175 protein-coding genes and 3 pseudogenes (1 of these 178 only partly in view) are annotated in these 174,548 nt (G+C 42.0%); 135 read left to right on the top strand and 43 right to left on the bottom strand.

What is annotated here, in order from left to right:
* The 4 genes and pseudogenes from V7108_RS23320 to V7108_RS23305 all read left to right on the top strand — a co-directional run.
* Positions 1-313, top strand: a pseudogene (locus V7108_RS23320) (hypothetical protein); the annotation flags it as partial.
* A gap of 96 nt (positions 314-409) precedes the next feature.
* On the top strand, positions 410-886 hold the full coding sequence (gene ybaK, locus V7108_RS23315; RefSeq protein ID WP_335569597.1) for a Cys-tRNA(Pro) deacylase: 477 nt from the start codon (positions 410-412) through the stop codon (positions 884-886).
* Positions 887-1,100: 214 nt separating this feature from the next.
* Positions 1,101-2,213, top strand: coding sequence for a PRK06851 family protein (locus V7108_RS23310; protein WP_335508771.1), 1,113 nt, complete (start codon positions 1,101-1,103; stop codon positions 2,211-2,213).
* A gap of 123 nt (positions 2,214-2,336) precedes the next feature.
* The gene (locus V7108_RS23305) at positions 2,337-2,540 is read left to right on the top strand and encodes a hypothetical protein (RefSeq protein WP_335508773.1); all 204 of its coding nucleotides are present in this window, start codon (positions 2,337-2,339) and stop codon (positions 2,538-2,540) included.
* A 47-nt stretch (positions 2,541-2,587) separates the two neighbouring features.
* On the opposite strand, the gene V7108_RS23300 is transcribed toward V7108_RS23305, so the two are convergent.
* Both V7108_RS23300 and V7108_RS23295 read right to left on the bottom strand, forming a co-directional pair.
* Entirely contained in the window at positions 2,588-2,740 is a 153-nt protein-coding gene (locus tag V7108_RS23300) for a hypothetical protein (protein WP_335508775.1), read from the bottom strand.
* Positions 2,741-2,896: 156 nt separating this feature from the next.
* Positions 2,897-4,348, bottom strand: a complete 1,452-nt coding sequence (locus tag V7108_RS23295; protein WP_335569596.1) for a c-type cytochrome — start codon at positions 4,346-4,348, stop codon at positions 2,897-2,899.
* 113 nt (positions 4,349-4,461) lie between these two features.
* On the opposite strand from V7108_RS23295, the gene V7108_RS23290 reads away from it, so the two are divergent.
* The 3 genes from V7108_RS23290 to V7108_RS23280 all read left to right on the top strand — a co-directional run bounded on the left by V7108_RS23290 (position 4,462) and on the right by V7108_RS23280 (position 7,317).
* Entirely contained in the window at positions 4,462-5,124 is a 663-nt protein-coding gene (locus V7108_RS23290) for a DNA alkylation repair protein (RefSeq protein ID WP_335508778.1), read from the top strand.
* A 61-nt stretch (positions 5,125-5,185) separates the two neighbouring features.
* On the top strand, positions 5,186-6,040 hold the full coding sequence (locus V7108_RS23285) for an HAD family hydrolase (protein ID WP_335508780.1): 855 nt from the start codon (positions 5,186-5,188) through the stop codon (positions 6,038-6,040).
* Between the two features lie 206 nt (positions 6,041-6,246).
* Positions 6,247-7,317: a PQQ-dependent sugar dehydrogenase gene (locus V7108_RS23280; protein WP_335569595.1), complete on the top strand. Its 1,071-nt coding sequence runs from the start codon at positions 6,247-6,249 to the stop codon at positions 7,315-7,317.
* Between the two features lie 127 nt (positions 7,318-7,444).
* Here V7108_RS23280 and V7108_RS23275 read toward each other — a convergent pair whose 3' ends face one another.
* The 7 genes from V7108_RS23275 to V7108_RS23245 form a co-directional block, all read right to left on the bottom strand.
* On the bottom strand, positions 7,445-8,347 hold the full coding sequence (locus V7108_RS23275) for a FixH family protein (RefSeq protein WP_335569594.1): 903 nt from the start codon (positions 8,345-8,347) through the stop codon (positions 7,445-7,447).
* Positions 8,344-9,021: an ABC transporter ATP-binding protein gene (locus tag V7108_RS23270; protein WP_335569593.1), complete on the bottom strand. Its 678-nt coding sequence runs from the start codon at positions 9,019-9,021 to the stop codon at positions 8,344-8,346. Before V7108_RS23270 ends, V7108_RS23275 begins: the two co-directional genes overlap by 4 nt.
* Positions 9,018-9,815, bottom strand: coding sequence for an ABC transporter permease (locus V7108_RS23265; protein WP_335508787.1), 798 nt, complete (start codon positions 9,813-9,815; stop codon positions 9,018-9,020). The genes V7108_RS23270 and V7108_RS23265 overlap by 4 nt, the downstream gene beginning before the upstream one ends.
* Before the next feature lie 166 nt (positions 9,816-9,981).
* Positions 9,982-11,304 (bottom strand): nitrous oxide reductase family maturation protein NosD, encoded by a 1,323-nt coding sequence (gene nosD, locus V7108_RS23260; protein WP_335569592.1) that lies wholly within the window; start codon positions 11,302-11,304, stop codon positions 9,982-9,984.
* Positions 11,301-11,867: a hypothetical protein gene (locus V7108_RS23255; protein WP_335508792.1), complete on the bottom strand. Its 567-nt coding sequence runs from the start codon at positions 11,865-11,867 to the stop codon at positions 11,301-11,303. The genes nosD and V7108_RS23255 overlap by 4 nt, the downstream gene beginning before the upstream one ends.
* 104 nt (positions 11,868-11,971) lie before the next feature.
* Positions 11,972-13,840 (bottom strand): Sec-dependent nitrous-oxide reductase, encoded by a 1,869-nt coding sequence (gene nosZ, locus V7108_RS23250; RefSeq protein WP_335569591.1) that lies wholly within the window; start codon positions 13,838-13,840, stop codon positions 11,972-11,974.
* Between the two features lie 16 nt (positions 13,841-13,856).
* On the bottom strand, positions 13,857-14,294 hold the full coding sequence (locus V7108_RS23245) for a cytochrome C (RefSeq protein WP_335569590.1): 438 nt from the start codon (positions 14,292-14,294) through the stop codon (positions 13,857-13,859).
* 239 nt (positions 14,295-14,533) lie between these two features.
* Between V7108_RS23245 and V7108_RS23240 the strand changes: the two genes are divergently transcribed.
* On the top strand, positions 14,534-15,277 hold the full coding sequence (locus V7108_RS23240; RefSeq protein ID WP_335569589.1) for a Crp/Fnr family transcriptional regulator: 744 nt from the start codon (positions 14,534-14,536) through the stop codon (positions 15,275-15,277).
* A 419-nt stretch (positions 15,278-15,696) separates the two neighbouring features.
* Here the strand turns inward: V7108_RS23240 and bshB2 are convergent, their stop codons facing one another.
* From bshB2 to pdxK, 3 genes are all read right to left on the bottom strand, one after another.
* Positions 15,697-16,362 (bottom strand): bacillithiol biosynthesis deacetylase BshB2, encoded by a 666-nt coding sequence (gene bshB2 / locus V7108_RS23235; protein ID WP_335508800.1) that lies wholly within the window; start codon positions 16,360-16,362, stop codon positions 15,697-15,699.
* 19 nt (positions 16,363-16,381) lie between these two features.
* Positions 16,382-16,732, bottom strand: coding sequence for a YojF family protein (locus tag V7108_RS23230; RefSeq protein WP_335508802.1), 351 nt, complete (start codon positions 16,730-16,732; stop codon positions 16,382-16,384).
* A 149-nt stretch (positions 16,733-16,881) separates the two neighbouring features.
* On the bottom strand, positions 16,882-17,709 hold the full coding sequence (gene pdxK / locus V7108_RS23225) for a pyridoxine/pyridoxal/pyridoxamine kinase (RefSeq protein ID WP_335569588.1): 828 nt from the start codon (positions 17,707-17,709) through the stop codon (positions 16,882-16,884).
* A gap of 473 nt (positions 17,710-18,182) precedes the next feature.
* Here pdxK and fdhD point away from each other — a divergent pair, with 473 nt between their 5' ends.
* From fdhD to V7108_RS23160, 13 genes are all read left to right on the top strand, one after another.
* Positions 18,183-18,944, top strand: coding sequence for a formate dehydrogenase accessory sulfurtransferase FdhD (gene fdhD, locus V7108_RS23220; RefSeq protein ID WP_335569587.1), 762 nt, complete (start codon positions 18,183-18,185; stop codon positions 18,942-18,944).
* Positions 18,945-19,038: 94 nt separating this feature from the next.
* The gene (gene fdnG / locus V7108_RS23215; protein WP_335569606.1) at positions 19,039-22,014 is read left to right on the top strand and encodes a formate dehydrogenase-N subunit alpha; all 2,976 of its coding nucleotides are present in this window, start codon (positions 19,039-19,041) and stop codon (positions 22,012-22,014) included.
* Positions 22,014-22,844, top strand: coding sequence for a 4Fe-4S dicluster domain-containing protein (locus V7108_RS23210; protein WP_335569586.1), 831 nt, complete (start codon positions 22,014-22,016; stop codon positions 22,842-22,844). The genes fdnG and V7108_RS23210 overlap by 1 nt, the downstream gene beginning before the upstream one ends.
* The gene (locus V7108_RS23205) at positions 22,837-23,583 is read left to right on the top strand and encodes a formate dehydrogenase subunit gamma (protein ID WP_335569585.1); all 747 of its coding nucleotides are present in this window, start codon (positions 22,837-22,839) and stop codon (positions 23,581-23,583) included. Before V7108_RS23210 ends, V7108_RS23205 begins: the two co-directional genes overlap by 8 nt.
* A gap of 360 nt (positions 23,584-23,943) precedes the next feature.
* Complete coding sequence (locus V7108_RS23200; protein ID WP_335569584.1) at positions 23,944-24,753, top strand: formate dehydrogenase accessory protein FdhE; 810 nt, start codon at positions 23,944-23,946, stop codon at positions 24,751-24,753.
* Positions 24,754-24,766: 13 nt separating this feature from the next.
* Positions 24,767-25,363, top strand: coding sequence for a molybdenum cofactor guanylyltransferase (mobA, locus tag V7108_RS23195; protein ID WP_335569583.1), 597 nt, complete (start codon positions 24,767-24,769; stop codon positions 25,361-25,363).
* A 21-nt stretch (positions 25,364-25,384) separates the two neighbouring features.
* Positions 25,385-26,617 carry a molybdopterin molybdotransferase MoeA gene (locus V7108_RS23190; RefSeq protein WP_335569582.1) on the top strand — a complete coding sequence of 411 codons (1,233 nt, stop codon included), beginning with the start codon at positions 25,385-25,387 and terminating at the stop codon, positions 26,615-26,617.
* Between the two features lie 13 nt (positions 26,618-26,630).
* Positions 26,631-28,553 carry a molybdopterin biosynthesis protein gene (locus tag V7108_RS23185; RefSeq protein WP_335569581.1) on the top strand — a complete coding sequence of 641 codons (1,923 nt, stop codon included), beginning with the start codon at positions 26,631-26,633 and terminating at the stop codon, positions 28,551-28,553.
* A 13-nt stretch (positions 28,554-28,566) separates the two neighbouring features.
* On the top strand, positions 28,567-29,031 hold the full coding sequence (locus tag V7108_RS23180; RefSeq protein ID WP_335569580.1) for a molybdenum cofactor biosynthesis protein MoaE: 465 nt from the start codon (positions 28,567-28,569) through the stop codon (positions 29,029-29,031).
* A complete protein-coding gene (moaD, locus tag V7108_RS23175; protein WP_335569579.1) occupies positions 29,024-29,257 on the top strand; it encodes a molybdopterin converting factor subunit 1 in 234 nt (77 codons plus the stop codon). The genes V7108_RS23180 and moaD overlap by 8 nt, the downstream gene beginning before the upstream one ends.
* Before the next feature lie 160 nt (positions 29,258-29,417).
* Entirely contained in the window at positions 29,418-30,437 is a 1,020-nt protein-coding gene (locus V7108_RS23170; protein ID WP_335569578.1) for a MoeB/ThiF family adenylyltransferase, read from the top strand.
* A 247-nt stretch (positions 30,438-30,684) separates the two neighbouring features.
* Positions 30,685-30,972 carry a YwdI family protein gene (locus V7108_RS23165; protein WP_335569577.1) on the top strand — a complete coding sequence of 96 codons (288 nt, stop codon included), beginning with the start codon at positions 30,685-30,687 and terminating at the stop codon, positions 30,970-30,972.
* Positions 30,973-31,088: 116 nt separating this feature from the next.
* Positions 31,089-31,460, top strand: a complete 372-nt coding sequence (locus V7108_RS23160; RefSeq protein WP_335569576.1) for a DUF423 domain-containing protein — start codon at positions 31,089-31,091, stop codon at positions 31,458-31,460.
* Positions 31,461-31,499: 39 nt separating this feature from the next.
* Here the strand turns inward: V7108_RS23160 and gerQ are convergent, their stop codons facing one another.
* Together gerQ and hemQ are read right to left on the bottom strand one after the other, a co-directional pair.
* The gene (gene gerQ / locus V7108_RS23155) at positions 31,500-31,961 is read right to left on the bottom strand and encodes a spore coat protein GerQ (RefSeq protein WP_335569575.1); all 462 of its coding nucleotides are present in this window, start codon (positions 31,959-31,961) and stop codon (positions 31,500-31,502) included.
* A gap of 209 nt (positions 31,962-32,170) precedes the next feature.
* Positions 32,171-32,914 carry a hydrogen peroxide-dependent heme synthase gene (gene hemQ / locus V7108_RS23150; RefSeq protein WP_335569574.1) on the bottom strand — a complete coding sequence of 248 codons (744 nt, stop codon included), beginning with the start codon at positions 32,912-32,914 and terminating at the stop codon, positions 32,171-32,173.
* Positions 32,915-33,148: 234 nt separating this feature from the next.
* Here hemQ and pta point away from each other — a divergent pair, with 234 nt between their 5' ends.
* Both pta and V7108_RS23140 read left to right on the top strand, forming a co-directional pair.
* Positions 33,149-34,120 (top strand): phosphate acetyltransferase, encoded by a 972-nt coding sequence (pta, locus tag V7108_RS23145; RefSeq protein ID WP_335569573.1) that lies wholly within the window; start codon positions 33,149-33,151, stop codon positions 34,118-34,120.
* Positions 34,121-34,394: 274 nt separating this feature from the next.
* Positions 34,395-35,225 (top strand): lipoate--protein ligase family protein, encoded by an 831-nt coding sequence (locus tag V7108_RS23140; RefSeq protein WP_335569572.1) that lies wholly within the window; start codon positions 34,395-34,397, stop codon positions 35,223-35,225.
* Between the two features lie 84 nt (positions 35,226-35,309).
* Here the strand turns inward: V7108_RS23140 and V7108_RS23135 are convergent, their stop codons facing one another.
* Positions 35,310-36,059, bottom strand: a complete 750-nt coding sequence (locus V7108_RS23135) for an RsfA family transcriptional regulator (protein WP_335569571.1) — start codon at positions 36,057-36,059, stop codon at positions 35,310-35,312.
* A 399-nt stretch (positions 36,060-36,458) separates the two neighbouring features.
* On the opposite strand from V7108_RS23135, the gene V7108_RS23130 reads away from it, so the two are divergent.
* The 3 genes from V7108_RS23130 (at position 36,459) to V7108_RS23120 (ending at position 38,638) form a co-directional block, all read left to right on the top strand.
* A complete protein-coding gene (locus V7108_RS23130) occupies positions 36,459-36,680 on the top strand; it encodes a DUF1450 domain-containing protein (protein ID WP_179598768.1) in 222 nt (73 codons plus the stop codon).
* Positions 36,681-36,800: 120 nt separating this feature from the next.
* Complete coding sequence (locus V7108_RS23125) at positions 36,801-38,099, top strand: HD domain-containing protein (protein WP_335569570.1); 1,299 nt, start codon at positions 36,801-36,803, stop codon at positions 38,097-38,099.
* A 23-nt stretch (positions 38,100-38,122) separates the two neighbouring features.
* Positions 38,123-38,638 (top strand): YwgA family protein, encoded by a 516-nt coding sequence (locus tag V7108_RS23120; protein ID WP_335508844.1) that lies wholly within the window; start codon positions 38,123-38,125, stop codon positions 38,636-38,638.
* A gap of 360 nt (positions 38,639-38,998) precedes the next feature.
* Here V7108_RS23120 and V7108_RS23115 read toward each other — a convergent pair whose 3' ends face one another.
* On the bottom strand, positions 38,999-39,184 hold the full coding sequence (locus tag V7108_RS23115; RefSeq protein ID WP_045515968.1) for a 2-hydroxymuconate tautomerase: 186 nt from the start codon (positions 39,182-39,184) through the stop codon (positions 38,999-39,001).
* Between the two features lie 107 nt (positions 39,185-39,291).
* Here V7108_RS23115 and V7108_RS23110 point away from each other — a divergent pair, with 107 nt between their 5' ends.
* Both V7108_RS23110 and V7108_RS23105 read left to right on the top strand, forming a co-directional pair.
* The gene (locus V7108_RS23110) at positions 39,292-39,945 is read left to right on the top strand and encodes a site-2 protease family protein (RefSeq protein WP_335508846.1); all 654 of its coding nucleotides are present in this window, start codon (positions 39,292-39,294) and stop codon (positions 39,943-39,945) included.
* A 61-nt stretch (positions 39,946-40,006) separates the two neighbouring features.
* Positions 40,007-40,516 carry a YwhD family protein gene (locus V7108_RS23105; RefSeq protein WP_335569569.1) on the top strand — a complete coding sequence of 170 codons (510 nt, stop codon included), beginning with the start codon at positions 40,007-40,009 and terminating at the stop codon, positions 40,514-40,516.
* 122 nt (positions 40,517-40,638) lie between these two features.
* Here V7108_RS23105 and V7108_RS23100 read toward each other — a convergent pair whose 3' ends face one another.
* Complete coding sequence (locus V7108_RS23100; RefSeq protein WP_335569568.1) at positions 40,639-42,702, bottom strand: transglycosylase domain-containing protein; 2,064 nt, start codon at positions 42,700-42,702, stop codon at positions 40,639-40,641.
* A gap of 495 nt (positions 42,703-43,197) precedes the next feature.
* Between V7108_RS23100 and speE the strand changes: the two genes are divergently transcribed.
* The 5 genes from speE (at position 43,198) to V7108_RS23075 (ending at position 47,724) form a co-directional block, all read left to right on the top strand.
* Positions 43,198-44,025, top strand: a complete 828-nt coding sequence (gene speE, locus V7108_RS23095; RefSeq protein WP_335569567.1) for a spermidine synthase — start codon at positions 43,198-43,200, stop codon at positions 44,023-44,025.
* Positions 44,026-44,245: 220 nt separating this feature from the next.
* Positions 44,246-45,118: an agmatinase gene (gene speB / locus V7108_RS23090; RefSeq protein WP_335569566.1), complete on the top strand. Its 873-nt coding sequence runs from the start codon at positions 44,246-44,248 to the stop codon at positions 45,116-45,118.
* Between the two features lie 147 nt (positions 45,119-45,265).
* Positions 45,266-45,685, top strand: a complete 420-nt coding sequence (locus V7108_RS23085) for a DUF1934 domain-containing protein (protein WP_335508856.1) — start codon at positions 45,266-45,268, stop codon at positions 45,683-45,685.
* Positions 45,682-47,352 (top strand): arginine--tRNA ligase, encoded by a 1,671-nt coding sequence (gene argS / locus V7108_RS23080; protein WP_335569565.1) that lies wholly within the window; start codon positions 45,682-45,684, stop codon positions 47,350-47,352. The genes V7108_RS23085 and argS overlap by 4 nt, the downstream gene beginning before the upstream one ends.
* 192 nt (positions 47,353-47,544) lie before the next feature.
* Positions 47,545-47,724, top strand: a complete 180-nt coding sequence (locus tag V7108_RS23075) for an H-type small acid-soluble spore protein (RefSeq protein WP_335508861.1) — start codon at positions 47,545-47,547, stop codon at positions 47,722-47,724.
* 1,055 nt (positions 47,725-48,779) lie between these two features.
* Here the strand turns inward: V7108_RS23075 and V7108_RS23070 are convergent.
* The 3 genes from V7108_RS23070 to cls (V7108_RS23060) all read right to left on the bottom strand — a co-directional run bounded on the left by V7108_RS23070 (position 48,780) and on the right by cls (V7108_RS23060) (position 51,149).
* Positions 48,780-48,908 (bottom strand): DUF4023 family protein, encoded by a 129-nt coding sequence (locus tag V7108_RS23070; RefSeq protein WP_335508862.1) that lies wholly within the window; start codon positions 48,906-48,908, stop codon positions 48,780-48,782.
* Positions 48,909-48,974: 66 nt separating this feature from the next.
* Positions 48,975-49,931: a UV DNA damage repair endonuclease UvsE gene (gene uvsE / locus V7108_RS23065; protein WP_335508864.1), complete on the bottom strand. Its 957-nt coding sequence runs from the start codon at positions 49,929-49,931 to the stop codon at positions 48,975-48,977.
* Between the two features lie 15 nt (positions 49,932-49,946).
* Complete coding sequence (cls, locus tag V7108_RS23060) at positions 49,947-51,149, bottom strand: cardiolipin synthase (RefSeq protein WP_335508865.1); 1,203 nt, start codon at positions 51,147-51,149, stop codon at positions 49,947-49,949.
* A gap of 204 nt (positions 51,150-51,353) precedes the next feature.
* Between cls (V7108_RS23060) and V7108_RS23055 the strand changes: the two genes are divergently transcribed.
* The 10 genes from V7108_RS23055 (at position 51,354) to V7108_RS23010 (ending at position 65,393) form a co-directional block, all read left to right on the top strand.
* A complete protein-coding gene (locus V7108_RS23055; protein ID WP_335508867.1) occupies positions 51,354-53,453 on the top strand; it encodes a heterodisulfide reductase-related iron-sulfur binding cluster in 2,100 nt (699 codons plus the stop codon).
* 215 nt (positions 53,454-53,668) lie between these two features.
* Entirely contained in the window at positions 53,669-54,856 is a 1,188-nt protein-coding gene (locus tag V7108_RS23050) for an acetyl-CoA C-acetyltransferase (protein ID WP_335569564.1), read from the top strand.
* 221 nt (positions 54,857-55,077) lie between these two features.
* Positions 55,078-55,929, top strand: a complete 852-nt coding sequence (locus tag V7108_RS23045) for a 3-hydroxybutyryl-CoA dehydrogenase (protein WP_335508872.1) — start codon at positions 55,078-55,080, stop codon at positions 55,927-55,929.
* A 15-nt stretch (positions 55,930-55,944) separates the two neighbouring features.
* A complete protein-coding gene (locus V7108_RS23040) occupies positions 55,945-57,075 on the top strand; it encodes an acyl-CoA dehydrogenase (RefSeq protein ID WP_335569563.1) in 1,131 nt (376 codons plus the stop codon).
* 145 nt (positions 57,076-57,220) lie between these two features.
* Entirely contained in the window at positions 57,221-58,360 is a 1,140-nt protein-coding gene (locus V7108_RS23035; protein WP_335508876.1) for an acyl-CoA dehydrogenase, read from the top strand.
* Between the two features lie 100 nt (positions 58,361-58,460).
* Entirely contained in the window at positions 58,461-59,117 is a 657-nt protein-coding gene (locus tag V7108_RS23030) for a TetR/AcrR family transcriptional regulator (RefSeq protein ID WP_335508878.1), read from the top strand.
* A 47-nt stretch (positions 59,118-59,164) separates the two neighbouring features.
* Positions 59,165-62,428: a fused isobutyryl-CoA mutase/GTPase IcmF gene (gene icmF / locus V7108_RS23025; RefSeq protein ID WP_335508881.1), complete on the top strand. Its 3,264-nt coding sequence runs from the start codon at positions 59,165-59,167 to the stop codon at positions 62,426-62,428.
* 182 nt (positions 62,429-62,610) lie between these two features.
* Positions 62,611-62,820, top strand: coding sequence for a hypothetical protein (locus tag V7108_RS23020; RefSeq protein ID WP_335508883.1), 210 nt, complete (start codon positions 62,611-62,613; stop codon positions 62,818-62,820).
* A 139-nt stretch (positions 62,821-62,959) separates the two neighbouring features.
* Positions 62,960-63,550 carry a DNA-directed RNA polymerase subunit delta gene (gene rpoE, locus V7108_RS23015; RefSeq protein ID WP_335508885.1) on the top strand — a complete coding sequence of 197 codons (591 nt, stop codon included), beginning with the start codon at positions 62,960-62,962 and terminating at the stop codon, positions 63,548-63,550.
* Positions 63,551-63,797: 247 nt separating this feature from the next.
* Positions 63,798-65,393, top strand: a complete 1,596-nt coding sequence (locus tag V7108_RS23010) for a CTP synthase (RefSeq protein ID WP_335569562.1) — start codon at positions 63,798-63,800, stop codon at positions 65,391-65,393.
* A 238-nt stretch (positions 65,394-65,631) separates the two neighbouring features.
* Here V7108_RS23010 and V7108_RS23005 read toward each other — a convergent pair whose 3' ends face one another.
* On the bottom strand, positions 65,632-66,135 hold the full coding sequence (locus V7108_RS23005; RefSeq protein WP_335569561.1) for a DUF2529 domain-containing protein: 504 nt from the start codon (positions 66,133-66,135) through the stop codon (positions 65,632-65,634).
* 169 nt (positions 66,136-66,304) lie between these two features.
* Here V7108_RS23005 and V7108_RS23000 point away from each other — a divergent pair, with 169 nt between their 5' ends.
* The 42 genes from V7108_RS23000 (at position 66,305) to nuoN (ending at position 107,268) form a co-directional block, all read left to right on the top strand.
* The gene (locus V7108_RS23000; protein WP_335508890.1) at positions 66,305-66,676 is read left to right on the top strand and encodes a response regulator; all 372 of its coding nucleotides are present in this window, start codon (positions 66,305-66,307) and stop codon (positions 66,674-66,676) included.
* Positions 66,677-66,910: 234 nt separating this feature from the next.
* Positions 66,911-67,768: a class II fructose-bisphosphate aldolase gene (locus V7108_RS22995; protein WP_335569560.1), complete on the top strand. Its 858-nt coding sequence runs from the start codon at positions 66,911-66,913 to the stop codon at positions 67,766-67,768.
* Between the two features lie 316 nt (positions 67,769-68,084).
* On the top strand, positions 68,085-69,374 hold the full coding sequence (locus V7108_RS22990; protein ID WP_335508895.1) for a UDP-N-acetylglucosamine 1-carboxyvinyltransferase: 1,290 nt from the start codon (positions 68,085-68,087) through the stop codon (positions 69,372-69,374).
* 77 nt (positions 69,375-69,451) lie between these two features.
* A complete protein-coding gene (glpX, locus tag V7108_RS22985; protein ID WP_335508897.1) occupies positions 69,452-70,414 on the top strand; it encodes a class II fructose-bisphosphatase in 963 nt (320 codons plus the stop codon).
* A gap of 260 nt (positions 70,415-70,674) precedes the next feature.
* Positions 70,675-71,940: a transcription termination factor Rho gene (gene rho, locus V7108_RS22980; protein ID WP_335508899.1), complete on the top strand. Its 1,266-nt coding sequence runs from the start codon at positions 70,675-70,677 to the stop codon at positions 71,938-71,940.
* A gap of 274 nt (positions 71,941-72,214) precedes the next feature.
* Positions 72,215-72,430 (top strand): 50S ribosomal protein L31, encoded by a 216-nt coding sequence (gene rpmE / locus V7108_RS22975; protein ID WP_335508901.1) that lies wholly within the window; start codon positions 72,215-72,217, stop codon positions 72,428-72,430.
* 112 nt (positions 72,431-72,542) lie between these two features.
* Positions 72,543-73,154, top strand: coding sequence for a thymidine kinase (locus V7108_RS22970; RefSeq protein ID WP_335508903.1), 612 nt, complete (start codon positions 72,543-72,545; stop codon positions 73,152-73,154).
* A 147-nt stretch (positions 73,155-73,301) separates the two neighbouring features.
* Positions 73,302-73,754, top strand: a complete 453-nt coding sequence (locus V7108_RS22965; RefSeq protein ID WP_335569559.1) for a hypothetical protein — start codon at positions 73,302-73,304, stop codon at positions 73,752-73,754.
* 230 nt (positions 73,755-73,984) lie between these two features.
* Complete coding sequence (gene prfA / locus V7108_RS22960; protein ID WP_335508907.1) at positions 73,985-75,058, top strand: peptide chain release factor 1; 1,074 nt, start codon at positions 73,985-73,987, stop codon at positions 75,056-75,058.
* On the top strand, positions 75,051-75,905 hold the full coding sequence (prmC, locus tag V7108_RS22955) for a peptide chain release factor N(5)-glutamine methyltransferase (protein WP_335569605.1): 855 nt from the start codon (positions 75,051-75,053) through the stop codon (positions 75,903-75,905). Before prfA ends, prmC begins: the two co-directional genes overlap by 8 nt.
* A gap of 94 nt (positions 75,906-75,999) precedes the next feature.
* Entirely contained in the window at positions 76,000-76,947 is a 948-nt protein-coding gene (gene spoIIR, locus V7108_RS22950) for a stage II sporulation protein R (protein WP_335569558.1), read from the top strand.
* Between the two features lie 216 nt (positions 76,948-77,163).
* Positions 77,164-77,610: a GNAT family N-acetyltransferase gene (locus tag V7108_RS22945; RefSeq protein ID WP_335508914.1), complete on the top strand. Its 447-nt coding sequence runs from the start codon at positions 77,164-77,166 to the stop codon at positions 77,608-77,610.
* A gap of 176 nt (positions 77,611-77,786) precedes the next feature.
* On the top strand, positions 77,787-78,830 hold the full coding sequence (locus V7108_RS22940) for an L-threonylcarbamoyladenylate synthase (protein ID WP_335508916.1): 1,044 nt from the start codon (positions 77,787-77,789) through the stop codon (positions 78,828-78,830).
* 260 nt (positions 78,831-79,090) lie between these two features.
* Complete coding sequence (locus V7108_RS22935; protein WP_420489002.1) at positions 79,091-79,657, top strand: manganese efflux pump MntP; 567 nt, start codon at positions 79,091-79,093, stop codon at positions 79,655-79,657.
* A 42-nt stretch (positions 79,658-79,699) separates the two neighbouring features.
* On the top strand, positions 79,700-80,146 hold the full coding sequence (locus tag V7108_RS22930; protein ID WP_335569557.1) for a low molecular weight protein arginine phosphatase: 447 nt from the start codon (positions 79,700-79,702) through the stop codon (positions 80,144-80,146).
* A gap of 132 nt (positions 80,147-80,278) precedes the next feature.
* The gene (rpiB, locus tag V7108_RS22925; RefSeq protein WP_335569556.1) at positions 80,279-80,719 is read left to right on the top strand and encodes a ribose 5-phosphate isomerase B; all 441 of its coding nucleotides are present in this window, start codon (positions 80,279-80,281) and stop codon (positions 80,717-80,719) included.
* A 10-nt stretch (positions 80,720-80,729) separates the two neighbouring features.
* Positions 80,730-81,296, top strand: coding sequence for a TIGR01440 family protein (locus V7108_RS22920; RefSeq protein WP_420489211.1), 567 nt, complete (start codon positions 80,730-80,732; stop codon positions 81,294-81,296).
* A 198-nt stretch (positions 81,297-81,494) separates the two neighbouring features.
* Positions 81,495-82,736, top strand: a complete 1,242-nt coding sequence (glyA, locus tag V7108_RS22915; protein ID WP_335508924.1) for a serine hydroxymethyltransferase — start codon at positions 81,495-81,497, stop codon at positions 82,734-82,736.
* Between the two features lie 116 nt (positions 82,737-82,852).
* Positions 82,853-83,482 carry a uracil phosphoribosyltransferase gene (upp, locus tag V7108_RS22910; protein ID WP_335508926.1) on the top strand — a complete coding sequence of 210 codons (630 nt, stop codon included), beginning with the start codon at positions 82,853-82,855 and terminating at the stop codon, positions 83,480-83,482.
* A gap of 344 nt (positions 83,483-83,826) precedes the next feature.
* Positions 83,827-84,828, top strand: coding sequence for a nuclease-related domain-containing protein (locus tag V7108_RS22905; protein ID WP_335569603.1), 1,002 nt, complete (start codon positions 83,827-83,829; stop codon positions 84,826-84,828).
* Positions 84,825-87,011, top strand: coding sequence for a S8 family serine peptidase (locus tag V7108_RS22900; RefSeq protein ID WP_335569555.1), 2,187 nt, complete (start codon positions 84,825-84,827; stop codon positions 87,009-87,011). The genes V7108_RS22905 and V7108_RS22900 overlap by 4 nt, the downstream gene beginning before the upstream one ends.
* A gap of 346 nt (positions 87,012-87,357) precedes the next feature.
* Positions 87,358-87,579 carry an AtpZ/AtpI family protein gene (locus V7108_RS22895; RefSeq protein ID WP_335508960.1) on the top strand — a complete coding sequence of 74 codons (222 nt, stop codon included), beginning with the start codon at positions 87,358-87,360 and terminating at the stop codon, positions 87,577-87,579.
* A gap of 7 nt (positions 87,580-87,586) precedes the next feature.
* The gene (locus tag V7108_RS22890) at positions 87,587-87,961 is read left to right on the top strand and encodes an ATP synthase subunit I (RefSeq protein WP_335508932.1); all 375 of its coding nucleotides are present in this window, start codon (positions 87,587-87,589) and stop codon (positions 87,959-87,961) included.
* 23 nt (positions 87,962-87,984) lie between these two features.
* Positions 87,985-88,695, top strand: a complete 711-nt coding sequence (gene atpB / locus V7108_RS22885; protein WP_335508934.1) for a F0F1 ATP synthase subunit A — start codon at positions 87,985-87,987, stop codon at positions 88,693-88,695.
* A gap of 74 nt (positions 88,696-88,769) precedes the next feature.
* Positions 88,770-88,982: a F0F1 ATP synthase subunit C gene (gene atpE / locus V7108_RS22880; protein ID WP_335508936.1), complete on the top strand. Its 213-nt coding sequence runs from the start codon at positions 88,770-88,772 to the stop codon at positions 88,980-88,982.
* Between the two features lie 164 nt (positions 88,983-89,146).
* Complete coding sequence (locus V7108_RS22875) at positions 89,147-89,671, top strand: F0F1 ATP synthase subunit B (protein WP_335508939.1); 525 nt, start codon at positions 89,147-89,149, stop codon at positions 89,669-89,671.
* Complete coding sequence (locus V7108_RS22870) at positions 89,668-90,204, top strand: F0F1 ATP synthase subunit delta (RefSeq protein WP_335508940.1); 537 nt, start codon at positions 89,668-89,670, stop codon at positions 90,202-90,204. The genes V7108_RS22875 and V7108_RS22870 overlap by 4 nt, the downstream gene beginning before the upstream one ends.
* A 24-nt stretch (positions 90,205-90,228) precedes the next feature.
* Positions 90,229-91,737 carry a F0F1 ATP synthase subunit alpha gene (gene atpA, locus V7108_RS22865; RefSeq protein WP_335508942.1) on the top strand — a complete coding sequence of 503 codons (1,509 nt, stop codon included), beginning with the start codon at positions 90,229-90,231 and terminating at the stop codon, positions 91,735-91,737.
* Positions 91,738-91,870: 133 nt separating this feature from the next.
* Positions 91,871-92,728 (top strand): ATP synthase F1 subunit gamma, encoded by an 858-nt coding sequence (gene atpG / locus V7108_RS22860; RefSeq protein ID WP_335569554.1) that lies wholly within the window; start codon positions 91,871-91,873, stop codon positions 92,726-92,728.
* A gap of 237 nt (positions 92,729-92,965) precedes the next feature.
* Positions 92,966-94,387: a F0F1 ATP synthase subunit beta gene (gene atpD, locus V7108_RS22855; RefSeq protein WP_335569553.1), complete on the top strand. Its 1,422-nt coding sequence runs from the start codon at positions 92,966-92,968 to the stop codon at positions 94,385-94,387.
* Between the two features lie 21 nt (positions 94,388-94,408).
* Complete coding sequence (locus V7108_RS22850) at positions 94,409-94,819, top strand: F0F1 ATP synthase subunit epsilon (RefSeq protein WP_335569552.1); 411 nt, start codon at positions 94,409-94,411, stop codon at positions 94,817-94,819.
* A 1,528-nt stretch (positions 94,820-96,347) separates the two neighbouring features.
* Entirely contained in the window at positions 96,348-96,722 is a 375-nt protein-coding gene (locus tag V7108_RS22845) for an NADH-quinone oxidoreductase subunit A (RefSeq protein ID WP_063254613.1), read from the top strand.
* Positions 96,713-97,225, top strand: coding sequence for a NuoB/complex I 20 kDa subunit family protein (locus V7108_RS22840; RefSeq protein WP_335520234.1), 513 nt, complete (start codon positions 96,713-96,715; stop codon positions 97,223-97,225). The genes V7108_RS22845 and V7108_RS22840 overlap by 10 nt, the downstream gene beginning before the upstream one ends.
* A gap of 3 nt (positions 97,226-97,228) precedes the next feature.
* Positions 97,229-98,716: an NADH-quinone oxidoreductase subunit C gene (locus V7108_RS22835; RefSeq protein ID WP_335569551.1), complete on the top strand. Its 1,488-nt coding sequence runs from the start codon at positions 97,229-97,231 to the stop codon at positions 98,714-98,716.
* Positions 98,717-98,719: 3 nt separating this feature from the next.
* Positions 98,720-99,820, top strand: coding sequence for an NADH-quinone oxidoreductase subunit D (locus V7108_RS22830; RefSeq protein WP_335510925.1), 1,101 nt, complete (start codon positions 98,720-98,722; stop codon positions 99,818-99,820).
* On the top strand, positions 99,820-100,827 hold the full coding sequence (nuoH, locus tag V7108_RS22825) for an NADH-quinone oxidoreductase subunit NuoH (protein ID WP_335569550.1): 1,008 nt from the start codon (positions 99,820-99,822) through the stop codon (positions 100,825-100,827). Before V7108_RS22830 ends, nuoH begins: the two co-directional genes overlap by 1 nt.
* A 110-nt stretch (positions 100,828-100,937) precedes the next feature.
* A complete protein-coding gene (gene nuoI / locus V7108_RS22820; RefSeq protein WP_063255622.1) occupies positions 100,938-101,357 on the top strand; it encodes an NADH-quinone oxidoreductase subunit NuoI in 420 nt (139 codons plus the stop codon).
* The gene (locus V7108_RS22815) at positions 101,354-101,872 is read left to right on the top strand and encodes an NADH-quinone oxidoreductase subunit J (RefSeq protein ID WP_335569549.1); all 519 of its coding nucleotides are present in this window, start codon (positions 101,354-101,356) and stop codon (positions 101,870-101,872) included. The genes nuoI and V7108_RS22815 overlap by 4 nt, the downstream gene beginning before the upstream one ends.
* Entirely contained in the window at positions 101,869-102,183 is a 315-nt protein-coding gene (gene nuoK / locus V7108_RS22810) for an NADH-quinone oxidoreductase subunit NuoK (protein WP_335569548.1), read from the top strand. The genes V7108_RS22815 and nuoK overlap by 4 nt, the downstream gene beginning before the upstream one ends.
* Before the next feature lie 189 nt (positions 102,184-102,372).
* Positions 102,373-104,235, top strand: coding sequence for an NADH-quinone oxidoreductase subunit L (nuoL, locus tag V7108_RS22805; protein ID WP_335569547.1), 1,863 nt, complete (start codon positions 102,373-102,375; stop codon positions 104,233-104,235).
* Positions 104,236-105,744 carry an NADH-quinone oxidoreductase subunit M gene (locus V7108_RS22800; protein ID WP_335569546.1) on the top strand — a complete coding sequence of 503 codons (1,509 nt, stop codon included), beginning with the start codon at positions 104,236-104,238 and terminating at the stop codon, positions 105,742-105,744.
* Between the two features lie 6 nt (positions 105,745-105,750).
* Positions 105,751-107,268: an NADH-quinone oxidoreductase subunit NuoN gene (gene nuoN / locus V7108_RS22795; protein WP_335569545.1), complete on the top strand. Its 1,518-nt coding sequence runs from the start codon at positions 105,751-105,753 to the stop codon at positions 107,266-107,268.
* Between the two features lie 543 nt (positions 107,269-107,811).
* Here the strand turns inward: nuoN and V7108_RS22790 are convergent.
* Genes V7108_RS22790 through V7108_RS22780 form a run of 3 tightly spaced genes read right to left on the bottom strand, consistent with a single transcriptional unit; the run spans position 107,812 to position 108,935 of the window.
* Positions 107,812-108,411: a general stress protein gene (locus V7108_RS22790; RefSeq protein WP_335569544.1), complete on the bottom strand. Its 600-nt coding sequence runs from the start codon at positions 108,409-108,411 to the stop codon at positions 107,812-107,814.
* Between the two features lie 52 nt (positions 108,412-108,463).
* A complete protein-coding gene (locus V7108_RS22785; RefSeq protein ID WP_335510907.1) occupies positions 108,464-108,634 on the bottom strand; it encodes a CsbD family protein in 171 nt (56 codons plus the stop codon).
* A 52-nt stretch (positions 108,635-108,686) separates the two neighbouring features.
* A complete protein-coding gene (locus V7108_RS22780) occupies positions 108,687-108,935 on the bottom strand; it encodes a hypothetical protein (protein ID WP_335510905.1) in 249 nt (82 codons plus the stop codon).
* A gap of 218 nt (positions 108,936-109,153) precedes the next feature.
* Between V7108_RS22780 and V7108_RS22775 the strand changes: the two genes are divergently transcribed.
* The 3 genes from V7108_RS22775 to V7108_RS22765 all read left to right on the top strand — a co-directional run bounded on the left by V7108_RS22775 (position 109,154) and on the right by V7108_RS22765 (position 112,399).
* A complete protein-coding gene (locus V7108_RS22775) occupies positions 109,154-109,315 on the top strand; it encodes a hypothetical protein (RefSeq protein ID WP_335510902.1) in 162 nt (53 codons plus the stop codon).
* 43 nt (positions 109,316-109,358) lie between these two features.
* Positions 109,359-110,864, top strand: coding sequence for a mechanosensitive ion channel (locus V7108_RS22770; protein ID WP_335510900.1), 1,506 nt, complete (start codon positions 109,359-109,361; stop codon positions 110,862-110,864).
* Between the two features lie 242 nt (positions 110,865-111,106).
* Positions 111,107-112,399, top strand: a complete 1,293-nt coding sequence (locus tag V7108_RS22765; protein WP_335510898.1) for a hemolysin family protein — start codon at positions 111,107-111,109, stop codon at positions 112,397-112,399.
* Positions 112,400-112,465: 66 nt separating this feature from the next.
* Here V7108_RS22765 and V7108_RS22760 read toward each other — a convergent pair whose 3' ends face one another.
* Positions 112,466-113,197 (bottom strand): hypothetical protein, encoded by a 732-nt coding sequence (locus tag V7108_RS22760; RefSeq protein WP_335510896.1) that lies wholly within the window; start codon positions 113,195-113,197, stop codon positions 112,466-112,468.
* Positions 113,198-113,480: 283 nt separating this feature from the next.
* Between V7108_RS22760 and gsiB the strand changes: the two genes are divergently transcribed.
* The 4 genes from gsiB (at position 113,481) to V7108_RS22740 (ending at position 115,975) form a co-directional block, all read left to right on the top strand.
* Positions 113,481-113,867: a glucose starvation-inducible protein GsiB gene (gsiB, locus tag V7108_RS22755; protein ID WP_335569543.1), complete on the top strand. Its 387-nt coding sequence runs from the start codon at positions 113,481-113,483 to the stop codon at positions 113,865-113,867.
* The gene (locus tag V7108_RS22750; protein WP_335569542.1) at positions 113,854-114,117 is read left to right on the top strand and encodes a hypothetical protein; all 264 of its coding nucleotides are present in this window, start codon (positions 113,854-113,856) and stop codon (positions 114,115-114,117) included. The genes gsiB and V7108_RS22750 overlap by 14 nt, the downstream gene beginning before the upstream one ends.
* A gap of 153 nt (positions 114,118-114,270) precedes the next feature.
* Complete coding sequence (locus V7108_RS22745; RefSeq protein WP_335569541.1) at positions 114,271-115,422, top strand: AI-2E family transporter; 1,152 nt, start codon at positions 114,271-114,273, stop codon at positions 115,420-115,422.
* Positions 115,423-115,498: 76 nt separating this feature from the next.
* Positions 115,499-115,975, top strand: a complete 477-nt coding sequence (locus V7108_RS22740; RefSeq protein ID WP_335569540.1) for a TraR/DksA family transcriptional regulator — start codon at positions 115,499-115,501, stop codon at positions 115,973-115,975.
* Between the two features lie 97 nt (positions 115,976-116,072).
* Here the strand turns inward: V7108_RS22740 and V7108_RS22735 are convergent, their stop codons facing one another.
* Entirely contained in the window at positions 116,073-116,345 is a 273-nt protein-coding gene (locus V7108_RS22735) for a hypothetical protein (RefSeq protein WP_335510889.1), read from the bottom strand.
* Between the two features lie 125 nt (positions 116,346-116,470).
* On the opposite strand from V7108_RS22735, the gene V7108_RS22730 reads away from it, so the two are divergent.
* The 6 genes from V7108_RS22730 to V7108_RS22705 all read left to right on the top strand — a co-directional run bounded on the left by V7108_RS22730 (position 116,471) and on the right by V7108_RS22705 (position 121,173).
* Complete coding sequence (locus tag V7108_RS22730) at positions 116,471-117,403, top strand: magnesium transporter CorA family protein (protein ID WP_335510887.1); 933 nt, start codon at positions 116,471-116,473, stop codon at positions 117,401-117,403.
* 439 nt (positions 117,404-117,842) lie between these two features.
* Complete coding sequence (locus V7108_RS22725; RefSeq protein ID WP_335569539.1) at positions 117,843-118,160, top strand: hypothetical protein; 318 nt, start codon at positions 117,843-117,845, stop codon at positions 118,158-118,160.
* A gap of 267 nt (positions 118,161-118,427) precedes the next feature.
* Entirely contained in the window at positions 118,428-118,751 is a 324-nt protein-coding gene (locus tag V7108_RS22720) for an anti-sigma factor antagonist (protein ID WP_335510884.1), read from the top strand.
* Positions 118,748-119,230 carry an anti-sigma B factor RsbW gene (gene rsbW / locus V7108_RS22715; protein ID WP_335510881.1) on the top strand — a complete coding sequence of 161 codons (483 nt, stop codon included), beginning with the start codon at positions 118,748-118,750 and terminating at the stop codon, positions 119,228-119,230. The genes V7108_RS22720 and rsbW overlap by 4 nt, the downstream gene beginning before the upstream one ends.
* A complete protein-coding gene (gene sigB, locus V7108_RS22710) occupies positions 119,196-119,987 on the top strand; it encodes an RNA polymerase sigma factor SigB (RefSeq protein WP_335569538.1) in 792 nt (263 codons plus the stop codon). The genes rsbW and sigB overlap by 35 nt, the downstream gene beginning before the upstream one ends.
* A 46-nt stretch (positions 119,988-120,033) precedes the next feature.
* The gene (locus V7108_RS22705) at positions 120,034-121,173 is read left to right on the top strand and encodes a PP2C family protein-serine/threonine phosphatase (RefSeq protein ID WP_420489214.1); all 1,140 of its coding nucleotides are present in this window, start codon (positions 120,034-120,036) and stop codon (positions 121,171-121,173) included.
* Positions 121,174-121,408: 235 nt separating this feature from the next.
* On the opposite strand, the gene V7108_RS22700 is transcribed toward V7108_RS22705, so the two are convergent.
* On the bottom strand, positions 121,409-121,876 hold the full coding sequence (locus V7108_RS22700) for a Dps family protein (RefSeq protein ID WP_335510876.1): 468 nt from the start codon (positions 121,874-121,876) through the stop codon (positions 121,409-121,411).
* Between the two features lie 348 nt (positions 121,877-122,224).
* On the opposite strand from V7108_RS22700, the gene V7108_RS22695 reads away from it, so the two are divergent.
* The 3 genes from V7108_RS22695 to cls (V7108_RS22685) all read left to right on the top strand — a co-directional run bounded on the left by V7108_RS22695 (position 122,225) and on the right by cls (V7108_RS22685) (position 127,447).
* Positions 122,225-124,999: an ATP-binding protein gene (locus tag V7108_RS22695; protein WP_335569536.1), complete on the top strand. Its 2,775-nt coding sequence runs from the start codon at positions 122,225-122,227 to the stop codon at positions 124,997-124,999.
* Positions 124,996-125,868, top strand: coding sequence for a CheR family methyltransferase (locus tag V7108_RS22690; RefSeq protein WP_335569535.1), 873 nt, complete (start codon positions 124,996-124,998; stop codon positions 125,866-125,868). The genes V7108_RS22695 and V7108_RS22690 overlap by 4 nt, the downstream gene beginning before the upstream one ends.
* A 79-nt stretch (positions 125,869-125,947) precedes the next feature.
* Positions 125,948-127,447: a cardiolipin synthase gene (gene cls, locus V7108_RS22685; protein ID WP_335569534.1), complete on the top strand. Its 1,500-nt coding sequence runs from the start codon at positions 125,948-125,950 to the stop codon at positions 127,445-127,447.
* Positions 127,448-127,766: 319 nt separating this feature from the next.
* Here cls (V7108_RS22685) and V7108_RS22680 read toward each other — a convergent pair whose 3' ends face one another.
* Positions 127,767-128,018, bottom strand: coding sequence for a GlsB/YeaQ/YmgE family stress response membrane protein (locus tag V7108_RS22680; protein ID WP_335510868.1), 252 nt, complete (start codon positions 128,016-128,018; stop codon positions 127,767-127,769).
* A 69-nt stretch (positions 128,019-128,087) separates the two neighbouring features.
* On the bottom strand, positions 128,088-128,297 hold the full coding sequence (locus tag V7108_RS22675) for an IDEAL domain-containing protein (protein ID WP_335569533.1): 210 nt from the start codon (positions 128,295-128,297) through the stop codon (positions 128,088-128,090).
* A 165-nt stretch (positions 128,298-128,462) separates the two neighbouring features.
* Here V7108_RS22675 and V7108_RS22670 point away from each other — a divergent pair, with 165 nt between their 5' ends.
* The 7 genes from V7108_RS22670 (at position 128,463) to V7108_RS22640 (ending at position 135,345) form a co-directional block, all read left to right on the top strand.
* Positions 128,463-128,789: a general stress protein gene (locus V7108_RS22670; protein WP_335510864.1), complete on the top strand. Its 327-nt coding sequence runs from the start codon at positions 128,463-128,465 to the stop codon at positions 128,787-128,789.
* 26 nt (positions 128,790-128,815) lie between these two features.
* Positions 128,816-128,995 (top strand): hypothetical protein, encoded by a 180-nt coding sequence (locus tag V7108_RS22665; RefSeq protein ID WP_335569532.1) that lies wholly within the window; start codon positions 128,816-128,818, stop codon positions 128,993-128,995.
* A gap of 242 nt (positions 128,996-129,237) precedes the next feature.
* On the top strand, positions 129,238-129,489 hold the full coding sequence (locus V7108_RS22660) for a DUF1146 family protein (protein WP_335510933.1): 252 nt from the start codon (positions 129,238-129,240) through the stop codon (positions 129,487-129,489).
* A gap of 337 nt (positions 129,490-129,826) precedes the next feature.
* Complete coding sequence (locus V7108_RS22655) at positions 129,827-130,573, top strand: YwmB family TATA-box binding protein (RefSeq protein ID WP_335569531.1); 747 nt, start codon at positions 129,827-129,829, stop codon at positions 130,571-130,573.
* A 32-nt stretch (positions 130,574-130,605) separates the two neighbouring features.
* Complete coding sequence (murA, locus tag V7108_RS22650) at positions 130,606-131,916, top strand: UDP-N-acetylglucosamine 1-carboxyvinyltransferase (protein WP_335569530.1); 1,311 nt, start codon at positions 130,606-130,608, stop codon at positions 131,914-131,916.
* Between the two features lie 183 nt (positions 131,917-132,099).
* The gene (gene spoIID, locus V7108_RS22645) at positions 132,100-133,131 is read left to right on the top strand and encodes a stage II sporulation protein D (protein WP_335510858.1); all 1,032 of its coding nucleotides are present in this window, start codon (positions 132,100-132,102) and stop codon (positions 133,129-133,131) included.
* 1,257 nt (positions 133,132-134,388) lie between these two features.
* Positions 134,389-135,345 carry a nuclease-related domain-containing protein gene (locus V7108_RS22640; RefSeq protein WP_335569529.1) on the top strand — a complete coding sequence of 319 codons (957 nt, stop codon included), beginning with the start codon at positions 134,389-134,391 and terminating at the stop codon, positions 135,343-135,345.
* A 26-nt stretch (positions 135,346-135,371) separates the two neighbouring features.
* Here V7108_RS22640 and V7108_RS22635 read toward each other — a convergent pair whose 3' ends face one another.
* Positions 135,372-135,788 (bottom strand): VanZ family protein, encoded by a 417-nt coding sequence (locus V7108_RS22635; protein WP_420489210.1) that lies wholly within the window; start codon positions 135,786-135,788, stop codon positions 135,372-135,374.
* Positions 135,789-135,908: 120 nt separating this feature from the next.
* On the opposite strand from V7108_RS22635, the gene V7108_RS22630 reads away from it, so the two are divergent.
* The 4 genes from V7108_RS22630 to V7108_RS22615 all read left to right on the top strand — a co-directional run bounded on the left by V7108_RS22630 (position 135,909) and on the right by V7108_RS22615 (position 140,198).
* Positions 135,909-136,769 (top strand): M23 family metallopeptidase, encoded by an 861-nt coding sequence (locus V7108_RS22630; RefSeq protein ID WP_335569527.1) that lies wholly within the window; start codon positions 135,909-135,911, stop codon positions 136,767-136,769.
* Positions 136,770-136,879: 110 nt separating this feature from the next.
* Positions 136,880-138,877 carry a penicillin-binding transpeptidase domain-containing protein gene (locus V7108_RS22625; RefSeq protein WP_335569526.1) on the top strand — a complete coding sequence of 666 codons (1,998 nt, stop codon included), beginning with the start codon at positions 136,880-136,882 and terminating at the stop codon, positions 138,875-138,877.
* Positions 138,878-138,971: 94 nt separating this feature from the next.
* Complete coding sequence (locus tag V7108_RS22620; RefSeq protein ID WP_335569525.1) at positions 138,972-139,736, top strand: hypothetical protein; 765 nt, start codon at positions 138,972-138,974, stop codon at positions 139,734-139,736.
* A gap of 15 nt (positions 139,737-139,751) precedes the next feature.
* A complete protein-coding gene (locus V7108_RS22615; RefSeq protein WP_335510848.1) occupies positions 139,752-140,198 on the top strand; it encodes a hypothetical protein in 447 nt (148 codons plus the stop codon).
* 11 nt (positions 140,199-140,209) lie between these two features.
* On the opposite strand, the gene V7108_RS22610 is transcribed toward V7108_RS22615, so the two are convergent.
* Entirely contained in the window at positions 140,210-140,524 is a 315-nt protein-coding gene (locus tag V7108_RS22610) for an MGMT family protein (RefSeq protein WP_335569524.1), read from the bottom strand.
* Positions 140,525-141,221: 697 nt separating this feature from the next.
* Here V7108_RS22610 and spoIIID point away from each other — a divergent pair.
* The 5 genes from spoIIID (at position 141,222) to V7108_RS22585 (ending at position 144,387) form a co-directional block, all read left to right on the top strand.
* Positions 141,222-141,494 (top strand): sporulation transcriptional regulator SpoIIID, encoded by a 273-nt coding sequence (gene spoIIID, locus V7108_RS22605; protein ID WP_007086083.1) that lies wholly within the window; start codon positions 141,222-141,224, stop codon positions 141,492-141,494.
* A 254-nt stretch (positions 141,495-141,748) separates the two neighbouring features.
* Positions 141,749-142,750: a rod shape-determining protein gene (locus V7108_RS22600; RefSeq protein ID WP_335510844.1), complete on the top strand. Its 1,002-nt coding sequence runs from the start codon at positions 141,749-141,751 to the stop codon at positions 142,748-142,750.
* A gap of 342 nt (positions 142,751-143,092) precedes the next feature.
* Positions 143,093-143,416 carry a DNA-directed RNA polymerase subunit beta gene (locus V7108_RS22595; RefSeq protein WP_335569523.1) on the top strand — a complete coding sequence of 108 codons (324 nt, stop codon included), beginning with the start codon at positions 143,093-143,095 and terminating at the stop codon, positions 143,414-143,416.
* An 83-nt stretch (positions 143,417-143,499) separates the two neighbouring features.
* Positions 143,500-143,925, top strand: a complete 426-nt coding sequence (gene fabZ, locus V7108_RS22590; RefSeq protein WP_335510840.1) for a 3-hydroxyacyl-ACP dehydratase FabZ — start codon at positions 143,500-143,502, stop codon at positions 143,923-143,925.
* Between the two features lie 132 nt (positions 143,926-144,057).
* Positions 144,058-144,387 (top strand): hypothetical protein, encoded by a 330-nt coding sequence (locus tag V7108_RS22585; protein ID WP_335569522.1) that lies wholly within the window; start codon positions 144,058-144,060, stop codon positions 144,385-144,387.
* A gap of 30 nt (positions 144,388-144,417) precedes the next feature.
* Here V7108_RS22585 and V7108_RS22580 read toward each other — a convergent pair whose 3' ends face one another.
* Positions 144,418-144,849: a YwpF family protein gene (locus V7108_RS22580; protein WP_335510835.1), complete on the bottom strand. Its 432-nt coding sequence runs from the start codon at positions 144,847-144,849 to the stop codon at positions 144,418-144,420.
* 265 nt (positions 144,850-145,114) lie between these two features.
* Between V7108_RS22580 and ssb the strand changes: the two genes are divergently transcribed.
* Both ssb and V7108_RS22570 read left to right on the top strand, forming a co-directional pair.
* A complete protein-coding gene (ssb, locus tag V7108_RS22575) occupies positions 145,115-145,501 on the top strand; it encodes a single-stranded DNA-binding protein (protein WP_335510834.1) in 387 nt (128 codons plus the stop codon).
* On the top strand, positions 145,498-145,776 hold the full coding sequence (locus V7108_RS22570) for a hypothetical protein (protein ID WP_335510831.1): 279 nt from the start codon (positions 145,498-145,500) through the stop codon (positions 145,774-145,776). Before ssb ends, V7108_RS22570 begins: the two co-directional genes overlap by 4 nt.
* A gap of 266 nt (positions 145,777-146,042) precedes the next feature.
* On the opposite strand, the gene V7108_RS22565 is transcribed toward V7108_RS22570, so the two are convergent.
* Positions 146,043-146,342 (bottom strand): hypothetical protein, encoded by a 300-nt coding sequence (locus tag V7108_RS22565; RefSeq protein ID WP_335510829.1) that lies wholly within the window; start codon positions 146,340-146,342, stop codon positions 146,043-146,045.
* Between the two features lie 120 nt (positions 146,343-146,462).
* On the opposite strand from V7108_RS22565, the gene V7108_RS22560 reads away from it, so the two are divergent.
* Complete coding sequence (locus tag V7108_RS22560; RefSeq protein WP_335569521.1) at positions 146,463-146,858, top strand: hypothetical protein; 396 nt, start codon at positions 146,463-146,465, stop codon at positions 146,856-146,858.
* Between the two features lie 499 nt (positions 146,859-147,357).
* Complete coding sequence (locus V7108_RS22555; protein WP_335510824.1) at positions 147,358-148,440, top strand: 3D domain-containing protein; 1,083 nt, start codon at positions 147,358-147,360, stop codon at positions 148,438-148,440.
* Between the two features lie 191 nt (positions 148,441-148,631).
* On the opposite strand, the gene V7108_RS22550 is transcribed toward V7108_RS22555, so the two are convergent.
* From V7108_RS22550 to V7108_RS22535, 4 genes are all read right to left on the bottom strand, one after another.
* Positions 148,632-151,631 (bottom strand): DEAD/DEAH box helicase, encoded by a 3,000-nt coding sequence (locus V7108_RS22550; protein ID WP_335569520.1) that lies wholly within the window; start codon positions 151,629-151,631, stop codon positions 148,632-148,634.
* Positions 151,632-151,964: 333 nt separating this feature from the next.
* The gene (locus tag V7108_RS22545; protein WP_335569602.1) at positions 151,965-153,587 is read right to left on the bottom strand and encodes an SWIM zinc finger family protein; all 1,623 of its coding nucleotides are present in this window, start codon (positions 153,585-153,587) and stop codon (positions 151,965-151,967) included.
* 190 nt (positions 153,588-153,777) lie between these two features.
* Entirely contained in the window at positions 153,778-153,927 is a 150-nt protein-coding gene (locus V7108_RS22540; RefSeq protein WP_335569519.1) for a hypothetical protein, read from the bottom strand.
* Positions 153,928-154,269: 342 nt separating this feature from the next.
* Positions 154,270-154,413, bottom strand: a complete 144-nt coding sequence (locus V7108_RS22535) for a hypothetical protein (protein ID WP_335569518.1) — start codon at positions 154,411-154,413, stop codon at positions 154,270-154,272.
* A gap of 279 nt (positions 154,414-154,692) precedes the next feature.
* Here V7108_RS22535 and V7108_RS22530 point away from each other — a divergent pair, with 279 nt between their 5' ends.
* Positions 154,693-155,259 carry a TetR/AcrR family transcriptional regulator gene (locus V7108_RS22530; protein WP_335569601.1) on the top strand — a complete coding sequence of 189 codons (567 nt, stop codon included), beginning with the start codon at positions 154,693-154,695 and terminating at the stop codon, positions 155,257-155,259.
* Between the two features lie 108 nt (positions 155,260-155,367).
* The gene (locus V7108_RS22525; protein WP_335569517.1) at positions 155,368-157,509 is read left to right on the top strand and encodes a YhgE/Pip domain-containing protein; all 2,142 of its coding nucleotides are present in this window, start codon (positions 155,368-155,370) and stop codon (positions 157,507-157,509) included.
* 488 nt (positions 157,510-157,997) lie between these two features.
* On the opposite strand, the gene V7108_RS22520 is transcribed toward V7108_RS22525, so the two are convergent.
* Together V7108_RS22520 and V7108_RS22515 are read right to left on the bottom strand one after the other, a co-directional pair.
* Positions 157,998-158,681, bottom strand: coding sequence for a DUF1129 family protein (locus tag V7108_RS22520; RefSeq protein WP_335569516.1), 684 nt, complete (start codon positions 158,679-158,681; stop codon positions 157,998-158,000).
* Positions 158,671-159,009 (bottom strand): PadR family transcriptional regulator, encoded by a 339-nt coding sequence (locus V7108_RS22515; RefSeq protein ID WP_335510811.1) that lies wholly within the window; start codon positions 159,007-159,009, stop codon positions 158,671-158,673. Before V7108_RS22515 ends, V7108_RS22520 begins: the two co-directional genes overlap by 11 nt.
* Positions 159,010-159,293: 284 nt before the next feature.
* On the opposite strand from V7108_RS22515, the gene V7108_RS22510 reads away from it, so the two are divergent.
* Entirely contained in the window at positions 159,294-159,758 is a 465-nt protein-coding gene (locus V7108_RS22510; RefSeq protein ID WP_335569515.1) for a GNAT family N-acetyltransferase, read from the top strand.
* A gap of 162 nt (positions 159,759-159,920) precedes the next feature.
* The gene (locus V7108_RS22505) at positions 159,921-161,267 is read left to right on the top strand and encodes a TrkH family potassium uptake protein (RefSeq protein ID WP_335569514.1); all 1,347 of its coding nucleotides are present in this window, start codon (positions 159,921-159,923) and stop codon (positions 161,265-161,267) included.
* Positions 161,268-161,325: 58 nt separating this feature from the next.
* Here the strand turns inward: V7108_RS22505 and V7108_RS22500 are convergent, their stop codons facing one another.
* Complete coding sequence (locus V7108_RS22500) at positions 161,326-161,790, bottom strand: DinB family protein (RefSeq protein ID WP_335569513.1); 465 nt, start codon at positions 161,788-161,790, stop codon at positions 161,326-161,328.
* A gap of 1,087 nt (positions 161,791-162,877) precedes the next feature.
* Between V7108_RS22500 and V7108_RS22495 the strand changes: the two genes are divergently transcribed.
* Both V7108_RS22495 and V7108_RS22490 read left to right on the top strand, forming a co-directional pair.
* Positions 162,878-163,270: an Rrf2 family transcriptional regulator gene (locus tag V7108_RS22495; protein ID WP_066303669.1), complete on the top strand. Its 393-nt coding sequence runs from the start codon at positions 162,878-162,880 to the stop codon at positions 163,268-163,270.
* 79 nt (positions 163,271-163,349) lie between these two features.
* Positions 163,350-164,252, top strand: coding sequence for an NAD(P)/FAD-dependent oxidoreductase (locus V7108_RS22490; protein WP_335569600.1), 903 nt, complete (start codon positions 163,350-163,352; stop codon positions 164,250-164,252).
* Positions 164,253-164,350: 98 nt separating this feature from the next.
* Here V7108_RS22490 and V7108_RS22485 read toward each other — a convergent pair.
* Positions 164,351-165,189, bottom strand: a pseudogene (locus tag V7108_RS22485) (tyrosine-type recombinase/integrase).
* A 456-nt stretch (positions 165,190-165,645) separates the two neighbouring features.
* On the opposite strand from V7108_RS22485, the gene V7108_RS22480 reads away from it, so the two are divergent.
* From V7108_RS22480 to bla, 4 genes are all read left to right on the top strand, one after another.
* Positions 165,646-166,032 (top strand): BlaI/MecI/CopY family transcriptional regulator, encoded by a 387-nt coding sequence (locus V7108_RS22480; protein ID WP_335569512.1) that lies wholly within the window; start codon positions 165,646-165,648, stop codon positions 166,030-166,032.
* The gene (locus tag V7108_RS22475; protein ID WP_335569511.1) at positions 166,032-167,828 is read left to right on the top strand and encodes a BlaR1 family beta-lactam sensor/signal transducer; all 1,797 of its coding nucleotides are present in this window, start codon (positions 166,032-166,034) and stop codon (positions 167,826-167,828) included. Before V7108_RS22480 ends, V7108_RS22475 begins: the two co-directional genes overlap by 1 nt.
* A gap of 121 nt (positions 167,829-167,949) precedes the next feature.
* Positions 167,950-170,004, top strand: a complete 2,055-nt coding sequence (locus V7108_RS22470; protein WP_335569510.1) for a peptidoglycan D,D-transpeptidase FtsI family protein — start codon at positions 167,950-167,952, stop codon at positions 170,002-170,004.
* Between the two features lie 328 nt (positions 170,005-170,332).
* The gene (gene bla / locus V7108_RS22465) at positions 170,333-171,247 is read left to right on the top strand and encodes a class A beta-lactamase (RefSeq protein WP_420489213.1); all 915 of its coding nucleotides are present in this window, start codon (positions 170,333-170,335) and stop codon (positions 171,245-171,247) included.
* 416 nt (positions 171,248-171,663) lie between these two features.
* Here the strand turns inward: bla and V7108_RS22460 are convergent, their stop codons facing one another.
* Positions 171,664-172,206, bottom strand: a complete 543-nt coding sequence (locus tag V7108_RS22460) for a hypothetical protein (RefSeq protein ID WP_335569509.1) — start codon at positions 172,204-172,206, stop codon at positions 171,664-171,666.
* A 263-nt stretch (positions 172,207-172,469) separates the two neighbouring features.
* On the opposite strand from V7108_RS22460, the pseudogene lepB reads away from it, so the two are divergent.
* The 4 genes and pseudogenes from lepB to V7108_RS22440 all read left to right on the top strand — a co-directional run bounded on the left by lepB (position 172,470) and on the right by V7108_RS22440 (position 174,024).
* Positions 172,470-173,014: pseudogene (gene lepB / locus V7108_RS22455) on the top strand (signal peptidase I).
* 69 nt (positions 173,015-173,083) lie between these two features.
* The gene (locus V7108_RS22450) at positions 173,084-173,305 is read left to right on the top strand and encodes a hypothetical protein (protein WP_335569508.1); all 222 of its coding nucleotides are present in this window, start codon (positions 173,084-173,086) and stop codon (positions 173,303-173,305) included.
* A 41-nt stretch (positions 173,306-173,346) separates the two neighbouring features.
* Entirely contained in the window at positions 173,347-173,553 is a 207-nt protein-coding gene (locus tag V7108_RS22445) for a DUF5316 family protein (RefSeq protein WP_335569507.1), read from the top strand.
* A gap of 237 nt (positions 173,554-173,790) precedes the next feature.
* Positions 173,791-174,024: a YjcZ family sporulation protein gene (locus V7108_RS22440; RefSeq protein WP_335569506.1), complete on the top strand. Its 234-nt coding sequence runs from the start codon at positions 173,791-173,793 to the stop codon at positions 174,022-174,024.
* A 274-nt stretch (positions 174,025-174,298) separates the two neighbouring features.
* Here V7108_RS22440 and V7108_RS22435 read toward each other — a convergent pair whose 3' ends face one another.
* Positions 174,299-174,548, bottom strand: partial view of a L,D-transpeptidase gene (locus tag V7108_RS22435; RefSeq protein ID WP_335517162.1) — the 3' portion only. Its footprint extends 89 nt past the window's final position; only the last 250 of its 339 coding nucleotides appear in the window; its start codon lies beyond the right edge, outside the window; the stop codon is at positions 174,299-174,301.

The following is a 174,548-nucleotide window of genomic DNA, read 5'->3' as shown; positions in this document are numbered from 1 at the left end:
AATGCCGCCATTTGGCGGGGAACAACAAGGGACGGCGCCGTTTGGCGGTGGCCAGCAGCAAGGCGGGGCACCCTCTACACCACCACCTTCGTACACGCCGCAAGAACAAGCCTCTGCATTCGCTGTTGATCCAGGAGCAATTAGAGGCTGCCTTTACCGCTTTACCTATGTTTGGCTAAATAGTGGCAGCAGTTTCTGGTTCTACCCAACGTATGTTGGAAGAGACTCAGTGGCTGGATATCGCTGGAGAAATTTCCGCTGGGTATATTATGGAACAGACTTAAGGAGAATTCGCTCATTTAGATGCTCGTGAATTTTAATACGCGGGTTTGAACCAAATGGTTCAGCCCGGTTTTTTCGTACAAAAAAATTGATATAATTATTGTAAAAATAATAAAGGATGAGGATTATGGCCAAGGTGAAGACAAATGCCATCCGGATACTTGACGCAAAAAAGATAGCCTATGAGGTGCTTACATACGATAATCAAGATGGGAAAATAGATGGTGTTTCTGTTGCCGCAAAGATTGGCAGAGATCCCCGTGAAGTCTATAAGACGCTTGTCGCGCAAGGAACTAGTAAAAGTATCTATGTTTATGTGATACCAGTAGAGGCGGAATTAGACCTAAAGAAGGCTGCAAAGGCAGCTGGTGAAAAGAACGTGGAGATGATTCCTGTTAAGGATATCTTAAAATGGACAGGCTACATCCGCGGCGGCTGCTCACCGATTGGGATGAAGAAGGAATATAAGACGTTTTTAGATAAAAGCTGTCTGGAACTCGATCATATGGTTGTCAGTGCTGGGAAAATAGGTGTTCAAATTGTAATCGAGCCCAAATGGTTAGCGAATCTGACAAAGGCAGAAAGTGCTGATATTAGAAAATAAAGTAATAGGCATTCACCTATAAACTCAGAATGCATAAGATAGAGTGAAATGAAAAGCGGAAGTGCATTGAACAGGGAAAAGGGCAGTTCACTTTTTCCTAGGAAAATAAGCAGTTCATTTTCCCTAGGAAAAAAGGCAGTTCATTTTTTCCCTCTAGGCGCTGCAAGCTGGACAAATGAACTTTGCTTTTGTCACGAAAAGGAGAGTGGGTAGAGTGGCAGGAAAGATACTAAATTATTTTGCGGGCGGTAATACAGCTAGGGGATTCCATAGCCTATATGATTCAAACCTCCAAGGACTTGAACGGGTTTATATTTTAAAAGGTGGTCCTGGTACAGGCAAATCCTCGCTGATGAAAAGGATTGGTAATGAATGGGTCGAAAAAGGATATGATATCGAGTTCTTACATTGCTCGTCAGATAACAACTCGATTGATGGAGTAATCATTCGCGCTTTAAAAGTAGGGATTGTGGATGGAACTGCTCCGCATGTTATAGAACCAAAAACCCCTGGTGCTGTAGAACAATATATTAATCTAGGTGAGGCATGGGATGCGAAGGCACTTGCTGTTGAGAAGAAAAACATACAACGTTTAACAAACCGTATTAGTGCTTCATTTAGCCTAGCGTATTCGACCTTTAAACAGGCTTTGGATGTTCATGATGACTGGGAGAAAATTTATATTGAAAATATGGATTTTGAAAAAGCAGATCAGTTGACCAATAAGTTAATTCAGTCCTTTTTTGGCAAGTTAAAAATAAATAAGCAATCCGATATCCGCCATCGATTCTTAGGTGCAGCAACACCAAAAGGTGCCGTTGATTTCGTTCCGAATTTAACCGAGGGGATCGAAAAGCGTTACTTTATTAAAGGGCGCCCTGGTTCTGGTAAATCAACCATGCTGAAAAAGCTGGCGGCGGCGGCAGAGGCGAAAGGAATCGATGCAGAGGTTTATCACTGTGGATTCGATCCTAACAGCTTGGATATGGTTATATATAGAGAGCTAGGCATTGCCATTTTTGACAGTACGGCTCCGCACGAGTATTTCCCAAGCCGTGCCGGGGATGAAATTATCGATATGTATGAACATTTGATTACACCCGGAACAGATGAAATCTATGAAGATAAAATCAAACCAATTGCTGAAAGCTACAAAGGGAAAATGAAGGAAGCAATCTCGTATTTAGCGAGAGCGAAAGAACTTCATGACGAACTTGAAGCTATCTATGTTCCAGCGATGGATTTTACCGTTGTCGAGCACATTCAATCAAGAATTGCAGACGAAATAAGGGCTTTAGAATTAGACTCTATTGTAAGCAATCAATAATATGGAAATCTCCACTAAGACGACTGTCCTACTAGGGACAGTTTTTTTATGTGATACGGTAGAGGTGATTAGGGGAAGATAAACGTATTGTCCTATAATTTTGTATAGAAGGAGCTAGAACTCATGAAAAATAACCAAGATTCAACCAATGACACAATCGAAGCGAATATTGCGATCAATAAACAATTAGAAGATGGAAAGGTTCATGAACCCATACAAGCAGAGTCAGAAGCAGAAAGAGCAAACATAGAGTTACAGAATCAAATCAATAATGATGAAAGTAAAGATTTACGTACCTCCCCTGCAGCCATTTCCACCCCGCAATAGATACAAAAAAAGTCAGGCTCCCTAAATGGAAAGCCAGACTTTTTTGTTTAATGAGGATTGGTTTTGCTTTGTTGCCCTTTATTTCGCTTATTTCCCTTGCTATTGTCTCCACTGACAAATTCACTAGCAAATTCTGCTTCAGCATGTCCTGCTTGCGGAGAATTTTGATTTGAGCTTCCCTTGTTAACCTTTTTTGTCATCGTGTTTTCTCCTTTCTACAATAGGTACAGTTTAGTTTGGCATTTGTGACATTCTTTATTCGTTAAAAAAGGGGATAAATAGAGTGCGGCGAATTTTATAGAAGGGATTCTAGCAAAAAAGCACTCTCCTAATTAACGGAGAATGCTTCTGGAAGCTTATTTCTTTTCAGATAACCATGTAGCCAGGATTTTTGCGTCGGTTTCGTCAACAAGTCCGCCTGGCATCATCCCTTTACCGTTCTGAATGCGATCGAGAATTTCTTTTTTCGATTTTTGGGCGCCGATAGCTGTTAAAGAAGGCCCAGCCTTACCTTCGAGTTTATCACCATGGCAAGAAGCACAGCTATCTTTGTATAAAAGTTCTCCAGCTTCTGCAACAGAATGGGTTCCTTGGGAGTGGACCTCTTCGCTGCTTAAAGGCACCTCATCAATGAGCGCAGAATAAGGGACAAATTGAATTTCATGTGGTACACCCTCTGCTGGGATTTCAGTAATTAATTCGCCTGTCTCCGTGTCCCAAATTTGAACACCAGAAACGGCTTCACCGCCAAGCTTGTAAGGATAACGCTTATCCATTCCGTGATTTAATGTCCAGAGTTCCTTACCATCTGGGCTGATTCCGGTATGAGCAGGTATGGTTGTCCCACTTGATTCCCATAGTTTTTCGTACGTTTTCGTATCAAGCTTGAATATCTTGTTGCCACCAGTTGTAACATAAGCAAATTTGCCATCGGGGCTAAGGGATATGTGGATTGGACCGCCTTCAAAGGAAATACGTTTTGTAATCTCGAGTGTGGCAACATCAATGATCACCGCTTCCTTTTTACCTCCAACCGCTACCCATACCGATTTACCGTCTGGAGTAATATTAACACCATGGAGACTGCCGCCTACAGGTATATCTTTCACAATTTTATTATTTTTCCAATCTAGGACAGCAACCTTATCTTCCTTGTCAATACTGATAAATAAATAAGGAGAGTCAATGGCATTTCCATCCCAGTACATAGAAGGAGAAATATAGTCTGTCCCTTCACCTGTAGGAATATCTGCTATTTTCTTGTGTGAATGAACATCTACAACGGAAACCGTACCACCGTATTGGTTTGCAACATAAAGATATTTATCATCTGGGGAAAGTGCTGAGTGATGGCCTCCCTTGCCTACGGGTACTCTCCATAATTCTTTGAAGGTAACAGGGTCAAGTGCAATGGCGTAGGAAGTATCTTCATATTCAAACCAATCAACCGTAAACATTGTTTTAAAATCCTTTGTAAAGGTCACAGCATGCGTGTCGTGAAGATTGGGATACATTTGTTGCGTTCTTTCATTTTTGGGACCTTTGATATCAATGGCTGTCAGCATTTTATGGTATTTTGCGTCAATAACCCATATTTTATTGCTAGAGCCTCCGCCTACATAAGCTAGACTTTCACTGCCGAGCTTGCCGCCAGCTAATTTTTCATCAAAACTAATTTCGGTGGTTTTAGGTGAAGATGCTTTCTCTGCTGGTACTGCCTCTTCCTTTTGGGCACAGCCGCTGATCAAAAGGGCAGAGAGAACAGCGGTAGCAATGCCGGCTGTTGTGATTGTTTTTCGTTTTACCATGGTGCTTTCCTCCAATTATATTAATGAGTAAAGAATACAGAGGACATGTATAGATGATATGAAGAAATAGAGTCTATTTTATGACAGTTGAATATAAAAAGGAGAGGTGCTGGATGAAAGAAATAGGGGTTCTTACGAAATTATATGAACAGAACCGGAATGAAGAAAATGCTGGTCCGATGAAAAAGTATATGAAGGACCACTTCCCATTCTTAGGAATTAAATCGCCGTTACGAAAAGAGCTTGAGAGGCAGTTTTTCAAAGAAACTGAGATTTTAAAGAGGCCATTTAGTGAAGATTTCGTGGCAGGACTTTGGGAAAAGGAGGAAAGAGAATATCACTATACCGCCATTACATATATGGGTAAATTCATAAAGAAATTGCCTAAAGACATCATACCTTTTATAGAAAGGTTAATTGTCAACAAATCCTGGTGGGATAGTGTGGATTCAATTGCCCCTTTGGTGGGAGAGCTGGCAAGGATATATCCTGAGATTGTAGAAGAAAGTATTAACGGTTGGTCGACAGAGGATAACCTTTGGCTGCGGAGAGCGGCGATCCTTTTTCAATTAAAATATAAGGGGCAGACAAACGAAGCACTTTTATATGACTATATTGGTAAGAACGCTGATAGTAAGGAATTCTTTATTCAAAAAGCAATAGGCTGGGCGTTGAGAGAATACTCTAAAACAAACCCGGCGTCTGTTAAGGAATTTATCGAAGGACACCTTCTGGCTCCATTAAGCGTAAGAGAAGGCAGTAAGTATCTTTCGTGAGCAAAATGGTGTGGAGTCGTGTTAGAATGGCAGTAACTTAAAAGGAAATTAGGTGGGCAGCATGATTAAGTGTATTGCAACAGATATGGATGGTACGTTATTAAATTCGGTTCAGCAGATTAGTTTGGAAAACAAAGAGGCAATTTTAAAAGCTCAGGCACAGGGGATTGAAGTGATTGTTGCTACCGGAAGATCCTATCAGGAAGCTCGGTATGTATTGGATGAAGCGGGGCTGACATGTCCTGTTATTGGTGTTAATGGTGCAGAGGTCCGCTCAAAAGAAGGTGAAGTGTTATCTGCCATTCCGATTGATAAACAGGTGGCAAAAAGAGTGGCAGACAAGCTTGAAGAGCGTGATATCTATTTTGAAGTGTATACAAACAAAGGAACATATAGCATCGATCTTGAAAAAGCAGTCTCAATTCTGGTTGATATCGTTGTCAGTGTCAATCCAGATGTTAATCAGGAGGATGTGGTTTATGCTGCAGGGGCCAGAGTGAGGGATGGTTTAGTACATCCGATTGAAAGCTATGATCTTCTTTTTACAAAAGAGGAGATTCAAATTTATAAATTTCTAGCATTCTCCTTTGACTCCGAGTGGCTTGAATCCGTTACACCGGAGCTTCATGAGTTAGGCGAGCTTAGTATTTCCAGCTCTGGACATGAAAACCTTGAAATTACCAATAAAAATGCGCAAAAGGGAATTGCTCTAGAAGCCTTTGTGAAAGCAAAGGGAATTGAGTTAGCAGAGACCATGGCAATGGGTGATAGTTTTAATGACGTATCAATGCTGGAGAGAGTCGGCAGAGCTGTTGCAATGGGGAATGCAGCCTATGAAATTAAATCACTTTGTGATGCGATTACTGCAACCAATGATGAACATGGAGTAGCTAAAGCGATATTGGAAGTTTTATAGGAAGACTGATTTCGTAATGATGGTTGTTAAAATCTTAAAGCCGATTTTAACGTGGCAATAGTTATTTTGCCCCTTTGAATAGTTCGCAAGCCCTTTTCTTATTAAATTTTTAGCTGTTTTCTACGTAAGCAAAGTACAATCATTAATTTATTGTTACAAAAAGCAACGAAGTTTAAGAAAAGGGCCTAAAGGAAAGGGAGAGATAAATGGTCAAAGTTTGTTCCATTTTCGTAACGATGCTTCTTTTAATTTCGGGTTGTTCTCTATTTGAAAAAGAAAATACGCCGCCAAAAGGCCAGCATGAGGACGAAGCGATTGTCCTGCAGCCAGGGATGGAAGTAATTGCAGAAAGTCTTCGTGTTCCTTGGTCGATCAATCAGGTTAACGGGGTCTTTTACCTTAGTGAGCGAACAGGGAATATTGTGAAAATTGAGAATGGAAAAATGGAGCGCCAACAAGTTGAGTTGGAGAAACAGCTTGCGAAAGCTGCGGAAGCTGGACTGCTTGGCTTTGTCCTAGATCCGGGGTTTACTGATAATTCAAAGGCATTTGCATATTATACGTATGAAAATGGGCAGGGCCAGTTTAACCGAGTTGTTACCTTGAGCCTAGCAGGCGGCAAGTGGACGGAGGAAAAAATTCTTCTTGATACAATTCCGAGTGCAGCCTTTCATCATGGCGGCCGTTTGAAGATTGGTCCTGATGGGAAACTCTATGTTACGACAGGCGATGCGACTGCCCCAGAACTTTCGCAGGATCTTGGGTCCTTAAATGGGAAAATTCTTAGAATGAATTTGGATGGAAGTATTCCTGCAGATAATCCATTTGAGAATTCCTATGTCTACAGCTATGGACACCGGAATCCACAGGGGCTCGTCTGGATTGGGGATACGTTATATGCGAGTGAGCACGGTCAATCAGCACATGATGAAATCAATTTGATCAAGCCAGGTGCAAATTATGGATGGCCGGTGATTGAAGGGACAGAAACGAAAGCTGGGATGGAGACACCGATATTTCAATCAGGTGAGGAGACCTGGGCACCATCTGGTTTGGCGGCCCACAATGGAAAGCTGTACGCGGCGACCTTAAGAGGAAATGCAGTCAGAGAGTTTGATTTACAAAGCCGGACAACAAATCCTGTCATTACTGGACTAGGGAGAATACGCGATGTCTATGTAGATGGAGAATACCTCTATTTTGTCAGTAACAACACAGACGGCAGGGGAAATCCTGACGAGAAGGATGATAGACTTTATAAAGTGTTGTTGCGGTGACAATTGCTGCGGTGACAGGCACCAAATATACAAAAAAAACGCTGTTATGCAGCGTTTTTTGTATACACCATTTATGCAAAATGGACTGCATAATTAGCGGATTTTGCATAAATGGTGACAGGCACCCTTAAAGTATCTCTATTTTCAAGGAGTTAACCTGTGAGACGAGGAGTTCTTCGTATTGTTTTTGGGCTTGGAAGTAGATTTCTTGTTGGCCCATTTTTGGGTTTTCTTTTTTTACTTTTTCAACGATGTCTTGCTGCACTTTTTGAGATAGGACGATTAGCTGATATTGCTGCTCTTCGATTTTCCAAAACTTCTCTTCTCCGTACTCGTTGATCATCGCCTTAGCTGATTCAAATTGGTTGTATTGATCGCGAACCTTGTTGATTTGTGCTTGGACTTCCGCTTCGCCAGCGGTGTGCCCCTTTTCTTTTGCAAGCATGGCCATGGAGCGGAGGCGGATGATTTGTGTGAGTAATTGATTTTGGTCATCCACCATCTTTTCTTGTGAATCCCAGTAGGACAATGCTTCCTTTAATTGATCACCTGTGTAACGCTTTTGATCGGTTTCACGATTGATGGCAAGCTGAAGATAATTAATAAACTTGTAAAAATCCAAATCTTCGTTGGTAATCCATTCTCCATTAATTGAAGCAACACCTTCTGGTTTTACAATATCCTGCGTGATAACCTCTTCACCCTTTTTCCCATCATTATCCAATGTAAAGATTATTTCATATTTACCAGTCATCGGGAGCTCAACATTACCTGTATAGGTGCCATCCTCTCCTTCAGTCAGGTCTACCTCAGTGGTGCCGTGGTCCATATTGGTCATGGAAAAAACAGCTGAAACATCAAGCCCTGTTACGGCTTTATCGTTTTCTGTTACTTTGATTTCAAAGGGCATTTCCTTATCTGGCTGTTGGTAGATCGGCTTTGTTACTTCAATCGTATATTCAGGGTCGGCACTACAGCCTGCAAGTGCAGCTAAGAATAGCAGTACGGTCAGCCTCATCGCTTTTTTCATGCTTCAATCCCTCCAAGATTATGTGTTTGTAGGAATTCTCCTACAGTGTATTTCTCCATTTTTCCGTTATTTAGATAGGCAACATGTGTACAAACCTGTTTGATTTCATCAAGATGATGGGAGGAAAGAAGGATGGTTTTATCATGAAGCGACTTTAGCACTTCTAAAATTTCCTTACGTCCCATTGGGTCAATCCCGCTTGTCGGTTCATCGAGGATCAAAATGCTTGAATCCTGATAAAGAGTAATCGCTAATCCAAGGCGCTGCAGCATCCCTTTAGAGTACTTTTTTACCTGTACATCGCGGTCATCCCACAAGCTAACCGATTTAAGAACAGATTCTACACGATTTTGGTCAGCGGTCTTTGCGACTGCTTCCGCGAAAAAGGTGATATTCTCAAGGCCAGTCAGCATCGGATACAGCTGAAATTTTTCAGGAAGATAGGCAATCGCCTTCTTCCAATCATGATTCTTCTTCGTCACTTGAACACCATTAATAGCAATTGACCCTTGTTTAACAGGAAGAAGGCCAAGAAGGCTGTTAATAAACGTCGACTTTCCGGCACCATTACGGCCGACCAGCGCGCATATTTCATGTTTGTTAATTTCGATATTGATAGACTCGAGAATTACCTTTTTCCCGAAGGATTGGTTTAGATTGGTTACTGTAATCATTCAAAGCCCTCCTTACGGTGAAACACAATCGCTGTCGAGATGGACGCGATCAGCCAGAATATGAGATTTCCAAGCAGAAAGAATACCGGTTTTGTCCACATAAAGGCTTGAAGCAGCCGGGACATGTGACCAAAGGAATAAACACCCATGCCGGTCTCAAGGAACATCCGAACAGACTGTAATGGATTTAAGAAGTACCCCGCTGAAAATATTTTTACATTTTCATAGGTAACATCCGGTAAAAAGGACAGCAAGATAAAGTCATGTAAGAAGAAAAAGTAAAACCAGACAAAAATCGTGTAGCCAATAATTTGCATTCTCGAACGACTAAAGCTGCCAATCGCCGCCCCGATTTGCAGAAACACAAGTGACATGATTACGATTGCCAATATAAACGTAATATAGGCCTTCATATCAAGTTGAAAATTAAACTTTAGAAATAATAAATAGAGAAAAAACCAAGCTAATATCGGAACAAGAACGATGGTATACAGCCCGAGACTTTTTCTCAGCAAAAAGCTGGTATAACTATCTTTCTTTGTTAATAACATGATCAGCGTCTTTTGTTCTTTTTCCTGAAAGATAGAAAAGGCGCCGATGAACAAGCAAAGGATCGGAATAAAATAAATAATCGTATCAAACAAATTCAGTAAGAGGACATAAAAGCCTTTATCAAATGAAAGGGCAGTGGAACGAAACAAGATACTGACTGAAATGAGAACAATGATACTTAAGGCGAGCCATAATCCTTTTCCCCTTATATTTTCTTTCCATTCCTTCCAAATGTAATGCATAGTATTTGTCTCCCTTTTAGTAAGTCTCTTTTCTCAACATTGTAACTATTTGAATATCATTATGATGGTTTAGATTATCCTCATTGAATTATGTGATAATTAATGAGAAAAGAGCATGCAAACTCAACAACGTCGCTAAAATACTATTTCCACGTTAAAATCGGCTTTAGGATTTTAACAATAAATTACGATAACATGCCCTCATTAAAATCAGCACCGCGGCCAGCCCTAAGGCTAAGTAAAGTATGATATTCTGTTTGCCTTTTGCGGCAGCCAGCGGATGCGGGTCATTGAACATGACTTTTTCGTCCACCAATACTGCATTCATTTTTTCATAGATAGCAAGTGCTGGACTTTTTAAAAATAAATAGGATAGTTCTTGGTCTTCCATTAGTTGATAGAGTGATGAGCGGTAGGTGATTGGAAAGTCTCCAATCCCATCCTGGTTCAAGTCCGTGAGCGGGAAAGAAACTCCCCAGTCATTTCCTTTACCGTGCTCACTCCAGAAATTTGTTTCACTGGTTCCTCCTATTGTCACAGCTGGAATAGTGTTTTCTGTGATTAGGTTTTCCGTAAAAATCTGATTATTGGAACTGGCCCAAAGCTCAATCCCGATCTGATTTTGTGAAATTTTATTGCCTTTAAGGGTATTTCTTGTTGCTTGATCAATGTAAATACCGCGTTGGTTCATGTAAAATGTATTGTTAATTATTTGGTTATCATTTGCCTGAAGCAGCAATAATCCAAATGATTGGTTTCCATAGTTGACGATAAATTGATTATCCTTTAGCAGCAAGCGGTTCGAATTCATGACCGCAGCGCCGCCCGTATTCATCGTAAAGGTATTCTCCTTAAATATGTTCTCATCGGAATACATGTAATGCAGACCGTACCGTGTATCACTAATATTATTTTGATAGCTTTCATTGTTGTTCGCATAGTCAAAGAACATGCCATCACGAGTACCCTCAATGGTGTTATGAGCTAAGATGTTCCTGTTAGAATAATAGACATGAATACCATTACCCTGTGCAGCAATTTCTCCTTTGCCCATTCCAGTTATATCAACATGTGTAATTTTATTATCATGTGCCTGGCTTAAATAGATTCCGTGATAGGAATCAGTAATATTGATGTGTTCTAACACATTGCCGTCTGTATGAATTTTAATCCCTGCATACTCCTCAGCAGAGTTGCGATCCATGCTGCTGTTGGAAACGTTCAGTTTACGAAGGGTCACGTTTGGTGCCTTAATGGCGATAACGCTGCCCGTACCGTCGCCCTTAATGACGGTTTTGTTCGAGCCAATGATGGTAAGGGATTTATTGATGACAATATTCCCTTCATATGTTTTATCTTCAAGCTTCAAAACTGCTCCTTCTTCCAAGCTGTCGATCATGGCTTGCAAGTTTTCGGCAGCACTATTTTCCTCAGGGTTCATGATAAATGTGATAGAGAAAATGAATAGAAAGAGCAGTAACTTTTTCATCTTTTTCGATCCTTCCATAACGGAATCAATAATAAAATAAAGGCTGCAATCAAGAAATAGGTACCGTATCCAAGAATACTTTCAGTAACAAAGTTGGCAACTGTATTATGCCCTAAAATCGGCGGTACAAATGGGTCGATTTTGATAGGAGCCATTGGATCTAAATTGGTCCCGAACTTTTTAAGGGCCCGGCTGAGGTCATACACTCCGAGAATACCGAGAATCCCAAATAGACCAATAACACTATAAAGTATTACCTTTTTTCGAAGGATAGCGGTTATAAGCGTAATAACGGCTAAACCAATCATAATATAGATAAGATAGTTCAATTCAGGGAAATTCTCTTCACTGAAGTTTTCCATGCCAATATAGTGATTCAATCCGTTTACAATATCAATTTCGCCTTCAAGCTTGTTTGGAAAAACAATAATATTTAAACCTTCCGGGTATTGTGGAGCATAGAAGACCATTTTCCAATAAGGAAAAAAAACAGAAGCAACAATTAAGACCGCTGCCAGCGCAATCAGTAAGGAAGAAAGTAGCGATAATTTTTTGCCTTTCATGTAAAACAAGTCCTTTCTAAACGGAGAAGGGTACCAATTGAATCAATTGATACCCATCAACGTTTTTGTCTATCTGCAGCACCAAGGTGCTGCAGCTTTTCGGATTAATTCTTAGGCTTTACAAGGAAGTAGCCGGTCATTTCTTGGTGTAATGCAGAACAGAAGTTAGTACAATAAAGCGGGAATGTACCTGCTTTATCCGCAGTAAATTCTATTGTGTTTGTTTGGCCAGGCTGAACTTCGATGTTCAGGTTATAGCTGTTGATGGCAAATCCGTGGGTAATATCCTCATCAAAATCCGTATTCGTTAAGTGGATAAAGACCTTATCTCCTTGATTGACTTCAATCACATCAGGACGTTTTGCTTTCGCGTCAAAGATAAATTTCGAACGCATGGCGATGCCATATACATGAACTTCGTTTCCATTACGTTCAATTCTCGCCTGATCCTGCTTATAAGTTGCAAGCTTATTACTTTCATCCTTCGGATATACTTCAATCGTTTTAATCTTATCGGCTTTAATAATTTGAGCGTAGTGCGGCTCTGGGTTAACTGGTGAAGATTGAATCACCTTCATTTTGCCGCTAATATCAATCAATTGCATAGACTCAGGATGTGATGGTCCAACTGATAAATAGCTGTCTTTTGCAATTTTGTTCAAGGCAATCAGCCATTTTCCATCAGGTGAAACTGTATCACCTTCAGCGGCTACAGAATGTCCTGGTGAATATTGAACAGGTACACGGTCTAATGTTTCACCTGTTTTTGGATCCCATTTTACGATTTCTGAAGAAATGAACATGGTTGTGTAAGCCATGCCTTTATCATCAAATTGAGTGTGAAGCGGTCCTAACGCGTTTTCAGGGTTTACTTCTTTTTCCATAACAGATTCATATTTTAAGATTGGAATACCGTTACGTTCGCCAGAGAAATCTTGGTTTTTAACAGCTTCAAATGCTTTTTCAAAAGAGAATACAGTCATCGAAGGTGCAAGTTTACCTGAAGCAATAAAGTGTTTTCCATCAGGTGTTACGTCTACGCCATGTGGTGATTTCGCAACCGGTACAAGGTAAATGCCGCCTTTATGCTTTTCAGGGAAAATCATTTTTTGTCCAGTTACTTCATCATATTGTCCGTCTGCGACCATTTTCTCAAGCTCTTTCCAGTTAAAAAGAACAATGTAGTCACGGTCAGCTTGTGAAGCATTAATTTCTAGATTCGTTGTTGCTTCTTCTGTGTTGTAAGTAGTCATAACTGCCCAATCCGCAGAGCCTTTCTTACCAGCGTCTGATAAGTCGTATGACCATGGCGGCAGAGCCACTTGGTAAGCGATATTCAATTTGTCCTTGTCTTGATCAAACGTTACGGCTGACATGACACCGCGGTACTGCTCGCTGTAATCATCTAAAGACTTGTATTCAGAGCCGATTGGAACGGCAAAGCGTGTCGGCAGGAACATATACTCAGTATTTTGTGTAACGAACGCCGCACAGTGCGGGCCGCTTGTATTCGGAACATTAATGATGTCCTTTACCGTGAACGTTTCTAAATCCATGGCGGCTGCACGGCTGTTTCCTACGTCCGTTGCAAACATATACTTACCGTCATAATCACCATTTGTTTCTGAGAATGCCGGGTGATGAAGATCTCCCCATGTATAGTCACCCATCAATTTTTTGGTATGCTCGTCAAATCCGTATCCTGTTGCAGAGTCTGGTGAGAAAACTGGTACCGTACGAATATGCCGCATGGATGGAACACCATAGATAAACATCTGACCAGAGTGGCCGCCTGACGCGAATAAGTAGTAATCGTCTTTTTCACCGAAAGGAACATAAACCTTCTCAGCGTCACTTTTGTTGCTGCTAGAAGCAACTTGAGTGTTCGTACTCTTTGAAAAATCAGCAAATGTAATCGTTGCTGCTACAAAGCCTGCTAGTAAACCAGAGGCAATTGGAACCCATTTCTTCATTTATTACACCACCTTATTATTTTTCGGATGCTTGCTTCAACATATCCAATATTTGCGTACGTTCATCATCTGTTAATGGATTACCGCCAATAACAGAGGACATAACCGCAGATGTTGGTTCTTTTAAGAAATCATCAATTGACTTTCCATGTTTTCCTTCAACCTCTGTAAAAGCTTTTGAAAGGTCTGGACCCGTTGCCCCGCCATCTAAGCCAAGCTTATCAACGGCGTGACAGCCTAGGCAGCCTTTACTATTAAGGATATTGGCTTCATCGACTGCAACCGTTTCTGGTTCTTTCTTTTGGTCATCCGTTGTGGCCGGCTCTTCCGTTGCTTCTGTCTGCGCGACCTGGGGCTGTTTATCGGAATCTCCCAAGACAACACCAAACACCAGGTAACCAAGACCAAAACCAATAATAATACTAGCGACAAAGCTGATAATCGCCTTATTCATACTTCCCCCTCCTTCTGTCTATTCAACAACTTCATCCTAATAAGAATTCAAGTTTTAAAATGTGACGTACCGCACATCTTTTTGCTCAACTTTGAACGTTTTGTGAAGGGGGTTGAAGTAACAAGGTTTTAAAAAATGAACGTTTTGTGAAGATAATCACTTCGAGATGTGAAAATAGTAACTACAATAAAGGTACATATATGTCCAATCACAGCATTTTAAATGAAGGGAGGAGCAAAATGAGACCTGTACATGCTTTACAAGAACAGCCGTCAGGTAGAGTAAAGGAGTTTAAAATGGAAGATTTTTTGCGGAAAATTGTCATTTTTAAGGATCTATCCGCAAAATCCATTCATCTTGTAGCAAATCGGATTCAAACGTTAACTGTTAAAAAAGGAATACAGGTAATTTGTGAGGATGAAGCAGCCAAAGGGGTATTTTTTATTCATTCCGGGGCGGTCAAGCTGACAAAGCAAGATGAAAGTGGAAATGAAATCATTGTTTGTATGAAACAAAAGGGGGATGTTTTTGCGGAAGCTTGTCTTTTTTCTAAAACCTCTGAGCTCTATCCAGCAACAGCCACCATGCTCGAAGATGGCCAGCTTTTCTATTTAGATAAAGGAGAACTAGAAAAGGGGCTTCATGAATACCCTGAGCTTGCTGTCCAAATGATCCAATACATGAGTGATTCGCTGCGTGAAATGACCTCAACTTTACGGGACGTGGCCTTATTAGATGTCTATGCGAAGACAATAAAGACGCTGGAGCGGTTAGGGAATAAATTTAATACCAGCACTACGAGATGGAACATTGAGATTCCTTTGACTATACAGGAGTTTGCGACAGTCGTAGGCACGACACGAGAAAGTGTCAGCCGCGTCTTCTCGAAGTTAAAAAAAGAAGAAATCATCGAAATGAAATCAAGGAAAATTATCATCCTGGATATGTGTAAACTATGTGCACTGATGAATACAGGCTATTAAAAAACCCCTTCGTCATTTGTTTTTGGCGAAGGGGTTTACTGATTTTTTGTGAATGAACCGTTAAGAAGGCCGTATTTCAGTCTTCATGAAAGGTTCATGAAGACTGAAATTGGGTAGTTATGGGATTCGGGTCTTCATAAAAGGTTCATGAGGCCTGAAATTGGGTAGTCATGGGATTTCGGTCTTCATGAAAGGTTCATGAGGCCTGAAGTTGGGTAGTCATGGGATTTGGGTCTTCATGAAAGGCTCATAAGGCCCGAAATTGGATAATCATGTGATTTCGGTCTTCATGAAAGGCTCATGAGGCCTGAAATTGGGTGTTCATAGGATTTCAGTCTTCATGACCGCTCCATGAGGCCCGAAATTAGGTAGTTATGGAATTTCAGTCCTCATGACCGCTGCTACAGATCCAGTTAATCCTAAAATTTATACGTCCAAAACCGTTCATTATTAATCCATACCATCATTTGTGGATCTTGGTTTTTCAGCTTCTCTGTGACGTCGCCAAACATTTGCTCCGTCTGAGAACGGTGGGCACGAATCGCAGCGAGCTTTTTGTCGGCAACGGCACTAATATCATAGACGATGTCCGCCTCGCCAAGCTCCTCCACACAATTATTGGAAAAAGCAACACAGTGCAATTTCGGCCTTGCGGCTGCAGGCATTTTCTCCACTGCCCTAACAACCGCGCTACCTGTGGCATCGTGGTCAGGGTGAACAGAATAGCCAGGATAGAATGTGATAATCAGCGATGGGTTTACATCATTAATGAGTGACAACATAGCGTCTGCCAGTTTTTCATCATCTTCAAATTCAACGGTTTTATCACGGTAACCAAGCATTCGTAAATCCTGAATACCTAAAGCCGCAGCAGCTGCTTTAAGCTCTTCTTTTCTAATTTTCGGGAGATTTTCTCGATTAGTAAAAGGGGGATTCCCCATATTGCGTCCCATCTCGCCTAGTGTTAAACAAGCATAGGTAACAGGCGTACCATTTTGAATATGTGTGGCGATGGTTCCAGATACTCCAAAAGCTTCATCATCTGGATGTGGAAAGATGACTAATACATGACGTTCTTTTTCCATATAAGGCTCCTCCTTTCCTTTACTCAAATGGGGTAGGGCTGATTTCAAGGGCAACTGCGAGTTTCCCTTTGTTGTCATGACCCGCTAGCAGCAAACGATCTTGCTCATCGATTTCAAAATGAGTCAAGCCTTCCGCGTAAATCCAGCCAAGATTTATTTTTAATCCAACACGATAGGGGTCTGTCCCAATGATTTTTCCTAGTTCATAGCGAACAAGGGCATTTCGGATATAAGCACCTGCTGAAAAGAAGGTTTGATCATGATGGGATGCATAGGCACCGTTGGTTGTTTCCAGGTGAATATAAACATCCTGATTCGCGTATCTGTTAATCGCTTCTTGAACCTGGAGGTGATTTTTAATGGGCTCCATAACTTCTTTCTCCTTTCCCCATGCGGTATGTAATCAAAAACAAAGTGTATTTAATAATGTATCTATCATACTAAAATCACTTAAAAAAAGCGAAATCTATGCATTAGGCGAAATATTAAAAAGCCATTCGATGGGAATGGCTTAAAATATTAACAATCAGTACAGTATTCAGTTTTTGCCCTGCGATAGGCACCATGCCAAGTTGGTCCAACGAATTCATTTAAACGGAAGCCTTGGCTGATAGCGGCAGAAATGAAGTCTTTTGCAACCTCAACTGCTTCTACCACAGAATTACCTTTTGCCAGTTCTGCTGTAATCGCAGAGGAGAAGGTACATCCTGCACCATGGGTAAAGTTCGTTTCAATCTTCTCTGATTCAAAAATAGTAAAGTCCTTACCATCATATAAAAGATCAATGGATTTTTCTTCAGTTAAAAGCTTGCTGCCGCCTTTAATAACCACATATTTTGCACCTAGGTCATGAATTTTAATAGCAGCTTCCTTCATTTGTTCCAATGTTTTAACTGGGCCTGTTTGTGCTAACTGGCCAGCTTCGAACAGGTTTGGTGTCACAACCAAGGCACGTGGTAGAAGCAGCTCACGCATGGCATCAGTTGTTTCTGGATTTAATACCTCATCCTCGCCTTTACAAACCATGACAGGGTCAATAACCACGGTTTTTAATTTTTGTTCATCGATGACTTTTGCTACTAGCTCAATGATTTCAACAGTACCGAGCATTCCTGTTTTCATCGCGTCGATTCCTACAGACAGGACGGTATCGATTTGTGGTTTTAACGTCTCAACGGAAATGGGAAACACACTGTGGTGCCAATCCTTTGGGTCCATCGTAACGATGGTCGTTAAGGCAGTCATTCCGTACACGCCTAGCTCCTGGAATGTTTTTAAATCTGCTTGAATCCCTGCGCCCCCGCTGGTATCAGAACCGGCAATGGTCATAACTTTTTTTATTGTCATATGTATAATCCCCCTAACAATTCTTGAAAAACACTATTCATTATTATAAATCAAACCTGAAAATTTAGTAGAAAATTAATTTGAATGATTTTGTCAAATAAATGACAATTAGGCGCTTTCCTGGTCTTTAGTTGGTTATATGTGATAAATCTTACTTCTGAGAAAAAGGACTCATCGTAGGATAGTACTATAGATACAGATGAGATAATTGGAAACGCATACAAACGTTGGTTTAACAATCCTTTGGTAGTAATAAGTTGGTTTTTTTACAAAAAAGTTCGTTAATTCGACACAAAAATGACTTAGTATCGACAAAGTCTCGTGATAAAGGCATCCATATTTAATATAAATTTAAAGAGTAGAGACTATTACAATATTTGTGCAGATTGCTGTGACATTTGTCGCTGAGAAGGCATGGCAACATGACTACAATTAATACGCTAAGCAGGTTATTCCTGAAAGGAGGGAAAACAATGCACCGCAAAGGATGTCCGGATGAATATCCCATCACCTTAGTTTTAAATGGGTATGAGATTGCTGTATTTCAATTGACGAAACACGATTTAGAGGATTGGGCCTATGGTTATTTGTTTTCTGAAGGTTTTATTCAGGAAGCGAATGAGGTTGAATTCATTACCATAAACGAAGAAATGGGCAGCATTCATGTCTCACTTCTGAATGGTTTCAATGAAGAAGAGTTATTTACCAAGAAGAAACACTACACAGCTGGCTGTGGACGCGGGGTCACATTTTTCTCGATGACAGATGTGAAAAACTTCCAAAGAGTTTCTTCTGAGCACTGTTATAAATTGAGTTATTTATTAAAAAAACGAAGTGAATTTGCTCAAAATTCACCGTTTTACTTAGAAACTGGCGGAATGCATGGAGCCTGTATTGTAGATGAAGCAGGCGCTATTACCGTCCGTGAAGACATTGGGCGGCACAATGCAGTCGATAAGATCATTGGCCACACACTCCGAAATGGGTTGCAGCCTGAACGGTTGATTTTACTAACAACCGGAAGGGTTTCATATGAAATGCTTTCCAAAGCAGCAAAATTTGGCTTTCCTGTTATTGGCTCGCGAACAGCAGCCACCAAACAGGCTGTTCAACTGGCAAAATATTTGAATATCGAGGTAATTGGCTATTTACGAGGGAAGATGGCCAATATTTATACCTCAACAGGTCGAGTTCAAAATGATCTAGTGGAAGTACCCGCTTTAGAGCTGCATTGAAGGGAGACTTAACCGAACAAGCTGTAACTAAGAACGAGAGAAAAAAAGGGATGTTCTTATTCAATTCTGGGAAGGAGATAGAAAAATGGTTGAAATCAACTTAAACCGCCGGCAATTTTTAAAGTTGTCAGGAGCTACTGCGGCAACATTAGCTGTTGTTGAGCTTGGCTTTGATAATAAAAAAGCCCATGCAGCAACAAAAGAATTTAAAATTGCCAAATCAACTGTAACACCAACCATTTGCTGCTTTTGCGGCGTGGGCTGTGGAATCTTAGTCCATACCAAGGACAACACCGTGGTTTATACGGAAGGGGATCCGGATAACCCAATTAACGAAGGTAAGCTATGCAGCAAGGGTACAACAATTAGACAATTATATACTTCTGGAAAACGCATTAAGAAACCGCTTTATCGTGCACCAGGCAGCAATAAATGGGAAGAAAAAGATTGGGAATGGATGTATGAAACCATTGCCAAGCGTGTAAAAGAAACACGAGACAAAACATTTGTGGCAACAGAAAACGGCTTAACGGTAAATAAGACCGAGGCAATCGCAAGCCTTGGCGGAGCAGCTCTTGATAATGAAGAGTGTTACCTGCTTGCAAAAATGATGAGAGGGCTTGGTGTTACCTATTTAGAGCACCAGGCACGAATATGACATAGTTCTACGGTTGCCGGTCTGGCACCTTCATTTGGTCGTGGAGCAATGACTAACCATTGGAATGATCTGCAGTATACTGATTGTGCATTGATTATGGGTGCAAACCCTGCTGAGAACCATCCAATCAGCTTTAGATGGTTAACGAAAGCAAAGGAAAAAGGCGGAAAAATTATTTCTGTTGACCCACGTTTCACAAGGACGTCGTCTATGGCAGATGTTTATGCTCCTCTTCGTTCCGGAACGGATATTCCGTTTATGGGCGGGATGATAAAATATGCCCTTGATAATAATCTTTATCACAAAGAGTATGTTGCTAAATATACAAACGCAAGCTTTATCGTAAAGGAAAGCTTTACTTTCGAAGATGGTCTATTCTCAGGCTATGACGAATCAAAACGTGCCTATGATAAAACAAAATGGGCATGGGAAACAGCTGAAGACGGAAAACCAGTAAAGGATGAAAGCTTAGAGAATCCTCGTTCCGTGTTCCAATTAATGAAAAAACACTACTCACGTTATGATGTTGATACCGTTTCAAAAGTAACTGGAACACCAAAAGAAGACTTATTAAGGGTTTATGAAACGTTCTGTGCAACTGGTCAGGTTGGTAAGTCTGGAACCATCATGTATGCAATGGGAACAACGCAACATACGGTTGGAACACAAAATGTTCGTTCTTTCGCAATCATTCAGATGTTACTTGGAAATATCGGACTTCCTGGCGGAGGAATTAATGCAATGCGCGGTGAGTCCAATGTACAAGGTTCAACTGATTTTGCTTTATTATATGACACAATTCCTGGCTATTTGACAGCACCAAAGGCAATTCCAGAGCATGCTACACTTGCAGCATATAACGCAAAAGAAACACCGCCAACAGGATACCAAAGTAACAAGCCGAAATTTGTTGCCAGCCTTTTAAAGGCTTGGTATGGACCAAATGCAACGACAGACAACGAATTTGGTTATCAATACCTGCCAAAGGGCAATAAAAACTACTCACATATTAACTTGTTTAAGGCTATGTATGAAGGCACATTAGAAGGAGCTTTTCTTTTCGGAACAAACCCTGTAGTAGGCGGTCCAAATGCTGGAAAAGAAAAAGAATCTCTTGGCAATTTGAAGTGGTTAGTAGCGGTTGACCTTTGGGAAACAGAATCATCTGCCTTCTGGCAAAAAGAAGCCGGCAGTGACCCATCCAAGGTCAATACTGAAGTGTTCTTCCTGCCAGCATGTTCTTCTTATGAAAAAGAAGGAAGTATCTCAAACAGTTCACGCTGGATGCAGTACCGCTGGCAGGCTATTAAACCATTAGGTGAATCAAAGGCAGACTTAGAAATCATCCATGAACTTGCTACAAGAATTAAGGGTCTTTATAAAAATGAAGCTGGTCCATCAGCTGCTCCAATCAATGCTCTTTACTGGAACTATGGTGAAGGTCACCATCCAGATATCGACCTTGTTTGTAAAGAAATCAACGGTTATGACGTCAATACAGGTAAACAGGTTGCTGGCTTTGGTGCTCTTAAGGATGACGGATCAACATGCTCTGGTAACTGGATTTACTCAGGTTTTTATCCTGAAGAAGGAAAGAACCGTTCAAAAAACCGTGATAGTAAAGATACAGGCATGAGTAATTACCTAAACTGGGCATTTGCTTGGCCAGCCAACCGCCGAATCATCTACAACCGTGCTTCAGCAGATCCAAGCGGTAAGCCTTGGAGCAAGGAAAAAGCCGTTATCTGGTGGGATGATATTCAAAAGAAATGGGTTGGACATGACGTACCAGACTTTGTACCAACAAAAGCTCCTACTGACCCAACAGGTACCGATCCATTTATTATGAACAAAGATGGTGTAGGCTTACTTTATGCACCAACATTGAATGATGGTCCGTTCCCTGAACATTACGAACCATTTGAAAGCCCAATAGCTAATCCTTTTTCAAGTCAAGAATTAAACCCGGCTGCTGTAGTAATCGAGGGTGACTTCAATAAGCGAGGCTTTAAGGCGGACTTCCCGATTGTTGCAACAACCTACCGTGTAAGTGAACACTGGCAGTCCGGAACGATGACTCGTAACCAAGAATGGTTATCTGAACTTGTTCCTCATATGTATATTGAAATAAGCGAAGAGTTAGCCAAAGAAAAAGGCATCAAGAACAAAGACAAAGTGATTGTCAGCTCTGCCCGCGGCGAGGTAAAAGCATACGCGATGGTGACAAAACGCTTTAAGCCTCATAAGATCGATGGCAAAAATGTTCATCAAATCGGAATGCCGTGGCATTTTGGTTATAAAGGAATCGCAACTGGGGATACAGCAAATCGCCTGACGCCTCATATTGGGGACGCCAATACGACTATTCCTGAATATAAGGCATTCCTCTGTGACGTAAGGAGGGCTGACTAATGGCTACTGAATATGTAAAATTTGTTGACGTAACCAAATGTGATGGCTGTCGTGCCTGTATGGTGGCCTGTAAGAACTGGAATGACCTTCCGGCTGAACCGCAGGATTTCCTAGGCAGTGTCCAATCACATGCAAAGACAACAGCTGATACTTGGAACGTATTACAATATATCGAGCATGAAAATTCCAAGGGCGGCCTTGATTACCTATTCCGTCACTCAGCGTGCTTCCATTGTACAGACGCAGCCTGTGAAAAGGTTTGTCCGGAGGATGCCATTAGCTACACTGAATTTGGTACAGTGGTGATTGACCATGAAAAATGCGTAGGCTGTGGATATTGTGTTAATAACTGCCCATTTGAAGTCATTTCACTTAAGGAATATGTCGATAAAAATGGCGACAAGTACCGTAAGGCGAATAAATGTACAATGTGTACAGACCGTTTGGAAGAAGGCTTACAGCCTGCCTGTGTAACAACCTGTCATACAGGAGCCATGGAATTCGGCGACAAAGCAGCTATGATCAAGAAAGCAGAAGAGCGCGTGAAACAAATTAAAGACCGCTATCCAAATGCTCAAGTGTATAATCCACAAGGCGTTGGCGGTACACATACGGTTTATGTATTAGCAGAAAAGCCATCTGTATATGGCTTACCTGAAAATCCAAAAGTGCCTACATCTGCTGTTATCTGGAAAGACTATGCGCAGCCAATTGGTAAGATGATGATTGGGGCTACCACAATGGCAGTTGTCGGAGCTTTCATTACGAATACGATTATTAGTAAGAAGAAAAACGGTAAAAACGAAGACGGAGGTGAACAACATGAGTAAACCTCAGAAGTCTACAGTAAAAGTAAAGCGTTTCTCGAAGGCATTTGTTTGGGCGCATGCCGTTAACGCGATTTCTTTCCTTGCCCTTTACATTACTGCCTTGCCAATGTATACCGAATTTTTTGACTGGTTATATCCAGTCCTTGGCGGACCAGAGGGAGCACGTCTACTTCACCGGATCTTCGCTGTTGCGTTCATAACACCAACGTTCATCTGGGTTATTTTCGACTTTAAAGGCTTCAAGCTTTGGATGAAAGAATTAGTTACTTGGAAAAAGCGTGATCTTGAATTCTTTACTGAATTCGTAAAGGAACTTTTCGGTTTCAATTTCAAACACGTAAAACAAACATTCTTTAACGCTGGTGAAAAGATTAACTCTATCATTCAGATTTTCACGGCAATCTTAATTATCGGCTCAGGCTTTCCAATGTGGTTCCCGGAGCTCTTCCCAAAAGCGGTTGTACAATGGGGATATTTACTGCACAATGTTGGTTTCGGCCTTGCTATCGCTGTAGTCGTAGGACATGTCTATTTATCTGTTATTCACAAAAACTCTAAACCAGGATATACCGGTGTTATCACAGGTGAAGTACCTGCTTGGTGGGCCAATGAGCACTATACAGAATGGTATGAGGAAGAAGTCAAAAAAGGCAACTTCCCTAAACTAGATGATTCACACCAACCAACGACACCTGGAACACCAGGTACACCGAATAAGAAAAAGAAAAAAGGCGCGTAAGACCGAAAAGCGGAAGCGCCTTGACCAAGGAAAAATGCAGTTCGATTTTTCCCAGAGGCGACAGGCATAAGACGAGCCGGCGAGAAGGTCGCTCTTTGACCTTCTTGATGGATTGTCGGAAATGTGGAGGCGACTGCTCTGGGACGAAGGCATAAGACGAACCCTGCAAGAAGGCGCTCTTTGCCTTCTTCAGGGGGCGGCTTATGACTCGAGTCCCAAGGAGCCGAAACTAGACAAGCTTATGACCCAGAGCCACTAGGCGCTGTAGCTAGACACAGCCATTTAAAGAATGAATAACCAAAATGGCTGTCTGTAACAGGACAGCCATTGCTTTATAAATTTTAAAAGAGGTGCAGAACGATGAAAAAATCCGTTGTTTCAAAAGAATATCAGAAGTTACAGAAGGAAATTATAGCACTTCAAGCGAATTGGAAAGAGAGCATTAATCCAGAATCGATTATTCCTAACCTCGATAAAACAGCTATGTCAGCAGGAGTGCCTGCAGCGGCATTAACGTCTATTAATTTTGAAATTTCACTATTCCAACAGTGGATAGAGGAGATAAATGAGCTTTTAATCAAGCATAACCCTGAACTTGAAAAAAAGCTTGCTGGGGTAAGTGCCTTAGTAAACGAAGAAACAGCCATCCGTTGGATTGACGAAGCTTTTTCGTTTAACAGTGTTTTTTTTGCTAGTTTTGCAGTAGAACACGGACTAGAAGAATGGATACCGCAATTTCTTGCGGAAACGGCACTACGTCCATATTTGCAGTTAACGGCAGAAAAAATTCAGCACGAAATTACTCATGCGGTCCCTGGGGCTGGGTGTCCCGTTTGCGGTGAGCCTGCACGTCTTGCAGTTCTTGAGGATGAAGGGAAAAAAGTGATGACATGTCCGCGCTGTCTCGCTCATTGGAATGCAAAAAGGATTGAATGTGCACACTGTGGTAATGATGACCATAAAACCATTCAGTTCTTGTCGATTGAGGGCGATGCTTCATCCCGAATCCAGGTTTGTGAAAAGTGCACAGGATATATTAAAGTAATCGATACAAGACAATATCTCAGCAAGCCGTCAGCTGCTATGCTCGATCTAAATAGTATTCATCTTGACTTTGTAGCTCAGGAGCAGGGCTATCAAGCAGTAGGACAAATGAAAGAAACGAATTAAGAGGTGCATTTACATGAAAGCAGCGGCTATTATTTTATCAGGTGGAAAATCTAGCAGAATGGGTACGAACAAGGCTCTCTTAAAACTAAATGAGGAAACAACCATCGAAAGAATGGTGGAGACGCTTAAGGTATATTTTGATGACATTATTGTCGTTACCAATGACAAGGACGCCTACGAATTCTTAGGGGTAAAAATGGTGTCCGACCACTATCAAGAAAAGGGACCGCTGGCTGGATTTCATGCTGGCTTATCTGCTTCTAACTATGATGTGAATTTCATTGTAGCGTGTGATATGCCGTTTGTGTCTGGAGAACTTGCAGCGGCCCTTGCGGAAAAGATTGACCATTATGATGCCTTAGTGCCCGTTATTAATGGGAAAATGCAAACCTTATGTGGTGTTTTTCAAAAGAAGACAGTAAATCAAATTGAAGAATGTATTGAAAATGGACATCTTCCGATAAAATATCTGCTCGAGCATTTAAACGTTCTTTATTTATCTGAAAAAGATTTACAGGATTATAGTAATATAGACATAGAGCGTGTCTTTTTCAATATGAATCATCCACATGAATATGAGGACGCAAAAAAGTGGCTAGAAGCTGATTAGATGGGAAGGGTGTAAGGCACAGTGCAATTTTTCAAAGTAAAAACAGTCGAAGAAACTTTTGCAATGATAGAAGAAAAGATCCCCCACATAACACATACGGAAGAGCGTTCATTAGAAGACGCACTTGATTATATTTTAGCGGTGCCTGTCACCGCGAAAGAAAATGTCCCAGGTTTTGACCGCTCGACGGTTGATGGCTACGGGGTTAGAGCAAAGGACACCTATGGCTCATCCGATTCTATGCCGGGGTTTTTAACGGTGGTGGGGGAAGTCAAAATGGGTGAGTCTGCTGCTATTCCTGTTGGTCAAGGGGAAGCGGTTTACGTCCCGACAGGCGGAATGATTCCACCAGGTTGTGACAGCGTCATCATGATCGAACATTGTGAAGACCATGATGGTTTATTAAATACCTATAAGCCGGTAGCACCCGGTGAAAATATTATTCGTGCAGGGGAAGACATCACTGAGGGAGAAATACTGCTTTCAGAAGGAACGAGACTTCGGCCGCAAGAGTTAGGCGCGATCGCTTCACTAGGAATTAGCACGGTTTCGGTTTATCGGAAACTAAAAGTTGGGTATCTATCATCCGGTGATGAAATTGTACCTTATCAAACAGAAAAACTAGCAGAAGGGCAAATCCGGGATATCAACTATTTGACGATTGCAGGTCTCGCAAAACAATGGAATATTGAAATTGTTTATGGCGGGATCGTTAAAGATGACTATCCTGAATTTCAGCGAAAAGCACAAAGCTTATATGATGAAGTTGACTGCTTAATTCTCTCTGGAGGAAGCTCGGTCGGAGCAAAAGATTACACGACAGATATTATTCAGTCCTTGGGAACACCGGGTGTATTTGTTCATGGCATTTCTATCAAACCGGGAAAACCTACGATTCTTGCAATGGCAAATGGAAAACCTGTGATTGGTTTGCCTGGCCACCCAGCTTCAGCGATGATTATTTTCATGCTGTTTGGTGAAAAAATCCTGAGAAAATTAAAAGGTGAAAAAATAGAGAAGAAACCTGAACGAATTTTTGCCCGGATCACGAAAAATATTCCTTCTGCAGCAGGTCGGTCCGATTATATTCGTGTCCGTTTGTTCGAGAACGAGGAAGAATGGTGGGCTGAGCCAATCATCGGGAAATCAGGTTTAATTACGACACTAGTAAAAAGTGATGGAATTGTTGAGATTACTTCTGAAAAAGAGGGTATTTCACAGGGAGACTATGTACCTGTGATTGCAACACGATAAGGGGGAACGTGTAATGAACCAAAAACGCTATAAACGGAAAATATATTTAGAGGACAAACCCCGATCGGAAGCGAAGCGAGAAATTCTCGAGGCTTTTCAGCTGCCCCTTGAAATCGAAGTGATCCCAACAAGCGATGCCCTTGGACGTGTAAGTGCTGAACCGATATTTGCCAATGTGTCGACACCGCATTACCATGCTTCCGCAATGGATGGGATAGCGGTGATCGCTGAAAAGACATACACCGCTCATGAGCAAAGTCCATTACGGCTAAAGCTTGGCACTGATTTTACCATTGTGGATACAGGAAATGCCATCCCTGCTCCCTATAATGCCGTCATTATGATCGAACACGTCGATATGATTGATGAAGAAACGATAGAAATTATTGAGCCAGCAATACCTTGGCAGCATATCCGCCCAATCGGCGAGGATATTGTTCAAGAGGAAATGCTGTTCCCGCAGGGACATATTCTTCGGCCTGCAGATTTAGGTGTACTGTTAGCCAGTCAGCACCTATCGATTCCAGTTATCAAAAAGCCAATTGTCACGATTATTCCAACAGGAAATGAGCTTGTCGAAGCGAATGCACAGCTTGCATCTGGAAACATTATTGAGTTTAACGGAACGGTATTTGCGAATTTTGTAAAAGAATGGGGCGGGGAGCCAAGACTTCATTCCATTGTGAAGGATGACCCAGAGAAGATTAAGGCTGTTTTATTAGAAGCAGCGGAAACCTCGGATATTATCGTGATTAATGCAGGGTCGTCGGCAGGCTCCAAGGATTATACCGTCCATATCATTGGCGAAATTGGCACGGTGTTTACCCATGGTGTAGCAGCAAGACCAGGTAAACCCGTAGTGTTAGGGAAAATAAATGAGAAAATTGTTGTTGGTGTACCAGGATATCCGGTTTCGGCCTATTTAGCATTAGAATGGTTTGTACGTCCGTTAATTTGCAAGTATCTGCAGCTACCTGAGCCACAACGGCAAACTGTAACCGTTAAGCTCGGACGCCGCATTGTTTCGGGTATGGGAGCCGAGGATTTTGTACGAATGAATATCGGCTATGTGAATGGACAGCTTGTTGCCAATCCACTGACCCGAGCGGCGGGTGTAACCATGTCCTATGTTCGAGCAGATGGCCTCCTTGTCGTACCAGCAAACATAATTGGCTATGAACAGGGTGATTTTGCCGAAGTGGAGCTATTACGTCCGCTAGAGGAAATTAAAAATGCGATTATGTTCTGCGGCAGTCATGATATGACAATTGACCTTTTATCATCACAGTTAAAAAGAGTCCGTGCTGACATGAAAATCGTCTCTGCACATGTTGGAAGTATGGCTGGGATTATGGCGATTCGAAAAGGAGAGGCCCATGTAGCGGGCATTCATTTGCTTGACCCCATTACAAAGCAATATAATCTCTCATATGTAAAGAAAATTTTAGCCGGTACCGATGTAGTCCTTTATCCCTTTTTAAAAAGGAAGCAAGGATGGATTTTACCAAAAGGAAATCCACTAGGGATTAAAGCAGTTACCGACATTGCTGAGAAAAAGGCGAACTTTGTTAACCGCCAAAAAGGAGCGGGCACAAGGATTCTCTTTGATTTGCTCCTAGAGGAAAAGGGTATTTCCACTGAAGAAATTACAGGTTATGACCGTGAAATGTTTTCACACTTAGCTGTGGCCGCGGAGGTAAAAGGGGATATCCAGGGAGCAGGACTGGGGATCTATCCTGCAGCAAAAGCCATGGACCTTGATTTTGTTCCCGTTGGTGATGAAGAGTATGATTTATTGATGACAAGAAGCTTTTATGAAAGTGAAAGCGGCAAACAATTGATAGAAATTATCCAATCATTTGAGTTTAGGCAGAAGGTCGAGAAGATTGGCGGTTATGAAGTAGTTGAAAATGCCGAGCCAAAGGGTTTGGACTAAAGAGGTGCAGAAAATGAATTATCAAATTTCGAAGGAACCGATTGATATCCAATCCGTTATTGATAAAGTAGTTCAGCGGAATGCAGGTGCGATTACCACATTTATCGGAACGGTTCGCGAATTAACAAAAGGAAAGAAAACACTTTTCTTAATTTATGATGCGTACGAAGCGATGGCTGTGAAGAAACTAGAGCAAATTGGTAGGGAGATTGAAGAGCGCTGGGAAGGTGCCCAAGTTGCGATTACCCACCGAGTTGGCAGACTGGATATCACGGATGTTGCTGTTGTCATTGCCGTTTCTACCCCACATCGTAACGATGCCTATGAAGCGAACCGCTATGCGATTGAAAGAATAAAGGAAATTGTTCCAATTTGGAAAAAAGAACATTGGGAAGATGGCGAAGAATGGATGGGCAATCAGCTCGAAACCGTTGCTTATCCAAGTGGCAAACCAGAGGAGGCCGATTTGAATGAATAAAGTATTGTTTTTTGCTCATTTGCGGGACGCAGTCGGAGAGGAATTTCTTAAGGTAGATGCGGCGGGTAAGACGATTCGAGAATTGAAAGAGGAATTGGCTGCGGGCTACGATCTTCCTAAATTGGATACTGTTATGACCGCTGTGAATGAGGAGTTTGCGCAGGATGATGAAGTGATTCAAGAAGGTGATGAAATCGCGTTTATTCCGCCTGTTAGTGGTGGATGATCTGAGCTGGGGGAGGGTAACTTTCGTATGAGCGAAATTACTCTCGGATAAGTGAGGTTACCCCTCGAATAAATAGAATTACTCTCAGATAAGCGCACTTAACTCACGGATGGAGAATTCTCCTCCGGAATAAGGTCGATTTTGGAAAGGGGAAAACAGAATGGATGAACGATATTCACGGCAAGTCCTCTTTCCAGGGATCGGAAAAGACGGACAAGATAAAATCCGATCGAAGCATGTATTAATGATTGGAGCTGGGGCTCTTGGGTCAGGTAATGCAGAAGTGCTTACTCGAGCAGGGGTTGGATGGCTTACAATCGTCGACAGGGACTATGTTGAGGCTAGTAATCTTCAACGCCAGCAGCTATATACCGAAGAGGACGTGGCTGAAAAGCTTCCGAAAGCAGCGGCCGCTGAAAAACGCCTTAAGGCAATCAACTGTGATGTAGAAATAAACGCAATTATCGGTGATGCCACCCCGGCTATGCTGGAGGATATGGTGAGGGATGTTGACCTCATTATTGATGCAACAGATAACTTTGAAACGCGGATGACAATCAATGATGTCTCACAAAAATATAAAATTCCTTGGATATATGGCGCATGTGTTGGCAGTTATGGGATGAGTTTTTCGATTATACCGGGTAAAACACCGTGTTTAAACTGTCTGTTACGGAGTATTCCAATGCAGGGATTAACCTGCGATACCGGTGGAATTATCGGTCCGGCGGTCCAAATGGTCATAGCTCATCAAAGTGCAGAAGCCCTCAAAATGCTTGTCGAGGATTGGGAAGCGGTCCGAACCTCGTTTGTCAGCTTCGATTTATGGCGAAACCAATATACCAGTTTAAAAATGGGGAAAGCCAAATTTTCCGGCTGTTTATCCTGCGGCGAGGAAAGGACCTATCCATACCTAGATCAGGAAAACATGACAAAGACGACAGTCTTATGCGGCAGAGATACGGTCCAAATCCGCCCAGCCAAAGAAGGAGCTATTTCACTTGAACAGTTAGCAGGGCAGCTAGGCTCGCTTGGCTATACAGTAAAGGGGAATCCATACCTCTTATCAGTAGAAATGGGAACTGAGCGAATGGTCATTTTTAACGATGGCCGTGCTCTTATCCACGGCACAAAAGATTTAACCCATGCAAAATCGATTTACCAAAGAATTTTAGGATAATAGGTTTACACCAATCGCCAATCATTTTGAAAGGCGATTTTTTTGTTGCTGGCAAAAAAGGATATTTCCCGTCTAAGAAGTGTAATGGTGTCAGTATTTAACGATAGATAGTTTATTTCCCGGGTAGTTGCAGGGATTTTCACAAAACGACATGTTTCACGTGAAACATTTGAAAAGTGTCGAATTTTTAAATGTGTTTGGAATTTGGTATGATGAGTAAGAGATTGAAATAGAGGAGTTATAAATCGTGAATATTTCAGTAGATAAATTATTAAGAAAAATCGAAGACGAATTACATCTTGCTAAAAATAGCCCGAAGCAAGAAAACTTGCGGGAAAAAGTCTACTCTATTAAAATATTATGCGAGTTGATACTAGATGAAAAGCAAAATCCGCAAGTACCATCACCACCTGCTACACCTGTTTATCAGCCTGTGATGGCACAGCCATCTTTTCAACAGCCAGTATCATTAAATCAACCGAAGAAACTAGAAATGGAAGATGAAGCAAACGGAGATTCGTTATTTGACTTTTAATACGAAAAGCGGAAGTGCCTTCGGAACAAGCACAGCTTGTTCCTGTGTGGATTAATCTAAGGGGATTTCCTTAGTGCACAAGGGCTCTCAGCTAGACAAAGAAAGGAGATAGTATGATGAAAACCTTTATCATTATTGGTGCGATTAACGCTTTTTTAGCAGTCGCACTGGGGGCATTTGGAGCCCATGGTCTTAAAGATAGGCTAGACCCGTATTACTTAGATATTTGGAAAACGGGCGTTCAGTATCAAATGTTCCATGCGGCAGGACTGTTGGTAATCGGAATTCTGCTCGGGAAAGTGGATGCAAGCTCATTTTTCACCTGGTCAGGTTGGTTATTCTTGATTGGAATCATCTTCTTTAGTGGCAGTTTGTATATCTTAAGCTTGACGAAGATAGGGGTTCTAGGAGCAATTACCCCAATTGGAGGCGTGTGCTTCCTTGCCGGTTGGGTTCTAATGATCATCGGGACAATAAAAGATTTGTAAAATAGTAAAAGGCATTGGAAGCTCCAATGCCTTTTATCTTTACCTTGGTGGAAAAGTACTTAAACCAGGTGAAGATCCTAATGGATATTCATATTCGAGTTCTTCATCAAATGTAGCATAATCGAAGGCCACCATTGGAATAAGGGTGCGCCGACCGGATTGTGGATCACTTAAAATCAGATGATCCCTTCCTGCCGCTTCAATAATGCCAACAAACTGTTTTGCATTCCATTGGCTGTTACCCTCGAAAGTTGCATATACCGTAGCTAATTTCCCTTTGTTTAACCGTAAAATATTTTCGATGTATGATTGTTCGATTGGCAGCATTCCTTGCGGCTGTATCGTTCCAGGGGGTGATTGTGGTGCACTTGCTGGCGGAAACTGTGGAAACTGCTGCTGCCCGCCAGGGAAATACCCTTGCCCCTGACCTTGATATGGACTGGCTCCCTGCTGTCTAGCGGGATAAGCTTGATACCCTTGCTGATTATAAAATTGACTCATCTTTTCCCCTCCTAAAAATAACTGAACCAATGGCCCAACAGTTTATTCATACTCCAAAACTCCTAAATGATGACAATCGGAATAATCCGATATGAGAAAAACGGAGCTAAAATTAAGACTCGCTGATTTATTAGTATGAGGAGAAAAGTTGAAATATGACATTTGAAATTTACAAAAAAAGTCCTCAGCATAAGCCGAGGACAATGAACTTAAATATGCAAAAATTCGGATACTCTTTCTTCTTCTAAAAGGTTGCCAACAAAGAAGGCACCAAATTCGCCGTAGCGTGCACTTACTTCATCAAAACGCATTTCATAGACGAGCTTTTTGAATTGAAGAACATCTTCTGCAAAAAGAGTTACGCCCCACTCGTAGTCGTCAAAGCCAACGGAGCCAGTGATAATTTGTTTCACTTTTCCTGCATATGTACGTCCAATCATTCCATGGCTGCGCATCATATTACGGCGCTCTTCCATCGGAAGCATATACCAATTATCATTGCCTTCACGTTTCTTGTCCATTGGATAGAAGCAAACATGCTTCGTTCTTGGCAATTTTGGATATAGACGGGCAAGTATTTGCGGATTTTGGTAAGGATCCTCGCCAGCAGGCAAATAGTTACTTAATTCCACAACGGATACATAGGAATGAGCAGGAATTGTGTATTCTGCTAATTTAGATTTATTAAATTCTGTTTCAATTTCATTTAGCTCTTCCATTGTTGGGCGTAAAATCATCATCATAAAATCAGCCTTTTGACCAACAATTGTATATAAGGCATGACTGCCTTCGTTACTTTCTTGCGTGTGATTCCACTTTTCAACTAGACTTAAAAACTCGTGAATAGCTTCCTCTCGTTCTTCACTTGAGAGCATCTTCCAAGTTGTCCAATCAACGGTGCGGAAATCATGCAAACAATACCAGCCATCAAGCGTTTGAGCTGCTTCACTCATTATAATCACTCCTAGATAATCATTCTTATTATTTACAATCTTTACTATATCATAGTTTGACCAAGTGAAGCTCGAATAAACACCATGGATATTTTTTTAAAAAAAGGTAAATAGTAAAAGGGTGGTGTGAGTTTTTTGAATAGAAGAACATTTGCGGTGAAAACGCTACCTTAGTTGAATTTTTCAACAGGTAAAGTATGCTAAAAGAGGAAGATTTATTAGGGAGGATTTAATGTGGCAGATTTATTTGAAGGCTTAAAACAAAAATTAGCTGGCCGGGATATGAGGATTGTTTTTCCTGAAGGCTTGGATGAACGGATTGTGAGAGCGGCAAGCAGACTTGCGGAGGAAAAGAGATTAATTCCTATTTTAATTGGGAACATTGAACAGGTTCAGGCAAAGGCCGCAGAGCTTGGTGTTTCCTTAGAGGCAGCGGAAATTTATGACCCAGCTAATTATGCAGGTATGGACGAGCTTGTGGCTTCGTTTGTGGAACGTCGTAAAGGTAAAGCAACAGAAGAAGATGCACGTAAAATTCTATTAGATGAAAATTATTTTGGCACTATGCTTGTACATACAAATAAAGCAGATGGCTTGGTAAGCGGTGCAGCTCATTCTACCGCAGATACGGTTCGTCCGGCATTGCAAATTATTAAAACAAAGGAAGGCATCAAGAAAACATCCGGTGTCTTCATCATGGTTCGTGAAAATGAAAAGTATGTTTTTGCCGATTGTGCGATCAATATTGCTCCTGATAGCAATGATTTAGCGGAAATCGCGGTGGAAAGCGCAAAAACAGCGAATATGTTTGATATCGAACCTCGGATTGCCATGCTCAGCTTCTCAACAAAAGGTTCAGCGAAGTCTCCTGAAACCGATAAAGTTGCAGGGGCAGTAGAAGAAGCAAAACGCCGTGACCCATCTTTAGTGATTGATGGCGAGTTCCAATTTGATGCAGCGTTTGTACCTTCTGTTGCAAAAAGTAAGGCACCAGATTCACCACTTCAAGGGGACGCGAACGTGTTTATCTTCCCAAGTCTTGAGGCTGGAAATATCGGCTACAAAATTGCTCAGCGTTTAGGAGGATTTGAAGCAGTCGGACCAATCCTTCAAGGATTAAACCGCCCTGTTAATGATCTATCACGCGGCTGTAATGAGGAAGATGTATATAAACTAGCATTAATCACTGCAGCGCAGGGATTATAAGCAGTGTTTTAAGGTCAGTCCACGGTTGTGGGCTGGCCTTTTTGTGGTGGGTATTTTTGTTTTGGACAAATTTTCGTAGGTTATGGACATTTTTGGTGGGGTTTTGGACTTTTTTAAAAGGTTATTGGACAAAATCCACTGACTTTTGGACGTTTTTCCAACTGTTTTGGACAATTAGACATTTATTGGAAAAGTCCTGCGGTATCAGGAACTATTTTAAATGGATTCATTTTGCTAAAATATATATATTATTCATTTTGAGGAGATAAACACTATGGAAGGTTTGCTTCAACAGCACGAATGGCGAATAATTGATCAGTCTTCGTTAGGCAGCCAATTACACGCCTTACAGTCATTTGGCACCGATGATACCTTGTGTGCTTCTGTTGGGTCGGGGCAGGCACCTGCAACTGCCAGAACATGGGTCCATCACAATACGATTGTCCTTGGGATACAAGATACCAAACTGCCATTTTTAAAAGAAGGAAGGCAATTCCTTAGCACACAGGGCTATCAGTCTATTGTAAGGAACTCAGGCGGTTTAGCTGTGGTCCTTGACGAAGGCGTATTAAATATTTCGTTGATACTGCCGGAAAAGGAAAAAGGAATCGATATCAACCGCGGCTATGATACCATGTGGCAGCTGATTAAAAATATGTTTGCGGAATTCAATCAATTAATTGAGGCAAGAGAAATCGTCGGATCTTACTGCCCAGGAAGCTATGATCTGAGTATTGATGGGAAAAAGTTCGCTGGTATTTCGCAGCGGCGCCTCAAAAAAGGGGTAGCTGTTCAAATCTATTTATGCGTGAATGGCAGCGGCAGTGCGCGGGCAGCACTGATCCAGAAATTTTACGAGATTGCCAAGAACAAGCAGGAGACAAAATTAACCTATCCGGAAATTGTACCGGAAGTGATGGCCTCTCTATCTGAGCTGCTTGGCAGGGAATTTACCGTCTCCGATGTCATGCTTCGGCTGTTAACCCAATTAAAAAACAACAGTGACAACCTTTACGCCGGACAGCTGAATGAGCTCGAATTAGACCTCCTCCCCGGCTATTATCAGAGAATCATCGAACGTAATAAAAAGCTGGATGAAATGTAAAAAGCCGTAAATCTGACTGGATTTACGGCTTTTCCTTAAGAGGATATTGTCCTTCTCCCGATTATTCTAGAAGGCGCTTCCGCCTTATTCCGCGACTTTCTCTAAATTCCCATTTCGGTCCATTTTAAATTTTGTCGCAGGTCTTTCTTCTTCCTCGAACAATACCAGCTTGCGCGCGCGGTTCATGATCTTCATGAGTGTCTCGTAATCTTCTTGGATGGTTTCGGTGTTTTGCTCAAGACCCTCAATTTTTGCAGACATTTCTTCATTTTGCTTGCGCAGCTCTGCAATTTCGCGTTTCAATCTTTCATTCTCACTTTTTAATGCTTCATTTTGAAGATTGGAATGATTAAAGTTTTGTAAGAAATCAATAACGCTGTCAATTGATAAACCAGATGACGCAGCTGGTGTTGGTACAGGTCTGTACGTTGGAACTGTTGGCTTTACATAGGTTTCAGTTGCAGCTTCAGTTGATAAATCTGGCATTTCCATACTAGTCTCCATAGGCATTTCTACGGATGTTGATAGTGTTTCGAAATCAGTTGTTGATGGGACTGGAGGATTGTAGAGTAACTTTTTCTTTCCTCCTTGGTCTTTCCCTAAAACTCTTTGTCTTTGTTTCCGTTGCTTTTTTGCTAATTGTAAGGCTTTTTCGTAGCGATGGCGCACAACGGCATTCCATCTGAAACCACAGGCTGCAGACGTCCGATTTAACTTGTCACCTACCTCTTCAAACGCGTTCAACTGGGTACTGCCTTCACGTACATGGCGAAGGACCGTTTCAGCTAACAATAGATCATCTTCATCTGTCCAAGCATCTTGACGAACTTTCATATCTTTCAACTCCCTTAATAAATAATGACAATGAACTCATGACGAGTTTTTAAAAGTTCTAGTCTTATCTTGGACAAGATATTCAAGCTTTATACCAAAATCTTGCAAGGATAATAGTTTTTTTAAATGAAAGAGTTACAAGGATTGCTAAAGCTCAACTTTGGTGCTTTTTGGAACAAAATTTAAGAAAAGAGCCTGCAAACTAAATCTTAAGCGCAAAATAGCCTTTTGCACGTTAAAATCGGCTTTACGATTTTAACAACGAAGCTTATTAAACAGCCATTGCTAAAGATTGCAACTTGCAATGAGTGGATAGAAATTGTAAAATACCTAAGGAGTTAAACCGTAAATATATTGGATAAAATAGTAGTAATAGAAAGCAAAGAAAGGGTGGAAGTAATGTCAAATGAATTCCGCGTGTGTGATGATTGTCAGGCCGTGAATTTAAAGACATTAATCCCTCGTTTGAAAGAATTGGATCCTGAAGCTGAAATTAAAATTGGCTGCCAATCCTATTGTGGACCTGGCCGGAAAAAAACATTTGCCTTTGTCAATAATCGTCCGGTTGCTGCCCTAACGGAAGAGGAATTAATGGAGAAAGTAAATAAAAAGTTAAAATGATCACCTATGACTAGCGAGCCTTAGGTGATTTTTCTTTTCATCTTAATGTCGAAAAATCCTGCAGAAAATTGTTGGAAATTGGGATATAATAGAAGAAAGTTTAGAGGAAGAGGGAAGAGAATGCGATATTCGGCGGAAAAACTGAATGAAGAAAAAGTGTTTAAAGACCCTGTTCATCGCTACGTACACGTACGTGACCGTGTGATTTGGGATCTGGTCGGAACAAAAGAGTTTCAACGTTTACGCCGTATCAAACAGCTTGGTACCACCTTTTTGACCTTTCACGGTGCAGAGCACAGCCGTTTCAACCATTCTCTCGGAGTATATGAAATTGTCCGCCGCATCATTGACGATGTGTTTGCAGGCAGACCGGAATGGAATGATGAGGATCGTCTCCTTACGCTATGTGCCGCACTCCTCCACGATTTGGGGCATGGACCATTTTCCCATTCATTTGAAAAAGTGTTTGACTTCGATCATGAAGAATTTACCCAAGCTATCGTATTAGGAAATACGGAGGTTAATGCGATCTTAAAAAAGGTAAGTCCAGATTTTCCTCAGCAAGTGGCAGAAGTCATTGCGAAAACATCTGCAAAAAAGCTGGTCATCAGCTTGATTTCCAGTCAAATTGATGCCGATCGGATGGATTATCTGCAGCGCGACGCCTATTTTACCGGGGTAAGCTATGGGCAATTTGATATGGAGAGAATTCTTCGCGTTATGAGACCGAAGGAAGATCAAGTGGTCATTAAAAAAAGCGGAATGCATGCCGTTGAGGATTATATTATGAGCCGCTATCAGATGTATTGGCAGGTTTATTTCCACCCTGTATCCCGCGGTGCGGAGGTCATTTTATCAAAAATTCTCCACCGTGCGAAGCAGCTATATGAAAACAATTATTCTTTTAAATATGAACCGATTCACTTTTATACTTTCTTTACCAATCAGGTAACGTTAGAAGACTATCTAAAGTTAGATGAATCGATTATTTTGTTTTATTTTCAAATTTGGCAGGAAGAAGCTGACCCGATAATAAGTGATCTTTGCCGGCGCTTTGTAAACCGCAATCTATTTAAATATGCCGAATTTGACCCTGCAAAGGAATATAAGAAGCTCGCAGAATTAACGAGGATGTTTGAAAAAGCAGGGATTGACCCGGAATATTATTTAGTGGTCGATTCATCGTCCGACTTACCATACGATTTTTATCGTCCAGGTGAAGAAGAGGAACGGCTGCCGATTCATTTATTAATGAAAAATGGGGAATTACGAGAGCTTTCCCGGGAGTCGGAAATTGTTGACGCCATTTCTGGTAAACGGAGAACGGACCATAAGCTGTATTTCCCTGCTGATTTTTTAGAGGACGATTCCTCAAAAAAAGAGATTAAGAAACAAATACGTGCTCTATTAGAGATATAACCTTGGATTAGGAGATGAGGAGTGTGTTAAAAGACCACGCCAAACTGATGCAGGCGATTTTAGTATCCGGAGAAATTATCGGGAGAAAAAAGCTGCAAAAGATGATATATATTGCAAAAAAGGTGGAATTTCCATTTCAAGAGCGGTTTCAGTTTCATTTCTATGGTCCCTATTCGGAAGAGTTAACATTACGGGTCGAAGAGCTATGCAATATGGGGTTTCTCAACGAGGTCAAGGAGAAAAAAGGCGGTTACTTTCAATATCGTTACACCCTGACAGACACGGGAAAAGAGTTTTTAAGCTTAAACGAAGTGGATATGCCGTTTTTGCAGGATTGCCTTGGAGATATGAACGAACAAAATGCTAGATTCCTCGAGCTTGTTTCGACTGTTTTATATTTTGATAATCTATCAAAGGAAGAGGTAGCTGAAAAGGTATTTACCTTAAAGAGCAGCCAGAAATATACAGAGGAAGAAATTGATCAGGCTTACGCTTATATTGAATCGCTGAAAGAAAAAGCAAAGCTAACTGTTCAATAATGGAAAAGTGTCTGTGTCTTTGAATTCATGTTCAAAGATACAGACGCTTTTTTAATTAAAAATAAATATGAATTTTTCAACTTTGAGAATTGTCTAGCGCAAGCAGCCTAGGGGCTCGGGTCATAAGCTTGTCTAGTTTCGGCTCCTTGGGACTCGAGTCATAAGCCACCCCCTGAAGAAGGCAAAAAGCGCCTTCTTGCAGGGTTCGTCTTATGCCATCGTCCCAGGACAGTCGCCTCCACATTTCTGACAATCCGTCAAGAAGGTTAAAGAACAACCTTCTCGCCGGCTCGTCTTATGCCTGTCGCCCCTAGGAAAAATTGAACTGCATTTTTCCCTGGACGAGGCGCTTCCGCTTTTCTATTTATCGCTTGCTCTTACACCCGCGACTCCGTAATGTTCTTTTTGCATTTCTTCAATGAAAACGACAACGGCTTCTTTAGGGGCTCCGGTTGTTTCGCTGACAGCATCCGTCACTTTTTCAACGAGTGCTCTCTTTTGGTCGTCGGTACGTCCTGGCAGCATTTTTACTGTAACATATGGCATGGTTTACTCCTCCTTTGATTACTACAAAGATAGTTTAGCAAACATTTTCATTTTATATCCAGTTTAAGGTATACTTATAGGAAAAAAGAGGAGAAGGGGAAACGAATTTGGAAGGATTTCTTGCCTATTCACTGAGGGACATTCCCTATGTCGCGATTACGTTAATGATTGCGTTTACGTTTCATGAATTTGCTCATGCCTACGTTGCCTATAAATTCGGGGATCATACGGCACAAAAGCAGGGGCGATTGACATTAAATCCGCTTAAGCACCTAGATCCATTTGGGACGATATTAATTTTCATTGCTGGATTTGGCTGGGCTCGTCCTGTGCCAGTAAACCGCTTTTTCTTTAAAAAGCCGCGCCTCGCAGGGGTGTTGGTGTCTGTTGCAGGACCACTTAGTAATTTAGTATTGGCGCTGATCGGATTTTTAGCTGGGTATGGATTAGCGCGAACTGGATTGGGAGCAAATCTGACAGGTTTTTATGAATTCCTGGATATTTTTAATTGGCTCAACCTAGTTCTGTTTGTATTTAATTTATTGCCATTCCCGCCATTAGATGGCTACCGAATTTTGGAGGATTTGGCGCCGAACGATATCCGGGCAAGAATGACGCAATTTGAACAGTACGGTGTATTGATCTTTCTGATTTTGGTCATTACTCCTCTTGACCGCTACACCATCCAGCCGATTTTTCAATTCATACTTCCTGGACTATGGGAAGGAATCGATCTTTTCTTTTATAATTTGTTTTTTTAACTTTACTAGCGCAAGCAGCCTAGGGGCTTACGCATTACTATATAGGAGGTTTCGAGTTTTAATGAAAGAAAATAAGAAGAAATTGGGCTTTAATATAATTAAACCGGATCCGACAGATGGACATAAGGGCTTTGGCAAAGGGGCTTTGAGCCTTGATAATGTTTCTCCTGTAATTATTGATGTTGATGCCGGTGACGCGATCATAGATGTCGGCGCAATGCATGCGCGCAGTGTGGTTGAGAAGGGAATTAAATTCCTGAAGACCAAGGAAGAAGTTCCAAATGCGAAACCTTATTGGCTTGTATGGGTAACGGTGGACCGGAACCAAGAGGGTCCTTATTATGCGGGGGTGACGGCCTGCGAAATGACAGTAGACCGGGAAATTCGCCGCGGTTATAAATCCCTGCCTGAGCACGTCAACCGCATGGATAAATCGTTAAAAAGACATATCATCGTCAACCATATGGATGATAAATCAAAAAAAATCTTATCAGATTTCCTGAAAAATCATAATCAAGATATGTGGAATCATTCGACAGAGGAATTGAAAAAGGGGTTAGCGGTGGAATAAAATATTTTTACAATAGCATTTTTTAGTAATTCGTTGTAAAATTATATACAGTGTGTAAACACTGTAAGACTAGGACAGGAAAAGCTCCGGGGCTTAAATCGCTTCCCGGAGCTTTTCTCATTTTACCAGTTAAATATCCTCTTATACCAAGGGTCCTTTGGATCCTTTTTATTTTTTACAGGCTTTTCATTATTATGGTCTAAATGATCGATGCAGTATTCGGTTGGTTCGGTGCCTGCCACGAAATAGGTAAAGCGGCGGACAGGACAGTCCTTTGAAGCAAGCTTGCCGTTTTCAGGATTGACGTAAACCCCTTTAACTCCCTCTTTCGGAGGGGTAAATCCTTTAACAGGCTTACCCTTCAAGGATTCCTCCATGAACTTTGCCCAGATGTTTTTTGCGTAGCTTTTTTCAGCCGTAAGGGTAATCGGCTTACCAACATCATGACCTGCCCAAACAGCGGTAACCAGCTGCGGAGTAAATCCAATCATCCAGCTGTCTGTTTCCGTTGAACCGGATTTCCCCGCATAAGGACGAGTGATATCATCAATAAGGGAGTTGCCGGTAACCTTCGCATAGCCATTCAGCTTCTTATCAAACATCCCTGTCATCATTTGTGTCATGACAAAAGCTTTAGCTGGGTCTAACACCTTTTCGGCTTCGGGATTACTTTCATAGATAACATTTCCATTATAGTCTTCTACTCTTGTAATCAATGTCGGCGTAACCTTTTTTCCGCCATTGGCAAATTGGCTGTAAGCATTTGCCATTTCGATGACCCGGACTCCTGAAGTTCCTAAGGCAAGTGACGGAACTTCATCCATTTTCGTCGATATCCCAAATTTTTTCACCGTTTTGATTAATGTTTCCGCACCTATAAAAAGATGCGTTTTGACAGCGTAAATATTATCAGAAACAGCAAGTGCCTGGGCTAGGGTAATTTCCCCGTCGGCATACTTATTATTAAAGTTATGCGGTGCATATTCTGACCGATTATCATCCATTTTGAAGGTCGTTTTTTCACTTCTTAATGTGGAGGATGGTGTGAATCCTTGACTAAGCGCCGCATAGTATAGGAGCGGCTTAATGGTTGAGCCGGGCTGCCTGACAGCTTGAACAGCTCGGTTAAATGGACTTTGTTCATAATCGCGTCCGCCCACCATCGCACGTACATGACCATTTTTCGGATCCATGGCAATCAGACCGACTTGAATTTCTGAATCACTTGCAATGGTTTCTTGAATTTGTTTTTCGGCTGCTTCCTGCTGCTTCAGATCAAGCGTTGTATAAACCTTTAGTCCGCCGAGAGCAATCGTTTGTTCATTAAGCTTAAGCTGATTTTTCAAGGCGTTTTTAACAGCGTCCTGAAAGTAAGGGGCTGCTTCTACCGTTTTATGTGGATGTTTACCGACAAAAGTAGGTACAGTTTCCTTTGCCTTTTGGGCTGTCTCTTTGTTTATATAGTCATTTTCAATCATTGAGTTTAGAATAATGGTTTGACGCTTTGTCGCATTTTCCAATGATGCTAACGGTGAATATAGACCAGGTCCTTTTGGAACACCTGCTAACATCGAGCTTTCAGCAAGGGATAATTCAGAAGCATTCTTTCCAAAATAAAATTGGCTGGCTGCCTGAACACCATAAGCACCGTGACCATAGTAGATGGTGTTTAAATAGCCTTCAAGAATTTCTTCTTTCGAATAATTCATCTCAATCCGTATTGCATAAAAGGCCTCATGTAGTTTCCGCGCCCATGTTTTGTCGTGCTCTAGAAAGAGATTTCGTGCATATTGCTGGGTAATGGTACTGGCTCCCTGAACCTTTGCCATTGCCTTTACGTCTGCAAGGAGGGCACCGGCAATTCGTTTATAGTCAAAACCATTATGGTCATAAAAATTTTTATCTTCTATTGAGATGGTGGCATTGATTAAATCTGGCGAGATTTCTTCGAGGGGTACCCAATACCGTTTTTGACCGCTATTGCTCTCGCCTATCAGGGTTCCGTCACTTGAAAAGAATAAAGTAGATTGAGGAACAGCAAGCGGCGGAGCACCGAGAATTTTGGCATAACCAAGAATTCCAAGAAAAACAATCATCATACAGCCAAAGCCTATCAAACTAATGAAAATAAACGCACGCAAGTATTTAATTGTTTTTCGAAACCCATGATTTGTTATCAATTCCACAGCAATACCCTCCTTCACCAAATTTGAAAAATCCCATTCACATTTTTTCAGAAAAATCCCATAGTAATAGTATTGAAACAAAAACCAGTTTTTAAACGACCAAATAGAAATTTTTTCTAGGGTTTTGATAGATTTTGCTAGACTTTTCTTTATGTTTGTAATTCAATAGTTTGGGTACTATAAAAAAGAAAAGCGGAAGGCGCCTGCTTATCGGCAACAGGCATAAGACGAGCCGGCGGGAAGGTTGCTCTTTAACTCTTCTGACGGATTGTCAGAAAGGTGGAGGCGACTGTATTGGGACGAAGGCATAAGACGAACCCTGCAAGAAGGCGCTTTTTGCCTTCTTCAGGGAAAAATGCAAGTCAAATTTTTCCTCGGGGGTGGCTTATGACTCGAGTCCTAAGGAGCCGAAACTAGACATGCTTATGACCCCGAGCCGATGGCGCCTGGAGCTAGACCGTTATCTAATTAAAAGTATGTGGAAGGATGATGAGGATGTCGATTTGGTTCACAGAGAAACAAACCGAAAACTTTGGAATCACCATGAAAATAAATAGAACTTTACATACGGAACAAACTGAGTTCCAAAAGCTTGATATGGTGGAAACAGAAGAATGGGGCAAAATGCTTCTTTTAGATGACATGGTTATGACCTCTGTGAAGGACGAATTTGTTTACCACGAAATGGTGGCACACGTTCCATTGTTCACACATCCAAATCCAGAAAATATTTTAGTTGTTGGCGGCGGCGATGGCGGCGTTATTCGTGAGGTATTAAAGCACCCAAGCGTGAGAAAGGCAACGCTGGTCGATATTGATGGCAAGGTAATTGAGTACTCGAAAAAATATTTACCTGAGATCGCAGGTAAGCTTGATGACCCACGAGTAGATGTGCGTATTGATGACGGCTTTATGCATATTGCAAAAAGTGAAAATGAGTATGACGTGATCATGGTAGACTCCACTGAGCCAGTAGGGCCGGCGGTAAACTTATTTACAAAAGGGTTCTATGCGGGAATCTCGAAGGCGTTAAAAGAAGATGGAATCTTTGTGGCGCAGTCCGATAACCCTTGGTTCAAGGCAGATTTAATTCGCAGCGTCCAGCGTGACGTCCGTGAAATCTTCCCGATTACTCGTCTGTATGTAGCAAACATTCCAACATACCCAAGCGGACTATGGGCATTCACCATCGGATCCAAAAAATACGACCCGCTAGAAGTAAGCGAAGACCGCTTCCACGAAATCGAAACCAAATACTACACCAAAGAACTGCACAAAGCAGCATTCGTATTGCCGAAGTTTGTTGGGGACTTGGTGAAATAGATGCGGTGATAGAGTAGCGGTGACAGTGTTGCGGTGACAGGCACCGCCCGTGGACACTTTCCACCTCAGGCGGACAGTTAGTGACTGAAACGAGTATGAAATAGGGATTATGGTCACTATAGAGAGCTTATAGTGACCGTAATCTGGTTGAAATTGAAATTAGGGTAACATAGTGGTTTATCTGATTTATTACATATACATATAAGGTGAGGTTAGAAAGATGCGTTTTGATGAGACATACTCTGGTAATGTGTTTATAAAGAGTCATCCGAGTTTTGAGGAGAGCAGGGTTGTGCTTTACGGTATGCCGATGGACTGGACGGTGAGTTTTCGTCCGGGTTCCCGCTTCGGTCCTGCTCGTATTCGTGAAGTATCAGTTGGTTTAGAGGAGTACAGCGCCTATCTAGATCGTGAGCTGGAAGACGTGAAATATTTTGATGCCGGCGACATACCGCTTCCCTTTGGGAATGCGCAAAGAAGCTTGGATTTGATTGAAGAGTTTGTGGATCAAGTTTTGGCTGCTGGTAAGTTTCCTTTTGGGATGGGCGGCGAGCACCTGGTGTCTTGGCCTGTCATGAAGGCAGTTTTCAAGAAATACCCTGATTTAGCAATCATTCATATGGACGCACATACGGATCTTAGAGAGAACTATGAAGGTGAACCATTATCGCACTCCACTCCGATTCGCAAAATTGCTGAACATATCGGGCCGAAAAACGTGTATTCGTTTGGTATCCGCTCTGGTATGAAAGAAGAATTCGAATGGGCGAAAGAGAACGGCATGCATATTTCTAAATTTGAAGTCCATCAGCCATTAAAAGAGGTACTTCCAGAGCTAGAAGGACGTCCTGTTTATGTCACGATTGATATCGATGTGCTAGATCCTGCGCATGCGCCGGGAACAGGTACGGTGGACGCTGGCGGGATTACCTCTAGGGAGCTGCTTGCCTCCATTCATGAAATTGCCCGCTCTGGTGTCAATGTTGTCGGCTGCGACCTTGTTGAAGTCGCACCTATTTACGATCCATCAGAACAAACAGCGAACACGGCAAGTAAGTTAATTCGTGAAATGCTGCTTGGCTGGGTGGAATAAAAATTTTTTTGGTGCCTGTCCCAATCGAGGGGCAGGCATCTTTTGAATTGTGTGGTTTCTATATGTATAATGATAAAAGTGTGCAATTAGAAAAATTCCAATGACCTGTAATAGGTTCATTTTTTAAAAAAAGGGTGTGCGTTTCGTTTGTCAATCCCTGAATTACCAGTGAAAATTAATGTAAAAACGACCATTGACCAAGATGAGACTTTTGAATTGTTGGTATTTGGTACATACTTTGAAAAAGGAAATACGGCCTATCTTCGCTACGAGGAAGCGATGGAAGAAGGAAGTGTCCGGACGATTGTGAAAATGGGCAGCGAGGAAGCCTTGATTTTACGCGGCGGTGCGGTTAAGATGCGCCTGCCATTTGAAGTGAATCGTAAGTTGAAAGGCAATTATGAAATGCCGTTTGGTCAGTTCGCAACAGACACAATGGCCAAGAGGATGGACTATTCCTATGAAAGTGGTAAAGGGCGCTTCAGTGTTCTGTATGATTTTTCAATGGAAGGTGCACCGGCGAATACATATGAGTTAGAAATAGCGTTTCAGGAGGAAAAAGGATGAACATAGTTGAACAGGTTCAAAGTAGATTAAAAGAGGAAATTCGGGCTGCGGTTGTGAAGGCAAATCTGGCAACAGAAGAGCAGATTCCAGATGTGATTTTGGAAATACCGAAGGAAAAGGCACATGGGGATTATTCCACCAACATGGCGATGCAGCTGGCTCGTGTTGCAAAGAAGGCGCCGCGCATGATTGCGGAAGCGCTGATTGAGAATTTTGATCATTCCAAAGCCTCAATTGAAAAAATTGAATTGGCGGGACCAGGGTTTATTAACTTTTATATGAACAATGCGTACTTAACGGATTTGATTTCGACGGTTCTTGAGGCTGGAGAAAAGTACGGGGAAACAAACGCTGGAGGCAAGGAAAAGGTTCAAGTCGAGTTTGTTTCAGCCAATCCAACCGGTGACCTTCACCTTGGGCATGCACGTGGTGCTGCAGTCGGTGATTCACTTTGTAATATTTTAGCGAAAGCAGGCTATGACGTTTCTCGTGAGTACTATATTAATGACGCAGGTAATCAGATTAATAATCTTGCCAAGTCGGTAGAGGCACGTTATTTTCAAGCGTTGGGTCAGGATAAGGCAATGCCGGAAGACGGCTACCATGGAGCGGATATCATTGGAATTGGAAAGTCACTTGCAGAAGAGTTTGGCGATAAGTATGTGAACGTGGATGAGCAGGAACGGTTTGAATTTTTCCGTGAGTACGGGTTGAAAGTCGAAATGGCGAAATTACAGAAGGACCTTGAGGACTTCCGTGTCTCGTTTGATGTTTGGTATTCCGAAACATCCCTTTATAAAAATGGAAAGATTGATGAGGCATTAAAAGTGCTTCGTGAGCGCGGCTATATTTATGAGGAAGAGGGCGCAACCTGGCTTCGTTCAACCGATTTCGACGACGATAAGGACCGCGTGCTCATCAAGCAGGATGGATCTTATACGTATTTGACGCCGGATATCGCATACCATAAGGACAAGCTTGACCGCGGTTTTGAAAAGCTAATCAATATTTGGGGAGCAGACCACCATGGTTACATCCCGCGGATGAAGGCAGCGATTCAGTCTCTAGGTTATGGTGCAGACGCCCTCGAGGTTGAAATCATTCAGCTTGTACACCTTTATAAGAACGGCGAGAAGATGAAGATGAGTAAGCGTACGGGTAAAGCCGTGACGATGCGTGATTTGGTCGATGAGGTCGGCCTCGACGCCACTCGTTATTTCTTTGCGATGAGAAGTGCGGATACCCATATGGACTTTGACTTAGATTTAGCGGTATCGGAATCGAATGAAAACCCTGTGTATTATGCTCAATATGCGCATGCTAGGATTTGCAGCATCTTGCGTTCAGGTGAAGAGCAAGGAATTACAGTGGATAAACATGCTGATTTTACATTAATCGGCGCTGAAAAAGAGATTGAATTATTGAAGAAGCTCGGCGAGTTCCCGCAGGCGGTTGGGGAGGCGGCGTTGAAGCGAGTGCCGCACCGCATCACGAACTATATCATGGAATTGGCGTCAACCTTCCATAGCTTTTACAATGCGGAAAAAGTGCTCGACAGCGAGCAGCCAGAGCGCACTAAGGCGCGCCTCGCGTTAATCAAAACCGTACAAATCACACTGCGCAACGCCCTCGCGTTGATCGGTGTCTCAGCTCCAGAAAAAATGTAAAATTGGTATGGCCCCCTTTAAGGGGGCTATTTTTATTGGGCGGCTATTTTTACTATTTACCTCTGCGTGAAGTGTCCATCTGGGGTGGAAAGTGTCCATGAGCGGTGACAGGCACCAATTATTCATCACTGCATATTTGACCGTTTTTTGGTAAATATTATTAAGGTAATTTTATGATGAGGAGTGGCCCTGATGAATGTAGGTAGAGCGAAGGAAATTGCAGAGTCTATGGAGTCTTATAATGTTACTTATGAGGGAAGTTCAGTAATCATTCAGCATGTGGATGAAAATACGAAGATGGCGCGGATTTATGCAAAGTCAGACCCGGAAAATGAGCGGGAAGTTCCAGTGTTAAACCTTATTGAAGAGTAGAAAAGAGTCTCCTGTAGAAGGCAACGGGTTCTCTTTAAGGGCAAAATACTGAAACAGGGTACAAAATCGCAATGATTTTCGTACCCTGTTTTTTATTGAACTATCATCGTTTTTAATCAAACGAAATTGGACTAGAACATAGCTTATCAAATAAAAAATTATGAATAGATATTAATTTGTATTAGATCTTCGGACAGAAGAAAGGAAATTTTATTGGTTGTGTCTGAAGTCTAGGCATCATCGGACAGGAGAAGGCAAAATTTCATTGGTTGTGTCCGAAGTCAGGGTATCTTCGGACAGGAGAAAGCGAAATTCCATTGGTTGTGTCTGAAGTTTGGGTATCTTCAGACAGAAGAAAGCGAAATTTCATTGGTTGTGTCCGAAGCTTGGGTATCTTCGGACAGGAGAAAGCGAAATTCCATTGGTTGAGTCTGAAGTTTGGGTATCTTCGGACAGAATAAAGCGAAATTTCATTGGTTGTGTCCGAAGCTTGGGTATCTTCGGACATAAGAAAGCGAAATATCATTGGTTGTGTCTGAAGTTTAGGTATCTTCGGACAGGAGAAAGCGAAATATCATTGGTTGTGTCCGAAGCTTGGGTATCTTCGGACAGGAGAAAGCAAAATATCATTGGTTGTGTCTGAAGTTTAGGTATCTTCGGACAGGAGAAAGCGAAATATCATTGGTTGTGTCTGAAGTTTGGGCATCATCGGACAGGAGAAGGCAAAATATCATTGGTTGTGTCCGAAGTCAGGGTATCTTCGGACAGGAGAAAGCGAAATTCCATTGGTTGTGTCCGAAGCTTGGGTATCTTCGGACAGAAGAAAGGAAATTTTATTGGTTGTGTCTGAAGTCTAGGCATCATCGGACAGGAGAAGGCAAAATATCATTGGTTGTGTCCGAAGTCAGGGTATCTTCGGACAGAAGAAGGCAAAATTCCCTCGTTTGAGTCTAAAGTCAAAATACAAGAAAAAGCATGGCGACTTCTTATCGAATACCATGCTTTTTCATTTAACTTTTGCACCTTAAAAGAGATTCCATTACACCTATTTCCTATTACACACCTTGTGAATGTTTATGGTTTGGCAATTTGCTTTCCGGGTCGTTATTGCCTTGCTTTCTATTTTTTTCTTGCTTTTTTTGGTTTTCGGCTAATTTTTGTACGAATTGGCTGGTGCTTTCCATCGACAATCCCTCCTTGTGTGAATCTGTTGTTACTTTAACCATTCCTCCTTGAAAAAATGCTGGGAGTTATTTCACCTCAATGGCTGCCCCGCTGATTCGTTTGAAACCGCGCACCTTACTCGTTTCCTCGACCAATCTCAATGTTGCTTGGTCTTTTGCCTTCGCCTCAATCATAAAATCTACATCCTGTCCGAATTCCTTCAGCATTTTTACAAATGGCAGAATAAATTCGAGGTCAACATAGTCGGCGTGAGACCGAAATTCCTTTTCGCCCTTAGGCGAGGAAATATGGATTTTCGGAACGAGGTCAACATGGTCCCATGTCTTAAAAATCCGCGGTATTAACTCCTCAAGCGGTGGTTCACAAAGGTTGGCCATGTGGTGATGAAAGTCAAACACAAATGGCACCTTTTCCTTTTCACAGGCAATCAGTGTTTCCTCTGTATTATAGGTTTTGTCGTCATTCTCCAAGGTCATGGCGCGTTTGATATGGAGCGGCAGCTTTTTTAGGTTTTCGTGAAACCGGACAATCGTTTCCACCTTATCCCCGTAAGCACCGCCAATATGAATATTCATCATGCCCCGGTCCTCGACGCCCATGGCTTCAAACATTCGATAATGATATTCCATATCGATGACGGCATTATCGGTTATTTTCACCTGGGGAGAAGTAAACAAAGTGTATTGATTGGGATGAAAGCTAACCCGTAAATGATGTTTTTTGATTAATTGCCCTAATTCCTTCCACTGTTTCTTAAAGGGAGTTACAAAGTCCCAAAACACCTCGGGATGCGTGGCTAACGGTACAATCGAACTTGAAAGCCGGTACAACTCAATTTCATGGGCAAGATTAAAATAAAACATTCGGAGCGTATGGGCTAAATTGAGTCGTGTGAGCTCTAGCAGTTTATTTTTACGCTCTTTCTCCGATAACTGCTGATAGCGTGTAAATGTTAGTGTCTTCGACGGTGAAGCGTCCCAGAGAGTGATGGCCGTCGATACATAGCCGAAGCGGATTTTCATGAAACAAACTCCTTACTATAAAAAGAATGAAATTGTACCGGCAATGCCTTCCTTTATGGACCTGAGAATGTTTCGCTTATTTAGGTCATTCAGCCTCAATGGTTTTGAATCAAGAACATCTTTATGGAGGACATCCCTAAACCGATCTACAAAGGCAGGGTCATAAAAATAGCAATTAATTTCTTTGTTTAAAAATAAACTTCTTTTATCAAAATTAGCCGTACCGATATCACACAGATGATCGTCAATGATGATTGATTTTGCATGGTAAAAACCATTCTTATACTGAAAAACCTGTGCTCCTGCTTTTAGCATCAAACGTAAATAACGGTATGAAGCCTCTTGTACAAGCATATGGTCAGTTATATAGGGCACAACAATGGTAATCTTAATGCCGCGCTGTGCCGCACGAAGCAGTTCATCGATGAGTTTTTTGCTTGGAATAAAATACGGAGTACCAATGGTAATCGACTTTTTTGCGTTTAGAATTAAGTGGAAATACTTATCTTCAAGGCGGCCTGCCTCCGTTGGAACAAGTTGATGTGGTACCGTCCCTTTGGGCTGCTCAGGAGCATAACGAGAATCAACTACCACATGGTCAGAAGCGTATTCATTCCAATCAATAAAAAATTCACGTTGCAGGTACGGCACACTTTCGCCGGTAATTTTTAAATGATAATCACGCCAGGGACTCAGCTTCGGATCTTGGTCGATATATTCTTTGCCAACATTAAAGCCGCCAAGATAACCAATTTTGCCATCAATAATTGAAATCTTACGGTGGTTCCGCACCTGGGAGGAATAAAAAAGGAATGGAAGCCGTAATCGATTGCTAAAGGCAAATTCAACACCTGCACTACGCAATTCTTTTATTGCCGGCTTTTTCACTTGATAACTGCCAACCCGGTCGACCAGCAGCCTGACTTCGACACCTTCCTTGGCTTTTTCTTTTAAAATATCTAAAAACTGCTGGCCAAAATGATCATCCCTAACGATGTAAAAGAGGATATGAATATGGCTTCGTGCCATTTTCAATTCATGAAAGTAATCAGCAAACAGTCCTTTTCCATGCGGGAAAATATCAAAGTTTCCGTATAGAATCGGGGTTTCCCGTTTGTTGAAAAAGGAGCGATGCCTTTTTCTCCCGATGGAAAGATCAAGATAAAACCAAACAATGATAAGAAGTATAAGAGCGATTACTATGGATGGTAAATTCATTCAGTACCGTCCTCCAATCCTAACTTTTATGTTTTCCAAACAGAGCTTATAGTATGAATCAAAAGAATTAGTGAAAAAACCCTTTGACTGAATGCTCATTCATTATATAATAGGTTTAATAGTAGTCAGAAAATTTTACTGTTTTCAAAATTTTCTACTAAAACCAAACAATTGGATATTACAAAACAAAGGGGGCGTTAATGAATGAATGGGCTTTTATGGGTGAATCTCATTGCATTTCTTGCTGTAACCGCTTACGCAGTCAGTCTGTTCGTTTACGTGGTTAAAACAAGGATTGCATTCATTAAGCTGGGGAAAAAGGTTGAGTTTGACAACAAGGTGAAAGAGCGAATGCAGAAAATCTGGGTCAACGTATTTGGACAGAAGAAACTGTTAAAGGACAAAAAAAGTGGAATCATGCATGTGATGTTCTTTTATGGCTTTATCCTCGTCCAATTTGGTGCGATTGATTTTATCTGGAAAGGGTTAGTACCAGGCTCTCATTTGCCTTTGGGACCGCTGTATGCTGGGTTTACTTTTTTCCAAGAAATCGTCACACTGATGATTTTAGTTGCCGTTATTTGGGCATTTTACCGACGTTATGTTGAAAAGCTCGTCCGTCTAAAACGCAATTTTAAATCGGGGCTTGTACTGATTTTTATTGGCGGATTAATGCTTTCTGTACTTGTCGGTAACGGAATGGGCATCATCTGGCATGGCCATGAAGCCACTTGGACAGAGCCAATTGCCTCATTGATTGCGATTATTTTTTCAGGAATTGGTGAAACCGCTTCGATTGTCATTTTTTATGTCGCTTGGTGGGTGCACCTGCTATTCTTATTAACCTTCTTAGTCTATGTTCCGCAATCCAAACACGCACACTTAATTGCCGGACCGGCAAATGTTTATTTTAACCGTTTAGAGAAACCAGGTAAGTTGAAGAAGGTCGATTTTGAGGACGAGTCCCAAGAATCCTTTGGGGTTGGGAAGATTGAAGATTTTACACAGCACCAAATGATTGATTTTTATGCTTGTGTGGAATGTGGACGCTGTACGAATATGTGTCCAGCAACAGGTACAGGTAAAATGCTGTCACCGATGGATTTAATCGTGAAAATGCGTGACCATTTAACGAATCATGGTGCCGCTGTTACCTCAAAACAGCCGTGGGTGCCGACTTTCGCGTTTGGCAACACCACTGGTAACCAAATCGCATTGGCTGCAAGTGGTCAAGGTGCCCAAGAATCAGCGGCTACACTTGCATACAATCCAAGCTTAATTGGCGATGTAATTACCGAAGAAGAAATCTGGGCGTGTACAACCTGCCGAAACTGTGAAGACCAATGTCCGGTTATGAACGAACACGTCGATAAAATTATCGACCTGCGCCGCTATCTTGTTTTAACAGAAGGTAAGTTAGACGCTGACGCTCAGCGCGCGATGACCAACATTGAACGTCAGGGTAATCCGTGGGGCTTAAACAGAAAAGAGCGCGAAAGCTGGCGTGAGGTTCGTGAGGATGTTGAAATCCCAACAGTAAAAGAGATGAACAAAAAAGGCGAAGAGTTCGAATACTTATTCTGGGTTGGATCAATGGGATCCTATGATAACCGCAGCCAGAAGATAGCCCTTTCCTTTGCAAAGCTCCTAAATGAAGCAGGCGTTAAGTTTGCCATTTTAGGGAATAAAGAGAAAAACTCAGGCGATACACCACGCCGTCTTGGCAATGAGTTCTTGTTTCAAGAGCTTGCAACAAAGAATATCGAGGAGTTTGAAAAGGCTGAGGTTAAGAAAATTGTCACGATTGACCCGCATGCCTACAATATTTTCAAAAATGAATACCCTGACTTCGGTTTAGAGGCAGAGGTTTATCATCATACCGAGGTTCTTTATGAACTGGTTCGTGACGGAAAGCTTGTACCTAAACATGCCGTCAATGAAAAGATTACCTTCCATGACTCTTGTTATTTAGGACGTTACAACGATGTTTATGATCCGCCAAGGGAGATCTTGAAATCAATCCCAGGTGTGCAGCTTGTGGAAATGGAAAGAAACAGAGAGACCGGAATGTGCTGTGGCGCTGGCGGCGGTTTGATGTGGATGGAAGAAGAAACAGGTCACCGCATAAACGTTTCTAGAACAGAGCAGGCACTTGCCGTTAATCCTTCAGTGATCAGTTCCGGATGTCCATACTGCTTAACAATGTTATCTGACGGAACAAAGGCGAAAGAAGTAGAAGAAAAGATTTCTACTTATGATGTGGCCGAATTGTTAGAAAAAGCAGTTTGTGGGGAAGTAGCTTAGGCGCTAGAGCTATACAAGTGTTCAGGCAGAAGTTGAATGTTTAATTAATTCATAAAATTTTGAGAATTTTTTGTAAAACAATTCAATTTTTGCCTTTTTTTATGTAAAATAGATAGTGGATAGGAAAACGTTTTCGGTTAAATTTTTTTTCGTTCTATTTCGAGCGAGCGTTCAGTCGGTAATGATTTAAAGCGATAAAAGGGAGAGTGTTTCACATGGGAAGATCAGTCATATTAAGCGGAGTTCGAACACCTTTTGGAAAGTTTGGCGGCTCTCTTAGCAGCTTAACGGCTTCACAGCTTGGCGGTATTGCAGTTAAAGAGGCGATTGCACGCGCTGGTCTAAATCCGGAAGAGGTCCAGGAAGTCATTTTAGGGACTGTTTTACAAGGAGGACAAGGACAAATTCCATCACGCCAAGCAGCGAGGGAGGCAGGACTTTCTTGGGAAGTAAAAACAGAAACCATTAATAAGGTGTGTGCCTCTGGGATGCGGAGTGTTACGCTCGGTGATCAAATTATCCGAGCTGGTGATGAAGAGGTGATTGTAGCCGGTGGAATGGAATCGATGAGCAATGCGCCATATATTCTGCCGAAAGCTCGCTGGGGCTTAAAAATGGGCGATTCGTCTGTAAAGGATTTAATGGTCCACGATGGTTTGAGCTGCAGCTTCACTGGCGTTCATATGGGAACATACGGGAATTCTACTGCAGAGGAAATGGAAATCAGCCGTGAAGCACAGGATGAATGGGCATTAAGAAGTCATCAGCGGGCAGTTGCTGCCATTGAAAACGGAATTTTTGCAGAAGAAATCGTATCTGTCACCGTACCTCAGCGAAAAGGGGCGCCGGTTGTCGTTGAACATGATGAATCACCACGAAAAGACACCTCTATTGAAAGACTTTCAAAATTAGCACCTGTGTTTAACTTTGACGGCACGATTACGGCCGGAAATGCACCTGGTGTCAATGATGGTGCGGCGGCACTCGTCATTATGAGTGAAGAAAGAGCGCAACGAGAAGGCCGAAAGCCGGAAGCGGTGATCTTAGGTCATGCAGCAGTAGCCGTCGAGGCAAAGGGCTTTCCACAAACACCGGGACTTGTCATCAACAGCTTATTGAAAAAGACCGGGAAAACAGTAGACGAGATTGACTTGTTTGAAATTAACGAGGCGTTTGCAGCCGTAGCATTGGCGAGCAGTCAAATTGCCGGACTTGATACCGAAAGGCTTAATGTTAATGGCGGTGCGGTCGCATTGGGACACCCAATTGGAGCGAGTGGTGCTCGTATCATTATCACGTTAATGCACGAATTGAAGCGCCGCGGCGGTGGAATTGGTATTGCCGCGATCTGCAGCGGCGGCGGTCAGGGCGATGCGGTTATGATCGAGGTGCCAAGGAGTTAATTTTTTTCCAGATAATGTCTAATTGTCCAAAAGGACTTGATTTTTAGCCAAAACAGCTTGGAATTTGTCCAAAAGCCGGTAAAAATTGTCCAAAACACTTGGGAAAATAGCCAAAACACTAAGAAAAATGGCCAAAACCAAAATCATCGAAAAAGCTAGCTAGGTATTTTTTTAAAAAAAGGGGCTTGAACAATTTTCAGGCCCCAATCGGAGGGGAAGCAATGAAGGTTCAAAAGATAATGGTAATTGGAGCAGGTCAAATGGGGTCTGGAATTGCCCAAGTTTGTGCTCAAGCAGGCTATCAGGTTTATTTGAATGACTTAAAGCCTGAATTTGTCGAGCGTGGCTTAGGGGTTATCAGCAAAAATCTTTCACGGAATGTAGCAAAAGGCAAAATGACAGAAGAACAAAAACAGGAAGTCCTTCAGCAAATTTCCGTATCCACTGACTTACATGATGCCCGTGAGGTCGACCTCGTTATTGAGGCAGCAGTTGAAAATATGGAAATCAAAACAAAAATCTTCGCACAGCTAGATGAAATCACACCAACAGAAGTAATTTTAGCAAGCAATACATCCTCACTACCCATCACAGAAATAGCTGCAGCTACTAAACGCCCGGAAAAAGTAATCGGAATGCATTTTATGAATCCAGTACCTGTTATGAAACTTGTAGAGATCATTCGCGGATTGGCAACATCTGATGAAGTTTATCAAGTGATTGAAGATATGACGAAAACATTGGGGAAGGTACCAGTTGAAGTAAATGACTTTCCTGGATTCGTTTCGAACCGAATTCTGCTGCCGATGATCAATGAAGCGATCTACACCCTTTACGAAGGAGTGGCAACGAAGGAAGCAATCGATGAAGTAATGAAGCTTGGAATGAATCACCCAATGGGTCCGTTGACCTTAGCCGATTTTATTGGTCTTGATACATGCCTTTATATTATGGAAACCCTGCATGAAGGCTTTGGCGACGATAAGTACCGTCCATGCCCGCTGCTGCGTAAGTACGTGAAAGCCGGCTGGCTTGGCAAGAAATCCGGTCGAGGCTTCTACACATACGAATAGTTTGGAGATGAAACTATGAATCTTAGATTTACAGAAGAGCAGGAAATGATGCGGAAAATGGTTCGTGATTTTGCGGAGAACGAAATTGCCCCGTTTGTACAGCGAATGGAGCAGGGCGAATTTCCTCGTGAAATTCTTTGTAAAATGGGCGAGCTTGGTTTGATGGGCATTCCGGTTCCAGAGAAGTACGGCGGTGCCGAGATGGATTTTGTCTCCTACATCATTGCAATTAATGAGCTTTCTAGGGTTAGCGCGACGGTTGGAGTTATCCTTTCCGTTCATACATCTGTCGGAACCAATCCGATCCTGTATTTTGGGTCGGATGAGCAAAAGGGGCGATTTTTACCGAAGCTGGCATCAGGTGAGTATTTGGCGGCATTTTGTTTAACAGAGGCGGGCTCAGGTTCAGATGCAAAAAGCATGAAATCCCGCGCGGTAAAGAAGGATGATCATTATGTGATCAATGGCTCGAAGATGTTTATCACAAATGGCGGGGAAGCCGATGTTTACATTGTTTTTGCTTCGACAAATCCTGAATTGGGCAGCAAAGGAATCTCCGCCTTTATCGTGGAAAAAAATTCACCCGGCCTTGTGATTGGCAAGGATGAACATAAAATGGGACTCCATGGCTCAAGAACGCTGCAGCTTTCTTTTGAAGATATGCGTGTTCCTGTGGAGAATCTGCTTGGCCAAGAAGGCGAAGGATTTAAAATTGCAATGGCCAACCTGGATGTGGGTCGAATTGGGATTGCGGCACAAGCGCTGGGCATTGCCGAAGCTGCATTAGACGCAGCTGTTCAGTATGCGAAAGGTCGCGTGCAGTTCGGTAAGCCAATTGCGGCACAGCAAGGGATTGGCTTTAAGCTGGCGGATATGGCTACCAATGTGGAAGCCGCCAGACTATTACTCTATAGGGCAGCGGATTTACGTGCACAAGGATTAAAGTGCGGGCTGGAGGCCTCAATAGCAAAATTATTTGCCTCGAAAACAGCAGTAGAAACCGCGACGGAAGCAATTCAGGTGTTTGGCGGTTATGGCTATACAGAAGATTATCCAGTCGAACGCTACTTCCGCGACGCAAAAGTAACTGAGATTTATGAGGGAACCAGTGAGATTCAGCGGATTGTGATTAGTAAGTATCTTTGAATTGTAGATATCTTACTGGAATGTGTAGATACCTAGGCAAAATGTAGAAGCTGTGTGGTTATTTGTAAAAACGTTATGGTTTTTTGTAAAAGCTGTACAGTTTCCATAAAAATGAGAGAAAAATTACTTGAGGGGGACATATAAAATGAATTTTCGCTTAACGGAAGAACATGAAATGATTCGGAAAATGGTACGGGATTTTGCTCGAAATGAGGTAGCACCGACTGCGGCTGAGCGTGACGAGGAAGAGCGTTTTGACCGTGAGATTTTTGATAAAATGGCGGAGCTTGGGTTAACAGGGATTCCGTGGCCAGAGGAGTACGGCGGAATTGGAAGCGATTACCTCGCTTATTGTATTGCGATTGAAGAGCTTTCCCGCGTTTGCGCGTCAACAGGCGTAACGCTTTCTGCACACACTTCCTTAGCTGGCTGGCCGATTTTCAAATTTGGGTCTGAAGTGCAGAAGCAGCAATATCTTCGTCCCATGGCAGAGGGCAGTAAAATCGGAGCGTACGGGCTGACAGAACCAGGGAGCGGCTCGGACGCAGGCGGAATGAGAACAACAGCGCGACGAGACGGTGATCATTACATCCTTAATGGTTCAAAAATCTTCATCACAAACGGTGGGATTGCTGATATTTATGTGGTGTTTGCGGTAACGGATCCATCAAGCAAACATAAAGGAACGACAGCATTTATCGTAGAAAGTGACTTCCCAGGCTTCTCCGTAGGGAAAAAGGAAAAGAAACTCGGCATTCGTTCATCGCCAACAACGGAAATTATTTTTGAAGAGTGTAGGGTGCCTGTCACCAATGTACTTGGTGAAGAAGGCGAGGGCTTCAAGATTGCGATGATGACACTGGATGGCGGACGTAACGGCATTGCCGCGCAGGCGGTTGGAATTGCACAGGGTGCGCTTGACGCTGCAGTCGATTATGCGAAGGAACGCCAGCAGTTTGGTAAGCCAATTGCTGCTAACCAAGGAATCGGCTTTAAGCTGGCAGATATGGCGACAAACATTGAAGCCTCGAGACTATTAACCTATCAAGCTGCATGGCTGGAATCACAGGGTCTGCCGTACGGCAAGGAATCTGCAATGTCAAAATTATTCGCTGGTGACACTGCGATGAAGGTGACAACCGAGGCGGTTCAGGTATTTGGCGGCTACGGCTATACAAAGGATTATCCAGTGGAGAGATTCATGCGCGACGCAAAAATCACGCAAATCTATGAAGGAACACAGGAAATCCAGCGTCTCGTAATCTCTCGAATGATTACGAAGTAAGCGGAAGCTCCTTGGTCGGGAAGAAAACTGGCTAGACGCTAAAGCTGGACAGTATACAAAGTTCAAAAGAAGTTACTTTGAACAAAGGGCGGTAAAAGGGATGAAAAAGCGTGAGGTGCAGGCTTCGGTGAAAGATGAACGCCTTGTACAAAGAAGGCGTGATCAGATGATCAAAGGGGCCGTATCACTTTTTAAAGAAAAGGGGTTTCACCGGACGACGACAAGGGAAATTGCCAAAGCATCGGGATTTAGCATTGGGACGTTATACGAATATATTCGCACGAAGGAAGACGTGCTCTACTTGGTTTGTGACAGCATTTATGAACATGTAAGCGAACGGCTGCAAGAGGACCTTGAAGATATGCAGGGCACATTGGAAAGTCTGAAGTATGGCATCGCCAATTATTTTCGGGTAATTGATGAAATGCAGGAGGAAATTTTGGTGATGTACCAGGAGGCAAAATCGCTTACCAAGGATGCCCTGCCATATGTGTTGAAAAAGGAAATTGAAATGGCAGCCATGTTCGAAAAATTGATTACATTATGCGTCGAAAATGAGGAATTAAACTTAACAAACCAACAAATCAAACTCCTTTCTCATACGATTATTGTCGAGGGACAGATGTGGAGCTTCCGCCGTTGGTCATTGCAAAAGCTCTATACATTGGATGAATATATTGAATTACAAACGGAATTATTGTTTTCGGGGATTAACGGAATGAGTCAGGTACAGAAGAAAAGTCCGCGAGCGTTGTAAAGTCGGGAAAAGAATTCTAGGTTCATATTTAAATAAGGGGGAGAAAAATGAGTACTACGGGAGTTTATCAGCCGAAGCACCATATTCGTTTTGTAACTGCGTCTAGTTTATTTGATGGGCATGACGCATCGATTAATATTATGAGAAGAATTCTTCAAGCAAGCGGGGCAGAGGTTATTCACCTTGGTCATAACCGCTCGGTCGAGGAGGTTGTCAATGCGGCGATTCAAGAAGACGCGCAGGGGATCGCGATTTCTTCGTATCAAGGCGGCCATGTGGAATACTTCAAATATATGTATGATTTGCTGAAGGAGAAGGGTGCACCAAACATCCGCATTTATGGCGGCGGGGGCGGCGTTATTATCCCGCGTGAGATAAAGGAGCTGCATGATTACGGGATTGCCTGGATTTTCTCGCCGGATGATGGGCGGGCGATGGGGCTGCAAGGCATGATCAATCGGATGCTGGAGGAATGTGATTTTCCAACGGTTTCGGCTGATCACGCAGATCACATTGAAAAGCTGCCAACTGGTGATGTGAATGCCATTTCTAAATTGATTACTCTTGCGGAACTTCATGTTGACAGCAATCGTGAAGCGGCCGCTGCGGCTGAAAGTCTGCTTGAAAAAGTAAAAACCTTGACCAAGGAGATTCCGGTTGTCGGGATCACGGGAACGGGCGGTGCTGGAAAAAGCTCGCTGACAGATGAATTGATCCGCCGGTTTATCAATGAACTTCCTGATAAAAAAGTGGCGATTTTATCGGTTGACCCAACGAAACAGAAAACAGGCGGCGCGCTATTGGGTGACCGAATTCGAATGAATGCGATTTTCCACCCAAATGTATATATGCGAAGCCTTGCAACGAGATCGTCGAAATCGGAGTTGTCGCTTGCGATAAAGGATGCGGTTACGGTTGTGAAGGCGGCAGGCTTTGACTTGGTGATTGTAGAAACGAGCGGAATCGGGCAGGGGGATGCCGAGATTACTGAGATTTGTGATGTGGCTCTATATGTGATGACAAGTGAGTTCGGGGCACCTTCACAGCTTGAAAAGATTGATATGATTGACTTTGCTGATTTGATTGTAATCAATAAATTTGAACGCAAGGGCTCTGAGGATGCATTAAGGCAGGTGCAGAAGCAATACCAGCGCAGTCATATGCTGTTTGAAAAAGACACAAGTGATATGCCGGTATATGGTACGATTGCGAGCCAGTTTAATGATCGCGGCACGAATGGTTTATTTGCCGCGTTAATTGAAAAAATAAATGAAAAAATGGGAACGGATTGGGTGACTTCTTTTACAAAGGCTGCGTTAGTAGAAAAGCAAAACGTCATCATCCCAACCGACCGCCGTTATTATCTCCGAGAAATATCAGAAACCGTTCGCCGCTATCATGCAAAAGCTGAGGAGCAGGCAAATATTTCCCGGAAATTGTTCCAGCTTGAGGGAGCGATTGCCGCAGTCAAAGAAACAGAAAACGAGGAAGTTGTAGCTGCCCTAGAGGCGATTAAGATAGCAACAGAAGAGAAATTAACAGCTGAGTCGAAGAAAATCCTCGCGGGCTGGGAAAAAACAAAGGCAGACTATGCAGCGGATAAATTTGTAACGAGAATTCGGGACAAAGAAATCATCACTGTACTAAAAACAAAGAGTCTTTCCGGGATTGATATTCCAAAGGTGGTATTGCCGCGCTATAAAGATTACGGTGAAATTCTTCGCTGGGTGTATCGTGAAAATGTGCCAGGTTCATATCCGTATACGGCTGGTGTATTCCCGTTCAAGCGTGAAGGCGAAGATCCGAAACGTCAGTTTGCCGGGGAAGGGACGCCGGAACGGACGAACCGCCGTTTCCACTATTTATCAAAGGATGATGATGCTAAACGCTTAAGTACTGCCTTTGACTCGGTGACATTGTATGGAGAGGACCCGGATCATCGTCCTGATATCTTTGGGAAAATTGGTGAAAGCGGTGTTAACGTTTGTACACTTGAGGATATGAAAAAGCTTTATGACGGCTTTGATCTTTGCCATCCATCAACATCGGTTTCGATGACAATTAATGGTCCGGCACCGATCATTTTAGCAATGTTCATGAATACCGCAATTGATCAGCAAGTGAAGAAAAAAGAAGATGAGCTTGGCCGCATTCTGACTGTTGAGGAATATGCTCAAGTAAAGGAATTTACACTAAAGACGGTGCGCGGTACGGTACAGGCGGATATTTTAAAAGAAGACCAAGGTCAAAATACATGTATTTTTTCAACAGAGTTTGCACTGCGGATGATGGGCGATATTCAGCAATATTTCATTGACCAACAGGTGCGTAACTATTATTCCGTTTCAATTTCCGGGTATCATATTGCGGAAGCGGGAGCTAACCCAATTTCGCAGCTGGCGTTCACGTTATCCAATGGCTTTACCTATGTTGAGTATTATTTGAGCCGAGGCATGAAGATTGATGATTTTGCACCAAACTTATCGTTCTTCTTCTCTAATGGACTAGATCCGGAATACACGGTTATTGGCCGGGTGGCCCGTCGTATTTGGGCAACTGTAATGAAGGATAAATATGGTGCAAGTGAGCGCAGTCAGAAGCTGAAATACCATGTGCAAACATCAGGCCGTTCGCTGCATGCACAGGAAATCGACTTTAATGATATTCGGACAACGTTACAGGCATTGATGGCCTTACAAGATAACTGTAATTCACTCCATACCAATGCTTATGATGAAGCGATTACCACACCAACAGAAGAATCGGTGCGCCGTGCTATGGCGATTCAAATGATTATTACGAAAGAGCATGGGTTAGCAAAAAATGAAAACCCACTTCAAGGTTCGTTTATTGTGGAAGAACTGACTGACCTGGTGGAGGAAGCGGTGCTGCAGGAATTTGAACGTTTAAATGACCGCGGCGGCGTTCTCGGCTCGATGGAAACTCAGTATCAGCGCGGTAAAATTCAGGATGAGTCGATGCACTATGAAATGAAGAAGCATACCGGCGAGCTGCCAATCATCGGCGTAAATACGTATTTAAATCCAAATCCTCCTTCTGCAGAAGAAATCGACAGCATGGAACTGGCGAGAGCTTCCTACGAGGAAAAAGAATTACAAATTACAAACTTACGTGCATTCCAACAAACACATGCGGCAGAAACCGGCAAAGCTTTAGAACGATTAAAGGCAGCAGCCGTTAAAAACGAAAACATCTTTGCTCAACTAATGGAAACTGTAAAAGTAGCCAGCCTGGGCCAAATTTCAAAAGCACTGTATGAAGTAGGCGGACAGTTCAGAAGGAATATGTAAATATTATTCAATGGCTTATGATTATATAAGCCATTGTTTTTTTATAAGCTGTGTTAAAGCAAATCAACAGTCCAGTTTAACACAGCCAACAAAAATAATTTTTTAACTAGTACAAATAGTATCTATTTTTCTTATATAATAGATTAGCGAACATCATTGTGTCCCGGGGCGGGTGTAGATAGATGAAAAGGAAATACACGTTTTTATTTTTACTCATAAGTGCCTGGCCATTATACTATCTCTATCAACATCAATTAGGGGCCATTTCCTTCCTAGTGCTGTCTATTTTCTTCTTTGTCCAGGCGATGAAAGAGCTGAAAATGCTAAAAAACGAGAAAAAATCGGATATACCCAGCAAGACTCGGGAAAAAAACAAACAAAACAGTAGATAGAACTAGCATAAACGGGAGAATAATGTTTATAATGAAGAATATGTCAAAAAACTGGCACATAGGTGCTAAAGCTAGACATAGGCGATTTGCCCGTTATCACTCATAATAGAGTGTTAAATAGAGAAAGGAAGTGCCGATATTGAGTTTACAAGGTTACTCAAAAGAGCAATTAAAAGAGTTTTCCCTCATTGAGTTGGCGTATGAATATCTAAAAAACAGCAAACAACCAATTTCCTTCAATGACCTAATCAAAGTAATTGCTGCAGAGACAGAGCTTTCAGAAGATAGTATTAGATCAAGAATTGCACAGTTTTATACAGACATCAACATTGATGGCCGTTTTCTATCCTTAGGTGACAATCGTTGGGGACTTCGCGTATGGTATCCAGTAGATACAGCGGAAGAAGAAGTAGTTACCGTAATTAAGCCGAAGAAGAAAAAGGCGAAAAAGGTTGTCGAAGACGACTTTGATGATATTGATGAAATTGATGAGGATTTCGAAGATGAGTTGGATGACTTTGTCGATGAAGATGACCTTCTAGATGAGGATGAAGATGAGGATGATGATCTGCTCGATGATCTTGATGAGGTCGACGATTTAGACGATGACGAAGATGTCATTGAAGATGATGATGAATTCGAAATTGATGCGGAAGAAGAACTAGATGAGGATCTTGAGGACGAAGAAGATCTTGATGAAGTAGAGGATGAAGACGACGACTTATTATAGGCTTGACTTTTTAATCCTGCACTTGTACAATCTTTTTTGGGCTCCTTAAAAGAGGAACGGATCATAATTAGCTTATAAAGCGCTCCCTTACGATTTTTGTATGTGGAGTGCTTTTTTATTTTTCCATGGAAATGGACATATAGCTCTCTCGGCAAATGCCGAGACTTCTTTATTTTTTAAAAAATTTATAAAAGAAGCCTTAAACAACTTAAAGAATGCACAAACTGAATTAGAGGAGGATTATTTTATGACGAAGTATATTTTTGTAACTGGCGGTGTGGTTTCATCGTTAGGAAAAGGTATTACCGCAGCCTCTTTAGGCCGTTTGTTGAAAAATCGAGGATTGAATGTAACGATCCAAAAATTCGATCCATACATTAATGTGGACCCAGGAACCATGAGTCCGTATCAGCACGGTGAAGTGTTTGTAACCGGTGATGGCGCAGAAACGGATTTGGACTTAGGTCACTATGAACGTTTTATTGATATCAACTTAAACAAGTACAGTAACGTGACGACAGGAAAAATCTATTCTACTGTTTTGCGCAAAGAGCGCCGCGGCGATTATTTAGGCGGTACGGTTCAGGTTATCCCGCACATTACCAATGAAATTAAAGACCGCGTCTTCCGTGCAGGTAACGAAACCAATGCAGATGTGGTAATTACTGAAATCGGCGGGACTGTTGGAGATATTGAATCACTTCCATTCTTGGAGGCTATTCGCCAAATTAAGAGTGATATTGGCAGCTCAAATGTCATGTACATTCACTGTACTTTAATTCCTTACATTAAAGCAGCCGGTGAAATGAAGACAAAGCCAACGCAGCACAGTGTAAAAGAGCTTCGCAGCCTTGGTATTCAACCAAATATTATCGTTGTTCGTACTGAAATGCCGGTTTCACAGGATATGAAGGATAAAATTGCCTTGTTCTGTGATATCGATTCAAAAGCCGTGATTGAATGCCGCGATGCGGATACACTTTACTCGATTCCGCTTGCCCTTCAAGAGCAGCATATGGACGATATTGTGTGTAACCACTTGAAGTTAACGACACCAGAGCCAGAAATGACCGAATGGATTGCACTTGTGGAGAAAGTTCAAAATCTTTCTGGTAAAACACGTATTGGTTTGGTTGGAAAATACGTTGAACTTCAAGATGCCTATATTTCTGTTGTCGAAGCGATGAAGCATGCAGGTTATGCATTTGACGCGGATGTAGAAATTAAGTGGATCAACGCGGAAGAAGTGAGTGCTGAAAATGTTGGAGAGCTTTTGCATGATGTAGACGGAGTCCTTGTTCCGGGCGGCTTTGGTGACCGTGGAATTGAAGGGAAAATCCAAGCAACCCGCTATGCACGTGAAACCAAGAAACCATTCCTTGGAATTTGCTTAGGCATGCAGCTGGCAACGATTGAATACGCACGTCACGTTCTTGGATATCAAGATGCACATTCCGCTGAGTTTGTCCCTACTACGCAGCACCCAATCATTGATTTGCTTCCTGAGCAAAAGGATGTAGAGGATTTAGGAGGAACATTAAGACTTGGACTTTACCCTTGCCGTGTGATTGAGGGGACAAAAGCGTACGCTGCCTATGAGGATGAAGTGGTGTATGAGCGTCACCGTCACCGTTACGAGTTTAACAATCATTACCGTCAGGAAATGGAAGAGGCAGGATTTGTGTTCTCTGGGACAAGCCCAGATGGCCGTTTAGTGGAAATTATTGAGCTGACAGACCACCCATGGTTTGTTGCGTCACAGTTCCATCCGGAATTTGTTTCAAGACCAAATCGTCCACAGCCGCTTTTCCGTGACTTTATTAAAGCGACATTGGAAAAATAATTCTTTTTGGCCAGTTCACTATGTGGGGAACTGGCCTTTTATGCGTATTGTTTTTCCAGTAAATGTATAATTGTCCAAAAACCTTTGAAAAATGTCCAAAACCACAAGGGAATTGTCCAAAACCACAGGAAAATTGTCCAAAACCACAAGAAAAACGTCCAAAACAACAAGAAAATAGTCCAAAACTCATAAATACATGTTCAAAACAAAAAAACGACCTCAATTAAGGTCGTAAACATCACTCATATTCTGCTAAAATCTCATCAATGGTAAATTTTAAGCCATAATAAACAAATAAGGCTGCCATCGAAGACGGATATCCGTAACGATTCCCGAAATCGTCCGGTAACAAACCCTTTGTTAACTGTAAATTGATATGGACATCTGCCAATTCCGCTAACTTCCCATCTGGAATTTCTGTTGACACCGCAACAAAGGGGATATCTTTTTCCTGAAGTTTCAAAGCCCAATCAATCGCCTCTTGATCACCAGCAGTCCGCGTAAACAGCAGCACTCTGTCAGCACTGGTCAATTCTTCGGCATTCGTTAATATCCTCGCTCCCTTTAAGGGTTCCGCTCCTTCCAAGGCCTCAAACTCAATTGCCTTCATTTCTCGAAATCCTAACAAATAAATCGTTTGTCCTTGAGCAAGCAAGCGGGCGCCATCCTCAAAGGAAAATTCTTCTTTATCGCTGATTTTTTTAAATAATCCAGTTAATTGGGTGGTAAACATTTTTAACACATTCAAGCCCTCCTTCACAAGGTTATTATAGCGTTTTAAAAAAATAAAGGAAAATTACCATAAAATACCTCTAAATAATTAGAGGGTTTTCGAAGTAAATGTCGAAGATTATCTAGTGGAAGAAATAGGTATCATTAGATAATTTTAATAGGGTGAAAGAGGTGGAGTTATGAAGGAAAAAATTTTAATTGTTGACGACCAATTTGGGATCCGGATTTTATTAAATGAAGTTTTCTCAAAAGAAGGGTATCAAACCTTTCAGGCAGCAAATGGAATTCAAGCACTAGATATTGTCACGAAGCATGACCCTGATCTCGTCCTATTGGATATGAAAATACCTGGTATGGATGGTATTGAGATTTTAAAAAGAATGAAAGTAATTGATCCTGAGATTCGCGTGATTATCATGACGGCTTATGGGGAGCTGGATATGATACAAGAAGCCAAAAATCTGGGTGCGATTACTCATTTTGCAAAGCCTTTTGATATTGATGATATACGGGCAGCTGTGCGAAAACACATCCCTCAAAATGCAAATTAAAGCAATTTTGCGATAAAAATAATTGTCGAAAACTGGTGCCGCTTTCATTGTGAACATTAAAAAAACTATTCATCTTTAATGGAATTTTATGAATCTGTTTGGTATGATACTTATGAACTTTTAACTTGACCATTATCTTTCTCGGAGAATACATAATCAGTAAAATGGTAGGAAATCCTTAATAGGAAAGCCCTAATTCGAAGAGATAAAAACCTATACCAAGGAGGAAATAAAATGCCTTTAGTTTCAATGAAAGAGATGCTAATCAAAGCGAAAGCGGAAGGCTACGCTGTTGGGCAATTCAACATTAATAACCTAGAGTTTACCCAAGCCATTCTTCAAGCTGCACAAGAAGAGAATTCACCAGTTATTCTTGGTGTTTCTGAAGGTGCGGGCCGTTATATGGGCGGTTTCAAAACAATTGTGAAAATGGTAGAAGGTTTATTAGAAGATTACAAAATTACCGTTCCTGTTGCGATTCACTTGGACCATGGTTCAAGCTTCGAAAAGTGTAAAGAAGCAATTGATGCAGGCTTTACGTCTGTTATGATTGACGCTTCTCACCATCCATTTGATGAGAACGTAGCAACTACTTCTAAAGTGGTTGAATATGCTCATTCAAAAGGTGTTTCTGTTGAAGCAGAATTAGGAACAGTTGGCGGACAAGAAGACGATGTTGTGGCAGAAGGCGTTATTTACGCAGATCCTGCTGAATGTAAAGAACTTGTTGAGCGTACTGGTATCGACTGCCTTGCACCAGCACTTGGTTCTGTTCACGGTCCATACAAAGGTGAACCACAGCTTGGTTATAAAGAAATGGAAGAAATCGGTAATGCAACTGGCCTTCCACTAGTACTTCATGGTGGAACTGGTATTCCAACTCATGATATTCAAAAATCCATTTCACTTGGTACAGCGAAAATTAATGTAAACACTGAAAACCAAATTGCATCTGCAAAAGCGGTTCGTGAAACATTAGCAGCGAAACCAGATGAATACGATCCACGTAAATACTTAGGACCAGCTCGTGACGCGATTAAGGCAACCGTTATCGGCAAAATGCGCGAATTTGGTTCTGCAGGTAAAGCTTAATTTTAAAAGTAATAGTGACCTAGGGGCTAAACCCCGAGAACTCTATTGGATAGAATAGTTGAAACCGCCCCTAGTGAAGTGGGCGGTTTTAATGTATAATAAAATGATTGAATATTAAGAATTATTTTTGATATCGTCTAAATTTACCATTTTTTTAAACTTTTTTTGATATTGATACATGAAAATAATATATTGGTGTAAACTAGAGGTTAGACAAGTTGTCGGATTATGTAATTTGCTATTGGAAATAAATGGTTTATACTAGATTTTATAAAGGTAACAGTGTCCATCCCAATGGCGTAGAAGGGAGTCGAAAATGGAAAAACTTAAAATTGCGGGCGGATATCCGCTTAAGGGAACCGTAAGAATAAGTGGTGCCAAGAACAGTGCAGTTGCGTTGATACCAGCAACCATTTTAGCAGAATCACCGGTAACAATAGAAGGGCTGCCGGATATTTCAGATGTAGAAATACTGAAGGACTTGCTTGAAGAAATCGGCGGTAAAGTAGAGCTTTCAAACGATTTTGATATGACGGTTGATCCATCAACGATGATTTCGATGCCATTGCCCAATGGAAAAGTGAAGAAGCTTCGTGCATCTTACTATCTTATGGGGGCGATGCTCGGCCGTTTTAAAAAGGCTGTCATCGGGTTGCCAGGTGGATGTCACCTTGGCCCTCGGCCAATTGACCAGCATATAAAGGGATTTGAAGCACTTGGGGCCCAGGTTACCAATGAACAGGGAGCCATTTATTTGCGTGCGGACGAGCTCCGAGGCGCACGAATTTACCTTGATGTCGTCAGCGTCGGTGCAACGATTAATATTATGTTAGCAGCCGTACGTGCAAAGGGCAGAACGATTATTGAAAATGCGGCAAAAGAACCGGAAATTATTGATGTAGCTACCCTGTTAACGAACATGGGTGCAAAAATCAAAGGTGCTGGTACGGATGTTATCCGGATAGATGGAGTCGATAGTCTTCACGGCTGTCGTCATACAATTATTCCCGATCGAATTGAAGCCGGTACGTATATGATTTTAGGTGCCGCAATGGGTGAAGGTGTTTTAATTGATAATGTCATTCCACAGCACTTAGAATCATTGATTGCCAAGCTCCGAGAAATGGGTGTAACCATTGAAACCGGCGACGATCAGGTGTTTGTCAGCAGTTCGGAAAAATTGAAAGCTGTTGATATTAAAACACTAGTCTATCCTGGTTTCCCAACCGATCTCCAGCAGCCGTTTACGACTCTGTTAACAAAAGCGACAGGATCTAGTGTAGTAACCGACACCATTTATGGTGCCCGTTTTAAACATATTGATGAATTAAGAAGAATGAATGCCAATATTAAAGTAGAAGGCCGCTCTGCGATTATCAGCGGACCTGTGAAGCTTCAAGGTGCAAAGGTAAAAGCGAGCGATTTAAGAGCTGGAGCCTCGTTGTTTATTGCAGGTTTGATGGCGGAGGGAATTACCGAGGTGACAGGTCTCGATCACATTGACCGCGGCTATAGCCAGCTAGTAGAAAAACTGAATGGTCTCGGTGCAACGGTTTGGCGTGAAGCGTTATCAAAAGATGAAGCCGAACAGCTGAAAAATACGTAAATAAGCTATACTAATCTTCCTAATATGTTATACTAAATGATATTAATAAAGGTATAAATGAATTGGGGGATTAGAACATGGAGAGAAGTCTATCAATGGAGCTTGTTCGTGTAACGGAGGCTGCTGCACTTGCTTCTGCACGTTGGATGGGACGCGGGAAAAAGGACGAAGCAGATGGTGCTGCCACATCGGCAATGCGTGATGTGTTTGACACGATTCCGATGAAAGGAACCGTTGTGATTGGTGAAGGCGAGATGGACGAGGCTCCCATGCTCTACATTGGTGAAAAACTTGGTAACGGATATGGTCCGCGTGTGGACGTCGCAGTTGACCCGCTGGAGGGAACCAATATCTTAGCTTCGGGCGGCTGGAATGCACTGGCTGTTTTAGCAGTAGCCGATCATGGCAATTTACTGCATGCACCAGATATGTATATGGAGAAGATTGCTGTCGGGCCTGAAGCGGTAGGTCTTATCGATATTAATGCTTCTGTTCTCGATAACCTAAAAGCAGTGGCAAAGGCGAAGAACAAGGATATTGAGGATGTTGTGGCCACCGTTTTGGATCGTCCACGCCATGCTCATATCATTGCACAGCTGCGCGAAGCGGGCGCTCGAATTAAATTGATTAATGATGGAGATGTCGCAGGTGCCATCAATACTGCCTTCGATGATACAGGCGTAGACATTCTATTTGGTTCTGGCGGTGCACCGGAAGGCGTCATTTCAGCAGTTGCCTTAAAATGCCTCGGCGGTGAAATTATTGGGAAACTGCTGCCGCAAAATGATGCAGAATTAGCACGTTGTGTTAAAATGGGACTAGATGTTGACAAAGTGCTTCGCATGGAAGACCTTGTAAAAGGGGACGACGCAATTTTCGCTGCAACCGGGGTTACAGACGGAGAGCTTCTGCGCGGTGTTCAATTTAAGGGTTCTTATGGATCGACTCATTCCATCGTTTTACGTGCCAAATCTGGAACGGTCCGATTTGTGGAAGGCCGTCACAGTTTGAAAAAGAAACCGAATTTAGTGATCAGATAAATATTTTTTTACACCTATGTAAGAGACTAGATATGGAATCTAGTCTCTTATCTCCATAAAAAAGCGGCCTTCTCCTACAATTAGAAAATTTCCAGTTGATTAATTTTTAACCCAAGGGGTACAATAGATAGTGTTTTATTAATTCTGCTATTCTATTCATTTCTATTTTTCCTCCATTTTTATAGTATTCAAAACCCTCTATTATACGAATAGTAACTCCGGTGACGGGATAGAGTAAAAATTTTAAAGTGTGGTGTACTATGGACTTAACAATATCTAGTTTAGAAAACATGAAGCTGAAGGAGCTTTATGAACTTGCACGTGAATTTAAAGTGACCTACTACAGCAAATTATCGAAAAAGGAACTTATTTTTGCGATTTTAAAATCACGTGCCGAGCAGCAAGGTTATTTTTTTATGGAAGGCGTACTTGAGATTATTCAATCTGAAGGATTTGGATTTTTACGGCCAATCAACTATTCTCCAAGTTCGGAAGACATTTATATCTCTGCGTCACAAATCCGTCGTTTCGATTTAAGAAATGGGGATAAAGTATCGGGTAAGGTCCGGCCTCCAAAAGAAAATGAACGTTATTACGGACTTTTACATGTAGAAGCAGTTAACGGTGAAGACCCAGAATCAGCTAAAGAACGCGTTCACTTCCCAGCATTAACTCCTCTCTATCCAAATAGACATATAAAACTTGAAACCACTCCAAAACATATCTCAACACGAATTATGGATGTAGTTGCTCCAGTTGGATTTGGACAAAGGGGCTTAATTGTCGCACCTCCTAAGGCAGGGAAAACAATGCTGTTAAAAGAAATCGCCAACAGTATTACGACGAATCATCCTGACGTGGAATTAATCGTGCTCTTAATCGATGAACGTCCGGAGGAAGTAACCGACATTGAGCGATCCGTATCGGGTGATGTTGTCAGCTCGACGTTTGACGAGGTACCAGAGAACCATATTAAAGTTGCAGAGCTCGTTCTTGACCGCGCAATGCGCTTAGTAGAACATAAGCGTGATGTAGTGATTTTGATGGACAGTATCACACGTTTGGCTCGTGCCTATAACCTTGTGATTCCGCCAAGTGGCCGGACACTTTCCGGTGGTATTGACCCAGCGGCTTTCCACCGTCCGAAGCGTTTCTTCGGGGCAGCCCGGAACATTGAAGAAGGTGGAAGCTTAACCATCCTGGCAACTGCGTTAGTCGACACAGGATCACGGATGGATGATGTTATTTATGAAGAATTTAAAGGGACAGGAAATATGGAACTGCATTTGGACCGTCAGCTTGCAGAACGCCGTATTTTCCCAGCGCTCGATATTCGCCGCTCCGGCACACGGAAAGAAGAGCTGCTTCTTCCAAAAGACCATTTGGACAAGCTCTGGGCCATCCGAAAATCCATGTCCGATTCACCGGACTTTGCCGAGCGCTTCATGAAAAAATTAAAACAAACCAAATCCAACGAAGAGTTCTTTGCGCAGATTGGGGAAGAATTAAAGGGTAGAAGATCATAGGAAAGCGGAAGCGCCTTGGTCAGCCCCGACAGCTGCTTGCGGACCTGTGGATGAAGTCATGCTTTTCGACTTCATCTGCAGGACCGAAGTGACCTCGAGGGGCTAGGCGCTGGAGCTAGACAATAAAATAAATCCATTAAAACCCATCTTGCCAAAATAGATTCACCTTGTTATAATGGGTGCAGTGTCTTTTTAGTAATTAATGCCGAGTCTTAAGACAGGCATATATATAACTCTGTTTCTCAAGGATTCAGGGCGGAAGGAGATGAAAAGAATGAAAGCAGGAATTCATCCAAATTACAAAACAGTACAGGTGACTTGTGCTTGCGGAAACACTTTTGAAACTGGTTCAGTGAAAAAAGAAATTCGCGTTGAGACTTGTTCAGAATGTCATCCATTCTATACTGGTCGTCAAAAATTCGCTGAAGCTGGCGGACGTGTTGACCGTTTCAACAAAAAATACGGTCTTAAAGATCCCAACGCTCAATAATAATTGCACAAAACAGGCAAGCAGAAACTTACTTGCCTGTTTTTTATTGAATAAAACATGATGAATTTTAAAAATATAGACGTAATAGGGTTCGGGAAGGAGACGCCGAATTATGTATTTAATGAAGCAACTCGGATGGATTGAGGTTATCTGCGGCAGTATGTTCTCAGGAAAATCAGAGGAATTGATTCGTCGTGTCAGACGTGCTCAATTTGCTAAACAAAAAATAGCTGTTTTCAAACCGAAAATTGACAATCGCTATAGTGAACAATCTGTCGTTTCTCATAATGGCACCTCTTTTCATGCGAAACCTATCTCTCATTCAATAGAGATATTACACCATGTAGAGGCAGATATTGATATCATTGCCATTGATGAGGTGCAATTCTTCGATGAAGGGATTGTTAGGGTTGTACAACAGCTTGCAGACAGCGGCCATCGCGTCGTTGTTGCGGGTCTAGATATGGATTTCCGCGGTGAGCCTTTCGGGCAAATGCCAGCATTAATGGCCATTGCAGAAACCGTAACAAAACTCCAAGCTGTATGCAGCGTATGCGGATCTCCATCAAGCAGGACCCAGCGCCTAATCGACGGAAGGCCTGCATCGTACCATGACCCCGTCATCCTAGTCGGTGCCTCAGAAGCATACGAACCAAGATGCCGCCACCATCACGAAGTACCGAAAACAGCATCACGGGTGCCTGTCACCGTTTATACAGAATAGGACATTTATGCATTCGTTTATGCATTCGTTCATGCATTTAAAGCCTGGGGAGTGAGTCTTCTCAGGCTTTTTTGTGTTTTGGTTGTTGGCAGGATTTGCTTGGACGTTTTGGATATGGTGAGGGAATGATAGTGGTAGGAGGTGCAAATGATGAAAAAATCGCTGTTTTTCTTGTTGTTTTCTGTTCTTGTGCTTTCGGCATGTCAGGCAGGAAATGAGCAAACCGCTTATGATTTGCGCAATGATACCACGAGCCCAAATTTAATGTCTAACCCTTCAGGTTACCACCCGAACTATGATGTGGGTCCGAGGTCTGACCAGAATCCGAATTTCCTTAATCTAAGGGGAACTTCTTTAAATGATGCCTCTAATCGGAATAATATGGGCACAGATATTGATATCGCTCGAGATATTGTCAATCGAACAGGTGATTTTACGGCTGAATCTATTTGGATTAATAACGCTGGTGACCAGATGACAGTATCGGTAGATCGGAAAGGCCGGCTAAGTGGAGATGAACGGGATAGAGCTATAAACACCCTTCACAAAAAACTCGTCCAAGCACTGCCGCGTTATGACATTAATATAAGAGAACGTTAACATGCTCTGGCTTCAGGGCGTGTTTTTTTTTACATAGGGTGCGGATGATAAGACTTATAGCCAAAATTTCATTCTAGGCGCCGTTCTTGGACGTTTCCGTGCCCAACATAACAAGCTCAAAGCCTTAATAATAGAACTAAAAAAATTTTTCCCCCTGAATTTGGTTTTGACGGGGGTTTTCACCTATACTATAATTATAATGTTATGGACAAAAACTAGAGGTGGTAACTGTGTTTGATCGTCTTCAATCTGTTGAAGATCGTTATGAAAGATTAAATGAGCTTTTGAGCGATCCAACAATCATTAATGATTCAAAAAAACTTCGTGAATATTCAAAAGAACAATCTGATATACAAGAGACTGTACAAACGTATCGTGAATATAAAGAGGTCCGTGAACAGTTCAACGATGCCAAGGCGATGCTTGAGGAAAAGCTCGACGCGGAAATGCGTGAAATGGTCAAGGAAGAAGTTCATGAGCTAGAAAAGCAAATTGAGGAACTCGAAGCAAAAATGAAGGTCCTGATGATTCCGAAGGATCCGAACGATGACAAGAACGTTATCTTTGAAATCCGCGGCGCTGCCGGAGGCGAGGAAGCAGCTTTGTTTGCGGGTACCCTTTACCGCATGTACAGCCGTTATGCAGAAGCGCAGGGCTGGAAAACGGAATTGATTGACGCCAATCCAACAGGTCTTGGCGGCTATAAGGAAATTAGCTTTATGATCAATGGGCAAGGTGCCTACTCTAAATTGAAGTTTGAGAATGGCGCTCACCGTGTGCAGCGTGTACCGGAAACAGAGTCCGGCGGACGGATTCATACATCGACGGCGACCGTGGTATGCTTACCGGAAGCAGAAGATGTAGAAGTGGAAATTCATGATAAAGATATCCGTTTTGACGCGTTTGCTTCCAGCGGTGCCGGCGGGCAGTCTGTTAACACGACGATGTCAGCGGTTCGTTTGACACATATTCCGACAGGAATTGTTGTATCCATCCAGGATGAAAAATCGCAGCACAAGAACAAGGACAAGGCAATGAAGGTCCTACGTGCGCGTGTCTATGATAAATTCCAGCAGGAAGCGCAGGCGGAGTATGATTCTGTTCGTAAATCTGCGGTTGGTACCGGTGACCGTTCTGAACGTATTCGTACGTATAACTTCCCGCAAAATCGTGTAACCGATCACCGTATTGGTTTAACTCTTCAGAAGCTCGATCAAATCATTGAAGGCAAGCTTGATGAAATCATCGATGCGTTAACGTTAGAAGATCAAACGAGCAGGCTCGAAAGTGGTTCAGATGAGTAAAAAGATTTTTGAAGCTCTGCAATGGGCTTCTTCTTTTTTAAAAGAAGCCAATCGTGATGAAAATGCCGGCGAGCTGCTGCTTCGTCATATCACCGGGATGTCACGGGCGCAGCTATTTGCCAGTGTTCGGGATGATCTCAAGCCTTCTCAATGGGAAGCGTTTGAAGCAGGTGTCACCGAACATGTAAAAGGAACGCCGGTTCAATACATAATCGGTTTCGAAGAGTTTTATGGACGGACCTTTTTCGTAAATGAAGAGGTCCTCATTCCGAGGCCGGAAACCGAAGAACTCGTCTATGAAACGTTGAAGCGGATCAATAAACGGGAATTAAAGGTCGTTGATATTGGGACAGGCAGCGGGGCGATTGCGATTAGTTTAAAGCTTGAGCAGCCCTCATTAACGGTCTATGCCTCCGATATTGCAGAAGAGTCATTAGCTGTCGCAAGAGAAAACGCTAAGCAGCTCGAAGCGGACGTCCAGTTTGTGCAAGGGGATTTACTTCAGCCCTTTCGCGGGCAGAAGCTTGATGTGGTGATCTCGAATCCCCCTTATATCCCATTAAGTGATATTAATACGATGTCAGTAGTGGTCACTGAGCATGAGCCGCACCGGGCTTTATTTGCTGGTGAGGATGGACTTGATTTTTACCGCCGCTTTATGGTGGAACTGCCCGAAGTAATAGCACCAAGCGCGCTGGTTGGCTTTGAGATTGGGGCCGGACAGGGGGAGGCGGTAGCCGACCTTTTTAAAAAAGCGTTTGGAAATGTGAAGGTAGAAGTTCTTAATGATATTAATGGCAAGGACCGGATGGTGTTTGCGGAAATAATTCAAGGCTCCGAGTACTAAGCTCAGGAGCCTATTTTTTTATTTTTTTAAATTTAATAGTTTAAGATTCTTTGTATTTGTCCACAATGAGGATAGTGAAGGGACGGTGCGGAGAATGAATAGTAAAGTATTGGTTTGGTCTTATTTAATCGTATTATCGTTGGGAACGATATTGAATTTATATATGCCTAAAACGGAAGCAGTAGCGAAGGACTCGGTTGTGATTCCGGCAGAGGCCATCAGGCTCCGGATTCTAGCAAACAGTGATAGTGCAAAAGATCAGGAGATTAAACGAATGGTCCGTGACGAGGTGAATGAACAAATCACGTTGTGGGTTCAGGAGTTAACATCATTGGAAAAAGCGAAAAGTGTACTGACTTCGAAGCTGCCGGAGGTACAAAACATTGCGGAAAAGGTTGTGGCGGAGCAGGGATCGACACAGAGTGTAAAAGTAGAATTTGGCAAGGTTCAGTTTCCTACTAAATTATATGGTGAGTTTTTATATCCAGCTGGGGAGTACCAAGCAATCTTGATAACACTAGGTGAAGGGACAGGCGCCAATTGGTGGTGTGTGTTATACCCGCCATTATGTTTCTTAGATTTTTCAAATGGAGTAGCGGTACAGAGTGATGGTTTTGAGGATAGCCATACGGCTCAAGCGGCAGAGATTGAGAAAAAGGTAGAAAAGGAACCGGTTGCTGAGGAAGTTTCCGATGAGCCGAAGAAGAAGGTTATAGAAGAGGAAGTTTCCAACGTGACGAAGGAAAAGGTAAAAGAAGAGGCTGCTCCTGTAAGGAAAGAAGCTCCTTCTAAAAGGATTGTAGAAGAAGTTACCGAGGAAGAACAAGTAGAAGTGAAAAAGCAAGCAGTTGTAGCAGAGAAAAAACAAGTGGTAGTAGCAGAGGATACTGAAGAGGATGTACAACCAGTAGTAGAAAAAGAAACGGAAGTAAAAAAGGAAGCAAAGAAGGAAAAAACAGCTCCGGTTTATACTGCAGAGGATGAAAAGCCTGTAAAAGTAAAATTCTTTGTTGTTGAGATGTTTGATAGTATTTTCAGATAAGGGTCATCGCAGATATAATTCAATTAGCGCAGATATATTGGAATGAACGCAGATATATTTCATTTATCGCAGATAAAACGAAAGTAACGCCGATATCTACCAGCCAGTCTCAAAAATGAGGCTGGTTGTTTATTTTTACTAGTTTTTGCATGTATTTAGTTCTAGTTCTCTTAATTATTCATAATCATAGAGTATAAACTAAAAGAGGTGGTAGAAATGCAAGGACTTATTCGCTGTGCAAACAAAGAGGATTTGGGCACTTTAAGAGAGTTTCTAACGAGAGCGAACCTTGGGAGTGATGGTTTAACAGAGGGAACGATAGAATACTTTTTATTGCTGGAGGATGAGAACGGGGCCATCAAGGGTACGCTGGGGATGGAGGTGATCGAAGGCTGTGGATTATTACGTTCCTTAGTCGTTTCGCCAGGTCAGGCAGAAAAGGATATCGTCCTTTTGATTACCCAAATGATGCAATTAGCAAAAGAAAAAGGCATGAAAAGTTTGTTTTTGGCAACCAATAAAGGAGCGACAGTGCCGTTTTTCGATTTACTAGGTTTCGAGAAGGTAGAGCGTGACGAATTACCTGCCGAGCTTTATACCTTAGAACACATAAAACACATTTTAAATGTGGATAACTCGTTATTTTTAAAATTTTCACTATAATTGTGGATGGAATCCACAAAGTTATCCACTTTTTCCAGTAAGTTATACACAATTTGTGGATAAGGGGTTGTGTTTATTCACACCATCTAATATACTTTCAAAGGTAATATGAGACAAAAAGCCTAAATTCGGCAAAATTCGATAACATTTGCGCTTCAGAAAAAAGGTGGATAATTATGAACACAAAAATCTGGATAGTGGATAAATATGTGGATAACCTTGAAAATAATCCACAGGTTGTGGAAGCCGCTCGTTTTTTACAGGAAAATGAAGTGGTAGCACTGCCGACGGAAACGGTTTATGGACTGGGAGGAAATGCGGAAAGTGATGAAGCTGTGGAAAAAATCTTTGCTGCCAAAGGCAGACCGAGTGATAATCCACTGATTATCCACATTGCGGATAAAAATCAGATCAACGCGTTTGTTACCGAGCTTCCTAAAAAAGCTGAAATCCTAATGGAAAGGTTCTGGCCAGGACCTTTAACCATTATTTTTAAAAAGAAAGATGGAGTCCTGTCGGAAAAGGCTACGGCGGGTTTAGATACGGTCGCTGTCAGGATGCCGGACCATCCTGTGGCAATTGCGCTGTTAAAAAAATGCGGGCTGCCGATTGCAGCTCCAAGTGCAAATAGCTCGGGGAAGCCTAGCCCGACGAATGCACAGCATGTGGTTGAGGATTTAAATGGGAAAATTGCCGGTGTGCTTGATGGCGGACCGACGGGTGTGGGCGTTGAATCGACGGTTCTTGACTGCACCGAAGAAATTCCTATTATTTTGCGTCCAGGCGGGATAACGAAGGAGCAGCTTGAGACTGTGATTGGTGAGGTTCATCTTGACGCGGCCTTAAGCGATGAAGCTTCTAAGCCGAAAGCTCCGGGGATGAAGTATCAGCATTATGCACCGAACGCACCGCTTTTTCTGGTGAATGGAAGCAGGGAGTTCCTGCGGCGTTTAATAGAAGAAAAGCAAAATGAGGGGCTGCGAGTCGGGGTGCTGGCAACGGAAGAAAGTGTGGAGTACTATCACGGCGACGTTACCATTGCATGCGGAAAGAGAAGTGAGCTTGAAAGTGTAGCCACAGCTCTGTATGAAACGTTAAGGAACTTTAACCAAGAAAAAGTGGATATCATTTTTAGCGAAATGTTTCCGAATACAGGTGTTGGCCATGCGATCATGAACCGGCTGCAAAAGGCGGCAGGGAATAAAATTATCCACGAATAAACGGCAGGTGTCCCTTGGAGGGATGCCTGTTTTTTTTTTGACTGTCCAGCTCCAGCGCCCTAACGGCTAGTGTCCTTCGCCCTCCGATAAGTCAACATCGAATCGCCTCCGGCTCTTCGTGTTTCCTTTATCTCAGTTGGAGTGCTCCAGGCCATACGCCGCTGACCAGGGCGCTTCCGCTTTTCCTATTCTAAATCCCTTTGGACGTGCATATGTTAAATCAGGGCAAGTCCGAGGGGGTCGAGGTTTAAGTGTACGGGATGATTGGAGAATTAGTGACGCTGTTGTTAATGGCGTTTGCACTGGGAATGGACGCCTTTTCTGTTGGTCTAGGAATGGGAATGTTCAAGTTAAGGCTGCGGCAAATATTTAAAATCGGAATCACCATTGGTTTCTTCCATGTGTGGATGCCGCTTGTCGGCATGCTTGCAGGAAAATTTTTATCCGATAAATTTGGAACGTTTGCATCCATCGTTGGAGGATTGCTGCTGATTGTGCTTGGGGCGCAAATGGTATGGTCAAGCCTTCGAAAAGGTGAGCAATCGGTTATGACGCCAGTTGGATTTGGCCTGATCATTTTTGCAACAAGTGTCAGTCTTGATAGCTTTTCACTGGGGCTCACGTTAGGGATATATGGGGCCAAAACGCTGTTGGTCATTATCTGCTTTGGCGCAGTTGCAACGGTGTTAACGTGGGCAGGGCTGCTGCTCGGAAAAAAAGCACAAGGCTGGCTTGGCTCGTATAGCACTGCGCTTGGAGGCAGTATTCTGTTAGCATTTGGAATCAAATTACTCTATCCGGTTTTTAAAGGCCTTTTTTCATTATAGATAAAGCATGGTAAAATAGTACATATCGAAAGGAGGGGCAGTATGCAGCGCATTTTGTTTGTGTGTACAGGTAATACGTGCAGAAGTCCAATGGCAGAAGCAATTTTAAAAAATAAAAAGATTGACGGTTTTGAAGTCAAGTCGGCGGGAATATATGCAGCAACCGGGAGTGAGGCATCTGCTCACGCCAAAAAGGTGCTCGATGACCATCAAATCGAACACGATCACTCCTCTACTTTGCTCGACACTGAATCTGTCCGATGGGCAAATGTAATCTTAACCATGACAGCTTCCCACAAGTATGCCATTCTGCAGCAATATCCTGAAACATCAGATAAGGTGTTTACGTTAAAGGAATTTACTGGTGAGGAATTTTATGTCGATGTGGTCGACCCGTTTGGCGGCAGCTTGGCCATCTATCAGGAGACCTATCAGGAATTGGATCAATTAATTACTAAAGCAATTGAAAAAATACAAAGCTCTCAGTGATGAGGGCTTTATATTTTTTTACGGGTATGTCAATATTAAGTCAGAATAGCAGAAGAATTCTGGAGCTGGACAGTCATCAAAGTTCAGTTATATAGTTAGGTTTAAAGGGATCATAACAGGAGGTTTTTAATTATGAAAGTAGCGTTAGCGTCTGATCATGGCGGTGTCAATATTCGGAAGGAAATCGCCAGTTTAATGGACGAGCTTGGAATTGAATATCAGGATTTCGGCTGTGATTGTGAAACATCTGTCGATTATCCGGATTATGCCCTGCCGGTTGCGGAAAAGGTGGCAAGCGGTGAATTTGATAGAGGGATTTTGATTTGTGGAACGGGAATTGGGATGAGCATTGCAGCAAATAAGGTAAAGGGAATCCGGTGTGCTCTTGTGCACGATACATTTAGTGCCAAGGCAACACGTGCACATAACGACACCAATATCCTCACAATGGGTGAGCGTGTGATCGGACCAGGACTTGCACGTGATATTGCACAGATTTGGTTGACTGGTGAATTTGAGGGCGGCCGCCATGCCACTCGTGTTGGGAAAATCAGCAATTACGAAAACAAATAGGATGATGACAATGATTCAAGAATGGGAAAAAGAGCTTGAAAGTATTCTTTCGGAATTTCAAGCCCAGGCTTCATTAAAGCGTGGTCAGTTATTTGTGGTTGGCTGCAGCACCAGTGAGGTAATGGGTGAGAAAATTGGAACATCTGGAACGGTTGAAGTGGCGGAAATGATTTTCCGTCAGTTGCGTTTGTTCGCACAAGAAACGGGTGTTAGTTTAGCGTTTCAATGCTGCGAGCATTTGAACCGGGCGATTGTTGTTGAAAGAGTTGTAGCAGAGGCTAAGGCGTTGGACGAGGTATCCGTGGTTCCGGTTCGTAAGGCAGGCGGGGCGATGGCAACCTTTGCGTTTGAAAATTTAGAGGATGCCGTTGTTGTTGAATTTTTGAAGGCAGATGCCGGAATCGATATTGGGCTCACTTTCATCGGTATGCACTTGAAGCATGTTGCGGTGCCAATAAGAGTTTCCCAGAAAAAAGTAGGACATGCGCATGTAACGTTAGCGAAAACACGGCCAAAGCTTATTGGCGGTGCAAGAGCTGTCTATGAAAAGACGAAGGGGAATACAAGCTGCAGTTAGTTAAAAAACGAATGTTCAATTGGTTTATTCGTGTAAATGTTCGGATAATGTCGAATTTGGTCTATCTTTAAACGGTTGAAAATAAAAAAAGTGAGGATTTTCCGAAATCCCCATTTCTCTTTTAGAGAGAAACGTGCTATTATATAGAGGAAATTTTCAAAATGTTAATTACGATTCAAACATACAGGGGGGATTACCATGAAGCATTTGTCGAATCAGGACAAGCAGGTATTTGAAGCAATTCAACAGGAATTAGGACGCCAGCGTGGAAAAATTGAATTAATAGCATCAGAAAACTTTGTTAGTGAAGCGGTAATGGAAGCACAGGGATCTGTGTTGACAAACAAATATGCAGAAGGCTATCCAGGCCGCCGTTATTATGGCGGTTGTGAATATGTGGATATTGTAGAAGACCTTGCCCGCGATCGTGCGAAGGAGATCTTCGGTGCGGAGTACGTAAATGTTCAGCCGCATTCTGGTGCACAAGCCAACATGGCAGTATACTTTACTGTTCTTGAACAAGGCGACACAGTGCTTGGAATGAACCTTTCACATGGCGGCCACTTAACGCATGGCAGCCCAGTTAACTTTAGTGGTGTTCAATATAATTTTGTTGAGTATGGTGTGGATGAAACGACGCATCGAATCAACTACGATGATGTCTTGGCGAAAGCGCGCGAACACAAGCCAAAGATGATCGTTGCGGGTGCAAGTGCGTATCCACGTGAAATTGATTTTGCGAAATTCCGTGAAATCGCAGATGAAGTCGGCGCTTATTTAATGGTTGATATGGCTCATATTGCTGGACTTGTGGCAGCAGGCCTTCATCAAAATCCAGTTCCATATGCTGATTTCGTAACTACTACGACACATAAAACTCTTCGTGGACCTCGCGGCGGAATGATTTTATGCAAAGAGGAATTTGGCAAGAAAATTGACAAATCCATCTTCCCTGGTATCCAAGGCGGACCGCTTATGCATGTTATTGCTGCAAAGGCTGTTGCTTTTGGTGAGGCGCTTCAAGATAGCTTTAAAGAATATGCTGGTCAAATCATTGCCAATGCGAAGCGTTTGGCAGAAGGCTTGGAGAAGGAAGGCATCAAGTTGGTTTCCGGCGGTACAGATAACCACTTGCTTCTTTTAGATATGCAGACGTTAGGCTTAACTGGTAAGGTTGCGGAAAAGGTTCTTGATGAAGTGGGGATTACCGTTAACAAGAATACGATCCCATTTGATCCGCAAAGTCCGTTTGTAACAAGCGGTATTCGTATTGGTACTGCTGCTGTTACAAGCCGTGGTTTTGGCTTAGAAGATATGGATGAAATTGCGTCCATCATTGCGTTTACCTTAAAGAACCATGAAGACGAAGCGAAGCTGAAGGAAGCGGCTGCTCGTGTTGAGAACTTGACAGGTAAATTCACGCTATATCCTGAATATTAAATATTTGTGAAATCGACTCTGATTAGGGTCGATTTCTTTTTTGTGCTCTAGTTGCTACTTAGAAAGTTTTTCTGTAAAATGAGACGGAGTTAAATTTTCGAAAAGGGGCGATTAGTATGGCAAAGGTATACGTCTTCGACCATCCACTTATTCAGCACAAGCTTACATACATTCGTGACAAAAATACAGGAACGAAAGAGTTCCGTGAATTGGTAGACGAAGTGGCAACACTTATGGCATTTGAAATCACAAGGGATATGTCACTGGAAGATATCGAAATTGAAACGCCTGTTTGTCTGACAAAATCAAAGGTGTTATCTGGAAAGAAAATCGGGATTGTCCCAATCCTGCGTGCAGGAATTGGAATGGTGGATGGAATTTTAAAATTAATTCCGGCTGCCAAGGTTGGCCATGTCGGCTTATACCGTGATCCAGAAACATTACTGCCTGTGGAATACTATATTAAGCTTCCGAGTGATGTGGAAGAACGTGAATTCATCGTGGTCGATCCGATGCTGGCTACGGGCGGATCTGCGAATGTGGCCATTGACAGCTTGAAAAAGCGCGGCGCGAAACACATTAAGTTTATGTGTTTGATTGCGGCCCCAGAAGGCGTGGAAGCTGTGAAGGAAGCACACCCTGATGTTGACATCTATATTGCTGCGTTAGATGAAAAGCTGAATGACCATGGTTACATCGTGCCGGGTCTTGGGGATGCTGGGGATCGGTTGTTTGGGACGAAATAGGATAGGTTTAGTTGGCTGAGTGGACTTAATGTTTGCTTGGCTTTTTTTGTTTCCTGGATGGGTTTTCTGCGTGTTTTTTTGTTTAATTTTTACCAAAAATTGTCTAATTATCCAATATCCTTTGAAAAATGTCCAAAAGACACGAAAATTTCGCCAAAACCATCAGGGAATTGTCCAAAATCACCAGAAATTTATCCAAAACACTCAAAAAAATGTCCAAACACATTTTCCCCCCGAGAGTCCACTAAAAGTTCATCATATCTCCTTATTATCTTCGCAGGAAGATGACCCAAAAAAATTGAATTACCCTCATATTATGAAAAAGAGGTGATGTTTAGTTGATTATGTTGGAGTTAAAGCTGCCAGTTCAGGCGGAACAATGTATCGCATTACTAAAAAGAATGCCAAAAAGACACCCAATGATGTCTACTGTTGAAAAAGATTTAAAAGCGTGGCTGAAGGGGTATTATGGGGAACAGGCAGGAGGTTATTACCTTTCGTTTTTACCTGAAGATGAATATTATATCTTTCATGGATTGCGATTGAAGGATAAAAACTGGTTCCAGATGGATGTGTTACTGGTAACTGCTAAGTTTATCCTAATAATAGAAGTGAAAAATATCTCAGGTAAATTGAAGTTTAATAAGGGATCGGACCTGATGACGAGGGAACTCAATGACCTAGAAGAAGGCATGGATAATCCAATACAGCAGGTGAAAAGGCATCATCTCCAATTTAATAATTGGTTGAAGGGTAACCAATTCAAAGGGATTCCGGTGGAGCACCTAGTGGTAATTAGTAAAACGTCTACAATTATTGAAACATCCCCTGACAACCTACAAATTTTTCAAAAATTAATTTATGCGGAATCATTGCTTGATAAGATCAGAGAATTAGAAGAAAAATATGAAAAACACCGATTAACAAAGAATCTTGCCCACCTATCAGATACCCTCTTAAATGAACACACTATCCTCATTACAGACATTCTCCAAAAATACAATCTCTCTCAAGGTGATTTGAAACCTGGCGCACTGTGTATAACTTGCAAAAAAACGATGGAATTCATATCAGCAAGCTGGCGGTGTTCTGATTGTCAGACCATTTCTAAAACTGCGCATATCTCAGCGATAAGTGATTATTTCCTCCTTTACAATCAGACAATCACAAGGAAACAATTGGCTGAGTATCTAGAGATTACCTCCACTCAAGCAAAATATCTTCTGGAATGCCTTAACCTCCCCTCCACCGGCACAAAACGCAGTACCAAATACTTTCTACCAAAAAACTGCATACTTTCCCCTCATAAAGAAAACGATATGAAAAAAGGGGAATTTTTTACATGAAAAAATGGACACTTCTATTGGTAATGATTTTCTCCCTCCAAACAACTACATCCGCGAGGTCGCTTGAGACACCTCCGATTCCAAAACAAAGGATTGCCATTGTGGTGCTTGAAAACCAGCAATCCCCTCAGGATATTCAACAAATGATTAAACCCTATAAGGACATTCATTTGCGCCGCGTTTTTCAAGAAGCGATATATGGCTTTTCGGTAGAAGGAAACCCAGCGTCGATTGAGAAACTCGGGCAGAACAGCAAAGAAATCATCAGCGTTTCACCGATAAACGAATATAAGGTCCAAACCGAGGAAAGTGTCAAAATTATTGGCGGCGAGGAGATTCGAGGCCTTTTTGATAAACAAAATCGCCGTTTGACGGGGAAAGGTGTAACCGTTGGCGTCATCGATACCGGTGTGGATTACACCCATCCGGATTTGAGACGGAATTTTGCGGGCGGGCATGATCTAGTTGATAATGACACCGATCCGATGGAAACCAAAATCATCGGAAGAGCTACAGTCCATGGCACCCATGTGGCAGGAATTATTGCGGCGAATGGAAAATTAAAAGGAGTAGCTCCGGAAGCAAAAATTCTCGCGTACCGTGCCCTCGGACCTGGCGGCGGCGGAACAACGGAGAATGTGCTGGCCGCCATCGAACAGGCGATGAAAGATAAAGTCGATATTATGAATCTCTCGCTGGGTAATGACATCAACGGTCCCGACCTGCCGATCAGCTTGGCGCTGAATAGAGCAGTAGAGAAAGGGATTGTCGCGATTGCCGCTTCGGGAAATTCAGGTCCGAATGTCTGGAGTGTCGGTTCTCCAGGAACAGCCTCAAAAGCCATCTCGGTTGGGGCTTCAACTCCTACGATTGAAATCCCCTATTTATTAATAGAAGGAATCCGGGATAAAATGCGGATCCAGCCGTTGGAGGGGTCGAGTAGTTGGAAGCTTGATCGTTCCCTGTCCATTGTGGAAGCTGGTATCGGAACAAAAGAAGAATTAAAGAATGTTATGGGGAAAATTGCTTTGATTAAAAGAGGAAAGATTACTTTTTCTGAAAAAGCGAAAAATACCCGCGAGGCTGGAGCCAAGGGTGTCATCATTTACAATAATTTAAGCGGGAGCTTTATGGGGAATCTGGAAGCGCCGATGGATATCCCGGTGGGGTCCATAACAAAGAAAGAGGGGGAGCTATTAAAAAGTAAAACCGATTCATTGGCAGGTATTTCTGTCAGCCAGGAAAGGGATTTGCTTGCAGACTTCTCGTCAAGAGGACCGGTGACCGACACCTGGGAGGTAAAGCCGGATATTGTGGCACCCGGTGTGGCCATTAACTCGACGATTCCAGGAGGATATATGTCTTTACAGGGGACCAGCATGGCAGCGCCGCATGTGGCAGGGGCCTGCGCTCTAATTAAACAAGCGCACCCAGAGTGGACACCTGAACAAATTAAGGCTGCACTGATGAATACGGCCAAACCATTATTGAAAAATGGCAAGCTTTATCGGACATATGAACAGGGGGCAGGAAGAATTCAAGTCACAGAGGCAGTGAAAGCAACATCCCTGGTCACCCCAAGTTCGCTCCGATTTGGTAAATATGAAAGTGAAGGCGATATTCATAAAGCTTTTTTGAATGTGGAAAATCTCAGTGATAAGCCGGTGCGTTACACATTTGATATCCCGAAGAATAAAGATGGCTTAAAATGGCGTTTCCCCATGGCGTTCACAGTTGAGGCAGGCGGGAAGCGCGATGTTAAAATTGAATTAGAAGTAGATCCAGCGCAATTAAAAGGAAAAATTCATGATGGGTATCTGACGATTCATGCGGGGGCCAATTCGATTCAAATACCTTATATCTATGTGCTGGAAGAGCCGAACTACCCAAGGGTAATGGGATTTGACTTTAAGGATGGCGACCAAGAAGGAACCTACCAATACGAGGTCTACCTTCCCGGCGGAGCAGAGGAGTTTGGAATTGCCCTATTCAATCCGGATGATTTCCGATTTGTTGGCTTTTTAGCTACCAACCAAAATGTAAAAAAAGGATTAATCAACGGTCTCATAACAGCTGATGCTCTTCCACCTGATGGTGTCTACCTGGCTAAAGTCTTCGCGAAAAAGGCGGGGAAGGAAGACTTTATTGAAACAATGATTGTGATTGGGGAAGTGGTTCGATAATAAGTGGCGAGTAAAAAAATGGTGGTGCACAGTAAAAGGAAAAATGCACCACCGTTCATCATTTTGTTCACAAAATGGTCACAATTTCAGCGGAAAAGTTAGGGTGGTATACACTACAATAATAGTGTTAACTTAAACTTCCAATTGGAAGAAATTACGCAGTATAGATTGTGGATATTTTCACGTAAATTCATTGACATTGCAGAATTGCTATTGTATGCTAACAAAGGGTATAAAATGAGAGGGTTTTCAGATGAATCGACAGAATCCTCAGAATTTCTACCTGTTTTTCTTTGTACATACTACCTCGAACTTTGTATTCTCATATAGCGGGGATGCGATACTTATGAGTAAGGAAAACCGCAATCCATTTAAAGCCTATGCCTTAATGTCCACCATTCTGGCGTCCTTAGTTGGATCGATTTTAATCGGTCTTTTTGCAGGCCGATGGCTGGATAAACAGTGGGGTACAGAGCCAATTTTCTTAATAGTTGGATTGTTTATCGGTTTAGCAACTGGTATTTACACAATGCTCGTTACAATCCGCAAGTTCAACTCGGGAGATTAAAACAACCATGCAGGAATTTCAAACAATGTTTATCCGACAGCGAAAGTGGATGTTTTTTTTATTGTCTTTTTATGTGCTTGGTTGGGGGTTCACTGCGCATCAATCAATCTTTCTTGGATTGATTCTTGGGACAAGTTTGAGCCTCTTTAATTTGTGGTTGATGGCGAGAAAAATCGACAAAGCCGGACAAGCAGCAGCTGAAGGAAGACAACTTCGTTCACTTGGATCTTTTTCACGAATGGCAACCGGTGCTTTAGCGATTGTCATCACAATGAGGTACCCTGAGCAATTCCATCTCATTAGTGTGGTTATAGGATTAATGACATCCTACATTGTCATTATGATAGATTTTTTTAGTCACAATTACTTTTTACATAAATAGTGGGGGAAGCGAGGTGAATACTGTTGCATCATGAAGCTCCAATAGTTACGTTTCTTGGACTCCAATTTAATCTAGCAAACGTTTTGATGATTACGATAGCAAGTGCCATTGTCTTTTTGATTGCCATCCTATCTACTCGTAATCTGGCCATGAAACCAACCGGAATCCAAAACTTCATGGAATGGGTCATGGACTTTGTTAAAAACATCATTAACAGTACGATGGATTGGAAAGATGGCGGACGGTTCCATGTACTCGGAATCACCATCATCATGTATATCTTTGTATCCAATATGCTGGGACTGCCATTCTCGGTAGTTGTGGACGGAGTACTTTGGTGGAAATCACCAACAGCAGATCCGGCTGTTACCTTGACGTTAGCCACATTGATAGTGGGATTATCGCACTTCTATGGTGTCAAAATGAGAGGTGCAGGAGCATATGGAAGGGAATTCTTTAAACCATTCTGGTTCATGTTCCCAATAAAAATTATTGAAGAGTTTGCAAATACTCTGACTCTAGGTCTCCGTCTTTACGGAAACATTTATGCGGGGGAAATTTTATTAGGTTTACTCGCGGCTGGTTTAGCAACCGGTGTGGGCGGAACAATTGCCGCTGCACTACCAACGCTCGTGTGGCTTGGCTTCTCAGTCTTTGTCGGCGCCATCCAATCATTTATTTTCTGTATGTTAACAATGGTGTACTTAGCTCACAAAGTGAGCAGCGACCATTAAGATAAACCGTTCTTAATTATAAGAACAAAAATATATGTATTTATTTTTTCATACACTAAAGGAGGAAATTTTCAATGGGTTTAATAGCAGCAGCAATCGCAATTGGTTTAGCAGCACTAGGTGCAGGTATTGGTAACGGTCTTATCGTATCAAAAACAGTAGAAGGTATGGCTCGTCAACCAGAATTACGCGGTACACTTCAAACTACAATGTTCATCGGGGTTGCGTTAGTTGAGGCGATTCCTATCATCGCGGTTGTTATCGCGTTCATGGTTCAAGGTCAATAATCGAACGCGCTTAGTAGCGTTTATGAAGATGGCGAAGATCATTCGTGAGAACCTTCGCCATTCGTTTATGTTCAATACTGGGCATTAACGATTGATTTCGACAATTATTTCGACTGATATAGAGGTTGGTTTAAGGGAAAGACCTTGAAAGGAGTGAATCGCGGGTGTTAACAAATAGTTTTGTATTAGGTGCAGCAGCCCATACTGGTGTGAACTGGGGAGATATAGTTTTCCAGCTTGTGATGTTCATCATCTTAATGGCATTGCTGAAAAAATTCGCTTGGGGCCCCTTAATGGGCATCATGAAACAGCGTGAAGATCATGTAGCGGGTGAAATTTCAGCTGCAGAGCAAAGCCGCACAGAAGCTAAAAAGCTATTAGAAGAGCAGCGCTCTCTATTAAAAGAAGCTCGTTCCGAAGCGCAAGTTTTAATTGAAAATGCGAAAAAGCAAGGCGATATTCAGCGTGAAGAAATCATTGCAGTCGCTCGTACTGAAGCGGACCGCATGAAAGAATCTGCTAAGCTTGAAATCGAGCAGCAGAAAGAAAAGGCAGTTGCCGCTATTCGTGAACAAGTTGCTTCCTTGTCTGTATTAATTGCTTCTAAAGTTATTGAAAAAGAATTGAATGCAGCAGACCAAGATAAACTCATTAACGAATATATTCAAGAGGCAGGAGATCAGCGATGAGCAACTCCATGGTAGCAAAACGCTATGCGTTGGCTCTTTTTCAAATCGCTAAAGAACAGCAGCTTCTTGGAGTAATAGAAGAAGAACTTCGTGTAGTGAAAGAAGTATTTGTATACAATAGCGATTTAAAAGCAGTTTTAAAGTCTACAAAGCTTTCAATGGATAAGAAAAAAGAGATTTTATCAGCCGCTTTTACAACCGTTAATCCATATGTACTGAATACACTATTGCTCTTGATTGATCGTCATCGTGAAGATGAGGTCATCGAAGTAGCGAACCAATTCTTTGAATTAGCGAATGAAGAGTCAGGAATTGCCGATGCTGATGTCTACAGCACGCGTGAGCTTACCGAAGCAGAACGCGAAGCAATCTCTGCAACGTTTGCTGCAAAGATTGGAAAGAAATCATTAAGAATTGAAAATATCGTGGATTCCGAATTGCTCGGCGGCATTAAGCTCCGAATCGGAAACCGTATATACGACGGGTCTTTGCGCGGAAAGCTAGACCGTTTAGAACGCAAATTATTAAGCTAAGATTCGTAGATAGGGGTGAAACTCATGAGCATCAAAGCTGAAGAAATTAGTGCCCTGATAAAACAGCAAATTGAAAACTATCAGGCTGAAATTCAAGTGAGTGATGTCGGTACAGTTATCTCCGTTGGTGACGGTATCGCACGTGTTCATGGCCTCGACAATGTCATGGCTGGAGAACTTGTTGAATTTTCAAACGGCGTTATGGGTATGGCTCAAAACCTTGAGGCAAATAACGTTGGTATTATCATTCTTGGACCTTTCACTGAAATTAAAGAAGGTGACGAGGTTCGTCGTACAGGACGCATCATGGAGGTTCCAGTAGGTGAGGAACTAATTGGTCGTGTTGTTAACTCTTTAGGACAACCAGTTGATGGTATGGGTCCAATCAATACTACAAAAACTCGCCCTGTTGAAGCAGTAGCTTCAGGCGTTATGGCTCGTAAATCCGTTCATGAGCCATTACAAACAGGTATTAAAGCGATTGACGCGCTTGTTCCAATCGGACGCGGTCAGCGTGAGTTAATTATCGGAGACCGTCAAACAGGTAAAACATCTGTTGCAATTGATACAATCTTGAACCAAAAAGGTCAAGACATGATTTGTATCTACGTTGCTATCGGTCAAAAAGAATCAACCGTACGTGGTGCCGTTGAATCATTACGTAGATATGGAGCATTAGATTACACAATTGTTGTAACGGCTTCTGCTTCACAACCAGCTCCATTGTTATTCTTAGCTCCTTATGCGGGCGTTGCAATGGCTGAAGAATTTATGTATAACGGTAAGCACGTATTAATCGTATATGATGATTTATCCAAACAAGCGGCTGCATACCGTGAGCTTTCCCTATTACTTCGCCGTCCTCCAGGTCGTGAAGCATATCCAGGGGATGTATTCTACTTGCACTCCCGTTTATTAGAGCGTGCAGCGAAGTTGAACGACACATTAGGTGCAGGTTCAATCACAGCATTGCCATTTATCGAAACACAAGCAGGTGACGTTTCTGCTTATATCCCAACAAACGTTATTTCCATCACAGATGGACAAATTTTCTTACAATCTGACCTTTTCTTCTCCGGAGTACGTCCAGCGATCAACGCAGGTCTTTCCGTTTCTCGTGTAGGAGGATCCGCGCAAATCAAGGCGATGAAGAAGGTAGCAGGTACATTACGTCTTGACCTTGCTTCTTACCGTGAATTAGAAGCATTTGCTCAATTCGGTTCTGACCTTGATAAAGCAACACAGGCGAAGCTTAACCGCGGTGCCCGCACCGTTGAAGTTCTAAAACAAGATCTTCACAAGCCGCTTTCTGTAGAAAAGCAAGTTGCAATCCTTTATGCATTAACACGCGGTTTCCTTGATGATATTCCATTAACGGATATCCGTCGTTTTGAATCTGAACTCCTTAATTGGTTAGACCACAACCGCAAAGACTTGTTAGACCATATTGTGAAGACGAAAGATCTTCCTTCTGATGACGATATGGCTGCTGCAATCAACGCCTTCAAAAAGACGTTCGCAGTTTCCGAATAAGTAGGGTCTGACAATATTTGATGGCGAAGGTGGTTGGGAAAAGGGAAACAGGCACTACAAAAGCGTGCCTGTCACCCTTTTCCCACCATCGTAGCCCCGAACAACATTCTTTGTAAGAGGGTGGTGAGAACCTATGGCATCATTACGCGATATAAAAAATAGTATTAATTCTACAAAAAAGATGAGTCAGATTACCAAAGCAATGGAGATGACTTCTGCAGCTAAATGGAATCGTGGAGTAGCGAATGCAAAAGCATTTGTTCCTTACATGGAAAAAATCCAGGAAGTTACCGCAGCTGTCGCAATGGGAAGCAATGGAGTCAATCATCCAATGCTGCAATCTCGTCCTGTTAAGAAAACGGGATATATTGTTATGACATCTGACCGTGGTCTTGCTGGCGCTTATAACAGTAATGTGATCCGTCGTGTATTCCAAACAATCCAATCACGTCACAAGTCGGCAGATGAATATGCGATTATTGCAATCGGTCGTGTGGCCCGTGACTTTTTTGTTAAACGTGGAATAAATGTAGTTCTTGACATTGTTGGAGTATCCGATCAACCGAGCTTCGAGAGTGTTAAAGATATTACTAGCAGTACGGTTGGCATGTTCTCCGATGGAACCTTCGATGAACTTTACGTATATTACACTCATTATAAAAGTGCAATTACTCAAGAGGTAATCGATAAAAAGCTGCTTCCACTAACGGAAATTTCGGCTTCTACTAAGCTTACATCGTATGAATTTGAGCCATCTGCAGAAGAAATTTTAGAAGTTCTCCTGCCTCAATATGCTGAGAGCTTAATTTATGGTGCTCTATTAGACAGTAAAGCGAGTGAGCATGCTGCTCGGATGACTGCGATGAGAAATGCTACTGATAATGCGAAAGAAATGATCAAAAATTATTCATTAATATACAATCGTGCCCGTCAAGCAGCGATTACACAAGAAATTGCGGAAATCGTCGGCGGTGCGGCAGCGTTAGAATAGAACGAAAAGCGGAAGCGCCTAGGCGCTGAAGCTGAACAATAATTTTTGCAGGGGGACACCCTTTCAAAAACCAATTTTTAAAAAATGAACCCCATTTGGGGGCCTTATTAAGTCTTGCTGGGCGGGAATGAGTTCATCGTTCCCGACTACATTTCAGGACTATGACTAGTAAAGTGTGATTCACTAGATCCCTTTTTAAAAGGGATCTAGTGAAAAAGTAAGATAGGAGGGAAAATGATGAACAAAGGACGCGTTCTTCAGATTTTGGGTCCGGTTATTGACGTTAAGTTTGAAAACGGCCAATTACCTGAGATTTATAACGCTTTGCGAATTGAATACAAAGCGCAAAGTCAAACTGAAGTTGATATCAACTTAACCCTTGAAGTAGCCCTTCATTTAGGTGATGATACGGTTCGTACAATTGCAATGGCTTCCACTGATGGTGTAATGCGTGGAATGGACGTTCTTGATACAGGGGCTCCGATTTCTGTACCGGTTGGTAACGTAACTCTTGGCCGTGTATTTAACGTATTAGGTGAAGCAATTGACCTTAAAGAAGAAATTCCAGCGAGTGAACGCCGAGATTCGATTCACCGTGAAGCACCAACTTTTGAAAATCTTTCTACTGAGGTAGAAATTCTTGAAACGGGTATTAAAGTAGTAGACTTGCTTGCACCTTACATTAAGGGTGGTAAGATTGGTCTGTTCGGTGGTGCCGGTGTAGGTAAAACGGTTTTAATCCAGGAATTGATCAATAACATCGCACAAGAGCACAGCGGTATTTCTGTATTCGCTGGTGTTGGTGAGCGTACACGTGAAGGTAATGACCTTTATCATGAAATGACAGATTCAGGCGTTATCAAGCAAACAGCGATGGTATTCGGACAAATGAACGAGCCGCCAGGAGCACGTATGCGAGTTGCCTTGACTGGTTTGACGATGGCTGAATATTTCCGTGATGAGCAAGGACAAGACGTATTGTTATTCATCGATAACATTTTCCGTTTTACGCAAGCAGGTTCGGAAGTATCGGCGCTATTAGGCCGTATGCCTTCTGCGGTAGGTTACCAGCCAACTCTTGCTACTGAAATGGGTAAATTAGAAGAACGGATTACATCTACTAAAACAGGTTCTGTTACTTCAATCCAAGCGATTTACGTACCAGCCGATGACTATACGGATCCGGCTCCGGCTACTACATTCGCTCACTTAGATGCAACGACTAACCTTGAGCGTAAGCTATCTGAAATGGGTATCTACCCTGCGGTGGATCCACTTGCTTCTACTTCTCGTGCATTGTCACCTGAAATCGTTGGGGAAGAACATTACAATGTAGCGCGCCAAGTACAATCAACTTTACAACGTTACCGTGAATTACAGGATATCATTGCGATCCTTGGTATGGATGAACTTTCTGATGATGATAAGTTAGTGGTACTTCGTGCACGTCGTGTCCAAAACTTCTTATCACAAAACTTCCACGTTGCTGAACAGTTTACTGGTCAGCCAGGATCTTATGTTCCAGTAAAAGATACGGTTCGTGGGTTCAAAGAGGTCCTTGAAGGTAAGTATGACCACCTTCCAGAAGACGCATTCCGCTTAGTTGGACGTATTGAAGACGCAGTGGAAAATGCAAAACGCATGGGTGTAGAGGCCTAAAGCCTGTCAGGAGGGTAAAAAATGAAGACGATAAAAGTCAGTGTTGTTACTCCCGATGGCCCGGTGTATGAGTCAGATGTGGAAATGGTTGTTACGAAGGCTCAAAGTGGTGAATTAGGTATTTTACCTGGACATATCCCAATGGTTGCTCCTTTGGCAATTGGCGTTGTGCGTCTCAAGAAGTCTGGAGCTAAACAAGACGATCTTGTTGCTGTCACTGGCGGTATTCTTGAGGTTCGTCCTGAAAAGGTAACGATTCTTGCTCAAGCCGCTGAAAAAGCAGAGGATATCGACGTGGAACGTGCACATAGAGCGAAAGAACGTGCCGAGCAGCGTATGAAAGATCAGAAGACGGAACACATCGATTTCCGTCGTGCCGAGCTTGCCCTGCAACGTGCCATCAACCGTTTATCGGTTACAGGAAAACAATAATAGTTATGATACAAACCCCTGTTGGTCTTTGGACTGGCGGGGGTTTTTTGTGTTTGAATTTGGTAGTAGTTGGAGTTTGGGCTATGGTCAACGGAGGAGGAGAAATGGTAGGTAGGAGGTTGGACGGCAAGTATTTGCTGGATTGAATGGATGGTGAGGGTTGAATTATGGATTTCAGAGGAAGAAAATGACGATGGCCAGTCTAACGACTGGCTTTTTCGGTGTTTGGTATGGTGTGTGAATTTGTTAGGCAGGTAAACAAGGGGTTTAGGCAGGTGAAAGAAGGTTGGAGGCAGGTAAGAGGTTGAATTAGGCAGGTGGAGGGGGAGAAATGACAGGTAGGAGGTTGGGCCGCTAGTTTTATAGCTGGTTTGAATGGATGGTGTGGGGGAACTTATGGATTTCAGAGGAAGAAGATGACGATGGCCAGTCTTACGACTGGCTTTTTCGTTGTTTGGTAGGGTGTGTGAATTTGTTAGGCAGGTAAACAATGGGTTTAGGCAGGTGAAAGAGGGTTAGAGGCAGGTAAGAGGTTGAATTAGGCAGGTAGGAGGTTGGGCTGGTAGTTTTATAGCTGGTTTGAATGGATGGTGAGGGGGAATTATGGATTTCAGAGGAAGAAAATGAAGATGGCCAGTCTTACGACTGGCTTTTTCGGTGTTTGGTAGGGTGTGTGAATTTGTTAGGCAGGTAAACAATGGGTTTATGCAGGTGAAAGAAGGTTAGAGGCAGGTAAGAGGTTGAAATAGGCAGGTAGAAGGGGAGAAATGGCGGGTAGGGGGTTGGGCGGCAAGTATCAAAGCTGGTTTGAATGGAAGGTAAGGGAGTTCGAAAGGGCAAGTGGGAAGAATATGACGATGGCCAGTCTTTCGACTGGCTTTTATAGGAAGTTAGTAGGATGTTCATTATATTTATTCCATTTTAATAGAAAGTTTTGAATGATTTGGGTAATCTTGAATATGATGGTGGTACAAGTAGATGTTTGTAAATTGATGTTTTGTAGGCTTGGTTACTAGTTAGTGTATTTTTTATGACAATTCTCACTGACATTTCCATTTTTTTGTTGTTAAATGTCGATATGGAGGGAAATCCCGGCTCTTGCGAGCCTATTACTAGGCACGTCATCTTCCGCTACGCTTCAGATCACGTGCACCTAAGTTCAAGGTTATCAATTCGCTTTTGCGTCATCTCTGAAGTGATTCCTGGGAGCCCTTTCTGCGAGATCACGCAACGCTCAGGGGGTGGGGCCTTTGTGTCTCAAAACCAGTTTTGTGGTAAAATTGAAAATTCTATTGCCATGTGCTAACGCACATTGCGCTTCCGCTACCCGCGTCCGCTTGCAAAACTCCCCATGCCAAGACGTTTTTGTGAGCGAGCTCCCAAACGTTTGGCATGGGAAGTTTTGCGGCAATAGAATTTTCAATTTTTATTAAGGTGGTGTTGTCGACACAAGTTTGTAACAATGCTATAATGTTATCGGTTACAAGTTTCATTGTTAAGAAAATTTACAACATTGGAGGGGATGGACATGGAACTTTTGAATTTATATCAGAATAATTATCTGATTGTTTTCGTGTTCTTATGTCTAGGGGTGCTGCTGCCGTTGGTGGCTTTATTTTTAGGTAAATTTTTACGTCCTCATAAGCCGAGTGTCGAAAAATATACCACATATGAAAGCGGTATTGATCCATTTCACGATTCTCGTGTACAATTCAATGTCCGCTATTATATTTTTGCCCTTATGTTTGTTATTTTTGATGTAGAGACTGTATTTTTATATCCGTGGGCGGTTGCCTATGATAAGCTTGGAGTTTTTGCGTTAATTGAGATGTTGATTTTTGTCGTTATGCTATTAATAGGCTTAATCTACGCCTGGAAGAAGAAGGTGCTACGATGGACTTAAAACTAGATGACCTGACGCCACAGGAAATGAAAGAGTTAGAACGAAATGTATTTTTCGCGACGCTGGAGCAAATAAAGGCTTGGGCACGAAGTAATTCGTTGTGGCCAATGACTTTTGGTCTGGCTTGTTGTGCGATTGAGATGATGGGTACGGGTGGAGCCAACTATGACCTTGACCGGTTTGGGACCATTTTTCGAACATCACCAAGACAATCGGATTGTATGATTGTTTCTGGTACCGTTACCAAGAAGATGGCACCGATTGTACGCCGTTTGTATGATCAAATGCCAGAACCGAAATGGGTGATTGCGATGGGATCTTGCGCTACTGCGGGTGGTCCATATGTGAAATCATATTCGGTTGTAAAGGGTGTCGACCAGATTGTCCCTGTTGATGTTTATATTCCTGGGTGCCCGCCGAACCCGGCCGCATTAATTTATGGAATTAATAAATTAAAGGAAAAGATTCGCTATGAGGCGAAGACTGGGAAGAAGGTGATCTAACCGATGAGCGGGGAAAAGGATCTCGATCAATTAAAAAGGGAAGCGGCTGAGAAGGCGAAAGCGGCAGCATTAGCGAAGCGTCAAGCGAAGGCAGCCGGTACGGAATCACAGCAGGACAAACCTTCTGAACAAGGTTTAAGTCAGGAAGTGAAGCCAGCAGAACCAACTTCAACTCAGCCAGCGGGTACGCCTGCAGGAGCGGAGGATGGCGCAGACCTTGCAAAGAAAAAGGCAGCGGCAGCAGCGAAGGCAAAGGCGGCTGCACTGGCTAAGAAGAAGCGTGAAGGTATAGAGGAGGAAGCTGCACCATCTGATCCGGTTCAAGCAGAAGAGGCCCCTGCAGCGGAGGATGGCGCAGACCTTGCAAAGAAAAAGGCAGCGGCAGCAGCGAAGGCAAAGGCGGCTGCACTGGCTAAGAAGAAGCGCGAAGGTATAGAGGAGGAAGTTGTATCGTCTGATTCGGCTCAAGCAGAAGAGGCCCCTGCAGCGGAGGATGGCGACGACCTTGCCAAAAAGAAGGCAGCGGCGGTAGCGAAAGCAAAAGCGGCAGCAGCAGCAAAGCGAAAAGCGATGGAGTTAGCTGCGGGAAATGCACCAGCTGAAGAGACGTCAACACCAGATGCTGAAGCAGGAGCAGGGAATGACAGTGATGACCTCGCGAAGAAAAAGGCAGCGGCGGTGGCAAAAGCGAAGGCGGCGGCAGCGGCGAAGCGCAAGGCCATGGAGCTAGCCGGTGGAGAAGCATCAGTTGAAGAACCTGCTGGAGATGACGCAAAGGCAAAAGCGGCAGCGGCGGCCAAAGCCAAAGCAGCGGCGGCAGCGAAAGCAAAGGCAGCAGCAGCGGCAAAAGCGAAAGCAGCTGGAGGAGACGGAGCTGGCGCGAGTGACGATGAAAAAGCCAAAGCCAAAGCAGCAGCAGTAGCGAAAGCAAAGGCAGCAGCGGCAGCCAAGGCAAAAGCAGCTGGAAAAGGCGGCGACACAGCAGCAGCTGAAACTGCACCTGCGGAACCATCACCAAACCAGCATTTCTTAGATAAGTACAGGAAGGTTATTGAAGAAAACCTTGGATCTGATGTTTTAGAAGATTCTTATATTAATAAATTATCGAAGGACGTTCCAACACTTGTTGCGAAGAAAGATACATATTTCAAGGTAGCACAATTTTTAAAATACAATGAGCTCCTTGGATTCGATTATCTATCTGAGCTTCATGGAACAGATTTTGTAACACATATGGAAGTGTATGTGCACTTATTCTCATACAAAAATCGCCAATCAGTGGCATTAAAAGTGAAGATAGACCGCGATGAACCAACAATCGAGTCCTTGCAGCCAATTTGGGCAGGAGCGGACTGGCCTGAGTGCGAAACTTATGATTTACTAGGTATTAAGTTTACCGGACATCCAAATTTACATCGGATTATGCTTGGAGAAGATTGGGTTGGCTATCCACTGCGTAAAGATTATGAACCGTATGATGTGGAGGTGTAACCAATGATTAGAACTGAAGAAATGCTGCTTAACGTCGGTCCTCAGCATCCTAGTACACACGGAGTATTCCGGCTGGTTGTCAAGATCGATGGCGAAATCATCACGGAAGCAACACCGGTCATCGGCTATTTACACCGCGGAACGGAAAAATTGGCAGAGAGCCTGCAATATACACAAATCATCCCGTACACTGACCGGATGGACTATTTGTCCGCGATGACAAACAACTATGTCATCTGTCATGCTGTCGAAACGATGATGGGCATTCAAGTGCCGGAACGGGCCGACTTCCTCCGGGTAATGGCAATGGAATTAGGGCGTATCGCCAGCCACCTTGTTGCCTGGGGTACGTATATCCTTGACCTTGGTGCCACAAGTCCGTTCATCTATGCGTTCCGTGACCGTGAAATGATTATCAATATGCTAAACGAATTATCAGGTGCTCGTTTGACCTTCAACTATATGCGTGTCGGCGGGGTAAAGTGGGACGCTCCGGAAGGCTGGGTCGACAGTGTTAAGGAATTTGTTCCTTATTTACGCGAACAGCTGAAAGGCTACCACAACCTCGTATCTGGAAATGAAATCTTTTTAGACCGGGTAAAAGGGGTTGGCGTTTATTCAAAAGAAGACGCCATTAACTATTCACTCAGCGGTCCGAACCTTCGCAGTACCGGCGTGAAATGGGACCTCCGCAAAGATGAGCCGTACTCCATTTACGACCGTTTTGACTTTAATGTCGTGACACGTGACGAAGGGGATTGCTTGGCACGTTACCATGTCCGCCTAGAAGAGATTGAAGAATCCCTGAAAATCCTTGAGCAGGCCTGTGAACAGTTCCCTGCAGAAGGCGAAATTATGGCAAAGGTGCCAAAAATCATTAAAGCACCAAAAGGGGAAGCATTTGTTAGAATTGAATCTCCACGTGGAGAGATTGGCTGCTATATCTCAAGTGACGGTAAAAAAGAGCCGTACCGCTTGAAGTTTAGAAGACCTTCATTTTATAATCTGCAGATTCTCCCGAAATTATTAGTAGGCGAAAACATTGCAAACTTGATTGCGATTTTAGGGGCGGTTGACATTGTCCTCGGGGAGGTGGACGGCTAATGGTAGAAGAGTTGCTCCAGTCAAGTCCAGGCTTGATGAACTTTGGTATCTTCTTTTTACTCGCAGTTGTCTTACTATTGGTAGTCTTAGGTTTCGTAACATATGCGATATTAGCAGAACGTAAGGTTTTAGGATACATGCAGGCCCGTCACGGCCCTAACCAGCTCGGCGGTAAGTGGGGATTATTGCAAACCGTAGCCGACGTTCTGAAACTCTTAATAAAGGAAGACATTATTCCAAAGGCAGCCGACAGGCCGTTATTTATCATCGCGCCAATCATTGCCTTCACACCGGCCTTCATGGTGCTCGCGACCATTCCGTTTACGGACAAATTCCAATTCGCGGATATCGGGGTTGGCCTGCTCTATTATATTGCTGTTTCCGGAATGACCGTATTTGGTATGGTACTCGGCGGCTGGGCGTCCAACAATAAATATGCGCTCCTAGGAGGAATGCGTGCGGGTGCACAAATGATCTCCTATGAAATACCGCTCGTTATGTCCGTGCTGGGAGTTATCCTATTAACCGGAAGCTTGAACTTGTCAGATATCGTTGCACAACAGGGAGAAACAGCTTGGTTCATTCTCTTGCAGCCAGTAGCGTTCATCGTGTTTTTCATCGCATCCATTGCGGAATTAAACCGGACGCCATTTGACCTGCCAGAATCAGAGAATGAATTGGTTGCCGGATACTTTGTTGAGTACTCTGGATTCCGTTGGGCATTCTTTATGCTTACAGAATATGTTTATATGTTTGCGATGTCATCCTTAATTACTGTCATATTCTTAGGCGGATGGCTGCCACCATTTGAATTCTTAGGATTTATCCCTGGAGCAGTATGGTTCGCACTTAAATTTTGTACTGTTGTCTTTGTTTACATGTGGTTACGGGCAACACTTCCACGTTTCCGAATCGACCGATTAATGGAATTCGCTTGGAAAGTACTATTCCCAGTTGCACTGGCAAACATCTTCTTAACAGCATTAATCAAAACATTATTTTTCTAAGGCTTCTTGAAAAAGGAACCTAGTGGGGCAATCGCGATAAGCACAGTCCTTAAAAGGGTTTATCATACGAATGTAGTTTGTATTTTTAAAATGAAAAAGGGGTGAAAAACGTGCTTGGATTTACAAAAGGCTTGAAATATACCCTAAAACAGCTGACGAAAGAAAAGGTAACCTATAATTATCCAGATGAGCCGCTTCCGCTTCCGGACCGTTTCCGTGGAATTCAAAAGTTCTATCCGGAAAAGTGTATCGTGTGTAATCAGTGCATGAACATTTGCCCGACGGAATGTATTAATCTAACGGGGAAAAAACATCCGGATCCAACGAAAAAGGGGAAAATCATCGATACCTACGATATCAATTTCGAGATTTGTATCCTTTGTGATTTGTGTACAGAGGTTTGTCCAACGGAAGCGATTGTCATGACCAATAACTTTGAGTTAGCGTCATACAGCCGTGATATGTTATTTAAAAACCTTGAATGGTTAGATGAGAACGACGAAAACGTACGGCAGGTGAATAAACCATGACACTTTCAGGCGAGTTTATCGCATTTATGGGCCTCGCCCTTGTCGCTATCATTGGCGGCGTCCTGTTATTGAACCTTACCAAAGTCGTGCATATGGTAGTTGCCCTCATCTTCACATTCGTTGCAATTGCCGGGATATACGTGGTACTGTCAGCAGAATTTGTTGCTGCGGTGCAAGTATTGATTTATTCCGGTGCAATTACCATTATCATGCTGTTTGGGATTATGTTAACGAAGCATGATGATAATGAGGAAACAACCACAGGCAAATGGAGAAAGGTGTTTATTTTTCTAGGCGTAGTGGGCTTTGCGGCAGCAGTATACATTGGGATTTATGATTTCAATGTCGTACAGGTTCCAACAGACCTCCATGTCGACAATACAATGAAAATTGGGGAAGCCCTGTATTCTAAATGGGTGATTCCGTTTGAAGCAACATCGGTTTTACTATTAGTGGCACTTGTCGGATCGATTGTTCTGGCAAAGAAAGAAGAGAAGGAGGGTGACAAGGAATGAGTTCAGTTCCTGCTTCAGCCTTCCTGGCACTCGCACTGATTTTATTCTGTATCGGATTGTACGGGGCACTGACAAAGAGAAACACTGTTATCGTCCTCATCTCAATCGAACTTATGCTGAATGCCGTCAACATTAACCTGGTAACCTTCAGCAAATACGGAGTGGCACCATCCATTACCGGACAAATCTTCGCGTTGTTCATGATCAGCGTAGCCGCTGCAGAAGCAGCAGTAGGTCTGGCAATCTTAATTGCCCTGTACCGCAACCGCAAAACCGTCAACATCGACGAAATGGATACAATGAAAAATTAATTTGTAGTGGATATATTTTTTTTAGTAATGCGGTGCCTGTCACCGCAAAAAGACACTGTCCATTCCAGGTGGACAAATTGGTAATTTAATGGTGTGTGCCTTTGTTGGTCAGTCAGTGTCCACGAGCGGTGACAGGCACCATATTTTGGCACCATAGTTGCACCATTTTTAAAAAAGGGGATTGTGATGATGATGGAAAATGCATGGATCATACCGCTTTTCCCGCTATTATCGTTTTTGATTCTTCTTCTATTTGGTAAGCGTCTCCGGGATGCGAGTGCGTATGTGGGTATTCTCGCAACGCTGGCCGCGCTTGTGTATTCGTTGTTGGTGTTGTTCGAGCGTTTTACGCAACCAACGTTTAAAACTTCAACGGAGTGGCTCAGGATAGGAGATATTTCTTTAACAGCGGGCTTTGAAGTGAATCAATTGAATGCATTAATGCTAGTGATTGTCTCGCTCGTCAGCTTCCTTGTTCATACATATTCAAAGGGATATATGCATGGGGATGAGCGGTTTCCAGTATTCTATGCCTATTTAGGACTATTTACCTTTGCAATGCTTGGCTTGGTTATCTCGCCAAACCTGCTGCAAACGTACATTTTCTGGGAGCTTGTCGGAGTCGGTTCCTTCCTCTTAATCGGATTCTATTTCAACAAAGAAGAAGCGAAGGCTGCGGCAAAAAAAGCGTTCATTATGACTCGTATCGGGGACGTTGGTCTTTTGATCGGGATGATTTTATTATTTTGGGAAACAAAAAGCTTTGAATACAGTGAAATTTTCCGTGCTGTTGAGGCCGGTGCTGTATCAACGACGATGATTACCTTAACAGCGATCTTAATCTTTATCGGAGCTGTTGGTAAATCAGGTCAGTTCCCGCTTCACACCTGGTTACCGGACGCAATGGAAGGTCCGACACCTGTTTCTGCGTTAATCCACGCGGCAACAATGGTTGCAGCCGGTGTATACCTGGTTGCTGCACTATTCCCGCTGTTTGCAGCGAGTGAAACAGCACTATTAACGATTGCCGTCATCGGTGCGTTTACGGCAATTTTTGCAGCCAGCATCGGTCTTGTTCAAACCGATATTAAACGCGTTCTAGCATACTCAACAGTCAGCCAGCTCGGCTACATGATGTTAGCATTAGGCTCTGCTGGATATGTTGCGGGTGTTTTCCACCTGATGACACATGCTTTCTTCAAAGCATTGCTGTTCTTAGCAGCCGGAAGCGTGATTCACGCCGTACACACACAGAATATCGAAGAGATGGGTGGTCTTTGGAAAAAGCTAAAGTTTACCGCACCGCTTTTCTTAATTGGAACACTCGCCATCAGCGGTGTACCATTATTCTCGGGGTTCTTCAGTAAAGATGAAATTTTAATCGCAGCCTGGGAAGGCGGACATCCAATTCTGTTCTTACTAGCGCTGGCGGCGGCATTCATGACCGCGTTTTATATGTTCCGCTTATTCTTCATGGTATTTACCGGAGAAGCGCGGAGCCCAATGAAAAATGTTCACGAATCACCATCGGTTATGACGTTCCCAATGATCGTTCTTGGCGTCCTCGCCATCATCGCTGGTTACGTGCAAACACCATTCAACCACAACCTGGGTGCATGGCTTGTGGATGGAAATGAAGCACTTGGACATAGCCATATCGCAGGTCCAATGTGGATTATGATTGCAGCAACGGTTGTATCCTTAGCAGGTATCTACCTTGCTTACCTGATTTACTATAAGCGTTCCATCGCACGCAACTGGCTTTCTGGCAGCGGCGATACGCTTCACAGCATTTTGTTGAACAAATATTACATTGACGAATTCTATCAAATGTCGGTAGTGGCCATCACAAAAGGAATCAGTTATTTCTTACGCTTTATTGATGTTTTCCTTGTCGAGGGAATCATGAAGAGCGTAGCAGGGATTGTTCAAGGCCTTGGAGCGGCTGGATCGAAGATGCAAAGCGGTCAAATCCAAACCTATGCAGCCGTTGCTTTTGTTGGTCTGGCATTACTAGCGGTCATCTTTGTGTTAACAGGGGGGTACTTATAAATGGATCTTTCTTTCGTTCTATCAATATTAGTATTCTCCCCGTTACTTGGAATCATCGTTTTGGCCCTGCTGCCGAAAACGCAGGAAAAATTGATTAAAATCGTTGGCTTCTTAGCCACACTGCCAGCACTGGGAGTTGCCATCGGCTTATATCTCCACTATCTAGCAGGTAAAGCGTTAAGTGACTTTAATGTAGCAAAAGAATGGATTACCTTCGGCGGCCTGCAGGGGACTGAGGCTGGCTATTGGCAAGTAAACTATGAGCTTGGCGTCAGCGGCTTGACCATGCTGTTAGTCGTCCTGACAGCCGTAGTGGCAACACTTGCAGCGATTGCCTCCATTTATATTAAACACGAATGGAAAGGCTACTTCATGCTGTTCCTATTGCTAGAAATCGGAATGCTCGGAGTATTCACCGCTGAAAACTTAGTTCTATTTTTCTTATTCTTTGAAATTACTTTAATTCCAACCTTCTTCCTAATCGGAAAATGGGGTTATTTTGAAAAAGAAAAAGCTGCTTACAGCTTCTTAATCTACAACGGTTTAGGCTCAGCTGTACTGTTAATCGTGATTATGATTCTGTTTGCAAAAACGGGAACAACCAATATCGAAATCTTGACACAAATTATGAACGATCCGAATATCCCGCTTTCGGGAGACTTAAAACTTGGTCTATTCATTGCGCTTCTGATTGCCTTTGGCGTGAAATTACCAATCTTCCCGTTACACAGCTGGATGCTTCGCGTTCACGTACAAGCACCGCCATCAGTTGTTATGATTCACTCTGGTATTCTATTGAAAATCGGTGCGTACGGATTAATTCGTTTTGGAATGGGAATTTTTCCGGAGCAGTTTGAAACCTTAGCGGTATTAATTGCCATCCTAGGGGTCGTAAACCTCCTCTATGGAGCGTTCCTAGCGTTCATTCAAACCGACTTTAAAATGGTTTTGGCCTACTCCTCGATTTCTCACATGGGAATCGTATTAATCGGGTTAGCTGCCATGAACGAGGCAGGCGTGCAGGGAGCAATTTTCCAAGTGGTTTCACACGGATTAATCTCAGCGCTGTTGTTCTTCCTAGTGGGTGCCTTCTATGAGCGCACCGATACTTCACTCATGGAGAACCTTGGCGGAATGGCAAAGGGAATGCCAATTGCCTCCGGCTTCTTGCTGGCAGGTGCAATGGCTTCGCTTGGATTGCCGGGAATGTCCGGATTCGTCAGTGAATTTATGGCATTCTTAGGATTATTCGAAGAAATGCCTTGGATCGCTGCGGTCGGCTGCATCGGGATTATCATGACTGCCGTCTATTTATTACGTGCCGTACTCGGCATTACCTATGGTCAATCACACCGAGAGTTTACAGGAATCGTTGATTTAAGGGGCGTTGAATTCGTACCGGTTCTAGTCCTAATTGGCTTAATACTCTTAATTGGAGTAGTACCAAGCGTTCTAAGCTCACCGCTTCAAGCCACACTTGAAACGATTATGCTAGGGTTAGGAGGGTGATGAAGGATGAGTCTTGAGGAATTAACATCATACAATTGGGGCATCATGACACCAGAGTTCATCATCGTTGGTGTTGCAGCGCTTCTTACATTAATCGATTTATTTATGCCGAAAAAACAAGACCGCCGCATCCTTGGCTGGGTGGCAATTGCCGCGATTTTCGCCGCAATGGCTTCCCTTGCTGGGCTGGTAGGTGCAGCGCCTGAATCCATTTTAGACGACACGTTCCGTCTTGATTCTTTTGGAAAAGCATTCAAATTCCTGCTTCTTGCAGGTGCAGCGCTTGTACTCTTTTTAGCTGTCTCCTATAAGGCTGATGAGGGTCTGGAAGAGTACAAAGGAGAATTTTATTATCTATTCCTAACCGGATTACTCGGCGGAATGATTATGACTTCAAGCGGAGATTTAATCACATTATTTATTGGTCTTGAGTTGTTATCTATTTCTTCTTATATTTTAGCGGGTATTAAGAAGCGCAATTTGAAATCGAATGAGTCAGCGATGAAATACGTCATCAATGGTTCAATAGCCACCGCAATTACGATGTTCGGAATGAGTTATGTATACGGCTTAACGGGAACAACAAATTTAATCGCCATTGCTGGAGCACTTCAGGGCTTAGCAGACCCGCAGCATGCGTATTTGCTTGGACTGGCGTTCTTAATGATCTTCGTTGGATTGGCCTTTAAACTCGCGGCTGCTCCGTTCCATATGTGGGCACCAGATGTTTACCAAGGGGCACCAACGCCGGTTACAGCATTCCTAAGCGTTGTTTCAAAAACAGCAGGCTTTGTGATTGTGGCGCGGATCTTGATTTCTGTGTTTGGTGTAGCAGCTACAGAAGGTCCAGGCTCGATGCCAATTCTTTATAATATGCAGGACTATATTGCGGTCGTTGCAGGTGCTACAATGATTATCGGAAACGTGGTCGCACTAAGACAAAGCAATATTAAAAGAATGTTTGCCTACTCAAGTATTGCCCATGCGGGTTACGTTCTCGTGGCGTTCACGTCATTGAGTTCGAACTTCTTTTATACGGTATGGTTCTATTTATTAGCTTACTTATTTATGAACCTAGGGGCTTTTGCCATCATTCAGTTGGTGGAGGCGAAGACAGGTTCGACACGGATCGCTGATTTTGCAGGCTTGTATCGCCGCTCACCGGTTCTTGCGGTTGCAATGGGGATCTTGTTGGTTGCACTAGCAGGCTTCCCAGGAACAGCAGGCTTCATTGGAAAGATGAACATCTTTATTGGTGCCTTTATGGTCCAGGAGCCGCATTATGTATTGGCGTCCGTTATGATTGCCACAACAGTAGTGTCGTACATCTATTACTTCGGCATCATGACACAAATGTTCTTCCGCCCAGCAGCGGACGACAGCAAGTTTCCAAAGATTCCAGTTGGAATCGTGGTTGTTCTCATCGTCACCGTCGCAGCGTCGATACTGTTTGGAATTTTCCCAGACATTGCCGTCGACTTCGTGAACGAAAACTTCAACCAATTTGCAGACTTTTTACAATAGGGAGAATCACCGGCCGGCAACTTTGGGGGAAGGACCTGGCCATGGTCAAAACCATTGGGGCTAAATATAAAAGGAAGAGGCAGGGGCCTCTTCCTAACAAAAGTAACGGTCCTTCGAAGGGACCGTTACTTTTGTTTTGAAAAGGGAATTAGTCAATGTAGGGTGTATGGGTTTTCCAATCGCCTGGAAAACTGGTATTACCAAAGTGACCAAAACCCCAAAAAGTATGTGCCATAAGAAGTCTATAGTGACCGAAACATTAAAAATGTAGTAGTGATGGTTGCTATAAGAGCTCTATAGTGACCGAAACATTAAAAGTGTAGTAGTAATGGTCACTATAAGAGCTCTATAGTGACCGAAACATTAAAAATGTAGTAGTGAAGGTCGTTATAAGAGCTCTATAGTGACCGAAACATTAAAAATGTAGTAGTGAAGGTCGCTATAAGAACTCTATAGTGACCGAATCCCTATTTATCCATTGGTCAATTTCTTCATCAACAGAATGAAAAGTAACGGTCCTTCGAAGGGACCGTTACTTTTGTTTTATTGCAAAGGATCCGGGACTTGTCTCTTTTCCTGCAAATCATCCTTTGAATCACTATTCTTCATTTCATTTCCAAGCTTCTTCAGTTCGCCCCAATCCTGTGCCATCGAGCTATTGTTTGCTGCCGCTAAGGAACTCATGTCATCCATATCATTAGACATTCTATTCTTGACCAGAACTAATATTTTTCCTTCTTTAACAGAGTTCCCGTAGTATTCAGCCTCATCGTCAGGAATACCGATACCAATTAAGGCTCCTGTTAACCCGCCTAGACCTGCACCCGCTATGGCTCCAATTAAACTTGAAGCAATCGGGCCAGCGGCGATGATTGGGCCGGCTCCAGGGATTGCCAGAGCACCTACTCCTACAAGTAAACCTGTCAGGCCGCCAAGTGTACCACCTGCCAATGCACCTGTCGCAGCACTTTCTTCCGCTACCGTACCGGTCTGATCGGCAATATGATTCACATTTTTGAGATCTTGACCCACGACACAGATATCCTGCTTGTTGTATCCTTGTTTAACAAGATCCTCAATGGCTAAAATCGCTTCCTGTTCTGTTTCATAAACACCTACTACAGTCCTTTCAACCTTGTCCAATTTGAATTCCTCCCCTATTATTTGTTTCAAAAGATTCATAGTTTATCGGTGACTATCTTGATAATTTATCCTTTATTCTCCCAACTTCTTCTTTAACTTTACCTTTAGCTTGATCGACTTTACCTTCGTTTTCTGTTGAACGGTCATCCGTCAGTTTACCCCATTGCTCTTTTGCCTTCCCTTTAACGGTATCTACATATCCATTCATTTTATCTTTATTCATTTTGTTCAGCCTCCTTGTTTTATATTTACTGTAGTCTTCTTCTTACTTAGCGTTATTGGTTAGAACCATCACCAATACCGCTATCCTCAACTTTTTTCTCTACATCTTTCTTTGCTTGTTTTAATTCTTCTTCAACTTTATTGACTGCATCTTCGGCAGTTTTCTTCGTGTCTTTATCTACCGCGTCATTCAGTTGTCCATCACTGACCCCATTATCCTGGTCAACCCCATCACCGCAACCCGTTAATACTGCAAGCGTAAGAGAAACAGCCAATCCACCAACTAGTAAACTTTTCTTCATACTAACAGCTCCTTCGTCGTGTTTTGTTCTGCCCTTTTTATATTCCCATTTAGAAAAATCTGAAACTTTTTTTAGTGAAAAAATGACGCCATACCGTTTTCTTTCTATTAAATAGCTTTTTTAAAAAAATTTAAGTTGCTAGAAAATGAACATTTTTTGTTTAGCTTACTTACTTAAAGGGTAAAAGCATAGTAGACAAATTAAAGGAGGAAATAACAATGAATAAAACGTGGAAAAAGAAATTAATGATGACAGGTATGATTTTTGGATTAACACTTGGTGCGCTGACAGGCTGTGGAGACGGAGTGGATCAGGATAATGGAGTTAATGACGGAGAACATAAGGATGAGGTAGAGAACAAAAATCCTGAAACAAACTAATAGGAGCTTTCCTTCGTAAAAAGTAGAAAAGGAGATAGGTAGAATGAATCTAAACTCGATGATGACAGGATGGACTTCATACTTTTATCAGCTTCCCAACCTATTATTTGCCCTTTTAGTCTTATTGGTTGGCTGGCTGATTGCCAAAAGCATAGGAAAAAGTGTGGAAGCCCTTTTAAGAAAAACAAGATTTGACGATAAGTTGTTTGCAAACATAGGGACAAGGAAATATTCTTCTGAAGTTATTATTGGAAAAATTGTGTATTATATCTTACTGGTAGTAGTGTGGATTATCTTTTTTAATATGCTTAACTTAAGTCTTATTGCCACGCCGCTTGTACAAATGCTCACGATGATTACAGCAGCGATTCCAAACGTTTTAAAAGCTGCACTGATTTTACTTTTAGCCTGGGGTATTGCGTCGCTGCTTCGTATGCTATTTAAAAAGGGTGCAGCCCTGCTGCATTTAGAACGCCGATTCGTTCAATGGAAAATCGCCATCAGTCAAAGTGAAGCGGTAAATAAGGTTAACAGTATCGCAAATGCAATTTTCTATTTTGTCCTTCTACTATTCTTGCCTGGAGTATTAGGTGCCTTGCAGATCGAAGGAGTCTCAGAACCATTTGCTGATACGCTTTCAACCTTACTGGCCTTTATACCTAAGCTATTTGCCGCGGCCCTGATTGTGTTTGTCGGCTGGTTAATTGCGAAAATAGTCCGAGATATTTTAACAAACTTCTTAAGCAGTATTGGGACTGAAAAGCTTGGCCAGCGTTTAGGAATCGTAAAAACGACGGATACGACAAGTCTTTCCAGTATTATCGGAAACATCGCGTTTATTTTAATCTTAATCCCAACCATCATTACAGCCTTAGAAAAGCTTGAATTAAAGGGCATTTCGGATCCAGCTATTGCTATGCTTCAAGATGTTGTATCGGTGATCCCGAACATTGCTGTGGCTGTAATTCTGATTTTAATCGGGATATGGCTTGGAAAATGGGTGGAGAAAGTCGTTGCACAAATGCTGTGGCGATTAAAGGTTGATAGTGTCTTTACCCACATGGGTGTCGGCTCACTTAAGCCTGAGCAATCAACCTATACAATCTCTCAAATCATTGGATTGATAGCAAAAATTGTCGTCATTTTATTATTTACAGTCGAAGCATTACAAATTGTCCAATTGGAGTTCCTTGTTGTCCTAGGAACAGCTGTGATTTCGTACTTACCGATGTTGTTTGTTGCCCTTATTATCTTAGGGATTGGTTTATACTTAGGAAACTTAGTAGAACGTATACTGCAAAATATTCTTAAAAACAGCTATTCTAGAACGCTCGCGGCGGTTGCGAAATATGCCATTTTCTCGATTACCATCTTTATGGCACTAGACCAACTAGGTGTTGCGCACTCCATCGTCAATGCGGCATTTATTCTCCTGTTAGGCGGCCTGGCATTAGCGTTTGGACTTGCATTCGGCCTCGGAGGAAAAGACTTTGCTTCCAAATATCTGCGTAAACTAGACGATAAAATCGATAATAAAATAATAGAATAAGAGATTCGTTGAGGCTAAACGAACAGATAACAATCCGGATCTACATGATTTCGGATTGTTATTTTTATAGACTGTTTTCTTATTGATAGTTGTTAAAATCCTAAAACCGATTTTAACCTGGAAATAAGTATTTTAGCGCTTTAGAACTAAGTTTGCAGGCTCTTTTCTAATTGAATTTTTTTCAAAAAAGAAACAAGTCTTAAGAAAAGAGCCTTTTTATAAGAAGGGAGGAAGGCTTATCAATGACCATTGTAAATCTATTCTTGATTGCCCTTTTAATTGCACTCACGGGATTTTTTGTAGCAGTAGAATTTGCAATTGTGAAAGTACGTCCTTCAAGAATTGATCAATTGATCGCCGAAGGGAAAAAGGGTGGTGTTGCTGCTAAAAAAGTGGTAACTCACTTAGATGAATACTTATCGGCCTGCCAGCTTGGGATAACGGTTACGGCACTCGGCCTCGGGTGGCTGGGAGAACCCACCGTGGAAAAACTAATCCATCCCTTGTTTGCGGCATTAAATATCAATGAATCGATAACACATCTAATATCTTTTATTATTGCCTTTGCATCCGTTACATTTTTACATGTCGTAGTGGGTGAGTTAGCGCCGAAAACCGTTGCCATTCTTAAAGCCGAGGAGGTAGCACTTTTGTTCTCGGGACCCATTATCGGGTTTACGAAAGTGATGCGGCCATTTATTTGGGCGCTAAACGGCTCTGCCAGGGTGCTGGTTGGTTTGGCTGGCTTAAAGCCAGAATCCGAACATGAAGCAGCTCATTCTGAAGAAGAGCTTCGATTGCTTTTGGCGGAAAGCTTTGAGAAGGGGGAAATTAATCAAAATGAATTAACCTATGTCAACAATATTTTTGAATTTGATGAGAGGATCGCAAAGGAAATAATGGTCCCGAGGAATGAGATAAGCACGATTGGCATTCACGATACCATGGATGAGGTAATGGACAGAGTAAGTTCAGAAAATTATTCTCGATATCCGATTATTGAAGGTGATAAAGACAACATTATTGGCGTACTAAACGTCAAAGCAATACTAACGTCAAAAGTAATGGATAACGAAGTTGTGAGTCTAAAACCTTTCATTAAACCTGTAATGAAAGCCATTGAAACCATCCCGATCCATGACTTATTGGTGAGAATGCAAAGAGAACGCACTCAAATGGCTATCCTTGTTGATGAGTACGGTGGTACATCAGGATTAGTGACAGTGGAAGATATCATTGAGGAAATTGTGGGTGAAGTCAGAGATGAATTTGATGCCGATGAAGTGGCAGAGATTCAAAAGGTAAAGGAAAACCATTATTTATTGGATGGTAAAGTATTGATTGAGGAAGTTAACAGTTTACTCGGAACAAACATAACCGATGAAAGAATGGATACAATCGGCGGCTGGTTTCTAACACAAAACTTTGACGTTGATATTGGGACTGAAGCTAAATACGATGGATATCTGTTCAAGGTCCGTGAGGCTGTTGGTCACCATATTTTGTATCTAGAGGTTAAAAAAATTGCCAGCTAAGCAACATAAGAAGGCACACGTCATTTTATATAACGTGTGCCTTCTTATGTCTGGGTGAACGCTATATCATAATGAGTGGTGCTCACTAACCGGCGTATGCTGGGTATTCTTCAGTTTTTCCTCCATGATTTTAATGTCCTTTTTTAATAGCTTGGAAATGACGTTTTTATCTCCGAATATCAGGATCTGATCGCCTTCATGGATTTGTGTGTGATAGATATTTTTTCTAAGTTTTAATTCGCCTCTTAGGATAAACAATACAACAAACTCTAACTCGTCATAATCATGAATCACTTCACTGATTTGTTTTTGAAAGAGAGTGGATTCTTTATAGATATGAAGATTGAGCAGCAGATCCTGTTTTTCGGACATAAAGATATCTCTTATTGGCAGATCATCAAGTTCAATATTCTGTTTCATATCTTGCTTAAATAACTTTGATAACTTGGTTTGCACACTCTTCAGCTTTAAAAGAGCAAAGACAAGCAGAACACCGCCTGCCATATATAAAATTTCCTTCGTTCGAAGATCATCTGATAGTATCGTACTAATCGATGAAATGATAACTGCAAGGGAGAAGGCCCCAAAAAGGATTAAAAAAGTGGCTAGTTTCCTGCGAATCGGGTGACCTAAAATCAGCTCAGACTCCCCAGTTGTAAAACCTGTGCCTGTCATCAAGGAAATGACCTGAAACCATGAAACCTCCAATTTAAGGTCTGTTAGCCGAAAAAGAATCACAAAAATTTCGATGACCGTCGTAATGATGATGAAATAGATGAGTAGAAAGAATAGATTCATATTTTTCACCTCTTAATCAAAAAATGGGCTGGGGCCGCAATCTACCCCAACCTTTTAACGTTGACTCACTTTTACGTTAAATACCCGATATCCGTTGTTTTAAAACTTAAACTCTAAAGAAATTTAGATTACGAGTATTTCAAAAGTATTAAACAGAGAAAAAGAAGTTTTAGAAATGTGATTTGGTGGTACTACATAAGCAAGGGTTAGAAGTTAACCCGCATGATAGAGTCAAAGGTACGAATCTGACTGAAGACAAAAAAATCTAAAGGAGGACGTAGAAATGGCTAAAGATAACGAATCAATGAGCAGGGAAGAAGCCGGACGCAAGGGTGGAGAAGCAACCTCAAATAACCATGATAAGGAATTTTACCAAGAAATTGGCCGCAAAGGCGGAGAGGCTACTTCAGAAAACCACGATAAAGATTTCTATGAAGAAATTGGCCGTAAGGGTGGAGAGGCAACCGCCGAGAACCACGATAGAGAGTTCTATGAAGAGATTGGCCGTAAAGGCGGAGAGGCAACCGCCGAGAACCACGATAGAGAGTTCTATGAAGAGATTGGCCGCAAAGGCGGAGAGGCAACCTCAGAAAACCACGATAAAGAGTTCTATCAAGAAATTGGCCAAAAAGGTAGAGAATCGCGGAGTAAGCAGCGTGATAACGACTAAGCCATTTGAAATGGGAATGACCGATTACGGGAATCAAAAAGAAGCTTGTGCACAATTGTACAAGCTTCTTTTCTTGAAACGATTTAAAGGAGGCCTTGATATGAAACGAGTTCTATCAATGAAAGGACTTTTAACACTTTTAGGAATGGGAGTATCAGTTGCAAAGTGGTTAGCCTCTGAATCCAATAGAATGAAAGTGAAAAATATACTCGGAAAATTGAACATTACACCTTCACTCAATAAGAAATAAACAATGCCTAATAGGAAATCAAAAAGACGTGCATGCTCCGCATGTCTTTTTGTGAACCTGCTTTTTTTGCAAATCTATAAAAATGTGGGATTAGCTTCATTAAGGAAAGGGTATTTATTCATAAAGGGGTTTTGAAGATTGGAGGTGAGGAATATGCTGCAAACGAGGGCATTTCGATTGGGTTACGGTCTTTTGCTTATTTTTTTAATTATTTTTATCGCAATGAAAATTGATTTTATTTTCCGGCCTGTCTTTTTACTTGTCCAAACACTCTTTTTTCCCTTCTTGTGCGCTGGGGTGCTCTATTACTTATTTCGCCCACTAGTTAATTATCTTCAGTTAAAAAATATTCCAAGAACGCTATCTATCCTGTTGATCTATTTACTTTTCGGTCTCTTAATCTCATTAGTAATCTACCTTGGCGGACCACTTCTGAAAGAGCAAATGAAGGGTTTCGTTGATAGCACACCTCAACTTATTGAGGCCGTATCAGACAAATTAACGGATTTGGAACAGAGTAAATGGATCAATCATTTACAGGAAACTGACAGTGTTGATTTAGAAAAGGTCTCCGAAGCGATTACAAAGTCGGTTTCTTCAAGTCTCTCAACAATTGGAACCAATGTAATGAATATTATCGGGGTACTTGCAAGTATTGTCACGGTCTTTGCGACTGTTCCTTTTATTCTCTATTACATGTTAAAAGAAGGTGAAAAGGCCCCACAGCATATTCTTCGTTTTTTGCCAGCCAAGCAGCAGAAAAATGGACGAAAGATATTAGCAGATTTAGATGAAGCGCTCAGCTCTTATATCCAGGGTCAAATTCTTGTTAGTTTTTGTATCGGTGTCATGCTTTTTATCGGTTATTTGCTTATAGACCTTGACTACTCCCTTCTTCTCGCGATCTTTGCAATGTTTACGAATGTCATCCCGTTTATCGGTCCGATTCTAGCAATAATTCCTGGATTGATTATTGCGTCTATCGATTCACCGATGATGGTGGTAAAAGTCCTCATCGTTATGGTTGTCGTCCAACAGATTGAAGGACACATTATTTCACCTCAGGTGATGGGGAAAAAGTTAGAGATCCATCCGCTTACGATTATATCGCTGCTGCTTGCAGCAGGACGGATAGGAGGGGTTCTTGGGTTAATCATAGCGGTTCCTGTGTATGCAGTTATAAAGGTAATTGCCCATCACACCTATCGGTTATGGAAGCTGAGAAAAGAGAAATCAATAGAAGAAAAAATCATTAAGGGGGAAAACAACGATGAACCAAAGTCATACAATGATGCCATTTTTTAACTGGATGTGGATACAAAGTTTCAAGTTTATACATGAACGGGTAAATAAAAGGAAAGAAGTAAGGGAGGTAAAATAAATGCTGTCAAAAGAAGAACTGATTTATTTTGAGAAAAGATTATTACAAATGAAAGAAGAAACCACTCAAATAATTGAAGCCAATCAGCCTTTATCGTTCGAGGATGACGGAGAATTAACAAGCTATGATAATCATTTTGCAGATACAGCCACACAATTAGAAGAACGGGAAAAACAAAAAGTTTTGCTCCAAACAGCAAACAATCTCCTTGAAGAAGTAAATGAGGCATTGGAACGGATTAAAACAGGAACTTATGGTGTTTGTGTCGACACAGGAGAACCCATTTCCTTTGAAAGGCTTAAAGCCCTGCCGTATGCCAAACGAACGGTAGAAGCGCAAAAAGAGCACGAGACAGAGAAAACAGTTAGCCTCCCGGAGGATCAGTCATTTTTAACCCCGGAAGAAGATGTAAGAGGAGATAAGCGGATTCAGACCGTGGATGAACTGATAAGCATGCATGGAAACTCGTCGTCATAACGTAACAAAAAATGTCTTCTTTTCGGTGAAAGGAAGACATTTTTATGGTGCTGGTCATAAAAAAAAACGGCTGGGGTACTAGACCCCAACACCGCCTCTATTGTTGGATTTTCTCGTTATAAAATTGAACAGCATATTGTGCTCCTTCGCTCACCATATCGTTATCGGGGAAATCCTTTGGGTGTGGATTTCCGCCCTTTTCGATTGGAAGCTGTTCTGCTTTTTCAAATACAGTCGGTTTCACCTTGTGTTTCAAGTCTCGCAACATACTTTCGGCCTTAATGCGGTTAGGTTTGTTTGATAGCCATACTGCAGCTGATGCCCCAATTCCTACCGCCACTAGCGAGCTCATGCCAAATCCTCTTTTCATCATTAAAACCTCCTTAAAATTTGAACTTGTTTTGTAAATACCCGTTTCATTTCTTTATTAAACATTTTTTACGTTAGTTTTACCTTTTTTAGGGTAATCAACTGATAGGAGAGGAGGTAAGAGGTTTGGAGAGAAATATTAATTTTAAAAAATGGAAATGGGTTCAATTAAACAAGAAAGAGCAGCATGCGGTATGGGAACAGGAGACCATGCTATCAGACTGGCTGGCAGCTGTAGGTAAAAATAACAATAATTGCGTGAAAGTACATGGGTTGATCGATGGGGAAAGGGTCGTGAATGGGTCGCTTATCTATCGGCAAAATGTCGATGAGGAAGAAGACCATCATATTTTCCATTTCTATATAACGAGCCAAACATTATTTACGATTGATTTAGAGTTTACCTCTTTTAACCAACTGGATTCAGAAGTGATGCTGCGGCAGCTAAATAAAACGGAAAATGCCGTAGAAGGCTTTTTATTTTTGCTAGGGGAACTGGTGAATGACTTGCTGGTTGAGATTGACCAGTTTGAGGAGTCACTACATAAGCTGATGTGGGGTGTGAAAAAGAGGAATGAAATGCGGATTTTGGAACATGTCTTTACTCGGCGGCATGAATTGCTGGTTTGTAAAAATCTGCTGATTCCCATTCAGGAGCTGAAAATGGCGATAGAGGAAACGAATTTTCCAAACGTAAATAAGGAAGAAATATTTATTCGGACGTGCAAACGGATCGACCGGGCGATGGTTTTGCTGCAGGAGTATGAGCAGGAATTAGACTCGATTATTCATTTAGAAGAGGTTATATCCTCCCATCGTGGCAATGAAATTATGAAAACCTTAACGGTCCTGACGATTGTTTTCACCCCGATAATGGCGTTAGGGGCGCTGTGGGGAATGAATTTTAAACATATGCCTGAGCTGCAGTGGAAGTATGGCTATCTTATATCGATCATTTCTATCGTTTTGTCAACGGCTCTGCTCTATGGATACTTAAAAAAGAAGGGCTGGACAGGAGATCTTTTAAAAGGGAAAAAGAAAGGTTCATTTTTTAAATAAAGGTTTTTGTTGATTTTAGTTTTAAGAAACTAAATAGGCGGAGAAATTCCGCTTATTTGATAAAAAGTATTAAAAATATACTAAATAGCCGGAGAGATTCCGCCTATTGATAAAAAAAACATAAAAATGGGGGATTTTGCATAGCATAACCGGAAAATTTCCGCTTATATTCCACGAAATGAGCTCCATTTTTCAAATAACCGGAATATCTCCGCTTATACTTTCGCTGGTTACTTGAGCGCAAATCAACAGACTTAATTAACAAAGCCTAAAAAAAGGTTTGAGAAGCTTCGAACGGGGTATAACACTATCAAGGTTAGAAAGTGCTAACCTAATCCTGCTAGATTCGAAAGAGGGTGGTTGAAGTATGTGGTTGCGTTCGGTAAGACCAATAGGAATGAAAAACAGCAATCTGGAAAAATAAAAGGAGGAACCGCTTATGACTAAAAATTATGTTGATGACAAGGCAATGGAACGTAGAGATGAAAACGAAATGAAAGATAGAAACAAAAGTTACGAGATTAATGAAAAAAGACGAACAGGATATATCGATGGTGAAGACCCTTCAATGAGGCAAGAGTTCCCTGGCGAGGAGATAGTAGAAGATTTACGAGAGCTTTCACGTCAGGATGAACATAAAGAAGACGACCCAACATTTTTAAGCGGTGAAAATGTCAAACATGAGAAAGACAGGCAAAGGTATGGGGATAGTATTTCTAAGACAGCCGATAAAGAATTTCAACAAAAGAAGGGATAAACCCCCTCGGAGTCGCAGAATAAAAGTAACCATTAAAATAGTAATGGATACTTAATCCACCATACACAACCTTTACTATATATATGAGGCTTGCACAAATGGGTGCAAGCCTCTTACTGTATGTGACAAACTCACTAGGAGTTTATCACTATTCGTAACTCTTCCTAATTTTGGTATAATGCAAGAAAAATATTTTTTAAAAAAATAGGTTTAGCTTTCTATCATAGAGGGTATGTAAACAGTAAATATTTCAGAGGTGATAATGGAATGAAAATAAATATCGAAAAACATCAGGATGAGCAGGAAATATACGTGTCGGTGTCTGGAGAAATCGATGCATATACGGCACCGAAACTTCGTGAGGAGCTATTGCCGTTTTCGGAAGGAAAGGGTAAAAGCATTACGGTCAATCTGAAGGATGTTTCCTATATGGATAGCACGGGATTAGGCGTGTTTGTCGGATTGTTCAAGCAGCTGGTCAAAAATGAAGGAGAACTAAAACTGGTAGAGTTATCAGATCGGTTAATAAGGCTTTTTGAACTAACAGGATTGAGCAAAATTATGAATATTTCAGAGGTAAGGGGACGATGACACACGTGATGGATTATATTGAAATGAAGATTCCGGCGAAACCGGAATATGTTGGTGTGATCAGGTTAACAATTTCTGGAATTGCCAGTAACATGGGGTATACATACGAAGAAATTGAGGATATAAAAATTGCAGTAAGTGAAGCGTGCACAAACGCGGTACAGCATGCCTATCCGGAAGATGAAGGCGGCGAGGTCATTGTCGGCTTCGGTATTTACAAGGATAAGTTAGAAACGATGGTAGCGGACAGCGGTAAGAGTTTTAATTTTTTACAGACAAAAAACGAACTTGGCCCTTATACGGAATCTAGTACGGTCGATCAACTTTCAGAGGGAGGGTTAGGTCTCTATCTAATCGAAACACTCATGGACGAAGTCCGTGTATCGAATACTTCCGGAGTGAGCGTCTTCATGGTGAAGTATCTAGGCGGGGAGCGTGAAAACCATGACAAAACCACCTCAGGACATGAAACGAACTAAGGAAGAAGTCTATGCGTTAATCCTGGATTTTCAGGAGAACCAGAGCGAGACCGCCCAAACTCTCTTAGTGGAACAGTACACCAATCTGATTGGGAGCATTGCGAGAAAATATTCAAAAGGCCGGAATTTGCATGAAGATATTGTGCAGGTAGGGATGATTGGGTTGTTATCCAGCATTAGACGGTTTGACCCTAGTACCGGGAATCCTTTTGAAGCCTATTTAATTCCGATGGTTATTGGTGAAATAAAACGTTTTTTAAGGGACAAGACGTGGGATGTTCATGTGCCGAGACGGATTAAAGAAACATGGCCTAAATTGAATGCAGCGGTGGATGAGCTGACCAACCTCTACCAACGCTCACCAAAAATCCACGAGATTGCGGATCATATAGGAATTTCTGAAGAGGAAGTACTAGAAACCATGGAATTAGGTAAAGGGTATCAAACAGCCTCTGTGGACCAAACGATTGAAACCGGTGCGGACGGCAGCGGGGTTACACCGTTGGACGTGATTGGATCAGAAGATAAAGGATATGAAAGAGTCGACCAGCAGCTGCTAGTAGAGAGCGCCCTTCATGTGTTGAACGAAAGGGAGAGGCAAATTATTCAGTGGACATTTATCGAAAACAAAAGTCAACGCGAAGTAGGAGAGTTGTTAGGAATTTCGCAAATGCATGTCTCACGTACGCAAAAAAAGGCGATTGAGAAATTGCGGAAGGTACTTGCCCGTAATACCTATCAGGACAGATTAAACTAGATGGTGCCTGTCACCTAAGAAGCAAAGGGGGGAAACCCAAATGCCAATGAAGATTGTCGTTGTAGATGATAATAAAACAAACCTAATAATTGTCGAGAAAATCCTGAGGAAAGCTGGCTATAATAGGTTGCTTATGCTGTCATCTGCAGCGGAGTTATATCAGTATTTGCAGCTTGATACACCTAATCCCTGCGAAGTGCCCGTAGACCTGATATTAATGGATTTGATGATGCCGGAAATAGATGGCATTGAAGCCTGCCGGACCGTATTGGCCACTGAGCGTTTTTCTGACCTGCCGATTATTTTTGTGACGGCAATGGGCGATTCCAACAAAATGGCCGAGGCGATGGACGCGGGAGCCCTTGATTATGTGATGAAACCAATTAATAAAGTCGAACTCCTGGCCCGAATCCGTTCCGTACTAAGGTTAAAGCAAGAAAAAGACTTGCGGAAGGAACGGGACAGACGGATAGAATATGAACTTGACATAGCCAGGCAGGTGCAAAGAAGCATGCTCAGCAGTCCTATTCAGGAAAAGGACGTTAACATATCGGCCGTGTATAGGCCCACCTTTGAACTGGCCGGTGATTTCTATGCCTGGTATCAGATTAGCCCGAATCGATATGGAGTCATCCTGCTCGATATGATGGGCCATGGGATATCTTCTTCTCTTGTAGGGATGTACATATATTCCGCGTTAAAGGATACGATTACTGGAATCGCTGATCCGGAAAAGGTCATGAAGGAACTGAACCGGCGGATGATTCAGCTCCATACCCCTGATAGTTTAATGAACTATTATTTTACAGCGATTTACTTTGTCCTCGACACCGAAAAACAAACAATAGAATTCGTCAATGCTGGTCATCCTGCGGGGATTGCGATTGTGGATCAGGAAGTGAAACTTTTAACAGAAGGTTCCTGCGCACTCGGGTTTTTTGAGGAAATTGAAGTGACCAAAGGGGTCATTCCTTACCAGGAATCTGCCCGTATTTTGCTATTTACGGATGGGTTATCGGAATGGATGGAGGAGAAATATGAGGACGCAACGGAAAAGCTGATCGGCTCCTTACAAGGTGAGGGCATTGTGGATCCTGCCGCGTTACTACATCAACTTCAGCCAGGCTGGGAGCTCGTTAATCCTCCAAAAGATGATATGTGTCTGGTTTTAATTTCTACCAATTAGGCTCTTTTCTTAAACTTTATTGTTTTTTGGAAAAAATTTTATAATATTGCTAAGTTTACGCAGAAAACAAAAAAAGTTTCATAAGAAAAGAGCCAGCAAACTAAATTCTAAGCGCAAAATAACTATTTCCACGTTATGCTGGGCTTGCTTTAGGACTTTAACAACAACCGTTACGAAAACACCTACCCATTAAAAAGGGTGTCAGCACTGTGGCTGACACCCAATTTTGTGAGGATTACTTCGCTAGATAGGCTTCAAACATCCATCTATGCTTTTCCAATGAGGTGCGAATGTGAACGAGCAGGTCTTCAGTAGGCTGATCCTCATTTTCCTCGGCAAGTGCGATGCCTTCTGTCAATTCACCGCAAATCATGTCAAAATCATCCGCCAGCGATTGGACCATTTGCTGCGCATCTTCATCACCTGTTGCTTCCTTTAGAGTGGTAAGTTCAAGGGTCTCTTTGAGTGTAGCCACCGGCATAGCCCGTTGCGCCAGCATTCTTTCCGCAATGGTATCCAGATGTAAGGCAGCTTCATTGTAAAGCTCCTCAAATTTAACGTGCAGCGTGAAAAAGTTTTCTCCCTTTACATACCAATGGAAATGATGGAGCTTCATATGAAGAACAGCAAAGTTCGCCACCTGCTTGTTAAGAGCCTCAGTTAAGGATTTGTTTTTTGATTTCGTTTTTGTCGCAGTTGCCATATTATTACCTCCTGTATTTTTGTAGTGTACCTGTTATATACCCGGAATTGTGTTGTTTGAAACTACTAAATTTTTGTAGGGAAGGAATTTTGTTGGATATGCGAGAGTGAATTTCGGTTATGCGAGAGTATATTCGGTTATGCGAGAGTATATTCGGTTATGCGAGAGTATATTCGGTTATGCGAGAGTAAATTGAGTTATGCAAGAGTAAATTGAGGTTATGCGAGAGTAAACCGCGTTATCCGAGAGTATTTTCTGCAAGAAGGTTGGGACAAATTTCCCATTGGGTGAGATTGCTAGAAACGATATGATAGAATCAACTAATTTTTTACAAAGGGGGAGCAAAGAATGAAGGGATTACAATTCAACATCCACACGAAAATTATTGCCGGCTATATATTCATTTTGGTTTGCTTGGTGGTCTCCCTGTTGATCGTCATGGATAGGATGTCGGCGATGCAGAAAGAGGTCGATTATATATCGCAGCATGATATCGAGGTTCACAATCTGGCAAATCAGATTCAAAAAAATGTAGTAGATATGGAAACGGGCATGAGAGGTTATGTGATAACGGGCAATGAGGAGTACCTTGAGCCCTACAATATAGCCAGCCGGAACTGGCTCGATAACTTCAACAAACTTCACTCCCTGCTTGCCTCAAACGGGACGCAGCAGCGCAATTTAGAAGAAATAAAACCACTGATTATCAACTACATCACCAGTTCAGCAGAATATGTGGTCAATCAGAAAAAGATAAATAACCAAAGAGCTTTAGATGAGTACTTTCAGAATAACAACGGCAAAAAGAAGACAGATGAACTCCGGAATCATTTTGGTTCCTTCCTTGAAAATCAAAAGAACCTGACAAATAGGCGTGTTGAGCAGTTGACTCAGAATAATAATAATCTAAAAATAACCTTGTATGGCATTATCATGATGGTTACCGTGATTACGATTGCTACGGCGGTATTTTTGTCTAATTCCATTGTCAAAACGATTAAAGAGGTGGTCACGACGATTCGAAGTGTGACGGATGCGAGAGAGACAGAGGTAGACCTTTCCACAAGAATCGAGGTCAGTACACATGATGAAACCCGCGAACTCGCGGAGGCGATGAACGATCTTCTCAGCAATCTTGAGAAACAGAATTGGATTCAGAAAAGCGTAGCGGAGATCTCGACCATGTACCAGGGAATGACGGACCTGACAGACTTGACGCATGCGTTTATCACCAAGCTTACTCCTCTGCTTGGTGGAGTCTACGGTGTTGTCTACCTGCGCAGGAATCAAGGCAGCGAAGTTCGTTACGTAAAAGAGGCAGGTTATGCCATTACAGGGGAAGAAGGGGCTGCGGCGAGTTTCCGGTTAGGAGAAGGGTTAATCGGTCAGGCTGCAATGGATAAAAGAATCTTCCTGATTGATAAGCTGCCAGAAGAACATTATAAAGTTGCATCGGGGTTAGGTGAATCTTCACCGCGAAATCTTCTGGTTGCGCCAATTTTAGTGGATGGCAGGGTAGAAGCGGTGGTGGAGTTCGCTTCGTTCCAGCCGTTTAAGTCTCAGCATCTTACCTTATTGGATCTGCTTCAGGATAAGTTCGGTTCTGCAATCACCAATGTGGCCGGAAGGATGGAAGTAGAAAGGCTGCTCGGGGAATCTCAGGTGATGACCGAAGAACTTCAGGCGCAGTCTGAGGAACTGCAAGCACAATCGGAAGAGCTGCAAATGCAGCAGGAACAGCTGCGGATTACCAATGAATATTTAGAAGAACAAAAGCAATTCGCAGAACAACGTGCGTTTGATCTGAAGAAAGCAAAGGATGAACTGGAGGACTATTCAAGGAAACTCCAGGCGAGTTCGCAGTATAAAACCGATTTTCTCGCGAATATGTCACATGAGCTGCGCACGCCATTAAACAGTATTCTGATTCTTTCGCAAATGCTGATGGAAAATGACGGCGACATGGATAGTGAAGAAGTGAAAGACTCTGCCAGGGTCGTCTACACGGCTGGAAGTGATCTACTGCGGCTGATTGATGACATCCTTGATTTATCAAAGATTGAAGCAGGTAAAATTGAAATCTTAACCGATGAAGTCAACGTAACGGAAATTCCACAAATGATGAAAAGCATGTTCAAACCGGTTGCGGTGAAAAAGAAACTAACCTTTGAGGTGCATACAGCTTCGAATGTACCTGCTGTGATTACAACAGACGGGCAGCGCCTGCAGCAAATTTGGAAGAATCTATTGTCCAATGCCTTTAAGTTTACGGAACAAGGTTCTGTCACAGTTAGAATCGAAACTGCAGATCCAGACTATGTTCAGGAATTATTGCCTGGTCTGGATGAGGAGGAATTGGTGCTGTCCATTTCTGTGAGTGATACAGGAATCGGAATCGCTCCGGAAAAACAGGAAATTATCTTCAATGCCTTTCAACAGGTGGATGGTACGACCAACCGGCAATATGGCGGAACCGGTTTAGGGTTATCGATATGCCGAGAATTTACCCGTTTGCTTGGCGGCGCGATTACGGTGCAAAGCGAGCCGGAAAAAGGAAGTACATTTACTCTGTATATCCCTTGCAGCCTGGAACCCGCAGAATATCCTCTTCAGCTTGAGCAGCTGGCGATGAATGAGGCAGCTGTGAGTGTCCGCGAGGTTGTTGAGGACCAGCAGAAGGATAGCGATGAAACAGCTGCGGCTGAAGTAGTGGAAGCTACGGATGACCAGTTATTTAAAGGGAAGAAAGTGCTGTTAGTAGAAGATGACCAACGGAATGTATTCGCATTGGTAACTGCGATGGAGAAAAAAGGTGTAAAGGTTCAAGTGGCCGAGAACGGTAAAGCGGCGATTGAATTTTTGCAGGAGCACGGAGACTTTGACCTCGTTTTCATGGATATCATGATGCCGGTGATGGGCGGCTATGAAGCGATGAAGACGATCCGGCAGGACTTGGCTATGGATAGACTGCCGATTATCGCGCTGACCGCCAAGGCAATGAAAGGCGAACGTGACAAGTGTATGGAGGCAGGCGCTTCGGATTATATTATGAAACCATTAAATATCAATCAGTTATTCTCGTTAATGCGTGTGTGGCTGACCGAGCAGGTGAATGCAGAGTGAACGAAACAATCCAGGAAATTGTAACAGACATCAATTTGCCAGAGCCAAACGAGCTTCAGGAAATAGAAATCAAATTGCTGCTGGAAGGATTGTATCAAATGTATGGATATGACTTCCGCAGCTACGTAAGGGGTTCGATTGGCAGAAGGATCCTAAATCGAATGAAGGCGGAGAGACTTCCGACCATTACGGCTTTGTTGGAAAAAGTGCTTCACGAACCAGGCGTGTTGGAGCGTCTCTTGAATGACTTTTCCATCCGGATGACGGAAATGTACCGAGATCCCAGCTTTTTTGCCGCCTTTCGTAACGAAGTGGTGCCGCTGCTTCGGGAGCTTCCGGAAATCCGGATATGGCATGCAGGCTGCGCCACGGGGGAGGAGGTATACTCCATGGCGATCCTGATGCAGGAGGAGGGTCTAAGCAAAAAAACAAAAATCTACGCAACAGATATGAATGAAAAAGCCCTGGCTGCTGCGCATAAAGGAGCTTTTCCGCTAAAGAAGATGCAGCAATATACGAAGAATTATTTGAAGGCGGGCGGGAAAATGGCGTTCTCCGAGTATTATACGACGGACCATCAGTTTGCTTATTTTTCACCCAGCTTGAACGAGAACCTTACGTTTGCCCAGCACAATTTGGTAAGTGACAGCTCGTTTAATGAATTCCATGTGATTTTATGCCGCAATGTCATGATCTATTTTGATAACACCCTGCAGCAGCAAGTTCATGGTCTGTTCTATGACAGCCTGGCTGCTGGCGGATTCATTGGACTTGGAAGTAAAGAATCCATTCTTGGGCTGCCAAAGGGTATGAAATATATAGAATTTAATTCATGTGAGAAGATCTATCGGAAAAAAGCAGATGCCTGAGCAGAGTCAGGCATCTTTTTTATGTTTGATAGGGTTGTTTGAAGGGTATTTCTTTTAAAAAGACTGTGAGGGAAACAGGATGAAAATAAGAATCGAGATTTTCTTTGTCATAATCATGCTTTTTTTCTGCTGGGTGGTTCTTTTTACAAGATTCCCTTTTTTATGGAAGGCAATAGGTATAAGTTTGTATGCGGGTATCATTTTATACAGTGTAGCAGAGCTATGGCTGCAAAATCGACCAGTACCGAACACACTTTTATGGACATGCCTTTTAATTTTCGTACCCGTTTTAGGCTATATTTTCTATATCTATTCAGGACAATTGCTCTTTAAAGGGGAACTTTTTAAAAGCAAGCGGGCAAGCGACCGCGAGCTGTTCGAGGCGCTCGGTAAAAACAAAACGCCTGTTGAGATGCCGTCCATTCTTAATGACCACCAACGAAGTTTTGTCAGCTATCTCGAACGGGTGACCTTAACCAATCAAAGCCAAAATACGAGGACCAAAATTTTAAAAAATGGAGAAGCAACCTTTCAGGAGGTAAAGCAGCGGTTGAAGGAAGCGAAGGACTTTATTCATTTAGAGTACTATATCTTTCGCTATGATCGGCTCGGGCAGGAGTTGATGGATATCTTGACAGATAAAGTAAAGGAAGGAGTAGAGGTTAGGCTAATTTATGATGGGTTTGGAAGTTTCGCCCTTTCTGAACACGATAGAAGGAAGATGGCAGAATCCGGGATTAAAATTCACCCTTTTCTGCCGCTGAGATCCGGATGGTTTACGCAAAAGTTTAATTTCCGCAATCATCGGAAAATTATTGTCATTGATGGGGAAATTGGATTTGTGGGTGGATTGAATGTGGGCGTGGAATACCTTGGTGAGGATGACAGGTTTGGGTTTTGGTGTGATACGCATGTTTTTCTGGAAGGAGAAGCCGTCCAGACACTGCATGCTGTTTTTTTATTAGATTGGAAATATGTCTGCGGCGAAACGTTGTTTGAAGACCCCCGCTATCTACAGCCGGTGCCGTTAGAGGGGGATGGTCTTGTTCACGTTGTCGCTGCTGGACCAGAAACTCGGGACATGGGTGACCATTTTTATTCGATGATTAGCTGTGCCACAGAATCCATTTGGATTGCAACACCGTACTTTATTCCGAATCAGGCCATAATGACGGCACTGCGGGTGGCGGCGAAAAAGGGCATTCAAGTTCGGCTGATGGTGCCTGAGAGTAACGACGGTTTCCTGACCCAATATGCCTCACAATCCTATTTTCCTGAACTTCTTCGTGCGGGAATTGAACTTTACACCTACCAAAAAGGCTTTTTACATAAAAAAGTAATCATTGTCGATGGTGACATGGCCTCGATCGGAACTGCGAATCTGGATCTGCGCAGTTTTCATTTAAATTTTGAGGTTAATTTGTTTCTAACAGCCACCGAAAGTATCGACGACCTTGTAAGTCATTTTGAAGAGGACCTGAAAGAATGCAGGCGGGTAAGGCCGGTTGCATTTTACAAAAGAGGTTTAGGCGTTAAATGGAAAGAATCCTTTGCCCGGCTGTTTTCGGGTGTGCTTTAATGAGAGGCATCTGTCTTTTGGCAGATGCCTTTTTTGAGCGTGAATGAAATGGAGTTTCCTGTCTGAAGTGACCGAAGTCGAGTATGAAAAGGGGTTTGGGTAAATGCAGGGGTGCTGGAGCGACCGAAGCCAAAGATGAAAAGGTGTTTGGGTCAATGCAGAGGTGCTGGAGTGACGAGTATGAAAAGGTGTTTGGGTAAATGCAGGGTTGCTGGAGTACTGTCGAAACGGTGGAGAACAAACAAGGAGGCCAGTAATTTTTCGAAATACAATAAAAAAGAAGACGCCGACACGCGGCAATCTTCTTTTCTTTCTACAATTATGCATTCTTTCTAATCATTCTCAATACAACACTCACAATTAGCACAACAACGATAGCTCCAAGGAGTGCCGGTAAAATGTAAAAGCCTCCAATGACAGGTCCCCAGCCGCCAAGAGCAGAACCAATCCAAGCCCCGATAAACCCTGCAATGATATTTCCAATTACTCCGCCTGGAACATCACGCCCCAGAATCAAACCAGCCAACCACCCGATAACTCCTCCAATAATTAATGACCAAATAAATCCCATGAAAATTCTCTCCTTTCTATTTTTCAGTTGTTATGGTTAGTAAATACCCGGTCATTTCATCAGCTAAACCTAATAATGAAAAAACCTATCACGATTTTGTTCCGGACGTCCTTTTAAGCGGTTCTCCTGGTTGCTCACAAGCGTTCCCAGATGACGCTGGCAAACCTTTAATTCGTAAGAGAATTGAAAGAATCCTTCCCGGTCCCGCTCATCCAGACACTGATCAATTTTTCTCTTTAACAAACTGATTTTCGTAAGTAACTCTGCCTTTTTCTTCATCTTATCCCTCCCACTAATCCTTTTTAAACTAACTAAAGGGTAAATACCCCGATATCTGTTCCATTAAACTTTTTTAAAAAATAGGTTTGGGTGATTAATAGAGCGGATATATAACAAGTACAAGCTGACACATCAGCTGACTAACACTTGCGAGGAGGAATGGAAATGGAAAATGTAAAAATTGTAGAAAATGGAGTCCAGGCTAAACAGGAAATCGCTCAATTCATGATGGAGGGATTCACAAAAGACGAAATTTATTTATTTGCGCATGACTCAAACCGTTCTGAACATCTGACAGACGCACTGGAAATTAGCGAGATTGGTGTGGGGGAGCAGGGGGTCTTTGAATCGATTGCCAATGTATTTCGTTCTAGGGGCGATGAATTGCGTTCGAAGCTAGAGTCACTTGGGTTATCAGAAGCGGCAGCAGAGCGTTGTGAAGAAAAAATGGACCAGGGAAAAGTCATCGTAGTGGCATCCCAATCTGCATAATCTAAATAAAAATGAGGTGAATATTCATGAAAAAGTCAAATCAAAGTATTGAGAAATTAACAGGTACACGAAAACGAGCCAGACATCATAATAGCAACAGCCACTCACTCATGGACTATTTTAAAAAACCTATTATCCATAGGGAGATACATGGAGATCGAGTTTACGTTCCGTTAAGAATCAGCAGGATTTGGAATGGAATCTAAATTTCATATAATTACTTATTAACTGCCTAAATACTGATTGGTTCACACATAACCAGTGTTTAGGCAGTTAATGCGTTAAAAAATTTGTCCAAATAAAAACGAAACCTTTCGCGCTTTCATCCGTCAATATGATATGCACCATCATATGCATCAATCATATGCAAAATCGAGTGCATAAAGGCTGTTTTCTGTATAAATGGTGACAGGCACCGAAGTATGTTATAGTGCTCTAAAGGAGGAGTATTATGGAGGATTTTGGACAAATTGCGCTGTTAAGTATTTTTTCGCATCTGGTGTTTATTGCGCTGGCATGGTGGGCGCTGCAGTCGATTCGTTTAGATAAGCTGCTGAAGCCGAATCATGTTTTCCAAGCGCGATTGCTTTATATATTATTGGCCATTTTCCTTGGATCGTCGGTTAGTAACTTTTTCCTAGATTATCTTCAATGGTCAAGGCAGCTGCCTTTGATTTTACAATACATACACAACTGGTAAAAATTTAGGTCTTCGTACATGTATCTTTTTTAGGGAAAATTGAGTACAATTCTCTTTGTGTGAAAAAAAGTGCAAACTGCAATAAAAAGCTCACAGCTTAGAATTATAGATAGAAATGACTTAAGCAAATCATGATGACTTCAACGAGATTGACGAATGTAAAAACTAGAGCCTGTCTCATACAGGATTTCATCCATCAGTATGATATGCATAAAGGCAGTTTTTTGCATAAATGGTGACAGGCACCAACATCAAAAAGTTTGTCAAAAAGTGACGAGATTTCCCAAGTATGCTATCTCTCTCCTTGGTAACAATGGTAGTAAGGGGGAGAGTAGAGATGAAGAGAAAGACAAAGATACTTTTTAGTATAAGCATGTTGATGATAGTTGGTTTGATTGCGATCGTTGGCAGTCGATGGACTGCGGCGGGCGGCGATGTTGATTTGCTGAAAATCGCCAGTGTTTTTCAAACAGAAGATATTATGCTCGAGGAATGGACGTTTTATGCAAGGGAGCATTTGGTTGACCTGACTACAGAGAAAGAAGTGCAGGAATATGTTAAGGAGCTTCAGCAAAAGTTTCCTGGGTGGAATTGGTCGACAAGTGAGACCAGCGACAAATGGAAAGTAACTGCAGTATCTCCGACTTCTAAACACCACACAGAAATGCTTCAAATTATGGCAACCCACACAAAACAACCTGTAAATGCGTATATAGTATATAGGGTCAGCGGTAACGAGTGGAACAAGGAGATGGAGTCCTTTTTCACAAAGGAACCACTTAAAAGTAGGCTCTCCGACATATTTCGAGGAAATCCAACAGTTTTCTCTGGTATGAAGGGTAGCATCAGTGATAAGATTGATATGGCTTTACCGACTGTTGCAAATGAATTATTGAAAAGTTTTGAGGCAAAAGAAATCGAAGCGTTAAAAGAGGAAACATTCATGTCTGTATCGGCGAATTCGCCGCTCTTTTCAGACTCCATAGCGCGGGACATGAATTTACAAATTGGGATACGCTCCGAAGGATTGGGCGCAAAGACTACCATTGTAGTTGGCACACCAATCATTACGATTGAATATTAATATAGAGAAAATGGACGCGGAGGGGAATACTCTTGGAAAAGATCATCGTCCGCGGCGGAAAAAGGCTATATGGAACCGTTAAAGTAGAAGGTGCAAAAAATGCGGTCCTGCCTGTACTCGCTGCCACATTATTAGCAAGTGACGGAAAAAGTGTAATTCGTGATGTACCTACACTCTCCGATGTATACACAATTAATGAAGTATTGCGCAACTTGAATGCAGAAGTTGCCTTTGACAATAATACAGTTGTCGTTGATGCATCTAGAGTGTTGAAAGAGGAAGCGCCTTTCGAATATGTTCGTAAGATGCGTGCATCTGTCCTTGTGATGGGTTCACTACTCGCGCGCAATGGCCGTGCTCGTGTAGCTCTGCCAGGAGGATGTGCGATTGGTTCTAGACCGATTGACCAGCACCTTAAGGGTTTCGAAGCCATGGGTGCAAAAGTTAAGGTGGGTAATGGATTTATTGAAGCGGAGGTTGAAGGCCGCTTAAAGGGTGCAAAGATTTATTTGGATTTCCCAAGTGTTGGTGCTACTGAAAATATTATGATGGCAGCAACGCTTGCAAAAGGAACAACGGTTATTGAAAACGTAGCAAAGGAACCAGAAATTGTTGACCTTGCTAACTTCTTGAATAAAATGGGAGCAAATGTCCGAGGCGCAGGCACGGGCACACTTCGTATTGAAGGTGTCGATGTATTGTTTGGTGCTGAGCATCATATCATTCCTGACCGTATTGAAGCAGGAACCTTTATGGTTGCTGGTGCGATTACGGGCGGAAATGTATTGGTACAAGGTGCAGTTCCTGAACATTTATCTTCCTTGATTGCAAAAATGGAAGAGATGGGCATTACGATTATTGAGGAAGGTGACGGCGTCCGGGTCATCGGTCCTGAAAAGCTGAAGGCTGTTGATATTAAAACAATGCCTCACCCAGGATTCCCAACGGATATGCAATCACAAATGATGGCTCTCTTACTTCGTGCAGAAGGCACATCGATGATTACGGAAACGGTTTTTGAAAACCGCTTCATGCATGTGGAAGAATTCCGCAGGATGAATGCCGATATTAAAATCGAAGGACGTTCCGTGATCTTAAACGGACCTTCTAACCTGCAAGGTGCCGAAGTAACGTCTACAGACCTTCGTGCAGCAGCTGCGCTTATTTTAACAGGGCTGGTTTCTGAAGGTAATACACGCGTAACGGAATTAAAGCATTTAGACCGTGGTTATGTGAACTTCCATGGAAAATTAGCTGCTTTAGGAGCGGATATTGAACGTGTGAAAGAAGCTGAGGAAGTTTTCACAGAAGTTGATACGTTCATTACGGATTTAAACGCATAAAATTATGAGCCGAAGAGGGTACCCTAATGGGAGACATTCTTCGGTTTTTTACTTTATTTTATTATATTTTCCGAAAATTCAGTATTACTTTTTTAGTCATAAATGCTTGTCCGCCTCCATATGATGGAATGAGAAGCAGCCCAAGAAAAGGGTGCGCAAAATTTCATAATTGGAGGCTCCTACATGAAAAAATTCAAACCACTCGTCCTACTAACGTCATTTTTATTTGTCCTCACCTTACTCATTCCAGCTATTTTGGTATTGCCTTTCGGGGATGGGAAAGTCAGCGGCAAATTAGGTGAAGACCTATCCAACAAGGCCCCAAATTCCGAAAGTGCAAATCATTCCGCAGATTCCGCGGTCGAAGTGGCAGTGTACCGCTCCTCCATCGGACAAATCGATAACGTTCCACTAGAAGAATATCTCGTCGGGGTTGTAGCAGCCGAAATGCCGGTTGAATTCAAAGAGGAGGCCCTAAAGGCACAAGCCCTGACAGCGAGAACGTATATTGTAAAAAAAATGCTTAGCAAAGACAATATCGGCGTTCCCGAAGGCGCACAGGTAACAGACACGCAGCTCCACCAGGTCTACTTGAGCGAAGCACAAATGAGAAACAACTGGGGAATGGAGTTTGAATCCAACTATGCGAAGATCCTTTCAGCGGTTCGGGCAACGAGCGGGCAAATTTTGACGTATGATGGCCAGGCGATTGACGCTTCTTTCTTTTCCACCTCTAATGGGTACACGGAAAATTCAGAGGACTACTGGTCCAATGAAATGCCGTACCTGCGCAGTGTATCAAGTCCTTGGGATAAAAATTCCCCGAAATTTAATTCTGTAAAAGAAGTGAGTGTCAAACAATTTGAATCGGCCCTCGGCGTGAAAGTGGGTGCGAGCGGGACCATTGGAAAAATTGTCGAACGTACCACTGGGAAACGGGTCGCGAAGGTCGATTTTAATGGCAAGGTTCTAAGTGGCAAGGAAATTCGAGAAAAATTGGATCTACGGTCGTCTGACTTTGATTGGGAGCGCAAAGGCAACAGTATTGTCATCACTACCCGAGGCTTCGGACACGGCGTCGGCATGAGCCAATACGGCGCAAACGGCATGGCCGCTGATGGCAAGGACTATCAGGAGATCGTGAAGCACTATTATCAGGGTGTGGAAGTGACGTCAGCAGATAGTATGATGGCAATGATTACGGCGCAGAAATAGTTTTTTTGGGAGCCAGACCTTTTGGGGGTCTGGCTTTTACAGTGTCGGGGTTAGGGTGGTGGTTGCTGCTAAGAATTTGTTAGGCAGGTAAATAAAGGGTATTGGCAGATAAAACAGAATTTTGGCAGATAAGAGCTCCGAAATGGCAGGTGAGGAGAACTAGTTGGCAGGTAAGCGAATTTTGTTATAAAAAAGGTAATTAAAAAAGCCATCTGGTGCCAAGGGACATGCAATATTCAAGTATAATATCCATATATAGGAAATAATGATACCTGAGCCAGGCTGCACCCTGGCTTTTTCAGCATGCAGTGCGGTGTTTGGAATTTGTTAGGCAGGTAACCAAAGGGTATTGGCAGATAAAATAGAATTTTGGCAGGTAAGAGCTCCGAAATGGCAGGTGGGGAGCCCAAGTTGGTAGGTAAGTGATTTTTGATTAAAAAAAGGTACTTAAAAAAGCCATCTGGTGCCAAGGAACATGCAATATTAGGAGTGTAATATCCATATATAGAAAATATTGATACCTGAGCCAGGCTGCACCCTGGCCTTTTCAGCATGCAGTGCGGTGTTTGGAATTTGTTAGGCAGGTAAACAAAGGGTATTGGCAGATAAAACAGAATTTTGGCAGATAAGAGCTCCAAAATGGCAGGTGTCGGGCCCAAGTTGGCAGGTAGGCGAATTTTGATATAAAAAAGGTACTTAAAAAAGCCATCTGGTGCCAAGGAACATGCAATATTAGGAGTGTAATATCCATATATAGAAAATATTGATACCTGAGCCAGGCTGCACCCTGGCTTTTTCAGCATTCAGTGTGGTGGTGGAATTAATCAGGCAGGTAAACAAAGGGGATTGGCAGGTGAAAAGGAATTTTGGCAGGTAAGAGCTCCGAAATGGCAGGTGGGGAGAACTAGTTGGCAGGTAAGCGATTTTTGATTAAAAAAGGTACTTAAAAAAACCATCTGGTGCCAAGGAACATGCAATATTAAGTGTGTAATATTCAAATATAGGAAATATTGATACCTCAGGCAGGCTGCACCCTGGCTTTTTCAGCATTCAGTGTGGCGGTGGAATTAATCAGGCAGATAAACAAAGGGGATTGGCAGGTGAAACAGGATTTTGGCAGGTAAGAGCTCCGAAATGGCAGGTGAGGAGGACTGGTTGGCAGGTACTATTTAATCTTCTTATTTCTGTAACATCTTTTTAGCAGGATTCTCACTTCAATCAGAAGAAGTAGTGTAAAAAAGAAGGGAGTGTTTTTATTTGATAGGAAAACCATGTTTGTTGCCGCTGTTGATTGAAAAGTATCAGGCGTTAATTAGGAGATTGACAGAGGATCTTTTGATAGGCGGCCAGGTGGTATCTGATTATAATAATCGGATGACTGGTTTTCGTGGAGAGGAACAGGTGATGAACTTCCATTTAGAACCCATCTCTGACCTTAATTATCGGATTTACCATGATCTCCGATTCCTTCATGGAAACTATTACTTCCAGATTGATATCTTAATCCTGTGTGCATACTTTGCCCTCGTGCTGGAAGTGAAAAACTGGGCAAAAGACTGGCATTTCGAAAAGGTTCTTCATCAGACTATGATTGATAAGGATGGAAAATTAGAAAGGGTGAAAAATCCTATTTTTCAGGCAAGGTTACAGGCGTTTAAACTGAGGGAATGGTTAAAGCTGCATAACTTTACAGGGTTACCAATCAAATATCTATTTGTTAATAGTAATGAAAACACCAATATTATTATCGGGGATGACAATAAATATAAATGGAATGTTTGCAATAGTGAGTATCTTCTTGAGAGGATTGACCAAATATCAAATGATTTTAAAATTGAGTTTTATGATGAAAAGGAACTGCGAAAAATCAATAAACTCCTTTTAACGAATCACACGCCGGAAAATCCAAACTTACTCCAGAAGTACAATCTAACGCGAAAAGATATCAGATCTGGAGTTCATTGCCCAAAATGCAACTTTTTACCGTTGCAATATCATGCTGGTACATGGAAATGCCCAAAATGTCGCACTAAATCCAAAACTGCGTTCATCGATACACTCAATGATTATTTTTATACTATAAGTCCCACCATTACCAACGCGGAGGCAAGAAGTTTTCTTCAAATTCCTTCTCCAAAAATCACCCACCATTTATTAAATTCTGCGGACCTTGCAAGTACAGGCAAATTCAAGTTTAAAATCTACCACAAATAAAGAAACCACCGCGCAAAACGCAGTGGCTAATTTCCTCTCACCCAACCTAAAATTTTACCAAGCGCAACAAACCGCCCTTTAAAAAGCGCTCCCCGAATAAAATAAAAACATACTAGTATCCCGGTAACGTCTTTGACGAGGTCAAACAAGGACGCGGAACGATAAGGATAGAATGATTGGTGGATTTCGTCTGTCAGCCCATAAAGCCCTGCCACAACGGCACAGAGCACGTTTAGCCGGGCGCTAAGTCCCCGCTCACGTGTGAGGAACGCTAAAACTAGCAATACATATAAAATCGCGAACTCTATCAAATGCAGGGATTCCTTTATAAAGCGGTCAATCTCGGAATCCGGGAGTTCGACAAAGTGATTGGATGGCAGACTCGACATAACCCAAATCGCTGCCATATAGGCAATGGGAAGCAGTCGTAAAACGAATTTCAAAAAAATTTCCTCCTTCATGCATAAAAAAATAAGGGTTAACAAAAAATAAGTGCAAAAAATTTTTTTGCTAGTGTATATAATTCTACTTATCTGTTCAGAATGATTGCTGAGGTGATGAAAATGAGAGAGGAAGAAAACAAACGATCTTCTCAAGGTTCCAGCGTTAAACGCTTTTTCAAAAAGCGTTGGGTATTTCCAGCCATTTATATTGCAAGTGCAGCAATCATTTTGACAGCCGTTCTATGGTTCCAAGGCAGTGACAATGCAACAGACAAGTTTGATTACGAGTCTTCAGACTTAACTGGCAAAAAGAACGATACGCCAGCACTCGAGGTAAACTCAGCATTAGAAAACTTAAAAATGCCTGTGAAGAATCCAATGGATACAACAGTCAAAATGGAATTCTATGATTTCAACGCAAGTGAAGAAAAACAGGAAGCAGCATTAGTATTTTACAACAATACCTATGTTCCGCATACTGGAATTGACTTTACATCTAAAGATGGTGAAACGTTTGAAGTCGTATCGGCCCTTAGCGGTACCGTTTCGAGAGTTGAAGAAGATGCCACACTAGGAAATGTCATTGAAATCCAACACGATAAAGATATTGTAACACAGTATCAATCCGTTAAAGATGTGAAGGTTAAGGTTGGCGACAAGGTAAAACAAGGACAAGTGCTTGCCATGGCTGGACAAAGCTTGTTTGATGAAGAATCTGGAACGCATGTACATTTTGAAATCCGCAAAGATGGTGTAGCTGTTAATCCGACTAGCTATTTCAACAAACCGGTAAGTGAATTACAGGAAGAAGCACAAGCGGATCAAAACGCAGAAGATACAAAAAGTCCAAAGCAACAAATGATCGAGGATCCTGCGACTGATGAAGAGAAAGCTCCTGCAAAAGAAGAAGGAACTCCATCAGATGAGAAAACTCCATCCGAAGACGAATCTTCTGAGTCAACAAACAAAACAAACTCTTAATCATGAACAAAGGGGAAAGGGGAATCTACTTTCCTCTTTTTTTTTTGCATATTTTGACTGATTTCATTTTACATAATTATGGTAAAATCATTAGAAAGGAGGGGATTTTTTTGAAAAAAGTAAAAGGGCTGCTGGTGTTGGCGGTTCTCCTAGTGCTAGTGGCTGCTGGCTGCAGCAAGGAACCTCAGCCTCAGGATCAATTGGCAGCATACATAAAGGCTTGGGATGAGCAAAAGTTTGAGCAGATGTATGAGTACCTGACAGAGAGCTCCAAAAAGGTGATCTCTAAGGAAGACTTTACAACCCGCTATCAAAAAATCTACGACGACCTACAGATTACTGACCTCAAGATTACCTTCGAAAAACCGACTGATGAAGAAGAATTGCCCAAGGACCAAGACAATGTAACCTATGATTTTTCCGCAACGATGAACAGCATTGCCGGACCTATCGAATTTACACATAGAGCAAAGATGAAAAAAGAAGAACGTGATAAAAAGAATAACTGGTATGTGGACTGGAACACGACATATATTTTTCCAGAATTAAAGGATGGCGACAAAATCGGGATTAGCACTGTAAAGCCAAAGCGCGGGCAAATATTTGACCGCGCACTCAATACACTTGCTTATAACGGCCTGGTATACGAAGTGGGCGTGGTTCCTGGGAAGATGGAGGGGCAGAGGGAGCCGGTCATACAACAGTTGTCCAGTCTTCTAAAAATGACACCGGAGCAAATCAACAAAGCGCTAAACGCCAGCTGGGTAAAGCCGGAATTGTTCGTGCCGTTAAAGAAAGTTTCCATGGATGATGAGGAACGTATCGCTCAATTAATCGCCTTAGAATCTGTACAAACCAAAAAGGTCGAGGCCCGGATTTATCCATTTAAAGAAACAGCTGCGCATTTAATCGGCTATGTTGGCTCAATTACAGCTGAAGAGCTGGAAAAGGTTAAGGACAAAGGTTATACAAGTACAGACATCATCGGAAAAAGAGGGCTCGAGGAAGTTCTTGATGAGCAGCTGAAAGGAAAAAACGGTGTGAAAATTACGATTAGAAAGCCTGATGGCAGCACCGAAATACTTGCAGAAAAAGCAGTCGAAGATGGCCAGGATGTGAAGCTTACGATTGATATTGAACTGCAAATGAAGATGTATAATGAGCTTGTTGGTGAGGCAGGCGCAGGAGCGGCGATAAACCCAGTTACGGGGGAAACGCTGGCACTTGTCAGCAGTCCATCGTTTGACCCCAATTTGGCCACCTTGGGCTTCTCAAGTGACGAATGGAAACAGCTTCAGGATGATCCACAAAAGCCTATGACAGCCAGGTTCAATAAATCGTATGCTCTAGGCTCTGTTTTCAAGCCGATTACGGCTTCGATTGGCCTGAAAAATAATAGTATTACACCTGAGCAAACGATGAATGTTAACGGGCTGAAGTGGCAGAAGGGTGCCTCCTGGGGCAATTATTTCGTGACGCGGGTTCATGAAGCGAATTCGGTGAATCTAGAAAAAGCAATGGTCTTCTCGGATAATATTTATTTTGCTCAGACGGCGTTGGGAATCGGCAAAGACCAGTTTACCGCGGGGTTAAAGGAATTTGGTTTTGAAGAAGAGTTTGATTATCCATTCCCGCTTGAAAAATCAACGATTGGGAACTTGGATAAGGAAATCGGCTTAGCAGACTCCGGCTACGGTCAAGGTCAAATTCAAATGAGTATCGTTCACCTGCTTGAAACCTATACTCCTTTTGTAAACGGTGGAAATATGGTGAAACCAACTCTCTTGCTTGACGCGGAAAAAGTGGAGAAAGCTGTGGTATCACCTGAAATAGCTGCGACCATATCTGGAACGCTGCGAAAGGTTGTCGGTGATGCCGATGGAACGGCTCATTCTGCAGAAATCGCAGGCACACCGCTGGCTGGAAAAACGGGCACGGCTGAAATCAAACAAAAGCAGGGGGAAAAAGGGGCGGAGAACGGCTGGTTCATCGCCTATAACACAAACGCTCCAGATTTAATGGCAGCGATGATGATTGAAAACGTTCAGGGCCGCGGGGGTTCACAGATTCCTGTGGGTAAATTAAAAAATATATTTATGCAAAAGTAGCAGAAACCAGCAAATGGTTTCTGTTTTTTTGTTGAAACAAAGGATATTTAAAACTGAACAAGCAAAAATAATAAAAAAAGACAGGAGAACAACAGTGAATCAGAATCCTCCCATTCGAAGAAGGCGGGCACATTTATCCCAGTTTTCCACAACCGTTCTGCATCCTAGAAATCCCTGGGTGATTGCTTTTTTTTCGTTTTCCTACCCGGGATTTGGCCATTTATTACTGGACCGGTATATTGCGGGATTTATCCTCATACTATGGGAAATGTTTATAAATCAAAAGGCAAAAATAAATCTTGGTATCTTTTATTCTTTAACAGGTGATTTTTCCAAAGCAATGGAAATGATAGATGAACGCTGGCTTATTCTTTATGTGGCAATCTACATGTTTGGAATTTGGGACGGTTACCGAACGACCATTGACCTGAACAAACAATATATTTTAGCCAATCGTGAGAACGCACCGATTCAGCCGAATTCTATAGGCCCATGGGATTTGAACTTCCTAGATAAGAGGAACCCATGGGTGGCAGTGTTATGGTCGGTGTTGTTTCCGGGGCTTGGTCACTTTTATATCCACAAAGTGCTAGTAGCATTTTTTATGTTTGCCTATACTGTGGCCATCATGTATTTTGGGGATCTTCCACAGGCCATTCACCTTACAATGATCGGCGATTTTGATCTATCTAGACAAATCATAAATATGCAATGGGCCATGTATTTACCGTCAATTTTCTTTTTTATTCAGTACGATGCCTATACTTCTGCTATCCACTACAATGCATTGTATGAAAAGGAAATGGCAAAATACTTGCGCGATCATTATCAAAATAAACAATTTAAATTTCCAATCTAGAAGTGAGATGAGTAGATGTTTGTTATTGCAACATTTGAGAATTCTATTTACATCGAGTTAGCGATTACAGCACTTGAAGAGCAGGGAATCTCAAAGGAAATGATTCTGGCAGCTCCGCTGGAAAAGCGGAAGAAACTAAGAGGATTGTTTGATTCCATACATAAATCAGACGGGTTCAGTTTATTTGACGGTCCTGCCATTTTAGGTACATGCCTCATGCTTTTAGGAGCTATTTATGGCTACGTGCTTGAATGGGGTCCAATTATTTGGGGGATCATCGGGGCCATTTCTGGATTGCTTATCGGTTTTTTTATTAAGATGCTCATGCTTAAAATAAACAAAAGAGGGAGCAAAAAAATCACATCAGAAATCGTCCTTATGGTCCGTTGCGAGGAGCAAAAGTGGGAAAAGGTTGAAGAAATCTTATGGGATCATCTCGCGCTGGGAATGACCAAAATATAAATACCACCCTTCTAAAAATCAGATGGGTGGTATTGGTATTTTTTAAGGTCTATGCTGCCGTTTAGCCCGATTTCGACACCCTCGCTTTCGAGGGAGAAGAGCTGCTCTTGGTAGGATTCATCATCCTGTATGGCAATTTGGCCTTTTGTATTGACCACACGGTGCCAAGGGAGGCGGTGCTTCCTGCTCATGGAGTGCAGGACCCGAACCACCTGTCGTGCTGCTCGCGGACTCCCAGCTTCCCGTGCTATTTGTCCATAGGTCATGACCTTTCCTTCTGGGATAGATTGAATAATAGTTACGACTTTCTCCGTAAATGGCTGCATTTTTACAAAATCCTTTCCGTTTCATCCTTCTTATTATAGTTTAAGATTTATTTTTATAAGGCTCTTTTCTAAACTTTGTTGCTTTTTGAAAAAAATTTAATGATTGTGCTAAGTTTCTGCAGAAAAAATAAATTTAATGAGAAAAGAGTATGCAAACTTAAATTCTGAAGCGCAAAATAACTAATTCCAAGTCAAAATCGGATTAAAGAATTTAACAAAAATCATTAAAAAAACAGACTTTTATAAAAAATTCATTCGACAATTTGTCACGACAAATTTCTCAGGAAATATTCAAAGCCCATGTATCATCTCCTTAGAAAGTACATACAGAATGCGGATTACAGCCATTTCGCGTTAGTGTCGAAATAAGAAACAGGGAAATTATTTTTCCTTTGAAATGTCCGATTTTTCTAAAAATTTACACCGTACCTTGTCCCGATTAGATAATTCGTGCATATATTCGTATCCAAGCTAATAAACTGATTACAAACCTTTACAAAGAGAGTGTTTGAGGTGAAGAGTCGTTTGAGGCTTTTATGGATTCAGTTGGGGACATGATTATTCATCGTATTACCGTATAACTGCATAAATGGTGACAGGCACCATTTATGCAGTTATACGGAAGCAGTATTTCGTCTTAGTGATAAGCGGGTCTCATTTCGCACTTCTCACATCCAATTTAGGGAGGGCGAGTGGTGTGCACGATTACATCAAAGAGAGAACTATCAAGATTGGAAAGTATATCGTGGAGACGAGGAAAACAGTTCGTGTCATAGCGAAGGAGTTTGGCGTATCCAAAAGTACTGTCCATAAAGATTTGACAGAGAGACTTCCTGAAATAAATCCTGAGCTTGCAAATGAGGTTAAAGAAATATTAGATTATCATAAATCGATTAGACATCTCCGGGGTGGAGAGGCGACAAAAATGAAGTACCAGAAGGAAGAAAAAGAAGGTGAGGCCGTTAAATAGGCCGATTTTCAGAAAGTATCTCTGCGATAAAGAAAAAATGTTTTAAAATGGCCATTTTCAATGACTTCTTGGTGCATTCTAAGAAAGTCGGGGAAATGGCCATTTTTAATGGTTAAAAACCAGCATTCTCTTGCAAGAAAACTTTTCCGACAAAGTTCTACAGATTTTTTTATTAACAGTATGGAAATTTAAAGGAATATGGTACAATTAGCAATTAGGAAAGTATGACCGTTTCAAGGAGGAAAGAAAAGAGAATGTTTGCTAGGGATATTGGGATTGATTTGGGAACGGCTAACGTGTTAATCCACGTAAAAGGCCGTGGAATTGTATTAAATGAGCCTTCTGTTGTAGCCATCGACAGGAACACAAATCGCGTTCTTGCTGTTGGGGAAGAAGCTCGCCGTATGGTCGGACGTACACCTGGAAACATTGTCGCGATTCGCCCGTTGAAAGATGGAGTAATCGCAGACTTTGACGTTACAGAAGCAATGTTAAAACATTTTATTAATAAGTTAAACGTGAAAGGCTTTTTATCGAAACCGCGTATTTTGATTTGCTGTCCAACGAACATCACAAGCGTTGAGCAAAAAGCGATTAAAGAAGCGGCTGAAAAGAGCGGCGGCAAGAAGATCTATTTAGAAGAGGAGCCGAAAGTGGCAGCAATTGGCGCCGGAATGGAAATTTTCCAACCGAGCGGTAACATGGTTGTAGATATCGGCGGTGGAACAACAGATGTTGCCGTCCTTTCAATGGGTGATATCGTAACTTCCTCCTCTATAAAAATGGCCGGCGACAAATTCGACATGGAAATCCTGAATCACATCAAGCGTGAGTACAAGCTATTGATCGGTGAACGCACAGCTGAGAATATTAAAGTCAACATTGGAACCGTATTTCCTGGATCACGCTCGGAAGAAATGGAAATTCGCGGACGAGACATGGTCAGTGGATTGCCACGTACCATCACCGTTCGTTCAGAAGAAATTGAAGGAGCTTTACGTGAGTCTGTGGCTGTTATCGTACAGGCGGCAAAAAGCGTTCTTGAGCGCACACCGCCAGAACTTTCAGCAGACATCATCGACCGCGGCGTTATCCTAACAGGCGGGGGAGCTCTGCTCCATGGAATCGACACCTTGTTAGCGGACGAACTTAAAGTACCAGTCCTAGTGGCAGAAAATCCAATGGACTGCGTGGCAATTGGAACCGGAATTATGCTCGACAACATTGACCGCATTGCGAAGAGGAAACTCGGGTAAACAGGTAGGACATCTTAAGTCTGATGACACTAGTCGTTAGGCTTTTTTTGTTATGGTGCCATTGTTATGGTGACATTGGTTGCGGTGTCATTGTTGCGGTGACAGGCACCATTTATGCAAATTCTGCTGATTATGCAATAATTTTTGCATATTTGGTGCATTTCACTAGATCTACAGGCTAGATTCCGCCACTTTTTGCCATGGAAATACTTTTTCTGCAAAAAAACTACTAATTATTTTTTATTATAGAGTATAATATTAGGTAATATGAAATAACTGCTGAAGAATGGGCAAACTATATGTCCAATACAATAGATGGATTTCGTTAAAGGGGAATAAATGATGTCAGTAAATCATCTAAACCAGGTTAAAACGAGGGAAGAATATAAAAAGATACAGGATGAGCGGAATAATTCTGTAGAAGGCCCTCCGGCTCAAAAGGCTTCTAAACCCAAAAAGGCTCAAAAAGCAGAAGTGGCGAATAAGCGGATTCGGATCCGCCTCGTGCCTATTTGGCTTCGAATTGTCCTTTTGGTCGTTTTTACAGGGGTTTCTATGGTCGCAGGGGCAGCAATTGGGTACGGTGTGCTTGGGAATGGGAAACCGGGAGACGTGCTAAAACAATCGACGTGGACACATATTATTGATTTAGTGGAAAAAAAATAACCGAGGAAGGGCCTAAGCCCTTCCTTTTTGTATCCTCTTAATAGTAAAATGTAGATATCAGGTTCTATGAGGAGGTACTAAAAATGTTGGACGTAACACAAATAAAAGAAATTATCCCCCATCGCTATCCATTTTTGCTGGTAGATAAAATTTTAGAAATTGAGGAAGGGGTTAAAGCGGTCGGCATTAAAAATGTTACAGCGAATGAAGAGTTTTTCAATGGTCATTTCCCTGACTATCCAGTAATGCCAGGCGTGCTGATTGTTGAGGCGCTTGCACAGGTTGGAGCGGTTGCTATGTTAATAAAAGAGGAAAATCGCGGCAAATTGGCCTTTTTTGCTGGAATTGACGGGTGCCGTTTCAAAAGACAAGTGAAACCTGGCGATCAGCTAAGATTGGAAGTAGAAATCATCCGTTTGCGCGGTCCAATTGGAAAAGGTAAAGCTGTAGCAACAGTAGATGGCGAAGTGGCTTGTGAAGCAGAAATAACATTTGCATTAGGAAAATAACCGGTGATATCACCGGTTGTTTTTTTTGTAATAGTCCTTTCAATCTTGGGGAAAATAACTTTAGACCGTTAAAAGGGTCAATATTTTTCCTATGGAAAGGGGCTTTTACGATTGAAGAAAAAGCTGTTATTAATGCTACTTAGTGCGGTTCTATCTGGATTTATGTTAGTTGGTTGTAACAATAATGACAATGACCAAAATCCGCCGCCGCCAACAAATGATAAGGTCGATACTCCACTTGATAACGATAACAATATGGATGGTAACGACAACGATGACGGGTTAAACAACACGAACACTCGTTATAACAACAACAATAACGGGATGAACAACCACTACCCTGAAAGAGAAGACGTCAACACGCCTAATGATAAAGACCCAGGCAGAGACAATAACACACCACGGGAAGACATCATCGAAGACGATATTGATAGAAACGACCGTGACAATAAAGACGAATAATGAAAGGGGCAGGCTGCGCAGCCTGCCCTTTTAATCGTGCTTAATCTTTAACTTCGGTTTGCTTTTCATTTTATCTTTAAATTCCTCGAGAAGCGCTTGACCGCCAAGACCCTTTTCAAGGAGGCTGTCGAGCAGCAACTCCGAATAATCGCTTCTGGTTCGGCGCAGCCGGCCTTCTAATAGGACACTCATATGGTGTTCAAATTTTGTTAACGAGGCAACTTTTGTCTGAAAATAGGCTGGGTCGTTATCACGTTTGGTTATCACAGCTTGAACAATAATTTCGGAGCTTTCATCGTGAATTTTTTTAAAGTAGTCATAAAGGGTTAAATCCGTATAGGCTTCGAGCAGCCAGCTGGCTCGTTCATTTTCTTTATTAATTATCAAACCATCTTCCAAGGGGACTTCCACAGAAGTTCCATCCTCCACCACTTCCAAAGCGACTAACTTAAAGGATTTCATTTTACACTACCTCCCTTTTTCGATTCACGGCTACACTTATTTTCTAAATTATACCATAGTGGTGAAAGAAACAAATGTCGAAAAATATTTGTCGTAATTTGCAATTTTTTTATTTGAGAGAAAATAGACATTCCAAATTTGCATTTTCACCTAGTGAAAAATCACTTTTAGAGCTAAAAACAAATTGAATTTAGAAAAATCGTGATTTTACAGCAGTAGGGCTAAGGGACTATGATTAAGCCATCAAATGGAGAGGAGAATTGGAATGATCAATCAAGTGACGCTTGTAGGTAGATTAACGCGGGATCCGGAATTGAGAAAGACAACCGATGGGCTATCTGTTACTTCGATAACCTTGGCGGTAAGTCGACACTTTCGGAACCAGCATGGAGAAATTGAAACAGACTTTGTTCAATGTACACTTTGGAAAAAAGAAGCAGAAAATACAGTACGATATTGCCGAAAGGGTTCGATCGTAGGGGTAACAGGGAGGCTGCAAACCCGGCATTATGACAACAAGGAAGGGAAACGGGTTTACGTAACCGAAGTGGTAGCGGAGTCCATTCGCTTTCTAGGGGCCAAACCAGCCCAAAGCCCTGTAGAGCCGCCGCCGGTAACGGTGAATGTGATGAAGGAGGAGCTGCCGTTTTGAGTAATCACGATGATGTCGCCCATAGTTTAGAGCAGCTGCTTGAAAGTTTGATAAAAATGGTGGGTCGCGCCAACCAAAATAACAACGACCTGCAAAAAAAGATCATTCAAATGAATCAAAACATGGATAGCCTTCAGAAAAGAATTAGTCAGCTAGAATGGATTATGAAAGGGCAGCTTATGGAAAAAGAACGAAGCCCAATCAGAAATTACCCCACACATCATCACCCGCACATTACATCCGAGGTTCATGATCATATCTCAGTTCATTTTTGAAAAATATTTTTTTAAAAAAAGACTCCTCATTGCTGATAGAATAAATTACATTCGTAATTCTGTTCCTTATTGAATATTTTCCCCGAAAACAGTGGTTCCCTAGTTAGAGAAAATTGCTGCCCTCCTATATAATCCCCATTTCCGGCCAAAAAGCGCCGGATTTTTTTGCTTTTGATGTATAAAAAAATAGACGTTGGGCAGACTATGACAAAACCCCCTGTTTTATTTTTCTAAGGCCGCTGATCATCGATCAGCGGCCTCCTTTTTTAGATATTTTTATGTTTTTTACTAGCTTTTATTTGATACGTTAATAAATCGACAAAAAATGCATGGCGCTTTGGGGTCATTAGATGAATATCTAGGAGAATTTTTTTCAATTCAGGCTCTTGCTGGAGAAGTTGAAGAATGATGCCTAAATCATGATCTTCAAGACTTTCCTTCGTCATGTAGCCAGGTTCCTCGACTTTTGGCAGTAGTTGGTCCAATTCCTCAACCAAATACTCTTTTTCCACTTGATAGAGTTCGGCAAATCGTATGACCGTCTGATAATTGGGTTTGTGTGACAACTTTTCGAACACAGACAATAGTAGGGTGTAAGCTATGGAATGTAAAAAGGAGAATGAAAATTATTGTCGAATAATAAATCTTGGTGTAAAAATTTGTCTTTCATTGGAGGTTGTAAACAAATGCCAAACTCATTAATTTTTATTGGAGAACGACCGAGTCACTTAGAAATGTACATTATGGGGAAACCAGATTTCTACGATGCGATACAACTCTCAGCACGGCCACATAGACTTTCATCAAGCATGTCCTACCATTCAATCCCTTTTCACCAGTCAGATATTTCAATCAATATTATTGAAAGTAATTCCCGGTTCAACTGCCGGCAACAGTCACTGCAGCTAATCGAAGGCGATAAACAGCTTTCCGAAGAAGATGCATATGAGATCTTCACGAACTTTGCGATCATGGAAGACAATAAAGTCGCATTTTTACTGACTTCACCTAATAAAAAAATCCGAACAAGAGGAAGAGTGACTCCCAAGGTTTTGTTTGCCAGTAGGAAGGTGGAGTTCTAGAGATGGGATCTTTGTGGCAGCGAGTTCCCTAGATTAAAGGAAGTCACCTATGGATGTTAAAAGAGACCCAAAAATAGCAGCTTCGTTTGTAAAAAAGGCACAATTATTTATGAATATTACAAGTGTATGACAAATTTAAACGAATAAAAGGGTTTCGGAGATGCTCCGGAACCCTTTTCTGTCTTTCCCAATGGCCAAATATCCTATATATTTCACAGTTTTGACAAAACAACTACTAAAATAACAACAAAAACCTTCTTTCCACTTCCTAAATTGCGCGTAAATAAACCACAAAACAATAAACTGTCCACTCCACACGGACAAAATGGGCGAAATGTCCACGAGCGGTGACAGGCACCGAGCAATTATCCATATTTCTCATCTGTTTCTAGTGTTTTCCTCTGTTATATGACAAATTGTGATAGAGTTTTAATGTTTTTGTAATATATCTGGCACATAGTTCTGGTATAAATAGACTAATAGAGAAGGGGGAAAACGTATGCAACATTTTAGGCGTATGATTTTCATGTTTCTAACATGCGTATTATTGGTGTCAGGTACGGTTGTGGCACATGCACAAACAAGTAAGGACGCTTTACATAATGTTCAGCAAGAGCTTGAACAAAAGGCGAATGAAAAGAACTCTATTAACAATGAAATCGAACAGATTAAAAAAGATATGGATGATTTACAATCTTTTATTACCCAAAATAGAGTAGCGTTGGAAGATACTCAAAAGAGGATCGCTGCAACCCAACAATTAATAGAACAGAAAAAAGAGGAAATCGTCGTCCTTCAGGATAAAATTCATAACCGAAAGAGTGTTATGAAAAGTCGGTTAGTGGCTATGCAAAAGGATGACAATCTAAATGTTGTCATCAATGTAATCTTAGAATCTAAAGATTTAGCAGATTTTATTAACCGTGCGAGTGCGGTAACGACACTGTTAAATGCTGATAAAGATATTATGACGGACCAAGAAAACGATCTTAAGCAAATTGAAGACGATAAGAAAGAGATCGCCAAGCAAGAAGAACAGCTGGCTGTAGAGCGAGAAAATCTAAACCGACAGCAAGCAGAACTGAATGTGAATTTGCAAAAGAGACAAGAGTCCTTAACAGTTATGCAACAAAAATATAGTGAAGTAAATGAAGAAATGGCAGGTATTCAAGCACAGTTGGCAGAGGCGCAAGCGAAGGTTCGCCAAGAACAAGAAGCAGCAACAACTATGGCTGCTTCTAACACACCTGCACCGGCTGCAACGCCAGCACCAGCACCAACACCTGTAGCACAATCAGGCTCTGAAATGTATGTCTCCTCAACAGCATACAGCCATGAATCATCAGGAAGTATCACGTACATGGGTTACAATATTAAGGAAAATCCAAACATGAAATTAATTGCTGTCGACCCATCTGTAATTCCATTAGGTTCAAAAGTATGGGTAGAGGGTTATGGAGTGGCGATTGCTGGTGATACTGGCGGCGCGATAAAAGGCCATAAAATCGATGTGTTAATGCCAAACAATGCCCATGCCTATGCATGGGGCAGAAAAACCGTAAAAATCGTCGTTTTAAATTAGATACAAAAAGAGAGATCTGACATCAAAAGGATGTTAGATCTCTTTTTGTTTTTTGGGCAGTTCAACAATAAAAACCAGTCCGAAGACTGGTTTATCGTAGGAGTAGGAGTGTCAGCCTGAATGGTGGAAGTGTCCGCCCTTGGTGGAAAGTGTCCACGAGCGGTGCCTGTCACCCAGTTACTGTCACCCAACTACCCCAAATACACTAAATCCTTGAGTTCGTCAGTAGAGAGTTCGGTGATCCAGTTTTCGCTTTGGATGATTTGGTCGTTTAGGTGCTGCTTTTTCTCAAGCATGGCGTCTATTTTTTCTTCAAGGGTACCGGTGCAGATGAGTTTGTGCACGTGGACGAATCGGGACTGGCCGATTCGATACGCTCTGTCGGTGGCTTGATTTTCAACGGCTGGATTCCACCAGCGGTCGTAGTGGATGACGTGATTGGCTGCCGTCAGGTTCAGCCCGGTTCCTCCAGCTTTCAACGATAGCAAAAACACAGGGAACTCATGGTTTTGGAACTTCTCAATCATGTCATCACGCTTCGTCTTCGGTACACTTCCGTTCAGGAACGGCACCTCGACTCCAAACTTCTTCTTTAAAGCCGAGCGGATCATTTCACCCATTTCAATATATTGGGTAAAGATGAGACAGCTTTCACCAGCCTCCAAAACAGCGTCTACCAGGTCGACCAGCTTTTCTAATTTATTGGAGCGCTCAAGCAGCACCCTGTCAGCTGATCTCTCCTTTAAATAAAGGGCAGGATGATTACAAAGCTGCTTCAAACGGCTGAGCATTTGTAAAATTAACCCCTTGCGTTCGAAACCAGACAGCTTTTCAATTTCGGCAAACGTATCCTTGACGAGCTGCTCATATAACGACGCTTGCTCCGTCGTAAGCGGGCAATATTCTTTTTGCTCCTGCTTGTCAGGCAGGTTGAGGGCAACCTCTTCGTCCTTCTTTGTCCTCCTCAACAGGAACGGGCGGATTAAAGACTGAAGCTGATTGACCTTTTCCTTTTTCTCATCTTTCTCAATCGGAATCACGAACTTTTTCTGAAATTGCCCCAAGCTGCCAAGATAGCCATGATTGGTAAAATCAAAAATGGACCACAGCTCGGATAACCGGTTTTCCATTGGTGTTCCAGTTAAGGCAATGTGATGCCCTCCACGCAGCCTACGTACGGCCTTTGACTGCTTCGTTCCTGCATTCTTGATATTCTGTGCCTCATCAATGGCAATCGAGCTCCAAAGTATGGATTCAAACTCCTCGGTGTCCATATGGCTTAGGCCGTATGAAGTCAGGACAACATCAGCATCTTTAACCTTTTCCAAAAAAGCCTCTTCCTTCAACCGGTTCGAACCATAATGCAAATATACATTCATCTCTGGTGCAAACCGTTCAAGCTCCTTCTGCCAATTCCCAAGGACAGATGTTGGACAAATAATCAAAGCAGCCTTTACAGGTGTCTTTTCGCCTGAAACTTGTTCCTTTTTACTTGCGGAAGTTTGCTTTTTAGAATTGCTGACAATTTTGGTGTCTGTTACCGCATCTGAACCTGCTTCGGTTTCGGTGCCTGTCACCGCATCAGAAGTTGCGCCCAATATGGTGCCTGTCACCTCTTCCGAAAGGACCCCAACTCCATCCTTCACCTTCAATAAATACGCAATCAATTGAACGGTTTTCCCAAGCCCCATGTCATCGGCTAGGACAGCACCAAAACCGTATTGGCGGAGGAACCAGAGCCAGCTCATTCCAAGCTGCTGATAAGGGCGGAGTTCGCCCTGAAGTCCCCCTGGTACTGTTTCCAAAGGAATCTCATGTGCCTGGGAAAGCTGATGAATCATCTTTTTCCATTGGCTGTTCAATTCAATTTGAATCCGCGCGAAGGCCTTTGGATTTTCCAGCTCATCTTCAGTAGGAGGTGCCTCGACGAGCTCTTGTTCAAGCAGGTCCCTAACATGCAAGCCTTCTTTTTCGGCCCGTTTCATCAGATCCTGAATTTGCCGAATAAAACCTGGATCGAGCTTCACCCAGCGGCCGCGAATAAAAACAAGCCGGCGTTTTTCTTCCACAAGCTGGCCGAATTCCTCCTCGGAAAGGTCGACCCCATTCATCGAGAATCGCCAATTGAAGTCAAGCATGGCCTGAAGTCCGACAAATGATGGACGATGACTAGAAGACCCTTTAAGTGACGCCTTCACCTTCAAATTAGCATTTTTCATTGCCTGCCACCAAGAAGGAAGCAGGATTTCTACATCGAGAGCTACAAGCGTTTCACTAGCTTCCGTCAAAAACATCCAGGCTTCTTCTTCTGTGAGTCCTGATTTTAAGGTCGCTCCGTCCTCACTCATCCAAGGAATTAGCTTCACCCAGCGGCCTTGCTGGCGTTCAACACTTTCTAAAAATGGCCTCCATCTTGCCGGAAGTTTAGCGCCCAACTCATAGACATCATCGACATTTTTCTTGCCGCGCAGAAAGACATCTAGGTTCCATAGACCTTCTCCATCTAAGGGCTCATCTAATTTCAGCCCAATCGTAAAGGGGGTGTCGCTTTCCTTGATGCCAACCCACTCAAGCCAGCTTTCTTCATCAAAATAGCGGGACAGTTCCGCACCAGATATATTCTGTTTCCGAAGTAAATCAAGCTTTGGTCCGAAAAGTTCTTTCATAGCAGAATTTCTCGTTAAGTAGGCATCTAAAGACTGATTATATAAATCAGAGATAAACTCTTGTACCTTTTCAGAGTCTTCGATATGGGAATCCACAGGTTGATCCCAGAAGGATGGATCAAATTCATCCATGACCCGGGCGGGTAGCTGCCAGCGGAAATCCTCATGCTCCCAAACAGAAAAGTCCGGCAGCCAATCCTTCTCGATAATCCCTTCATGGAGGGCATGAGCGGCAGCTAGGCAAATTTCCGACTGATCATCCCAGTCCCAGTCGATAAACCGGTTAAAGGATTCCTTTGCAAAAAGAGAAACCAGGTGCCAGCCCGTGACCACAACTCCCTCGATGCCATCCACTGACTCCGTCTCTAGAAGCGTGCCAAAAAAGCTCTCCTGGTGCAGGCTGAATAGCACGTTTTTCCACTCAGAAGGAGGTAAACCAGACCCGTGTTCATCCTCAGCAGCCAGAAGATAGCGGCCATCTTCCAATTTTATTGTCAGTAGCTTAATAAATCTCGTTTTTAGCATCGTCATGTTACTCCTTTTACTAGGGTGTATATGGTGCCAAATTGAGTTTTGGCTTTTGGATGTGGGTTGTGGGTTTCCAAAAAAATGTCTAATTATCCAAAAGACTATGGAAAATGTCCAAAACCCATAGAAAAATGTCCAAAACGAATGAAATATAGTCCAAAACCCATTAAAAAAAGTCCAAAACCAAAATTACCACTCAAAAAATCCTAAAAATGCACATCAGAACTGTCCGTCTGAGGTGGACAGTGTCCACGGGCGGTGCCTGTCACAACAGAAAGACACTGTCCACGAGCGGTGCCTGTCACCCAACCACCGCCACACCACCACATCCTATTCCTCAATAAGCTTGCTGCGCCTGCATTCTTCGTGGAAGGCGCGGAGGCGTTTGGTTTTGTCCATTAGGGTGTTGAGGAAGTATTGCCAGTCGTCGACGCGTTTAATTTTTTTGTAGAGAGTCCGCAGCTTTTTTAGGTGCCGAACGGCTGCTTTGTAGCTGGACCGGTTTTTTTGATTGATTTCTTGGAGCGCAGATTGGTGCAGCATGCCGAGCAGGACCTCAGGCTTTTCCTTTTCAATCACCTTAACGCGCTCCCGCGGCAGATCGTAGTAGCTCCAGCCCATGAATGCCTGAAGGTCGCCCCATTTTTCGAATTGCTTTCGTTCAAATAGCAAAAATTCATATTCCGTATAGCTATAGGGTAATGTCGCCAGCATAGCACGTTCGTACAATTCGATCTTTCCATTTTCTAAAACGTACGGGGAAATCGCCTTAAGTGCCGATCGGGTAAAAGCAGCACAGGAGTGATACGTTCGCAAAAAGGCTAAATAACTTTTAAGTTTAGATGCAAACAGCTCAACGACCGGTCCCACTCGTTTCCACGATTTTGTCTGTGACAATAGGTCAATCCAGTGAAGCATATAAGGTGTAATCAGAGAATCCTCGATTTTATCAATCAAATCTAAAGCCAATTCATCCTTTTGCTGCAGAAAGCTGATATGGACTCCAGCAATCATCAGCGGATTCAGATTCTCCCACTCCTTCGCAGATTTCATCCGCTCATGGATCCGGACACTCTCTTGCTCCCGCCACTCCTTCTTTTTAAAAAGGTTCGTCCAGAGCAGGCGATACAAATAGATGCGCTCCTGCTCGAGCCCAGTGGACACCGTCAGCAGCTCGAAAACATCGTCCTTTAATTGCATAATAAACTCATCGAAGTCAAACGGCAGCGATTGAACACCAATTTTTAAAACGAGCTCATCCGCATCCTCAATTAAATTATGAAACACAGAGAGATAGGCGCGTCTGACACTCTCCTCAGAAAAACCCGCATCCTCAGTCAGAACAGCGAGTTTCCTAAACGAAACCACAATCCCGACCATTTCATATAACAAACGCCATTCTTGTTCCACCGGGGCGCTCGCTTTAATCCGCCGTTCAAAAATATTAAACAGCTCTGCAATAATAAAAGGGCTGGAATATTTTTTCGAATTCAGAATCGTATCGAAGCTGACCTCGAATGATTCAACCCAACGGCGATAATCAGGCTTCATCACACCGTTCGCCTTGATTAAATCCTTTGCCGCCTGCAGCCCCCAATTCGTGACAGCACTTTTCTCTTTCATCGGTTCCCGCCATTCTGCAACCCAATCGGCGACACTGCCAATTCTTGAATAAGCCGCAAAAAACACGGCCATCTGATGGCGGCACAATCCCTCATGGGGGCAGGTACACTGACTCGAGGCCAAAAAGGCAAAATTGAGCTTAACATAGCAAGGCGTTACGTCCTGAACCGTTGCCGTAATTTGGGCATTCCAAACTTGCAATTGCTTTACCAAACCCTGCCGGTACAGCATTAAGCCCTTTTGAACCAGCTTGACATCGTCGGTGGCATGCGGGTGCAGCAATTCCTTTATTTCCTCCGCGAGGAGTTCAATCCGTTCATTTGCAGTCATTGACTCCAAGGCCACGACCCCCTTTTCCGAAAAATCCATATTCCTTTATTATACCCAAAAATTGACCTTTCGAGGAGAGAAAAGAGGATTTCTATTGAGAACAAGCCTTTTTGCTTAAAATAGTCAGTGATACGCGAATAATGAATCAAAAAAGAGCACAAAAAAACCAGGCATTCTGCAACGCCCGGACTTAGGTATTTTCAATTTCTGAAGTTGTGTTTATTGCCGGAGTCTGTCCCAGTTGTTTAGACACATATTCAAACAGGTGAGTAAGGTAATTCGTAAGCTCGAAGCCTTCTTCATTAGCAAACTGTGATAATAGCAATTTCGTTTCATTCATTGGTTCATTCCCCCTTAAAATTCATTTCTATCAACATTCTTACCAATCTATCAGTCTCTTATACATATAAAATTCAATTTTACTCCTGTTCGTTGCAGCAATTTTCTTCAATCGCTTATAATCGTTGGTTTACCGTCTCCATTTGGTCTTCTAAACGCTGGATTTCACGTTGTTGTCGCTCGGTCAGACGTTCAAGCCGCTGTACGCGTCGTTCTAGCTCAAGGCGGCGTGGCCGTACTCCCATCAATATCACCTCCTTTTCCACTAATAGGGTATGTCCAAAAGGGGAAATGGTGACGGCAGAAATACAAAAACAGTCCCAGCAGTGCTAGGACTGTGACTCTACAATGAAATTTTGGCAGCAGATTCTATATCTTGGGTAACTTCAGGCTCCTGAATCTCTAATTTTGAAGCAAATCTTTCCAACCCTCCAGTCGCACAAAACAAGCAGAGCGCAATAAACAACGCAATTAAAAACCTTTTCATCGAAATGATCCCCCAGTTATTCCTTTTTGTCTCTACTCAATAAGACGTGAATAAGTGGAAAAAAGTTCCCAAAATTCGGTTGACAAAATCTGCGTAGGAACTCACAGACATATGTCGAAGAGTGGGAGCCAATGATGAAGGAAGCGGTATTCACATGAAGGATGTCCAAGATGGGTATTGCTAAATTTAAATCAGTATGATATATTACCTTTTGTAAAAATGACCGATTTAGTTTTTTAGTCAGTTTTTAAAAAAGTGAGGTGAGTGGACGTGGCCGTTATTGATCGGAAGAAGTTGATTATTGAGGCAGCAGCTAAGTCTTTTTCTTTGTATGGGTATAAAGCAACGACGATGGATCAAGTTGCAAAGTTAGCCAATGTAGGAAAGGGAACCATTTATACCTTTTTCAAGACGAAGGAAGAGTTATTCGATGAAATTATTCATTCGCTCATTGCAGAGATTCGTGTAGTCGTAGAAGGGGCTATGGACGACACTGCCTCCATTCTTGAAAATGTCAACAATGTGTTAGTTTCGATTCATGAGTTCCGGGAATCCCATCAGCTCACCATTAAATTGATTCAAGAAGAGCGGGATATGGGGACGCAAACCGTAGTGGAAGCCATGCAAAGAGTGGAGCAATCCATCATCCAGTATATGAAGGCCATTATTCAAAAGGCTATCGACAAGGGCGAAATCAAGTCTTGTGATCCTGAGGTCACAGCCTTTGTGATGTTAAAAATGTACTTCTCGTTAGTGGTTGATTGGCAGCGAAACCATCCACCATTGGATAAAGAGGAAATCTCAAAGCTCTTTGAACTCTATCTATTAAAAGGCTTGTTAGCATAAAAGTCTTTTATTTTTCATTAAAATTGACCATATGAACAAAGTAGTCATTATTTTTATCTAAAAATGACCAAATGAATAAAACGGTCATTAATCTAGGAGGAGCATACCATGAAAGGAATAAAAGCAGAATTAAAATCTATCCTTTCCAATCGAAAGATTCTAATTCCCATCATCGCCATCCTCTTTATACCAGTGCTATATGCGGGAATGTTCTTATGGGCGTTTTGGGATCCATATAAATATTTAGGCGACCTGCCGGTGGCGATTGTGAACCAGGATGAAGGAGCAAGCCTCAACGGAGAGGAGCTTCAGCTAGGGGAGGACCTAGTCGAAAATTTGAAGAAAAGTAATACATTTGCTTTTGATATCGTGGATAAGGAGCAAGGCTATCAAGGATTAGAGGATCAAAAGTATTATATCCTAGTGGAAATTCCAGATGATTTTTCAAAAAATGCTACGACTCTTCTGGAGGATAAGCCGAAAAAATTAGAAATGAAATACGTGCCAAATGAAGGAGCCAACTTCTTATCCGCACAAATCGGCGAAACGGCGATGAAGGAAATCAAAGCGGAAATTTCAAAAGAGATTATCTCGACCTACTCGGAAAGCATTTTTGAAAAAGTAACCGATATGGCTGGAGGATTAGACAAAGCCAGTGAGGGAGCCAATCAGCTATATGATGGAAGTTCGAAACTTACGGATGGTGTAGGCCAGGTAAAGGAAAACCTGGAATTGTTAGCGAGTAAATCAATACAGTTTGAGGAAGGCGTGCATAGCATAGCCTCAGGATCGGATGAGCTGGCAAAAGGGTCGACTGCCATCAATCAAGGCTTGGCGGAAGTGGATGAAAAACTTCCACAGCTGGTGACAGGCACCGAAAAAGCACAAAATGGTGCGGAACAGATGAAGAAGGAATTACCGGCTGGCATTGCTGCCGGGATTAGCAGTCAATTAACTGGCAGTACAGAAAAGTTAAATGCGGGTATCAATCAGTTTGAAACACAGTTGGGTGACGGGTTAACCTCACAGATTGCCGACCAGATGATAGCACAGCAAAAGGCAAAAATGCAGGAGCTGGCAGGGGCTTTAATCGCAAACGGAGTTCCAGCTGAAACTGTTCAGACGATTATGGAACAACAAGCTGCGCCAACCAAGGCAGAGGTCGAGCAGCAGGTATCACAAGCGATTACGCCTGGATTGCACCAGGGGTTCTCTCAATTTAAAACTCAAGTAAATGGACAATTGCTTGGGGCCGCAAATGGTCTTGAAGAGCAATTGAAAAAACAAACTGATCCAGCCTTCGATCAATTAATTGGCGGCTTAGGAGAAATAAATGCCAACCAGGAAAAATTACAGCTGGGTATTCACCAGCTCTATGAAGGGTCAGCTGCACTAAATGTAGGTGCCAATCAGCTGATAGCGGGTATGGGACAATTATCCGAAGGCGCAGATAAAATCGCTGATGGTACCGGTAAGCTGGCCGAGGGTTCTTCTGATTTACAAGCAGGTTCGGAAAAACTACAAAATGGTTCTTCAGAATTAAGCGAAAAGCTTGCAGAAGGTGCCGAGCAGGCAAATGCAGTTCAAGCGGACGAAGATACCTATGATATGATGGGTGAGCCCGTTAAGGTTGATAAAAATGAGATTAACACCGTGCCAAACTACGGTACTGGATTTGCACCGTATTTTATCTCATTGGGTCTTTTTGTCGGGGCATTGATTATTTCGATCGTTTTTGGGTTAAGAGAACCTGCCGTTCAACCAGCTTCAGCTAGACAATGGTTTTTCGGTAAATTGGGAGTCATCACCTTGATCGGTGTCATTCAAGCACTATTGGTCGATTTCGTATTAGTAGTTGGTTTAGGAATCGAGGTACAAAGCCTGCCGTTATTTGTGGTGACATCGATCATCACCAGTATGGTGTTCGTGACACTGATTCAAATGCTAGTGACCACATTGGCGGATGTCGGACGTTTCATCGCGATTCTTGTTCTCATCATGCAATTAACGACAAGCGCGGGAACCTTCCCACTTGTGTTAATACCGGAAGCGCTGCAGCCATTTAACGCTTTCTTCCCAATGACGTACACCGTCCAAGCGTTTAAGGCGGTTATTTCAAGCGGCAACTTTGCATACATGTGGCATAACAACGTCATTTTGCTAGGATACATTGCTGGATTCATGCTCGTGACATTCACGTACATGGCCATTCGTTTCAAAACGCGAGCAGGCGAGAGAAACGATGATTGAGCAAGCAGCATAATGTTGGTGGAAGACACCGAATTCGAAGTGGGGGCGAATTCGGTGTTTTTTTTATGTGAAAAATCCTCTATCTGCCAAAATGTTCTCCCCACCTGCCAATTCGGAGCATTTACCCGCCTAAATTGTGTTTTATCTGCTAATCCTCTTTGTTTATCTGCCTAATTAATTCTACCACCTCACTGAATCCTATAAAAAGCCAGGCGGCAGCCAGGTTCAGGTATCAAAGTTTCCTGCATATGGATATTCGGCTCGAAATTAAGCATGAAAGCTGGATTTATGTACAAGTTACCATCATTAAAAATCCTCTACCTGCCAAAAAGAGTTCCTTACCTGCCATTATGGAGCACTTAACTGCCAAAATTATGTTTCACCTGCCAATATCCATTGTTTATTTGCCTAACAAATTCCGCACCTCAAACCCAAGATTGAAAAAGCCAGGCAGGTGCCTGGTTCAGGTAATCGAGCAATCCAACATTTTATTTGAACCACTCAAATTTTTTCCCCATAAATACGATTACCCAAAGGACCCCGCCTGTTAGTAAGGACGCCCACCAAGAAAAGTCGAAGGCAGGACCGAAGTCTGGTATAAACTTCGTTAAAGCAATGACAAGTCCCATGGAGACAGCTCCGAAAATCCCGACCTTTAGCATATCTTTCTTTTCGCTTGCCTTTTCATTAAATAAAGATTGTTTGATGGTTCGAAAGAAAAACCAAACGCCGAATGCAACTGATCCTAAAATAACGGCAAATAACAGGAGAGTAGGGTACAGATAAACGCTAGAATCCACATCCTCATTCTTAAATTGCGAGATAGTGACAATCACCGCTCCCCGAATCATGAGCATCCAACTGACCAGATTGAGAACAATCCCCATAATAAATGGGATGACCTCTCGTTTTTGTTCCTTCGGCAAGTTTTGAATGATTTCATCCGCATACCCTTTGGGATCATCACCAAATATATCCTTCGCAGACTTACCTTCATGCTGCCCATCAAGGAGGTGATCGAGCATTTCCATCAACACTTCCTCGGATTGTTGTTCAGATAGAGTAAATTGGAGACGAATGTAAATCATCATATCACTATAGTACTTTTCGTTCTCTTTTGTGAGTTGTTCGCGTTTTCTGTTATTCTCCTCAATTAATTGTTTAGCCTTCATCGTCATTTCTCCCCTTAAATAAAGAATTAACTGGTTCAACCATCTGTTTCCACTCAGATACAATAATGTCTAGCGCCTCTTTACCTTCATTTGTTAAAAAATAATACTTTCGGTTTGGACCGGACTCGGATGGCCGCATTTCTCCCCTGATCAGACCGTTTTTCTGTAAGCGGAGCAATACGGGATAAATCGTCCCTTCGCTTACATCACTTAATCCGAATTCTTGAAGCTTTTTAGATAATTCGTAGCCATATACTGGTTCTTTTTCAATTACGGCCAAGACGCACCCATCCAAGATTCCCTTTAGTAATTGGCTTCTTAAGGACATGGTATAGCTCCTTTCCCTAAACCTTTTCAACAACTACTTGGTAAAGCAAGATAGCTACTGAAAAAAAATACCTACTCGGTAAAACAAGATAGCTACTGAAAAAAACAACTACTTGGTAAAACAAGATAGTCGGTTGAAAAAATAACTACTTGGCAATACATAGTAGTTACTTTTATATTACCTTTTAGTTCCAATACTGTCAATAGGAAGTCGTTTGGCAGATTTCCTGCCAACGTGCTTGAAAGGAAGGTGTTCACTGTATACGATTGGAATGGAGGGGTCATATGAAAATTAAAATAGATGATTTAACCGGAAATGCTGTAAAAGAATTGGTGCGGGAACATCTTCAAGGGATGCACCAAAGTTCCCCGCCTGAAAGCATTCATGCTCTAGGCTTTGAACAATTGCGGAGTTCAGAGATTACCTTCTGGAGTGGATGGGAGGGAACGGAATTGGTTGGGTGCGGGGCACTGAAAGAATTGGATGACCACCATGGGGAGATCAAATCGATGCGAACCTCCTCAGCACATCTGAGAAAAGGTGTCGCCAAACAAATGCTCAAACACATTATCGAAGAAGCCAAGCGCCGTGGCTACCTTAGGTTAAGTTTGGAAACAGGGTCACAGGGGGCTTTCGAACCGGCTCGAAGACTCTATGCAAGTTTCGGGTTCCTCTATTGTGAGCCATTTTCGGATTATAGTGAAGATCCAAATAGTGTATTTATGACGATGGAATTAAAGGGGGTGTGAAAATGATTAAGATCGAGTGCAGAAGCATAATAAAAAGGCACCTATTTACAAAAGGTGGGTACAAACCTATGGTTTATCATAGAATATAAGGAAGAATAGACATTTTAGGATGAATTGGAGAAAATTAGGATGTTAAAGAATCTTTTCTAGGGAGAAAACAAGGTGAAATTATATAAGAGAAAAGGGAATTTAGTCAGTTTGCATCCAGCCCAAATACTTGTATTAGGTTTCGGAAGTCTAATTCTATTGGGAACGTTTCTTTTTATGCTTCCGATCGCCACTTATGAAAAGGGACGCGGACTCAGTTTTATTGATGCCTTATTTGAAGCAACATCTGCAGTCTGTGTGACAGGTTTGGCTGTTGTGGATACGGGTACCACCTTTACTTTATTTGGTGAGATTGTTCTTCTCTGTTTGATTCAAGTTGGCGGCTGGGGATTTATGACCACTGGAATCTTTATGTTTATTATTTTAGGTAAAAAAATTGGACTTAAGGAACGCTTATTGCTGCAGGATTCATTAAATGTATTTTCCCTAGCTGGGGTTGTCAGCCTCGTAAAACGGATTATCCTGATTACATTTATTATGGAACTAATCGGTGCGATTACCTTAGCGATTCGTTGGTCATTTGAAATGCCGGTTAAGAAGGCTGTTTACTATGGAATATTCCACTCGATTTCTGCTTTTAATAACGCAGGGTTTGGTCTTGAACCTGACAATCTGAGTAGATGGGTAGGTGATCCCACTGTAAATATCATGATTACGTTCCTTTTCATTACGGGAGGTATTGGTTTTACAGTCATTCTCGATCTTTTTCATAAAAGATCGATTCGGAAATTATCCCTTCATTCGAAGGTGGCACTGCTTATGTCACTTATCCTTAGCATTTTAGGTACTTTAGTCATTTTGATTTCCGAATATCGTAATCCAGATACAATCGGAAATCTGCAATTTGGAGATAAGCTATGGGCCTCCTACTTTCAAGGTGTTGTGACAAGGACTGCAGGTTTTAATACAATTGATATCGGGGCAATGAATCTTTCTTCCCTTGTTTTCATGATGGCATTAATGTTTATTGGTGCATCTTCCGGTTCGACGGGTGGCGGGATTAAAGTAACAACCTTTGCGATTATCATTTTTGCCTTTTGGGCTGTGATTACAAATCGAAATGAAGTGAATATTTTTAAAAGAAGAATTCCAAGGGACTTGGTCAATAAATCATTATCGATTGTGGTGGCGGGAATGTTTTTTATCTTCCTCATCTTCTTCTTATTAACGTTTACCGAAAATGCAGATATGAGCAAAATTCTATTTGAAACAATTTCCGCCTTTGGAACGGTAGGGTTGTCTGCTAATTTTTCACCTGAACTATCGCCTTTCGGAAGAGTTTTGATTACCATTATGATGTTTATTGGAAGGCTTGGACCTTTAACCATGGCTTTTGCACTTTTACATACTCGAAAAGAAGCAAAGGTCCGATATGCAGAGGAAAAAATCTTAATTGGTTAGGATAATCTCACTGGTTGAGTAAAGGCATCCATTGTTTGGATGCCTTTTACTATTTAGACTATCTTTTCATACATTTTTTCAAATCAAGAATAGCCTGCAGGTGCATGCCTTCGTGAAAAATGGTTCGAATTAAGACTTGCTCGATGGTATGCATGCCCATTTCGGTTGGTGGAAATTCTTCCTCTAATCGATCTCCATATTCTGCTTTGATGAGAGCAGGTTGTTCCTTTAATAAGCTCTTTAACTCTTCCAATGATGGGGTTTCAGAAGTGAAGTCAGCCGGAGAGGTTCCATATCCGAACCAGGTATTAAATGGTTCTGGTACACCGCTTTTTTCTTTTGTGACCGCTTGTATCCATAGATATTGGTCGAGATAGATATGCCCGAGGTTCCAACGAATATTATTCTTGAAACCTTTTGGAATGACCTCGGCTTCCTCTAGGGTTACACTTTCCAGTACTGCTAAAATATAACTTCGATAGCATTCTAACTGTGCAAATAGGATTTCATGTCGTTTCTTCATTTAACATTCTCCTAAAAAATTTAATATCTATGTATTCGATACAAGGGTGTGTTTTCCTGCAAAAAAAATCTGACTTAAAAAAGTCAGATTATGTGACACAAGGTGCTTCCTTATGTCTATTTATAGTATTCAGGATCAAGAGCTTTGGTTACAAACTTTTTACCGAACATGGCACTTTGAAAAACATCCAAAAGCTCAAATCATTGAGTTATAAGGGAAATCACGGATTCAGTAGACAAATAGACTGCTTGGTTGAAAAAAAATACAATTAATTCTATATTGTATATATACATAGATAATCTATATACATAGGAATACAATATAACTAGGAGGGGACAGGATGAATCAGGTTGCCTTACTTTTAGTAGTCTTTCATTCTATTATTTTATTTTTATGGGTAAAAAACTCCGCATTTTATTTTCTTCATGGGGAATAGGAGTTTGGCTTGTCGTAACCATAGCAGGTTTTGTCTTGTTAAAAGTGATAACAAAGGTAAACATCATGCGAAAACTGCTATTAGTTTCTAGTTGGTTTATGGTATTTTTGTTACTTGTAACGATTGCGATCGAATTCATAACCTCTTCGATGCCTTAACAGTAATACGAAAGTTAAATTAGAAGAAAGCTTTGAATAGTATAAGGCAAGATAATATCAGTTGTGTCCTGAAGTCAAAGTAACTTCGGACAGAGGATGGGTTAATGGAAAATACTTCAGAAGAAGAATTGTTAAAAATGAGCAATTAACTAGACAAAATGTAATTTTTTAGTGAAAATTTAAAATTGGCAGAAAACAAAGAAACCTTCTGACTTATATAGAAAAAAGGGGATAGATTTATGTCGGAATCACAAAATGAGAATAGAGAACCACAAGAAGAGATTAAGTAATTCTTTACACGAATGGACAATCGATGAATACTTAATAGGGGTTCCACTTAAAAAGTAATTTACTGTTCAAGGGTGCAGCTTTTTTATTGAAGTAACTGGCAGTTTAATTGAATAAAGCATGTATCTTGACAATCGTTTTTACACAATTATAATGGATATTAGAGAGTCTTATAGTCTTTAATAGATAGGAAGGGTTGAATACATTGAAGTACTCAAAAGCAACTAATTATGCTCTTCATACAATGTTAAATTTAGCCTTGTCAAAATCAAGCAAACCAATAGGGGTACAGACATTAGCAGAAAAGCTGAATGTTTCACCAACTTACTTATCTAAAATCCTAACCAAGCTTGTAAAAGAAGGAATGGTATCTTCTGTGTCAGGAGCAAATGGTGGATATTCATTGACAAGAGGCTGGGAATCCATTTCTTTTCTTGATATTATTTTTGCTATTGAGGGAAAGTCATCATTGTTTGAGTGCGGATTAGACCATGGGCCTCAATGTCAGATCCAAAAAGTAATGTTGAAGTCCGAAGAAAAAATGGAAGAAGAATTAAGGAGGCAAACCCTGGCTGATTTAGCTAAGACATCTGAATAAATTAAATGATGTCTTTTTTTATTCTCCTATTATAGATAATAAAGGTCTTTAATATATTTAATTAAAAGGAGTGTAAATAATTATGTTAGATTGTGTAATTGTGGGTGGAGGTCCAGCGGGTTTAAACGCTGCACTTGTATTAGGCAGGGCAAGAAGAAATGTGATTTTATTCGACAATAACTCTCCAAGAAACGCAGTTACCCAAGAGTCGCATGGATTTATTACAAGAGACGGAATTAAACCAAGAGAATTTAGAGAAATTGCTCACCAGGACATAGCCAAGTATCCTTCTATCATGATTAGAAATGAAAAAATTATTGATGTAAAAAAAACGGGAATGCATTACGAAGTCGTGACCGAAAAAGGAGAATGTATTAAAGGGAAGAAGGTTATTTTAGCTACAGGACTTAAGGAAATTCATCCGGCAATAGAAAACATTAAGGATTTCTATGGAAAAAGTCTTTTCAGCTGTCCTTATTGTGATGGCTGGGAGTTGAAAGACCTTCCGCTAATGATTATTTCAGAAAACCACTCTGCTTTCCATATGGCTAAAACAGTTTACAATTGGAGCAAAGACTTAATTGTTTGTACCAATGGAAAGAAGATATTGACCGTAGAGCAAATGAATATGTTACAAAGAAAAGGAATTAAAGTATATGAGCAAAAAATTAAATCTCTTATAGGCGGAAATGGGAGTTTAGAAGCTGTAATTTTTGAGGATGGTGAAGAGGTAAAGAGGAATGGAGGATTTGTGACACCTGAATGGATTCAAGCCACCACTTTCGGTCAATCTTTAGGATGTAAAACACACGAGCTCGGTGGAATTATAACTGATCAATTTGGCAGAACTAATATTGAAGGGCTATATGCCGCTGGAGATACGTCAGTTATTGCTCCTTCACAAGTGATTATTGCAGCAGCTGAAGGTTCTAGAGCCGCAATGGGAGTCAATACAGACATATCTCAAGATGATTTTAATTAAACTATTTAAAAACTTTGTGAAACAATGCACTTAAACTATAGGGTGCGAGAATAAAAAAAGCAATGCTTTCTAGGGGCATTGCTTTTTTGCATGTTCATTTAAAAATACTTCCTATAAAGTTCTTGCCGTAAACTCCCACTTAACTGTACATATATCCTAGTAGTTTCACTTTTCTCATGTCCTAATAAGCTCTGTATGACTTCAAGAGGTGCACCATTATTCAATAAATGGGTGGCATAGCTGTGACGCAGCTGGTGGGGGTGAATAGTTTTATTGATTCCTGCCCGACTAGAAATCCGCTGAATGATGTATCTCATTTGGGCAATACTCATTCGATGGGGATACCGTTCTGTAACAAAAATTGCTGGATCGCTATCCTGGCGTTGATCAAGGTAGCGTTTGAGCCAAATATCGCAACGGATATTAAAATAAACTTCCCTTTCTTTATCCCCTTTTCCTCTTACAATCGCAGAACGGTTAGACCAATTAACTCTATTCTTATTTAGGGAAACAATTTCACCTATACGGCACCCAGTGGAAAACATGAATTCGAACAAAGCCTTTTCCAATGGGCAAGAGCATGCTTCACGTAAATGTTCAATTTCACATTCTGTTAGAAACTTAGGAATTCGTTTCCCTGCTTTAGGTTCCTTTATCTTTGCTGCTGGATTCTTTGGAATAAGACCTTCCTCATGTGACCATCGAAATAATGACTTCATAAATCTTATTCGGTGGGCTAGACTTACAGGCTTTAAGGTTTTAATCGATTTAGACAGGTAATCTTTTAATTGAACAGTGGATATGGTATCTAATTTAACGTCCTTTAAATACCGAATAAGTAAAGTAGCTTGAAGTTTATATGCTTTTAATGTTTGTGGTGAGAACCCTTCAATTCGTTTATCGATTCATATGTTTCCCATGCCTTAGATAATAACAAAATACATCTCTCCCTAAATTTCTCTTTTTAAAGGGATTATTGACAGGGTTTTCGAAATCGAAACAGAGAGCTTATTCAACTATTGATGCAGTTTAGTTGAAGAAGTATTGTGCATTTTTGTTTAATTTCCCCATTAATTACTTTAAATAATTTTTATCGTTATGTGATCATCTAAGCTTTTATATGTTGTATCCGCTTATCAAATTTACAAATTAGGTACATCAAAACCAACAGAAAACCAATTTGGTAACTTTCAGTCAGGACCGGCTGCCAAGACGAATTCAATAATTTATAGGGAAGCCATTTTTATATCTCAAATGGGCTGAATGGTATCAGAATGAATGCTCAGTATATAGGGAGGATTATTTACCAAATGCTAAAATCATAAATATTCTTTATGAATTTGGAATGTCTTGCTATAATAAATACTACAGTTGTAAAAGTAGGAGGATTATCATGAAGGAGATTCCACAAATAACAGAAGCAGAATATGAAGTGATGAAGGTTATATGGAAATATGAGCCGATTTCGACTCCTGAGGTTGTGGAGAAATTATCGAATAAGAGTGATTGGAAGCCAAACACCATTCACACGATGCTGGCGCGCCTGGTTAAGAAAAAGGCTTTGCACGTAAGAAAAGATGGCCGAGTGTTTATTTATACTTCACTAGTTGAAAAGAACGAATATGTTGGACAGAAAAGTAAATACTTTCTGCAGCAGTTTTTCGGCGGTACGTTAAATTCAATGGTATTAAATTTTATTGAAAATGATCAGTTATCGAATGAAGATATTTCGGAATTAAAGCAAATATTATCCAAGAGTGATAAGAAAGGGGAAAAATAATGGATACCATGCTGCTGCGGATTTTAGTTAGTACAATCGTGGTATCCCTCCTTATTTTCATCATTCTATTAATCAAAAAGCTGTTAAACAATCATATGACGGTGAAAGCACAGTACCATATTTGGTATTTTCTTTGCATTCCAATCCTTGCTACCTTTTTACCTTGGAATTATTTTTACCTTGGAGAAGGAATTCAGTATTTTAAAAGCTTGCTATTTTTTCAAAGAGACATGACTTCGAAGAGTGAAAGGATTAATGGAGTGGATGCCTTTCAGGCGTCAAACAGCGATCTATTACAAGATTTCACGGTATCGGTAAACAAGTCAACGCCCGATTTCGTCTACCATACATTTTTTATAGTTTGGGTCATTGGAGTCATTCTTTTTGTTGGGGCTGCTGTTTACTCAAACTATCAAATCTATCGAATCAAAAAGTCAGCTGCGGCTGTTCATGACCAAAAGCTTAATCAACTTTTAGAAGTGTGCAAAGAGATGGTTGGGGTGAAAAGAAACATACGGCTGAGGGAGACCTCTCTTATTACCTCGCCTATCACGTTCGGGGTTTTTCAGCCATATATTTTTATTCCAAGCAAAACGCGAGAAGCATTTTCGTTAAATGAATTAAAATACGTGTTTTTGCACGAGCTGCACCATCATAAAAGCAAAGATCTGTTCGTGAATTACGTCATGTGGATATTTCGTATTATTTATTGGTTTAACCCATTCGTCTGGTATGCCTTAAAAAGGATTCGAATGGATCGGGAATTGGCCTGTGATGCTTCCGTGTTAAATCTCTTGGATGAGAGCGGATATATCGAATATGGGCATACCATCATTCGTTTTGCCGATAAAAAATATGATAGGGCCTTTGAACAGTTTGCTCCAGGTATAGGGGGGACTAAAAAACAAATCAAACAAAGAATCCAGTGCATTGCAAGCTTCTCTAGAGATTCTCCATTATTGAAATGGAAAAGCAAGGTCATTTGTACAGTTTTAGGAATTCTTGTGCTATTCCTTGCTCCAATCACCACCGTTATTGCCAGCCCAGATGATGTGTATCAGTTTAGCGGGAAGAATGCGGACTATGAAGATTTAAGCTCCTATTTTGAGGGCTATGAGGGCAGCTTTGTTTTATATGATCCCTCTAAAAATCAATATCAAATTTATAATCGAGAGATGAGTGAACAGAGGATTTCTCCTGATAGCACCTATAAAATATATTCTGCCTTATTTGCATTGGAATCCAATGTGATTTCCACGAATAACAATGAACAGGTTTGGGATAGGAAAATTCACTCCTTTCCAGAATGGAATCAAAATCAAAGTTTAGCGACTGCCTTAAGCCGTTCTGTAAATTGGTATTTCCAGAATACCGATCGGGAGGTAGGGAAGAAGCAGCTGCAAGAGTATTTTCACAAAATAAAATACGGGAATGAGGACCTTTCAGGGAATTTGGACAGTTACTGGATGGAATCTTCCTTAAAAATATCACCCATTGAACAAGTCCAATTATTATACGCATTAGAAGAAAATCAATTGGGTTTTAAAGCAGATAATATAAAAGCGGTAAAAAAAGCAATTTTAATAGATGTGCAAAAGAATGGGCGGTTGTATGGTAAAACGGGAACCGGTATGGTTAATGGAAAGAATGTAAATGGCTGGTTTATTGGCTTTGTCGATAAAGGTTATAATCGTTTTTATTTTGCCATTAATATTCAAAATAAGGATGGGCAGGCTCAAGGGAGTAAGGCAGCGGAGATTGCCAAGCAGATCCTGCGTCATAAAAAGATTTATTAATAAATAACCCCAGAAAGGATTACCCTTCCTTTTTGGGAATTTGTTGGTATAAATACTACAGTTGTAGTATTTGTGAGCGACCTCGTACACGAATTTCCCAGTATGAAAGGGCTGATGTGTTTTGAAGCAGAAAAAACAGAAAGAAAATATAGTAAAAAACTCAATCCGATGGAGACTGAATGGTCTCTTTTTCATGGTCTTTGTTCTTTTTTCGATCCTTATTCTCCGCCTTGGCGTTATCCAAATTATCTATGGGGAAGCCCATGCGGCTCAGGCAAAGAAGACAGATGTGACGCCCGTCAGTTATTCGGTTCCCCGTGGAAAAATATATGATAAGAATCAAAAGTTAGTAGTCTACAATATACCGGAAAAGGCGATTACCTATACACCGCCGAAATATCCGCAGCCGGGTGAATTGCTTGAACTGGCCAAAAAGTTAAATACCTTTTTGGTCATGACTGATAAAGAAATCAATAAAGTGACCGATCGGGACTTGAAAGATATCTGGCTGCTGATAAATAACAATGGCACGCATTTAATCACAAAAAAGGAGGAGAACCTATACAAACAGGAAAAGCTGAATGACAATGATTTATATCAATTAAAATTGAACCGCATTGCAGAAAGTGATCTCGAGAAAATGGACAAAAACCTGGCTGCCATCTACCGGAAACTGTCGTCTGCCATCGCTTTAACCCCGACGATCATTAAAAATGAACAGGTAACAGAGGAAGAATTTGCGAAGGTCAGTGAAAATCTAGAAAACCTGCCAGGGATGGATGTTACAACCGATTGGAAGAGGGGCCGCACCTACGGGGAAACATTTTGGAATATGCTTGGGGAAGTAACGAGTGCGGACGAAGGTCTTCCAGAAGAAAAGGTAGATTACTATATGGCTAAAGGGTACAAATTGAATGACCGCGTGGGGAAAAGTTATATTGAGGAATTTTATAATGACGTCTTGCAAGGCCAAAAGGAAAAAGTAAAAGCGGTGACAGATCAAAATGGAAATGTGGTGAATACAGAGACTATATCGGAAGGAAAGAGTGGCAATGATATTGTTCTGACCATTGATATGGAATTCCAAGCCCAAGTGGAAAAAATTATGCAGGAAGAGTTGGTCAGTGCAATCCAAAAGCCGCATACGGATACCCTTGACACTGCCTTTGTTGTGGCAATGGAACCGAAAACTGGCCGAGTTCTGGCAATGTCAGGAAAAGTGTATAACAGGCAGTCCCAGGAGTTTACCGATTTTACACCGGGAACCTTCACTTATGCATTTGAACAGGGGTCCGTTGTAAAAGGGGCCACCATATTAACTGGATACCAAACGGGTGTCAGGGATATCGGGGAAATCGAACTAGACGAAGTCATGAGATTTAAGGGGTCGGGAACTTTTTCCTCTTACCAAGTCATGAACAGAATTGACGAATTAGAGGCATTAGAGCGTTCATCAAACGTTTATATGTGGAAAACCGCGATTGAAATTATGGGCGGCAAGTATGTCCCTGATGGCACATTGAATATCGATCCCAAAAAAATTGAAACCATTCGCTATTATTTCAACCAATTTGGTTTGGGGATCCCGACCGGTATTGGTTTTGATAATGAAACGGCGGGAATTAAAGGAACCAATGCAAGCACCTACTTTCAAATTGCCATAGGACAATTGGATACCTATACACCGATGCAAATAGCTCAGTATATTACAACGATCGCCAATGGAGGATACCGGATGAAGCCCCAATTGGTGAAGGAGATTCGTGAACCGAATTATAATGGCAATGAGCCAGGCAACGTAATCGATGAAATCGAACCAGTGGTGCTGAATCAGGTGGATATGAGTGAGGAGATGCTTAAGCGGGTTCAACAAGGTTTTTGGCTGGTTACCCATGGTTCCCAAGGAACAGCAAGAGGATATTTTAAAGACGAACCGTACAATGCCGCAGGTAAAACCGGTACCTCAGAATCGTATAAAAATGGGGTGAAGACTTGGAATCTTTCTTTTGCTGGTTATGCCCCATTCAATGATCCCGAGATTGCCATTGCCGTTATTGTGCCAAATGCTTACCGTGATGGTTTTGCCCAGCCGCATAGTGCAGCTAATATCATCAGCCAGCGGGTTTTTCGGGCATATTTTGACCTTAAAGAAAAAGGACAGCCAACTATAAAATAAGATTGACAGCTATTTATTACAAGTGTAGTATTAAATGTGTAACAAATACTACATATGTAGTATTACATGCGTAATCTACTATTACACATGTAATTAATATTAGAGAAAGGAGGAAATTCTCCTCTAGCATTTTGGGGGAGCATAAGGTTATGAAAGTGATATTGAAAATAAGCTGCAAAATTCGTTCCATAAATAATGCTATTGAATTAGAATCTGATGGTTAATAGCGGATCGTTGTTAATTAAAACATTGCTTATTCTATTTTCAGGATATCTACTATTAATAGAAAGAGGTTAAGATTTTGAAGAAAACACATGATATTTTCAACATGAAAAATTTTATATATGCCCTGCTTGTGCTAGTGGTTGCCATTGTACCCCTCGCCGGCTGGTCGATGACCACCAATCATCTTTTTGACAAGCCCGAAAAGGCAGTCACGAAAACACAAGTCTCCCATATAGACCGTAAGTTTGCACGACTCGAGAACAAATTTGACGCCCGGCTGGGAGTCTATGCGATCGATACCGGCACAAATCAGACCGTTGCCTATCGTCCTGATGAGCGGTTCGCTTATGCGTCCACCTACAAAGCTTTAGCCGCAGGTGCATTGCTGCAGCATTACTCAATTGATCAACTCGACGAGTTAGTCACATACACCCGCGATGACATCGTTTCGTATTCACCCGTTACAGAGCTTCACCTAGATACCGGGATGACGCTTCGGGAAATTACCGAGGCTGCTGTCCGATATAGCGACAACACCGCAGGGAACATTTTATTAGAGAAACTGGGAGGCCCAGAGGGATTTGAAACAGCTCTGAGGAAGATTGGCGATAACGTTACCCAGGTTGATCGTTACGAGACGGATTTGAACTCAGCTGTTCCTGGAGATACACGTGACACCAGTACACCAAAAGCACTGGCTAAAAACCTCCAGGCCTTCGCAGTCAGCGACTGGCTCCCTCCTGAAAAACGCACAATCCTTACAGATTGGATGCGGGGAAATGCCACTGGGGATGCGTTGATCCGTGCTGGTGCACCAGCAGGCTGGGAAGTAGATGATAAGAGTGGGGCAGCAAGCTATGGAACGCGGAATGACATTGCGATTGTTTGGCCACCAAATAGAGCGCCAATTGTCATCGCAGTTCTATCCAGCCGCGATACACAGAATGACACCTATGACAATGCGCTTATCGCAGAAGCTGCCAAGGTGGCACTTAACGCTCTGAAGTGGGACAGATAATCAAATTTACTCATCACAATTCTCAATTGCATCAGTGAACAGATTTTCATTCAGTCATCATATACAATCATTAAAAGATTTAGTATGTGCTGACTGATATTTTTTCAATATAATAATAGGAGTGGGTAACATTTAGGCAAAGTCTGTAAATAATTAGTCGTTTAGATGTTTATCTTGTGGTAGATACATCAGTTATCGTTCCATCACAAGTGATTATTGCGGTGGCTGAAGGGGCTAGAGCCGCATTGGAAGTATATACAGACATAACTCAAGTGGATATTAATTAAACTATTAGTAAAACTTTGTGAAACAATGTACTTAAACTATAGGGTACTTAAGTTTGACAAGTATGTTTTCTGGAAGAAAAAGGTCAAAAGAATGTTGATAAACCCACCAATATCTAATTGTGTTGTCAATTAAAGTCCACACACGTCGATGGTGAAATCGTTAAACTTCAATTCCATTAGATATTCAGTTCCGTAGTCGGGGTCATCGTACTCTGCCCCGATTGGAATAGCGACTAACTTTTCAAACTCCTTGTTTTCAAAGGCTTCCTTATCTTTATAGAGTAAGATGGAGGTTTCGATAAAAGAATAACCGACAGACATAAACACGGCCGCGGCCAATAACCCCAATATTTTACCAAACCAGTTTCTGGTGCCAATAATCAACCCGGTAAAAATAAGACCAAAGCAAAGACACATGCTGGCACCACAGTAAGCACCAACCATCTCCGACATAATGAAGTTTTCTTCGAATAACTCGGAAATGCCCCATAAAATGAAAGTAACAATTAAGAAAAACACACCGGTAATTAAGACAACGCCAGCTGCCACTTCCCTTCTATTCTCGCCTAGGCGCAGGCGGTGTTTTCTCTTCTTTTTATTCTCTAGCTTTGATTTTTTTTCTACTTTTGTTTTCTTTTCTGACATTCTTTTCTTCCCTAGCATACTAGCCAAATTTGGTACCCGCCTTTCCAAAAAAACTCCATGATTCTCTATACGATTAGGGAAAAGAACGGTTTCAAAGGCTTTTGGCGTAATTATTGCCTATTGGGTCTCGACTCCGTATGAAGGGTTCACTAACAACTAATAGGGGCCAACTTAAGGATCTGGCTGCAAAAATGGCAACGGCATGATAACTCAAGAAAAATAATAAATACTCAAACACCTATGGTAAAATAAGTATATCAACTCTGTTGAATAGTAAGGGAGGATGAGTAATGATAAAGAAGAAAAATGAAACGTTTGAATGGGTTAAATCAATAATGGGTGCACTTGTTATAGCATTTATTATTCGCTCTTTTTTCCTTACCCCCATTGTTGTTGACGGTGAATCAATGAACCCCACTCTCCAGGACAAGGACCATATGGTTGTAACCAAAATTGGAGATCCGAAAAGATTTGATATTGTTGTGTTTCACGCCCCAGACGGTAGTGATTATATTAAACGTGTAATCGGACTCCCAGGTGATAGAATCGAGTATAAAAATGATGTTTTATATATAAATGGGATGGCCTATAACGAACCTTATTTAGAAAAATATAAGAAAAGACAAAATGTAGGAAATTAACAGATTCCTTCACTTTAGAGGAGACGGCCGTAGGTAGTGATACTGTTCCTAAAGATAGTATTTTTGTAATGGGAGATAATAGAAGGCATAGCGCAGACAGTCGTCATATTGGGGCGATACCATTGGAAAAGGTGATAGGGACAACAAATGTTGTTTATTATCCAATAAAAGAAATAAAAATCATAAATAAGTAATACCTGCTTAGTTGGGGTAGCAGTTGCTATAGGTCTTTTTGGTAATAAATCAAAAACGAAGAAAAGATAATGATTGCACTCATAAAAAGAGTGCTTTTTCTTTTGATGTTAATCTACCGATGTGCTGAACTTAAGAAGAATCGTGAGGTAGTCTATTTTACACTAAAAGAGATTGTAAACTATTCACTTATGAATTACAGGGGGGTGATAGCTGACGAGGCTGTCTCTTCTTCAACTTGGATGCAGGTTAGTGGAAGCAGTAAAAGTGGAATGACACAAAGAAAGCATTAATGCGTATATATTAATACTGAGTAGGAAAAGGGGGGAATTTATTGTTTCAAGTTTTTATAATTGTAGGTGTAGTGGGTATTCTTATTTCGGGTATTTTAATCGGAGCTTGGACGGATGGACAACAACAAAGAGCAAACTTTTATACTGAAACAACCAAAGATAGACACTTTAGAACCAAAATTGGATTGTATACTGGTCTTGGGGGATTAATCTCATTAGGCATAGCTGCATTAATATATTTTTTATAAAGAGAATAACTTATGTTTGTTTTTAAACAAAAAGGTGCAATGCATTTAACATTCTGGCTTTAACCTTCTTCTTATGAAATCTATAGCCTGCCACTCTATAGTTTTTTCATTACTAAAAGTAATCGTCACTAAGTCATGCCCAAATATAATATAGACGGGCTACAATTTCCTCTCTGAGTGTAATATATAGTGTAATGTCATATTAGCTCTCCATACATTCAAAAGGAAGTGTAAAAAATGTATAATGCCCTACCGATTAGTAACGCCTTACCGATCTCTAATGCCTTACCAATTAGTAATGCCTTACCGATTACTGCTGGCGCAAATGTTCTTCCCCAACCTCCAATGGCTTACTCATATGCAGCTCCTATTTATGAAAGTTGTTTTCCTACACATGGGTGCGGTGAATTTATACTCATAGTAGTGTTGTTTATTTTATTAATCATTGTTGGTGTAGCTTGTTTCTGTTAAAAGATGATTGTATTTTATTAAATAATCCTCATCTATACTCCAGATGAGGATTATTTTCATAAAAGATCTGTTAATGGGAAAGGGACTGCGATTATGTATGAATGTCCTATGGTATTAAATTAAAAGGAAGTTCTTTCCCACATTTGATAGTGATGCCGTTAACTGGTATCACTTTTTATAATTCAACCAAATTATTGTGATACTTTTCACTTTAATTAAAGGAGGCGTTAGTTGAAGAAAGCCACTAATTTTTACCAGTGGCTTTTGGTTTGTTTCATTTATGAATGACAACCCTAGTACCAACCGGAACTCGAGATGATAATTCTAAAACATCATGATTAAACATTCTAATACAACCGTGTGAAACGCTTTTACCTATGGATGATGGATTGTTTGTACCATGAATTCCATAATGAGGTCTTGATAATCCCATCCATAAAACCCCAAAAACATGCCTGGGGGGATTTGGCTGCTTATTTATTATGGTGTAAGTGCCAAACGGTGTTGCAGTTAATATTTTGCCA

Origin of the sequence: Neobacillus vireti (assembly GCF_036962345.1) — a bacterium.
Classification (GTDB): Bacteria; Bacillota; Bacilli; order Bacillales; family Cytobacillaceae; genus Neobacillus; species Neobacillus vireti_A.
This window is presented reverse-complemented; position numbering and strand designations above follow the sequence as displayed.

What these genes read in the sequence shown, in the direction of transcription:
- ybaK (WP_335569597.1), top strand. Translation starts at nt 410, where the DNA reads ATGGCCAAGGTGAAGACAAATGCCATCCGGATACTTGACGCAAAAAAG.
- V7108_RS23305 (WP_335508773.1), top strand. Translation starts at nt 2,337, where the DNA reads ATGAAAAATAACCAAGATTCAACCAATGACACAATCGAAGCGAATATT.
- V7108_RS23300 (WP_335508775.1), bottom strand. Translation starts at nt 2,740, where the DNA reads ATGACAAAAAAGGTTAACAAGGGAAGCTCAAATCAAAATTCTCCGCAA.
- V7108_RS23295 (WP_335569596.1), bottom strand. Translation starts at nt 4,348, where the DNA reads ATGGTAAAACGAAAAACAATCACAACAGCCGGCATTGCTACCGCTGTT.
- V7108_RS23290 (WP_335508778.1), top strand. Translation starts at nt 4,462, where the DNA reads ATGAAAGAAATAGGGGTTCTTACGAAATTATATGAACAGAACCGGAAT.
- V7108_RS23285 (WP_335508780.1), top strand. Translation starts at nt 5,186, where the DNA reads ATGATTAAGTGTATTGCAACAGATATGGATGGTACGTTATTAAATTCG.
- V7108_RS23280 (WP_335569595.1), top strand. Translation starts at nt 6,247, where the DNA reads ATGGTCAAAGTTTGTTCCATTTTCGTAACGATGCTTCTTTTAATTTCG.
- V7108_RS23275 (WP_335569594.1), bottom strand. Translation starts at nt 8,347, where the DNA reads ATGAAAAAAGCGATGAGGCTGACCGTACTGCTATTCTTAGCTGCACTT.
- V7108_RS23270 (WP_335569593.1), bottom strand. Translation starts at nt 9,021, where the DNA reads ATGATTACAGTAACCAATCTAAACCAATCCTTCGGGAAAAAGGTAATT.
- V7108_RS23265 (WP_335508787.1), bottom strand. Translation starts at nt 9,815, where the DNA reads ATGCATTACATTTGGAAGGAATGGAAAGAAAATATAAGGGGAAAAGGA.
- nosD (WP_335569592.1), bottom strand. Translation starts at nt 11,304, where the DNA reads ATGAAAAAGTTACTGCTCTTTCTATTCATTTTCTCTATCACATTTATC.
- V7108_RS23255 (WP_335508792.1), bottom strand. Translation starts at nt 11,867, where the DNA reads ATGAAAGGCAAAAAATTATCGCTACTTTCTTCCTTACTGATTGCGCTG.
- nosZ (WP_335569591.1), bottom strand. Translation starts at nt 13,840, where the DNA reads ATGAAGAAATGGGTTCCAATTGCCTCTGGTTTACTAGCAGGCTTTGTA.
- V7108_RS23245 (WP_335569590.1), bottom strand. Translation starts at nt 14,294, where the DNA reads ATGAATAAGGCGATTATCAGCTTTGTCGCTAGTATTATTATTGGTTTT.
- V7108_RS23240 (WP_335569589.1), top strand. Translation starts at nt 14,534, where the DNA reads ATGAGACCTGTACATGCTTTACAAGAACAGCCGTCAGGTAGAGTAAAG.
- bshB2 (WP_335508800.1), bottom strand. Translation starts at nt 16,362, where the DNA reads ATGGAAAAAGAACGTCATGTATTAGTCATCTTTCCACATCCAGATGAT.
- V7108_RS23230 (WP_335508802.1), bottom strand. Translation starts at nt 16,732, where the DNA reads ATGGAGCCCATTAAAAATCACCTCCAGGTTCAAGAAGCGATTAACAGA.
- pdxK (WP_335569588.1), bottom strand. Translation starts at nt 17,709, where the DNA reads ATGACAATAAAAAAAGTTATGACCATTGCCGGTTCTGATACCAGCGGG.
- fdhD (WP_335569587.1), top strand. Translation starts at nt 18,183, where the DNA reads ATGCACCGCAAAGGATGTCCGGATGAATATCCCATCACCTTAGTTTTA.
- V7108_RS23210 (WP_335569586.1), top strand. Translation starts at nt 22,014, where the DNA reads ATGGCTACTGAATATGTAAAATTTGTTGACGTAACCAAATGTGATGGC.
- V7108_RS23205 (WP_335569585.1), top strand. Translation starts at nt 22,837, where the DNA reads ATGAGTAAACCTCAGAAGTCTACAGTAAAAGTAAAGCGTTTCTCGAAG.
- V7108_RS23200 (WP_335569584.1), top strand. Translation starts at nt 23,944, where the DNA reads ATGAAAAAATCCGTTGTTTCAAAAGAATATCAGAAGTTACAGAAGGAA.
- mobA (WP_335569583.1), top strand. Translation starts at nt 24,767, where the DNA reads ATGAAAGCAGCGGCTATTATTTTATCAGGTGGAAAATCTAGCAGAATG.
- V7108_RS23185 (WP_335569581.1), top strand. Translation starts at nt 26,631, where the DNA reads ATGAACCAAAAACGCTATAAACGGAAAATATATTTAGAGGACAAACCC.
- V7108_RS23180 (WP_335569580.1), top strand. Translation starts at nt 28,567, where the DNA reads ATGAATTATCAAATTTCGAAGGAACCGATTGATATCCAATCCGTTATT.
- moaD (WP_335569579.1), top strand. Translation starts at nt 29,024, where the DNA reads ATGAATAAAGTATTGTTTTTTGCTCATTTGCGGGACGCAGTCGGAGAG.
- V7108_RS23170 (WP_335569578.1), top strand. Translation starts at nt 29,418, where the DNA reads ATGGATGAACGATATTCACGGCAAGTCCTCTTTCCAGGGATCGGAAAA.
- V7108_RS23160 (WP_335569576.1), top strand. Translation starts at nt 31,089, where the DNA reads ATGAAAACCTTTATCATTATTGGTGCGATTAACGCTTTTTTAGCAGTC.
- gerQ (WP_335569575.1), bottom strand. Translation starts at nt 31,961, where the DNA reads ATGAGTCAATTTTATAATCAGCAAGGGTATCAAGCTTATCCCGCTAGA.
- hemQ (WP_335569574.1), bottom strand. Translation starts at nt 32,914, where the DNA reads ATGAGTGAAGCAGCTCAAACGCTTGATGGCTGGTATTGTTTGCATGAT.
- V7108_RS23140 (WP_335569572.1), top strand. Translation starts at nt 34,395, where the DNA reads ATGGAAGGTTTGCTTCAACAGCACGAATGGCGAATAATTGATCAGTCT.
- V7108_RS23135 (WP_335569571.1), bottom strand. Translation starts at nt 36,059, where the DNA reads ATGAAAGTTCGTCAAGATGCTTGGACAGATGAAGATGATCTATTGTTA.
- V7108_RS23130 (WP_179598768.1), top strand. Translation starts at nt 36,459, where the DNA reads ATGTCAAATGAATTCCGCGTGTGTGATGATTGTCAGGCCGTGAATTTA.
- V7108_RS23125 (WP_335569570.1), top strand. Translation starts at nt 36,801, where the DNA reads ATGCGATATTCGGCGGAAAAACTGAATGAAGAAAAAGTGTTTAAAGAC.
- V7108_RS23115 (WP_045515968.1), bottom strand. Translation starts at nt 39,184, where the DNA reads ATGCCATATGTTACAGTAAAAATGCTGCCAGGACGTACCGACGACCAA.
- V7108_RS23105 (WP_335569569.1), top strand. Translation starts at nt 40,007, where the DNA reads ATGAAAGAAAATAAGAAGAAATTGGGCTTTAATATAATTAAACCGGAT.
- speE (WP_335569567.1), top strand. Translation starts at nt 43,198, where the DNA reads ATGTCGATTTGGTTCACAGAGAAACAAACCGAAAACTTTGGAATCACC.
- speB (WP_335569566.1), top strand. Translation starts at nt 44,246, where the DNA reads ATGCGTTTTGATGAGACATACTCTGGTAATGTGTTTATAAAGAGTCAT.
- argS (WP_335569565.1), top strand. Translation starts at nt 45,682, where the DNA reads ATGAACATAGTTGAACAGGTTCAAAGTAGATTAAAAGAGGAAATTCGG.
- V7108_RS23075 (WP_335508861.1), top strand. Translation starts at nt 47,545, where the DNA reads ATGAATGTAGGTAGAGCGAAGGAAATTGCAGAGTCTATGGAGTCTTAT.
- V7108_RS23070 (WP_335508862.1), bottom strand. Translation starts at nt 48,908, where the DNA reads ATGGAAAGCACCAGCCAATTCGTACAAAAATTAGCCGAAAACCAAAAA.
- uvsE (WP_335508864.1), bottom strand. Translation starts at nt 49,931, where the DNA reads ATGAAAATCCGCTTCGGCTATGTATCGACGGCCATCACTCTCTGGGAC.
- cls (WP_335508865.1), bottom strand. Translation starts at nt 51,149, where the DNA reads ATGAATTTACCATCCATAGTAATCGCTCTTATACTTCTTATCATTGTT.
- V7108_RS23055 (WP_335508867.1), top strand. Translation starts at nt 51,354, where the DNA reads ATGAATGGGCTTTTATGGGTGAATCTCATTGCATTTCTTGCTGTAACC.
- V7108_RS23050 (WP_335569564.1), top strand. Translation starts at nt 53,669, where the DNA reads ATGGGAAGATCAGTCATATTAAGCGGAGTTCGAACACCTTTTGGAAAG.
- V7108_RS23045 (WP_335508872.1), top strand. Translation starts at nt 55,078, where the DNA reads ATGAAGGTTCAAAAGATAATGGTAATTGGAGCAGGTCAAATGGGGTCT.
- V7108_RS23040 (WP_335569563.1), top strand. Translation starts at nt 55,945, where the DNA reads ATGAATCTTAGATTTACAGAAGAGCAGGAAATGATGCGGAAAATGGTT.
- V7108_RS23035 (WP_335508876.1), top strand. Translation starts at nt 57,221, where the DNA reads ATGAATTTTCGCTTAACGGAAGAACATGAAATGATTCGGAAAATGGTA.
- V7108_RS23030 (WP_335508878.1), top strand. Translation starts at nt 58,461, where the DNA reads ATGAAAAAGCGTGAGGTGCAGGCTTCGGTGAAAGATGAACGCCTTGTA.
- icmF (WP_335508881.1), top strand. Translation starts at nt 59,165, where the DNA reads ATGAGTACTACGGGAGTTTATCAGCCGAAGCACCATATTCGTTTTGTA.
- V7108_RS23020 (WP_335508883.1), top strand. Translation starts at nt 62,611, where the DNA reads ATGAAAAGGAAATACACGTTTTTATTTTTACTCATAAGTGCCTGGCCA.
- V7108_RS23010 (WP_335569562.1), top strand. Translation starts at nt 63,798, where the DNA reads ATGACGAAGTATATTTTTGTAACTGGCGGTGTGGTTTCATCGTTAGGA.
- V7108_RS23000 (WP_335508890.1), top strand. Translation starts at nt 66,305, where the DNA reads ATGAAGGAAAAAATTTTAATTGTTGACGACCAATTTGGGATCCGGATT.
- V7108_RS22995 (WP_335569560.1), top strand. Translation starts at nt 66,911, where the DNA reads ATGCCTTTAGTTTCAATGAAAGAGATGCTAATCAAAGCGAAAGCGGAA.
- V7108_RS22990 (WP_335508895.1), top strand. Translation starts at nt 68,085, where the DNA reads ATGGAAAAACTTAAAATTGCGGGCGGATATCCGCTTAAGGGAACCGTA.
- glpX (WP_335508897.1), top strand. Translation starts at nt 69,452, where the DNA reads ATGGAGAGAAGTCTATCAATGGAGCTTGTTCGTGTAACGGAGGCTGCT.
- rho (WP_335508899.1), top strand. Translation starts at nt 70,675, where the DNA reads ATGGACTTAACAATATCTAGTTTAGAAAACATGAAGCTGAAGGAGCTT.
- rpmE (WP_335508901.1), top strand. Translation starts at nt 72,215, where the DNA reads ATGAAAGCAGGAATTCATCCAAATTACAAAACAGTACAGGTGACTTGT.
- V7108_RS22970 (WP_335508903.1), top strand. Translation starts at nt 72,543, where the DNA reads ATGTATTTAATGAAGCAACTCGGATGGATTGAGGTTATCTGCGGCAGT.
- V7108_RS22965 (WP_335569559.1), top strand. Translation starts at nt 73,302, where the DNA reads ATGATGAAAAAATCGCTGTTTTTCTTGTTGTTTTCTGTTCTTGTGCTT.
- prmC (WP_335569605.1), top strand. Translation starts at nt 75,051, where the DNA reads ATGAGTAAAAAGATTTTTGAAGCTCTGCAATGGGCTTCTTCTTTTTTA.
- spoIIR (WP_335569558.1), top strand. Translation starts at nt 76,000, where the DNA reads ATGAATAGTAAAGTATTGGTTTGGTCTTATTTAATCGTATTATCGTTG.
- V7108_RS22945 (WP_335508914.1), top strand. Translation starts at nt 77,164, where the DNA reads ATGCAAGGACTTATTCGCTGTGCAAACAAAGAGGATTTGGGCACTTTA.
- V7108_RS22940 (WP_335508916.1), top strand. Translation starts at nt 77,787, where the DNA reads ATGAACACAAAAATCTGGATAGTGGATAAATATGTGGATAACCTTGAA.
- V7108_RS22935 (WP_420489002.1), top strand. Translation starts at nt 79,091, where the DNA reads ATGATTGGAGAATTAGTGACGCTGTTGTTAATGGCGTTTGCACTGGGA.
- V7108_RS22930 (WP_335569557.1), top strand. Translation starts at nt 79,700, where the DNA reads ATGCAGCGCATTTTGTTTGTGTGTACAGGTAATACGTGCAGAAGTCCA.
- rpiB (WP_335569556.1), top strand. Translation starts at nt 80,279, where the DNA reads ATGAAAGTAGCGTTAGCGTCTGATCATGGCGGTGTCAATATTCGGAAG.
- V7108_RS22920 (WP_420489211.1), top strand. Translation starts at nt 80,730, where the DNA reads ATGATTCAAGAATGGGAAAAAGAGCTTGAAAGTATTCTTTCGGAATTT.
- glyA (WP_335508924.1), top strand. Translation starts at nt 81,495, where the DNA reads ATGAAGCATTTGTCGAATCAGGACAAGCAGGTATTTGAAGCAATTCAA.
- upp (WP_335508926.1), top strand. Translation starts at nt 82,853, where the DNA reads ATGGCAAAGGTATACGTCTTCGACCATCCACTTATTCAGCACAAGCTT.
- V7108_RS22905 (WP_335569603.1), top strand. Translation starts at nt 83,827, where the DNA reads ATGTTGGAGTTAAAGCTGCCAGTTCAGGCGGAACAATGTATCGCATTA.
- V7108_RS22900 (WP_335569555.1), top strand. Translation starts at nt 84,825, where the DNA reads ATGAAAAAATGGACACTTCTATTGGTAATGATTTTCTCCCTCCAAACA.
- V7108_RS22895 (WP_335508960.1), top strand. Translation starts at nt 87,358, where the DNA reads ATGAGTAAGGAAAACCGCAATCCATTTAAAGCCTATGCCTTAATGTCC.
- V7108_RS22890 (WP_335508932.1), top strand. Translation starts at nt 87,587, where the DNA reads ATGCAGGAATTTCAAACAATGTTTATCCGACAGCGAAAGTGGATGTTT.
- atpE (WP_335508936.1), top strand. Translation starts at nt 88,770, where the DNA reads ATGGGTTTAATAGCAGCAGCAATCGCAATTGGTTTAGCAGCACTAGGT.
- V7108_RS22870 (WP_335508940.1), top strand. Translation starts at nt 89,668, where the DNA reads ATGAGCAACTCCATGGTAGCAAAACGCTATGCGTTGGCTCTTTTTCAA.
- atpA (WP_335508942.1), top strand. Translation starts at nt 90,229, where the DNA reads ATGAGCATCAAAGCTGAAGAAATTAGTGCCCTGATAAAACAGCAAATT.
- atpG (WP_335569554.1), top strand. Translation starts at nt 91,871, where the DNA reads ATGGCATCATTACGCGATATAAAAAATAGTATTAATTCTACAAAAAAG.
- atpD (WP_335569553.1), top strand. Translation starts at nt 92,966, where the DNA reads ATGAACAAAGGACGCGTTCTTCAGATTTTGGGTCCGGTTATTGACGTT.
- V7108_RS22850 (WP_335569552.1), top strand. Translation starts at nt 94,409, where the DNA reads ATGAAGACGATAAAAGTCAGTGTTGTTACTCCCGATGGCCCGGTGTAT.
- V7108_RS22845 (WP_063254613.1), top strand. Translation starts at nt 96,348, where the DNA reads ATGGAACTTTTGAATTTATATCAGAATAATTATCTGATTGTTTTCGTG.
- V7108_RS22840 (WP_335520234.1), top strand. Translation starts at nt 96,713, where the DNA reads ATGGACTTAAAACTAGATGACCTGACGCCACAGGAAATGAAAGAGTTA.
- V7108_RS22835 (WP_335569551.1), top strand. Translation starts at nt 97,229, where the DNA reads ATGAGCGGGGAAAAGGATCTCGATCAATTAAAAAGGGAAGCGGCTGAG.
- V7108_RS22830 (WP_335510925.1), top strand. Translation starts at nt 98,720, where the DNA reads ATGATTAGAACTGAAGAAATGCTGCTTAACGTCGGTCCTCAGCATCCT.
- nuoH (WP_335569550.1), top strand. Translation starts at nt 99,820, where the DNA reads ATGGTAGAAGAGTTGCTCCAGTCAAGTCCAGGCTTGATGAACTTTGGT.
- V7108_RS22815 (WP_335569549.1), top strand. Translation starts at nt 101,354, where the DNA reads ATGACACTTTCAGGCGAGTTTATCGCATTTATGGGCCTCGCCCTTGTC.
- nuoK (WP_335569548.1), top strand. Translation starts at nt 101,869, where the DNA reads ATGAGTTCAGTTCCTGCTTCAGCCTTCCTGGCACTCGCACTGATTTTA.
- nuoL (WP_335569547.1), top strand. Translation starts at nt 102,373, where the DNA reads ATGATGGAAAATGCATGGATCATACCGCTTTTCCCGCTATTATCGTTT.
- V7108_RS22800 (WP_335569546.1), top strand. Translation starts at nt 104,236, where the DNA reads ATGGATCTTTCTTTCGTTCTATCAATATTAGTATTCTCCCCGTTACTT.
- nuoN (WP_335569545.1), top strand. Translation starts at nt 105,751, where the DNA reads ATGAGTCTTGAGGAATTAACATCATACAATTGGGGCATCATGACACCA.
- V7108_RS22785 (WP_335510907.1), bottom strand. Translation starts at nt 108,634, where the DNA reads ATGAATAAAGATAAAATGAATGGATATGTAGATACCGTTAAAGGGAAG.
- V7108_RS22780 (WP_335510905.1), bottom strand. Translation starts at nt 108,935, where the DNA reads ATGAAGAAAAGTTTACTAGTTGGTGGATTGGCTGTTTCTCTTACGCTT.
- V7108_RS22775 (WP_335510902.1), top strand. Translation starts at nt 109,154, where the DNA reads ATGAATAAAACGTGGAAAAAGAAATTAATGATGACAGGTATGATTTTT.
- V7108_RS22770 (WP_335510900.1), top strand. Translation starts at nt 109,359, where the DNA reads ATGAATCTAAACTCGATGATGACAGGATGGACTTCATACTTTTATCAG.
- V7108_RS22765 (WP_335510898.1), top strand. Translation starts at nt 111,107, where the DNA reads ATGACCATTGTAAATCTATTCTTGATTGCCCTTTTAATTGCACTCACG.
- V7108_RS22760 (WP_335510896.1), bottom strand. Translation starts at nt 113,197, where the DNA reads ATGAATCTATTCTTTCTACTCATCTATTTCATCATCATTACGACGGTC.
- gsiB (WP_335569543.1), top strand. Translation starts at nt 113,481, where the DNA reads ATGGCTAAAGATAACGAATCAATGAGCAGGGAAGAAGCCGGACGCAAG.
- V7108_RS22745 (WP_335569541.1), top strand. Translation starts at nt 114,271, where the DNA reads ATGCTGCAAACGAGGGCATTTCGATTGGGTTACGGTCTTTTGCTTATT.
- V7108_RS22740 (WP_335569540.1), top strand. Translation starts at nt 115,499, where the DNA reads ATGCTGTCAAAAGAAGAACTGATTTATTTTGAGAAAAGATTATTACAA.
- V7108_RS22735 (WP_335510889.1), bottom strand. Translation starts at nt 116,345, where the DNA reads ATGAAAAGAGGATTTGGCATGAGCTCGCTAGTGGCGGTAGGAATTGGG.
- V7108_RS22725 (WP_335569539.1), top strand. Translation starts at nt 117,843, where the DNA reads ATGACTAAAAATTATGTTGATGACAAGGCAATGGAACGTAGAGATGAA.
- V7108_RS22720 (WP_335510884.1), top strand. Translation starts at nt 118,428, where the DNA reads ATGAAAATAAATATCGAAAAACATCAGGATGAGCAGGAAATATACGTG.
- rsbW (WP_335510881.1), top strand. Translation starts at nt 118,748, where the DNA reads ATGACACACGTGATGGATTATATTGAAATGAAGATTCCGGCGAAACCG.
- sigB (WP_335569538.1), top strand. Translation starts at nt 119,196, where the DNA reads ATGACAAAACCACCTCAGGACATGAAACGAACTAAGGAAGAAGTCTAT.
- V7108_RS22705 (WP_420489214.1), top strand. Translation starts at nt 120,034, where the DNA reads ATGAAGATTGTCGTTGTAGATGATAATAAAACAAACCTAATAATTGTC.
- V7108_RS22700 (WP_335510876.1), bottom strand. Translation starts at nt 121,876, where the DNA reads ATGGCAACTGCGACAAAAACGAAATCAAAAAACAAATCCTTAACTGAG.
- V7108_RS22695 (WP_335569536.1), top strand. Translation starts at nt 122,225, where the DNA reads ATGAAGGGATTACAATTCAACATCCACACGAAAATTATTGCCGGCTAT.
- cls (WP_335569534.1), top strand. Translation starts at nt 125,948, where the DNA reads ATGAAAATAAGAATCGAGATTTTCTTTGTCATAATCATGCTTTTTTTC.
- V7108_RS22680 (WP_335510868.1), bottom strand. Translation starts at nt 128,018, where the DNA reads ATGGGATTTATTTGGTCATTAATTATTGGAGGAGTTATCGGGTGGTTG.
- V7108_RS22675 (WP_335569533.1), bottom strand. Translation starts at nt 128,297, where the DNA reads ATGAAGAAAAAGGCAGAGTTACTTACGAAAATCAGTTTGTTAAAGAGA.
- V7108_RS22670 (WP_335510864.1), top strand. Translation starts at nt 128,463, where the DNA reads ATGGAAAATGTAAAAATTGTAGAAAATGGAGTCCAGGCTAAACAGGAA.
- V7108_RS22665 (WP_335569532.1), top strand. Translation starts at nt 128,816, where the DNA reads ATGAAAAAGTCAAATCAAAGTATTGAGAAATTAACAGGTACACGAAAA.
- V7108_RS22655 (WP_335569531.1), top strand. Translation starts at nt 129,827, where the DNA reads ATGAAGAGAAAGACAAAGATACTTTTTAGTATAAGCATGTTGATGATA.
- spoIID (WP_335510858.1), top strand. Translation starts at nt 132,100, where the DNA reads ATGAAAAAATTCAAACCACTCGTCCTACTAACGTCATTTTTATTTGTC.
- V7108_RS22630 (WP_335569527.1), top strand. Translation starts at nt 135,909, where the DNA reads ATGAGAGAGGAAGAAAACAAACGATCTTCTCAAGGTTCCAGCGTTAAA.
- V7108_RS22615 (WP_335510848.1), top strand. Translation starts at nt 139,752, where the DNA reads ATGTTTGTTATTGCAACATTTGAGAATTCTATTTACATCGAGTTAGCG.
- V7108_RS22610 (WP_335569524.1), bottom strand. Translation starts at nt 140,524, where the DNA reads ATGCAGCCATTTACGGAGAAAGTCGTAACTATTATTCAATCTATCCCA.
- V7108_RS22600 (WP_335510844.1), top strand. Translation starts at nt 141,749, where the DNA reads ATGTTTGCTAGGGATATTGGGATTGATTTGGGAACGGCTAACGTGTTA.
- V7108_RS22595 (WP_335569523.1), top strand. Translation starts at nt 143,093, where the DNA reads ATGTCAGTAAATCATCTAAACCAGGTTAAAACGAGGGAAGAATATAAA.
- fabZ (WP_335510840.1), top strand. Translation starts at nt 143,500, where the DNA reads ATGTTGGACGTAACACAAATAAAAGAAATTATCCCCCATCGCTATCCA.
- V7108_RS22585 (WP_335569522.1), top strand. Translation starts at nt 144,058, where the DNA reads ATGCTACTTAGTGCGGTTCTATCTGGATTTATGTTAGTTGGTTGTAAC.
- V7108_RS22580 (WP_335510835.1), bottom strand. Translation starts at nt 144,849, where the DNA reads ATGAAATCCTTTAAGTTAGTCGCTTTGGAAGTGGTGGAGGATGGAACT.
- ssb (WP_335510834.1), top strand. Translation starts at nt 145,115, where the DNA reads ATGATCAATCAAGTGACGCTTGTAGGTAGATTAACGCGGGATCCGGAA.
- V7108_RS22560 (WP_335569521.1), top strand. Translation starts at nt 146,463, where the DNA reads ATGCCAAACTCATTAATTTTTATTGGAGAACGACCGAGTCACTTAGAA.
- V7108_RS22555 (WP_335510824.1), top strand. Translation starts at nt 147,358, where the DNA reads ATGCAACATTTTAGGCGTATGATTTTCATGTTTCTAACATGCGTATTA.
- V7108_RS22550 (WP_335569520.1), bottom strand. Translation starts at nt 151,631, where the DNA reads ATGCTAAAAACGAGATTTATTAAGCTACTGACAATAAAATTGGAAGAT.
- V7108_RS22545 (WP_335569602.1), bottom strand. Translation starts at nt 153,587, where the DNA reads ATGACTGCAAATGAACGGATTGAACTCCTCGCGGAGGAAATAAAGGAA.
- V7108_RS22540 (WP_335569519.1), bottom strand. Translation starts at nt 153,927, where the DNA reads ATGAATGAAACGAAATTGCTATTATCACAGTTTGCTAATGAAGAAGGC.
- V7108_RS22535 (WP_335569518.1), bottom strand. Translation starts at nt 154,413, where the DNA reads ATGAAAAGGTTTTTAATTGCGTTGTTTATTGCGCTCTGCTTGTTTTGT.
- V7108_RS22525 (WP_335569517.1), top strand. Translation starts at nt 155,368, where the DNA reads ATGAAAGGAATAAAAGCAGAATTAAAATCTATCCTTTCCAATCGAAAG.
- V7108_RS22520 (WP_335569516.1), bottom strand. Translation starts at nt 158,681, where the DNA reads ATGAAGGCTAAACAATTAATTGAGGAGAATAACAGAAAACGCGAACAA.
- V7108_RS22515 (WP_335510811.1), bottom strand. Translation starts at nt 159,009, where the DNA reads ATGTCCTTAAGAAGCCAATTACTAAAGGGAATCTTGGATGGGTGCGTC.
- V7108_RS22510 (WP_335569515.1), top strand. Translation starts at nt 159,294, where the DNA reads ATGAAAATTAAAATAGATGATTTAACCGGAAATGCTGTAAAAGAATTG.
- V7108_RS22500 (WP_335569513.1), bottom strand. Translation starts at nt 161,790, where the DNA reads ATGAAGAAACGACATGAAATCCTATTTGCACAGTTAGAATGCTATCGA.
- V7108_RS22480 (WP_335569512.1), top strand. Translation starts at nt 165,646, where the DNA reads ATGAAGGAGATTCCACAAATAACAGAAGCAGAATATGAAGTGATGAAG.
- V7108_RS22475 (WP_335569511.1), top strand. Translation starts at nt 166,032, where the DNA reads ATGGATACCATGCTGCTGCGGATTTTAGTTAGTACAATCGTGGTATCC.
- bla (WP_420489213.1), top strand. Translation starts at nt 170,333, where the DNA reads ATGAAAAATTTTATATATGCCCTGCTTGTGCTAGTGGTTGCCATTGTA.
- V7108_RS22450 (WP_335569508.1), top strand. Translation starts at nt 173,084, where the DNA reads ATGATTGCACTCATAAAAAGAGTGCTTTTTCTTTTGATGTTAATCTAC.
- V7108_RS22440 (WP_335569506.1), top strand. Translation starts at nt 173,791, where the DNA reads ATGTATAATGCCCTACCGATTAGTAACGCCTTACCGATCTCTAATGCC.